We start from the raw sequence: 230686 nt of genomic DNA, 5'->3' as shown, positions 1-230686 counted from the left end.
TTCTGAGGTTTCAGTGCGGTGTAAGTAGCGCACCAAAATCATGCTACAGCTGTAACCCAGCATAGAAAGTAAGCCCGCGATAACCCCGATAGAAGCAAACCCCATAGCTTTAGGGTTGAGCATCACAAGCACCCCAATAAAGCCCACCACCACGGCGGTGTATCTGTATTTTCCCACGGGCTCTTTCAACACAATGGCCGACAGCAAAGTAATGGTTAAGGGAGCGGCGAAGAAGAGCGCGTAAGCGTTTGCTAAGGGCAATTCGCGCAAGGTAAGCACAGTGGTAATTAGAAAACCAATGGAAATAAGCCCACGGAGAATATGTAAGTCAGCACGGATAACCTTTAAACGTGCCATGTTTTTACTCAGCAAAATCCAGCCAAGTATAAAAGGCAGTGAGGTGACACCCCGGAAAAAGCTAATTTGGTAGCTGCTGAGATCGGTTGCCAGCTGCTTCATGGAAACGTCCATCAGAGCAAAGCAGAACACGGCAAGAACCATAAAGATGATACCGCGGCTTATGTTTTCTGACTTGAAAAGGCTGTCGGACATAAACATACTCCATTGTTATTTTTGAAATGAAAAGGGCATGCCTCTCGCTCATGGTAGCCTAGCTTGTTGAATGGGCATACAATTTATTGAAGAAAACTTTTACGCTGCGCGAATGCACAGTGTAGACCATTAATTGAGGTTGGCTTCAATGTGCTCGCGAATAATTCGGTTGCTCAGTATTTGTGGCAGCACTTGCGGCTCTTTGCCTGGCCAATATAAAACGTATAAAGGTACCCCGTTACGACCAAATGTGGCCAAGTACTTCGTAATGGCAGGATCTTGCAAGGTCCAGTCACCCGTGAGGACCGCCACTTGATGCTGTGCAAACAGGGCCTCGGTAGCGTCTGTGGTTAAGGCCACGCGTTCATTGGCCAAGCAGGTAATACACCAGTCGGCGGTCATATTGACAAACACTGGCTGCTGCGTACGCAGTTGGTCGAGCTTGGTTTGAGACCACGCGCCTTCTGCATCGACTGTGTGGCTTGTTGCTGTGGCCTGTAAAACCGCCAAACTTTGATAAAAAGTAGCAGCGGCAAGGGCTAGTAAAAGCCAAACAACAGCGATGCTGCTACTCCTTCTTGTAGCGCGCAATTGTTGCTTACCCCACCACCACAGGGCTGTTGCAAACAGTACAATGGTCAACAGCATAAGCACTAAGCTGTCGATGCCCGTTTGCCGGCCGAAGACCCAAAGTAGCCAAACGGCGGTTATATACATGGGGATGGCCATCCATTCTTTAAAGGTCTCCATCCACGGGCCAGGCCTTGGTAAAAGGCGTGCAAGTGCCGGGACAAAACCAATGATAAAGAAGGGAGCAGCTAAACCCAAACCAAGGGCTGCAAATATGCTTAAAGCTAAAACTGGCGGCTGGGTAATCGCATAACCGAGTGCTACGCCCATAAAAGGGGCGGTGCAAGGGCTTGCAACAAGTACCGCAAGCACACCGGTGGCAAAAGACTGGCGTGCTTTTGTATGTTGTGATGGCGAAAGCTGACCTTGACCTAGGCCCATGAAGCGCGTACCAACTTGAAAGGTACCGGCGAGGTTTAAGCCAATAGCAACAAATAATAAGGTTAAGCCTGCGATAAGCCATGGGTTTTGAAGCTGAAACCCCCAACCTAATGCTTGGCCGGCGGCTCGCAGCGCCATTAAGGTGGCGGCAATAACGAGAAAGCTAAGAACAACCCCGAAAGTATACCATAAACTCTCTTGCTTTATGCGGCTCCCGTGGCCTGCCTGGTTGCCCTGGGCAAGGGCCATGGCCTTCAGGGACAAGACAGGAAATACACAGGGCATGAGGTTTAACAGCAGCCCGCCGAGGAAAGCAAAGGCAAACACCAGCCCAAGGGGCTTGGCCTGCGCAGAGTTCGCCAGAGTAGGGGTTACCTTGGTGGCGAGAAGTTCATACTGTGCAGAGCCTATACTGAGCTGAACCTGCAAGGCTTTGGGGAAGTCTGCATGTCCGAGTTCCTGTGCATTTGCTTGTAATGGCTGGCGAATAACGAGTAAGTTATCGACGGTTTCAACGGATTGCTCAGCGGTCAGGTCGAGGTGGCGACCAGCGCCGATAAAAGCAAAAGTCTGGCCAGGACCACCGTTTGTTTCAACATGCTCTACAGCCGCTTGAGACTCGATCAACAAGGTCAGCTGGTTCGCTTGAATGTCGAAGTGGGCAGGCCAGGGTGCTAACACAGGTTGTTGGGCCCGCGCCTGTTGAAATTGCTGTTGTTGGCTTGGCTCAAAAGTGTTGCCCAGGGGTATAGAGACACTCAGTTCAGAGCTGCCAGCTTGGCAAGAGCTTGGGTTGCTTTGTTGACACACCTGCCAATGCAAGGTCGCGCCCAGCGTCACTGTTGGGTGCTGGGTCGGGTCGAGGCTTGTTGGAAAAGCGTAGTCCACGAGCAAATAATGCGGACCGGCAAAGCCTACTGGCGTCCCTGCTGGCGTTTCAATGGTTTGTACTTTAGGCCACTGAGTTTCATCAAAATAGGTGCCGTCGGGCCCATGCCACTCAATGGCAAGAGCTTGTGGACCAGACCAATGGGTAAAGGTGTTGGCTGCAGGTGTAAGAGCAATAGCTAAGCTGGAAATACGCCCCGGCACAACCCGACTGTGCTCGCTTAGTAAAGTCGCCTTCAATAGGGGCGACTCAGCAAGGTGGGAGTTTGCTTGTGCGCTGCTGGCTAGCAGCCAAATAAACATAAGCGCTGCCCAGTAAAGACCCAGAGAAGGCTTCCTAAACATAAAGCTGCGCATATTGTACATCCCTTATTGATTAATCGTGTTTGCGGATTAAACCTTCTTGTGCGGTTGAGGCGACCAGCTCTCCCTGGCGGTTGTATATTTCACCACGGACTAATGCCCGAGCATTTGAGGCACTTGGCGAGTCAATCGCATACAACAACCAGTCGTCCATGCGAAATGGGCGGTGATACCACATAGCATGGTCGAGTGAAGCCATTTGCATTTTCGGGCTGGCAAAGCTAATACCATGAGGCTGCAGCGCCGTGGGCAAAAAGTTAAAGTCGGAAGCATACGCCAACAGGTACTTGTGCACGGCTTGGTCGTTGGGCAGAGGCCCATTGGCTTTGATCCACACATAACGCTTCGCTTCCGTTTTCTTTGGCTCAAAGGGGTTATAGTGGGTGGCAAAGCGCATTAAAATGGGCTTGTCGCTGGTAAACTTTTCACGCAGTGGTTCGGGAATGTAGTCTGCATAGGCGCGGTGCACATCAAGGTCTGACTGCAACCCTTCTGGACCGGCAACTTCGGGCATAGGGCTTTGGTGCTCAAAGCCAGGCTCTTTTCCTTGGAACGAGACGGTCATATGGAAAATGACGTTGCCATGTTGCACGGCTTTCACCCGGCGCGTACAAAAGCTTTTTCCTTCTCTAATGCGCTCTACGTCGTACACAACCGGGTGGTTAGCGTCGCCAGGGCGTAAAAAGTAACTATGAAACGAGTGTACTTCGCGGTCTGGGGCTACGGTTTCTTTTGCTGCAGAAAGGGACTGGCCCATAACCTGGCCACCAAACAAGGCGACAAAACCAAGATCTTGGCTTTGACCGCGGTAAATACCATGCTCTATGGTTTCTAAGTCCATTAAAGCGAGTAAATCGTTAAGCACCTGACTCATAGTAACTCCTTGTATTACTTGGCGTTTGCGTCCAATAAAATATCTATCACGGCTGGGTTGCCGTCGTGGGGTGCAGCTTGTAGGCCTAAAATATTAGCGAGCACCTGATAAAGGTCGACCATTTCAAACCCTTCTACCTGGGCTTCACGCTTAAATGCAGGCCCAGTCGCAATAAACATACCGAACATATTGGTGTGGTCGTTATCGTAACCATGGCTACCATTGGTAGCGCTTAGGCTTTCTTCGTCTTGCTGTTGTGACCAAGCGTCGCGAACGAAGATATGGCCAGGGTTCGCTACTAAGGTAATCTCGGCAATTCGGCGATGATCCGTATACTGAAAACGCTCGGGCATATCTTGCTTGCGTAGCACCTGGCCAAATGAGGCAGGGATGGCTTCTTTAAGCTGCTTATATAAGGTTTCAGCTTGTCCTGGTAATGGGTATACACTGACAATCTCGCGTGAAATAACAACCTCTTGCGCTAAGCTGGTGTCGAAGGCTGTGTCGATAACAAAGTGGTCGTGTAGGTCCACCGCTTGCATGCCATGGTCTGAGGCGATCACCAAGTTGACCTTATCACTTAAACCACGGGCTTCAAGGCCGGCAAGTAAAAAACCGATTTCTGCGTCAATGGCTGCAAAGGTTTCTGCAACCTCAGGCGACTCTGGGCCAAACATGTGACCCGCTGTGTCTACGTCGCTAAAGTAGAGGGTAATCAGCTGTGGCCGCTCGGCCGCTGGTAAGTCAAGCCATTCAAGCACTTGGGTAACACGGGCACGGTTGGAAATAGAGCCGTCATATCGGTACCAGTAGCTCGGGCGGGTTTCTTGAATGGCCGTTTCAGAGCCAGGAAAAAAGAAAGTGGCTGCCGTCACACCTTGTTGCTCGGCCGTGATCCAAATTGGCTCGCCGCCCCACCAGCGTGAGTTTTCAACTTCTTCCCGTTTGCCCATAGAAAACACCACGTCGTACTCTGGGTCGTACATGCTGTTATTAACCAAACCATGGTGTGTGGGGCGTAAACCTGTTACTAATGAGTAATGGTTGGGGAAGGTTTTGCTTGGAAAAACAGGCTTTAAATACTCTGCACGAACACCACGGCTGGCAATACTGCTTAAATGGGGTGCTGTGTACAGGTCGAGATAGTCGTAGCGTGCTCCGTCTATCGAAATAAGTATAACCGTTTGGTCCCCGTCAGCTTTTGGGGTTGAAGGTGGTGTAGCACACGCCCCCAGAAAGACCAGTGCACTAAGGCAAGCAACAACAGACGAAAAAAAACGTACAGCCATGAATGTGTCCCTATACTAAATGAAGAGAATTGAAGCCCAACAGTATAGCCGAGAGGTAATGATATTTCTTGCTATTTAATCGAGAAATATCACAGATTTAACGGATCAATATAGGCCAAGCTTGATTTATATAGTAGCTGGTCCAAGATAAATAATAACAGCGACAACTAAGTGGAGACATGTTTATGTCAAGTAACGATAGTTTCAATACCTTGAGTCAACTCGATGCAGCTGGCCAAACCCTACATTACTATAGTTTACCAAAAGCGGCGGAGTCGCTAGGGAATTTAGATGCACTCCCCATTTCACTCAAAGTTTTATTAGAAAACTTGCTGCGCCACGAAGATGGCACCACGGTCACCAAAACAGATATTAAAGCGGTGGCAGAGTGGCTTACACGTAAAAGCTCGGACCAAGACATTGAATACCGTCCTGCGCGCGTATTAATGCAAGACTTCACCGGGGTGCCTGCTGTGGTTGACTTAGCCGCCATGCGCGATGCAGTTGCAAAGGCAGGTCTGCCAGCCAATGCTATTAACCCTTTGTCGTCGGTGGACCTAGTAATAGACCACTCGGTTATGGTGGATAAATTTGGTACGCCGGCAGCCTTTGAAGCCAACGTAAAAAAGGAAATGGAACGCAACAAAGAGCGTTATGAGTTTTTACGCTGGGGGCAAAAGGCCTTTGATAATTTTAGAGTGGTACCGCCTGGTACAGGTATTTGTCACCAAGTGAACTTAGAGTATTTAGCAAAAGTTGCTTGGACCAGTGAAGAAAACGGTAAAACCTTCGTTTACCCTGATACTTTGGTCGGAACGGATTCTCATACCACCATGATCAACGGACTCGGCGTGTTGGGCTGGGGTGTGGGTGGTATTGAAGCGGAAGCAGCCATGCTGGGCCAGCCTATTTCCATGTTAATACCTGAAGTAGTTGGCTTCCGTTTAGAAGGAGCCTTACAGGAAGGAGTTACCGCCACGGACTTGGTTCTCACAGTGACACAAATGCTGCGCCAACACGGCGTGGTGGGCAAGTTTGTGGAGTTCTATGGCCCTGGCTTGAAGCATTTACCGCTGGCCGACCGTGCCACCATTAGTAATATGTCACCAGAGTACGGAGCTACCTGTGGCTTTTTCCCTGTAGACGAAGAAACATTGCGCTACTTACGCCTGTCGGGTCGGTCTGAAGAGACCATTGCTCGCGTAGAAGCCTACTACAAAGCACAAAATATGTGGGGCTCGGCCGATAACGAGCCTGAATTCACCTCGACCCTTAGCTTAGATATGGCCAATGTCGTGCCTTCACTGGCAGGACCAACTCGTCCGCAAGACCGCGTTGCGGTACCAAACTTGCCGGCTAGCTTTGACTTGTTCTTAGAGTCGCAAGGCGTGGCAAAAGGCGACGAAATGGGGGGCGCCAGCTTAACCAAAGCCGACGAAACACCGTCTACGCGCGTGCCACTTGAGGGCACCGGCCATAAGCTTTCCCATGGTGACGTGGTGATAGCCGCTATTACCTCTTGTACCAACACGTCAAACCCAAGCGTGATGTTGGCCGCTGGCTTAGTCGCGAAAAAAGCACTTGCACGAGGCTTACAGCGTAAACCTTGGGTGAAGTCGTCCTTAGCGCCAGGCTCTAAAGTGGTCACCGACTATTTGGAAGCGGCAGGCTTAGACAGCTACCTAGATGAATTAGGTTTTGACTTGGTGGGGTATGGCTGTACGACCTGTATAGGAAACTCCGGCCCATTAAACGACGACGTGGCCCAAGCCATTGATAAGGGAGACTTAGTGGTCTCGTCCGTGCTTTCAGGAAACCGAAACTTTGAAGGGCGGATACACCCGCAAGTGAAGGCGAACTGGCTTGCGTCGCCACCCTTGGTCGTGGCGTATGCTATTGCCGGAACAACCCGTGTGGACATTAGCACAGCCCCTTTAGGCGAAGACCAAGAGGGCAAACCGGTGTACTTGAAGGACATTTGGCCAAGTAGCGACGAAATTAATGAGGCGATGCGTAAGGTCACCAGCGATATGTTTAAAACCCAGTACAGTGCTGTATTCGATGGCGATGAGCATTGGCAGGCGTTGGATGTACCAGACAGTGAAACCTATGAATGGCGCAGCGATTCCACCTATGTGGCCAACCCGCCTTTCTTTAAAGGTATTGATAAACCAGCACCGGAGCCAGAAGACATTGAAGGGGCCCGTGTGTTGGCGGTACTCGGAGACACCATTACCACGGACCACATTTCACCCGCAGGGGCTATTAAAGCTGATGCACCGGCCGGCCAGTACTTGCTAGAGCAGGGCGTGGCGGAAGCCGACTTTAACTCCTACGGCTCTCGCCGAGGCAACCACGAAGTAATGATGCGTGGTACCTTTGCCAATATTCGCATTAAGAACTTGATGCTGCCGGGTACAGAAGGGGGGTATACCCGCTACTTGCCAGACGGCGAGGAAATGTCGATTTATGACGCCGCCATGCGTTACCAAGCCGATAAGGTGCCCCTTGTGGTGCTGGCGGGTAAAGAATATGGTACCGGCTCGAGCCGTGACTGGGCAGCCAAGGGGACGCGTCTGCTTGGTGTGAAAGCCGTCATTGCCGAAAGCTATGAGCGTATTCACCGCTCGAACCTAGTGGGAATGGGCGTATTGCCATTGCAATTCAGTGAGGGTGAGTCAGCCCAAAGCCTTGGCTTAACGGGAGAGGAAGTTCTTTCAATCCGCGGTTTGAGTGATGGCATTGATGTGGGCAAAACCTTGCAAGCCGTGGCGACAAAGCCTGACGGCAGTGAGGTTCAGTTCAAGGTGCAGTGCCGCATTGATACCGTGAACGAGGTGTCCTACTTCTTAAGCGGTGGTATTTTACACCATGTACTGCGCGAGCTAGTGCAGAAAGCTCAATAACAAACCTGAAGATAGCCCCTGTTGGTGACATATCCGCAGGGGCTTATTTGCATTTGAAAAATACCCTTGTTAGGGTAAATACTTTGTTACTCACCAACGGGTTGAATGCCAATAAGCGGCAACCTGTATGGCCAGAGGAGCCCCATGACACAAGCAGGAACATGGAAAGTGCTGCTGATGTGCAGCCTACTATTTTATGCTGCAACCTGTTCAGGTGTAGCTTCTGCAGCGAGCGAATTGAAGCTTGAAGGCCCATTAGAGCCTGTCGCTGAAGGCTACTTTCAACTGCATATAAACGAGCCACAACACCCCCCAGACGTGGTGATTGAACAGTCAAGTACACCGTCTTTTCAGTCTATTACTGCACGCTACTCGCCCATGGGCGACTTCCAACAAATTTCCCTCAGTGGTTTTGCTTCAGGTGACTATTACTTCCGCGCTCGTAGCCAAGAAATGCTCAGTAACACAGTGCATGTGGTGGTTGCGCACCATTCCCTACAACAAGCTTTCACGTTGTTTTTTATTGGCGCGGCACTTTTTGCCGTGTTAGTGCTGTGCATTTTGCGCTACCACAGGCTTCAGCAAAAACAGGTAACCACACACCATGACTGATGTAGTGAACCAACCTGAGTTTGCTTTAAATAGCAGCTTAGGATTAATCCTTGTAATTTGTTTTGGTCTATTGTGGGTCGCTTTCGGCTGGTACCTGGGTCGCTCTAACAAAACCCATGAAGACTTTGCGCTAGCTGGCCGAAATGTGGGGTTTGCTTTTGCCACGGCCACCGCCATGGCCACCTGGGTGACCAGTAACACCACCTTAGTAGCCCCTGAACTGACCTATCAATTTGGCATTTGGGGCATGGTTGGTTATTCCTTTGCCGCTTTGGGGCTTATTTTATTTGCGCCTTTGTCTGCCCGTATTCGTCAGTTACTCCCACAAGGCTACACCAGCGGCGACTTCATTCGGTTACGCTATGGGCCATTTGCGTGGCGTTTATTTTTACTCATTTCTTTGGTGTATGCGCTAGGTTGGTTGATTAGTTTAGGTATGGCTGGGGGAATTCTGCTGCAGGCATTAAGCGGCCTAGACTACCATATAGGCATGACAGCTATTTTATTCATTTGTGTGACCTACACTTTGTTTGGTGGTTTAAAAGCGGTCATAGCCACCGACTTTATTCAAGCTCTCATTATTATCATTGGTATTGTGCTGGTTGCTGTTTTACTACTTGAACATCATGGCCTAGAGTCCGTGCATGAACAGTTGAGTAGCAACCACCCGCAGCTGTTGAGCTTACTTTTTCCGGCCGCCATTATGTTTTTATTCAACAATATATTCTTTGGGCTTGGGGAAATATTCCACTCCAATGTGTGGTGGTCGCGGGCTTTAGCCTTTCGGAAAAGAGTGGCATTTAAAGCCTTCTTACTAGGGGGCGTATTGTGGTTACCCATTCCTATTGTGGCGGGTTTTATTGCATTAGCGGCGCCCCAATTAGGCTTATTCCCACCAAGCCCGGACATGGTAGGGCCCAGTGTTGCAGCGCATGTGCTGGGGAGCTTTGGGGCCTTAGTCGTATTTATCGTGGTGTTTTCGGCACTGGCTTCAAGTCTCGACTCGCTGCTTGCGGCAACGTCCGACTTGGTTACCCGCGATGTCTATCAAAAGCATATAAACCCCACAGCCAATGACAAAAAGCTACTGCGAGTTAGCAGGCGTTCGATTGTTTTATTAGGCCTTATTACGTGGCTGCTTTGTTTACCGCAAATTGCCACGCTGGGTGCCTTGTTAAACTTTACTGGGGCCTTTGTGGCCAGCACCATTTGGCCTATCGTTTTGGGGCTTTATAACCCTAAGCTTTCTGGGCGTTGGGCCGCAGCAGCTATGGGGCTAGGAACAATAACTGGGTTAGCTATGTACTTTCTTGTTGGGTTCTACGTAGCAGCATTAACCGCTTGCTTAGTGTCAGGGCTGTGCTCTTGGCTAGGCATTTACTTGAGTAACACCAACTTCGACTGGGCAACACTGAATGAGGAGGAGCAACCATGATGTCTTTATTTGCATTATCTGCTCTTGTTGGCGGCGCCTTACTGCTGGCTATTGCAGCGCCTGTCACCTTGCTGGTGTTGTTTATTTTAGACTCAAAAGCAAAAGAGATTTGGTAATACTATGAACGAAAGTGATGCGTCCTTTGATCGTGAACGACCTGATGTATACGGCGATGCCCACCCGAAGGCGCTACTTCGTGCTATTCAGGAAGACGGTGACTATTTATTAAAGCTGTCTAACAAGCATATTGTGTCGGCAGATCAGCTGTGTAAAAACACTTTGAAGCAGTTGTTCCGATTGGCTGCGAAGTATGAGAGTAACCCCACACGTTTTAGTACCCCACTGCAGGGGAAAATACTGATTAGCGCCTTCTATGAACCGAGCACCCGTACCCGTTTAAGTTTTGAGAGTGCCTGGCACAGACTGGGTGGCGACATTATGTCGATAACAGACCAAGCCACTACAGGTATTGCCAAAGGCGAATGCCTAGACGATGTGGCGGAGATGTTTAATAACTATGGCGACTGTGTGGTTCTGCGCGACACAAAAGCCGACTCGATTAACGTGATGATGGACGCCTTGCGTATTCCTATTATTAATGCGGGCAACGGCACCGATGAACATCCCACCCAGGCCATGTCGGACTTGTACGCAATTTTAAAGTGGCGGCCGCAGCTATTAACCGACGAGCGGACCGACGCGGACCTTATTACCATGGGGATTGTGGGCGTGCCGGGCAAAATGCGGACGGTGCGTAGCTTACTTAAAACCTTGGCCGTGTTTGCGGACTGCTTTAAAGAGATTGTGATTATTCATGACGCGGATATGAAAAACGAGCTGTTTAGCGAAGGGCAGCGGGAAGAGCTAGAAGAAAAGGGCTTAAACCTAACCTTTAGCAGCGACTTAGACAAAGAGTTGCCGCGTCTTGATGTGACCTATATTAATGCGATTTCCTGGGAAGGCGACGGCTTTGAAACCTACGGCAGCACTTTTTGCTTAAATGCCAAGTCCCCGTTAAAAGAAGACGGCATTATTTTACACCCGCTGGCGCGGGGAGAAGAGCTCGACAGAGATCTCGACAATACGCCACACAATTGGTATTTCAGCCAAGCCCGTGGCGCAGTATTTTTACGTATGGCGCTGCTTACCTGTATGGTGCAGCGCACAGAACGTGTTATCGACGTAGTATAAGGAGTCTAAATATATGTGCGGAATTGGCGGTGTTTTTTTTCACGACCCAAACGAACTGAGTGACTCCCAACAGCAGGTGTCTCAAACCTTGGTGAATATGGCGGCCATTATGCAACACCGTGGCCCCGACGGCTTCGGTTACCAAGTATTTCCTGAACAAGGCGTGGGCTTTAGCCATGCGCGCTTGTCGATTATTGACTTAAACGAAGACAGAGCACGGCAACCTTTTATTTCCAGCGACAACAAGCTGATGTTCGCCAATAATGGTGAGTTTTATGATTTTCAGCGCATTCGTGCAGACTTAACGGCACAAGGTGCGCGCTTTGCCAGTAAGAGCGACTCTGAATTGGTTCTGGCTTTATACCCCCGTTTTGGCTTAGAAGGTATGTTGCCCCACTTGCGGGGTGAGTTTGCCTTTTCATTGTACGATAAAGACACAGACACCCTGCACTTAGTGCGGGACCGTTTTGGGGTAAAGCCGCTGTATTACACTGAAACCGAGAAGGGTGTGGTATTTGGCTCTGAACTGAAGGTGTTGTTTGCGAACCCCGACGTGCCTCGTGAATTTAGCTCGGAGGGTTTGTATCACCAGCTAATCCAAGTCATGGTGCCGGGCACCACGGCTTTCAAAGACATAAAGCAGGTGCCACCAGGGCATATAGTGAGCTTTCAACGCAATAGCCAAGGCAGATTAGAGCGGACCGAGCGCACCTATTGGGATGTGAACTTTCCACTTGCCCATGAACACGACGACAACCCAGACGAGCAAGCTTATATTCAAGGCGTGCGTGAGCACCTGTTAGAAGCGGTGCAGCAGCGTTTAACCGCCGATGTGCCTGTGGGCTGTTATTTGTCTGGTGGCATCGACTCTTGCTCTATCTTGGGCTTAGCCGCGGCAGCCAGCCAACACCCATTGAAAGCCTTTACCATAGGTTTTGACTCGGCCAACTACGATGAAACTCCCATTGCAAAAGAAATGGCGGAACAGACAGAAGCCGACCACCATGTGATGACACTCGATGGGAGCCAATTGTATAGCCATTTTGAGCAAACCTTATGGCACACAGAGCGAACCATTTATAACACCCTGGGTGTGGCGAAGTACCTCATGAGCCAGCAAGTGCGTGAAACGGGCTATAAAATAGTATTGACGGGCGAAGGCTCCGATGAGTTATACGGTGGTTACCCAGCATTTCGCAAGGACATGTTTTTACACGGCTTAGACCATTTACCGCCGGAAGAGCGGAAAGAATGGCAAGCGGCTCTTGAGCAAAGCAACAAAATGGTGAAAGGGGCCATGTTGGCGCGGGAAGAGTTTGTGAGCGAGGCCTTTGTGGAGAAAGTCGGCTTTACTCCAAGTTGTGTGCAGCCATGGCTTTCTTGTGCACCTTATGCAGACAAACTCCTTGCACCTGAGCATCAAGCAGCGATAGGTGCGGACTACGACGCCGGTGCGGCGATTGCTGAAACCCTCGACGCTGACATGCTCGCCGAGCGTCACCCCCTCGATAAAGCCCAGTATGTGTGGATTAAAACTATGTTAGAAGGGCAAATATTAACCTGGGGTGGCGACCGAGTGGATATGGCTAATTCAATGGAGGCGCGGCCGCCGTTTCTTGACCACCACCTAGCCGAGCATGCGTTTAAAATACCACCCCATTTGCGCATTAAGGGCAACAAAGAAAAGTGGGTGCTGCGTGAAGCCATGAAAGGCGTGCTGCCAGACACCCTGTATCACCGAGAGAAGTTTGCCTTTATGGCTCCGCCTGCCCATACCGATGAGGTGAAGTGGAAGGCCATGCGCAAGTTAGCAGACCGGTACCTTAATAAAGAAGCGGTAGAGCAGGCAGGCTTGTTAGACTTTGAGCAAGTTGAAGCTCTGTTTGCGCTGCATGACGACCCCGCCATAACAGCAGATGAGCAGGTACAGTTAGATGCCGTGATTAACCACATGCTGGGCGTACAAATACTGCATAAGTTTTTTGTACAAACAGACGTGCCGGCAGAAGCGGCGAAGCGAGCACAAGCGCTAGGCTGGGAGGCCTAGCGACGGCGTGATAACTCGGTGCGGCGAATTTCCACTAAGACGCCAAACTTCGGGTGATCAAAGTAATGCTTTTCATGGCTTATCACCCGGCGTAGTTGTTTGAGGTTATAAGCCCGCAAGAAAGACACTTCTTCTTTCGCACCAGAGAGCCAAGCTTCTGCTTGGTCTTTGGTGCTACTTTGTTGCTCTAAAAAATAGTCCGGGTCGCGTAAATTCAGGTTGGTTTCAATGTGCAAATAATTACCCACCAAATAAATACGCATGAGACCGTCTAACTCCCAGACGTTTTCAGGTAGGCCATGCACTGGCCGCTCCGGTGCTTCTGGTAGCACTTGTTGGGTGGGCGTGGGTGGCTCAAAATAAAACACACCGGACTCGACCCCCTCAAGAAGGTTTTGAATACGGGCAAACTGCTGCTCGGCAGGGTTTAAAAGCACATTGTTCGGCATGTTCTGGTCTTGCTTAGCATACAGTGCGGCTGGGTATTCAGGCTTGGCTCTGCCGAAGTAGTCAAATGCGTCGGTAAAGTTTTGCCCGCCAAATAACCGTAAGTACTGGCTCCGATTGCGTGTGAATACAGGCTGCCGCCAGCTGGTGTGCAGAATTGGTTTGCCAATGCCGCGGCGCTGTAGTTGGTGCTTCACCTGATTGAAGGTTAAAGCGCTGCGCTGCATAAGGAAGGGGCCATGGGCTTGTTCCATATCACCGCCTTCGCCTGCATACACAACGGGCGTTTGCTCCCACACTTCCATACCTGGGTCGGCGGGTGTTGGCGCATACAAATGGTCGGTGACAATGCGGTGCGCTTGGTAGCGACAAAACACGTCTTCGGGCGTGGTGGTAAAGGCAGCGTCAGGAGCAGGCGGCGCCAGTTCGAACTGACCAACGCCTGCAGGCAAGTCGCTTACCCAAGGGCAGAGTGGCAAGGCCGCAATGAGGCCTTGGGTTTGTTGAGGTGCTAATAAAGGTGTAATGAGATCCTGTGCACCGTGAATTGAAATGGGTTCGATACGTGGAGAGAAGTGCTCAGGATCGTCACTCAAGGTGTCGAGATGTCGGAACACCAGCACTTCTACTTCAAACCACCGGTAAGAGCTTGCTTGGGCTTGAGCCTTTGAAAAAAACAGGCTGCACAAAAATACCAACCCTGCAGCAAATAAAGCATAGCGCATAGCGCGGTTGTAATGCCCTGACGTTGCCATCAGCTCTCCTTTTAATGCTTGGTTCATGACGCTTGCGTAAGCGTATTAAATAATGACTGTACCAGTTTTATTCTGTCTTGAGTATTCTCTAACGGAGCTTTTACTTTCAAGCGGGTAGCCCCTTCCATGGCGTAGGTTTGAGGGTCGCTTTGCAATAGCTTTATAATGGTCATGGGCTCTACTTTGGTGTCTTTATTGAAGTCTATATACCCCCCTGAGTGTCCTAGCTCTATTTTATGAATACCCAGTTCGCTGGCGGTCACTCGTAGCTCACCCACGCGGAATAAGTTCTTTGCAGGCTCTGGCAACAAACCAAAGCGGTCAATTAATTCAATTTGCAACTGTTCAAATTCAGCTCGGCTGTTTGCCCCTGCAATCCGTTTATACATAGACAGGCGGGTGTTCACATCTACAATATAGTCGTCGGGCAACAGGGCCGGTATTCGCAACTCTATCTCGGTTTGTTGCTGTAACAAGGCATCGAGGGAAGGCTCGCGGCCTTCGCGTAGCGCGGTGACGGCTTGGTCGAGCATGTCCATGTACAAGGTAAAACCAACGCTTTCTATTTGGCCGCTTTGTTCGTCGCCTAGCAGCTCGCCTGCGCCTCGTATTTCAAGGTCATGGGTGGCCAGCACAAAACCAGCACCTAAGTCTTCGAGTTGAGAAATAGCGTCGAGACGTTTTATGGCGTCCTTGGTCATGCGCTTGGGTGGCGGCGTTAGCAAGTAGGCGTAAGCCTGGTGGTGCGAACGGCCAACGCGGCCACGTAGTTGGTGCAGCTGGGCTAGGCCTAACCTGTCGGCGCGCTCAATAATAATGGTATTGGCACTTGGAATATCTATTCCGGTTTCAATAATGGTTGTACACATCAGCACATTGAAACGCTGATGATAAAAGTCGGCCATAATGCCTTCGAGTTCACGTTCGCTCATTTGCCCATGGGCAACGCGAACACTGGCTTCTGGCACAAGCTCTTGCAGTTTTTCCGCTGCAGAAGCAATGGTGTCGACATTATTATGCAAGAAGTAAAGCTGCCCACCCCGTAATATTTCACGTAGCACGGCTTCGCGGATAGTGGCCTTGTCGTATTCGCGCACAAAGGTTTTGACAGCCAAGCGACGGGCGGGTGGCGTGGCGATAATGGATAAGTCACGAATGCTATTCATGGCCATATTCAAGGTGCGGGGAATAGGTGTCGCCGTTAGCGTTAAAATATCGACCTCGGCCCGCAAGCGTTTTATTTGCTCTTTTTGACGCACACCAAAGCGATGCTCTTCGTCCACAATGAGTAAGCCTAAGTCGGCAAACTTAACGTCGTTAGAAAGCAGTTTATGGGTGCCAATAACAATGTCCACTTTGCCCTCAGCAATAGCGGCAAGGGTTTCATTGGTTTGCTTACTCGACCGGAAGCGTGAAAGTACTTCAATCCGCACCGGCCAGTCGGCGTATCTGTCTTTAAAGTTGTCGTAGTGCTGCTGCGCTAACAATGTGGTCGGGACCAGCACAGCGACTTGCTTGCCACCGTGTACGGCGGTAAAAGAAGCCCGCATGGCAACTTCTGTTTTACCAAAACCGACGTCACCACAAACTAAACGGTCCATAGCTCGGGGTTGTTGCATATCTGCTAGTACAGCCTCTATGGCTTGCAGTTGGTCGTCGGTTTCGGTGAACGGGAAGCCAGCAGCAAACCGGGCGTGCTCTTCTTCGTTGACTGTGAAGGCAAAGCCTGGCTTGGCTTCTCGTTGGGCGTAAACTTCGAGCAGCTCTGCGGCAACGTCTCGTACTTTTTCAGCGGCTTTACGACGTGCTTTTTCCCAGCTGTCGTTGCCAAGTTTATTGAGCTTTATGGTGTCTGGGTCGCCGCCACTGTAGCGGCTAATTAAATGCAAACTGCTGACAGGTACAAACAATCGGGTGTTGTCGGCGTAACCTAAGGTTAAAAACTCCGCGTCAATTCCGCCGTTCTGTATGGTGGTTAAACCTTGGTATTCGCCCACGCCGTGCTGTAAATGCACCACTGGCTGACCGATGCTTAGTTCCGCCAAGTTCCGAATTAAGGCGTCGGCGTTTTGTTGCTGTGTTTTTTCGGTTCTTCGCTGAACGTCGGGGCGCGAACCAAGTAATTCCGACTCGGTGATGACCCAAAGGGTCTGCGCACCCGCTGGGCCTTCTAGCTGGGCGATAAACGAGTGGCTTACTTGCCCAATGATAATACCCAAGGGGTCAGAATCAGCCAGAAAATCTTCAAAGCGCTCGAACTCCGTAGGGAGTAAAGGTGGCAAATCAGGGTGTGGGTGTTTGCGGAGAAGCGACAAAACACTCTCACGTCGGCCTGCAGTTTCAGCGACAAATAATATGCGAGCATGCTTTTTGAAAGCCCCAATTAAAGCAGTCTGTAATGCCTGGAGAGGTGCTTGCAGCTGCGCATTGACCCGAATGTCAGGCATTGCTTTGGTAGCGAAGTGAACGGGGCCTCGCGCTCGCTCGTGCGGAGGAATGTCCACCCGAATTCGGCGCAACTGTTTAAATGCACTGTTGACTTGGTCGGCTAACAAGTAAATTTGCTCGGGTGGTAAAATGGGCCGCTCGTTGTCCCAGCGGCGGTCTTCGTAACGGTACTGAATGTCAGTCCAGAGACTTTCTAATTGTTTTTGGATGTCGCCTTGGGTCACCAAAACACAGTCTTCTGGTAAGTAGTCGAAAACAGTGGCCGTTTCTTCAAAAAAAAGCGGTAAATAATACTCGATGCCGTTGGGCATAATGCCTTCGGTGACTTGCTGATACACAGAGTCACGGGCGGTTAATGCCGAGAAAGTTTCGCGGAATTGGCGTCTAAAAAGCTCTATGCTCTCGGGGGTGGTAGGGAATTCACGCGCAGGCAGTAAGTTAATGGCGTCTACCTTTTCCAGCGACAACTGAGTTTCAGTAGAGAAGGTGCGAATGCTGTCTATTTCATCGTCAAAATAGTCGATACGAAAAGGCGCTTCAGCCCCCATGGGAAACAAGTCGAGGATAGAACCACGGACACTGTATTCTCCATGCTCCAGTACCTGGTTTACATGGCGGTAACTAGCTCGTTCAAGCCGGGCACGTAGCTGTTCGGCACTGACAGTGTCGCCTTGCTTTAACTCTAAGGCGTGGCCTTGAATGAAGTGTGCCGGCGGGCAGCGGTGTAGCAAGGTATTTAACGACACAATAAGCATGCCTTTTTGCATGCTAGGTAACCTCGACAAAATGCGCAGGCGCTCGGAAATAATGTCTTGGTGAGGCGAAAAGCTGTCGTAGGGTAACGTTTCCCAGTTTGGCAACACATGCACCTGAGCGGTTTCGTCTTTTAAGAAAAAGCGTACTTCTTGTTCTAGCCGGTAGGCTGCAGGGGCGTCGGCTGTCACCATTAATATAGGTTGCTCGGCGCTGTCGACTAAAGCGGCCAGGGCTAAAGCGAGACTGCTGCCCTCGAGCTCTTTCCATGTCTGATTTAAGGTAACGGATTCAGGAACCGGAGGAGTTAACAAAGTAGAACGCTGCATGAGAAGTTACTGTATAGCCCAACAAAAAAACAGGTGCCGATTATACCCGAAATGAAGCGGTTTAGTTATTCTTCTCGGTTTTCTGCACGTTTTTTCAGTAAGCGGGTTTGCGCATGTAGGCTGGCACGCACTAAAAGCTCGCGATCATCTTCCCGTATGCGGGTAAAAGCGAGGGTAATGATGCGGCCTTGGTCGCTTTCTTCAATGGCTGCCACTTCAGCATAACTATAAATGGCCGCCATACTGTGCTGAGTTGAAGCAGGAATGAAAAGTTTCAGTAAAAGGGGCTGGCCCAGCTCGAATGTGGCTTGGTTGTCCATATATTGCACACCCCCAGCACCAAAGGCTAGGGTGGATTGGCGCTGCTCTGGGTGGTCTTCGTTGCGTAATACATAACCGAGTAACGCATTTAGTTTAGTGTTTTGCTGGTGCAAAATGGTGTGGATTAATTCACCGAGTTCACCTAGCCGCCGCAGGGCGTTGTGGGTTTCGGTGTCGAAAGAATGGAGTTCAGAGGCCAGCTTAAATACATCGGGTACTTCCTGTTCAAAGGCCTCCCAAGTGGGGGTGGTTTGCGAGTCAGGAAGGGCGCAAACAGTCATAGGAAGGCTATCCTGAATGCTGTAGTATTCGTTAAAACGTTCAAGGGCAGTGGGCTTGTTGCCGGCCATGTTTGCCTCCTAATAAGCCGCTAGGCGTTGTGTCTCGCCGTGGATAACATTATCCTTGAAGCATCCTGTATCGCAAGCAATCTGTCAAAGGTTGTCTGTACTTTAAGCGGAAAAGTCTATGTTTCAGCCAATCGAGCTATTTTTGGCACTCAGGTATAGCCGCACCCGCCGTCGGGGCGGCTTTGCTGCATTTATTAATCGTGTTTCTATGCTAGGTATTCTCCTTGGAGTGATGGCACTTATTGTTGTGACCTCGGTGATGAATGGCTTTGAAGGCGAGTTAAAAAAGCGCATTTTAGGTGTGGTTCCTCATGTAACGTTAACGTCTACGGAGCGGGCGCCTATGGCCCAGTGGCAGCAATTAGATGAAGACATAGCCTGGCCTAAGCAAGTGGTAGCCCGAACACCGTACGTAAGCGCAGAAGGCGTGGTGCAGGGTGGGTCAAGTTTAAAGCCTGTGTTATTGCAAGGTATTTACCCGGCTTTAGAGCCACCGCAAAGCGTGTTGCAAAGCATGATGGTGCAAGGAGCGCTGACCGAATTAGCGCCTGGTCGTTATGGCGTGATTATGGGGCGGGCATTAGCGCGAGATCTTGGTCTTTGGTTGGGCGAGTCAGTGCGCGTCATGGCAGCTGAAGGGCAGCGTTATACGCCTTTGGGTACCATGCCTGCGCAGCGAAAGTTCACTTTGGTCGGCTTGTTTGAAGCAGAGTCGGAAGTCGACAAACAACTGGTGTTTCTGCATGCCACGGACGCAGCGCGACTTTTTCGTTACCCAGCTGAGCATGTCACAGGTATTCGTTTGTACTTGCAAGACGCCTTTGCAGCAGAGCAGGTAGCGGCTCAAGTGGCGCGCCAAATACAGGCTTTGCCGAGCCAGCCGGAGATTCAACTGGATGCGTGGCATAGCCGTTATGGGCGTCTGTTTTCGGCTGTACAAATGGAAAAAACCATGATGATGGTTATGTTGGCACTGGTGGTAGCCGTGGCTGCATTTAATGCCGTGTCGGCCTTGGTTATGTTGGTGCAAGACAAACGGTCTGATATGGCGGTTTTGCAAACACTGGGCTTAAGCCCAAAACGTATTTATTTAGTGCTGGTATGCCAAGGTATGTACACAGGAGGTGTTGGGGCAGGTTTAGGCTTGCTGCTCGGTTTGCTACTGACCTTGGTGTTGAACCCGCTCCTGAATGCTTTAGGGGTGAGTGTGTTCGATTATGGGCATCAGTTACCTTATGCGTTTGACGGGCAACAAATTATATCTGTTTTGGTATTAGCCTTAGGGCTGAGTTTATTAGCTACCTTATATCCCGCTTGGCGTGCGGCACAAGTGCAACCCGCAGAAACATTGCGATACGAGTAGAAGAATATGAGTTCATTAGTTGTAGTATCTAATTTGTCCCGCAGCTTTGGTGACGGCGACGCCACGGCTGTTACAGGTAAACAAGGGGCAGCCGAGACGGCGGCGCAACCCCGCAGGCTGCAAGTGCTCGACACTATCTCCTTTACCCTAGAGCACGGGGAAATGGCCGCCATTATTGGTGCGTCGGGCTCTGGTAAAAGTACCTTTTTACACTGTTTGGGTGGGCTAGACACGCCAGACACGGGCGCCATTCACGTCGCAGGTGCCGATGTGGTGGCCATGAATGCCCAACAAAAGGCTAAGTGGCGAAACAAAACCATCGGTTTTATTTACCAATTCCACCATTTGCTTGCCGAGTTTACTGCCCTAGAAAACGTGGCAATGCCGCTGTTGATTGCAGGAAAAAGTAAAGCAAAAGCGCAAGCGCGTGGGCGCGAGCTACTAGCTCGAGTCGGGCTGGCAGAGCGAACAGCGCATTTGCCTTCGCAGTTATCGGGTGGTGAGCGTCAACGAGTAGCCATAGCCCGTGCTTTAGCCAATGAGCCCAGTATTGTGTTTGCCGATGAGCCCACCGGTAACCTTGACGAACACACCGCTGCGGTCATTTATGAGCTTATGCTGGACTTAAATAAAGAGTTAGGCACCAGTTTTATTGTGGTAACCCATGACCATACGCTTGCGGCTAAATTGCCGCGGCAACTTTTAATGCAGCAAGGTCAACTGGTCGAGGTGCGGTTATGAGCCTAGCCTTTCTCTTGGCACGGCGATTTCGCAGAGCAAAGCAAAGCAGTAGTGGGTATGTGGGGTTTATTTCCCGATCATCGACGATAGGTATTGCTTTAGGCTGCGCTATTTTGATTACTTTGCTGTCCATTATGAATGGGTTTCATAAAGCGTTAGAAGACGACCTACTGTCTGTGATACCGCATGTAGAGTTTGAGTCGGTGAGCGGCACCTTAACCAACTGGCGTGAGGTAAAACGACGAGCAGAAGCCCACGAACAAGTGTTGGCCGCAGCGCCTGTTATGCGGATTACAGGCATGGTGCAACAGCAACGACGCTTTTACGGGGTGGATATTCGGGCCATTGACACAAGTTTAGAGCCACAGGTTTCACGAGTAACTGAGTACACTTCTGCCGCTACCTGGCAGGCTTTTGAGCAGGACCCTGAAGGCGTTTTGCTTGGAGCGGGGCTGGCTGACAATTTGGGGATACAGGTTGGCGACAAACTAATGGTCATTGTGCCAGAAGTGACCCCTCATGGCGGCACCAACCGAGCACCGAAGCGACTTTGGTTAACCTACAAAGGCGCCTTTGCTTTTGGTGGCGAACTAGACTTTCGCCAAGCTTATATGCACCTTGGCAGAGCGCAGCAGCTCATGGGTGTAGAAGACGCTGCCAACGCGGTGCGGCTGCGAGTGAACGATGTATATGCAGCCCCACACATTGCTGCTGACGTGGGGTTTGAATTGTCCGAATACGCTTATATGCATGACTGGACTCGTTCGCAAGGGCACTTGTACCGGGACATTCAAATGGTGCGCACGGTGATGTATATCGTGTTGTTTTTAGTGCTGGCGGTGGCTTCGTTTAATATTGTTGCCACGCTGATGATGCAAGTAGAAGAAAAGCGGGCGGCCATCGCTATTTTGAAAACCATGGGTGCCGCCGACAGCCTTATTTTGCGGACATTTGTTTGGCAGGGCGCACTGAACGGTATACCGGGAGCTTTCGTAGGGGCTTTGCTGGGCTGGCTTATGGCTACAGAATTACCAAGTATTTTGCAGGGCCTTGAGCAACTGCTAGGCCACTCGCTGTTGGCGGGTGATATTTATTTCGTCAACCGAATTCCGGTGGATGTGCAAGGGGCTGATATTGTTCTGGTCACAGGGACAGCTTTGCTGATGAGCTTGCTTGCTACTCTTTACCCTGCGTATCGTGCTTCACAGTTAGCACCTGCTGCTTCGCTGCGACAGTCTTAACCTGCCGTGCGTGGGCTCGTTCGCGCCAAGCTTTCCGTACCGCTTGGCGCCACAAGGTTCGCACGGTAATGTAACCCACCACGGCAGACACAGTCCCCATTAATACACTGCCCACCAAAATGGGCGGGAGCACTGTGGTAAAGCCGGAACGAATCCATTCAAAACTCCACTCAAAATGAAACGGTTGCGGCGGATGTTGCAACAGCACAGAGCCTATTTTATATGCCGCCAGCATAACGGGGGTAATGGTAATAGGATTTGTGATCCACACCAAAGCTACAGATAAGGGAAGGTTGACCCGCAAAAGAATTGCCAAGCCCGCCGCCATGAGCATATGGGCTGGTAAAGGTAAGAAGGCCACAAACAGACCCACAGCAAAAGCACCGGCAGCACTGCGTCGGTTGAGGTACCACAGATTGGTATTTTGGCTTAAGCGGCCAAAAATACGCAATGACTTACCCGTTTTTAACTTGCTTGGATCAGGCAAATAGCGCTGAATAAACTTTTTGGGCATGGTGTGTACTCATTTATGCAACTGGGCTTTTTGCTTTGGGCGGTGGGTGTTATTGCTGGCACGTTAAGTGCCCCGTGGCTACAACCCGAAATGCCATTACTTTTTATAACTATAGCTATATTTAGCTATGTTGCAGTAGTGGGCGGGTGTGGTTTATTCCATAAAAGCACACAAAGTTACCTACTGCTTGGGGTATTGTGTGGCATCTGGTGGGCCTTATTCCATGTACAAAGCATTCATGCGTGGACCTTACCAGCAAGCCAATGGCGCGAGCCAAGCACAATTATATTGCAGGTCACAGAAATAAGCTATAACCAAACACGCAGGGCGCGAGTGCAAGGGTGTATTCAAGTTGCACCGGTAGAATGGCAATTACCGAATGCTTCTTGTGCCAGTAAAGCACGGCTGTATTGGTATGGCGACGAACGTCCCCTGGAGCTACCTAAACCAGGCGAGCGCTGGGCTTTGCAGGTGCGGGCGCGACCAGCCAGCGGAATGCTCAACGACGGGGGCTACGACTATCAAAGCTACCTGCTGCGACATAAATTATTTGTCACCGGCTCTATCCGCGCAGGAACACGCTTAGCTGAGACGCCGAAGTGGCATTGGCAGTATTGGCGCGTCCGGGTATACCAAGCCTTCGCTCAGCACAGAGATACAATAGACTCTTTGGATATTTTGCTGGCATTAGCTTTAGGGGAGCGCCACTGGATGCAGCCAGAGCGTTGGCAAGCGCTGCAACGAACTGGGCTTTCCCATTTAATGGCCATTTCCGGACTGCACCTAACCTTAGTGTTTGCCGGAGCGTGGGTGTTTTTGCGTTACCTGGCCGTAGCCTGCGCAAGGGGACTGCAAGTCTTTTTAGGGTGCACTCACACGTTTGCGCTGACTCCGTATGCAGCAACTGGGGCATGGCTTGTTGCTGTTGCGTATGCAGCACTGGCAGGGTTTTCCGTGTCAACCATACGTGCATTACTGCTGATTAGCTTGTTTGTTCTCAGTCGTTTAGTACAACAGCGGCTGCAGCCTATCTATTTACTTGTGTATGCAGTGTTGTTAGTGCTTATGCTAGACCCATTTGCTTGGATGGACGTAGGCTTTTGGTTGTCTGCCGGGGCTGTGCTGGCCATTTTTAGTTGGCACTGGCGACGGGACGGACGAGCCAAAGGCACACTGTGGCGGTTCGAATGGATGCTGCTGTTTGCATTAGCGCCTTTGTCTTTTGCGTTCTTTCAGGGTTTGGCCTGGCTAGCACCTGTCACCAATATCGTGGTTATTCCTTTATTTAGTGTGCTGATACTGCCGGCTTTGCTGGTGTCGTTAGTTCCCGTGTTGTTCAACCTCAGTGCGTATGCGTTGATTTGGCGCAGCCTAGACTTGGTACTGACCCCTTTGTTGAACGGCGTCGATTGGCTGGCGAATGTGCCAGGGGTTTGGCTCAGTGGCACCCACCCGTGGCCCATTATGTATTTTTTTGCCCTGCTTATTGCGTGGTTGTGGCCAGGACGCGCAATAGCAAGGCTCTTTATGGTCAGTGTTGCGCTGCTGCTGTTGTTCCCGTTGTTTTCACGGCCAGCTCCTGCGGCATTTGCACTGCATGTGCTCGACGTGGGTCAAGGCACTGCGGTCGTTGTCCAGCGGCATCATCATGCGATGTTGGTGGATGTAGGCCCCGCCTATGAAGGTGGGCTTGATACGGGGGCAAGTGTGGTGGTGCCGTTTTTACGTTACCACGGCCTGACACCCGACTGGTTAGTGTTAAGCCATGCGCACATGGACCATGTGGGAGGTAAACAGGCTGCGCAGCAGGCGTACCCGACCCTTCGCACCATGGGAAGTGGCATTGGTGAGCGGGCATGCAAAATGGGCCAACAATGGATTTGGCAAGGGGTCCGGGTGCGTATACTCGCGCCTATGCCGGGTCCCACCTATGGGGTAAATAATGCCAGTTGTGTGGTCTTGCTGGAGTTTCAAGGACAGCGCATTTTATTGCCCGGCGACAGTGAATGGGAAAATGAATTAAGGTTGACGGGACGTTACCAGCAAGGCTTAACGGCAGACCTGCTGCTGGTGCCGCACCATGGCGGTAAGAGCTCAAGTACAGCGGCATTCCTGGAACAGGTAAACCCTAGCATTGCGGTGGTGAGTCGTGGCTTTGCCAATCAGTTTGGCATGCCGAGCATGGAAGTGAAGCAGCGCTATGAAAACCAAGGTGTTCACTTATTGGACACGGCAAAGGGTGGGCAAATTAGCCTTATTTGGCATCCGGAGCGTGGCTGGAGCGTGCAGCAAAAACGCGGGGGTGGGGAGCCCTTGCGGTATAGGCGCTGGTATTACCGTGTGCCCGAGGAATAGACAAGTACAAGGTTGCTAGTAAAGAAGACAAGAATAACGGTACAATGCAGGGGTGAATAGCTACAGAAATTGGATTGTATGACTGCAGAAACCATAAAACAATCAAACTTTAAGCGCTTGCTAAAGTATATAAAACCGTACCGCGCAGCATTTTTAGCGGCCATCATTGGCATGATAGGCTACGCCGGTGTGGACACTTTTTTCTTTTACCACATTGAAACCCTGATTGACGACGGGTTAGCCGCCAGCAACCCGAAAATATTGCTATACGGTGCTTTGTTTGTGCCTCTCGTGTTTATATTACGCGGGCTCTTTAACTTTATCTCTAGCTACTTCTTAAGCTATGTGGGGTTTCAGGTCGTTACTAACTTACGACAAGAGCTCTTTGAACACTTAATGCGTGTTCCTGTGAGCTATCACGACAAAATGTCTACCGGCGACCTGATCTCAAAGATTACCTATGACACACAGCAGCTTGCTGAAGCCACCAGCCGTGCCATTTTAACTTTGGTGCGCGAAGGCGCCTTTGTCATTGGCCTACTTGGCTTAATGATGTACCACAGCTGGCAATTAAGCTTGGTGTTTTTGTTGATAGCACCTGTCGTTGGGAAAGTAGTGACTGTGGTGTCGAAAAAATTCCGGCATGTCAGTGGCAATATTCAAACGGCTATGGGGAATGTCACTACCACTGCAGAGCAAATGCTGAATGGGCATCAGGTGGTGGTGATGTTTGAGGGACAAAAAAAGGAAGCCAAGCGCTTCCATGAGATTAACCAACGTACCCGCCAACAAAACCTAAAACTAGTGAATATTCGCACCATTAGCACCTCGGTTATTCAGCTCATTGCGTCGTTTAGCTTGTCCATGGTTTTAGTTATCGCAAGCTTTCCAAGCATGTTAGAAGGGTTAACGCCTGGCGCATTTACCACCTTGCTTACGGCCATGATTATGCTGTTACGCCCTTTGAAGCAGTTAACCAATGTGAACTCGGACTTCCAACGGGGTATTGCAGCTGCGCAAAGCGTGTTTCAAGTACTTGACCAAGACGCTGAGCATGACGACGGCCAAAAGAAGCTAAAACGCGCCAAAGGCGACTTGAATGTCTCCCATGTTACCTTCAGCTATGACCAAGGCGACGAGCCAGCGCTGTCGGACATTAGCTTTAAAGTGGAGGCGGGCAAGTCAGTTGCTCTAGTGGGGCGCTCGGGTAGTGGCAAATCGACCATTTCTAGCTTGTTAACGCGTTTTTACGACTGGGACGAAGGCAGCATTGAGCTGGATAATGTGGATATTCGGGAGTACACCTTACAGTCGCTACGCCGTCAATTTGCCGTGGTGTCACAAGATGTCAGTTTATTTAACGACACCATAGCCAATAACATTGCCTATGGTGCGCGGGGCAAAGTAAGCCGTGAAGACATTGAACGGGCGGTGAAGCTTGCTTATGTGGATGAGTTTACTGATTCTTTGCCGAATGGTTTAGAAACCATGGTCGGTGAAAACGGGGTGATGTTGTCGGGTGGTCAGCGTCAGCGTATTGCCATTGCCCGAGCGGTGCTTCGCAATGCGCCTATTTTAATATTAGACGAGGCAACGTCGGCATTGGACACTGAGTCTGAGCGGCATATTCAAAAAGCCTTAGATAATTTACAACAAGATAGAACCTCTTTGGTGATAGCTCACCGACTTTCCACTATTGAAAATGCGGATGAAATTCTTGTGTTAGATCAAGGAAAGATAATTGAACGAGGCAACCATGCGGAGTTGCTCGCCAACAAGGGTGCGTATGCACAGTTATATCAGATGCAATTTGGTGGTGCTGAGTGAGTGAAAAAGTTGTAACTTGGTGGTATCGCAGAAGGCTTGTTTGGCCACTGTGGTTTCTTACGCCTCTTAGTGTTTTGTTTACTTTTTTGGCCGCAATGCGCCGTTTGCTTTACGCAATAAAATTGAAGAAAAGCTGGCAAGCGCCTGTGCCTGTGGTGGTGGTTGGCAATGTAACTGTCGGGGGCACAGGGAAAACACCTACGGTGTTGGCAGTGGTTGAATACCTGCAAGAGCTAGGGTTTAAACCGGGTATTGTGTCGCGCGGGTATGGTGGTACTGGCCCATTCCCTGCTTTAGTAGAGCAAGGGGTGACGGCCCGCATGTGCGGCGACGAGCCGCTGTTGTTAGCTGGCCTGAGTGGTGTGCCAGTAGCGGTAGGACCGAAACGGGTTGAGGCGGCAAAATTGCTGCTTGAGCGCCATCATATCGACGTCATTATTACCGACGACGGGCTACAACATTATGCGTTAGCACGGGACTTAGAAATAGGTATTGTCGATGGTGAACGGGGCTTTGGAAATAACTGGCGTTTGCCGGCGGGGCCTTTACGAGAAAGTGTACGGCGTTTGAAAAAAGTCAATTGGGTTCTGACCAATGGCCCCTTAGGAAGCAAACATAAGCTACCGAAAAGCGTAAAGCCCATAGAAATGAACTTACAAGTACAAGGCTGGCGCCGGGTGAGTGACAGTTCTCCTATCGAAAAGCCAGACGGTGAAGCCGCTCTGGTTATTGCAGGGATAGGCAACCCTCAGCGTTTCTTTTCGATGGTACGCGATGAAGGTATTTTGATTGATGAAACCCGAGTTTACCCTGATCACTACGACTATAAAGTAACGGATTTTTTTAAGGTAAGTAACGACTACCCGGTGTTAATGACGGAAAAAGATGCCATTAAAGTGCGGTCGTTCGCCCGTCCTCACTGGTATTTTTTGAAAGTGGCTATGAGGTTCCCCGATGACTTTTTACGGGAGTTCTCTGAACAGCTAACCAGCATCAGCACGAACAAACGAGAGGCATTAAACCATGGCAATAGCAGCAAACCTTCTTAGTGTATTGGCCTGTCCTTCTTGCAAAGGCAAACTTGTGTGGGGCCCAGACAAAACCAGCTTAGTGTGTCGGGGTGAACAGCTTGCTTATCCGATACGTGATGGTATTCCTGCGATGATAGCGCAAGAAGCCATAAGTTTGAGTGCAGAAGACATGGCAAAGGTGGACAAAGCATGAGCTTTACGGTCGTAATTCCTGCGCGTTATGCTTCTACTCGCTTGCCGGGCAAACCGCTTGCCGATATTCATGGCAAGCCCATGATCCAGCGAGTGATTGAACGCGTGTTAGCCAGTGGAGCAACGGAAGTGGTGGTGGCTACAGACGACGAGCGTATTGCAACAGCCGTGCATACCTATGGTGGCCGCGCCATGATGACATCGCCAGACCATGCATCAGGCACAGAGCGGCTTGCAGAAGTCGTGGAAAAATTAGCACTGGATGAAAATGAAGTGGTGGTGAATGTACAAGGTGATGAGCCTATGATTCCACCAGAAATTATTCACCAGGTGGCTGAAAACTTGAATGCACAACGGTTAGCGCCCATGGCAACCTTAGCCGTGCCCTTGTTGTCTGCCGACGAGGTGTTTAACCCTAATGTGGTAAAAGTGGTACAGGATGCTTCAAACTATGCCTTGTACTTTAGTCGAGCACCTATCCCCTTTGACAGGGACGCCTTTGCTGTTGAACAAAAAGCAATCGACTTGGCGCCATGGAAAAGGCATATTGGTATTTATGCATATCGAGCGGGCTTCATTACTCGGTACGCCCAGTGGCAGCCAAGCCCACTGGAGCAGATAGAAAAGCTGGAGCAACTGCGGGTGCTTTGGCATGGCGAGCGAATTCATGTAGCGGATGCAATAAAAGTACCCCCTGCCGGTGTAGATACAGCGGACGATTTAGAAAACGTGCGTCACGCTTTGTCTGGGTCGTAGGAGTAACCTGTCGGAAGAAAAAGCGGGCAGAGGATATGACAAAAAACACCAAGGAAGCGCCGGATAACAAAAACATAGGCTACGATAACCTCGAAGCACTGCAAGCGCTCATTTATGCAGCGCCTGTTACTCTATACAAGCTCAATCGGTACGACCTTAGCGTTGAGCCTTATATTTCAGATAACCTGACCAATAACTTTGGCGTTGATTTTAGTTTGCCAGCCACAGTGTCTGAATGGCTTGATTATATTCATCCTGACGACCGCCAAATGATTAGCGATGATTTTGAGGCTTGGTTTAGCAGTAGCGACACGCATGTGTTGCGCCAAAAATACCGGCTCCAAGACAAACACGGAACATACTTTTGGGTACAAGACCTAGCGCGAAAAGTTTTCGAGGGCAACAAGGTAACAGCCATTGTTGGAAGCCTTTCTAACCTTTCCGACACCCATATAGACTATGAGCAAATTGAAAAAATATCTGCTGTTTCTCCTGGGATTATTTTCCAACTCAAACAAACAGACAACGAATATGTTTCGTTTCCTTATATTAGCCAAAAAGCGGTGGATACTTTTGGTTTTAGTCAGTCGTCACTAGCGCAAGATGCTGCTCCTGTAATACGGGGGATTCACAAAGAAGACTTACCACGGGTTATGCTTTCGCTACGGGAGTCGAAGCGTGATATGTCGACCTGGCAAATTGACTTCCGTATTATGCGTAATAACGAAGAGCGTTGGGTGAGTGTGCGGGGTGTTCCTGAGCCTACGCACGACGGAGCCGTGCTTTGGTCTGGCGTTGCAATAGACATTACCCAACAAAAAGAAACAGAGCGTAAACTTCGTGAGCTAACACTGATCGACTCACTTACGGGTTTGGCGAACCGCCGTCATTTTATGGCGGAAATTGAACGCTTAATTAAAGACGGGCAACGCCACCATTATCCCTTTGCATTGCTTATGTACGACTTGGATAGATTTAAGCGCGTGAACGACACGTACGGCCACGATGTGGGTGATGAGGTGCTCATTCAAGTGTCACAATTAGTGAGCAAGCGAGTGCGGGCGAACGACGTGGTCGCTCGCATTGGTGGCGAAGAGTTTGTGGTATTGTTACCACATACGCACTTGTCGGCAGCGACAGAGCTTGCGGAAAACTTAAGAAAACGCATTGGCGCTCTTGAATTTAATTCTGACCAAGGCACGTTCAACGTAACGGTCACCTTTGGCGTGACCTGCTTTACAGACAGCGACCAAAATGCCGATGACCTGCTAAAGCGTGTCGACAGGCTGTTATATAAAGGAAAAGAAAGTGGCAGAAATAAAGTGGTCGCTGCCGCAACGACACCAAGATAAAGACAGGCTTAAACGCCCGGCAAGTCGAGCTGGGAGGTGAACCCTAGCTCTATCTGCTCTTCTCGCACCAAGCGTTGCAAAAAAGCTTGCTTGCGGCGCTGTCGCAGTGCTAATCGCTTGAGAATTTCTGCTTTCTCACTGTCTGGCTTCTGTGGCCAGTTATATCGCTCTTCTCGAGAGCGCAAACAGCCAAGACAATAGCCCCGTGGCCCAGCTTCACAGATATTGACGCATGGGTTGGGTAGGGGAAACAATTCTCTTTGCTCTACTGCCATTGGTTTACTCGCTCTGCGCCCTGCACTGGGCGTTAAAAATACCACAATTATCCTGCATGTTGGCGGTAAAAGCTTGGTGCCAATCCTTGGTGTTTCTTAAATAGCCGACTAAAATAATAAGGGTCGTCATAGCCGAGAGTTTGGCTTATTTGCCGTATGGTTTGCTCACCTTCACGCAGCATTTGGGCGGCTTGCTCCATTTTCATGCGAGTGAAGTAGTTTACAGGGCTGTCACCAGTTGTTTGACGAAATTTCTTACTAAAATGATAGCGTGATAAGCCCGTAAATTCAGCCAATTCGTTGAGTTCCAGTGACTTATGACTATTGTCCCGCATAAAACGTTGTAGCGAGCTTAAATTAAACTCTTTTCTGTCGGCCTGCTTAGGTCTTGCCATAAGCGGCAGCTCGCTGAGCAGCTTACGGAGCAAGGCGGCAGCAAGTACACCCTTGTCAAAGTTTAAACGCTCATGTTGCAGATTCAACAACTGGGTGACATCTGACAGCAGGGCGCGCCAATTTTGCAAGGTAAGTACCGGGTTTCCGTGAGGATGTGCCGGTTCAGAGCTGGTTGCAGAAATACCAAGATAATCCATGAAGCTTTCAACCTGGTCACCCGCAAAGTGAGCCCAATAAATACTCCAGGGCTGCTGGCTGTCTGCTTGGTAAATGTGGGCGACACCTTTCTTTAAAAACAACACTTGCCCTGGTAACAAATGGCCTTTGTGCTTGCCTGCACGGTACCGACCGCGGCCCGCATGACAAAAAATCATTAGGTAATCTGTATGCACTCGGCGACGAACCCTATGCCCATAAGCATTTAGATAGTGACCATACGAAATAGGGTAAAGCCCGCGTGTGAGCGGGTTTTGTTGCAGCTGCTCTAGCAAAGGCTGCGGCATGATTAAGCGAGTACTCCCTTCGGGAAGGGGCCAATTCGAGGGTTTGCTCAATGTGGTTTTAACCTCTAATGACAATATAATCCATTATAGCGGCAATTTCATCGATTCAAAAGAGGCACAAGCTCTGATTTAATGGGGCTACAAATTTTTAACGGTTCGCATACTGCGTTTGCAAAGCGAGCCTTTCTAAAAAGAAACGAACAACCAACAAGCAGGTTATTTCATGAGTAAATCAATTAAGTTATTTTTAAACGGGGAATTTGTTGAGTCGAAAGGCAGCAACACCATTCCTGTGACCAACCCAGCCACCCAAGAAGTGCTGGCCCACGTACCGTGCGCAACACATGAAGAAATGGTTGCTGCTGTTGAAGGCGCTAAAGAAGCTTTTAAAACCTGGCGTGAAGTCCCCGTGCCAGAGCGTGCCCGCTTAATGATGCGTTACCAAGCCTTATTGAAGGAGCACCATGACGAGCTTGCTACTATTCTGGCAGAGGAGTCGGGTAAAACTTTTGAAGACGCCAAAGGAGACGTTTGGCGCGGTATTGAAGTGGTAGAACAAGCGGCTAACGTACCTGCTTTAATGATGGGTGAAACGGCGGAGAATGTGGCCCGTGGTATTGACACTTATAGCTATATACAGCCTTTAGGTGTGTGTGCGGGTATTACACCGTTTAACTTCCCAGCCATGATTCCACTTTGGATGTTCCCAATGGCCATAGCCTGCGGTAACACTTTTATTTTAAAACCTTCAGAGCAGAACCCCTTAACGCCAACGCGCCTGGCCGAGCTATTTGTTGAAGCGGGTGCTCCAAAAGGCGTACTTCAGGTTGTACATGGAGCGAAAAAGCAGGTTGACCACCTATTACATGATCCTGCCATTCAGGCTATTTCTTTTGTTGGTTCGGTCCCCGTTGGGCAGTACATTTACCGCACGGGTACAGAAAACTTAAAACGGGTACAAGCCTTCGCAGGGGCTAAAAACCACAGTGTGATTATGCCTGACGCAAACAAGCAAACTGTGATTAATAACTTAGTGGGTGCTTCTGTAGGTGCAGCAGGACAGCGCTGTATGGCTATTTCTGTGGCTGTGTTTGTGGGTAAATCGAAAGAATGGATTGACGACTTGGCTGTGGAGCTGGCGAAAGTGAAGCCCGGGGTATGGACAGACAAAGACGCAGCCTACGGGCCGCTGGTGAGTCAGCAAGCCAAACAGCGTGTGATTGACATGATTGCCAAAGGGAAAGAAGAAGGTGCTGAGTGCCTAGTAGACGGTACGAACTGCACAGTAGAAGGCTACCCAGAGGGCAACTGGGTTGGACCTACCTTGTTTAATAATGTCACGACAGAAATGAGCATTTACCAAGAAGAAATTTTTGGCCCTGTGCTGTGTGCCATGTCAGTTGAAACATTAGAAGAAGCTTTGGCTATAGTAAATGCCAACCAATATGGTAACGGTACGTCTATTTTCACAGCGAACGGTGCAGCAGCACGTAAGTACCAGCATGAAGTGGAAGTGGGCCAAGTAGGCATTAACATTCCAATTCCTGTGCCTCTTCCGTTTTTCTCTTTTACAGGTTGGAAGAACTCGTTCTTTGGTGACCTGCACGCCTACGGAAAACAGGCCATTCGTTTCTACAGTGAAACCAAAACTATTACAGCCCGCTGGCCAGAAAGTGAAATTGATAATGGCCCGAACATGACCATTAAAATGCAATAAGAATAGAGGATGCGTGATGAACTTTAATTTAACGGATGATCAGCAGGCATTTGTCGACACGGCGCGCGCTTTTTCTGAGAAAGAGCTCGCTCCCTTTGCTGCGCAGTGGGACGCGGAGCATCATTTTCCTAAAGACGTTTTGCAAAAAGCAGGCGAAATGGGTTTTATGGGCATGTACACGCCTGAAAGTGCAGGTGGCTTTGGCATGTCACGCTTAGACAGCGCGTTAATTTTTGAGCAACTTGCTATGGGTTGTACGGCGACCACTGCCATGATGACTATTCACAACATGGTGACCTGGATGATTGGGTCGTTTGCGAAACAGTCAGTGATTGATCAGTGGTGCCCTGAACTTGTGATGGGACAAAAGCTGGGCTCGTACTGCTTAACAGAACCTGGTGCTGGCTCGGATGCGGCAAGTTTACGCACAACGGCCAAAAAAGAAGGCGACGAGTATGTGCTGAATGGTTCAAAAATGTTTATCTCTGGTGCCGGTGAAACCGACGTACTGGTGGTGATGGCACGTACCGGAGGGGAAGGCGCTAAGGGTGTTTCGGCCCTTGTGGTCCCAGCCGACGCAGCAGGTATTCACTACGGTAAAGCGGAAGAGAAAATGGGTTGGAACGCCCAGCCAACACGTTTAGTTACTTTTGAAAATGTGCGCATACCCGCGGAAAACTTGCTGGGTGAAGAAGGCGAAGGCTTTAAGTTTGCCATGATGGGCTTAGACGGCGGCCGTATTAATATTGCCGTGTGCTCTGTAGGTACTGCCCAAGCTGCCCTCAATACCGCACGCAACTATATGCATGAGCGTAGCCAGTTTGGAAAGCCTTTGGCCGCGTTTCAAGCGATGCAGTTTAAGTTGGCCGATATGGCAACTGAACTCGTAGCAGCCCGTCAAATGGTGCGGTTAGCTGCTTTTAAAGTAGACACCAATGACACGGACAAAACTGCGTACTGTGCCATGGCCAAGCGGTTTGCCACGGACATTGGTTTCCAAGTGTGTAATGAAGCGCTGCAGATACACGGCGGGTATGGGTATATTCGAGAATACCCACTTGAGCGTCATGTGCGCGATGTGCGGGTACACCAAATACTGGAAGGTACCAACGAAATTATGCGCCTTATTATTGCACGTCGTTTACTAGCAGATGGAGCGGCAGAGCTATTATGAGTAACCTTGAAGACGTTGTCTTATTTGATACCCGCGACGCGGGTCACGGCTATAAAATTGGGGTCGCCACACTCAATTCAGAGCGTTCACTAAATGCGTTAAGCATTGACATGGTGGAATTGCTAGAGCCGCAGCTTGAAGCTTGGGCCAAGGACGACACCATTGTTTGCGTTTGGCTGCAAGGAGCAGGTGAAAAAGCGTTTTGCGCAGGGGGCGATATTGTCTCTATGTACCATGCAGCACAAGCGAAACCACGGGAGCTTGTGCCCGAAGTGGTGGAGTTTTTCACCCGAGAATACCAATTAGACTACCAATTACAAACCTATCCCAAGCCTATTGTGGTGTGGGGCGATGGCTTTGTGATGGGCGGCGGTTTAGGCCTCATGATTGGTGCAAGCCACCGAATAGTGACAGAACGCTCGCGCTTGGCCATGCCTGAAATAAGCATTGGTTTGTACCCAGACGTAGGCGGTACTTATTTTTTAAGCCGCTTACCTGAAGGTATGGGCTTATTCTTAGGGCTGACTGCTGCCCAGGTAAATGCGAAAGACGCCTGCTGGTTAGGTATGGCTGACTTTGCCTTGAACGCAGAACAAAAAGAAAGTGCATTACACGCTTTATGCGCAGTGCACTGGACCGACAGCGCTGAAGTGAATCGCCACCGCGTGAGCGACGCCTTAGCACAGCTGGCAGACTACGCACACGAATTACCAGAGTCGGTGTTGCAGCCGCAACATGAAACCATCAAAAAACTGATGGCTGGCGATAGCCTACAAACAGTGACGGAGCAGTTCTTGAGCTTTGCAACCGACAGCAAGGTGCTCGCCAAAGGTCAGCAAACCCTGGCGGCGGGTTGTCCTTTAACAGCGCATATTGTTTGGCAGCAGCTCGCCCATGGCCCGAGTCTGAGTTTAGCGGAAGCTTTTCAATTAGAATTAACCTTGTCGGTGAATTGTGCGGTACAAGGCGACTTTATTGAAGGGGTACGTGCGCTCTTGATCGACAAAGATCGCAACCCACGCTGGCAGCACACGGACGTTTCTGAGGTGACGGAGAAGGACTTAGACGCCATGTTCCGTTCTCCCTGGAGCCAAGACGAACACCCACTTAAAAATTTAAGCAACCAATAAGGGCGAGGTTTTATATGACCGCAATTGCATTTATAGGTTTAGGCAATATGGGTGGCCCTATGGCGACCAATTTGGTGAAGGCCGGGCACAAGGTGACTGTGTTTGACTTGTCGGCAGAAGCACTGGCGCAGCTTGAACAAGCGGGTGCACAAGTCGCTGCCACGGCAGCAGACGCTGTTGCAGGGGCAGATATTGTGATGTCCATGCTGCCTGCGGATAAGCACGTACTTGGTTTGTACTTTGGTTACGAAGGTGACACCGATGCAGGTGTTGCCGCCCATATTAAAAAAGGCGCACTGGTGGTGGACTCGAGTACCATTAGTGCAGAAACAGCCCGTGATATAGCCCAGCGACTGAAACAACAAGACATTCGCTTTGTCGATGCGCCCGTGTCGGGCGGTGTTGCTGGTGCTGCAGCGGGAACCCTGACGTTTATTTGTGGGGGCGAAGCAGCAGACATTGAAGAAGCACGGCCACTTTTAGAGTGCATGGGCAAAGCCGTATTTACGGCGGGGGACCATGGTGCAGGCCAGGTGGCTAAAATCTGCAACAACATGCTGCTTGCTGTTTTAATGTCAGGTACTGCAGAAGCGTTAAAGCTCGGTCGTGACCACGGTTTAGACCCCAAAGTATTGTCTGAAATAATGCTGCAAAGCTCTGGCCGCAACTGGACCTTGGAAGTGTATAACCCATGTCCAGATGTCATGCCGGGCGTGCCTGCGAGCAATGATTATAATGGCGGCTTCTTGGTGGACTTAATGCTAAAAGATTTAGGTCTTGCCTTAGCTACCGCAGAACAAAGTGGCTCGGCTACGCCCATGGGGAAAGCGGCCCAAGACTTATACCAAGCCCATAGCGAACAAGGGTTTGGTAGCAAAGACTTTTCAAGTATTTATAAATGGTTTGAGCAAGGAAACAACTAAATGCAAATATCTGATTCAGTTATCGTTATAACAGGTGGTGCGCAAGGTTTAGGCCGTGCAATGGCAGAAAACTTTGCGGGTCAGGGCGCCTCTTTAGCTTTGCTCGACATGAATACAGAGCAATTGAATGAAGCCAAACGGGCCTGTGAGTCTGCGGGTGCAAAAGTAGTGCGTACCTATGAGGTGAATGTGACAGACGAAGAGGCTGTGAAAAGTACCTTTCAAGCCGTTGATGCAGACTTTGACGGCATGGATGTGCTGATTAATAACGCCGGCATTTTGCGTGACGGCCTATTGATCAAGTGTAAAGACGGGGAAGTAACCCATAAAATGCCATTACAGCAATGGCAGTCGGTGGTTGACGTGAACCTGACGGGGACCTTCTTATGTGGCCGTGAAGCTGCGGCAGCTATGGCCAAGCGCGGCCGCAAAGGCGTGATTATTAATATCTCCAGCGTGGCGCGTGCCGGTAACTTTGGCCAAACCAACTATTCTGCCACCAAAGCGGGAGTCGTTGCATTAACGGTGACTTGGGCGAAAGAGCTGGGTCGTTATGGTATTCGCTGTGGTGCCATAGCACCTGGCTTTATTGAAACACCTATGACAGCCGTAATGAAACCAGAAGCCGTTGAGCGCGCGCTGGCTATGGTGCCCTTATCGCGCTGGGGGCAACCGAGTGAAGTGGCGGACTCAGCCCGTTTCATTATTGAAAACGACTACTTCAGTGGTCGCGTGATCGAAATTGACGGTGGTGTACGTTTGTAATTTCACAGACCGTTAATAAAAAGCTTGGTGTGGGCACTTCAGTGGCTGCACCAAGCTTATTTGTTTGTGCTGAGTTTACACTTGAGGTTGTTTAATACGCTCGAAATAAGGCTGCGGCCAATACGCCACAACTAATGGCAATAAGAGGTTTTTTCACCACCAACATCACGACAATGGTGGCAAGCATAGCAAAACGTGCTGCTGCGTCGCCTGCTAGGGCCATAGGGGCCAATATTGCAATAAGTACAGAGCCTGACATGGCCTGAATAAACCGCTGCACGCGAGGCTTTAAGGGGACTAGCGACATAATATAAACACCGCCTAAGCGTGTTGCCAGTGTGACCAAGGCCATAAGTGCAATGAGCACAAGAATATTTATGTTGGTTGCATCAAAGCTCAGCATCTTGCTGCCCTCCAAACGTACCCGCTAACCCACCAGCGATAGCTCCTACAATGACATGACTATTTTCTGGTAAATACCAATAGGCCAGAAGGGAAGCAGCTGCTGCTACGGCCCAAACAAGATAGGTATGAGCGTTCTTTTCCGTGTCCAGTACGAGGGCTAAGAGAAAACAGCCCATGACCATATCAATACCATAGGCTTCAGGGTTGCTTATGACGTTGCCGAAATACACCCCCACCCAGGTGCCGACAACCCAAAACAGCCAAAGGGCTATACCCCCACCGAATAAAATACCTAAGCCAGGTTGCTTCCGATTAAAGGCTTGCATGGACATGGCCCAATTGGCGTCGGAGGCGAACAGCATAACCAAGTAACGTTGCTTTGTCGGCAAATGCCGTAGCCATGGAAAGAGCGTGGCGCCCATTAATAGGTGGCGGGCATTAATGGCGAACAAGGTGACTAAAATGGTGAGAGCAGGCAGTTGCGAGCCCCATAAGTCAAGTACTGCAAACTGGGCAGTCCCAGTGAACACCAAGACACTCATGGTGAGTGTATGGGTGTCGGAAATTCCCGCTTGTGCTGCAGCAAGCCCAAAGGCCGCGCCAAAGGCGGAAACAAAAAAGGCAATAGGGAGCATGGTGACAAAACCTTGCCAGGCTATTTGTTGGTTAAGCCGGTACAACGTAGAGCCGACGTGGGGCATATAAATTCCTTCTGTTCAGTTGCTACAGGGTTAAGTAAATGGGCATGCTGTCGTGCGAATAGGAAACACTACTTATAAAACAGCACTTTTGTTATGATATAACAATTACTAAAAAGCGAAATAGGCACCTAGGTAAAATTCTAGGTGGTATGCTCGCTAAGGAGTTGTTATGACAAACTTAAAAAGTCGCGACAGAATGTATCAAGTGTCTTCTAACCGGACCAGTGCACGGCATAAGGTGCGCTATGTTGAAAGCTCTGCACCGCCAGAAGGCGAGTGCCGTTTGTGTGTCGGTGTTTTGCCAGAAAGGAAAAGCGTACACAAAGAAAAGCCGGTTGAAAGCAACCCATTGCAGTCAAGCACAGGCGAGTAAATCTCTATGCGTAAGCTGCCCCCATTGAATGCACTGAAGTCGTTCGAAGCTGCTGCACGGCACTTAAGTTTTACCCAAGCGGCCAAAGAGCTGTTTGTTACTCAAGCGGCTGTAAGCCACCAGGTAAAAGCGTTAGAAGACTATCTAAGTTTACCATTATTCCTCCGTAAGAATAGAAATTTGTTACTCACAGAGGCGGGGCAGTCGTACTATTTAGAAATTCGGCAAATGCTTGAGCATTTGTCCGTGGTGACAGGCAAAATAATGTTAGCCAGTGAACAGGGTACCTTAACCGTGTGCGTGCCTCCTGGCTTTGCCATTATTTGGCTTGTGCCACGCTTAAGCCGGCTGCATGCCGCGCATCCAGAGATAGACGTACGCATTAAGGCAGTGGATGAAATTACCGGTTCGTTAACCGACTATGTGGATGTGGCCATTTATTATGGCCGTGGTCGCTGGCAAGGTTTACGAGCTGACCGCCTGCATAACGAGAAGCTAATTCCAGTTTGTTCACCGAAGTTACTTGAAGGTGAGCACCCATTACGCACTCCCGCCGACTTGCACAAGCATACTTTATTGCATGAAGAAACCCGCAACGCATGGCAAGACTGGTTTGAATTGGTCAATGAAACCCCACCCAAGAAGAAAAGCGGCCCCGTGTTTAGCCATTTAGCCTTAGCGTTAAAAGCTGCTGTGCATGGGCAAGGGGTGGCCTTGGCAAATAATATTTTAGCCAAGCCGGAAATTGATGCAGGCCATTTAGTGCAGGTTTTTCCGCAAGAGCTAGCCACGAACGATGCGTTTTTCATGGTGTGCCGTGAGTCGCAAGCCGACGCAGGCAAAATAGCGACTTTCCGTAACTGGTTGTTAAGCGAAGTGGCTCGCGATGAGGCAGAGCTTTATGGCTAAATGTCCCATTGTATTTGCACATGGCGCCGGAGCTGGGCCTGACAGTCCTTTTATGACGGCCATTGCCGAAGCCCTACGAGTGTCTGGGCACCCGGTGCATACGTTTATGTTTCCTTATTGGCAGCAGGTGCAAGAAACGGGGCGAATGCGGCCCCCTAATCCTGCAGCTCAACTTGATGAAGCCATGCTTAATTTTTGTGAGTCGCTGCAATTATCTGATTTTGTAGTGATGGGAAAGTCGATGGGGGCGCGTGTTGCTTTTCGGGTAGCCGACCGCTGTCGCGCTCGGGCAGCCATTGCCTTGGGCTTTCCTTTTCACCCACCAGGAAAAGAACTGAAACATCGTTTGAATGATCTGTATAATCAGCGCCCTAAAAATTTAATTATACAGGGTGAACGTGACCCGTTTGGTAAACGCGCTTGGGTAGAGGCACAAACCTTGCCAGAAAACATGACGTGTGTCTGGGCTTCGAATGGAGACCACGACTTACTGGCAACGAAGCGTGTGCAGCAACAAACAGGTGAAACAGCGTCGATGCGGTGGCAATGGGCTGCTCAGCAAGTAACAGAATGGGTGGAGACAAATACATGAGTGGTGTTTTACTTTATTGCCGCGCTGGCTTTGAAAGCGAGTGTGCAGCAGAAATACAAGAGAAGGCAGCTGCTTTGGGTATTTATGGCTACTGTAAAACACAGCCAGACAGTGCCGTCGTGGTGTTTCATTGTAAGGACGAAGAAGCCGACCACATAGGTCGCAAATTGTCGATACAGCAGTTGGTGTTTGCGCGCCAGCTCATTGTGTTAGTGGCCGAGTGTAACGACTTGCCTGTGGACGACCGTGTGAGCCCCTTAGTAGCAGCCCTTGATGGCATGCAACTGTGTGGAAAGCTTTGGGTAGAAAGTGCAGACACGAACGCTGGGCGCTCATTGTCTGCCCTTTGCAAAGGAATTACCAATCCGTTACGTAAAGCCTTGCGCACAAAGGAGTTATTGACCCCACAAGAGGTAGATAACCGTCCGGTGCTGCATGTGATGTTCCGAAGTACTAGCTCGGCTTTAGTGGGTTACTCTTATAGCTATAACCACGCGCCTTATATTATGGGTATTCCACGTATACGAGCGCCCAAACTAAGCCCAAGCCGCTCGGCCGCTAAGCTAGCCGAAGCCTTTAAAGTGATGGTGCCTGCGCAAGAGCTTGAGCAGCGGGTGAGTTCTGGGATGAACGCTGTGGACTTAGGTGCCTGCCCCGGCGGCTGGACCTCGGTGCTGGTGGCGCAGGGTATGATGGTCAGTGCCGTGGACAATGGTGCTATTGACGAAAAGCTGATGGAAACAGGGCAGGTGACACATTACCGTGAAGACGGCTTTGTGTTCCGACCCAAGCGTCGCAATGTGCAATGGCTGGTCTGCGACATGGTGGAAAAACCAGTGCGCGTGGCCCACTTAATGACCGACTGGTTTCTTGAAGGCTATTGTGAAAACGCCATATTTAATTTAAAGCTGCCAATGAAGAAGCGCTACGCAGCTGTCCAGCAGTACCTAGAGGCCATAAAAGAGCGCTTGTACGAAGCGGAAATGCGCGGCTGGGAGTTAACGGCTCGGCACTTGTACCACGACCGTGAAGAAGTAACGGTGTACCTACGTAAAAAACTTAAAAGCTAACCCCTTCCACGGCAGGCCATGCCAGCCCTAAGTACGGATGTGAAAATTGAAGTATCGTAGGTACGGCACGGCCGTACGAAAGGCACGGCCGCACGAAAGGCACTGCCGTAGGTGCCATGCCTGCCCTACGATAAACGGTCGAGAACTGCTTGGGTAAAGTCAGTGGTGCCGTGTTGGCCTCCTAAGTCGGCTGTGGCGCGATCGCCCGACTCTATGGTGTCGCGGAGTGCTGTCAGGATGCGAGCGGCATTATCCGCTTGGCCAATATGCTCGAGCATTTGTACCGCAGCTAAAATAACAGAGCTAGGATTGGCAAGGTTCTTTCCAGCAATGTCGGGTGCCGAACCATGCACGGCTTCAAAGATGGCATGGTTTGCACCAATGTTTGCTCCAGGGGCCATACCTAAGCCGCCTACTAAACCTGCGCACAAGTCTGAAATAATGTCGCCAAATAGGTTAGTGGTGACCAGCACATCGAAGTTTTCTGGATTCATCACCAGCTTCATGCAGGTGGCGTCCACTATCATTTCTTCTGACTCTATTTCTGGGTATTCAGCCGCAACTTCGCGAGCGACAGCTAAAAACAAACCAGACGTGGACTTTAAAATATTGGCCTTATGAACCGCGGTCACTTTTTTACGGCCTTCGCGGCGGGCAAGTTCATATGCAAAGTGCAAAATTCGCTGACAACCTTGGCGGGTCACCTTGCTCATAGCTTCCGCTTCAGAGCCGTCGCGCGAGGTGGTTTGGCCCAATCCAGAATACATGCCTTCGGTATTTTCACGAACCGTTATGATGTCGATGTCTTGATAGCGTGCTTGTGTACCCTGAAATGACACAACCGGGCGTACGTTCGCGAATAAACCAAAATGCTGGCGTAGACTGACATTGATAGAACTAAAACCACCGCCCATGGGCGTGGTTAATGGGCCTTTTAAGGCAATACGATTTTTGTCTAGTGTAGCGAGTGTATGGTCGGGTAGCAGCTCCCCATGCTTTTCAAAGGCGCTTAAGCCCGCGTCTACATAGTCGTATTCGAGCCCGCAGCCCGCTTTATCAAGAATCTGAATAGCGGCGTCGACAATGTCTGGGCCAATACCGTCGCCGGGTATTACGGTTATTCTAGAAGTCATGTAAAGCTCCTTTACTGCTTTAAGAGTGTGCACTTAGTGTACACGAAAGCAGCAGCAGGTGCTGCACCCTAGAACTAAAGTGGTAAGGGCTGAAAGGGGCTGTGAGCGCGTTGGTCTTGTGCAAGCTGCCAAAGCAACGACTGATAATGACTAAGACTAATACCTACGGTACGGCACCATGCGGTTAACTGGGGTTGCCAGGCGTGGGGCAGGTCGTTGCCGTAGTCGCTGACTAAAATACTACCAACGTGAGCGAGCTGAATGCATGCAAGCAGCGCTTGGTTGGTATGGGTTCCCATTAATATTTCTGCAAGCTCTGTTGGCATCTGCCAGTAGTCAATGAGTTTTAGTGCACGCGCGCTGCTTACGTTTTGTAGCCAGGGCACCCACAAGGCGACCCTGCTAGGGGCTTGTTCGCCAGCAGGTGGCTGCCATGCTAATTGGGTGGTAAAAGCGCCATGAAACCATAGGTCGTATACCCACAAATAACTCAGCAGTTCGGGGGTGCATGGTAACTGTATCGAGGCACTGCGACACAAACCTTGCAAACAGCCGGCCAACTGACTACGCCGCTGGAGTATGTGGCGTCGAAGTGGGAATCTGGGTGCGGTAAGGTGCGCTTCAAAGTGAGAGGTGAGCAGTAATTCTCTACTTGCTTCAGGGCCAAGCAAAAGAAGTGCTTGTTTAGTGGTAAGCAAGCGTCTTTGTTGCGTGTGCAAGGTGGCTTGGTGGCATAAACGCTGTTGCAGTATAGGATGTTGGTTCACCACGTGGATAACCTTGTCCAATAAAAGCTCGTTGTCAGGCCAGTCACGGACTGCCTGTAAAAAGCGCTGAGGTAATGGCTTGAGACGCAGCGGGGGAGGCGCGTCCTGTGTCGGCGTGGCTTGTTGCCGTAACACTTGGGCTATTAACTCACGGCCTTCTGCTTGCGTGGATTGCTCTCGTAACTGGGCAAAAATAGTTCGTAAGGGTGTGCCCTCGTACCTTTGCTTGGCAATAACTCCAGCGCAATAAAGCACTTGGCTTGGCAGAATTTGGCCTGTTTGAGTAGGGCGTTGCTGCACCAAGGCTTGTAGCATTAGCTTATGTAGGTAGGCCGTAACCAGGGGCTTATGCCTACCTGCCCATGCGATGAGCAATAGCTGTAAAGTTACACTCGGCTGTGGCCCCTGAGCCTGTTCGCCTCGCTTTTTGAGCTCGCTAAGACAGTCTTCAAAGGTGAACTCCGGCTGCTGCGCTAAAGCCAAAATATCCCGCACAACGGCGCTTAAAGCTGCTGAGGAAATGTCGGTTTGGCTTAATAGGCGCTGAATATTGGCATGGGTTTGAATAAACGAGGGCATTGATTAGCGCCCCGTGTATTCCAAATAGGCAGGCTCACCCCACGCAACAAGTTTCTCGCCGCGGAAGATAAGGGGCGTGGTTTCATCGCGTGTGGTGACCCCGTCCGACCTAACATGGTGGGTGCGGTACATATAGACCACCAACTCAGCTTCGGATGTTGTAATAGCTTCGCTTAAGTCTGGGGGGCCAAGCAAACGAAGTACTTCGGCGCTTGGTGTGCCGAGTTCAAGGCGGCCAATATACTTACGATTAAACACTTCCCGTTCACGCCAGGTCATGTTTTCAGGATTGGCGGTATAAAAAGTTAAGACGCCGCCCGCAATGGCGGCGTAAATAATAAATCCGACAAACGCAATACCAAAACCTTTCCACATAGTATTCGTTAACCTTTAGTCTTTAAGTACCTGGTAGCAAGGGGTGTAAGGTGTACCACCGGGTAACTTCATACGGTGCTGCTGTACAAATGACTCAAGCAACTCGTCTAGCTCATGCATAAGTTCCGAGTCACCATGTAACTGGTACGGACCTAAACGCTTAATTTCTGCAATGCCAGGTGCTTTTACATTACCCGCCACGATAGCTGAAAAAGCCCGACGTAAGTCAGCAGCCAGAGAAGCCTTTGGCTGCTCCCGATGCAAGTTCAATGTGGCAAGGTTAGCATGGGTTGGTTCAAAAGGCTTTTGGAAGGCGTTTTCAATATGCAAGGTCCAGTTGAAATAGTAGGCGTCGCCACTTTCTTTGCGGTAACGCTTAACAGCCGGCATGCGTGCTTCGATATATTGAGCAACGCTTTCTGGGTCGTTAATGATAATGGTATACCACTTCGTGGCTTCTTCACCTAAGGTGTTTTTGATGAAGCGGTCTAAGTGTTCAAAGTAGTCTCTGCTTTCTTCCGGTCCGGTGAAAACAATTGGCAGCTGTTGCTGTTGGTTGTCTGGGTGCATCAGAATGCCCAAAATATACAGCACCTCTTCTGCTGTACCCGCACCACCCGGGAAAATAATAATGCTATGAGCGCAACGTACAAAGGCTTCCAGGCGTTTTTCAATGTCTGGCATAATAACCAGCTCGTTAACAATTGGGTTTGGCGGCTCAGCAGCAATAATGCCTGGCTCGGTTAACCCCAAGTAACGTGCACTTTTAATACGTTGTTTGGCATGGCCAATGGTTGCGCCTTTCATGGGGCCTTTCATGGCACCTGGACCACAGCCAGTACAAATATTAAAGTTACGAAGGCCTAGTTCGTAGCCTACAACTTTACTGTATTTATACTCCACCTCGCTAATGGAGTGTCCACCCCAGCACACCACCATATTGGGGTCAGCAATAGGGCGTAAGGTGTTGGCGTTTCTTAAAATGTCAAAAACAACGTGGGTGAGGTGGCGTGAATCCTTCCCTTTTAGTCGCTCCTCGGGGTAGCGCTCTCCAACAAACAGAATGTCACGTAGTACTGCTTCTACGTGTTCACGTATACCCTCAATAAGCTTGCCGTCTACAAAGGCCTTGGGCGGTGGGTTAATAAGCTCGAGCTTGACGCCGCGCTCACGACGAAGCACGTTCACTTCAAAGTCTTCGAATTGGTTATAAATATCGTCGGCGTTGTCCGTATGGCTACCCACGTTTAAAACAGCAAGCACACAATTGCGGAAAAGCTTATAAAGCTCGCTGTTGGTGGACTGTTGCAAGCGGTCTATTTCCACTTGCGATAATAGTGACATACTTCCCTGTGGTGATAATGAAATACGCATAAATCCGTTTGTTCTCCTATCTCTTGTCAATGACAACTTTATTTCGCCCATCTTTCTTCGCTGCGTACAGAGCCTTGTCGGCTCTTTCAAATGCGCTGTTTATGGCGTCGTTACTGGAAAATACAGCTGCGCCAATAGAAATGGTGATGCGGATGTCATTGTCTTTAAATTTAAAAGGTATTGCTTGAATTTTATTTTTTGTCTTTTGCAGTGGCTCGGCAAGGTCAGCCGCCTCGGTTTGCGGTAACAATATCACAAACTCTTCACCACCATACCGAGCTACAAAATCTGTCGCACGCAATGACTTCTTGAGCATGCTGGAAATAACTTGCAGTGTTTTGTCTCCAGCAATATGACCGTAGGTGTCGTTAATGTCTTTAAAATTATCAATGTCGGCAATAGCAATGGCCAATGGCGTACCATACCGTTGCCAGCGGTTAAATTCTAACTTTAGCCGTTCATCGAATGCTGCTCGGTTTGGTAAGCGAGTTAAGGGGTCTTGCAAACTTTTAGAGCGCTGTTGGTTCAACTTGTCTTTATAAGCTTCGGCGGCACTTTCTAACTCGGCAATTCGCGCTTGGGCTTTTGCTAAGTCGGTCGTCAGCTTCCGATTATTTTCTTCAATTAAACTTTTCTTTTCGTTTAGCATACTCACCAAAAGCACCATGTGGGAGCTTACTTGGCTTTTTAATTCGGCTAAGCTGCTTGCAGCGCGGGTTGACTGCGCAAGGGCGGTCAGCTCTTTGTCTAATTTGTTGTCAATGAACTGGTGTTGCTTTTGGGCGTCTTTGCTGTCGTTTAATGCAAAACTAACACAACTTGAAACAGTGTTCAGTACCTCGTCGAGGCTCAGCAAAAAGGCTTGGGCCGACCGGCGCTCTTCATTCATGCTTTGCACTATAATACGAATGATTTGTACGCAAAGAAGAGAAAGCTGCTCGGACGAAACTTGGCCCATAAGCTGCTGCTGGATGCTTTTTAGTTTTAACTCGGAATTTCCGGATAACTCTAAAAAAGAAAGTAAATTGATCAACTCTTCTTTTATGGTTGCGTTACTAGCTTGGTCGTCGGCCTTTGGAGGTAACTTCAAGCTTTGTTGGTATAAAGCCAAGAGCTTATTTAAACATGGGAGATAATGCTGAATAGAGTAAGCGGGCTCTTCAATCTCACAGAGCAAGTCGCGTACCTGTAGGCGTACGCTTTGCGGTAACCCCTGTGTTTGCTGTAACTGTTTGGCAGCGCTTAAGGCAGTTTGGTGCGATTCCTGTAAGTCACGTTGCAGTTGCGCGCCTTCCTTACGTAGCAGCATGTCAACGTGTTCCATGACAGGCATAATGTCGTCTAAGCGTGTTGTAGACTGCAATGTGCTTTGTATTTTGCTTAAGTGCTGGTCAATATCACCACTGACGCCACGTAGTGCATGACTTAACTGCCCAACAAACTTTGTGATTGTGCTTATATTCTTTTTATAGGTCGTTTCAATCTGAGCTTTTATTTTATTGCTTTCCGCAAGCTGCGTTTTTAATGCATGAGTATCTGATGGTGTCGGCTTTGTCACTGCTTTGCACTCTTCCAATGTCGTATAATGTTCTCGAGACCTAACTGCATAACTATAAGCTAACAGCTATTGACGAACGGTACGAGATAAAGTGTTACTTTTTTTAAAATTTGTTCGTAACGGGTTGATATCAAGCCCTCCACGCCGTGTATAACGAGCTTGCACTGTTAACAAAAGCGGATGTAAATGAGTCATCATATCCATATATATGCGCTCAACGCATTGCTCGTGAAATTCGTTATGATTTCGAAAACCCACAATATAGCGTAATAAACTCTCTCGGTTTATTTGTGGGCCTGAGTACTCGATATGAAGAGTGCCCCAGTCGGGCTGTTCGGTAATTAAACAATTCGACTTCAATAAGTCACTATAAAGACTTTCCGTGACGACTTGTTGCGACTCGATTGCTAATACAGTGGGGTTGTAATGAAAATGCTCTATTTGAATGTCCTGCTGATCAATACAATGCCCTTGCGGCGTATGCACGCCTTTTGCTGCATACTCTGCCAGAGCATACAGCCGCACCTGCACGGGTTCGCCGGCACAGTGGCTTAAATCTTTCTCAAGCAGGGTCTGCAGCATATTTTTGTCAGCGATTGCATGCTGATTTAAGCTATTTAAATATAACTTAAACGACTTCGATTCTATTAAGTATGGGCTGTCTGCTGGTACTTCAACTTCTGCTATGGCTACTTGGGGTAACCCTTTGGTGTTTAACCAAGATACTTCATAGGCCGTCCATATATCGACGCCTTGAAAAGGTAAGGCTTGGTTTGTTAACCCAAGCTGCTCGCGATTCAAGCTTCGTGGTACAGCTTGCAATAGCTGAGGGTTGTAGTGCTGGGGATACTCAGTTGCTTTGCCAAGAGACAGTTGGTCCATAGGCTTATTGGTTGGCATTCGGTTGTCCTACATCTAGAATGAGACTATAGAAGCGCATAATAACAAGGATTGGCTATGAATGAAGTAAAAGCTGCATTAACGCAGGCACACCGTGCCTATGCAGGGTATTATAAAAGCATGGGGCAGCAACCGACGACCGAATATGTGGACGGATGGCAGGCGCCTTGTTATGTGGGCGCACCAGTGGAAGGTTTTATTGCCTGGCACGCCGTGGAACAAGTTCCGGCAACAGACTTTAGTCATGTTGAACAGGCGCTACAGGTGCCGCTGCATGGAAGTGTAAAGGCGTTTTTTAGCTGTTACTGGGCGGGCGACCTCGATGTTGTGTTTCAAGGGCACACCTTTACGTTATTGCAAGTGCAATTGCCAGAGGACGCCGAACGGTTACAGCAAAATTTAATTGGCCATGTCATGATGAAGCAAAGGTTAAAGCAGCCAATAACTTTGTTTATTGGGGTGGGTACAGAAGAAGACCTGATTTTAACCGTGAACAACGAAACGGGCAGTGTCGGCTTGGAGTATGTTGGCAAAGAGCCGCATGAGCTACTTGCCAGTGACTTAGCTTCTTTTTTAGAGCGAGTTGAGCCTGCTTAGAGTGGAATTAAAAACACCAACTGAAGGAGTGGTTATGGACTTCCAAAGCTTTCGGGAGTTTTACCCTTACTATTTGAAAGAGCACTCCAATAAAACGTGCCGAATGTTGCACTATATTGGCAGCAGTTTGATTTTATGTGTGGTCGCGTACGTCGTACTTGGTGGTAGCGCATGGTGGTTATTAAGCATGCCCGTCATTGGCTATGGCTTTGCTTGGGCGGGGCACTTTTTATTTGAGCGAAATAAGCCTGCAACCTTCAAGTACCCCTTGTATAGCCTTATGGGTGATTGGGTGATGTTTAAAGACGCACTCGTATACGCTGTAACAGGCAAACGTAGTGACGCAGCTAAGCAGGCGTGGACAAGTCATTAGCCCTTCTTTGAAGGGCCATAACTCATGCTGGAATAAGTTTCAGTAGCGCTCGCTTGCGGGGCAGGCTCGTTAGGGGTCCGGTGCGGGGGAATATGGTGCTCTTGCAACCGAAGATTAAAAAGAGTCAAGCTGGCTTCGTAGCGCTTTTCCCGGTCGCTGGAAAAGCCAAATTCATACCGAGCGAGCCAGCCTAATCCATTTTGCCAGCTAGGCCGGCCAGACTTCCTAGCAATGTCGAGCAATTGCAACTCATGCTTTTTACATAGGTGCTGGGCATAGGTTCGGGCGGTTTCGTCTTGCTGACGCCATTGCCAGAAAGCTGCGCAAATACCTATAAAAACAAACAGGACAAGCACGTCATATAAGTTAAACATGTTTGTTCCTTGCTACCGACTGTTTAAGGGCTGTAAAGGCTTCTTGAAGAACGGGTTGTACGTCTGCTTGATAAAGTAAACCTAAGCAAAATGGGCGCAGCTCTGCAATAGCAACGAGCTCGCGGTAAAGCTGAATAAATAGCTCAGTACTTAACGTGGCAACCTGCGTAAAATAAAGGGTTAACAGCTCGACGTCGTTAAAAGCAGCCCAGCAGCGTGCAGCCATTATAAGATAGAGTTCTTGCTGTTCAGCCTGGCTCCCTTGTGGTTCTTGCAATAACTGGCGAATCCATTGGCGGGTCGAGGGTTCATTGGCACGGGCAGAAACACACCGTAACAGCTTTTGTTGTTGGCTGACCGTTGAAAGCTTGGTTCGCAGCGTTAACAGATTGCTTTGCAGCGAAGAGGGTAGGGCAACCTGTTCAAGTGCTAGGCATAAGGCTTCTTGTAATGGCTCTGGGAAGTCGAGAAAGCCTTGGTAAATAAATTGCTGTACAGCCGGTGCTGTAAGGCTGCGTTGGGCCATGTCGTGAATGCCTTGCACGCCAAGTAATTGCCAGTCTATGTCGCTTTTACCGGAGAAAAAGGCCTCTGCATGTTCAAAGTGAATAGAAGGTGGCTGCTCGAGTTGTATTGAAATAGCCGCGTGAAAGGCAGCCCGGCGGGCTTCGTCGGGTTGGAATATATATGGGTTTTGCTTCAGTAACTCTTCTTGCGACTCCGTAACGTCGGCTGTAGGCGTTTCGCCAAGTGCCTCCACAATAATACTCATAAAGTGTTGCATTGCCGCGTGTTGAAACGCACCGCGCTCGTCTAAAGGCAGAGCAACAAACCAGATATAAGGCGTGGTCTGCCAAAAGGTAATAGCAAGCCAAGCTTTTTGCTGACGGGGCGTAGGGAAAGGGCGCTGACCTAATTCCACAGCACGTAACAACTCTGGAGAAAGCGCAGTCACTCTTCGCGACAAGTCGTGCACACGCCATTCTACACCACTTGCTTCTAAAAATTCCGTGAGGGTTGCTATGCTGGTCATGGGGCTCTTACTCTCTTCTTTAGTGGTCTTGGGAATCGTTCATACCCAAGCGCATGGTTTTTGCTTACAATAGGGAACATTTAGAAACACGATAGGAGTCCGTGGTGGCGGTAAAAGAAACAATGCAGCTGCTGACACAGTTGCGTGAACAGCTTCAAGCACTTGACCTATGGGAAGGAACCCCTCCCTCACCTGAATTATTAAAAAGCACGGAGCCCTTTGCGGTAGATACCCTTGAATTTCATCAATGGTTACAGTTTATCATGATCCCAGAGTTTGAGCACCGCATTCACAACAACATCGCCTTACCAAAAGGCTTTGCGGTTAGCCCGATGGCAGAAGAAAGCTGGCGGGGGAAATGGGGTGAGCGTCGGGCGCTTATTTTAACACTACGAGCACTCGATGAACTGCACAAATAAGCAAACACATGAAGCGCCAGAGCAAGTAGAAAACCCCTTTGGCCCTTTAGACATAGTGTACGCAGATGCCGACCTGGTGGTGATAGAAAAACCAGCAGGGTTGCTGGTTCACAGGTCTTATTTAGCGCGGCGAGAGCGCTGGTTTGCCATGCAAATGTTGCGCGATCAGCTTGGCCAGCATGTGTTTCCTGTGCACCGGCTGGACAGGCCTACGTCGGGCCTGCTGCTGTTTGCATTGTCGGCTGAAGTGGCTGCTGCCATTCAAAACCAGTTCCAAGCGGGTCAGATTCGCCGTAGCTACCATGCGGTGGTGCGTGGTTATGCGCCTGAGCAAGGGCGTATTGATTACCCGCTAAAAGAAGAACTCGACAAAATAGCCGACAAGCAAGCCAACCAAGAAAAGCCTGCCCAAACGGCCATTACGAACTTTGAACGTTTAGCTTGTGTGGAACTGCCTTTTCAAGTGAGCAAGAAATATCCCACAACGCGTTACTCCTTACTTAAGCTTCAGCCAGAAACAGGCAGAAAGCATCAGTTACGGCGTCATTTAGCACACTTGCGGCATCCCATTGTTGGCGACACCCGCCATGGAGACGGCCGTCACAACGTCTTTTTTCGTGAACACTTTCAATGCCATCGGCTATTACTCGCAGCAACAGAGCTTCGCTTTATTCACCCGGTAACAAAAAAGCCCGTTCACTTGGAACGGGCGATACCAGAAAGCTTTACACGGGTGTTTGATTAAGCTTATTCGACGTTGCGAAGCAGCTCGTTGACACCCACTTTAGCGCGGGTTTGGGCGTCTACTTTCTTGACAATAATAGCAGCATACAAAGAGTGGCTGCCGTCTTTTGCCGGAATAGCGCCTGGTACTACAACAGAGCCTGCCGGTACGCGGCCATAGTGTATTTCGCCTGTTTCACGGTCGTAAATACGGGTGCTTTGGCTAATGTACACGCCCATCGAAATAACCGCGCCTTCTTCTACAATCACGCCTTCAACAATTTCAGAGCGCGCTCCAATAAAGCAGTTGTCTTCAATAATCGTTGGGTTGGCTTGCAGTGGCTCTAATACACCGCCAATACCGACACCACCGGACAAGTGTACGTTCTTTCCAATTTGAGCACAGGAGCCCACAGTGGCCCAGGTGTCCACCATGCTGCCTTCGTCTACGTATGCACCTAGGTTTATGTAACTGGGCATAACCACAACGTTGGGGCCTACGTAACTGCCTTGGCGCACCATGGCCGGGGGCACGATGCGCACGCCATCCTGCTGGAAGTCTTCCGTGGTGTAATGCGCATACTTGCTGGGCACTTTGTCGTAAAAGTTCGTTTCTGCGCCTGGCATTAATTCGTTGTCGTTTAAACGGAACGAAAGCAACACGGCCTTTTTCACCCATTGGTGAACTACCCATTCACCGTTTTGCTTTTCGGCCACACGTAAGGCGCCGCTGTCGAGTTGCTTAAGCACTTGCTGCACAGCGTCACGAACGTCAACGGGGGCAGACTGGGGAGAGAATTCAAGGCGTTGCTCAAACGCAGCCTCAATGGTTTGCTGTAAAGAGCTCATGTAACAGGGTCCTTTTTAGTTCTTTAACTTATGGTTCTTGGGTTAATGGTCTAGTTCTTTCACGATGGCGTCACGGAGCGCTTCCCGCTCTGTTTCGGTTAATGCTTTTTGCTGGGCATTACAGACTATAAATAAGTCTTCTGCTTGTTCGCCCACCGTGGTTATTTTAGCGGCCATCAAGTTTAACTGTTGCTGGATAAACACGCGAGTGACCCGCGCTATTAAGCCGGGCCTATCGAGGGTAACCAGTTCAAAAGTGGTTTTTCGTTCATTTTTTTGCGGTAAAAAGGTCAGTTGCGTGGTGACCTGGAAGTTTTTCATGCGGCGCGACAGGCCCCGCTGCTGTCGTGGCGGTGAGCGGCGCTTGCGCAGTACATCATGTAAGTGCTGACGAACTTCTTCAATGCGGTGCTGATCGTACAGGGGAGAACTGTCTCGCTCAAGTACAATGAAGGTGTCCATGACATAGCCGTCCCGCGTGTTCAGTATTTTTGCGTCGTGAATACTTAAATGCTGAGCGTCGAGTACGGCGGCTACATTTGCAAACAAATGATTCTCTTCCAGGTGATAAATAAATATTTCTGTGGTGCCTTGGTTGTTCTCATCGCCAATTAATATTAAAGGCAGTTGGCGTTCTTTGACATGAATTAAATGCTGGCTATGCCAAGAAATTTGTTCCGGCGTATGGCGTGAAAAATAGTCAGCAGTAAACCGAGCCCACAACTGCTGCACTTCGATGGCGTCGAAGCCAGCGCTCAACAATAAAGCCAGCGCGACTTGCTTATTTTCTTGTATACGCTGGCGTAGCGTTAGAGTGCTTTCACCGTCGTTCTGTAATGTGTCTTCTGTCGCTCGGTACAGTTCTTCCAGTAAGCTGGCTTTCCAGTTATTCCACAAGTTACTGTTAGTAGCACGAATGTCGGCCACGGTAAGGCAATATAGAAGTTGCAAGCGCTGCTTTGTTTTCACCTCACGGGCAAAAGCTTGAATAACCTCTGGGTCGTAAATATCCCGCTTTTGTGCGGTTAACGACATCAGTAAATGCTGTTTTACCAGCCAAGCCACTAACTCAGCGTCCACTTCACTGTAGTCGTGTTGAATACAAAAGTGATAGGCGTCGACGGCGCCTAACTCGGAGTGATCACCACCACGCCCTTTAGCAATATCGTGAAAAATGCCCGCTAAAAATAACAGCTCTGGGCGTTCAAGTTGCTGCACAATGTCACTGGCTAAAGGAAACTCGTCCGTGTGCGCTGGCAGGGTGAAACGATATAAATTACGAATTAAACGGTAGGTATGCTCGTCGACCGTGTAGGCGTGAAACAAATCAAATTGCATTTGCCCTACAATGTTGGCCCAAGCCTTTAAATAACAGGCCATAATGCCGTGTCTGTGCATCAAGGCAAAGGCACGGCCAAATCCGGTCGGGTGTGCCAGTAGCTTACGAAATAAAGTACGGCATTCTGCATTTTCAGATAATGGCGCAGTGAGATTAGCCCGAGCATTTCGAAGTAAACGAATACTATGGGAATGAATGCCCTTAATGCGTTTGTCTTTGGCGATAAAAACAAAAAAGCGCATCAGTTGCTCTGGCTTAGCAAAGGCATGGTCATTGCGAACCATAATAAGGTGCTGGTTCAAAGCAAAGTCGTCACTGAGTGGCTCTGGTTCATGAATGTCGACAGGTCCCAAAATGGCTTGCTCAAAAAACTGCAGCAACATTTGGTTGAGCTCGCCTACTTTCAGCACCACTTGGAAGTAGCTTTTCATCATACGCTCTACGGCCCGCTTATCGGTTCCGCCAAAGCCAAGGCGCTGCGCTATTTCCGGCTGGTAGTCGAATAACAAACGGTTTTCGTTTTTGCCTGCAACTTCATGCAAAGCGTACCGAATGCGCCAGAGAAAACTCTGGTACTCACGTAGCTCCACAAACTCTTCAGCGGTTATATAGTTATATTCCACTAAGCTTTCGTCGCGCCTGGTTTTAAAGTGTTGCTTGGCTATCCAGTGGATGGTTTGAATGTCGCGTAAACCACCCGGTGAAAGCTTAATGTTTGGCTCTAAGTTGTACGAACTGCTGTGGTACTTTTGATGTCGTTGACGCTGCTCTTCACATTTGGCTTGATAAAAGTCACGACTTTGCCATGGAAATTCTGTGGTTAAAGCGAGGTTCAGCGCTTTCGTTAATGTGGCTTCGCCCGTAATATGCCGGTTCTCAATTAAACTGGTGGCAATGGTAATGTCTGCGGCGGCCTGTAACATGCAGTCGGCAACGCTACGAACAGAGTGACCTAGGTCAATGCGTAAGTCCCATAAAAAGGTAATAAACGCACTGACGCTGTGCTCTTGTTCTGTATTAAGCGGGGTGTGAAACAACAGCAACAAGTCAATGTCGGAGGCTGGGTGCACTATGCCACGGCCGTATCCGCCAATCGCAACGAGCGCAAGGTCTGTTTGGTCTAAACCAAAGGCCTGCCATAGTTGAGTCAGTAACTGGTCAAAAAAATGCGAACGGCTGCTAAGCAGAGCGTCTATTTCGGCCGTTGCAAAGAGTTCGTTAGCCCACTGATTGTATGCGTTTAGCTGAGCGCGCCAGGGCCCAGATGAGTGAACCTGGGCTGGCCAGTCTGGTTGGAAGCTGGGAAGCGCGCTTGCAGCCATGGGGTTAAGCGTGCTCTATAATGCGAGGTAAGTCTTCGTCGCTACGCAAGGTTAATACCTCAACACCGTTTTCTGTGACAAGCAGTGTGTGTTCCCACTGGGCGCTTAAGCTGCGGTCTTTGGTTAGAACCGTCCAGTTGTCGCGGAGTAACTTGGTATGCGGCTTACCGGCGTTAATCATAGGCTCAATGGTAAAGCACATGCCTGCTTGCAGTTCAACACCTGTGCCGGGCGTGCCATAGTGCAGCACCTGCGGCTCTTCGTGGAACTCAGCACCAATACCATGGCCACAGTACTCGCGCACAATGGAGTAGCCAAAGCTTTCACCATACTTTTGAATGTCGGCACCGATGTCGCCTAAGCGCACACCTGGCTTCACCATTTTTATTGCGCGGTATAGGGCTTCTTGCGTTACTTTAACCAAGCGGTTGGCTAGAATAGACCCTTCGCCCACAATGAACATTTTACTGGTGTCGCCGTGGTAGCCGTCTTTTAATACGGTCACGTCGATATTAATAATGTCGCCGTCTTTTAGCTTTTTGTTGTCGGGTATACCGTGACACACACAGTGGTTGACCGAGGTGCAAATAGACTTTGGAAACCCATGATAGTTTAAGGGAGCAGGGTAGGCGTCATGGGCAACAATATAGTCGTGACAAATGGTGTTTAATTCGTCGGTGGTGACCCCAGCTTTAACATAGGGGGTTATCATGTCTAATACGTCTGCGGCGAGTTGGCCTGCAATGCGCATTTTTTCAATTTCTTCGGCGGTTTTAATAATGGCTGCCATGTACTACCTTTCTTTATAAACAGAGGGGAATAATGAATGCAGGGCAGTTTAGCAGATTCACTTCTATTACGCATCCTGCTTGTTTTTACCCGTCATTCATGGTATAAATCGCGCCGCTTGTTTTAGGTTCTTGGTCTCGTACTAGAACCCGCAAGTACATTAACTTAAATTAACACACATATACCGACACATTCTGCGGGGTGCTCTTTAATGAGTCGCGGCATGGGGTATATGGAGGCCTAACCCCTAAAAGGAAACTATTATGGCAAACGTGTCTATGCGTGACATGCTCAAAGCTGGTGTTCACTTCGGTCACCAAACTCGCTTCTGGAACCCAAAAATGAAGCCGTTCATTTTTGGCGCACGAAACAAGATTCATATCATCAACCTTGAAACCACAGTGCCAATGATGAACAAGGCATTGGACTTCTTAGGTCACATTGGTTCAAACAACGGTAAAGTACTTTTTGTTGGTACTAAGCGTGCTGCTTCTGAACAAGTACAAACTGCTGCGAAAGCATGTGGTCAGTTCTACGTTCAACACCGTTGGTTAGGTGGTATGTTAACGAACTGGAAAACAGTTCGTCAGTCGATCAAGCGTTTAAAAGACTTAGAAACGCAAAGCCAAGACGGTACTTTTGAAAAGCTAACCAAGAAAGAAGCGTTAACGTTAACGCGTGAAATGGAAAAGCTAGAAAAAAGCCTTGGTGGTATTAAAGACATGGGTGGTTTGCCAGACGCTCTGTTCGTTATCGATGCTGATCACGAACACATTGCGATTAAAGAAGCAAACAACCTAGGTATTCCTGTTATTGCTGTTGTTGATACGAACTCAAACCCAGATGGCGTAGACTACGTAATCCCAGGGAATGACGACGCTATCCGCGCTGTTCAGCTGTACTTGAATGCTGCCGCTTCTGCTATTTCAGCGGGTCGCCAAAAAGGTGGTGCTGAAGTAAGTGAAGCAGACGACTTCGTAGAAGCGCCTGCAGAAGACGCAGAGCCAAGCGCTGAATAAAAACCGCTTGGTTTTATAGCGAGTTCGTGGCCCAGTGTGAAAGCACGCTGGGCTTGTTTCAAGAATTCTGACGTATTGAGGACTGGATCATGGCAATTACCGCTGCAATGGTAAAAGAACTGCGCGAGCGTACTGGCGCAGGCATGATGGATTGTAAAAAAGCGCTTCAAGAAGCTAATGGCGACATGGAATTAGCAATTGAAAACATGCGTAAGAGTGGTCAAGCACAAGCAGCTAAAAAAGCTGGTCGTATTGCCGCTGAAGGTGTTGTTTTAACAAAAGCTGAAGGAAACGTAGGTACTTTAGTTGAGTTAAACTGTGAAACTGACTTCGTTGCACGTGACGAAAGCTTCCTAGCGTTCGGTGAAAAAGTAGTTGCTGCTGCTTTTGCTAACCGTGAAAACAATGTTGAAGCGCTTAATGCTACCAATATTGGCGAAGGCACAGTTGAAGAAACGCGTGCTAACCTAGTGAGCAAAATCGGTGAAAACATGAACGTTCGCCGTGTAACGACAATTGAAGCTGGCGACCTGGTTGCAACCTATGTTCACGGTAACCGTATTGGTGTAGCTGTTGCTATCACAGGTGGTACTGAAGAACTAGCTCGTGACATCGCAATGCACGTTGCGGCAAGCGCGCCACAGTTCGTGAAGCCGGAAGACGTAGATGCTGAGGTGATTGAAAAAGAGCGTGCTATTCAAGTAGACATCGCTGTTCAGTCTGGTAAGCCACAAGAAATTGCTGAAAAAATGGTTGTTGGCCGTATGAAGAAATTCACCGGTGAAATCAGCCTAACAGGTCAGCCATTTGTGAAAGACCCAAGCAAAACAGTTGGTGAGTTGCTGAAAGAAGCAGGCGCTGACGTGGTTACCTTTGCTCGCTTTGAAGTAGGTGAAGGTATTGAGCGTAAAGAAGAAGACTTTGCTGCAGAAGTGCAAGCACAGGTAGCTGCTGTTAAGGGCTAATCTTCGTGGTTATACACGCTATACCATTATGAATAACACCGCGCCTGACATTTTGTCGGCGCGGTTTTTTTTGACTGAAAATAGGGAATCCAACACATGAGTACGAATCCGAACCCGACCTACCGACGTATTTTATTAAAGCTAAGTGGTGAAGCCCTGATGGGGGACGAGCCCTTTGGAATTGATGCCCGCGTGTTGGACAGAATGGCGCAAGAAATTAAAGAAATTCTTGAGCTAGGGGTACAAGTAGGCGTTGTGATTGGCGGTGGCAATTTATTCCGTGGGGAAGGGTTAGCAAAAGCTGGTATGAACCGTGTGGTAGGTGACCATATGGGAATGCTGGCAACGGTTATGAATGGCTTAGCCATGCGTGACTCGCTGCACCGTGCTTACGTAAACGCACGCCTAATGTCGGCCATTGACTTAGCGGGTGTGTGTGACCGTTACAGCTGGGCTGAAGCAATTAGCTTGCTTAAATCGGGCCGGGTCGTTATCTTCTCTGCGGGTACAGGTAACCCGTTCTTCACGACAGACTCAGCAGCGTGCTTACGCGGCATTGAAATTGAAGCGGACGTTGTGATTAAAGCAACCAAAGTGGATGGGGTGTTTAGTGCTGATCCTGTGACAAACCCTGACGCGACCCTCTATAATAAGCTCGACTACAGTGAAGTACTGAGTAAAGAGCTAAAAGTAATGGACTTAGCTGCCTTTACGTTGGCGCGTGACCACAATATGCCACTCCGAATTTTTAATATGAACAAACCAGGCGCATTGAAATCCGTGATTATGGGCGAGGATGAAGGTACACTTATTACTCGTCTGGAAAACAACGATTAAGACGCCTTAAGAGGAACAAACGTGATTAATGAAATTCTGGCAGATGCCAAAGAACGAATGAATAAGAGCGTTGAGTCGCTAGAAGGCCAATTAGCCAAAGTGCGCACAGGCCGTGCTCACCCAAGCCTACTCGACTCAATTATGGTGCCTTACTATGGAACCCCAACGCCATTAAAGCAGTTGGCGAATATTACGGTTCAAGACTCGCGTACCTTAGCACTTACAGTATTCGACAAAAGCTCTACGGGCGCTGTTGAAAAAGCCATTATGGGCTCAGACTTAGGCTTAAACCCAGTAGCGGCAGGGACAAGTATTTTGGTTCCTTTGCCAATGCTAACGGAAGAGCGTCGTAAAGACCTTATTCGTGTGGTGCGTAACGAAGCTGAAGGTGGCCGTGTCGCTGTTCGAAACGTACGCCGCGACGCGAATAACGACTTAAAAGAGCTTTTGAAAGAAAAAGAAATTACCGAAGATGAAGAACGTCGTGCACAAGACGCAATACAAAAGCTAACGGACGAAGCGGTTCAGAAAATAGACTCTGTTCTGGCAAATAAAGAAACGGAACTGATGGAAGTTTAACCGCTTGCCTGTTGGTTCGTTGGAGACTGACGCCGTGTGGGGTATACTTGCACGGCGTTTATTTTTGAAGACGAAATGTTATGACCCCTAAGCAAGGAACACAGCCTCTTGAAGGCCTGCCACGGCATGTTGCTATTATTATGGATGGCAATGGGCGCTGGGCAAAACAGCGCGGGAAAGGGCGTACCTTTGGCCATAAGCAGGGTGCTGAGTCAGTACGACAAGCCGTGGCCTTTGCGCGTCGAAATGGCATAGAAGCCTTAACTTTATTCGCCTTCAGTAGTGAAAACTGGGGCCGGCCAAGCACAGAAGTAAGCGTGCTGATGGAGTTATTTGTTAACGTGCTGAAACGAGAAGTGCCTTCATTGAACAAGAATGGCATTCAGCTTCGAGTTGTTGGCGACACCTCTCGTTTCAGTCGGCGTTTACAAGCGCACATAGCAAAAGCAGAAGCAGACACAGCGCATAACACAGCCATGGTGTTGAATGTGGCGGCAAATTATGGAGGCCGCTGGGACATAACACAAGCATGCAAACAACTTGCAAAAAAAGTGCAGGCAGGTGAAATTAACCCAGAAGATATAACGGAGGAGTCTTTAGGGCGTGCAGTTTGCATGTCTGATCTTGCTCCGATAGATTTACTCATTCGCACCGGTGGTGATATGCGGGTAAGTAACTTTCTACTTTGGCAAATTGCCTATACAGAATTTTATTTCGCTAACACCCTGTGGCCTGACTTCGACGACCACGCCTTTGCTGAAGCGATAGACAGCTTCTTAAGAAGAGAACGGCGGTTTGGCTTGACCAGCGAACAACGACAAAACATGCTGGCAGATGATTAAGATGAGGATTCATTCTTGTTAAAAACACGTCTTGCAACTGCATCGGTTCTTATACCGTTAGCATTAGGCGCAATATTTTTGCTGCCACTCAATTGGTTTGCCTGGGTGACTCTCATCGTGCTCACAATGGCTGCATGGGAATGGTCACCTATCATGGGCTTTCACAAAACGTCTGGCCGGCTTTTATATTGCGCAGTCGTGGCTGGACTTATAGGCCTTATTTTATACCTGACTCCGGTTGAACAGATATGGCAAGGGGGGCGTCTTGCGGCTGCTTACTTGTACCCTGTAATGGCCGCGGGCGTTTGGTGGGCCATTTCTTTGGTCCTGGTGTCGAACTACCCACGGAGCCACTGTGTTTGGATAAAAAGCCGGGGCTATGTTGCGCTTATCGGGATTTTAATGCTGGTACCCGCGTGGGCGGCTTTAATGAGCTTGCGGGCTATCGCGTTTGAGCTTAATACATACTACGGCTCCTGGATGGTGCTCTTTATTTTTGCGTTAGTATGGGCGGCCGACGTAGGCGCTTATTTCAGCGGCAAGCGCTTTGGTAAGCGTAAGCTGATGCCTGAAGTGAGCCCGAACAAAACTAAAGAAGGTTTTTTGGGCGGTATGCTATTGGCCTTTCTAGTGATGTTAGGTGTTGCCTTTTATGTGGATATACCGACGCACAATATGAGCGCCTTCTTTATTGTGAGTTTATTGACTGTGGTGTTCTCAGCCGTTGGCGACTTAAATGAAAGCATGTTTAAACGCTGCGCAGGCGTAAAAGACAGCGGTTCACTGTTACCTGGCCATGGTGGTTTACTTGACCGCATAGACAGCCTGACTTCGGCACTGCCGGTTTTTTTACTGGGTTACTTGTGGCTTTTACACACCCCCGTATGACGTTAAATTTATGATGTACAGAGTTGGAACCCTATGAGTCACCCGCAACGTATAACTATTCTAGGTGCGACAGGCTCCATTGGATTGAGTACCTTAGACGTGGTTGCACGTCATCCAGAGCGCTTTCATGTGCATGCGCTAACAGCCCATACGGACGTGCAAGGCATGCTCGCCTTAGCTGAAAAGCACACTCCTGAGTTGATTGTTATGTCGGACAGTGCTGCAGCCGCAGCACTGCGGCAGGCTTTAGCCAACGCTCAGCTGACTGTGACCGTAGATGAAGGGCCTCAAGCCCTTGCAGATGTCGCAGCAGCGACAGAAACCGATGTGGTTATGGCTGCTATCGTTGGGGCCGCAGGTTTATTGCCAACGCTAGCGGCTGTGCAAGCCGGTAAGCGTGTGCTGTTAGCCAATAAGGAAGCGCTCGTAATGAGCGGGCAATTGTTTATGGACGCTGCCCAAGCGTCTGGTGCTCAGGTGTTGCCCGTAGACAGCGAACACAATGCGATTTTTCAAGCGCTTCCTGAAGCGGTACAACAGGCTTCTGGCCAAGCCGCACTTGAGCAGTACGGTATTCATAAAATACTCCTGACAGGTTCGGGTGGCCCTTTTTTGCATATGCCTGTGGCCGATCTTGCCAAACAAACACCTGATTCTGCCTGTGCCCACCCTAACTGGTCTATGGGACGCAAAATTTCGGTAGACTCGGCCACCATGCTTAATAAAGGCTTAGAATATATTGAGGCGCGCTGGCTTTTTAATTGTCGGCCTGAGCAAATCGATGTGGTTTTACACCCGCAAAGTGTCATCCACTCGATGGTGCAATACCTCGATGGTTCGGTGATAGCTCAACTGGGAGCGCCGGATATGCGCACGCCGATTGCCCACGTATTAAGTTATCCAGAGCGCATTGAGAGTGGGGTAGCTCCACTCGACTTTATGGCACTAACGGAGCTTACTTTTGCTGCTCCGGAGGCTGACCGTTACCCTTGTTTGCAATTGGCTATGGATGCTTGCTGGCAAGGACAAGCGGCAACCACTTGCTTAAACGCTGCTAACGAAGTGGCCGTGGCCGCCTTTTTGCAAGAGCGCATACCCTTTACAGGCATCGCTCAGGTCTGCCAAGAAGTGCTGACACAACAAACAGCGACTCACAACTTAGTGGATAGCCTAGAGGCTGTTCTGCACTGCGACCAAGAAGCCCGTCGTGCAGCAACCACTGTTATTCAGCAAAGGTGGTAAGGTGGAAAGTTTTATTTGGTCGGTTGGCGCTTTTATTGTAGCCCTTGGTTTGGTGGTTACCTTCCATGAGTTTGGACACTTTTGGGTTGCCAGGCGGTGTGGTGTAAAAGTGCTTACTTTTTCTATTGGTTTTGGTAAACCTCTGTTTAAGTGGCATGGTAAAGACGGCACTCAGTATCAAGTAGCCACTATTCCGCTGGGCGGCTATGTGCGCATGCTCGACCACGAAGTTGACCCCACCGACGACAGCACCATCCATCAAAGCTTTCGGGCTAAGCCTGTTTGGCAGCGTATTGCTGTGGTGGCTGCCGGCCCCATCGCAAACTTTATCTTCTCCATTTTCGCACTTATGTTGATGCTTATGATTGGCATGCCTTCGGTACGTCCCGTGATAGGGGCTATTGACGCCAACAGCTTAGCGGCCGAAGCGGGCTTGAAAGCAGGTAGCGAAGTGGTAGCCCTTGACGGCCGTCAGGTGCAAGACTGGCAAGACGTGAACTTAAAACTGGTGGCACGCATTGGTGACGCCTCAACCCTGATGCGAGTGCGTACCGAGCAAGGCATTGAAACCGAGCATGTGATTGACCTAACAGAGTGGAACTTTGACCCTGACACAGACAGCACTTTGGCCAGTTTAGGTATTCAAGTATACCAACCAGAAGTGCTCACCACGGTTGCTTGGGTTGCTGAAAATTCACCCGCCGAGGCAGCCCAGCTGCAAGTAAACGACAAAATAATTGGTTTTAATGGAACTCACACGCAAGATTGGGAACAAATAAGAAGCTTTATCGCAGAACACCCGAATGAAAACATGCGATTAATGGTCGAGCGGGATAGCCAAGTTATAACGTTACCCGTTATTATAGGTGAGTTAAATAACCAAGGGTATTTAGGTGTTGCACCGCATATTGCTCCTTATCCTGAGGAATATAGGTTTCACTTGCAGTATGGACCTGTCGGGGCATTGATTGGCGGTGTTGAGCGCACGTGGGAGTTAATGGGGCTGAGCCTCTCGATGGTAAAGAAACTTATTGTCGGCGACGTGGCAGTGAAAAACCTAAGTGGGCCTATTGGCATTGCGCAAGGTGCGGGCACCCATGCAAGCTATGGTCTGGTCTATTTTCTCAGCTTTATGGCGCTCATTAGTGTGAGCCTAGGGGTGTTGAATTTATTGCCAATTCCCATGCTCGATGGCGGCCACTTATTATTTTATATAGTGGAATGGGTACGGGGTAAGCCCGTACCAGAACGAATACAAGAGATTGGTTTTAGAATTGGCCTGATGCTCTTACTTTTGCTGATGATAGTCGCAGTGTTTAATGATATTAATCGACTATTACCTTAAATTTTCTGACAATAAGACGTATTTTTCATGACTTTGAGAACGTTGGTAGTAGGCGCTGTTTTATTCGGTGCAAGTAGCACAATAGCAGCGGCAGATACATTTGTAGTAGACGATATTCGTGTTCGTGGATTACAGCGTGTAGCGCTTGGCGCAGCCCTGACATACATACCCGTTCGTGCCGGAGACGAAGTAGACTCCAGCCGAATTGCTGATGTGATTCGCGAGCTTTATTCCTCTAGCCACTTTGATGACATTCGAGTGGAGCGAGAAGGCAACTCATTGATTGTGGTGGTGCGAGAGCGGCCTACCATTAGTGCCATCGAACTGGAAGGGAACAAAGACTTAAAAGACGACCAGCTTCTAGATAGCTTGCAAAGTAGTGGTATTGCGGAAGGTGAGTCACTCGATAGAACGGTTACGACGGGCTTGGCCAAAAGCATTGAAGAGTTTTACCACAGCGTGGGTAAATATAATGCCAAAGTCGATGTGCGCATTATTGATTTACCGCGAAACCGTGTAGAGCTGCGCTTTGACTTTGAAGAAGGTGATGCAGCGGAAATAGCGCAAATCAACGTCATTGGTAACACGGTGTTTAGTCGTGAAGACATTCTGCAAGAAATGGAACTAAAAGACAGTGTTCCTTGGTGGGGTGTGTTCACTAAACGCAACTACCAGCAGCAACAGTTGGTAGGAGACCTAGAAAAAGTTGAGTCTTTATACTTAAACAACGGTTATTTACGTTTTGCCATGGACTCGGTGCAGGTTGCTATTACTCCAGAGCTTGAGCGTATTTACGTAACCTTAAACGTCACTGAAGGGGCTCAGTACGACGTAAGCGAAGCCACGATTGTGGGTGACTTACAGCAGCATCGCGGTTGGTTAGAAAGCTTTGCCAAAATGATCGAGGGCAAGCGTTATAACCAGGCAGATGTCACCGCGTTGGAAGAAGCTATTAAGCGCTACTTTGGACGTATGGGCTATGCGCACACAGAAGTGCGCAGCGTGCCGGACATTAACGATGAAGACAAAACCGTCAACCTGTCGATTGTTGTGGACCCTGGTCAGCGCGTTTATGTTCGCCGTATTCAATTTCAAGGTAATGATGCTACGAAAGACGAAGTGCTACGCCGCGAAATGCGGCAAATTGAAGGCGCATGGCTTTCAGACCAATTAGTGGAAAACGGCAAAGTGCGTTTAGAGCGCTTAGGGTACTTTGAGAATGTGGACGTAGAAACGATTCCTGTACCTGGCGAAGACGATCAGGTTGATATTATTTATAACGTGAAAGAGCAACCCTCCGGGACCATCAGTGCCGGTGTCGGTTATGGTGACTTTGCTGGCTTAAGCGTGAACGCAGCGGTGAGTCAAGAGAACTTTTTGGGTACAGGGAACCGTGTGAGCTTCACAATTGACACTAACCGGTACGCGAAAAACTTACAACTAGGATACCGTGACAACTACTTTACCGATGACGGTGTCAGCCTTGGCGGAAACTTAACCGTCAGCGAGTTTGACGCAGGCCGAGCTAACCTTCAGCAGTATAACCAAAAGTCGTGGGGGCTAGGTTTAGACTTAGGTTTCCCTGTGAATGAGTTTAACCGTCTGAACTTTGGTGTTGGCTTTTCGAGCACAGGTATTACCCAGCTAGACCCGTTTGATCAAATAATTAGTTTCTATGAGCGGTACACAGATCAAAGCTCGTCGGATGAAGCTCTTAATTTTAAAGCTTTCTATGCAACAGCTGCGTGGACACGTATTACCTTAAACCGCGGTGTATATCCAACAGCTGGGACTGAGAACCAATTTAGCTTTAAAGTAACTGCGCCCGAAAGTGACTTACAATACTTTCGAGCTGAGTATCGTTTCCGCTACTACCAGCCTCTTGATAAAGACCATAATTTTGTTGGATTATTCCGTTTCCGCGCCGGTTACGGGAATGGCTATGGTAAAGACGGAGACTTTGAGTACACCCTGCCTTTCTGGGAGAACTTCTATGGTGGTGGTGCAGACACACTACGTGGCTTCGAGCCTAACCGCACAGGTCCACGCGGTTTAGTACGCCGGGCTAGCTTTATTGAGGGGCCGCCAGATGCCAATGGTAATCCAACTCAAATTGCATTAGGCCCAGAGTTTGACACGCTAGAAGTGGCACGTCGCAGTACGTTAGGTGGGAATGCCATGGCAAATGCCAGTGTTGAGTTTATTTTCCCAACGCCTTTTGCTAAAGAAGAAACTCGTAACACCATACGGACCAGTGCCTTTATTGATGTTAGTAGTGTCTGGGACACGGAATTTGATTACGATAAATATAAAAACCTGAACCTTGTAGGTGACGTACCTTTCTGGGATTACAGTGACCCGAAAAACTTCCAAGCTTCTTATGGTTTGAGTTTACAATGGCTGTCGCCCATGGGAGCATTAACGTTCAGTTTGGGCTTCCCAATAAAATCGCTGGATCCAGAGTTAGAAGACTCATTTACATTTAATATCGGAACAACGTTCTAAACTTATAATTAACCGAAAAAGAGGAAGACGCTTTGAAATCACTATTAATATCTCTCGCCCTTGCGATGACAGTTGCTATGGCAACGGTACCAGCAGCACACGCTCAATCTGCGGGTGTTAAAATTGCCGTGGTCGACGTACGCGCTGTATTTGAACAGTTGCCGCAGTCACGCGAAATTGCTGAAACCATTGAGATGGAATTTAAAGAGCGCGCTGAGCGTTTACGTGAAATGGAAACATCGATGACTGAGCAGCAAGAACGCTTGCAACGCGATGAAGCCATTATGAGCGAAGAAGAAATCCAGCAAGCTGCCTTGCAATTGCAGCAGCAATTCCAAGAGTACCAAGAGCGCCGCGAAGCACTTTCAGAGCAGTTGAACCGTCGCCGTAACGAAGAGCGAAACCGTGTGCTGGGTCAAATACAGCAAGTGGTGAATGATATTGCTGACAGTGAAGACTTTGACCTCGTCATTGAAGCTGGCAACGTAGCCTTTGCTAAAAGCAGCTTGAACATTACAAACCGTGTAATTGAGCGGATGACGCGTGACTAATATGACTGGATACACACTTGCTGAGCTTGCCCAAAAAATTGGGGCAGAGGTTCAAGGAGACGCTTCTTTTCGTGTGACAGGCCTTGCCACACTTGAGAAAGCAAGAAGCGAACAGGTGGCTTTTTTAGCGAACCCTAAGTACGCTTCTCAGCTCGAAACAACAGCAGCGGGTGCCGTCATTGTGCACCCGGACGTTGCTGCTAAAAGTGGCTCGAAGGCGCACTTTTTGGTCAGTTCGAACCCTTATTTAAGCTATGCAAAAACTGCTCAAGCCTTTGACAACGCTCCTGGGCAAGCAGTTGGTGTTCACCCTTCAGCGGTGGTAGACCCAACAGCAGAGCTTGGCGAGAATGTGTCCGTAGGTCCTCAAGCAGTGGTCAGTGCAGGCGCTAAAATTGGCGCCAATAGCATTATTGGCGCACAATGCTTTATAGGCGAGGGAGCCTGTATTGGCGAACACACACGGCTGTGGGCACAAGTCACTGTGTATTACGGTGTTGAAATTGGTGCGAACTGTTTAATTCACAGTGGCACTGTTATTGGCAGTGACGGCTTTGGTTGGGCCAGTGAAAACGGAAAATGGGTTAAGATCCCCCAACTTGGGAGTGTGCGCGTAGGTGACCGTGTGGAAATTGGTGCAAACACAACCATTGATAGGGGTGCCCTAGACGACACAGTAATCGAGTCGGGCTGTATTATCGATAACCTTTGCATGATCGCCCATAATGTTCATGTGGGTGAAAACACTGCGCTAGCAGGTCAAGTAGGTATTGCTGGCAGCACGACCATTGGCAAGAACTGTATGGTGGGCGGCCAAACCGGTTTTGCAGGTCACATCACAGTGTGCGATGGAGCTCAGTTCCATGGTATGAGTATGGTGACCAAAAGCATTACCGAGCCTGGCTTATATGCCTCTGGCTTGCCTGCTATGGACCAGTCTACATGGGCAAAAGCAGGGGTGCGTTATCGACAATTGCCGACGTTGTTTAACCGTGTTCGGGCACTAGAAAAGAAAGTGCTGCCTGAATAGGCTTTAATTGGAGAAGATTGTGACTGATTCCGTACAACCTGGTTTTGATATAAATGAAATCCAGCATATTCTGCCTCACCGCTACCCGTTTGCGTTAGTGGACCGAGTTATTTCTTATGTACCAGGAAAGTCGTTACACGCTATTAAAAATGTAACCATGAATGAGCCTGTATTTACAGGGCATTTTCCGGGCAACCCTATTTTTCCAGGGGTGTTAATTCTTGAAGCTATGGCCCAAGCAACGGGGCTACTCGGCTTTAAAATGTCCGAGCGTCGAGACGAAGACGAAATATTCTTATTTGCCGGTATCGACAAGGCACGTTTTAAGCGTCAAGTCATACCGGGCGATCAAATCCACTTTCACGTTGAGTTTTTAAAAGAACGCCGTGATATTTGGAAATTTTCAGGACGCGCTGAAGTAGACGGTGAACTCGCTGCTTCAGCCGAACTTATGTGCGCGAGAAGGGGCGTTTAACTTGATTCACGAAACAGCGATTATTGATGAAACTGCTCGCATTGGTAAAAACGTTTCTATCGGTCCTTGGACTTGGGTTGGCCCACATGTCGAAATTGGTGACGACTGTGTCATAGGTTCACACGTGGTTATTCAAGGGCCAACGCGTATAGGAAAAGGAAACCGCATTTTTCAATTTGCTTCCATTGGCGAAGAATGCCAAGACAAGAAGTATGCGGGTGAACCAACCGAGTTAGTGATTGGTGATCGCAACGTGTTTCGTGAGTGTTGCACAGTGCACCGGGGTACTGTGCAAGACAACAGCCTAACGCAAATAGGCAGCGACAACTTATTTATGGCCTATGTGCATGTAGCCCACGACTGCATGATAGGAAACCACAATATTATGGCCAATGCAGTGACTTTGGCTGGCCATGTGCATGTGGGTGATCATGTCATATTGGGCGGTTTCACGGGTGTTCATCAGTTTTGTAAAATTGGCTCCCACGCCTTTACAGCTGTGAGCTCGGTGGTGGTGCAAGATGTACCACCATATATTATGGCCCAAGGCCATAATGCGGTACCCCGTACCATTAATAGCGAAGGCCTAAAGCGTCGTGGATTTAGTGCTGAGCAAATTAAGAATATTAAGCGTGCTTTCAAAACGATGTATCGTAGCGGGCTCACTCTCAACGAAGCAGTGGAAAAGCTAACGGCGATGAATTCATCCGATGTACAGTTGCTTGTTGACTTCATTGCGGTGTCGAACCGCGGCATTATTCGTTAATCTGCTTTATGACTTTCCAACCCCCACTTGTGATTGGCATTGTCGCTGGTGAAAGCTCCGGCGACATTTTAGGTGCAAACCTGATGCGAAGCTTAAAACAAGCACATGCTCATGTGCGTTTTGTGGGGGTGGGCGGTCCGTTAATGGCCGCAGAGGGGTTAGACTCTTTATTTCCGCTTGAAACCCTTTCAGTGATGGGCTTAGTGGATGTACTAAAGCAATTGCCTCAACTGCTTTCGGCGCGCAAGCAGGTGGTCAACACCATGCTGACAGAGCAACCTCATGCGTTTGTGGGTATTGACGCCCCCGACTTCAACTTACCGATTGAGAAAAAGCTGAAAGCTGCCGGTATCAAAACCATACAATACGTCAGTCCATCTGTTTGGGCTTGGCGCCCTAAGCGTATTTTTGCGATTAAAAAAGCCACCCACGACGTTCTCAGTATTCTGCCTTTCGAACAAGACTTCTATGCGCAGTATGACGCTCCTTGTACTTTTGTTGGGCACCCTTTAGCGGATGATATTCCTATGCAGAGTGACAGCGAGGCTGCACGAGCAGCGCTGTCTTTAACAGCCGACAAACAGTATGTGGCTGTATTACCGGGCAGTCGGGGTGGGGAAGCGGGCATGTTAACGCGGGACTTCTTAGACGCTGCACACCTGTTGCATAAACGCTTTCCAGATCTTGAGTTTTTACTGGCTTTCGCAAACCCAGCCCGACGAGAGCAAATTCTCGGATTGTTTAACGAGCAGGACCAGCAATTGCCTTTTCATTTTTTCGATGGGCAAAGCCGGACCGTTATGACAGCTGCAGACAGCTGTATGCTGGCTTCAGGTACTGTGTCATTAGAAGCCATGCTGCTGAAGCGGCCTATGGTGGTCTGTTATAAATTTGCTTGGCTGAATTACCATATTTTGAAGCACTTTGTGCACCTTGAGCACTTCTCTTTACCGAACCTGCTAGCAGGTAAGCCTGTGGTGAAAGAGCTACTGCAAGACGAGGTGACCCCCGCCGCTATTGCCGAAGAAGTACAGCGTCACTTGCAAACCGACATGAGCGACACGGTTGCAACGTACCAGCAGCTCCATGCTTCTATTCGCTGTGACGCAGGCAAGCGCTCAGCACAACGTGTACTTGAGCTAGCTTTAGGTTAACCCAGGCCGTTACCTTGGACTACCACTTCATAGTCTGCTTTTAACTGCATATAGCGGCGGTGGTGTGCTTTTGGAAGGCTCAGACCTTCGATAATGCGAAAGCATCGTTCGCATTCACTATGCAAGAAAGCCGACTCTGACTTTTTCTGTTCAAACATTTTAAGAGCCGCTTGTATGTAGTTAAGTGCTGCACCGCTATTGAGTGGCGCAAGTTTTAAGGCTTGCTCGAAATGCTGAATCGAAGCTAAATAGTCGCCCTCTGTATAGGCTTGAATGCCTTGTTTATTTGCTTCCTTAAAAGAACTCCGCTGCTCCTTGCAGCCTTTTAAGCGGCTACTCAACAGCTCTTTATTATAAGGGTCTACTTCAAGATCTGCTAATATATGGTTCGACAAGGCTTCTGCGCGCTCAAATTCACCAATATCTAGCAGGGCGATAATAATATCAGGGGTTACTTCTTTCGGAATTTCGTAGCCTTGCTCTAAAAACCCTGAAATAACGCCTTGCATATTTTCTTGGGCTTCCCGAAGCTGCCCATTATAGGCATTAATTCTCGCCATAACCGCGCTTTCAAGGGTTTTATAGTCAAACTTTGAATAAACCAAGGACTCTTCTGTACGTGAGCGCTGCAGGGCTAAAGTGGCGTCTTGTTGATAACGCTTGACCTGGTGCTCAGTTTCACTGTTTTCAGCAGCGTCCAGAATGCTGCGTATGTACGTGCATAAGTGTTTTGGGTCACGATGAACCGACTTTCGAGAAAGCTCAACCACTTGTCCCATGGCTTGTTTGGCTAAGTCAAATTGCTGATTGTGACGGGCTAAATGGGCTAAATAGGTTTGCCGCTGAATAGAGAAAGGGGCTAAGCTGACCGCCCGCCGCGCGGCATTCAGCGCTTGCTCTGCGTTTTTCAATTGCTCATATACTTTGGCTCGTAAATCGAAAGCTTCCACAGCATTGCTGTTACTTTGTATTACCTCTTCGATGAGGGGCAAACAGTCTTCGTAATCTCCTTTTTTGAACTTGATATGGGCGAGTTCCAATACGGCCCAAGAAAAGCGCTGTTCGTCTAATAAAACCTGTACTGCTTGTTCGGCCTCGTCTACTTTGCCCACGCGCAAATACAATTCACTGGCTAACTGTAAGCAAAAGTTCTTATAGCGCCCTTCCTGCGCTATATGCTCGTTACAAGCTTCAATGCAGGCTTGGTACTCACGTCGATACAAGTGATGGTAAACCTTGCGTAGGGTCACGCGCTTGCGAAATGCACGCTCTAAGCGGCTTTTTAGAACGCTGCTCGAGAAAGGCTTCATTAAGTAGTCGTCGGGCTGAAGTTCAATGGCACTCAGTATCATGGGGCGGGTGTTTTCAGCACTGACCAAAATAAATACGCCGTCGGGGCGTAGTAATCTTTTGTATTTTAACTCTTCAAGTACTTGTCGGCCGTTCTTGCCGCGTCCCAAGTGGTAGTCCACCAGCAATATATCGAACCTGTGCTGTCGGTGGGAAGCGAGACCCGCTTCACCAGAAGGAGCCGTCACCACTTGTAATGCACCTAAATTAAGCAACATGCTTTTTAGCATGACCTGAAATGTTTTCTGGTCATCAATAATTAAAATTTTCTTTTTAGATAAATCGAGCGTACTACGCATAGGGTCATACTCAATAAGCTGGTGCTTTTAAGGAATATCTTCAAGCATAAAAGAAATTGGTGGTATTTCAATAGCCATGACCAGCTTAAGTTCCTTGCTAGACAGCCGAAATAGGAGAAGCATCAGCGGTAAGGGTAGAAGAAATATGGTAGATCAGGTTCAGTGGGTACATAAAGAACAAGACTTTGCGGAGCCGTTAAGTGCTGCTTTGCATGCGCCCCAAGGAGCCAAATTTCGACTCATGCTGGCTAGTTTGAGCCCTCATGCGCCGGACTGGCAGCCACCGCCTACAGCACATGAAGAGACTGCTTGGAGCCCGCCTTTTGCGGTGGGAGTGCAGCGCCCCTTGTATGCCTCCAAAGAAGAGGCCGAACGACAGACGCCCACGCTCACAGAGCAGACGTTTCTTGACTGGTTTTTAACGGACTGTTTACGGCCTGCGCCCTTGGTGTCAAGCACTGAGCAGGTGGTACTGCCAAGCATTGTGCAGCAGTCTCTGCCTCATTGGTTGGTCGCTCGGGAACAAGAGCGTGCCGAGTCGGGGCTGCGTGAAGCGGATTTAGTGGACATGCTTGACCAACTGCATGCACATGCGTAAGCGGGTCGTGCCTACTTTCTCGATTGACCGTGTTATATTAGTTAAAAGGGGACGAATAGAAGGCAGAGGTGTAGGTGCAAATAGATGAGTTTCTCGACCAGCTGTGGCTAGGTCAGGGTGTGAGCGAACACACATTAGCAGCTTACCGTTCAGACTTAAAACAGCTTGAACGTTGGCTGATGACGCCGTTGAATACCATGCCAGAAAACCAACAATTGGCCCAGGTGCAAGGGCAGCAGTTGGAAGACTTTATAGCTCAATTAAGCCGCGAAGGCCGCACTGCACGTTCGCAAGCACGGCTTTTAAGTGCTTGTAGAAAGTATTACCAGTACCTGCAACGAACCGGCGGCCGCGAAGACAACCCTTGCACTTACCTTCGTACTCCCAAACAAGCAGCGTCATTACCAGACACCCTGAGTGAAGCCGAGGTGACAGCTTTATTAGAAGCGCCAGACACACAAACGGCGATTGGTGTACGAGACAAGGCCATGCTAGAGGTTATGTACGCCACAGGGCTGCGAGTAACAGAACTCATTAGTTTACGGATGAGCGAAATAAGCCTGCGCCAAGGCTTAGTGCGAGTTGTTGGTAAGGGTGATAAAGAACGACTCGTTCCCTTGGGGGAAGAAGCTTTGCATTGGCTTGAGCAGTACTTAAAGTACCAAAGAGCAGACTTTGTAAAACAACCGACTGATTTGGTGTTTTTGTCCGGAAGGGCTCGAAAAATGACCCGTCAAACCTTTTGGCATCGGGTGAAGATATACGCTGAGCTTGCGGGCGTTACACGCAACTTGTCACCACATAAGTTACGCCATGCTTTTGCCACTCACTTACTGAATCATGGTGCCGACTTACGGGCACTGCAAATGCTTTTAGGCCATGCGGATATAGCCACCACGCAAATCTATACGCAAGTCGCGAAAGAGCGTTTAAAACAGCTCCACTCTGAACACCACCCAAGGGGCTAAACAGCACGCTGCATGCCTTGTGTTTTTATACTATTCAGCGTAATGTTTCGGTCTTACATACCAAGAGTTATCAAGAAAAGGAAGGCAGAGTCGTGCGCTTGAACAGTCGTATTTTGGGTGTGTCATTGCTTGCTATCAGCAGCCTGTTGAGTGGTGTTGCACTGAGTTCGGAACAGCCCACAGAGCCCGAGTTAACGCCCGCTATCGAGCAACGATTAGGGCAGATGGGGTTGCAAGTAGAGCGTGTGCGTGAAGCCACAGAGCTAGAAGGGTACATGCAGGTTTTTACCAGCCAAGGTGCTTTCTATATTACCCATGATGGCAGCCGCCTCATAGCGGGAAAAGTTTTTTCCATTGAACAGATGCCGCCCACTGACCTAACCGAACAAGCGGTAAGCCAAGTGCGCCAAGCCTTAGTGCGGGAAAATGCGGACTTGACCATTAAGTATCCGGCGATGAACGAAGGTTACAAAGTGACGATTTTCACCGACCACACCTGCCCTTACTGTCGTCAACTGCACGAACAAATGGCAGGGTATCAAAACTTGGGTATTAGTATTGAATATTTGGCGTTTCCGCGGGCAGGCCTAGAGCATAGCTCGGCCACTGAACTCAACAGTATTTTCTGTGCGAGTAACCCAGCTGACGCCATGACACGTGCTATGGCAGGGCAGAAGCCGCGTCTTAGCCGTTGCGACCAAACCATGCAACAGCACTTAAGTTTGGCACGTCAAATGGGCATTACCGGAACTCCGGCAATTATTTTGCCCAATGGCAACTTAATTCCCGGATTTGTACCTCCAGAGCGTCTTTTGCAAGAACTTCGCGCTAGCGCACGGTAAATCATGACCACACACGTACGATTAAAACGCCGCCCCGATGCTGGTATCGAGGGGCTGCCGCAGCACTTACCTTTGCCTTTGCGACACATATTAGCCCGTCGCGGCGTTCTCCAAGCGAGCGAGCTTGATTTGCAGCTGCGTGGGTTGCTGCACTTTAATACGCTAAAAGATGCAGAGAAATCTGCGGCCCGCATTGGCCAAGCAATCTTAGCCGATGAGTCCATTTGTATTGTTGGTGACTTTGACGCAGACGGAGCCACCAGTGTTGCTTTATTCATGCGTGCGCTTACCGCGATGGGGGCACGCCGAGTGCACTTTATGGTGCCCAACCGCTTTCATGACGGGTATGGCTTGTCACCCGAGCTAGTAAAGCTTGCCCATGCAGAGCAGACAAACTTAATTATTACCGTAGATAACGGTGTGAGTAGCTTTACCGCAGTGGAAGAAGCGAACCGGTTAGGCATAGATGTTATTATCACAGATCACCACTTAACGGCTGATCGTTTGCCAGAGGCCTATGCCATGGTGAACCCGAATCAGCCGGCTTGTTCGTTTGCGAGTAAGGCCCTAGCAGGTGTTGGCGTCACTTTTTATGTGTTAATGGCACTGCGGGCTTGGTTTCGAGACCAGCAGTCAAATCACCCTGCGGCTCAGGTTAACTTAGCGCAGTGGCTTGACTTGGTGGCAGTCGGCACGGTAGCTGACGTGGTACCACTCGACTACAACAACCGCATATTAGTGCAGCAAGGTGTTGCGCGTATTCGCCAAGGTTTGTGTATCCCGGGCATTACCGCTTTGCTGCAGGTTGCTCAACGGGAGCCTGCACAGATACAAGCGCGCGACTTAGGCTTTACCGTTGGGCCACGTATTAATGCAGCAGGCCGCTTAGATGATATGCAAAAGGGCATTGATTGCCTGCTCGCCAATGACGCGACAGAAGCACGCGAGCATGCCTTGCGGCTCGACGAGCTGAACCGTTCGAGGCGTACCATTGAACAAAGCATGCAGCAGGACGCAGAGTCGCTGCTCGCGAAATTCGAATTAGACGCCGACAGTTTTCCAAATATATTAGCGGTATACGAGCCTGACTGGCACCAAGGGGTGATCGGTATTTTAGCTGGGCGCTTAAAGGAGCGCTTTCATCGACCTGTCATCGCCTTTGCTGATGCGGGTGACAACCTATTAAAGGGGTCTGCTCGGTCCATTCCAGGGCTGCATATTCGCGACTTGTTGGAGCGAGTACATACCTTAGCACCGGAGTGCATTGAGCGTTTTGGTGGCCACGCGATGGCCGCAGGTTTGTCGGTGCCCAAAGACAAGTTCGAGCTTTTCCAAGAACACGTTCAGCGCATTGCCAATGAATGGATTGAACCGCACCTGCTCGAGCGGATTATTTGGTCTGACGGTGCCCTTGCACCGGCGGACTTTAACTTACAACTTGTCCATGCCTTGAATAACGCCGGCCCCTGGGGGCAGAAGTTTGAAGAGCCGGTCTTCGATGGCCTGTTTCGTGTGGTGCAGCACCGGTGGTTGAAAGACGTTCATCTTAAGCTTGTGCTAGAAGTGGAAGGTAGCACCCAATTAGTCGATGCAATTGCCTTTCATGTTCCAAATGCTGGCTGGCAATTTCCGAATACCGAATGGGTTCAACTGGCCTTCCGTTTGCAAGAAAACACCTTTCGTGGTGAAAGTAAGCTGCAATTAATGATTGAGCATATCTGGCCCGCTTAAAGCCTGTTGTTTTTAAGGGAAATCCGCTAAACTAACGGCCGTTTTTAATTCCCGCTAACAACGCGAAGAAAGGATGAGTTCATGTTAGAAACAAACGCACTAAGCAACGAAATTCAAGACCTCAGAAAGCGCACTGAACTGCTTCGGGGGTATCTTTGACTTAACGGTTAAAGAAGAGCGTTTAGAAGAAGTAGAACGGGAACTCGAAGACCCAGATGTATGGAACAACCCGGCACAGGCGCAAGCTTTGGGGAAGGAACGTTCCGAATTAGAAAACTTAGTGCAAGGTTTTCGTGATATTGCCACAGGTTTAGATGACGCCGAGGCCTATGTCGAGCTAGCTATTGAAGCCGACGACGAAGAAACTTTAACCGAAGCCCGTGCAGAAGTAGGGCGTTGGCGTGAGGTGTTAGAAACGTTAGAGTTTCGTCGCATGTTCTCCGGCCCGAACGACGCCAACGACTGCTATATTGACTTACAAGCAGGGTCGGGTGGAACCGAAGCACAAGACTGGACCAGCATGGTGCTGCGCATGTATTTACGGTGGGCCGATGCCCACGACATGAAAACAGAGATTATTGAATTGTCAGACGGTGATGTGGCAGGTGTAAAGTCGGCGACCATTCGAGTGCAAGGTGAATACGCTTTTGGTTGGCTTCGTACTGAAACAGGTGTGCACCGACTAGTGCGTAAGTCTCCATTTGACTCAGGTAATCGTCGCCACACGTCGTTTACGTCTGTGTTTGTTTACCCAGAAGTCGACGACGATATTGAAATTGACATTAATCCAGCTGACTTGCGAATTGACACGTATCGCGCCTCCGGTGCCGGAGGTCAGCACGTTAACCGTACGGACTCAGCGGTGCGTATAACCCACGAACCGACGGGAACCGTGGTGCAGTGCCAGAATGACAGGTCGCAGCATAAAAACAAAGATCAAGCCATGAAGCAGCTACGTGCAAAGCTGTATGAACTTGAAATGCTAAAGCAAAGCGAAGAGCGCCAAGCATTAGAAGACAGCAAGTCCGACATTGGCTGGGGTAGTCAAATTCGCTCGTATGTACTTGACGATGCACGGATTAAAGATTTACGCACAGGCGTAGAAACAGGTAGTACTCAGGCCGTGCTTGATGGCGATCTTGATCGCTTCATTGAAGCGAGCCTGAAGTCTGGTTTATAACTATTTATTGATTGTATTGAACGTAGAGGAAAAGCAATGACGGATAACAGGCAAGAACCGCAGGTGGATGTGAATCAGCAACGTGTTGAGCGCAAGGAGAAACTGAAGGGCCTGCGTGAAAAGGGGATTGCTTTTCCAAATGACTTCCGTCGTGACAGCCTGGCTGCCGACTTGCATGCAGCACACGCGAACAAAGACCCGGAAGCCTTGATTGCAGAAGGCGTGCGTGTTCATGTAGCAGGGCGTATGATGCTGCGCCGTATAATGGGTAAGGCTAGCTTTGCCACTATTCAAGATATGTCGGGTCAAATTCAGCTGTACGTAGCACGGGACAACTTGGCTGAAGGCGTTTATAACAACGACTTCAAAAAATGGGACTTGGGTGACATTGTGGGTGCCAGTGGTACCTTGTTTTTCACGAAAACCGGTGAGCTGACAGTGCAAGTGGACGAGATTCGTTTACTGACTAAAGCGCTACGCCCATTACCAGATAAATTCCATGGTTTAGCCGACCAGGAAACCCGTTACCGTCAGCGTTATTTAGACTTGATTGTGAACACCAAGTCGCGCGAAACCTTTTTAATGCGCAGTAAAACCATTAATTACATTCGCCAGTTTTTAACCGAACGTCGCTTCTTAGAAGTAGAAACGCCGATGATGCATGTGATTCCTGGCGGTGCCAGTGCGCGTCCATTCGTTACGCACCATAATGCGTTGGACATGGACCTGTACCTGCGTATTGCACCTGAGCTATACCTTAAGCGTTTGGTTGTGGGTGGCTTTGAAAAGGTGTTTGAAATTAACCGCAGTTTCCGTAACGAAGGTTTGTCGACGCGGCATAACCCAGAATTCACTATGTTGGAGTTCTACTGGGGTTATTCAGACTACAAAGACTTGATGGACTTAACAGAAGAAATGCTGCGTGGTTTGGCGCTCGACTTACTTGGTACTACAGACGTGACGTATCAAGGGAACACCTTCCACTTTGGTGAACCTTTTGCACGTTTAACTGTGCTAGAAGCTATTCTCAAGTACAACGAAGGGGTAACGCTCGAGCAGTTAAATGATATGGCTCAAGCGACAGCCTTGGCGGAGAGTTTAGGTATTCAGGTACAGGACAGTTGGGGCTTAGGTAAAATTCAAATTGAAATTTTTGAAGAAACCGCAGAGCACAAGCTAATGGAGCCAACCTTCATTACCGCTTACCCGGCTGAAGTGTCGCCCCTAGCCCGTCGTAACGACGACAACCCATTTGTGACGGACCGCTTTGAGTTGTTTGTGGGCGGCCGTGAAATAGCCAATGGTTTCTCGGAGTTAAACGACGCGGAAGACCAAGCAGAGCGCTTCCAAGAACAGGTGAACCAAAAAGAGGCGGGTGACGCCGAGGCCATGTTCTATGACGAAGACTATGTTACTGCGCTCGAACATGGTATGCCACCCACAGCAGGTGAAGGGATTGGTTTAGACCGCCTTGTCATGCTGTTCACTGACTCGCCGTCGATTCGCGACGTGCTTTTATTCCCGCACATGCGTCCGCGTGAGAGCGGCGAGTAAAACACTGAAGTACTCGTTAAAACGCCCAGCTGGCTTTGCCTCGCTGGGCGTTTTTGTTTGTGTCGCATGTGCCGCTGCTTGCTCATCAGACCATCAGGCGTTTTAGTTCTGGCGGTTTGTCTGTCATGATGTTGGGTACGAAACAATTGCATAACGTAGAGCGGATAAGTGAGGTGTCGCGTGCACAGCCCATTACTACTGAACGCCGATTTGGGGGAAGGCTTCGGCCCTTGGCGCATGGGAAATGACGAAGTCATTATGCCTTTAATCCATTGTGCGAATATAGCCACGGGTTTCCATGCGTCAGACCCAGTGACCATGCAACGCACGGTCCGTTTAGCCGTAAAACACGATGTGATGATAGGCGCACACCCAGGTTACCCCGACAAAGAAGGCTTTGGTAGACGGTCGATGGCCTGCAGCTTGGAAGAAATTACTGCCATGGTGATATACCAAGTTAGTGCCTTGCAAGGCATGTGCAGGGCGGAAGGAGGCGTTTTAGGGTATGTAAAGCCCCACGGCGCCTTGTACAACGACATGATGGAAAAATTGCCGGTATTTGAGGCCGTGCTGCGAGGTGTTGCCGCTGTGGACCCAAGCCTACCACTGGTTGTGTTAGCCACAAATAACTTTGAACTATACAACAACGAAGCCGCGCTACAACAAGTAACCTTATGGCCTGAAGCCTTTGCGGACCGGGCTTACACCAAAGAAGGCCTGCTTATGGCAAGGCATGTCAAGGGTAGTGTGCACCAAACGAAAGCCGCTATTTTAGCTCAAGCTCGCATGATAGCAGAACACCGCCAAGTGCGTTGTCACCAAGGGACTTTACTGGACCTGCCGGTTGTTACCTTATGTGTGCATGGCGACAACCCCGAGTCTGTAGCCACTGTGGCGGATATACGAAATATGCTCGACGAGCTGGAGCAAGGCCATGCATAAGACTGTGTCTTTTGACTTTTCTGTTGCAGGGGTCGATGCCCTTTTGATGACGTTCACCAGTAACGCAGCGGACGATTTGCCTTTATTGCTGACACAGTTACGACAGCAAATTTTAACCAACTTAAGCGACGTGGTCGTGGATGTGGTGCCAGCTTATTCCACCTTGCTGGTTTATTATGACGCGCGCACGGTACGGTTATATGATCTCCAACTTGCGCTTGAGCATTTGGTCAGCGAAATCGAGCAAACTCGCTTGCCACAAGCTCAGCCTCTATTGCTTGAAGTTCCTGTGGTGTACGGCGGCGAACATGGCCCAGACTTAGAGCGGGTAGCGGCGTTAAATAAATTAACGCCGGATCAGGTTATCGAGAAGCATCTAGCCGCTGACTATGTGGTAGCGGCCCTTGGATTTTCGCCAGGGTTTGCTTACTTAAGCGGGCTCGATGAACAATTAGTGACACCACGGCTCGACACGCCCCGCAAGCAAGTACCAGCGGGAAGTGTCGGTATAGCAGGGGTGCAAACCGCCGTTTACCCAACTGCGGGCCCAGGGGGCTGGAACCTCATTGGAAAGGCACAAATGCGTTGGTTTAATGTGAACGGCAATATCCAGTTAGCCCATGGCCCAGACGCCATGACCCCTGTACAAGTAGGTGATAAAGTGAGATTTATTCGTCAGGGAGATACAACATGAGCACAGGCATGCGTGTGATTAAATCGGGTATTCATGCCACGCTTCAAGACCAAGGTCGATATGGGTTTCAGCATTTAGGCGTCACACCAGGAGGCCCAGCCGACGCGGTTTCTGCAAATTGGGCAAACCGACTGCTGGACAATGGGCCTGAATGTGCTGTGATTGAAATTACTGCCGGGGGTACTGAATTAGAAAGCCATACTCACAGCATGGTGGCTGTAACGGGAGGCGACTTAAACCTCACGGTCAATGGTCAACCCAAAGCGCCTTGGCGCAGCTTCTGGGTAAAGCCAGGCGACGTGTTGAAATTTGGCTATCCACGCTATGGCTTTCGTGCATACGTGGCTGTGGCAGGGGGCTTTCAGGTGCCAAATGTCCTAGGCAGTTGTGCCACCGTAGCGCGTAATAAACTTGGGGGGCTCACGGGCGACGGGTGCCATTTACAGCCCAACGACTTTATTCCCTGTGCTGCAAGTTCGCAAGAGCGCGTTCCACGTCAAATGCCCGACAAGTACGTACCAGACCTCCATTCTGAATTAACCTTATATGTGATACCAGGCTATCAGCAGCACGAATTTAGCGCAGAAGCTTGGCACACCTTTTGGACCAACGAGTATGAAATAACAACGGAAAGCGACAGCATGGGGGCACGCCTGCATGGGCCCGCGATAGCTCCTCCGTCAGGCAACCTCTTGTCGGAGCCCGTTTGCTATGGGGCGATACAAGTGCCAGGCGATGGCCAGCCCATAATTTTATTGCAGCAACGACAAACCTTGGGAGGCTACCCGAAGTTAGGCAGTATTTTGCCTTTATCAGGCTATAACCTAGCCCAGCGACCACCAGGTAGTAAAGTGCGCTTTCAACCCATGGGACTCGCCACGGCGCAACAGCAGATGCGGCGTTACCTTCGCTTTTTCGGCTTGTAAAATTTAGCGAAAATTGCCATTATAGATGCCATTTTTATTCGTATTTTTTAATAACGGAGAGTACTTGAATGGCCGAGACTGGCGTGCGTCCCAGCAACTTTATTCGCAAAATTATTGATGATGACTTAGCCTCAGGTAAGCACACTGAAGTGCACACACGTTTCCCGCCTGAGCCGAACGGTTATTTGCACATCGGTCATGCCAAATCTATTGTGCTGAACTTTGGTATAGCGCAAGACTATCAGGGTACCTGTAACTTACGCTTCGACGACACCAACCCGCTGAAAGAAAGCATTGAGTATGTGAAGTCTATTAAAAATGACGTTCGTTGGCTTGGTTATGAGTGGTCGGGTGAAGTGCGCTATTCCTCCGACTACTTTGACCGATTGCATGGTTATGCAGTGGAGTTAATTGAAAAGGGCTTAGCTTACGTAGACTTTTGCAGCCAAGAAGAAATTCGTGCCATGCGTGGTACCTTAACGGCTCCGGGTCAACATAGCCCTTACCGGGACACACCGGTTGAAACCAACTTGGCTGAGTTTGCTAAAATGACAGCGGGAGAATACCCAGAAGGGCATTGTTCACTGCGCGCTAAAATTGATATGACGTCGTCGTTTATGTGTATGCGTGATCCTGTCATTTACCGCATTCGTCATGTAGAGCACCACCAAACAGGCGACAAATGGTGCGTATACCCTATGTACGACTTTACGCACTGCATTTCCGATGCTATTGAAAACATCACGCACTCACTATGTACACTTGAGTTCCAAGACAACCGTCGCTTGTATGACTGGGTATTAGAAAACATCAGTATTGACTGTCACCCACAGCAAATTGAATTTTCACGGTTAAATCTTGAATACACCATGATGAGCAAGCGCCGCTTGAACGAACTGGTCGTAGAAGGGCATGTGTCTGGTTGGGATGATCCGCGTATGCCGACCATTGCAGGTATTCGCCGTCGTGGTTACACCCCTGCGTCTATTCGTGAGTTTGCCAAGCGTATTGGTGTGACGAAAATGGATAACGTGGTGGAAATGGGAGTGTTGGAGTCGTGCATTCGTGACGACTTAAACGCAACTGCGCCACGCGCTATGGCTGTGCTAGATCCGGTAAAAGTGGTCTTAGAAAACTACCCAGAAGGCCAGCATGAAGAAATTGACGCACCCAACCACCCAAGCGACGAAAGCATGGGAACCCGTAAGGTGCCTTTTAGCGGCGTATTGTATATTGAGCGTGAAGACTTCCGTGAAGAAGCCAATAAAAAGTTTAAGCGTTTGGTGCTGGGTAAAGAAGTGCGCTTACGTAATGCCTACGTGATAAAAGCCGAACGTGTGGAAAAAAATGACGCAGGCGAAATAACCACGATTTACTGTAGCTACGACCCAGAGACGCTAGGTAAAGCGCCTGCCGATGGCCGGAAAGTACGTGGTGTGATTCACTGGGTATCTGTTCCTCATGCGGTACCGGCTGAAATACGCCTGTACGACCGCTTATTTAAAGTGCCCATGCCAGGCTCTGCGGAAACCTTAGAAGAAGTGTTAAACCCTGACTCGTTAAAGGTTGTTGAGGGCTATTTAGAGCCATCACTGATGGACGCGCCCGTGGAGCAAGGCTATCAGTTTGAACGTGTTGGTTACTTCTGCCGCGACAGTGTGGACGGCCAAGGTGACAACTTGGTCTTCAATCGTACGGTTGGATTACGCGACAGTTGGGCGAAAATGGACGGAAAAGACTAACTACTTCGTGTTTAAAAAAATAAAAAAAGCGACCTGCGGGTCGCTTTTTTATTGCTTATTTGTCGGCTAAAAACAAGTCGATAAGCTTTGCGCCATATAAGCGTGAAGGCGTGTAAAAGCCGGGTTTTATTTGGTGGCGTAAAACATGAATAGCCACCTCAACAGCGCCCCGGGCGGTCAAGGAGTAGCCGTTCAGTACCTTTTCACGCAAGGAGATGGTTTCTCCTTGGTCGTTACTAATTTCGCCCCACACCCAGGTTGCATGTTGTTCGCGCTCTTTGGCTTCTGGGCCTGCCGGTTGTTTCTCTGCTTTTTTGCTTAACCATGTTTGCACGAAGCGGCGGCGCAGTAACCAGCGAACTCGGTTCAGCCTTTTCAGTTGTTTGACCAGCTTAGGTGAAGCTGGAATATACACTTCAATGTTGGGTACGCCGGTGGTGTAGTAGGCGGTGGAGACATCGCCCCAGGGAATGGTCATGGCGAGCTTACGACCATCGCCAAAGTTAATTTCTTCCGTTTTATAGGCAAGCGGCACACTTACAATGTGGCCTTCTTTACGTACAGCACCGCCTTTGCCTAAGCCTTCAATACTGGTTTTGGCAGTGCCACGGCTCATACGCGAGCGGGAGTCAAAACCTAATTTTAAGTGGGTTGCTCCAGGCATTTGTGACTTTAATCGTGCGGCAATACAGTCCGTTGGAATAACGTCAAAGCCAACGCCTGGGCAGAGCACAATACCGGCTTCTTCAGCTTGTGCGTGCAATTGGTGGGCAAGCTCAAAAACCTCAATTTCACCGGTAATGTCTAAATAGTGGGTGCCCGTGGCAATACAGGCATGCATCATGGGCTCGGCTGTTTTGCTAAAAGGCCCGGCGCAATGCACCACGAGATCAATGTCTTGTAGGTTTTCTACCAGGGCGTCGTGGCTTAAGTCGAAAGCGCGAGCTTCAAGCTTGACATGCTCGGCAAAAGTGTCGAGCTTTCCTTGGTTACGACCGGCAAGAATAGGGCTGTACCCCATACGCTTGGCGTGGTGGGTAATTAACTCACCGGTATAGCCATAGGCACCGTAAATAAGCCATTTCATAGGTTATAGCCCTATGCTCTTGTTTTCATCGGCTTCTACATTGTGCTCGCACGTATCAGGTGTTTTGCATTCACCGTATAGGTACAAGCTGTGGTTGGTTAACGCAAGGTTGTTAGCTTCAGCTATTTTTAGCTGCTGCTGTTCTATGATGTCGTCTTCAAACTCAATGACACGGCCACAGGTTAAGCACACTAAATGGTCGTGATGATCTTTATTGGCGAGCTCGAAAACCGAACGGCCACCTTCAAAGTGATGACGAGTAATAATCCCTGCGTCTTCAAACTGGTTTAATACACGATAAACAGTGGCAAGGCCAACCTCGTCGCCACGCTCCATAAGAATACGAAAAACATCTTCAGCGCTTACATGCTGGTTATCCGGGTTTTTCATCACATCAAGAACCTTGATGCGCGGAGAGGTTACTTTAAGACCTGCTTTTTTTAATTGAACATCAGAACTGGGCATTGAGTACTCTCTATACACAAAAGGGGTTGCTTGTGATTATAGCCACATGCAGCGGAAAAAGAACATGGGTAATACTTAACTTAACTCGTCAAGCATCATTTCTTCGCGCAGTTGCGCACACCAAGCGACCACGCGCTCTTTGGTTAATTCAGGTTGACGGTCTTCGTCGATACCGAGTCCAACAAAATGGTTTTCGTCTGCCAGCCCTTTAGAGGCTTCAAAGTCATAACCTTCTGTTGGCCAGTGACCAATAATAATACCACCACGGGCCTCAACAATATCACGCACCACGCCCATCGCGTCTAAGAAGTATTCGGCGTAGTCTTCTTGGTCACCGCAGCCAAAAATAGCGACCAGCTTGTCGGTAAAGTCGATCTCTTCAAACTCTGGGAAAAAGTCGTCCCAGTCGCACTGTGATTCGCCGTAGTACCAAGTAGGAATGCCAAATAAAAGTAAGTCGTACTCAGCGATGTCTTCTTTACTTGAGTTAGCAATGTCTTGCACCTTTATGAGGTGTTTGCCAAGCTCTTTCTGTATCATGTTGGCAACCGCTTCTGTGTTACCTGTGTCACTTCCAAAAAAAAGTCCAACAGTGGCCATAATAATGTTCCTGCTCTTACTGCTAAGCTAAAGTTAAAATGAAATAGAGTTAATGAATATTGGCTTCAACCACAAACTGGATAACGCCCTTGGCAATAAACCCAGCCATACCTAGAAACAAAACAAGCCAAACAAAAAAACGGCCAAAACGTGGCACATTGCCTTTTTTCAGCACATCTTGAATTGCTAAGCCAATAAGAAGAAACAAAATGGCGATAGCAAAGTTTGTCATTAACGATTCAATTTGCTCTAGGTTGTCGCTAAACATGGGGGCCTCATCCACAAGTCTGTATAGTGTTTATAATAACATAGGTGATATTAGTTCTCATCTAGAAAACGTTGTACCAAGCCGTTAAAAATAAGCGGCTTTTCCGCATGCAGCCAGTGACCTACACCACTCATGGTTTTCGACTGTGCGTTCGGGAAACGCGCAAGAATTTCAGTTTTGTGCTTTGCCTGTATGTAGTCAGAGAGACCGCCACGGATAAACAAAGTGGGGCCCTCATACACCTTGTTCGAGCCAGGGGCGCCTATCAGTTCTGGGTAGCAGGCGTTAATATCGGCCAGGTTCATACGCCAAGCCCACCCTTCGTCGGTTTTTGTCAGGTTCTTAAGCAAGAACTGGCGTACCCCTTTTATTTTAATGTCTCTCGCCAAGCGAGCGTCGGCGTCTTGTCGGTTCTTTACTTGGTTGAGCGGCAGAGCGGTTAAGGCCGCTAATATAGTATTATGGCTCGGTGGGTAGCGCACCGGAGCAATGTCGGCCACAACCAATGAACGTATACGTTCAGGGTGGTGCATAGCCACTTCCATGGCGACCTTGCCGCCCAGCGAATGGCCCAAAATGTGTGCTTGTTGTATTTCTAGAGTGTCGAGCAAGGCAAGAACGTCGGCGGCCATCTCTGGAAACGACATACTGCTGACCCAGGGCGACTGGCCGTGATTGCGTAGATCTATATTAATGACATAATACGCGTCGCTTAGAGCGCGACTAATACTTTTTAAGTTGTCTAGGTCGCCGAATAAGCCATGAATGAGCAGTACGGCAGGGTTTTCTGGTGAGCCCAGCGTTTCATGGTTTAATGAAATGGCATGATGTGACATAAAAGCTTCCTTTACAGAGTAAAGTTGTATTGTATGCCGCTATTCTCGCCCACGAAGCATGGTCGGTGCAAACCTTTCCATGCTTCTATATACTGTGGGCAAAATAAATACTTTAGAATGCAAACTGGAGCCTTGCTGCTGCGACAATGGCGCAACAGCATTTGCGAAGAAAACATTTATGAAACAGATAGAAATAGACGCTGAACTATATCGTTACATTGCTTCCCACACCCAGTCCATCGGGGAAAGTGCCTCCGACATTTTGCGCCGCCTGCTGGCGCTACCGCCTTTAACGGGTATAGAAAAAGAACAAGCCGTGGCCATGGAGCCAGAACTCGCACCGGCCCAGGAAGAGGCCGAGGTAGAAGAGCCCCCTGCAGAGGAGCCAGCACCTGCACAGTCGGCTTTAGAGAGTGTCGTGGCGGAGCAACTTGACGCAGAAAAAAGCAAAGTAGGGCGTTTTTTATATTTACTCAGTGTGTTGTACCAGAGTCACCCGGACACCTTCGACAATGTGTTACGCATTCGAGGCCGGCACCGGTTGTATTTTGCGAAAAGCAAAGAAGAGCTAAAAGCGTCGGGTAACAGCACCAATCCAAAGGAAGTGCCAAACTCGGGCTATTGGGTCGTCACGAACTCCAATACCAGCAAAAAACAAGCCATCGTAAAACAAGCGGCACAAGAGTTAGGATACTCTGCAGCAGACGCTGACCAACTAAAGGACTTACTATAATGAGCCGTCATGAGCGCGCAGGCCAACCGGCCCAGCAACAAGACTTAATTGATATTCCCAACCTGGTTGCTTCTTATTACGTACGTGAACCGAACCCAAGAAAAGTGTCACAGCAAGTGCGTTTCGGCACCTCGGGGCATCGCGGTAGTTCCATCACCAGCACCTTTAACGAAGCTCATGTATTGGCTATGAGCCAGGCCATTTGTGGTTATCGTGAAGAGCAGGGTATTACGGGTCCTTTGCTGTTGGGGAAAGACACCCATGCCTTGTCAGAGCCAGCGTTTATTACCGCGCTTGAGGTGTTTATAGCCAACGGCATTGAAGTGCATGTGCAAGAAGACATGGGGTACACCCCAACACCAGTTATCAGCCATGAGATACTCAGGTACAACGAAGGGCGCACCGAAGGGTTTGCTGATGGCGTGGTGATAACGCCTTCTCATAACCCACCGCAAGACGGTGGTTTTAAATACAACCCACCCCATGGCGGACCCGCGGACACCGACGTGACCACCTGTATTGAGAAATATGCCAATGCAATTTTGTCGAGTGAGTTGGTAGGCGTGAATGTGGTGGGCTACGACGAAGCCTTAAATGCGAAGAACTTACGTCGCTGCGACTGGATTTCGAGCTATGTGAGCGACTTGAAAAACGTGGTGAACCTTGAGGCGATAGCCCAGGCAAACCTGCACATTGGGGTCAATGCTATGGGCGGAGCAGGCATGCGCTATTGGCATGCTATTGCTGAAACCTATGGTTTACACCTGACTATTTTGAACGACCATGCAGATCCTCGTTTTTCCTTTATGACGCTCGACAAAGACGGCGCTATTCGCATGGACTGTTCGTCTGCAGACGCCATGGCCGGCTTATTGTCCATGCGCGACACCTTTGACTTAGCCGTCGGAAACGACCCTGACTATGACCGCCACGGCATTGTTACTGCAGACGGTTTGATGAACCCAAACCATTTTCTGGCCGTTAGTATTGACTACTTGTTACGTACGCGAACCTGGCCTAACACGACACAAATCGGGAAGACCCTTGTCTCCAGTGCCATGATAGACCGTGTTGTAGCAGGGGCGGAACGTCCACTCATGGAAGTGCCCGTGGGCTTCAAGTGGTTTGCCCAGGGGCTCGCTTCCGGAGCTATAGGCTTTGCTGGTGAAGAAAGTGCAGGTGCTAGCTTTTTAGACTTGCAAGGTAAGGCGTTTAGTACAGACAAAGATGGGATTATTTTGGCACTGCTTGCGGCTGAAATTCAGGCCACGACAGGTAAGTCTGCTAGTGCTTATTACCGCGCGCTAGAAGCTGAATATGGGCAGTCGTTTTATGCACGTCTCGACATGCAAGCGAGCTACCACGAAATGGAGGCCTTTAAAGCTTTGGTTGAAGCACCACCTACCCTGACTGAACTCGCTGGTGAAGCGGTAACGTCGGTATTGACCAAAGCCCCAGGCAATGGCGAAGCCTTTGGTGGGGTGAAAGTCACCACGGCAAATGGTTGGTTTGCAGCACGTCCTTCGGGCACAGAGCCTGTGTATAAAATATATGCGGAAAGTTTAAAGAGTGCGGAGCATTTAGCTGCACTGCAAGAAGAAGCCAAAACCTGTTTGACTAAGTGGCTCGCGTGTTAGCGAGCCTCTAGAACCTCTTCTTCAGACGCTTCTTCCAGTGGCGGACCTGTCACTTCAGGTAAGTCACTGGCCTGCTCTTCTTCAAGCTCAATCGCTTCTTCTATCATGGTGTGTACTATTTCTTCCGAAACCTGGGCAGGCGCTAACACAGCAAATGGCGACACTTGCTGCTCTTCTGGGGCGTCACGCTGACCTATCCGATACAAAGAATACAAGGCAATACTTGCGGTTAAAGCGGCCATTAGAAGAAAAAAGTAGTTTACGGCACCAAATTGCATCATGGCGGCCACCACAGGAGCACCAATAATTGCCCCAACACCAGCTATTTTTATGATAGTGCCGGTGGCACCTAGCATTTGGTCGAGTTCTAAAAAGTCGTTGGTATGGGCAATGGCCAAGGCATACACGGGCAGCATGCTTGCGCCAAATAAGGCAATACCCAGGAAAATCAGCCACGGGCTGCCACCGTCGATTTGCGATAAGACAAAGGCAATCAGGGTGGCGCTAGCGGTACAGCCTGCAAGTACGGCGCGACGGTCGTATTTATCCGACAGCATACCAATAATGGGCTGTGAAATAAGCCCACCGACAATAAAAGCGGCAATAAACACAGTCACTTGGGAAACACTTAAACCAAGGTGAATAGCATAAACAGGGCCTACACCGTAAAACATGGCATAACAAGCTTGTATCACAAAGGTGGCGGCAATCCCCAAGGGGGCTTGTTCAAGCAACAGCCGTAATGGCACTTTCTTTACATCGGTAATGGTTGGCTCTACTGTCACACTCGCTAAAATAGGGATCAGGGACAGGTTGAGCAACATAGCCACTAGGACAAACGGTATAAAAGAGGCAGGGTCAGCAATACCCAGTAGCAACTGGCCGACGATTAAGCCCCCGTACAGTAGCACCATGTAGACAGACAGCATGGCGCCGCGACTTTTATTGTCTGCCATGGTATTTAGCCAGCTTTCGGCAATAACAAACATGGCGGATAAGGCAAAACCGCTTAGAAAACGCATGAGGAACCAGACCACAGGGTCTATCCAGATGGCCTGAATAAGCACACTGATAGAGGCAAGGGCGCCGAGTCCGCCAAAGGCGCGAATATAGCCAACCCGGCGAATGTCTTTAGGTGCGCGCGTTGTGCCAAACAAGTAGCCAATAAAGTAAGCCGACATAATGACCCCAATGGTCATGGTCGAAAAACCTTCAAGCGCACCGCGTAAACTGAGCAGCGTGGTGGTCATGCCGACACACAGGCCAATGAGCGTCATGGTGGAAAGGAGTGAACTGACGGCTCTAACTTGTTGACGTAACATCGCAAACCTTAAAAACTGGAGAAATTTTATTCATGCTATCATTTAAGGTAGTTGTGAGCCACATATGCACTTGATTTCCACAGCTTGTTACTTGCCCCGCTGCGGAAGGGTGTTTATTATCCTAACCATCATGTTTAAAAGGTGAGTGCCTTGAATCGAATTACACATACTCTGCTGATGTTAAGCGCACTGGTTGTTTTGCTTATTGCGCAAGCAAGCTGGCAGCCTGCTTACGGACAAAGCTTGGTTGATGAGAATGGCATGCAGCAGCTACTAACGGCCCGGGTAGAGGTGAACTCGCAAACTCGGGCTGAACGGCTGCGTGCTGCTCAATTGGGATTCAATGAAGTATTAGTGAGGCTTGCGGGCCATGCGGATGTAGTTTCGTTTGAACAAGTGCAGTCGGAGCGGCGGAACGCCAGCGACTATGTTATTCAGTATTCTTACATTCGAGAGCAGGGCAAAACCTTTTTAAGTGCCACTTATAACGAAGAGCGTATGCTGCAGCTATTACGTCAGGTAGGAAGCTCTGTTTGGAGTGCGCAGCGGCCCACCGTTATGTTGTGGCTAGCCGAGCCAAGTGAAACTGGCGCCCGCGGAAACACCCAGTTAATAGCGCGCGACTCTGGGCATGAGCTACTTGCGGGTATTACCGAGCAAGCCAGCATTCGCGGTTTGCCAGTGACCTTTCCGCTGTTGGACTTAACAGACCTACTAGCGGTAAGCCCTAGTGACGTTTGGGGGCGCTTTGAAGGGCCTGTGGTTGCTGCTACGGAGCGTTATGCTGCAAGTGGTACGGCTATAGCACGCATTCAGCCGACAGAGCAGGGCTACCGTGCAGAATGGCGTTTGGTGGTGGGAGGCTTGCATACCACAGGGAGTGTAGCCCACGCAGACTTACACCAACTTGGTGTGTTGTTTGCCGACGCATTAACCGAACAGGTGGCTGCAGAATATGCGGTGAGCTTTTCAAATTCAGAGCAAACCGATGTTCGATTGCGTTTAGTGAATGCTGGAAGTTTAGAAAAAGTAATAGCGGCAGAAGCCCTATTAGAAAGCTTGGGCCCAGTCGTTAAAGTGGCCATGGCTCGCTACCACCAAGGAACAGTGGAGTTTCAATTGCGTGTGGTAGGAAATAAAGCGCGTGTGGAACAGGCTCTTGAACTAGAATCGCGATTACAACAAATTCAAGACCCGTGGAGCCGTACGCAAAATGATGTATTGGAGTACCGGTGGCTACACTGAAAAATAGTTCACAATTAACTTTGCCTGTACAACTTCCAGAGTTGGCACAGTTTTCTTTATTTGTGCCTGGGCCGAATGAAATGGCGGTGAATTACATTCGCGAGCTAGACACACACTCGTTTCAGCACACGGCGATTGTTGGCTCCGATGGTGCGGGCAAAACCCACTTCTTATCCGCCATGACCGACATGGTGCATAACCGTGGCGATGTAGCTATGTATGTGCCCCTTGAAGCGGTTCGGCATCAGTCGCCAGCCCTTTTAGAAGGGTTAGAAGAAGCTCAGTTACTGGCCCTGGACAATATAGACGCAGTGACCAGCAATGCGGAGTGGTCCGTAGCGCTTTTTGCTCTTATTAACCGTTTTATGGATCGGCAGGAAGGGCATTTGCTGTGGTCGTCTAAGGTGCCGGCGCGCAGTATGCAAATTGTGTTACCGGACTTACAGTCGCGGCTGCAGGCAGCGACACAATTTAAGTTAGCTCCCTTGGATGACAATGAAAAAATTCAAGCGTTGAAGCTGCATTTGAAGTCACGTGGATTGATATTGAATGACGACGTTGCCGAGTTTTTACTAGGTCGTTTAAGTCGCGGTATGCATGGATTAATGCAAACCGTGGATGCGCTTGATCAAGCTTCCATGCGTGAGCAGCGTCGCTTGACGCTGCCCTTTGTAAAGCAAGTATTAAACTTGTAAGGACCTCTAGTCGGGCATTTTCCCAGCGTTGCCCACTTGTTTCTTCTTCAAGCCTAAGCCAAGCTCTCGGCCTTTGTAGCGGGCATAGTAGGTGGCACCAATAAAAGCGCCCGTGGTGAGCAGCAGCTCAATCAGAGGCAAGTACCTGCGTTCCCACAAGGTATAAATAGTGGTGAAACCGTGCAAGAAATAGAGCATAAGAATAAAGTTTGCCCAGGCGTGTGTGTAAGGGTTGCCCTTCAAAATGCCATATAAGGGTAGCAATAGAGGCAGCACAAACAGCACGAATGCCAGGGGCAAACTAATAAACTCGCTCGGCGCTAGTACTGTTTGCCACAAAACAACAAACAGAATGAGCGGCAAATAGCACACCAAAGTGAGCTTGCGGTAAAACCCGGAGTGGGTAGGTAATTTCATGGTGTACTCACACTATTTGTAAAACGTCTTCAGGTGGACGGCCAATTTTCGCTTTGTCACCGTTTATCACGATGGGGCGCTGAATGAGCTTCGGGTGGTCGCATAAAAGGGCAATCAGCTCTGCTTCAGTGCCGTCAAATGTGGCTAAATTGAGGGTTTTGTACTCTTCTTCACCTGTCCGAATAATCTCCCGAGCGGATATACCTAAGGCAGCTAAAACCTGGCTTAATTCCTCGCTGCTAGGCGGGGTCTTTAAGTACTCGACAATGGTGGGTTCAATACCTTGCTCTTGCAAAAGCGCCAGGGTTTGGCGGCTTTTAGAGCAGCGTGGGTTGTGGTACATAACGATAGAACTCATAGCATCCTCTTCATTTATGCGTTGGGCGGCTGATACTACCTAATTGACCGGCGAAGTAAAAGCGTTACGAAACGCGGTTACGTTCAATTTCTAGCTGTCTGAACTGATCTATGCGACCTTGCAGACGGTGGCGGGTTAAAGGCCGCTCTTCGGGGGTCTTACTAATGGCGCTGTGTAATTCTTCAATAGCCATGCGGAAATTGCCACGTAAAGCGTATATTTCAGCCAAGGCCTCATGCATTTCTACCGATCGGTCACTTTGTTGATTGGCTTCGTAAAGCATGCGCCATGCCAGCATGTCGTTTTTATTATGAATGAGAAAGTTGGTCAGTACGCGACGGGTTAAGTCGTATTGCTTGGCTGCATTTGCGGCATAGGCCAAATTCAGCGTAATTACTTGGTTGTCGGGGCGGCGGGCAAACTCCTGGGTTAGTAATTCGACAGCCTCTTCACTGCGATTCAGCTTTAATAAGATATCTGTCAGTGTGTCTAAGTAAAACAAGTTGAAACTGTCGCTAGCACGTAAAGGCTGAATATAACCAAGTGCTTCTGGGTAACGCTCTAACTGAAAAAGGGCAAGGGCTATACCATAGCGAATGGCTTCTCGTTGGTTCGGATGCTCGGCCTTGGACTCTTCCGCTTGTAGGTCGAGCAGCAAGTCGGCAGCCGAGCGGGTGGAATAGCGAGCACGAATGCGCATTTTAGCTAGCTCAAACCCCAAGGCGGGAGGTAAGTTGCGTGGCGGAAATTGCATAGCGCGAGCGCGGGTGTCGGCAATGCGGCTTTCAGGCAAGGGATGGGTTATTAGCATTTGCGGCATTTTTGTGGTGTATCTGTACTTTGCCGCAAGCCGACCAAAAAATCGTGGGGCGCCTTCTGCGTCATAGCCGGCGTAATACAAGGTGTCCATGCCGACACGGTCTGCTTCCAATTCAAATTGACGCGTGTAATTTATTTGTCGTTGTTGCATGCCCGCAATGCTGGCGCTTAAAGAGGCCATGCCAACAGCCGGGTTGATCATGGTGAGTACCATGCTGCCAATAACTTGTGCCATGCTGTAAGAAGAGCTTTGCGCAATTCGCTCCATATTACGTGCTATATGGCGTTGGGTAACGTGTGCTATTTCATGGCTAAGCACCGCAGAAAGTTCAGACTCGTCTTCCGCTTCTAAAATGAGCCCTGTGTGCACACCAATGTGGCCGCCAAGAAAAGCAAAGGCGTTAATGCTGTCGTCGCGAATAATAAAGAAGTGAAATGGGTAGTTTACGTTTTTCGCATGGCGAACCAACCCATTGCCGACATCGTTTATGTATTCGCGCAATACAGGGTCGTCGACCATAGGAGCGAGGTTGCGAATTTCACGCATATAGAAGTCACCTAAAATGCGTTCCCGATCGAGGGACATGGTGACGCCGCCTGCCACACCAATTGAAGGGATGTCGTTGCCCGTTTGCTGGTAGTGCTGCTGAGCCAGGCTAGGGTTCGTTGCGAGTAGACTCAGGCCTGCGGCAGCAAAGCATAGCAGTGGCTTTCGTAGGCGTTGCCTAAAGGCAAAACGCGAATGAACAGTGCGAAAACGAGCAAAAAGTCGAGTCATGTGCGTGTTAAATGGCCTTGTAGTAATTCATTTCCAAAAAGAGTGCCTCATCAGACCAACAAACTTTGGAACTGTTCCCTGAACACAGTAGAATGCTTGCAGTTTACGAGAAACTCATTTCTATGTCGAACCGTGCCTGAGTGCTATGCTGTGAGCTAGTGCCTTTGTTTATGTAAGCGATGTTTTAAGGATATATACAGTATGCTCGATTATTTAAAAAACTGGTTTCGTCGCCGGTTTGCCGACCCGAACACAGTGACCTTAACGCTTTTGCTTATTATTAGCTTTGCCATTTTGATGTTTTGGGGCAGCATTTTGGCGCCCGTTTTGGTGGCCGTCGCTTTGGCTTATTTGCTGGAATGGCCTGTGAGTATTCTGGAGCGAGTTGGTATGAACCGGTTGTCCGCTGTACTGCTGGTCTTTGCGGTATTTATGACCGTGTTTATTTTGCTACTGGTGTTTTTGGTGCCTGTGGTGTGGCAACAAAGTACCACGCTACTTAAAGAGTTACCTTTAATTGCTGAAGCGTGGCAAGACTTAATGGAAGCGGCACAAGAGTATGCGCCGGCCTTTATTGAACAAAGCCAGGTCGTGGAGTTTACCCAACGTATTAATACCCGCCTACTGAGCATTGGCCAAGGACTTGTCGACAAGTCGCTGAACACTTTGTTTATTATCGCTGCGTTACTTATTTATTTTATTATTGTACCGCTGATGGTGTTCTTTATGCTGAAAGACAAGGATATTTTGCTAGGGCACTTTTCACGCGTACTACCCGAGCAGCGCCGCCTTATAAAACAGGTGGGACATGAAATGAACACGCAAATAATGAACTACATTCGTGGTAAGTCGTTAGAAGTAGTTATTGTTGGTGGCGTTACTTTCGTGGTGTTTTCGTTATTTGATTTACGCTATTCGGCCTTACTCGCAACCTTAGTGGGCTTTTCTGTTTTAGTACCCTATATTGGGGCCGCTGTAGTCACTATTCCCGTGGCCTTGGTGGGGCTTTTCCAATTTGGTATGGCGCCTACCTTGGCGTGGCTACTCATTGCGTACCTGGTCATTCAAGCCTTAGACGGTAACGTGTTAGTGCCGCTGTTGTTCTCGGAGGCGGTCAGTTTACACCCGGTTTATATTATTGCTGCTGTGCTGGTGTTTGGAGCCATTTGGGGCTTCTGGGGTGTGTTCTTTGCGATTCCACTGGCGAGTTTAGTGAAAGCGGTTTTGGCTGCGTTTTCTAGTCAATTATACCAAGACGAGGAAGTAAAAGAAGTGAAGGCCAAGGGGTAATCCCTTGGCCATGTAGGCGAAGCTTATAATGCTGCCAATACCACTTCGTGGTGGTCTTTGGTTTTAAACTTATCGAATATTTTACTAATGGTACCGTCCTGCTCAATTAAGAAGCTAATGCGGTGAATGCCGTCGTATTCCCGCCCCATAAACTTCTTTAAGCCCCATACCCCGTAGGCTTCTGCTACGGCGTGGTCTTCGTCACTGAGTAGGGTAAAGTTAAGCTCGTCGCGTTCGGTAAACTTAGCTAAGCGCTTCGGTGCGTCAATGCTAATGCCCACAGCAATCGTGTTTTTGTCGGCGAGGGCTTGCTTTTGGTCCCGTAGGTTCTGCGCTTGAACCGTACAGCCGGGCGTCATGGCTTTTGGGTAAAAGTAAAGCAGAACACGGCCTTGTTCGAGTAAAGAGGCGAGAGTGGTTTCATTTTCGTTTTGATCCAATAAGGTGAACGCGGGAGCCTTATCGCCTTCTTTTAAATGTTTCATGTTTTACTCCTGTATTAAAAATTATAAGGTTAGCTTTACAAGCGATTATAATTTCGCATGTGTTGAACCCTTGTCATTAATTGCGTGTCAACGTAATATTATGCGCTAAATTCCGGACGGAGCAGCTATGTTAACTGGCAGTATGGTGGCACTTGTCACTCCATTCACGCCCCAGGGTAATATTGATTACGAATTACTCGCAAATTTAGTTGAGTTTCACATTCAACAAGGCACTGATGCCATTGTTTCTGTAGGTACAACGGGTGAGTCTACCACGTTGACTCACGATGAGCATGTGGACGTTGTCCGTGCAACGGTGGAGATTGCCGCAGGGCGTATTAAGGTCGTTGCGGGCAATGGCTCGAATGCAACGGCCGAAGCAATACAACTTACCGAACGCATTACCCCTTTGGGTGTGGATGGCTTTTTAAATGTTTCCCCTTATTACAACAAACCAAGTGCGCAGGGCTTGTACGAACACTATCGGCTGATAGCTGAAGCCAGCGACTTACCTCAACTCCTTTATAATGTGCCGGGGCGAACCTGCTCAGACCTAGAACCTGAAATTGTGGCTCAACTTGCACAAATTCCAAATATTGTCGGCATAAAGGAAGCGAGCGGTGACGTACGCCGAGTGCAGCAAATACGCGAACTATGTGGTAATGACTTCTTGCAACTGAGTGGTGACGACCCAACCGCCTGTGAATTTATGCTAGCAGGTGGTCATGGTGTCATTAGCGTTACAGCAAACTTAATGCCCAAGGCCATGAAACAAATGGTCAGTGCTGCTTCTTGTGGCGACAAAGCCACGGCAGAAGCTGCAGATGCACAAATGAAAATGATTCATGATATTTTGTTTATTGAAGCAAACCCTATCCCGGTGAAGTGGGCCATGGCGCGCTTAGGTTGGTTAACTGAGGTGTATCGATTACCTCTTTGTTCTCCGGAACTTGAGAGTAAAAAAGTAATCGAAGAAGCTTTAGAAGCCGCCGGTTTATTAAATCCACGGAGTACCGATGAACGCTAAGTTAATTTTACCTGTATGTGTTGCTGCACTCGCTTTGTCTGCTTGCAGCAGCCAGCGAAATGTTGCCGACGGTAGTTTCGACTACCTTGATATTGAAAAACAAGAAGTGGTGAAAGGCACCCAAGAGCTGGTGTTACAAAAGCCTGACAATAAATACTATATTCCTGAAATACATGTGGACCCAGAGCAAGCCGCATTAGGTGAAAATGTACCCATTCGCCCGCCCATGCAAGTGATTGCAGCTGCACCCGGTAGCCGAGTAGAAGAGGGCAGCCGCGAATCAAAAATATTCTTTGACGCGATAGAAAGCATTACTAATTTAGAAGCAGGTATATGGCAGCATGTAGTGCAAGTGGTTGAAACGCTAGGTGCTGATTACCAAGTGGATGAGGAAGAGAAGCGCCTGGTGGTTGCACCCTTTCGTCAGGTTGTCGACTCCACTCGCCGTTCGGGTATTACCAACTTTATTTCTCGAGAGCGTATTGTCACCGAGTCAGAGTACGGTTTAGAACTGGACTTGAACATGGCAAGCCATGGCAGAAGTGGCGAATTAGAAGCGAAAGTGACCGCTCCTAAGTACTTTGTCGACAATGAGCAGCAGCCGCTGCCCATGAATTTTGCCCGTAACATTGAAGCGAACTTATTGAACAATATAAGTATTGCCATGGAACGTTCGTACCGGGTGAACCGGACCGCCTTTGCCCAGCAAGAAGTGGTGCTGGCCATTGGCGCCACTAAAAATGGGAATGCCGCTTTCACCATGGACACGGACTTCAACAGTGGTTGGGTATTACTGCCGGGTATTTTCAGTAAAAACCAACTGACAGTGACCGACCTAAACCAATCGGAAGGTATGTATTACACTAGCTACGAACCCTTTGGGAAGCGCCGTTGGTATCATGCTTTGGCCTTTTGGAACTCGTCTACCACAGGTCCACTTGGTATTGAGGCAGGAACAGAAGTAAACTTCTCCGTTGATGAAGTGGATGGCACTGTGTATATCACACCAAGCATCGACGGTGAGCTTTTAAGTGACGAGATGCTAGAATCTTGGCTTCCAATGTTTGCTGATGCTTTAAGCAATCAGCAGTAACGCGCAACTGACAGCGAAGAGTAAATTATGCAAAAGCAAAGCGAACTTTACCGCGGTAAAGCTAAAACAGTTCATACCACGGACGACCCAAATTTTTTAATTCTTGAGTTTCGTGATGACACCTCCGCATTTGATGGCGAGCGTATTGAGCAACTCGCTCGCAAAGGAATGGTGAATAATCGTTTTAACCATTTTATTATGGAAAAGCTAACGGCAGCCGGTGTACCCACACAACTTGAACGCTTGCTGTCGGACACGGAAAGCTTGGTAAAAAATCTCGACATGATTCCAGTAGAGTGCGTTGTGCGAAACCTCGCGGCGGGCTCCCTTGTGCGTCGTTTAGGCGTGGAAGAAGGCATGGCGCTAACCCCCCCAACCTTTGAGTTGTTCCTTAAGAACGACGAGCTGCACGACCCGATGATCAATGAAAGCCATGCCATTGCATTTGGTTGGGCAACAGCCGAGCAATTAGCAGAAATGAAACGCCTAACGTTAAAGGTCAACGAAGTATTACAAGCCTTGTTTGACGAAGCAGGCATGCTACTGGTGGACTATAAACTGGAGTTTGGCTTATTCAACGGCGAGATTGTGTTAGGGGACGAGTTTAGCCCTGACGGTTGCCGCTTATGGGACAAAGAAACGCGTGAGAAGCTGGACAAAGACCGCTTCCGCCAAGGCCTTGGCGGCGTAGTGGAAGCGTATGAAGAAGTAGCCAAGCGGTTAGGCGTGCCTTTACCCGCTTAATCTTCCTTCTGGCTTTGTGAGGCTTGCTCACGTTTTGCCTGAGCTTCTTGTTCAGCTTGCTTTTGCTTTCCAAGAAGGTCAGGCATTTTCATATCTGCACTTTCCTTTACCATTAAAATATTGCCAATAATAAATAAAAATATAACGGCAACAATGGCAATGATGGCCCAAGTGGGTAACATGCGAAACTCCTTATTAACCTTGTGGTGCTGCAATTTGATAAACAAATTGTCGCACATACGCCTCAATATATGCATCAAAATAATCAGCGGTGGGCGCTAGTCCAGGCAGGGGGTTCTGCTGTAATACCCGTTTGAGCTGATCAACGTCAAACTGTTGTAAATAGTCTGTGGCCACGGGTGCAAAGCTCCAATGCCAGGGCTCGGGCTTTACCCCGCCTCGGTCCTTGTCGTAAGGCCGGAAAAATCCGTAGCGAGGCGCGTGTTGTTCTAGCCAAAGGAATAAAGCATGACAAGGGCCACCACGTGCGTACTCCCATGTCTCTAGCACAAGATCGGAGCGAGCGACGCGCTGATGATCGTACAAGTCTAAGTCTGTGCCCCAATGGTGGCGACTGGTACCCGGTAAGGCCGACCATTGGGTAATATCTGCGAGTCGTTCTTGCGGGGACATATGACAACGAGTGGGTGCCTGATATTTACGCTCCCAAATAACTTGCTGCCGAGCAAAGCTGCGAAATCCACTTGCAATACGTAGGTCTATACCTTCGGCCTGCGCCTGTGTTTGCATGGCTTGAAAAGCCGCTGCAGCGTCAGGGTGCAGGTACAGTGGTTGCTCGCTCGTGTCCTGCGGATGTGCAGAGCAGGGCGCTAAATGCTGCTCGTTAAGACCGTACAAATGTGCCCGGTTTATTTCGGCAGTGGGCATAACAAATGCTCCAAGGTGTATTCATACATATCTGTTAAATGAATGAGGTCTTGGTGGCTCACACATTCATTTACTTTATGAATGGTTTTATTGACAGGGCCAAGTTCTATCACTTCAGCCCCTGTAGGGGCTATAAAACGACCATCGGAAGTACCACCGGCCGTAGACAGTGTAGGCGCTTGGCCAATGACCTTTTCTACCGCCGCTGTGGTAGCGGCAAGTAAATGACCGCCGTCCGTTAAAAAAGGGCGCCCATTGAGGGTCCATTGAATATCAAAATTCAGGTCAAATCGCTGCAATATAGCTGAAATTCGTTCCATCAAGCCTTCGGCTGTGCTTTCTGTTGAATACCGCAGATTAAACTGCACGGATAATTCGCCAGGAATTACATTTCCTGCGCCTGTGCCCGCATGAAGGTTCGATATTTGAAACGTTGTAGCCGGAAAAGCATGATTCCCCGTGTCCCACACTTCACTTGCAAGAGCTGCCAAGGCGGGGGCGGCTTTGTGAACAGGGTTTTTAGCTAAATGCGGGTACGCAACATGCCCTTGGATACCATATATAGTCAGGTCGCCCGTTAGGCTGCCGCGCCGGCCGTTTTTAATCATATCACCACAATAGTCTGTACTTGAGGGCTCGCCCACAATGCACCAGTTTATTTTTTCATTGCGTGCTTCTAAGGTGTCTACCACGCGTGTGGTGCCATTAATAAACGGGCCTTCTTCGTCGCTGGTGATGAGAAATGCAATACTGCCTTTATGTTCCGGGTTGTTTTGTACGAAACGCTCTACGGCCACCACCATAGCAGCTAAGCTGCCCTTCATGTCGGCAGCACCACGGCCGTACAGTACGCCGTCTTTATCTGTTGGGGTAAAGGGGGGCGTATGCCAGTCTTTTTCTGGGCCAGGCGGTACAACATCCGTATGGCCGGCAAAGCAAAACACCGGTTCGGCTGTGCCGCGTCTAGCCCATAGGTTTGTGGTGTCTTCGAATACCATGGTTTCTAGGGTAAACCCTAAAGCAGAAAGTCGCTCACCAAGTAGCTGCTGGCAGCCGGCATCTTCTGGGGTTATGGACGGGCGAGCAATTAATTCCCGAGCCAGGCTCAGCGTAGGATGCTGGCTCATGCAAATAACTCCGCATAACGGGCTTCTTTAAAACCAACTTCCACCTTGCCTTCATGCACTAACACCGGGCGCTTCATTAAAGTAGGGTGGTCTTGCAGTAGTTGAATTGTGCGGGTCGGTGTGCGCTCGCCTTTGTCTTCTTCAGGCAAGTTGCGCCAGGTAGTGCTGCGGGTATTCAGTAGCGTTTTCTCACCTACTTGATCAAGCCAGTTTTGTAGGGTTTCCGCGGTTAAAGGCTGTTCACGAACATCGTGAAATTGGTACTGTATGTTGGCGTTGTCTAGCCAGCGGCGTGCCTTACGCACAGTGTCACAGTTCTTAATGCCAAAAAGGGTCATGGGCGTCTCCATCTTTTTATTCGTATCGTTCTGGTAAAATAGGGTTCATATACAGTTGTATTGCGTCGCTGCTTATGGCGGTAACAGGACCAAGGGCCGCGCGCCAACATAGCTTTGGGTACACAGGAAGTGTCAACGACAAAAGGCAGGGCTCTGCCTGCTGAAACACTTCAGGGGCAAGCGTTAGCAAGGTGCCTGGCTCGGTACTTTTGAACGCCCAAGGTAATTCTTTGGTGGGCGCCCATATACGTAAATGTGCTTTCATGGGCTGGCTTGGGTCGGTTGAGCGTATGGACCAGTCTCGACGATCAGCTGAAACTGCATAGCACTCCCAGTCTGGGTGTAAATGCACACGTTGGTTGCCAGGTTGAAGGGCCACGCCCAATCCCCAGGCACCTAGTTGCAAGGTCGCATTTGGAATATGGGTTAAAGGCAAACACCTACCTGTTACTGGCGAGGGAATGCTAAAGCGCTTAGCCCACGCGGATGGTTGTTCAATAATCTCTTTCATACGACACACTCTAACATGAGGCAGCCAGTTAATTCATACGGCTTATTGTGCCATGCTCAAAGCCAGAAGTCAGAGTTTTGCACATCATCCACTATTTCTGTGGATAACCCTGTGAACTAGCTGGTCGAATCACTCTAAGTGGTTGATGTTTAAGGTTTAAGTGGATTGCTCGGATATTGACCGTATGATCAATAATTCAGCGTCAAAGCTGCTTATTGCTGCTGTTTTCCGTTATCATAGAGGCGAAAGCAAGGCACAAAAGGTGTTTTTATGTTTAAAGTTATTCAGCGCGGACGTCGCTATATGAAAATTTGGCCACTGCATGCGGTTGTCGGAAACCTTCCCGAGTCGCGGATTATTCCTCTGACGAAGCTGGGGATACGTTGGTTACCTGTGGCGGCCTTATGCAATGCTTTTGTGCAATGGCAGTATTTAGGCATGGACTTTTTGCCACAAATTTTGTCGAGCAGCTTGTTTATATTAGCTTTGCCTTTGCACGGGTATTACTGGCTGGGCAAGCGTGCATACTCGCGGCTACCCATTCCTTTGGAGCGTTGGTACACAGAATTAAAGGAAAAGCTGAATCGTTCCGGGCACGACATTCGGCTGCCAAGTGACAGACAAGGCCCTTACTACATTGACTTGGCTGGGGTACTCTCAAAAGCTCTGAAACAGTTGCCGCCTCACGAGTATTAGAGAGGCGGCAGTGCATGTAGGCCGTTTTAGAACTTAAACTGGCTCCAAATAGGTGCATGGTCTGAAGGTTTATCAATACCGCGCAGCTCATAGTCGATATCTGCAGCAACACACTTTTTCGCCAGCTCAGGCGTTGCATAGACCCCATCAATGCGCAGACCCCGGTTGTCGTCGAATCCGCGCGAGCGATAGTCAAACCAGCTGAAACGGTCGTTTGCTTCTGGGTGCATTTCGCGCCAGGTGTCGTGGAGCCCCCAGTCTAATAAGCGCTGGAACCACTCACGCTCTTCCGGTAAGAAACTACACTTACCCGTGCGCAGCCAGCGCTTTGCATTGGCTTCCCCAATACCTACGTCGTTGTCAGTGGCAGAAATGTTCACATCGCCCATCAGTATAAGTGGCTGGTCTGGCGACTCATGGGTATTTAAGTAGTCCATGAGGTCAGCATAAAACTTTTCTTTGGCTGGAAATTTCCATTCGTGGTCGCGGTTTTCTCCCTGTGGAAAATAGCCGTTCAATACGCGTACTTTGCCGCCGTCTGGAGTTGGTACTGTCACCATAATCATACGGCGCTGTGCGTCTTCTTCGTCTGTTGGGAAGCCATAAGTGACATTTACAGCAGGCTCTTTGGTGAGCATGGCCACACCATAGTGTGCCTTTTGCCCAAAGTAGTACACATGGTAGCCCATGGCCTCGACAGCCTCTAAGGGAAAGGCGTCATCGTGCACTTTAATTTCTTGCAACCCAATGACGTCGGGCTGATGCTTGTCAATCAGTGCCTGTAACTGGTGGAGGCGGGCACGCAGGCCATTAATATTAAAACTTACAAACTTCATAGAATACGACATCCTCATAGTAATGTGCAGGCATGATACCACTGCCAATAAAAGCTTTCAGCAGCAAAAACTGTGAGCTGGAAAACCAAGTTAAGTAGGTTATACTGCGGCCTCAAAACTGTTCGGTGAGACCCTATGCTTAACGATATTTTATTATTTTTAACCTTGCATTTAAGGCCGTATACGTCGCAGCTCGCCATGATGGTGGTAGCTACCTTATTGGTGCTTTATGGTGACACCATAAACCGAGCCGTGAAACGCCATGTAAATCACTATCACTTTATTCTACGCACCTTGGTGTTTGTTTTACTCTGTGCCTTTGGTTATGGCTTACTGCTGACGTGGCTAACCCCTTTACTTGCCCAGGCCTTGTATAAAATTCCTAGCCTGTATTTAGGCATTAGCATGGTGGGGATTATTTTAGGGCTGGGTATTTTGGCAGAGCGCAAACGCATTTTTTAAGGAGCTACATGAGCGATTTAATCGAAATACGCGCCGGAGCGCAGGCCTTCGAACATATTCAACAGCAAGGGCTACAAGCGGACGATATAAAGCTTATGCTGGGGGCCTCGGGTGGCCCTAAGTGGTTTGTGTTGCAGGGTTTCGACAACTTTTTGTTTGGTGAGTATTTTCAGCAACGGACCACCCCATTGAACCTGCTGGGTACATCCGCTGGAGCTTGGCGTTTTGCTAGTTTAGGGCAACAAGACCCAGCCCAAGCAAGTCGTACGTTTTTAGAGTTGTACCAAGCAACTGTGTACAGCGAGAAGCCAGATGTACACGAAATATCGGACAAGGCAGAAGCCTTATTACAAGAATATGTGCCGCAACAAGCGGTCCGAGATATTTTGTCCCAATCCACCTATTTACACCATATGATTGTTGCTCGTAGCCGTGGTTTAGGTGCTCGCGAGCACCGAGCTGTACAAGGGCTAGGACTGGCTGCGGCAGCCACGGCAAATGTTTTTAGCCGCCGTTTCTTGGGGCGTCACTTTGAACGGGTAGTGTTTCATCATCCAAACAGTAAGCCCTTAGGGAAACAGTGGCGTGACATGCCCACACGGCATGTCACGTTAACGGAAGACAACTTTCATCAAGCATTATTGGCGACAGGCTCCATTCCCATGGTGCTCCGTGGCGTACCGAATATTCCTGGTGCACCGAAAGGTATGTATCGCGACGGTGGGATAACCGACTACCACTTCGACTTAGACTTAAGCGAGCAAGAGGGGCTTATTTTGTATCCACACTTTCAACGCGAGGTGATACCTGGTTGGTTCGATAAGAAGCTAAAACGGCGTGTTACAGGCAAAAACTGGCCGAATGTCATTAATATAGTGCCTACGCAGGCCTTTATAGATAATTTACCCTTTGGCAAAATTCCAGACCGTAACGACTTTGCGAACTTGGCCCCCGGGCCCCGCCAAGCCTACTGGAAGCAAGCCACAGAGGCGGGGTACCGCATGGCCGAGCAATTTGCTAACTGGCTTGAAAAGGACGAACTGGCGCAGCATGTGACCCGCTGGGACTGATTTCTAGGCGATATCTGCTTGTAATGGTTGCGAAAACAAGAACCTTGACTACACTTAAAAACGAACTGTTTGAAGCAACCTATAAGAGGAATAACTATGAATAAAGCAGTTTCTGTAGCAATTTTAGTTGTCGGCTTAATTTTGTTGTATTTTGGCTGGCAAGAAAAGCAGTCGGTTTCGTCGCAAGTAACCGAAGCCATAACCAACCAGCCGACAGACAACAGCATGATGTTTCTTATTGGTGGTGCTGTAGCTGTCATTATTGGCTTGGGTGGGGTTGTCGCAGGGTCTAAAAAATAACCCTGATAATTTCTTGAGTTTCGTTATCATAAGGCCTTCTATTCTTTAGGAGGCTTTTTTTTATGTCATCACAGTTTGTAAGTACCGAAAGTTACATTGTTTCCAAGGAGTTAGCCGGTGCGGTGAATGCAGCCGTTACCTTGGAAAAGCCGCTGCTTATAAAAGGCGAGCCAGGTACAGGGAAAACACGTTTAGCAGAAGAACTAGCCAATAGCTTAGACACCCCTTTATTTCGTTGGCATATTAAGTCGACCACCAAAGCACAGCAAGGGTTGTATGAATACGACGCCGTGTCGCGCCTACGGGACAGCCAGCTTGGTAGCGACAAAGTACACGACATCAGTAACTACATTAAACCAGGTAAGCTATGGCAAGCCTTTACCCATAGTAAAAGGCCTGTGCTGCTCATCGATGAAATAGACAAAGCAGACATTGAGTTCCCGAACGACCTCTTGCATGAGCTAGACCAAATGGAGTTTCACGTGTATGAAACGGGTGAGCATATTCGTGCAGCCCAGCGTCCTATTGTTATTATTACCTCGAACAATGAAAAAGAGCTGCCCGACGCCTTTTTACGTCGCTGCTTTTTCCATTACATTCGCTTCCCCGACGCAGAAACCCTCGCGGCTATTGTGCAAGTGCATTACCCAGACATTCAGCCCAGGTTATTGACCCATGCGCTAGAGGTGTTTTTCGACTTACGAGAGGCTCCAGGGTTGAAAAAGAAGCCGTCTACATCTGAGCTACTGGACTGGCTGAAACTTTTATTAGCAGAGGACATGAAACCGGAAGAGCTACAACAAGCCCATGCCAAAGGCGGGCTGATGCCTATGTTCGGGGCGCTGTTAAAAAACGAACAAGACGTGTCCTTGGTAGAAAAGCTTGCGTTTATGGCACGTCGGCAGGGCTAACGGATGCTCATTGAATTCTTTTTTTGCTTGCGCCGTTACGGAGTAAAAGTCAGCATCACGGAGCTTCTAGACTTACTGGAAGCTTTGCAGCAACACTTAGTGTTTGCCGACGTAGAAGCTTTTTATGAGCTTTCGCGGACTATTTTGGTGAAAGACGAAAGCTATTACGACCGCTTTGATCGTGCCTTTGCAGACTATTTTGAAGGGGTTGCCGAAGTGGATATAGCCAGCGCGATTCCAGAAGACTGGCTGGCGCGGGGCTTACAGCGAGAATTAACCGAAGAAGATAAAGCCAAGCTGCAAGGGCTAGGTGGGCTCGACGAATTGATAAAGCAGTTTAAAGAGCGTTTAGCCGAGCAGCAAGAGCGCCACGCCGGAGGAAATAAATGGATAGGCACAGGTGGCACTTCGCCCTTTGGTGCTTACGGTTACCATCCGGAAGGCATTCGCATTGGCCAAGAGGGCAGTCATGCCCGGCGCGCAGCAAAGGTATGGGACAAACGGGAGTTTCGAGACTTAGACACAGACGAAGCCATTAACAACCGTAGTATTCAAATAGCGCTGCGAGCACTACGCCGCTTCGCACGAACAGGTGCAGCCACCGAGCTCGACTTGGACGGAACCATTCGAGCAACCTCCCGTAAAGGCGGGTTACTCGACTTGCAGTGGCAACCCGAGCGCCATAACGCCGTGAAGGTTTTATTGCTGTTCGATGTGGGCGGCTCTATGGACGACTACATAGCAGAGTGCGAAGCCTTATTTGCTGCTGCTCGTTCGGAGTTTAAGCACTTGGAGTTCTATTACTTCCATAACTGTGTGTATGAAGGCGTATGGAAGAACAACCAACGGCGCCGCCAAGAAGTAACCCCCACCCGCGAGCTGATAAATCGATACAGTAGCGACTACAAGCTTATATTTGTGGGTGACGCCACCATGGGGCCTTATGAAATAGCTTACCCAGGCGGCAGTGTTGAGCATTGGAACGAAGAGCCCGGCAGCGTGTGGGTGCAGCGCTTAACCAACCACTTTGAAAAGGTGGCTTGGCTTAACCCGCAGCCAGAGCAGCACTGGCGCTACTATCAGTCCATTGGCATGATGCAGCAGCTCGTAGCGCGGCGCATGTTTCCGTTAACCGTGGCGGGCTTGCAAAAAGCCATTCAGGCGTTGCTATAAGCTATTTGGCTGCTTCTATTTTCTGAATGCCGGCGGCGAGACGAGGCACAGAAAGCTCGCCAATATGGCTGTCCACAAGCAGGCCATTGGCATCAAAAAACAGGGTGGTGGGGAAAACCGAGCTGCCAACGGCTTGTGACAATTGGCTGCGGCTGTCCACCAACGCATGCTCGAAGGCAAGGCTATGGGCATGGAAAAAGCCTTTTATAGCAGCCACTGACTCACCTTGATTTACAGGCACAATGGCCATGTTTGGCCATTGTGTTTGTGCTTCCATAAGTACGGGCATTTCCCGGACACAGGGTGGACACCAAGTGGCCCATAAGTTGATAACCAGACCTTGACCGTGAAAAGCCTGTGCCAAGGGAACGGGCTTTGCGCTCAGCGTGTTTAAAGTGATTTCTGGTACAAAAGGGTGTTGCTGCTTTAGCACCTGTTGACCGTAAAAGCCGCCGCCGTAAACCAGTAAGCCTGCAAGCGTAGCAATAAGCAAAGGCTTTACCAGAGTGCGCTGACGCCACGCCTTATATGCTATAAATAACAAGCCTGCTGTAAGACCCATCAGAATGTCGAAGCCACCGTCGCGAATGTTCAGTATTTGCTTTGGGGACGCCAAATAAAGGTCACTGAAGCGCAAAACAAAGCTGCAACGTGCAACGAGCACAGCAACAATGAGGGAAAGAAATAGAGTGTCGCTCACTTTGTTTTTGCTGTTGTTTGAATTGCGACCCAAAAATGAAGCTAGGCCTAGAGCGGCGGCGCAGGCAGCAAAGAAAATAAGGTGAGACAAAGCAAATCCGAAGGGACCAAAACTAACAGACATATTGACACCCGCTAAGCGACATAAAGGGCCTAGCTTAGCATATTAACTTCACTGGCGGCGCCTTTGGTTTGCTATATCTTTATAATTAAACACTGCATTTTTGCCGCTGTTCTTTGCGGCGTACATGGCTTCGTCGGCGGCGTGCATTAAGTCTCGGTAACTGTCTAGTTGCAGCTGGCTAGAATGCACCCAACCAATCGACATGCTTGTGGGTATGTGATCAGCGGTTAAATCTTCGCTGACCAGCTTATGTAATCGATTTAACACAGTAGCTGCTACTTCTTTGGAAGCATTACTAATAATTAAAGCAAATTCGTCGCCGCCAATGCGTGCTAGGGTGTCTTCACTGCGACTAGAGCGCTTCATAATAGCAGCAATACGCTGCAGCAATTGGTCACCGGTTTGGTGCCCCTGGTTGTCGTTAATCGCTTTAAAGCCGTCTAAGTCAATGTAAGCTAAAGAAAAAGGCTCTTGATAGTCCTGGTGTACCTGAATGCTGTGATTGAGTGCGTCGTGAAAGTAACGCCGGTTGGCCAAGCCGGTTAAGTCGTCCGTCAGGGCGCGGCTGCGCTCTGCTTCTAGTTCCCGTCGAATGCGCTGTTCAATACGTTGACGCTCCGTGCTGTCGCGTACAATGGCCACAGCGAACAGCTCACCGCCTATCTCCAGCGGGCTAATAGTGATTTCCACAGGAAAAAGGCTGCCGTCCTTACGTAGCCCAAGGAACTCAATAGGTAAGCCTTTCCCCATAGGGCGTGACTTGGGTTGGCCAAAAAAAGCTTCTAGGTGTTTTTTATGATTGCTGCGAACTGCTTTTGGGATTAAACAGTCAAGTCTTTCATGAATAAGCTCACCGGGTGCATACCCAAAAATGTGGGCGACGGCTTCATTTGCTAAGCGTATGGTGTGCTCTTTGGTCACTACCAGCGCCCCGTCGGGAATTGTATTTAAAAAGTCAGCATAATAGCGGTACACACGACACTCGCTTATATTCAACATCATATATACCCTAAGTGTACATGAATAATACTGTACTTGAGTAGCATTAATCACTCAGTTTGATATACGTCAAAGTGGTTGGTTTTAGCCTTATTTCGCTTAGCTGCTTGTGGTACATTAGAAGGTCTAGAAAGCCCGCGGGCGTATTGTTAACCGAGGAGTTGTATTTTGGCGAACCGACGTCAACGACACGTCACTCAAACTGAGTATGAAATAGCACCTGGCGACAGGCTGATATCCACTACGAACACGCGCGGTGTGATCACTTATTTTAATGAGTGTTTTCGCCAAGCAAGTGGGTATGACGCAAACGAATTATTAGGCGCCCCGCACAATATTATTCGTCACCCGGACATGCCTAAAGCGGCCTTTGCGGACATGTGGGCAACCATTAAGCAAGGGCAGCCGTGGATGGGACTGGTTAAAAATCGCCGCAAAAATGGCGACTTTTACTGGGTCAGTGCATATGTCACGCCCATATTTGATGAAGGCAAAGTAACGGGGTATGAGTCGGTGCGGGTTCGGGCTACAGAGAACCAGAAAAAACGGGCGACGGCTATTTACCAACGGCTCCATAAGGGGCAGTCGTCTACGTCTAAATTAGAGTCAGCCAAGCGTTGGGCCAAGTATATATTACCTACTTGGGTTCCTTCTCTTACGCTTGCTATTGGTTTGGCTGCAACGAGTTACACATTCTGGTCGGTGCTGGTACTGGCTGCCACGGGCTTGGGAATGGTGATACAAACGGTCAGCCAAAAATCTTCGTACCGGGCTATTCGAGCTATTCGTCCAAATGCGTTCGCCAACCGAGTGATCGCTGAAACTTATTCTGACTACCGAGGCGCCAGAGCCGAGCTTGAAATGGTGCTGCGCAGCGAAGAAGCCCGGGCGCGAACAGGCTTTGCGCGCATTGAAGACGCGACATCTGGCCTGTATGAAGTGGTCGCAAATACACGAGATCAAGCCGCTTCAAACAGTGCCCTCGTGGATGAGCAAAATCACGCGACCCAGGAAGCGGTGTCAGCTATTGAGCAAATGCGTGCCGCTATTCAAGAGGTGGCAGTAAGCGTTGACAATAATGCCCAACAAAGCCAAGAGGCAAGCACCAGCGTGGACGAAAGCAGCCGTTTGGCTGGCGAGTCGTTAGTGACCATCCAAGAACTTAGCCAATTGGTCCATACCATTGTGAGCACTGTGAATGAATTAGCCGAGTCCACCGATGCTATTGGTGAAACTGCCGACTTAATTTCAAATATTGCCGATCAAACCAACTTATTGGCGTTAAACGCAGCAATTGAAGCTGCGAGGGCCGGCGAGCACGGCCGTGGCTTTAGCGTGGTTGCCGACGAAGTACGCACCTTGGCGGCTCGTACGCAGGAGTCGACGAGCCGCATTCACGGCATTATTGAAACATTGCGAGAGCGTGCAGACAACGCGGTGCGCGTTTCCTCCTTAGGGGAAGAAGCCGCCCAGCGAGGTGTGGGTATGGCGCAAGAAACCGATAGTGCCTTGAAACATATTCGTGCGGCCATTGAGTCCATTGCAGCGGGTACTTTGCAAATGTCGAGTGCAGTGGAACAGCAGCGCGGTGCCACAGAGCATATGAGCGAGCAGGTCACGCACATTGCTGAGGGCGCCGGCCGAGCCCAATTGAACGCCAATGAAACCTTTGAAGCTAGTATACAACTTGAGCAGACAGCGCGAGAGTTGCATGCACTGGTGCGACGCTTTGCTATGAATAACGCGTGAAAGGTTGTAAAAAGTAACGACAACACAGTATGAGAGCGTTATATTAAAGGAGTGTCGCTGATTCAAGGTTGAATAAACTGCGTTTCATTGAGCACGAGGAATTTTGCCTAACGAGGACGGGCTAGCACAGCGAGGCGAAATTCATGCTGTATATAAATACACAAATAAGAAGCAAAAATAATAAGAAAAACGCTTATGTATGATGATATAAACGCAGAGTTAGTCTTTAGAAAACTTGCGGATACCCTTGCGCATAGTGGGCAGCGGAATTTTTTTCAGCTGCTTGTAGAGCGCTTAGAAAGCATTTTGAAAGTTGACCATGTCATGCTGTCGGAATTTACTTACGACACCTTGCATGCGCGTACACTGCAAGTGCGTTCCAAAAACCAATGGCTTGACAACTTTTCTTACCAGCTGCAAGGCACACCATGTGGCCAAGTGCAGCCAGGTGACCCTCTTTTCATTAATCATGGTATTTGCCAGCTCTTTCCAGACGACCGAGTGCTCAAAGAGCTTGAAGCGGAAAGCTACATGGGAATGGCTATTCTCTCTCCAGACGGCAAGCCCATAGGGGTGCTCTGTATTTTACAGAATAGTCCTATGAGCCATGCTGAAATAGGTCGTGAAGTGCTGCGCATTGCAGTGGCTCAAATAAGTGCGGAGTTTGAACGCAAACGCAATGAAGCTCGTATTCTTGAGCTTGCCTTCCAAGACAAGCTAACCCGCTTGCCGAACCGCAGTAAACTTCACGAACATTTAGCCCACGTAGTAGAGCAAAGCCCACATACCCAAGGCGCTATTGGTCTGATTATTATCGACTTGAAACGCTTTAAAGAAGTGAACTATACCTATGGCCATATCATGGGTGACAAGCTATTGGTGGCTGTAGCAGGGCGTTTAAAAAGCCAATTGGGGGCAGACTTGTTTGTGGCGCGCCAAGCAAGCGACGAATACGCAGTGATTGATACGGACGCTTCCTTGCCAAAAATGCGCCAATTAGTGGAGCAGGTGAATCGGGTGTTTAGTGAGCCTTTCACCATTATGCAAACCCAGTTAGAAGTTGAAGTGAATATTGGTGCGTCGCTGCTGCCCCACGACAGCGACACGGCCGACGAGCTTTTTCAGCACGCTTGTATTGCTCTTGATGAAGCGAAGACGGAAAGCCTTGGTCAGTGTATTTATGACGCTTCCATGGCAGAACGTTTATATCGGAAGCATCGTGTTTTAAACCAGCTAACGCACGCATTGAATAATGGCAGTCTCGATGTGCATTTGCAGCCTCAGTTTTGTGTAAAAACGGGCAAAGTGTTTGGCGCAGAAGCATTGTCCCGTTGGACAGACGACGAGTTAGGACCTGTCAGCCCAGCAGAGTTTGTTCCTATTGCAGAAGAGCGTGGTCTTATTCAGCAACTTGACCGTTTAGTACTGCGAAAGGTTGGGCAACAGCTGAGCCAGTGGCGAAAACAAGGCATTGAGTTCCCAGGTAGAATTTCTATTAATTTGTCGGCGCAACAGTTTGAAAGTGTCGACGTGGTAGAAAAGCTGGGTCAGCTAACGCAAGAAGTGGGCGCTACAAGTTATACTTTGGAGCTCACGGAAGGCGTGATGATGCGGAAGCCTGAAGAAGCTTTAGTGGTGACGCAAATGCTGAAAAAGTATGGCTTTGATATTGCAGTGGACGACTTTGGCACAGGGTATTCATCCCTTGCATACTTGCAGCAACTGTCCATACAGTGGGTGAAAATTGACCGCTCATTTGTACGCGACTTAAATGAAAGTGAGCAAAATAAGTCGATAGTGAAAGCCATTATTGCCATGGCCCATAGCCTAGGTATGAAAACCGTTGCCGAAGGTGTTGAAACGAAAGGGCAAGCCATGTTGCTTAAAGAGCTTGGCTGTGACTTCTTGCAAGGCTTCTTCCTTGGGCGCCCCGTTTCGAAGCAGGAGTTCGAGAAGAAGTGGCTAACAGCCTCGGCTGCCTCCACAGCGTCTTAGCTCTTTAGCTGCGGGCAGTAAGGCTTGTCCACTTGTTTTGCTAAAACAGAGTGTCAGCCAGAGCACGCATTGTTGAAGGAGTACGACACGTGAAAATTGTCTTCTTAGGTGGTGCAGAAACGGTAACGGGCTCGAAGTATCTAATAGAAACAGAGTCCACCCGAATTTTGGTCGACTGTGGTTTATTTCAAGGCTATAAGTGGTTACGCCGTCGAAATTGGGCGCCTCTACCTTTAGGTATTCAAGACGTGGATGCTGTATTACTCACCCACGCCCACCTTGATCATTCTGGCTTTATCCCAGTCCTTTACCGCAACGGCTTTCGAGGGCCTGTTTATACCCATGCAGCGACAGCTGCATTATGTTCAGTGCTTTGGCCCGACTCGGGAAAAATTCAAGAGGAAGACGCCAAGTTTTACGCTAAGCATAAACTGAGCAGGCATGAGCAGCCGGAAGCCTTGTACGACACCCGAATAGCCACAGAAGCCTTAACCTTGTTGAAGCCAGTAGCATTTAATAAGCGCTTTAAAGTAGGCAATGTAACCGTTGAGTTTCATCCAGTGGGGCATATATTAGGCGCAGCCAGTATTATTATTGACGACGGTCATCACCGAGTTGGCTTTTCAGGTGATGTGGGGCGCTTTAATGACATTCTTATGCATGACCCAGCGCCGTTACCACAGGTGGACACCCTGTTATTAGAGTCAACGTATGGGGATAGATTGCACAGCCAAGAAGACCCGTTTGAACAGCTTGAAGAAGTAGTGAATGACACGATGAAAAAAGGGGGCGTGTTACTTATTCCAAGCTTCTCCGTAGGCCGTGCACAAGTGTTGCAGCATATGCTGGTGAAACTCATGGACAGCAAACGCATACCTCGTGTACCTATGTTTTTAGATAGCCCTATGGCGATTAACGTGTCGGATATTTATCGTGAGTTTCACACGGAGCATAAGCTCTCGGCAGCAGAATGTGGACGTTCTCAGCAGCTGATTGAATATACTCACAGTGTGGACGACTCCAAAGCCATTGCCAATCAAGTTGGGCCGCACATTATTATTGCCGGAAGCGGTATGGCCACGGGCGGACGTATACTGCACCACTTCAAGCATTGGCTAAGCGACCACCGCACCACAGTCCTCTTTACCGGTCACCAAGCAGGCGGTACCCGTGGCGCTAAAATGCAGCAGGGAATAGAGGCCATTAAAGTGCATGGCCAGTGGCTGCAATTAAAAGCGCAGGTGCGCACTCTCCATGGCCTTTCGGGCCATGCAGACTACCAAGAGATACACCAATGGCTGAACAGCTCGCAGCTTGCGCCGAACACGCATATTCAGTTAGTGCATGGCGAGCCCGACGCGCTGGAAGCACAGCGTGACTATTTATTGCAACACACGTCATTTCAGGTGGATATACCAGCTTATATGAGTGTGTTGCATTTGAGTGACTAAGCGTTAGGCTGTTTCTCTTTTCTATGCACCCAATGCTGCCGTAACCAACAGGTGTCCGACTGCCAAATAGTGCGCCGATTAACAGAGCAACAGGCTTGAATAGGAGCGTTCGAACCCCATATTAGAAGTTACTAATACATTGATTGGAGTTTCTACATGTCGACCGACACGCAAGAGAAGATGATTTTAGCTTGCCCCCATTGCCATAAGAAAAACCGCGTAGCTGCGGACCGAATAAGCCAGCAGCCCAAGTGCGGTCAGTGCAAAGAAGCTTTGATCACGGGTAGTCCGGTGGAGCTGACCATTGCTAACCACAAAGCCCATATGAGCAGCGACATGCCTGTGGTTGTGGACTTTTGGGCGCCCTGGTGTGGACCTTGCCAGCAATTTGGGCCGTTTTTCGAGCAGGTTGCCCCACAGTTCGCCGAGCGTGCACGCTTTGCCAAAATAAACACCCAAAACGAGAATGTGCTGGGCCAGCGATACGCCGTACGCAGTATTCCTACTGTGGCCGTGTTTCATCGCGACCAAGAAATAGCTCGCCAAGCCGGAGTGATGTCGCCGCAGCAACTACATCAGTGGGTGGAGCAGGTGCTGCAGCAGCTAGGTGCTTAGTCGGTTATAAGGTTAAATACCACGTTAATGGTGGCGTTAAAGGTAATGGTTTCTTCCAAGTATTGACCAGGCGTTGCGGCGTCGGCTCGTACCGCCCGCATTTCGTGTTGCCCATAGGCAAAGCGCGAAGCCGTATGGCCTGTGTTAATGCTATACACACTGCCAAGCTCTGCATCGAAAGACTCCGCCAAGTGGCGCCCTTGCTGCTTGGCATTTTCAACCGCTTGGGCCAAGGCTTGAGCTTCTAATTCAGCTGCATTAGAAGCAGTGAGTTGAATATTATTAATTTCATTCACTTCAACGCCTAAGGCAAAATCCATAAAGTCGTTTAACTTGGTGATGTCTTTAAGCGTAATGGTTAGGGTGCGCCGCGCCCGATACCCCACCAGCTGGTTCTCACCGTCGCGCGTGTGCTGCACATGCTGGCTGGTAAACAAGGACGACGCCGACACATCAGCCGTGTCAACGCCAAAGCGTTCCAACCCTGCCAATAAGTCATTTACCCGGGCGTCGACACTCTGCTTCGCCGCCAAACTGGTGGGCTCTTCCGCCCGCAACTGCAAGGAAAGCACCGCTGCGTCGGGCTTGGCTTGTACTTCACCCGAGCCAGTGATTGTAATATGCGGCCCCGCAGGAACCGCCGCCATAGCAGGCGCAGTGGCAAAGCCAAGCGTACCAGCCAGAAGCAGGGCAGCAGTGGCAGTGCGGAATTTAGTTGGTAATGGATTAGACACAGAGTTTGCACACGAGAACATTATATATTCCTTCTATAAAGGTAAAAATTACCTGGCCTTCTTATACGGCAACCAAAAGTCTGAAAGAGTTCAAAAAACTGCTAGTAAAGGAAATGTAAGTTTGTTCAACAGGGGAGAGTTAGCCGATGGCGATTTGCTCTGCAGGTGGTTTGTACAGTTGATACATCATTCATGGCTAGGAATACAATGTGATGAACTACTCTAGCCCTGAGTCTCAGTGTGTACTAAGATGTAATACAAATGAATACGGAGGTGTGTCTAGATGAGTATAACAAGTATCCGACTAGCAGAAGACATTGATAAACCACTTGAGTCTTTAGCCAGAAAGCTAGATAGAAGTAAAAACTACATTATAAATCAAGCTATTAAGGAGTTTTTGGCTAGGCAGTCGCTAGAGGACTCTAGGTGGTCCGACACATTGGAGGCTCTAGAGTCTATTAAGTCAGGCAAATCGGTTGCTGAAGCGGATGTGAATGCTTGGTTAAACAGCTGGGGCACTGGTGAACGCAAAGAGCCACCGAAATGATAGAGGTTAAGTATTCCGCAAAATCGCTCGAAGACCTTGAGCGAGTTGTTGAGTTTGTCGAAGTTAAAAATCCTTACGCCGCTCGAAGAATCGCTATTGATCTTCAAGAGGGAGGCTTCAAGCTAAAGCAATTTCCGCACATTGGCTTGCCTGTAATTAAAGCTCCTGATCCAGATAAAATCCGAGATTTATATGTTGGTGATTACACCGTGCGGTATTTAATTACCGAGGGCACCGTTTATGTTTTGAGAGTTTGGCATAATAAAGAAAACGAGAAAAGTTTATAAAAAGGCAATGTTTTGGACTGCCGTAAGCTCCGGCCTCCATTTCCGTCAGCCAAAATAGCGGAGTTAGCTTTCGTCATCATGCTTCATGGCAGTGGCGCTTATTCATGCAGCTAGCTACTATCTATTTGCCTTTTGCTCATAGCCCCAATAGTATCGCATGATACATGCTGTTAACATAAATGCGCAAATCGTCCTTCATTAAGGATGATTTTGTTATAAAAATTACTTACCTAAACAAGGACAAGGTGATGACAACAATTTTAGCTGTTGGGCTGCCAGTTCTCATTATTTTATTGCGCTGTTTTAAATAATGAGTGCAAGCCAGACGCACTCGAGGGTGTGGGCTTCTTATTTCATGGCATTTATGTGTTTTTAATTACGTCAGTGATTTACGCTTTTATGCCGAAAAAGTTGAAGCAAAAAAACATACATAAGAGCGAATAAAGCTCACCACTGTGGGTGCGCCACCCATATGGTTGGCGTTATAAATACTAGGAGCGTTATTTTGGATATTAATATGACGGTAGCTGGGCAAGTGATTTTTGTATTTGCCCTTGTTATGGGCGTAGTTTGCTATTACATAGGTCGCCGCAAGTCTCAAACGCCTGTTCTGACAGGTCTGCTAGGTGGTGTCTTGTCGCTCATTCCACTTTTCGGAGTGATATACTTGGTTGTGTTGGTGCTCAAAAAAGATGTAGGTGAAAACGAAATCGCTACTGCAAAATGCTGAACAGCAAGGGCGAAGAGCGTATAGGTACGTTTTAAGGAAATAGAAAAGAAATGGTGCGTCCTAGTAGATTCGAACTACCGACCCCCACCATGTCAAGGTGGTGCTCTAACCAACTGAGCTAAGGACGCACTGCTTAGGTAAGCGGTGGCTATACTAGGCATTTCAGACGGGGGTTGCAAGCGTTTTTTGTTAGAAGTGAACTGTTTGGCGTTAATTTGTACGGATTGCAGCTGTGTGAATGACTTGTTACTGGCGTTGCCTTGTAAACAACCGCTTGCTCCGCCAACCACCCCAGCGGTAATAGGCGATGGAAAATAGGCTACTGATCAGAAAACTGATGCCGATGCCAAGGGCGATGCCTCGTTCGTGGTATAGAGACGTTATCCAGTAGGCGAGGGGCACGCGCAGCAACCACAACGAGATAATATTCAAGGCGAGAATTTGGAACATGGCGCCGGCGCCGCGAACAATGCCGTTTAAGATAAAGTTTAAGCCGATAAAAGGGTAGAACAAGGCGATGGTGCGTAGGTAGGACACGCCAAAGTCGACGCTGCCCTGGTCGCTGATAAAGAGCTTGACTAAAGGCTCGGCGCAAATAAATAGAGTGGCTGCAAAGGCACCCATAACGGCGACGTTATAGCCAATGCCTATTTTTGCTATGTCGGTAATGCGAGCCCACTGGTTGGCACCAATATTTTGGGCGGCCATGGCGTTAACAGCTGCGCCGAGGGCGATGGCGGGCAATAAAATAATATTGTCTAAACGCTGCGCTGCACCAAAGCCAGCCACAACGTCCTCACCAAAGCTATTGACTAGGGAAAGAATGACCGTCATGCCCGCATAAATCACAATCATTTGAATGCCAGAGGGTACGCCAAGCTCTAAGATAGTGCGTATTTCTATGGCTTTCGGACGTTGTATTTTGAACGCAGGCAGCCCTACGCCTGAGCGGCCGGAAAGGTAGAAGAGGCTGTAAAGAAAAGCCAGCCCCTGAGACAAAATCATAGCCCAAGCTGCACCGGCCACGCCCATGTTCAAACCAGCAATGAACAGCGGGTTTAACAGTGCTGTGAGCAGGGTGGCTAGTAGAACAAAATACATGGGGGTTCTACTGTCGCCAAAGGCGCGTAGCAAGCTGCCAATGAAGTTATACCCAGTCAGAAATAGGGTACCGATAAACATGACCTGCAGGTACTCTTTTGCTTGGTCCATAATGGAAGCGGGCGTATTGATGAAGGCGAGCATGGGGCCGGCAAGCAGGTAGCCCAAAAGCCCTATTGCAAGTGAAAGGCTGGTGAGCAAAAACGTAAAGGCGCTTAAATAGGAGCTGGTTTCAGCTTGATTGCCAGCGCCTTTGAGTTGGGCAAACACGGTGAGTGTTGCATTGTTCACGCCCATCACAAAAGCGAGGAGTACCACCACAATGCTGGTACTCACGGTTACCGCTGCAAAGGCCGCACTGCCCAACAAGTTACCAACCCACAAGCCAGTAATAAGCAACAAGGAGGCTTGCAATAGATTGCTAAATAAAATGGGCAACGAGAAGTTAAGTAGCTTGCGCGCTACTGAGCCTTGCGTAAAGTCGCTTTTCACCTAAGAAGTCCTTGTTCCACTTATACTGCGGGTCACATTGTGTTGACCGGGCGCAGATTGAAGCATTTAGTGCTGTTTATGCCTGCGGTGTAATTAAATACTTTTCGCCAGTGGCTTGCTTTGAATAGGCAGCAATCGATTCCATGTGCAAGGCACCTGCCAGCGATACTTCGTGGGTGTAGTGACTGGCAAACGTCGTGGTGATCTCTGCTGCAACTCGCTTGCGCATGGCCATGACGGTTTCTTGGCTGAGTTTGCCCAAGGCGTTAAAGAGTAAGAAACCGCTGACATTCCAGGCAAAACCAAAATTGCGATGCAAGGTTATAGGGCCACGATCGAGTGCGCCATATATATACACTTGTTTAAGTGTGCCTGAACCGTACACGTTGTATTCGGTTGAGTCGTGGGTTATGGCCGCTTCCATGCAGTTGAGGATGTCGCTGGTCAGTGTACCGCCCCCGATTGGGTCGAAGGCAATGGTGGCGCCTGTTTCAACAATGGCTGCGATAAGGTCGCTGCGGAAGCTCTCTTTGCTTGAGTTCACCACATACTTGGCGCCCATATTGCGCAGCAGCGTTTCTTGCTCGTCTTTGCGCACTATGTTGACGAGGTCAATACCGTCGGCGATGCAAATGCGGTTCAGCATTTGTCCTAAGCTGGAAGCAGCCGCCGCATGAATAATGGCTTTATGGCCTTCTGCGCGCATGGTTTCAACCATAGCGAGGGCCGTAAGCGGGTTAACGAAAGACGAGGCGCCTTCTTTCGCTGTTGTGCCTTCATTCAGTTCAAGACAGCTTTGGACATGTACGCAAACATATTGCTGGTAGGTACCGCCGCCAATCACGGCAACGGTTTTACCTAATAAGGCTTGTGCCCCGGGTGAACTGCCTGCTGCAACGACAACACCTGCACCTTCGTTGCCCACGGACATCGCTTTTCCTACGCGGGTTTTAACCGCAGGCATGAATTTGGCGGGCACATCGGCGGTAATGACCGGTTGCTGTGCCGTACCTGACTGTGTTGCTGTGTTCATGTCGGCAACGCTAAACATAATCGCTAAGTCGGAAGGGTTCAGGGGGGCGGCTTCTATGCGCACAACGACTTCCTCGGTCCCTGGCTGTGGCATGGCAACGTTGTTTAAGGCAACGGTTAGTTTGTTGTCGGCGCTGATGGTTGAGGTAAGTTGAATATTGGTGTTTGTCATAGGGGGCTCCTGAATAATTCTACGTGGCTTGTAATAGTTCGATTGAGTGCATTATTACTTGTTTTAATTTGCTTATATATAGGTGAAAATGCGAATCACTATTGCTTTAAAGGCAACAATATAGCAAAAATGCCTTGGTATTCATTGAAGGGGAAGCAAGTTGGATCAACTACGGGCAATGCGCTATTTCAGTAAAGTGGTTGAAGCGGGCAGTTTTACCCAAGCGGGCAAGGCCTTTAATGTGTCGCCTTCGTCGTTGTCGCGGCGCGTGGCGGACTTAGAAAAAAGCTTAGGTGCGACCTTGTTAAAACGCTCTACTCGAATTGTGAAACTAACGGAGGTGGGGCAAATTTATTATAATGACGTGCAGCACATATTGAACCAAATCGAGCAAAGCGAAGAAACCGTGCGTAGCTACCAAACAACGCCAATGGGGCGTTTGCGTATTAGTTCTATGGTGAGCTTTGGCGATATTGTACTGCTGCCGTTGTTAGACGAATTTAGCGCGTTATATCCTGAAATAGTATTAGACGTGAGCTTAAGTGACGAGCTTTCGACTCTTGGCCGCGATGATGTAGATATTGCCATTCGTGGTGGTTACGCCCCCAATGAGCGGGTGTTAGCAATTAAACTGATGGATAATAGCTTTATTCCTGTTGCTTCTCCTCGTTACCTAGAAACGCATGGCGTGCCTGAAAATGCGATGGCATTAAAGCAACATGCCGGGCTTTATTTTAAAACCCCAACGGGGCCAACGCCATGGTTATGCAATAAAAACGGCCAGTGGCATGATGTTTCTGGGCCTGCAGTGGCCATTTCCAATAACGGTGCATGGCTTGCAAAAAAAGCCTGCGAAGGAGAGGGCATTTTAATGTCAACACGATGGGCATTAGCTTCATACTTAGAGTTGGGCCAGTTGCAAGAGCTAAAGTTCGAGCATGAGGTAGCCATTACACAAAGTTCAACTATGGCCGTTTATTTGTTGTACCAAAAGCAGCGCTACTTCGTACCGAAAGTAAAAGCGGCCGTCGACTTTTTAGTTGAGCGTTTACAAACAACCAATGCCCGCTAAAGGCGTTTTATACTGGGGCGCTAACCATATAATGAATTATTTATGTCAGGAATTACAGATTTAGACAAGTTGTTGCGCTTAATGCGCCCGGAATTGAACGACACAGAGTTTGTGTTTTGCACAGTTACAGGGCCTTTGAAAGCATATGTTGAGCTAAACCCGGTAGCTACTTTTAACGAAGCAGAAGGCCTTACTTTGGTGCTTGAAAAGTCGGCGGCCGAAAAAGCATGTTTACTATTTGAAAGTACGTATAGCCAAATTACGTTAACCGTACATTCTAGTTTAGAAGCGGTCGGGCTTACAGCAGCCGTAGCAACGAAACTCGCTTCAAAAGGCATTAGTGCCAATGTGATAGCTGCTTACTATCACGACCATGTGTTTGTTCAAGCCAGTAAAGCAAGTGCTGCACTAGCAGCGTTAAATGAACTTGCCGTTAAGTGTTAAAAGCTGAACAAGACAATGCGCATGACCAATTTGTATTATTGCTGAATTATCAACATCCTTAGTTTGGGCATTAACCTATATTCAGTAATGCTGAGAACGAATCAAGCTGATACACTTTGGGTATTATTAAAAAACAAAAAGTAAACATTCGATGGGCCTATTTTCGAAAGTTAGCACCAAGCCACACTTCGAGTCTTACTCGTGGGGTAAGCATAGAAGTATATTTGCCACGGTTACTTACTGGCTAGTATTCGTACTTCGAATATTTTCACCATTACAGTGGATTAAACTAATTTTTCGCAAAACCCAAGCGGCTCGTAATGATGAAAAAGAACGGGTCGACTTTCACGCCATGCATTCTGAAATATACTTGCTGGTGATTCTGTTCTTGTCTCTGGCTTTTTACTCCCTACCTTCGATAACGCTAGTGCTACCTAATATGTCTGAAGTGTTTCTGCAGAACCTTCAACTTGGGGCGCGCTATGTTTCTATGTTGTTACTGTTCGAGTCGGTGATGTGGGTTCTCTACTACATGCTGCTGCGGATACTGATTGAAAAACACTTGTCGATTTTTAATGAAGCTGAATACTTTATTGCTTTGCCTTTTGTGCTCGCCACTCAGTTATTTTTCTTGGCTAGTATTTTAGGAGTGAGTGTGTCTGAAGTGTTGGCGATAGCGATGAATTTAAACTTTATCGAATATAAAACAACGGGCATACAGCAACTTGCCATAGGCACCTTTGGTTATATTTATACGGCGCTAATTATTGCCAATATTATTAACTTAATACCGGCTATTCCCGTTGGTAGGCGACCTAATATAACCATTGTAGGTGCAGGCGACGTTGTTAGATATCGCATGCTGCCTGCGTTATTGGCGAATAAACTCTATTTGCCGAGTCAAATTGCCATTGTTAGTGATGGCATAGAAGGTGACTTTCTGCAGCAGTTGAAAAAAGACGGCGTAACCTTTGAAGAGGTGAAACCGAACTTGAACGCAGCTGAAAAAATACAGGAAGTGATTAAGTTTATAAAAAAACGCTCCTCGTATGCCGTTGTGGCCACGCCGACGGCTAGCCACCTTGGCTACGTGGCGGCTTTGGCGAAAGAAGGAATTGTGTTTGGTATTGAAAAGCCGTTGGCGGCTACCGCTTCAGAACTGGCTATGTTTCAAAAAAACGGCAATTCACTTATGCAAAATGGCTTTTTGTTTAGCTATTATTGGCTAGAGAAAGCCTTGCCGCTGAATTATTTTTTTAGTTTAAACCCACAGTATCAACGGTTTTTAGACATAACAGTAACAAACGCTTCTGAGCAGCGTACGGTTGATGCTGATGCGTTAGCTTATTTACGCATACAACTAGGTAAGTTAAAAAGTGCCGATATTGTTTTTTTAGAAGGTAAAGACAGCCGTGAATGGAGTTTGCTGAAAGAAACTGGCGGGCTGTTTTTTGAAACGTTAATACATCCGGTCACACTGCTAAACCATGTGTTGGAGCAACCTTTGCACTTAAGTGAGCTTGAGGCCGACTGGTACTTGCTCGACAACTTGCCGAATGAACTAAATAGCAAAGTAAGAAAGCTAAACGACTTTGGTGCGACTTATGTGTCTTTACGCTCAAAAGTGGGGGCCGATTGTGCCATTCAGGTTTGTGTGGGTAAGTATATGCCGACTAAAACTCGATCGATGAAGTTGACCTTTGAACATGGCAGCCTACATATGGACTTGGATGCTCGAGTTTGTACTATTACTTGCCCTCAAGCAGGCGCGTTGCAAGGCGTAACGATTAAAGTATGCTCAGACTTATCTAATAGAGATAAACAATGGGCTGGGTATGATGTTCAAATGACGCTTTTCGATAGCTTTGTTCGAGATCAAGGCTATTGGAGTGCGTTGCGGTACGATGATTACCCGAACCAGGTTGAAGTATTGTCGGCTATGATTCAGTGGTTGAAAACTGACGAGGGGCCAACACATTTTTATCGACCTAAGGTTTTAAATAGAAAAGAGTATAACGCACTCGAATGCTCGGCAGGTAAGAGTGAGTGAGGTAAAGCAATCTTGCACGGCACTGGGTCGTGCAAGATTGCTTTATATAAACAAAGTGTTCAAAGGTTTAAAATAAGTCTGATTGATAAATTACTGGCCGCGAAAAAGCCAAAGGTTTAAGCTTTGCAGAACTTGGTAAAACAGTAACTTCAACTGGATAAGGGGCTCTTAGCCTGTTAGGTTTGTTTAGGGCGTTGCTCGAATAAAAAGCCAGGACGTGTTCTAATTTAGTGACTTCATCGTGAATAAAGACACTATACAACGAATGCAGATGAGACCCTAGATGGATATACTGAACTATTTACCTGAACTTCTTTCTGTCACCGTGATAGCCACGTTTATGGCCATAAGCCCCGGCGCAGACTTTGTCATGATTACGCGCAATAGTTTGTTTTTTGGTCGCAAGTTTGGTGTGTATTCTTCGTTTGGCATTGCCGCCGCTATTTGGGTGCACGTAGCCTACTCCATTGCGGGGCTGGCGCTTGTTATTTCTAATTCGATTGTACTCTTCTCTGTCATCAAGTACTTGGGGGCAGCCTATTTAATATATATTGGCTATAAAACTTTCACTTCAAAGGACAAGTTAAACCTAGAAGGTAAGAAGGAGCAAAACAGCTTGACGCGCATGGCTGCCTTTCGTTTAGGCTTTGTCACCAATGTACTTAACCCTAAAACATCGCTTTTTTTCTTAAGTATTTTCACCCAAGTGGTCAGTCCTACAACCCCGCTTGGCGTGCAGGCAGTGTATGGGCTGATTATTTGCCTTGCGCACTTGCTGTGGTTTAGTTTGGTGTCTGTATTTTTTAGCCATCCTCACTTTGTCTCAGCATTTAATCGCTATAAACATCGCATCGAGAAAGTGATTGGCAGTTTACTGATTGGCTTTGGTTTAAAAGTGGCTTTGATAAGCAATCGTTAATAGCAAGCGTTGTAGGCTTTTAAAGCTCATACGGAGACGGTTTCTCTTGTTCTTGCACCGTATAGTAAAATTCATCCATACGCTCTGTTAATAAGCGGTAGGCACTGTTTAATCCTTTATTAAATAGTGCTGGGCCAATCAGCTCGATGAAAAAGTCGATAAGAAATTCAGCTTCGAAATTACCTATGTTCTGACCGAGTTCGTTTTCAAAGTACTCGGTTACTTTATAAACGAGCGCTTCTTTGTCTGTGCTTGAAAACTTCATTTCTATCATACCCGGCAGCCCCTTTAGAATGCTTTGCTATGGTGCGCTGAATCATAGCGTATTCAATAAATTAAGGCTAAGGTTACAGGTACTTCCATAGACTTATAGGGAAAAGTGCAATGCAAAATGAAACATTACAGTTAGCTCAAATACTGTCACGTACATGGTGGGTTCTTCTGCTGCGTGGCGTGTTTGCAATTTTGTTCGGTGTGGTTGCTTGGACCATGCCAGAGGCCTCCGTTGCCATACTGTTGATAGTATTTGGCGTGTATGTATTAGCCGATGGAGTAATAGGTGTGGTAGCGGCTATCTCCGGTCGGAAGGAAAGAGAACATTGGTGGGCGCTATTGGTTTGGGCGCTACTGGGCGTTCTTGTCGGTGTGCTCACTTTAATAAACCCTGCGCTGACTGCGATTGCACTCATGTTCTATATTGCAATTTGGGCTATAGGAACAGGTATTTTACAAGTTGTATTAGCGCTTCGCTTGCGCAAAGAAATACAGGGAGAATGGCTGTTGGTGCTAGGTGGAATATTATCCGTGGCATTGGGTGTGTTTTTAATGGCGCAGCCCATGATGGGAGCCATTGCTTTGCTGTGGGTTATTGCCACCTATGCCATTATTTTTGGCGGCGTATTTGTCGTGTTAGCCTTTAAAGCACGAGCTTTTGGAAAACGAGTATCATTCTAAAAAATAGCCTTGCGAGCGTTTTGAAATATCTAGAGGTGTCTTATGAATATCCACCTGCATCGTATTTATGAAGACGGGGCACCACAGGGCTACCGTGTGCTTGTTGAGCGTTTATGGCCGCGGGGTATTTCGAAAGAGGAAGCGAGCCTAGACGCTCATTGGAAAGACATTGCTCCGAGTAACGAACTGCGTAAGTGGTTTTCCCATGATGCGGCAAAGTGGGGAGAGTTTAGGAATAAATACTTGAGTGAGCTAAGTGACAACAAGAGCCAAGTGAAGTCGCTGTTAGCGGAAGCAGAAGGGCGAAACTTAGTGCTGCTCTATGGCTCCAAAGACAAACAGCACAATAGTGCACAGGTGCTGAAAGACTACTTACAGATGCTGAGTTAAATGGCCAATGAAGCCCGCATGTACAACTAGATGAGTAGCCATGGTGCAAAGTAGGTAGTTCATTGCATGGGCTTTGCGCCTCTATCACAATGTTTGCATCTTTTACTAGTGATAGAGGGTTATCATGGACTTAACAGACAAGTTGTTAGCGGCAAAAAAAGCCAAAGGTTTTAGTTTTGGTCAATTGGGAGAGCTGCTCGGGTATGACGAAGTGTGGGTAGCGGCTTTGTTTTACCGTCAGGCCAGCGCTTCGGTTGAAGAAGTAGGCAAACTTGCAGATGCACTCGACTTACCTGCCGCAGCACTCGAAAAGCTAACAGAGTCGTCGTTAAAAGGGTTGGGGCCTGTAGTACCGACAGACCCATTAGTCTACCGTTTTTATGAGATTATGCAGGTATATGGTATGCCGCTAAAAGCGGTGATTCATGAAAAATTTGGCGACGGTATTATGAGTGCCATTGACTTTACGATGAGCGTGGAAAAGGAAGAAAACCCGAACGGGGACCGTGTGAATATTCTGATGTCAGGAAAATTCTTACCTTACAAAAAATGGTAACTCAGAAAATAAATACAGCCTGCGTGTAAAGCACAGGCTGTGTTGTTCACACTATAGACTTTCGCCGTTTAAGACAGGTTGCCCGTCTTTTAATTCGAAAGTTAGCTTTTCACCAAAGTTGGCCAGCATAGCGGCAAGCTCAGGGTTAAAATGGGCAATAGTCGCTGCCAGCTCTTCACCAAACTCAGCTTGTACGTTCACTTCAACTGCATTGGCGGCTTGTAGGGCGCTGCTAATATCAGATTTGCTTTCAAGAATGTTACGCATAAAATTGTCTGGTAGCTTGCTGGCATTCAGCGTCAAAGCGCCTTCTGCCTGTACAAACAATTCGCCGTTTAAGTGGGCGTGTAAGCGGTCTACTTTATAGGTTGGGTTTTGTGCAATTAAGGTGTCGGCATGGGCTTTTAGAACGTTTAGAAAGCCTTCAATCATTTCTGATTCTTCCCACTGTTCGTACTGGGCCTGTTCTGCAACGTCAACTATGTCAAGCATGGCTGGACCGTCAATGCCTTTGAGAGTTTGATCAAACTGTCCGTTAGTGAAGGAGTAATCGAGTACTTCTAACGTTTCAAAAGCAAGGTGAAACGTATTCACAAGCTCACGCTTAATTTTGAGCTCTGTGTCGAAGGTCATGTCTTCAATGCGCAGAACTTGTTCGTTGTCTTGCACTATTTGTAATGCCTCTAGGCTGGTTTCTGCACCACCGCGCCCGCCTTTTTTAGTGAAGTCGTTATAAGCTGAAAAACGGACGTTGGTGATGTCTGCTGTTGTAAAGTCGTTCGTGGCTAAAAACGAAGGCAAGTGGCCGTTGAGGGTGTATTGGTCGGGGTTTCCATACGCGTTGAATCGGCTGGCTTCGAAGTTGGTAACAACAGGCGCGGAAACAAAGGTGTTGTTGTCCATGGTGAAGTTTACTTCTGGTATTGTGAAGACACCTTTGGTGCTGTCACTACGCATGCTGCCGCGCACGGTAATGGGTTTGTCCTGGAAAAACACGCTGGTTAAGGTTTCTTCATTGTCACCTTCTAACAGGGTGTTGGTAATGTCTACTTCGTAGCGAGCACCCGTTAAGAGTGCAGTTGGGCCGTGGTGAACTGTGTAGGCAATTTCGAACTGGCTGGGCTGCTTGTCTTCTTTCGTAGTGACAACCATGGTACCTGAGGATGCAAACAAACCACTTTCTTGGTGGAGCAGGCTGGCATGAATGAACTCTTTGGTGTAGTCGTAAGTGTTCATGTTGCGTACAAGCTGTTCTACCTGTTGCTCAACTTGATGTTGAAAACGCACCTGTTGTACGCCTGCTAAGCCAATAACAACAACAGCGACAGCTGCTGTAATGTATGATTTTTTCATGCCTGGTTCCTTTATTATGCTAGATAACAACAATATAACAAAGGGTGTAGTCAAGTGGAAGTGCTAAGCAGACAGACCTGACATGATTGCAACCCTGCAGGGGCTATAGCACAATGCGCGGTATGTATTTTTTCGCTGGAACACAAGGTGTGAGCGTATTGTGCTAACCAATAACCATAAAAAACTAATTCGTGCGTTGAAGCAAAAAAAGCAGCGTGATCAACACGGCTTATTTGTTGCTGAAGGGCCTAAAGTGGTGGGCGAGTTTCTGGCAGCAGGCTATGCCCTACAGCACTTATTTACTGTGGACACGAGCTTATTTCCAGGGCAGCCATGTATACCAGTAACAGAGGCGGAGCTAAGTGCGGTCAGTTACTTAACTACGGCCAATGCTTGTTTGGCTGTGTTTGCCTGCGCCGATAACAAGCCACTGCCTGCGAGCGGGCTAACCGTGGCTTTAGACGGGGTTCGTGACCCAGGAAACTTAGGCACCATTATAAGGCTGTGTGACTGGTTTGGTATTACTCAGCTAATGTGTTCTCAAGACACGGTGGACTGTTATAACCCCAAGGTGGTGCAGGCCACCATGGGCTCGTTGGCGCGGGTAAACGTGGTGTATACGGACTTACCCGGTTATTTAACCGACACCAAACTCCCTATTTTTGGCACCTTTATGGATGGTGGCTCCGTGTACCAAGCTAATTTACCTGCTGAAGGTGTACTGGTGATGGGGAATGAGGCCAATGGCATTCGCCCGGAAGTGGAAGCGTTGGTCACTTCACGCATTAGTATTCCTCGCTTTGGCGCTTTGCAAGCAACGGAAAGTTTGAATGTGGCCACAGCCACGGCTATTTTATTAAGTGAATTTAAGCGAGGGAGCGGTTAAATGAGTGAATTAAGTGTTGTTATTCTGCTGAGCTTGGGTGCGGGGGCGGCTATGCCCATAGGGGCCTTACTGGCTAAACTCGACTTGCAGCAGCCTGCGTGGTTGGGTGATGAATGGCGGCACTTTGTGGTGGCTTTTGGGGGTGGGGCGCTGCTGTCGGCTATTGCCCTAGTATTGGTGCCTGAAGGGGCCCATGCCCTGCATGTGTTCCCAGCAATTCTTGCATTTGCTGCCGGAGGTTTGTTTTTTTGTTGGCTGGATATTTTCTTAGCTAAGAAAAAAAGCTCTGCGGGTCAAATGGTGGCGATGCTGTCAGACTTTATTCCAGAGGCTATTGCACTGGGTGCTGCCTTTGCAACGGGGCAAAGCACTGGGGTGCTTTTAGCCATTTTAATTGCACTGCAAAACGCACCGGAAGGGTTTAACTCCTATGAAGAGCTAGCCTCCAACACTAAACTGCCAGGAAACACTATTTTGGCGGCCTTTACTGGTATGGCGCTCTTAGGGCCCATAGCGGGTATGGCAGGTTACTTCTGGTTAGCTCAAGCACCGCAAGCATTAGCTGCGCTGATGCTGTTTGCTAGTGGCGGTATTCTTTATTTGGTGTTCGACGACATTGCGCCAGAAGCCAAGCTAAAAAACCGCTGGATGCCGGCGCTTGGTGCTGTCGCCGGCTTTTTACTTGGGCTCATTGGCCATATGCTAGTGGCCTAAGTTATTAATTATCGTATGGGCGCCATGCACCGTCTTTAATCCGAATATAAAAGGTGCCTTCATACTCCATCATGACCACACCACTGTTTTCTGCAACGGGGCGGGTTTCCGGTAAGTTGCGCGCCACCACCTCAGGTTGATACAAACCACCAGAAAACGGAGCTTGCTCAATAATCCCATAAATGGCTTCGGTAATGGCCAGTGACGAGGTGGTTTGTGTCACTTCAATAGGCTCGAGTTCAGCTTTTTGAGCAATGCCAGGCCCGAACAGCTTGAGCATCACGGGTACATGGGTGAGGCTGGGGGTAGGGATTTCGCGCATACCGGGAAGCTGGAAGCGGTCACCCGCCAATCCTGCGCCGTGTTCAGGCACCATGACCACTAATACCGCCTTGCCACTTTCTTCAATTTCATTGAACAAGCGATTAAAGTCGTCCAACATGGTTTGTAAACGCTGTTTATAGCTATTTCGGCTGACTCCTGTGAAACCATTTAATTGGTTGCCGTCGTGTAAGCTGGTGGTGTTGTAAAAAGTAAATTCTGGCTCGCTGGTGCGGGTGTTGAGCCAGTCTTCCAAAATTGCATAGTCTGAAAAAATTGAAGATTGGTCAAAGCTTTCCATGGTAATAGGAAAACGCTTTGGGTTCACAAATGGAGCGTCTTGCAAGCCGCCAAGCTGTTGGAGCTCGGTTAAGTAGTTGTCGAAGGAACCTGTGTGGTTCATGCGGATTTCCGGACTATAACCCAGCGATGCCAGTTGATGAGCAATATTACAGCTTGGAATGGGCATAAAAATGTCTTTGTGGGGACGGTGGCCACAACTGGCTTGAAGCAAGCGAAGAGTAGAAGGGCCAGAGTAGGAGCTGCCCGAATAGTAGTTTGTAAACATAATGTCGGCACGCTTTAAAAACGGGTGCTCAAGCATGTCAAAAGCTTCTAAGTCGCTCCAAGAGACAGAGCACACGTTCAGCATAAGAATGTCGAAGGCCGGTGTGGTAACTGGAGGGGCGGTTAGAGTTTGCTGGCGCTGCGCTTGATAAAAGTCTTGCAGTATTTGGGCGGGGGTTTGTGCAGCTTGTGTACCAGCAGCCCCGGTCTGCTGGGCTGCGCCGTTGGTGTTCACAAGTTGAGTGCCGGCGATGGGTTCAGGCCCAACACCCGACCATAGAGCGACACTAAGGAGGGCTGCTAGGGTTATAGTGGTCATGCGCAGGAACTTGGCTAAATACAAGTACAGAATGCAGCTGATAAGAAAACCTGCCACCCACTCAAGAGGGACGAGGCGAGCGAGCAATTCGAACAAATAGCGGGCACTGAACGTACGAATTAAGTCCCATTGATCAAGTAATCGGTCGAAGGGAGGCAAATTGCTTTCGCTATAGAGTAGCGCCGTGGCGGCAGCCAGAGCTATAAGCTGTCGGACTACTTTGAGCCCACGTATATGAACGGGTAGCACTAAAAAAGTAAAGAGGCTGAAGTTCCAAAGTAACTGGAGCTCCAACATCCCTTGAGTCACCAGCGCCACTTTTAAAAGGAAGTAAAAACTCCAAGCCCCAAGCCCAGGCCAAGAGAAAACAGGGTGGTGTAAAACTTGCTGGCGCTGCATGCTATATAAATCATCTTGCATAATTAAACTCCCTTTTTACGCGCGCGTTTTTTTGAATGTTTGATAATACGCACATACTGATTACGCGAAGTCAAAAGAGACGCCTTGTGCAAAATACGCTTACCTAATAAGTAAAACCCAGCAGCGGCCAGGAGACCCAAACAAAATACAGTTAAAATAATTGCGGCAAACATAGTGTCTGTCATGGTGCACCTATAAAAAACTAACTTTACGAACAGAGCTCAGCTGCGCTTTTTCAGCAGCGCTATGAGCAGCTGCCACGGCGTTAACTTGTTTTCTTTCAATATTAATAATGGCTGATGGCGAAACGTTTTCCGTAATTTGCAATTCGTCGCAGTCGTCTAAAATTTGTAAATGCTGCGTGGTGCTTATTTGCTGCGAGAAAATGGTTTGTGTGGGTAAACCGAAGCTCATGTCGAGCGTGTATTCAAGCTCGCTTGGTTTACAGCCTGTGAGGAAAATAAAAACAGCGTCATCCATAAAGGTAATCATGTCGCCCGTTCGGCGGCTGGTGAACCGATTAACAATGGCTTCTTTGGTTAATCCTGTAGCAATAGAAGCCCTTACTAAAGCGGCCGGCGTGTCTTGTCGTTGTGCCTGTACAGTTAAGGAACGCACTGCTTGCAGAAACCCTTTGGGAGCGAGGTACCCTTTTAAATTGGGGTTCTGCAAGCCAATGTGTAACTGGCTTAAGTCTTTGGGGAGTGAATGGCTGTAGGTGCTGCCAGCTGTGTTTTTGGCCAAGTTCAGCATGCGCTGGAAAGAAATTTCTCGTGGCAACACCATGGTAGCGCCAGCATATACTAAGGCTTCTTCGTCTTGTAAGCGAATAGCGTCGGTAAACGAGCGCACCACAATACGCAAATAAGCCCCATAATGTTTGCGCAACTTAAAAATATGGTTAGCCAGTTCAAAAAAGGCTTCTTTACTACTCAGGCTTAGCACAATCAGGGCGTCGGAGCCGGGCGCTATACTTTCTTTTAAGCCTTCATTTGTGTCCATCATGCGCCAGCCTTCTGGGAGCGCCTCGCCCATTTTTAATGCGTTTTTCATAACGTATTTGGGGGCTTTTAAACCTAGCAAAGGAGCAAGAGCTTCGTTTTCTTGAATATCACTAAGTTTAAACCTGAGGCTGCCTTGTTCATTTTCGAACGGTGTGACGACCCAGTCCCACTGGTTCACTGTGTAGCCCGAAAGCCAAAAAGACGCTTTCCAGTGAATGTCGGAAAGCTGCTGATAAATAAAGTTTAAGCTCATGAAGTGGCGGGCATTGTCCGCTAAAAAGGTTTGCGTTTGTTCAGACTCCATTTGGCCGAACAAGCCCACAATGAGAATTTTATTGGCGTTATAAGCCCACGAAGTAAGCTGTTTCATAAGCGAGTTTCGCATAAACAGCGACTCGTAGCGGCTTGGGTTTTCAATGTCGAGTACTAAAAAAACAATCGGGCTGTGGGTTGAGGTGCGCTCAATTGCGGAAATTGCTTTTTTTACGTTGAAAAACCGGTTGAACTTCCATTCTGCAATTTGTACATGGTCACTGGTAAGTAAACTGCTATTTTTTTCGGTCATGCGCCGGACCAAGCTAGCATTACAGTACATGGCGATATTGGCTTTGCTAGCCAGGGCATGCACCGTATGGAATACCCAGTCCTGACTTTCCAAAATAATACAGTGAGACTCGTTTTCCGATAGCTTAGGTAGCTGCACGTCGTCACTGCTCGTCACGATGCTATTTAACTCAATCAAGACAAGCCTCCTAAAACGGTCATGTCGTCAATCCGTACTTGTAGTACAGGTATTATGTAGAATATACACAAAACCTATTGCTATACGAAGTAATTGTTTGCACTATGTTATAGCAGCTTGTTAGTGATTGTTAGGCTAGTCAAGCGTTTAGTGAGGATGCCTATGAGCAACAGAAAGGTATTATGGCGAGAAGGTCCGTTTTGGTCCGGAGCAACCAGTGAAGGTAGTGAAGCAGCGGATATTGCTTTTCTGCGTGAAGGGGTGGAAGCACTGGACGCGCCATATTTGGAAGTGCAGTTTAGTCAGCGTATAGAAAAAGTGAAGCAGCGTTGGCCACTGCTAAATTATAACTTAAGCGTATTACAAGCAGTAACGAAGTTTGCTGAACGGAACACCGAGTCATAGCTAGGAGCTGTACGTGTTTATTATAGGTGTACAAAGTATTCAAAGTGGGGCTGGAGCCTCTACTGTGGCCGCCGCTTTAGCCGTAGCGCTGAGCGAGGGCGGGGTGCGCAGTTACGCTATGGACCTAACCACAGAAAATGCGCTAGCGCTCATGTATGGCATGCCCCTCGACAACCCCGCCGGCTTGCTTCAGAGTGATTTAATTAACACCCATATTCGCGACTGCATGTATGAAAACGACCATGGGCTTGCATTTATTCCCATGGGGAGAATGGAACCCGGTGCCGCTGCTCATTTAACTGCACGGCTCGACGCAATAGCAGCCAACTTAACGACCTGGCTACAGCCTTTGCATGAAATTGGCGAACGTATCCTGGTGGTAGATACGCCTCGGGAAGCGGGTTCCTTACAAAATTGGGTGTATAAAAATGCCCACTTAGTGTTGAATGTAGCAGCCCCAGAACCCCGCCTTATTCCCGCGCTACTTGAGTTTGAACAGGGCAGCTTACAACGGCAGTTTGATCTTTCTGTGCAGAGTTACGTCTTGGTCAATGGTATAGCGCCGCATATTCAGCTTACGCATGATATTGCAGACTATTTAAAAATGGCCTTGAGTGAGACCATGTTACTGCCGTTAATGATACATAAAGACCAGCACGTACCTGAAGCGTTTGCAAAAATGCAGCCTTTGGCAAAATATGCTCCTGCAGCGCAGTCGACGAAAGACTTTGCAGCACTTGCGCTTTGGCTAACCAAAGAGCTTGTGAGTATTCAAGACAAGGAGTGATATGCTCATAAAAAACCAATGGCGACAAGTTCGGCAACAAATGTCTCCTTGGCAGGCTTGGGTCCATTTATTTAGCTTGTACCTCGAGGTACTGCTATTTAATGTGCGTCCTGCAGAAAGTGCAGACAAAGCAGCTGCGCGAGTTTCACAGCTTCGTTATTGGTTTCCTCACGTTAATTTTGCCCGCCTTGGACCTATTAATCTAATTCGTTTCTTTGTACAGCTTTGTTGGCTGGTGTTTATTAAGTCGGGGGTAAAAAGCTTACTGCCCGAGCCAGAACACGATGCTAAGCGTGTGGTACTGCACGAGCAAATAAAGGATGCAGAAAAAAGAAGCAAGCGGTCTAAAAAACAACGGATTTGGCGTTTTTTAACATCGAAAGCTGAAGACAGTGTAAGAGTGTTTGGGAACGTTGAAGGTTATCGCTGGCTAAACCACTCCGTCACTCGCGTTCTGTTCACTATGATTGCTTTTGTAGTGGCTCTATTTGCCGTGCAATTGCCGACATCGGGCACCTCTCAGTTGGTTATATTATTGGCTTTCTGGGCTGTGGCTTTATGGGTGCGCGACCTCAAAAACCGTGGGGCTGCGCTATTAATGATGGTGCTTTCCACTCTTGTCAGTTCCCGATACATGTATTGGCGAATTACAGAAACCATTAACTGGGACGTGTTAAGCGACACTATTTTAAGCTTAACCTTGCTAACGGCGGAGCTGTACGCATGGAGCATATTAATTTTGGGTTACGTTCAAACAGCATGGCCTTTAGGTAGAAAGGTGGTGCCATTACCTAAAGACACTGCGCAATGGCCTACGGTTGATGTGTATATCCCTTCGTATAACGAACCCCTTCAGGTAGTAAAACCAACCGTGCTGGCTGCTCTTGCCCTAGACTGGCCGAAAGACAAGCTGAACGTCTACCTATTAGATGACGGCGACCGAGAAGAGTTTGCCAAGTTTGCTAAGCAAGTTGGAGCCAATTACTTTGCACGGCAAGACAATAGCCATGCAAAAGCAGGTAATTTAAATAATGCCCTGAAACACACACAGGGTGATTATATTGCTATTTTCGACTGTGACCATGTACCTGCTCGTTCATTCTTGCAATTAACCATGGGGTGGTTTCTCCAAAGCAACGACTTAGCTTTAGTGCAAACACCGCACCATTTCTTTTCGCCCGACCCCTTCGAAAAAAACTTAAATATGTTCCGTAAAAACCCAAACGAGGGGGAATTGTTTTATGGGCTTATTCAGGATGGGAACGACCTATGGAACGCGTCTTTCTTCTGTGGGTCTTGTGCTGTTATTAAGCGTGGGCCGCTAGAAGAAGTAGGGGGGATTGCTACGGAAACAGTCACAGAAGACGCCCACACGGCCCTGAAAATGCACAGGCTTAAGTATAAGTCAGCCTATTTAAATATTCCTCAGGCGGCAGGCTTAGCCACCGAAAGCTTGTCGGCACATATTGGTCAGCGAATTCGCTGGGCGCGTGGCATGGCGCAAATATTTCGCTTAGACAACCCATTGCGTGGGAAAGGGTTAAGCTGGGGACAGCGATTGTGCTACAGCAATGGCATGTTGTACTTCCTGAACGGTTTGCCGCGACTTATTTACATGATGGCGCCTTTAGCTTTCCTATTGTTACACACCTACATAGTGTATGCGCCGGCCATTATGATAGCGCTATTCGCTGTGCCCCATTTAGTGCATGCATACATCACGAACTCACGGGTGCAAGGACGTTACCGCAACTCCTTTTGGGCGGAAATGTATGAAACAGTTTTGGCTTGGTACATTCTACGACCGACCCTGGTGGCGCTCTTTGCACCTTCCCGAGGGAAGTTTAATGTAACTGAAAAAGGCGGAATGAACGCAGAAGACTATTTTGACTGGGAAGTGTCTCGGCCTTATTTGTTTCTTGTAGGTATGTGTATTGCGGGCTTTTTAGCTGGCATTTGGCGCCTATTCGCTGGACCTACAGACGAAATACTCACGGTGGTTCTGAATATTGTTTGGATAAGTTATAACCTGATTATTTTGGGCGGTGCAGTAGCGGTGGCCGAAGAAACTAAGCAAGTGCGCGCCTCGCATCGGGTAGACGTGAAGCGGCCTATTTCTGTGGTGTTAGAAGACGATCGGGTCTTTGCTGCTTACTTGGTGGACTATTCTGACTTAGGTGCTGGTATTCAGTTACCAAGCGAATGCCCTCTTGCAGAAGGAGACACCTGCCAAATATTGATGCTAGACGGCATCAGCCAAAACGCGTTTGAAGTGAGTGTGATGAGCCGACGAGGGGACCACATAGGCGTGCTGTACCAGGTGCAGGACCAGGAAACACAGCAGTCGCTTCTTCGTGCTACCTTTTCTCGGGCCGATGCCTGGATAGGTTGGCGCGACTACAATGACAATGAAAAGCCCTTCACTAGCTTTAAAGAAGTGATAGCCATTGGCTTTAAAGGATATAAACGTATGGCGCTGCAGGTGTCGCCAAAAATTCAGCCTGTTTTACAAGTATTAGCACGTATGGGGAAAGCGATTCGTTCTTTATTACCTCATACACCAGGAAAGGAAGTGCACTATGACTAAAAGCTCTAAATATTATATGCGGTGTGTTGTTTTTATGATGGGGCTCGTTTGCTGGGGACCGGAAGCGCTAGCACTGCAAGGGGAAAGCCCCGACTGGTGGCAACTATACCAACAGCAGCAAGCGGAGTTAGGTGCTGTACCTTTACCAGAAGAGTCACTTACACTCTCATTACGCGAGTTGGATGGTGAACCTATTCAACGAGTGGATGGCCTAAAGAGCCGGTTAAACATAGGCTTTGGTAGCCGTGCTGACGAACTGGTTGAAACTGCAACCTTGTATTTAGACTTTCACTACTCGCCCACCTTAGCTGGGGACGTTTCGCAATTACGGGTGCACTTTAATAACGAACTGATTGGTAGCATTCACTTGCCAGCTGAGGGCTCGAACGTAAAGCATGAGTACCAATTTGAAGTGCCTGCGGAGTACTTTTCGCGGTATAACGAAGTGCAATTTGAGCTTTTAGCAGAAGCCATTGGCTACACTTGCACGGTCATTTCACCTTCGGCATGGCTTGAGTTTTACCGGAGTAGCCGGATTGAGCTGACCAAGAAAAAGTTGGTGTTAGCGAACGACTTGTCTTGGTTTCCAGAGCCTTTTGTGGATGAGCGCGACTTTAACCCGGTGGACCTTCATTACGTTTTACCAGAGCAGATAACTCCAGAGTTTGCCCAAGCAGCGGGGATTATGAGCAGTTACTTGGGTATGAAGGCCAAGTGGCGCGGGGTGACCACCCATAGAACGAGCTTTCGCAACGTGCCGATTATACAAGACACAAACAGTATGCTGGAACATAAAGCCTTGTTGCCGAACTTGCCAGAACAGCATGCCATTGTGTTGATGACCAATAGCCAAAAACCTTGGCAATTGTACGACATTGAGCCTGTGACTGAGCCTACGGTGCGTATGATCACCAACCCTCAAAACAAAATTTACAAGCTACTCTTGGTGCATACGCCGACGGCGGCAGAGCTCACGAAGGCGGTACAAGCATTAGCAAGTGAAGAGCTTTTGATGAGTGGCCCGGTTGCCATAGTGCATGACATTGAAGTAGAGCCGCGGGCGCCATATTCTGCCCCAAACTGGGTGACCACAGAACGGCCAGTGCAGTTTAGCGAGCTGGTTGAGTTTGAAAGTGAATTACAGCGTAGCGGATACCGCACGGCCCCAGTGAAGTTGAACCTTGTGTTACCGCCGGACTTGTTTTTAGGGCGTCGAGAAGCAGTCCCCGTGGATTTACGCTTTCGCTACACGCCCCCAACACAGAAAGATGAAAGCCGCCTACGGGTTTATGTAAACGACGAGTTTATCCAAGGCTATATGTTGGACGAAACGGGCTTTGGGGGTAGTAACCAACGCATTCGTATCCCGGTGATTGGCGAGAATCCATTTGCTGAAGCGGCTTTAGAAATACCCGCATTTAAGCTTGGGGTTGTAAACACCTTGGAGTTTGACTTTAGCTTTAGTGCGCTTACCGAAGAATGCCGTGTAGCTCCTTTGAGTAATACAGTGGGTTCTATTGATGGTAGCTCTGAGATTGATCTACGCGGATATGAACATTACACGGAAATGCCTAACTTGCACTTATTTGCCAAGAGTGGTTACCCCTTTAGCCGTTACGATGACCTGTCGAAAACCACCATGGTGGTGAGCGATTCAATGACAGACAACGAATTTGAATTAGCCATGGATAGCTTGGCAATGATGGGGGCTTATACTGGCTACCATGGGAGCTTGTTGACGGTAAAAGCTGTAGCGGATATTTCAGCCGAGACAGACCATGACATGTTGATTATAGGTGGAGACGCTTTGTCACAATGGGTTTCTCGCTTTGGCCGAAAAGCGTTTGACGCACAACTTAACTTATATGGATTGGCGGGCAAACGCGATTTGTTTTTCTCGGACAATGAGCAGGTCACCAACACGGGGCCAACGGGGGCTGTGGTGAGTTTTGAGTCGCCCTTACACCAAGGTGCCACAGTGGTGGCGTTAACCGCTAACCAAGACAGTTTCTTACCAAAAGTAGGTGAGCTGTTAGGCTCCGTAGAGCAGACCAATGCCATGAAAGGCTTTATGTCCTTGGTAACCCCAGGCGACACACGACACTTCGAAAGTCAGTACAACTATTATGTAGGGCAGTTGAGCTGGTTTGAACGCTTACAGTACCATGTAGCACGCTACCCCTTGGTTGTGGCCTTGGTAACCTTGTTAGCTTTGATAACCTTAATACTTGCAATTTATTGGTCTTTAAGCCGACTGGCTCGAAGCCGTAAACAAGTTGTTTAATAGGAGCTTTTATGCAGCGGATTCACAGGTGGCTAGGGTGCAGCGTGTTTGCTTTGATGCTAACGGCATGCTTTAGCCAGAAGCCGCCTGTGAGTACGCCCATGGACTTTCAGTGGCATTACACGCACTTTGTTGAAGAGTTGCTGGCGGAAGGGGGCCGGGTGATTGACTACAGTTCGCCTGCCTCTATTTCTACTTCGGAAGGGCAGGCGTATGGCATGTGGTTTGCTCTTTTGGCTAATGACCCAGAGCGCTTTCAGCGCATGCTGAGCTGGGCTAATGCAAACCTAGCTGCTGGGGGCTTGGGTGACAGGCTGCCGAGTTGGCTGTGGGGGCAGTCCGAGCCGGATGCAGCAGGTGAAACTCAGTGGCATGTGTTGGACGAAAATGCCGCCACAGACGCCGATGTATGGATGGCGTATAGTCTGTTGCTTGCAGCACAGCGCTGGCAGAAGCCACACTTTGCTGCACTTGGTAAGCGGTTGTCTGCTCGTATTTTAGAACAGTCGTCAGTGGTTGTTGCAGGTCAACGGGTGCTTTTACCCGGGCCGCAAGGGTTTACCCATGAAGGTTATATAGTGGTGAACCCAAGTTACTTTTCGTTCACTCTATTTCGTGGGCTGGCGGAATTAACAGGGGACGAGCGCTGGCAGCAGGTGTATGCCAGTAGCGTAGAAATTTTGCAGCAAGTGGCTAGGTTACCGGGCGCAAGTATTCCCGACTGGCTTGCTCTTGACATGAACTTGCAGATCGCGTCACCGGAGCTGCTGCAAGAGCGCCATCAACAGTTGACAGCAGCTGGCGACTACGATGCAATTCGTGCTTACTTGTGGCTGAGTTGGGAAAAACAATGGTATTCGGCAACGCCCCCATTAGAAGCCTTTTTGGGCCCGTACCACTTTGCTGCTCGACACAATTACCCCGCGGTAGAAATGAACCCATTAACGGGTGCGGGCTCCGGCCGAGGTGGTGTTGGCTTTACGGCTATTTTATTGCCTTACTTGCAGCAACTTTCTCAGCCACAGGCACCTTTACAAGCACGCTTATTCGAAGACTTTAAGCAACGGCTGCTGGCCTTTGAACCAGAAGAGTATAAAGGAAACTATTACGACACTATGTTACTGATGTTCGCTACCAGTACATTAGGCTGCTTAGCGTTCACCCAAGAAGGTGTGCTTGACTTGCAGCATAAGGAGCTAAGGGACTGTGCTATTTAAGCAAAGCATTACATTGCGGCGTCTGGTTTTAACAAGTTTCACCAGTGTGTTGCTGGTAACAGCGCCTGCTTGGGCTTCGGTTCCACTTTCCGAAACCTTTGATGAAGAGTCTGGCCGTTTGCTAGAAGAGCGGATTGACTATTGGTATGGCCGCGGGCGCCCCGATCGGGTGGGCGACTATGTTGAGCAGCTTTTACGCGTTCACCCAAACCACCCCAGCTTGCTTGAAGCTCAAGCACTGCTGGCTTTTAATGAGAGCGACTTGGATGAAGCGAGCCGTTACTATGCCTTATTGGTTGAGACCGCCCCTCGGTCTAGCCAAACCTTGCGTATTGAAGAGCTTGTGACTCTGAGCGAAGACCAACAGCTTGCCATTAGTGATGCGCGTTTATTGTCCTTAGCGGGCCGTTTAGAGGAGTCACTAGCGAAGTGGCACGAGGTTTTTCCCACTGGGCCACAAGCCCTAAACTTGGCCATTGAATATTGGCAGCTGGTGGCTGCCAATGGCGAACCTAACGAGGCCCTTGTGGCTTTGAACAGGTTAGCGCAGGAGCATCCACTATTTATTCCTTTGCAATTGGCCATTGTTCGTACAGAAATAGCTCTTGACCGATACCAAGTCACAGCACGTGACGACCTCATTGACTTAATAAGCGACACTGTGTTTGGAACGGAAGCGTTTTCATTGGCGCGAAGCATTGCTGTTAACGCACCAGAAAATGCACAGACACTCGCTTATATTGAAAAGCTCTTAAAGGCACGCCCAGGGCATAAGGAATTGCTTGAATTAGTCGCACGCATACAGCCTCAGGTTGAGCGGCAACAACAATTGGAAGCAAGTGGCGCCTTCGATAGGCTGCAAAAAGGACTGGCTGCCCTGGAGCGAGGCGACGCATTAGTAGCGGAAGCTTGGCTACGTGAAGCATGGCAAGCAGGTGGAGAAACGGCCCAAATCGCTGGAAATCTTGGTTATGCCATTCGTCAGCAGGGGCGGCATGCGGAAGCTTTGTCTTGGTTTAAGCGCGCGCAAGCGCTAGCACCTGACACTCAAGAATGGGCCGCTATGGTGGCGTCTTCCATTTTTTGGCGGGACACCCAAGTATTTTACCAACGGCTTGAAGAAGCACGGCTTCATAGTGCAGCCATTGCATTAAGCCGCTTAAAGTCGCACCCAGAAGGAGCCTTGCAGCAAAGCTTACTCACTCTTATGGAAGGCGAGTTACGCCTTGCGCGCGGTGAAACAGCTGGCGCGATACCTTATTTTGAACGAGCCCTTTCCCAAGCCGATACGCGTGAGCAAGCTGCTTGGGCGTTATTTGGGATATACCGTGATGAACAGCGTACCTATGCCATGGAGTCTTTCTATGGTCAGCTCGCGCCAGACCTTCAAACCATGTTGTCTGACGCGTATAACGGCTATCGGGCCAGCCAGCTTGTAGCACAAGCCGACCGACTGATGGCCAGCGGCGAAGAACAACAAGCGTTTGAGTTATTATTAGACGCCTATAGCTTAGACCCTGAGAACCCTTGGTTGATTGCAGATATAGCTAGCTACGAAGTGGACCAAGGAAGTGCAGAGCAAGGGCTTGCCTGGTTTGAACGCCTCCTGCGCACGAGTCCCTCGAACGATGCTTGGTATGCCTATGCTTTGTTATTGGCACGGTTGGATAAAAACCAAGAAGCTTTAAATGCCTTGGCACAGCTCCCTGCAGAAGCCCAAACCGAAGGGGTTCTGGAATTACAAAAGCGAGTTCAGCAAGCCCAATTAGAAACAGCATTTACAGAAGACTGGCGTGCAGTGCTGGCGGAACAACCCACTGTGTTCAATAGCTTGGCTGATGATGCTAGGCTGCGTTTACTGGCTATTATGGCAGAGGAGGCTACAGCAGACGATGACGCCTATTTGTTCTTGTTTGAGCAGCAAATACAGCAGACACCTGACAATAGTGAAGCCTACCGTTTAGCGAGCGACTTTGCCGCCGCAATAGGGCAGCTGGATCGTTCTTATACTTGGTCGTTGAAGGCTATTGAGCTGCAGCGCAGCGCCAGTGAAGCTGCAGGCTTGTCTGTTTGGCAGGTGTCTGAGCAAGATGACTGGCGTATTTCAGGCTTACGCCGACAGGCATACCAAGTGGCCGAGCGCAGTGAAAGCGTGTTTACCATTGGCTTTGATAAAAGCCATAAGTCAGGAACTCCGGGGATAACGGAGTTAGCCAAACAAACCTTGATGTTGCATTTAAAAGTGCCTTTTGCAGAGCGCGAGGGCTATTGGTTTGTGCAAGCAGACCCCACCACAATTGACGCAGGTGAAGCGGATTTTGATAACACCTTTTGGCGCGATCGTTTTGGTACGGGGCTTTTTTGTGAACCTGATTGCCCAACCGGGCTGCAAGAAACCAACGACGACGCAGGTATTGCGGTAGGCATAGGCGCCGACTTTCCCCGCTGGTGGTTTGATATTGGACGTAGCCCCATTGGTTTCGAACGCTCTGAGTGGGTTGGAAGTGTGGGGTACCGGTTCGATGTAGGGAACTTTGGCGCGAATGTAAAACTCGACCGACGGGTACTGACCTCCACGAAAATAAGTTTTGCAGGTCAACAAGACCCGTTTTCTGAGTATGCTTGGGGTCCTGCGGTTCGACATGGCTTAGGTCTAAGTTTGAGCTGGGACCAAGGGGAACGTTTTGGCTGGTGGGCAAGCCTAGGAGGCGACTATTACGACGGTCACAATATGGCAAGTAACACGGGTTGGTATACTTTCAGTGGCGCCTATGTCCGGGCCTACGACACGGAGCCATTGGCCGTTACCATTGGGTTAACGGGGTTGCTTTGGGGCTACCAGAAAGACTTAAGTGGCGTGAGCCTGGGCCATGGCAACTATTACAGCCCGAAAACTTACGGCTCCTTGAGTGTGCCTGTTTCTGTGTACGGCCGTTTGAATCGTTTTTCGTATTTGTTGCGTGCGTCGGTGGGGTATTCAAAGTCAAAATTAAACAGCCAGGTGTTTTACCCTCAGCACCCTGACTTACAAGAGCAAGCTTTACAGCTAGGCACGGTCACCGGGTTAGTCCCAACGTATGAAGGAGGCACAGGCGGTGGGGCTAGCCATAGCTTTGTAGGTAACTTTGAATATAGGTTGAGTTCTCATTGGTATGTGGGCCTTGCGTTAAACTTAATACGCTCCGACACCTTTTCGCCCAACCAAGGACTGCTTTACTTACGCTATCATTTTGGCGGCTATAGCTTACCTGTAGCACGACCGCCGGCACCGCCGACGGCCTATATGTCGCGCTAATAGTTGGTTTTAAATAAGCTTTAAGGCAAGGTAAGGGACTAAGTTAAATACCACAATAAGCAGTTTGTATTGGCCTAAATATTGAAAGTACAGCACTGGTAAGTGTTCTTTGCTTACGCCTGTTAACTTAGAGTGTATGCCCATGACAGTTTCTCTTAGGGTCGTTACCATGAGAAACGCCAGCAGTAAAATAGCAATGTTGATCAAGCTGCACCAGCCTAAAAGCGAGATAAGGTGAGGTAAAGTGAACATGGCGGTAGAACCTATAGTCAGGAGTGAAAAACAACAATAGAAGTAATTTTGTGCGTTTACAAGGCGCCAAAATTAAGAATGATAAGAAATATGGAGTATAGAGCGCTACGTTCAGTGAAATAACAGGGAGTGAACAGGGATATGGCATCAGACCAAACAATTCGTGCAATTGATATTCTTTTGTTTTTGTATGACAAGGAAGCCACGGTGCGTGACATTTACGCACATTTAGTTCACGAAAAAGAGCACTGCTTTACGAACGAACAAAGTGCTATGCGAGCGATTCAGCGCACACTGAATCAATTGGAAGACCGCTATGGATTATACCGGCATGAGGCAGGGCTTGGGGTGCCAGTCTTGTGGAGTGTCGATTCGACACAGTTTGAAAAGCTCTTGTCTCTCGACGAAAGCTTAGCGCTTGCTATGGTGATAGCAGAGCAACAAGTAAAAGAAATAGCAGAGCCCCTTATTTCAAACGCTGTAAGTAATTTGTTTGAACGGGCGAAAGCGCAGCTTGCGGTAACCAATAGGGCCAGCAATAAATGGCGTGAGCGGGTAAAAGTAAAGCCGGCTTCGCACAGGTTGGAGCGCCCGCAACTGTGTGAAACGCTTTTTAAAGAAGTTCTTTCGGCAGCGCTTGAACAAGACGGTTTGCGCTTCGAGTACCGCAGAGCCCATGACAAGCCTCCCATGGACGTTGAATGTATGGCCTTGGCTTTCTATTATCGCGGGCCGCAAGCTTATTTAATTGCGCGTATGCCCGACAAGAGCATACGCCGCTTTCCGCTCACTCGTATGTCGAACGTACGGCGCTGTTTAACGACGTCTATTGAGGTGGGCGACTTCGACTTAGACGAATACGAAAAACGTGGCGAGCTTGAGTTTTTAAATACAGGCCGGCTGCCAGAGTTAGGAGAAAGCTTTCGCTTACAAGCGGAAGTGTTTGTGTCTGTGGTTCGAGAAATAGAATATGCGCCCTTAGGGCCACGGCAGACAATAACCCCCATATCAGGGCGTGACAACTACTACACATTGGAAGTGGACGTCCCTAACACCTTGCACTTAGCGCAGTGGGTGTTAGCCCGAGCGCCCTACTTGCACGTTCTTTCGCCTAATCCATTTCGAGCCTATCTTGAAAGCGAACTGCGCCAAGCGCTTCGCCATATAGACAATAAACATTTAGAAGTGCCTAAATTGAACTAAGGCAACATTGAATGAGAGGTCGTTCATGTACGATATTATTGGTGATGTCCACGGGTATGCGGACCGCTTGATCGCGTTACTTAAAGCCATGGGGTACACCAAAAAAAATGGTGTGTGGCAACACCCAGAACGCACGTTAATTTCAGTAGGAGACCTGGTTGACAGGGGCACTGGGCAGCGTGAAACAGTGGATATACTTCGTGCAATGCACGAAGCAGGGTATGCTCACGTTATTATGGGCAACCATGAATACAACGCCGTGGGTTGGGTGACTCAAGATCATCAGGGGAACTACCTGCGGCCCCACACGGAAAAGAATAAAAGCCAACATGCGGCTTTTTTGGCGGCCTGTGAGGGTCAACAAGGCTGGTATAACAGCACCATAGCATGGTTTAAGCAGTTGCCTCTATTTTTGGACTTGCCTGAACTGCGCGTTATCCATGCATGCTGGCATGAAGCTTCTTTAGCGACAGTGAAGCCTTTTTTAGACTCCAACAATGCATTAATAGAAGAAGCTTGGCCCTTATCGGGCGATACACGCCAGGCCTTACACGGAGCCTTGGAGACGTTGACAAAAGGCTGGGAAGTGGCGTTACCAGCAGGCTACTTTTTTGCCGACAAAGACGGCCATAAACGCTACCGTATTCGAACAAAATGGTGGTCTGAAACAGCGCGCAGTTACCGTGAATTAGCCGTTGGGGCAGGACCTAAAGGGGCATTGCCCACCCAAGACATTCCAGGTGGTGCTTTACCTGGCTATGACAATAAAAAGCCACTGTTTTTAGGTCACTACTGGATGCGCGGTACCCCACACTTGTTAACGCCTTATATTGCTTGTGTCGACTGGACCGTGGTGGAGCCAACGGGTCTTATGGCTGCGTACCGATACGACGGTGAGCAGCCCTTATGCAATAGTAAATTTATTTCCGTTTAACGACGACGGCGTGGACGTGAACTGCTGCTCATGGACTTCGTGCGGGTTCGGCGCTGCACAGCCTTCTTTTGTTTATTGCGTGGCTGGCGGCGACGGTGACCAGGGGGAGCTTCTGAAGAGGAGTGCTCAATGGCTTTCATGAGGGTGTCGAGCTCGTCTTGTGTTAAGTCACGCCACTCACCGACGGGTAAGTTGCCTAGCTCCACATGCATAATGCGCACACGCTCTAGCTTGGTGACTCGAAACCCGAAGTGTTCTGTCATGCGGCGTATTTGACGGTTTAGTCCTTGCACCAGAATAATGCGGAATACATAGCGTGAAATTTGTGTGACTTCGCATTTTTTGGTCATGATGCCTAAAATAGGGACACCGTTTCGCATGCCATGCAAGAAGTCGTCGGTAATGGGTTTGTCGACCGTCACAATATATTCTTTTTCGTGACCATTGCCCGCACGTAAAATACGATTCACCAAGTCGCCGTTGCTGGTCATAAACAGTAATCCTTGGGAGTCTTTGTCGAGCCTTCCCACGGGGAAAATACGCTCTTTGTGGTTAACAAAGTCCACCAAGTTGGCCTTTTCGGCACTGTCGGTGGTACTGACAATACCCACAGGTTTATTCAGCGCAATAAATACAAACTCGCTTTTATCGGTGTCTTGTATGCGTGTTCCATTCACTTTTACAATGTCGTCGGGCCCCACTTTGGTGCCGACAACTGCGCGCTCACCATTAAACTCTACTTGGCCAGCTTCAATAAAAGCGTCGGCTTCGCGACGAGAACAAAACCCACTTTGACTAATAAACTTATTTAAACGCGTTAATGGAACGTCAGACATAAAATTCCGTTGCAATAATACATGCGACTGCTGAAGGGGAGACTATGGTAGGAAAAATGGTGGTTTTTATCAAACAAAATAGGCCCCGCTCTGAAAGCACCAGTGCGGGGCCGGAAGGCTACAGATTAAAAGCTGTAGCGCACACCTACTTCAAAAGAGCGCTCAGGGCCAACATAAATACCTTGGCGTAAGCCGGCAATGTAGTCTTTGTCGGCTAAGTTTTTCACCGAGCCATGGACACTCAGTTGCGGGCTTACTTCATACTGTGCGAATAGGTCGAGCACAGTGTAAGCTGGCAATTGACCGCCCCAAATGCCACCCGCTGCTTCGTCTGGAATAGCTACAGTGTTGTCTGGGCTACCAAACTGCTCACCGCGGTGATGTGCGGTTAAAGCTGCGCTAAACTTGTCTGCGCTGTAATTTAGGCCAATGTTCGCCACAATTTTAGGCGCATAAGGTAAGCGGTTGCCTGCGTATTCACCGGTTTTAAATTCAGAGGTAGGCACCCAGGTTGCATTGGTGTCTATACGAAAACCGTGACCCAAGTTATAGCCAAAGACGAACTCCATACCCAGATGCTCAGTTTTTCCCGCGTTCGACTTAGACAGGTTCGGGTTGCTGTTTCCGGTGACAACCTGGTTGTTAAAGTCCATGTAGAAAGCGGCAACTTCAAAGTTAGCTTGCTCTGTGCTTCCACGTACACCCACTTCATAGTTGGTGGAGCGTTCACCGTCGAGCTCTTGGTCGGTAAGACCATCTAAGGCCACGCCGTTAGAAGCAGGGGAGAAGGCACGATAGACCCCCCCATAAACCTGGGCAGATGCGCTTAATTCATAGGTTGCACCTACACCAGGCAGGACTTCCGTGTTTTTCGTGCTGGCACGGTCATTTTGCGAGGTTAAAATAGTACGGGTTTGCTCGTAAGACTCAACACGCACGCCCGGCGTAATGGCTAAACGGTCCGTTGGCGAGAAGCGGGTTTGCGCATAGGCAGCAACACTGGTGGCTTCGTCGACACGGTGACGGTCGTTGACCCCGGTGCGGTCTTGATCGCGGGTGGCGCGAATACGGGTGTCGTTTGACTTCTCACGCATGAAGCGAAGACCAAACTCACTGTAGGCGGTAGCACCCATAAGGGCGTGATCAAAAGATAAACGCGACTCAATGCCCGTACGCTCAAAGGAGCGGTTATTACCGGTTAAGTTGTCTGTATATACCCAGCGACCCGCAGCATTCGAGGCGTCTGTGTCGACACTGTAACGCCAGTAGTCGCGGCTCACTTCGCTCCAGTACACCAAGGTTTTCAAGCGCATGCCGTTGTCTAAGAACCACTCGTGGTTTGCGTCAAAGGCAGTGCGCTCGGTTAGGTACCAGTCGTCCGGCGCTGCGTTGTAGCGCTCACCGGCTAAGTAGTCACCCAAAAACAGTCCGCGGTATGAAATATTGGCGTCGTTTTCATACCAAGAAAACTTCATGCCCACGCGTTGGTTGTTGTCTAATTCCATACCAGCCTTAAACATGATGTCGTTCATGTCGTAGCCTTTGTCCATAAAACCGTCGCTTTCAGCATGGGTTGCTACGACACCAGCAAAAGCGTCACCTGAACGGCTTTCTTGACCCGCTTCAATGTTCACTTCGCGCATGTTGTATGAACCAACACGGCTTGAAAGAGAAACACCGTCGGTCGGTGTTTTTGTTTGGTAGTTCACGACGCCACCAATGGTAGAAGGTCCGTAGCGTAATGAAGCGGAGCCTTTTAATACTTCGACACTGTCAACGCGTTGAATGCGTGGGTTGAAGTAGCGGTCATTGCCGATAAACAAGCCTGGAGCAACGGGTACGCCGTCTTCAAGTACAAGTGACTTAGACTCGCTTGCCGAAAGGCCGCGCATACCGAAGTTGGCAACAATAGAGGTTTCTTCTTCACCTTTTACATTAATACCCGCCACACGACGTAAAATGTCTTCAGTGGACAACGGCTGAACACGTTCTATTTGCTCGCGGCTAATTAATACCACGGTACCGGTTTCGTCGTAGCTGTGCGCTTGTTGCGAGCCAGACACACGAATAACTTCGATGCTTGGCATGGGTTTAGACGCTTCACTGCTTTCTTCTTTTTCATTCGCATTGTCTGCGGCAAGGGCTGCATTCGACATTAACACAAGCATAACAGCAGATGCTATTTTGGTCGGTTGCAAAAGGCCTCGGTTCGGCATTGATATGACTCCATTTTTATTACAACAAGTTAGTTGCGTGGATTCTAAAGCGTAATGAGAATGATTGTCAATTGCGACATGAAGGTTTTTTTTGAATCTAAAAAGAACAGGTGCATTCAAGAAATCAATTGGTATGCTGTTGAAGAAACAACAGGTTCATGAGAAGAACAAGCCATGAAAGATATGTATAAAAAAGCGCGCAGCCAAAGAAGGAATGGGGCGTCAGCACAAGTTATTCGAGATTTATTTCGTGAACAGGGCTTCAGTATTGTCGACGCCGACCAGTTTTTATTGCGCGAGACAACCAAAAACAAACACCCCTTCGTTCGTTGGCTGTGGTTTGCAGGGGGGGCTTATTTATGGGCGCTCGTGCTGTTTGTATTGAGCAAAAGCTTGGGCTTTACTGTGCAACAGCAGTCGGTGAATTTGGGCACCTTGGCTTTAGCTTTGTTTGCTGTGGGCTTTTTGTTTCGACCTAAACCCCAACAGTTAAAGCGACGCACGGCGTTCACCGTGGTGGAGCTGTTATTCCCTGCGGCTTGTATCGCCTTATGTGCAGTATTGTTTGCTCATCCAGGTTGGCCGTCACCACGGTTGCCAGATGGTGGGGCCCTTATGTCTACTCTGTGGCCATTGATGTGGTTAGGTGCTTGGCTGGGACCTCAGGTGTTGGCTGTGGTGGCTTTATTAATAGGGCACTATGCTTTATTGAATATTCGCACCAGTTTTTTTGTTTACCTGCAGGACAGGGTGACAGAGGCTTGGCGTAAACGGCTGCGTGTGTATTATCGCGACCAGCTCATTCAGGCCGAGTTTGTACCGGAAAATTACGCTAACAACCTGAGTGTCAAAATAGTGAAACTGCTGACTTCCCACACAGAATGGAACCCAAAGTCTGTTATCGAACTTTATGCACTTGGCATTCAAGTGCACGTGCAACCCACCGGTGGCGGTGGTGCAGTGTTAGTCGCTACAGCCCTTGCTAGTAGTGCTACTGAAGGTATGCCAAAAACCTTGGAAGTCGAAGCATTGGAGCTAGATAAATAAGCTTGCCTTTTTGTACGGAAGGGTTAATATCAAGGTGGATTAAAAAACGAGGCTATGGCGATCAATACGTTAATTGCAACACTGAACAGAGTACTTCCTTACCTTACTTAAGCTCTCAAGCCTTGTGCCGTGCGCTTAGTTTTAAGGTACGGCAGCACTTCAATATCACCATTAAATAAAACATCATTTCCAATAACAGTTAGCCGCTTGCTTTTCAGCAAGTGGTTTTGCACGACTTTTTATAAAGGATAAGACCATGAACACACAACCAGACTTAATTTTGTCTGCGCACCACTTAAACTTAATTGAAGAGTGGATAGAAAAACTAGATTTAGACGAACAGCGTGTAGAAGAGCTTGAAACAGAGCTGGCTCGTGCGCAAATAGTGAAACATTTTGATTTGCCAAAAGACCGTGTTGGTATGGGCAGCCGAGTCACTTTCCAATTAGGAAATAAAGCAGAAACCTTCACGAAAACCTTGTGTTTTCCACATGAGTTAAAAGATTTCGAAGATGGAATTTCAATTTTTGCGCCTATTGGCAGTGCGTTATTAGGGCTGGCAATTGGTCAAACAATTCATTGGCCGGGCGCTCGTGGCGAACAGGTTGTGAAAATTATAGATGTGGAACAAGAGCTTGTAGAGAGTGGAGCCGAGTAGGCTCCACTAAAAGATCTGCCCTAACCCTGCCAAACCCATGCCACCTGTGCACTCCCTAAGGTACGTCAAATAATGACAGAGTAGTTTTATATTCTGAATAAACTATTATTTATAGACAGCTTATTTGCCTTACATGGAGTATGAGATATGGCGTCGCTTTCATTATTATTCACTTATGGCAGTTTAAAGAAAGAAGGGAGTAACCATGAGCTCATTGCAGGTGCGAATTATTTAGGGCGTTTTTTTACCAAAGAAAACTATGTTCTGCTGCCAGGGCCTGGGTTTCCTTATTTATTAAAACCCGATCAGTTTCCAGAACGGCCAGCGCTGAAAGTGTCCGGTGAGTGCCATTTAATAAACAGTAAAATGCTAGAGGCCACAGACCACTTAGAAGCGAATGGTATTTTCTATCAACGTGAAGAAATTAACGTGTTGTCACAGGCTACGGCGGAGGAGCAAGTGGCTTGGGCTTATTTCCTGCGTGATGTTAAATTTGCTGATGCCGAGTCTTTTGCTACGGATATCTCCAAGGTGTTTAATTCACGCACACAAAAATATGAATGGCGATGTTAGAAGGTCTATTTGCCTTCTTTTTAAGCTACTGTAGTATGAGTTTTGGTTCAGTTCACTGCTAAAACTTATTGAAGGTATCCGATTGCCCCATGCTACAGCCTCCCTCAATACCAACATACAATAAACCTCATTCTATTTGGGATATAGCCAAAGCAGTTTTAAAATTCACACCGCGCTTGCCGCAGTTTCTTTGGTGCAACTTGACATTAGCGCGCAGCAACCCAAGTACCCAAGGCTCGCCTGGGTACTTCTTTCAGCAACAAGCACAGCTTCAGCCAGAGGCTCCTTTTTTACGCTATGAAAATACTTGCTACACCTATGGAGTATTCAATGCGTGGGTGAACCAGTTGGCTCACACATTAAAACAGCAGGGTATCGGCAAGGGTGACTGTGTTGGTGTCATGCTTGAAAACCGCCCTGAATTAATAGCCTTGGTATTGGCGGTGAATAAAACGGGTGCTATTGCAGGTATGCTGAACCACAAGCAACGTGAACGCACACTTGCGCATAGCTTGGACTTGATTCAGCCTAAGTTAATGCTGGTGGGTAGTGAATGCCTCGATGCCTACCAAACGGCAAAATCTTATGTGCAAGACTGGAATATGCAGGACGTGCCAACGTTCTCCTTACCCGATGCATCAAGCACAGAGCAAGCGGCGAGTGTGTACGGAAATTTCTTGCAGTTAAGTGCGCAGCAAAGCACTGAAAACCCAACGGAAGCACAACAGCTGAGGTTAGGCGACGTGTGTTATTACGTTTTCACTTCAGGCACCACAGGCTTACCGAAAGCCGCACCTATGACAAATTTACGGTGGTTTAAAGCCGGCTTGGGCTTTGGCCGCATGTCCATGCACTTAACGGCCAAAGACACCTTGTATTGTTGCTTGCCTTTTTACCACAACACGGCACTTGCCATTGGCTTAAGCTGCGTGGTAAACACCGGGGCGTGCTTAGCCTTAGCAAGGCAGTTTAGTGCCAGCGGGTTCTGGCAGGACATTCAACACTTTCAAGCGACCAGCTTTGTGTACATAGGTGAAGTGTGCCGCTACTTGTTAAATAGGGTGCAACAAGCAGCTGAGCAGGAACACCAAGTACGAGTTGTGGTTGGCAACGGGTTGCGGCCAGAGCTTTGGGACGCCTTCGAACAACGCTTTGGAATAACCCGCATATGTGAGTTATATGGGGCAAGTGAAGGGAATATAGGCTTTGTTAATGTGTTTAACTTAAAGCGTACGGTTGGTTTTTCACCCATGAAGTACCGTATTATTCGTTTTGATGTCAATACGGAACAACCTGTTTTAGGGCCTAATGGCCACATGCAGCGGGTAAAAAAAGGCGAGGTCGGTTTATTGCTCAGCGAGGTTTCGCGCAAGGCGCCCTTTGACGGTTATACAAAGTCTGAAGCGAACGAAAGCAAGCTGCTTCGCAACGTTTTTAAGCCGGGTGACTGCTGGTTTAATACCGGCGACTTAGTCCGCGACCAGGGGTACCGGCATGTGGCATTTATTGACCGGGTAGGCGACACCTTTCGCTGGAAGTCTGAAAATGTAGCCACCACGGAAGTAGAAGCTGAACTTCATACTTTTGCACCTATTGCCGAGGCCGTTGTGTATGGGGTGAAGGTGCCCTATACCGAAGGCAGGGCGGGCATGGCGTCTTTGGTGATGGAACAAGGGCGTAGTTTTGATGTGCAAAGCTTCTACCAGCATATTAAAGACAAACTGCCAGACTATGCTGTACCAGTGTTTGTTCGCTTACGCCAGCAACACGAAACCACAACGACCTTCAAAGTTAAAAAAGCCAAGTTAAAGCAAGAAGGCTTTCTACCCAGCTGTTCGAATGAGCCTATTTTTGTATTGGTAAGCCGACAACTCGGTTACCAGCCTCTCGATGAGCAGCTTCTGGCCGACATTCAGGCAGGGCGCATGCGTTTTTAAATAAGGGCTGGCGCCGATATATGAAAAAGAGTGAAAGAATTACATTGCTATTAGGGCGAATTGCTGTAGTATACGTCTCGTGCTTGAAAAGAATATCGATTTAAATCTCCATCACGTTGCAAGTTGTCTACGTTCTGAAGTTCCTTAAGTTTGAATATGTTTTCCTGCACCACCTGCCAAAAGCAATGTTGCTCGCGGCTTTCAAATTAAGAAATTTCAGGATTAAAATATTATGTCAGATACAATTACTGGTACAGTGAAGTGGTTCAACGAGTCTAAAGGTTTTGGTTTCATCGAGCGTGAAGGCGGACCAGACGTATTCGCACACTTCAGTGCAATTACCGGTAGCGGTTTCAAAACCTTAGCTGAAGGCCAAAAGGTTTCTTTCACCGTAACTCAGGGCCAGAAAGGTCCTCAAGCTGAAAACATCGTTGCTCTATAATTTATAGGCAAGTGTTTTAGCAAACAGTTTTCTAAGGCAGCCCACGGGCTGCCTTTTTCTTTGCGTGTTTTTCCTATCCCTGTCATAGTTTAGTTCTTGAGTTTTCTACAGAAAGGCCTACCGACATATGTTTAAACTCCGTTTCGTTGACCGACTGAAATACATTATGGAACGTACCCTCGATGGCGGCCCTTTTGGGCAATTGCTTTTAGTAGTGGTGATTGTCATTTTGGTTGCGGTTGGTGGTGGCTTGGCCATGTACTTGTTAACTCCCGCAGATGTCATGAGTGAAGAAGTCTGGTGGTCGTTTTTACGGTTAACAGATCCTGGCTATTTAGGCGATGATCATGGGCTATGGCGGCGGGTTGTTTCGGTTATTTTAACCATGCTTGGCTATGTTTTGTTTATGGGTACCTTGGTGGCTATTATGACCCAGTGGTTGTCGCAACTTATGCGTCACTTGGAACAGGGCCATACCCCCATAACCTTTGAGTCCCATCGCGTGGTGCTTGGCTGGACTTCGCGTACTTTAACTATTTTAAGAGAGTTATTAGAGCACGGTGAAAAGTGGGGTGCTGAAAGCCGAATTGCTGTGCTTGCCGACGATATCTCTGAAGGCCCACTGAATGAAGTTTACAATGCGCGTTGGCGACGCTCTGAGCGCCGCCGCGTGGTGCTTCGTTCAGGTTCCACCTTAAACCCGGAACACTTACATCGAGTGGCCATAGAACAAGCCGACACTGTGATTATTCCACGCCGCAGCAATGAGCACGAGTCACAACTTAACGCCGATGCTGATATTATTAAAGTATTGCTTTCAATTGATGCCCAAACTGCAGAAATAAGCGAGCGTCCTTTGGTTGTGGCTGAACTTTATGACGCGACCAAAATACCAGTTGCCTTGCATACCTACCACGGTCCTTTGCAAATTATTCCAAGTAATACTGTGATAGCGCGAATGATAGCCCGGAGTATTATTTATACGGGCCTAATGCGGGTATTAAATGCCTTACTTATCGACGAAGCCTATCCTTATTTGGTGCCTAAATACTTTCCCAGCCTGATTGGGAAAACCTGGGCTGACGTGTATGCCTACTTTGACGACGCAACACCGTGCGGCTTGTTACGAACCGCAGAGGGCCGAAATGAAACCTTATTAGCTCCGCCTTTAGACACTGTGCTTAAAGCGGGCGACCGCATTATTTTATTAGCTGACTCGGATGATAAGCCACAAGCATTACGCAAGCCACGGCCAGCAGTTGCGCAAGTAACTGCTGCCCCATTAATAAAAAAGAGCCAAGAAAAACGTCAGCGCATTCTTGTGCTGGGTTGGAGTAGCCGTGTACCCCGTGTATTAGAAGAGCTGGCACAGGCGCGGTCCTTGTATGCTGAGGTTACCCTGGTGTCGTCTTTACCCACTGATGAGCGTGAACAAGCGCTTGCGCAGCAGCTAGGAGAAGACTGGCCGGGCACCACGACTTGTATACAGGCAGACTATACCGAGCAGCATGTACAAGAGCAGCTACAGCCGCACACTTTTGACTCGGTTCTGTTGTTTAGTAGCGATCGCTTGGGTACCGGTGAAGAGGCCGATGCACGAAGTATCGTAGCTTTTATGGTGCTGAATTATTTGCTGAGTATTGCACCAAAAGGGCGAGTTCAGCCGCATATTCTGTTAGAATTGCAAGATCAAAGTAATGCTGTGTATGTAAGCCATACACAAAGTGACCTGGTGGTGAGTTCTGTGGTGATTTCCCACATGCTAGCTCAGGTTGCATTACACCCCGGTTTACGCTCAGTCTACGACGACTTATTGTCGAGCGAGGGAGCACATTTAGGCATTCGTTACTTACCTGAATCGCTTCATGGCGAACGTACCATGGCAGACATTCAAGGGTATGTACTAGCTGAAGGTGGCGTGTTGCTTGGGGTAAGCCCAACAAGCAACGACCTTATTTTAAACCCAGAGGCTCAGGCGCGGTTTACCTTCGGTCCAGAAAGTCAGCTTATTGTTATTCAATAACAGCGAGCACACGGTAATAGGAGCAAGAAAAGTATGCGTGTATGCGCAGTAGAAATAAAAAGCAATGAAATGCTTTTTTGTTTATTAGCAAAGAAAGACGGTTTGTTTACTATTCCGGATTGCCGACAAAACCGGTTACAACTGCTGCAGGACAAAGAGGCAGACAGTCTTCGTAAACTGCAGTTCACGTTAAAAAAGCTGGTAGAAGACTACCGCATAGACGCCTTTGTTATTAAAGAAAGAATGCAAAAGGGCAAGTTTGCCGGCAGTGCCGTTGGGTTTAAAATAGAAGCAACCATTCAGCTGATAGACGAAGTAGACACCTACATTCTTTCCAGCACCGAACAAAAAGAAATTTTGAAGCGCAATCCTATCCCTGTGGACTTTGCTGAAACAGGCTTACGAAAGTTTCAGGAATCCGCCTTTGTTACGGGTTACACATTTTTATCTAAACGCTAGTTCCCGCACTTTCTATGTAGAGCATATGGCCCACTATGTACCCCATAGTGGGCATTCAGTAATACTTGAGTGATTTAGTCGGGTAATGTACTATAAGCACATAAAGATTAGCGAGTCGTGAGGTTTTAGTATGAGTGAACAAATCGAACAAGCCATCTCTCGAGAGTACGAAGCAGGCTTCGTTTCTGATATCGAGTCGGATACGTTTCCGCCAGGCTTAGATGAAGACGTTATTCGTCGTATTTCAAAAATGAAAGACGAGCCAGAGTGGATGCTTGAGTGGCGTTTACAAGCGTTTCGCTCATGGCAAAAAATGGAAGAGCCTGACTGGGCGCACCTTGGATACGAGCCGATCGACTACCAAGAAATTTCCTATTACTCAGCGCCTAAGAGCATGAAGGACAGACCAAAGTCCCTTGACGAAGTTGACCCTGAGTTGCTGCGTACCTATGAAAAGCTAGGTATTCCTTTGCACGAACAAGAAGTGCTAGCAGGGGTTGCTATGGACGTAGTGTTCGACTCGGTTTCTGTTGTCACCACATTCCGGGAAAAGCTTGCAGAAGCAGGCGTTATTTTCTGTCCTATTTCGGAAGCGATTCGTGAATACCCAGAATTGGTTAAAAAATACCTTGGAACCGTTGTACCCCGAACAGATAACTTCTTTGCTGCTTTAAACAGCGCAGTGTTTACCGACGGATCGTTTGTTTATATTCCTAAAGGCGTGCGTTGCCCAATGGAGCTCAGCACCTACTTCCGTATAAACGAACTGAACACGGGGCAGTTTGAGCGTACTCTGATTGTTGCAGAAGAGGGAAGCTATGTTAGCTACCTTGAAGGTTGTACCGCGCCTATGCGTGACGAGAATCAGCTGCATGCGGCGGTTGTTGAGCTTGTTGCGTTAGACAACTCTGAAATTAAATACAGCACAGTACAAAACTGGTACCCAGGCGATGAAAATGGCGTGGGTGGCATTTACAACTTTGTTACCAAGCGTGGTGTTGCAGAAACAAACGCAAAAATTTCGTGGACACAGGTTGAAACGGGCTCGGCTATTACCTGGAAGTACCCAAGCTGTATTTTACGTGGCGACAACAGTGTCGGCGAATTCTATTCGGTGGCGCTTACCCGTGCTCGTCAGCAAGCGGACACAGGTACGAAAATGATCCACCTAGGTAAAAACACCACGTCGACCATTATTTCGAAAGGTATTTCTGCCGGAAACAGTAGCAACGCCTACCGTGGTTTAGTAAAAATGGGGCCGAATGCAGATGGTGCCCGTAACTTTACCGAGTGTGACTCTCTGCTGATTGGGGACACCTGTGCGGCGCACACATTCCCATATATTGAGAGCGCTAACCCGTCGGCCATTGTTGAGCACGAAGCAACCACCTCGACAGTAAGTGACGACCAATTATTCCTATGCCAACAGCGCGGCCTCGACATTGAGAAAGCTATTTCCATGATAGTAAACGGCTTTTGTAAAGATGTATTCCGAGAGTTGCCGATGGAGTTCGCAGTTGAAGCGGGCAAGTTATTAGAAATTAGTCTTGAAGGTTCAGTGGGGTAAAAGATGTTAAAAATTGAAGGTTTACACGCCAACGTAGAAGGCAATGAAATTCTTAAAGGGTTAGACATGACAGTAAACCCTGGTGAAGTACACGCCATTATGGGCCCCAATGGTGCTGGTAAAAGTACCTTAGGTTATGTGCTGTCTGCTCGTGAAGAATATGAAGTAACGGCTGGTAAGGTGAGCTTTAAGGAACAAGACTTACTTGAGCTAGAAGTAGACGAGCGTGCCCGTGCTGGTGTTTTCCTTGCGTTTCAGTACCCCGTTGAAATTCCTGGCGTAAGCAACATGGAATTTTTAAAAGAAAGCGTGAATGCTGTACGCAAAGAGCGTGGCCAAGAGGCTTTAACAGCAGCTGAGTTTTTAAAACGAGCCAAAGAAGCCTGTAAGCAGGTGAACCTACCTCTAGACTTTTTAAAGCGCGGGGTGAACGAAGGCTTCTCGGGTGGTGAAAAGAAGCGTAACGAAATTATGCAAATGATTATGCTTGAGCCCACTCTGTGTATTCTGGATGAGTCAGACTCTGGCCTTGATATTGATGCGCTAAAAGTAGTTGCCGATGGCGTAAACAGCCAGCGCAGCGACGACCGAAGCTTTATTGTTATTACCCACTATCAGCGTTTATTAGACTTTATTAAGCCAGACTTTGTACATATTCTAGCGGACGGGAAAATTGTGAAAAGTGGTGGCCCTGAACTTGCCAAAGAAGTTGAAGCAAGTGGTTATGCATGGTTGGAAAATCATGAGGAGGCGAGTGCATGAGCCAGTGGTTAGCAAGTGTCATTGACCGAGCAAATTCGGTTGACGATTGGTTGCGCCCGGTTCGTCAAGAAGCGGTTGCGCAGCTAAAACAAACAGCTTGGCCAACACGTCGCACAGAAGCTTGGCGTTACACCTCTTTGCATGCGTTAAAAGACTTGACCTTAGCGGAACCGACAGCGGCACCTGCTAGTACGGAAGCGCCTGCCATTACAGACCTAAACAGCCTAGACATTGTGTTTGTTGACGGTGTGCCAACAACGGACATTGGGTCCTTAAATACCCCGGAAGGGGTTCGCATTTATGCGTTAGATAACGCAAGCGAAGAAGCGCAGACACAAGCAAAAAAAGTAATGAACCAAGCCAAAAATGCGTCCCATTTATTTGGTTTAGTAAACGACGCCTTAGCTCAGCAAGGTGTGGTTATTGACGTGGCGGACGGCGCTATTGTCGAACAGCCTATTCGTGTTGTGAATTATGTGAGTGCAGGTGTTGAGTCCCACAATCGCGTGTTGGTGAAGTTGGGCGCTAAGGCACAGGCCACCATTATTGAACATGGTGCGGGCCAAGGGAACAGCATGAACACGGCTTTTGCCGAGTACCTCGTTGGTGACGAAGCAAAGCTTGAGCATTATCGGTTTGCACTGCATGGCGCAGACGCTATTCATATTGGTGGTAGCCACTTTAAGTTGGGCGAAGCCTCGCGCTTAAATAGCACAATAGTGGGCTATGGCAGCCAAGTAAGCCGCATTGATACGGACATTGTTCACGCTGCAGAGCATGCGGACGCCAAAATGAACTGCATTTATTTACTGGCGCCGAGCGAACATTTTGACTTGCATAGCTTAATTGAGCATGCGGAGCCAAACGGAACCACAGAGCAAAACGCACGGGGCATTGTGGGTGACAAAGGGCGCGCTGTATTTAGTGGCCGCATTTTGATTCATCGCGACGCTCAAAAAACGCTTGCTGAACTACACAACCGAAACCTGTTGTTGTCGCGCGGTGCACAAGTAAGCACTAAACCAGCGTTAGAAATTTACGCCGACGACGTGCAATGTGCACATGGTGCAACCATTGCGGAAATTGAAGAAGACGACCTATATTACTTGCAAACCCGTGGCATAAGCCGCGAGCAAGCGTTGGTTATGCTGAACTTTGGCTTTATACAAGAGCTCGTGAAGCAAATGCCAAATAAGGCCCTGTCTGCTTGGTTAGAGCCGCTCTTGCGGGAGCGCTTTAAAACAATGGAGCCCGCATGAGTTTTGATGTAAACGCCATACGCCGTGAGTTTCCAATTTTAAGCCGTGAAGTGCATGGTAAACCCTTGGTGTACTTAGACAGCGCAGCAACCACACAGAAGCCACAAGCAGTGATTGACGCCTTGGTTGAGTTTTACACCGAGTGTAACTCGAACGTACACCGCGGCGCCCACTTCTTGAGCGACGAAGCAACGCGCCGTTATGAAGCCGCCCGCGACATCGTGGCCGGGTTTATTAACGCGTCGCAGCGTGAAGAACTTATTTGGACCAGCGGTACCACAGAAAGCATTAACATTGTGGCGAAAGGCATGGCGCAGCAGCTGAAAGCAACTGACGAAGTGGTTGTGACTGAGCTTGAGCACCATGCGAATTTAGTGACCTGGCAACAAGCCTGTTTAGCCAGTGGTGCTAGCTTGAAGGTAGCGCCCATTGACGACAATGGGGCACTGAATATTGCTGCGTTTGAAGCTTTGATTAACGAACATACAGCCATGGTGTCGATGCCTCATGTGTCGAACGCGCTTGGAACGGTGAACCCCATTCAGCAGCTTATTGCCTATGTGCGCAACAAAGCGCCTAAAGCACTCGTGATGATTGATGGTGCCCAGGGTGTAGCCCACAGCACGGTGGATGTTCAGGCTTTAGACTGCGACTTTTATGCTTTTTCAGCCCATAAGTTATTTGGTCCAACGGGCATAGGTGCATTATGGGGCCGCTATCAGGTGTTAGAAAATTGGCCTGTTTGGCTAACTGGTGGCGAAATGATCGCGACAGTTAGCTATCAGGAGTCCACCTGGGGACCATTACCGAACCGTTTAGAAGCTGGCACACCGAATATTGCGGGTGCCATTGGAATGGCGGCAGGTATTCAGTGGCTTCAGCAGTTTGACATGGCCGACGTACAGCGTCATGAACAAGCGCTGATGGCGAAAGCAGTTGAACTTGGTCATGCAATGCCTGGTTTACGTTTAGTAGGCAACGCGCCAGAAAAAGTGGGCGTGTATAGTTTTGTAATGGATGCTGGGCACCCTGCGGATATCGGCTTTATTCTCGATCGCCAAGGCATTGCTATTCGCACCGGAGACCACTGTGCTCAACCCTTAATGGCGCGTTTGAATGTACCGGGCACGGCACGGGCTTCATTCTCAATTTACAATACGCTAGACGAAGTTGAACAGCTATTTGCTGGTTTACGAAAAGCACAAGAAATGCTCGCATAAAGGAGTCATTATGTCTGTTGAATCGTTTGTTCCTCAAAAAGAAGTGGTGTCTTTAACACCCACGGCAATGAAGCATTTTGAGTCGAAGTTGGCTTCAGCACCGGGCAAAATTATTCGTTTGTCGACAAAGGAAAGTGGCTGCACGGGCTTTGCTTATGTAGTTGACTTTGCAGACAAAGCTGAAGCGGACGACACGGTTGTCACGGTGAGCGACACCATTACTTTGGCTGTTGCTAATGCCTCTTTACCTATTCTAAAGCACACAGAATTAGACTATGTGAAAGAGGGTATTAATGGTGTGTTGAAGTTTAACAATCCGAATGTGGTTGACGCTTGCGGTTGTGGTGAAAGCTTTAGTGTAGGCCAGTAATATGGACAACATTATAACCACGACGCGGGAAGTAAAAGTTCGGCGTGTACCTACGGGCGAAGTGAGTATTTTGCCCAAGGGTGAGTTTATTAAAATAACCCAAGACCTGGGTGGAAACTACACTATTACCTGGAAAGGGAATATGTGGCGTATTGATGGTACCGACGCAGACGCCATAGGGCGCGAACCAACGGTGCTAGAATTTACCCCACCGATTGACGGGCGCATTGATGAAAAACAGGTATGGGAAGCGCTTGAAACCGTGTTCGACCCTGAAATACCTATTAACTTAGTGTCGCTAGGCCTTATTTACGGGGTGCAAGTGAACCAAGAAACAGGGCAGGTGGATATTCAAATGACACTTACAGCCCCTGGTTGTGGTATGGGCCCGGTACTTGTGGGTGACGTTGAATACCGTGTGAGTATGGTACCTAATGTAAAAAACGTGCAGGTTGAAATGGTATTCGATCCGCCTTGGTCACGTGACAAAATGAGTGAAGAAGCATTACTCGAAGCAGGGCTTTTCTTTTAAAAGCCCTGTCTTTTCTGTCGAACCTAGAGCGATTGCCAGTGCCGCGCGACACGTGCGGCTTCTTGCAAACTGCGGGTGTAGGTGAGTGTACCTCGCTGTTTTTGAATACCTGCGCGTCGTAGTTTTACAATAATGCGAGCGGGTAGTCCGACCAAAATCAATGAAATACCTTGCTTGTTTAAGTCTTCTATCAGCGTTTGCAAGGCCAGTATGGCACTTGCGTCTATGCTGGGAACGTCTTTCATATCTAAAATAACCATTTCCACATGCGGGTCCACTTGTTTGAGGCTGGAAATGGCCTTTTCGGCTGCCCCGAAAAACAAAGGTCCATTCACATCATACACCGCCACTGTATTCGGAAGTGCACCAATGTCTGGGTGGTCGTGTGCTGGGGTGGTGGTATGAGTGTAGTCGGCCATGCGCTTAATAAACAGGGCCGATGCAACCCCTACGCCCACAGCTACGGCCACAACCATGTCAAAGACCACCGTTAAGCCGAAGCAGGTGATAAGAACCAACACATCGCCACCGGGTGCAGAGCGCATGGTATGTATAAAGTGGCGTGCTTCACTCATATTCCAAGCCACAATAAACAGCAAAGCCGCTAAGCTAGTCATGGGGACTAAGCCCAGCACATCGGCAAGGAGGGTCACCGCCAGTAAAACAACGCCCGCGTGGGTCATCGCGGCTACGGGGGAATAGGCGCCACTGCGAATGCTGGTGGCGGTGCGCGCTATGGCCGCAGTCGCGGTAATGCCACCGAAGAAAGGCGTCACAATATTCCCTATGCCTTGGCCTATCAGTTCACCATTCGAGTCGTGCTTGGTTTTGGTCAGACCATCAGCAATAACGGCACAGAGCAAGGACTCAATGGCCGCAAGCACAGCAATGGCAAACGCAGGGCCAAGTAAAGCACGAATCAGGGTAAAGTCTACTTGCAGTGGTTCGCCATTTGGCCCCGGTAAATTCCAAGGGAGCACGAATGACGGGGCCATAGGTGGGATTCCTTGGCCGCTTTGCCCTTCAATGTGCCAACTAAAACTCGAGCTAATAGTGGCAATGGAGTCGACCAAGTGTGAGCCAAAGTAGCCAGAGTTAAGTAAGTAGGCTAACCCCGCGCTAAGCACTAAACCGACTAATGGGGCTGGGACGGGCAGTTTGGTGCGCGGCCACAGCAACATAACAAACAAACTAAACAAGCCAATGCCGAGTTCGTACAGGTTGAGTGTGCCGATGCGTTCAATAATATGCTGGAGATTCGCCAAAAAGTGACTGCTTTCTTCGGTAAGTTGGAGACCAAGAAAGTCTGGAATTTGTAAGGCGGCTATGACCACGGCTATTCCCGCGGTGAACCCAAGCACCACAGGGTAGGGAATAAAGCGTATAAGGCGACCCATTCGGCTCAACCCAAGAAAGAGCAAGATAAGCCCGGCCATAATGGAAGCAATGAGCAAGCCCCCTAAGCCATATTGCTGCACAATGGGAAATAAAATAACAATAAAAGCAGCGGTGGGGCCTGAAACATTAAAGCGAGTCCCCCCGGTTAAAGCAATGAGAAAGCCAGCAATAATGGCGGTATAAAGACCATGCTGCGGGGCGACGCCGGTGGCAATGGCAAGTGCCATGGACAAAGGCACGGCGACGGTACCTACGGTAAGACCTGCAAGAATGTCGTGGCGAATGTGCTTTTTGCCATAGCCCGCTTGGCGTGCAAGGGAGAGCCCAACGCCAATGCGGGGACGTGGAAATGATAGTCGGCCATGTGCCATTAAGAACCCTCCGAAAAAAGAAAATTTAAACTTAAGCTGGTGTGTGTCCATGCTATCATATACACATGGAACCACTTGGTTGTACTGCGCTTTTTCTTGAACCAAAGCGCTTCAGAATATTGTATCTATAAAGGATTAAATATTAACGCTATGAACTTACCTAGTACGCAGGACATTGTTGAAGATATTGAATTTTTAGACGATTGGGAGTCTCGTTATCAGTACATTATAGACTTAGGTAAAGGGCTTCCGAAAATAGACGAAGCACAACGATTACCTGAGTTTAAAGTGAAAGGCTGCCAAAGTGATGTATGGCTGATTGCCGATGCATCGGCTGAGAAAATGGCATTTCAAGTGGACAGTGACGCTGTGATCGTGCGCGGTTTATTAGGCCTGGTAATGGCGGCATATAACCATAAAACGCCACAAGAAATTACGGCGTTTGACATTGACGGCTATTTTAAGTCACTTGATTTAGAACGACACCTTTCCCCAACACGTGGTAATGGCCTGCGTGCCATCGTGGCAAAAATACAAAGCATCGCTAAAGCGGCTGCATAAATTTAGGTTGGCTGAACAGGTATTTTTTCCTGTTCAGCGTGTTTGTGCTGCTTTATTTGTGCCTGGGCCACGTGGTCTTTCGTTAAATCTGCCAGCGAGATTTCGTTTAAAAAGCTGGCAATTCTGTCGCTTAAATCAGACCATAAATTATGCGTTAAACAGCGCTCCCCGCCATTGCAGTTCGACTGTCCCTGACAACGGGTTGCGTCGACAGACTCGTTTACTGCATGAATAACGTCGGCTATGGTTACCTGGGCTGCAGAGCGCGTGAGCTTATAACCTCCCCCTGGCCCGCGGACGCTTTCGACCAAGCCAGCGCGGCGTAGCCGGGAAAAAAGCTGCTCTAAATAAGACAAAGAGATGTTTTGCCGCTCGGCAATATCTGAAAGTGGTATAGGCTGGTCGTTACCATATAAGGCAACATCTAACATAGCGGTAACCGCGTAGCGTCCTTTCGATGTTAACTTCATTTTTTACCCCATAAATATGCCGTATGCATCGCCCAAGAAACAAAATCTAATTGAGAATCATTCTCAATATGGCATAGCCTGACCAATTAGGTCAAGTATAGCAAGTATTGATTTAGAATAACTAATTGAATGAAGGGCTGGTTCCTTCGCAATTTTTATTTGCTTTAAATATTAGTATGTACTAATGAATATGTGTGTAACTTGAGGAGTACATATAAATGAGCAAAAAGAATTTGCTACAAAATAGTGAACGGCGTCACTTTATTAAGTTAATGGCTGCAGGTGCGGGTATAACCGCAGCAGGTATTGGCGCAATGACTGCGTTTACAGCTGATGCGATAGAAACAAAAAGTAAAATAGTGATTGTGGGCGCAGGAGCTGCAGGAATTTCAATTGCAAACCGTTTGGCTAGGGAAACAAATGGCGCTGACATTACCATTATAGACAGGCGTGAGCGACATACTTATCAGCCGGGTTTAACACTAGTGGCTACGGGTATTTGGCAGGCGGAAAAAGTGACCGATACAAACAGTCACTTTTTACCCAAAAATATTACCTGGTTAAAAGAGTCTGTGATTGATTTTAGCCCGGTCAGTAATGAGGTTGTGACGGACTTGGGTAAGCGAGTTCACTATGACTACTTGGTTGTTACTACGGGGCTGCAGCTTGATTTTGAAGCTATAGAAGGTATGCACCCAGGGGTAATAGGTCAACATGGCATTGCTTGTGTTTATGACTCGACAGAACATGCCACGGCAAGTTGGCAAGCAATTGATACGTTTACAGAGACTGGTGGAATTGGTGTATTTACACGCCCCCCAGGGCAATTGAAGTGTGCCGGTGCACCGTTGAAAATTGCCATGTTAACAGAACACTTACTACGAGAAAAAGGGAATCGTGAGCAAGCAGAGCTCATGTACACAGCGCCAGCAGGAGGACTATTTAGTCAACCAGATGTTAATACTTTCTTAAAAGAACATCTGCCCGGTCGAGGGTTTGATGTGCACTGGCATAGTCAGTTAAAAGCAATCGACGCTGAAGCAAGGCGGGCCACTTTTTTGACTGAACAAGGCTTGAAGCAAATAGATTACGACTTTATCCACGTAGTACCGCCAATGCGAGCGCCTGATGCTTTAAAGAACTCTGAGCTGGCTGCTCAACAAGGGCCTTTTGCCGCTGCTGGTTGGCTTGAAGTGAATAAATACAGTTTGCAGCATGTTCGTTTTGCTAATGTGTTTGGAGCTGGTGATTGTGTCGGTACGCCTATAGGAAAAACAGCTGCCAGCGTGAAAGCACAAGTGCCAGTGGTTGTTCGTAACCTGTTACAAGTCATTCAGGGTCAGGCTCCAGATGCTGTTTATAATGGGTACACCTCTTGCCCGTTAGTCACTGAAAAGGGAGAAGCCATGCTAGTCGAGTTCGACTATGAGCTCAATATGGTGCCGTCTTTTGGTTTTATTAATCCACTGAAACGCCACTGGGTACCGTGGTTAATGAAGGATTATATGTTACAAGGTGCTTATAACGCTATGCTGCGTGGGCGCGTTTAAGGAGAGTTAAATGAGCTTTTCAATTCTTGGGGTTTTCTCTGTTCTTTATGAATCAGCAAAGCCATTTGCAAGTTATTTGTTCTTGATCATATTTATTGAGCTGATTATTTGGATAATGGTTGCTAGAAATCGCGCGGTGAGCATCAGTGCACCATGGAAACACCGCGGTTTATTCTATTTAGCTGGAGTTGTTGGATTACTTTTTTTTATTTTGACACCTACATTAACAGGCTCCGGACACAGTCATTTGGTCGGTGTGTTAGACTATGGCGTATTGTTTTTAGTATCTGTAGCTGCAAGCGTTTCCGGGCTTTTATTACTCTGGGGACCGTGGCTACTTTTTGGGAAACGTAAATAGCTCAAGGGGGCTAAATGTTAGATGTCAAGTTAAAGCAAACGGCAATTGCTGGTGCGGTACTCTCTGTTTTAGGCTTTTCTGGTGTGGCATTGGCTGAAAGCGACGCAACCTACTTTCAGATTATGGCGCGAGCGCAAGTAGAATTAGTGAATGCGTCTGGTGACATCCCCAAATTAACCGGTGAAGATGGCTTTAACATAACCGATGCTTGGGGAAGTGGGCGTCCGAACAATCATAACTGGAGTGGCTTATTCCTTGATGGCGGACACGCCTTCAGTTCGAATTTCGAGTTGTTTGGTCGTTTGTCTTATAACTTTAATATGGACGGCTTGCCTGATGGGCGCGGTAAGTATTGTGACCTTTATCTTGGGATACGTGGTGACTTTGGTACTGTTCGCGCTGGACGTATTGAAACTCCTTATAAGCTTGCAGGCTTGGGCTGGGACCCAATGAATGCGACCTCTTTTCAAGCGCGCCGAAATGGTGGCCGTTCTGGAGGTGGTTTAGGGCATGCGGGCTATCATGACGATAGTATTGACTATAGCTTCAGTATGAATGGTATGAAGTTCACCGCTTTTTATTCGAAAAATGATGGTGGGCCCTCTGGCCCAGATCAAAACTCTATGTATGCAGCATCTGTTCTTGTGCCTGTAGGCTCTGTCGAGCTTTCATTAGCACATATCGATGCAGATAACCGAGGCGGCGGTAAGCGTGATGGCACTAAGTTTGGTGCGCGTTATAATGAAGGTGCATGGACCTTTGCCGGCCAGTACGAATTTCGTGGCACGGGCTTAGACAACGGTGACTACCTGTTTTTAACGGGGGCTTACAAAGCGGCTGTTGGGCAAGTATCACTCAGCTATGGTCGTTTCATGGATGATAGTTTAGGTGCTGTAGCTGATGGCGAGTATGTTGGTGTTGGCTTGGTTCGCCGTTTATCACCACAATTTGCTTACCATGCGGGGGTGCGATACACAGATCGTGATTCGGTGGGGTCTGAAACCATGGTGGGTCTGGGCTTCCGCTTTACCTATAAAAACCGCATGACGTGGTAACCTAGGCAAAGAGCCTAAAACCAATAACGCAATAAAAAACCCGGCGTGCTTTTTAGCAGGCCGGGTTTTTTTATGCGATGGCGGTTACTGCGCGCCAGGGGTTGCGTACTGCTCTACCCAGTTACGAACTTGCTGGTACCAATATACCGAGTTATTCGGCTTGAGGATCCAGTGGTTCTCGTCGGGGTAATAAATTAAGCGCGAGTCGACCCCACGGCTTTGCAGAGTACGGAATAACTCGAAGCTTTGCCCAACAGGTACACGCAAGTCTTTTTGCCCATGAATAATCAGGGCAGGGGTGTTGAACTTGTCTGCGTAGTAGTGAGGCGAAATGTCACGGTAAATTTCCGGTTTTTCCCAGTAATGACCGAAGCGCTCGGCATGGACTGCAAAGTCAGCTGACATTTGCGAGTACATGTTGTAAACAGGCGCATGAATAAGCAGGGCATTAAAAGGATGTTCTTTACCCAGCAGAATAGTGCTTAGGTAACCACCATAGCTTCCACCGCCAGCTACCATGCGGTCGGCGTCAATCCAGTCTTTTTCGGCAAACCAGTTGGCAGCTGCAATGGTGTCGGCGTAAGGAGCTGTCACCCAGTCTGGGTTAATGGAGTCGGTGAACTCTTGCCCAAAGCCGCTGGAGCCATGGAAGTTATGCCAAGCTGTGACATAGCCCCAAGAGGCAAAGGTTTGCGCATTCCAACGGTAGTGGAAACCATTGCTAATGGCGCCATGTGGACCACCGTGAATAAGCAAAAACAGCGGGTATTTTTTGCTTTTGTCAAAGCCTGGTGGGTAATGCACCCACATTTGAATGTCGTCACCGTTATACCCTTTGTAGGTGACCGACTCGTAGGTACCTAGCTCCACGTCGGCCAGTAGGGCGTCGTTAAAGGTGTCTAAACGGGTTGTGCTGCCATTGCGAGTGTCAATTTTTACCAACTGAGCAGGGTGTAAAAAGCTGTCGTTGGTCCCCACAAGAATGCCATTATTAGAAATGCTGAGGCCGCTGAAATTGGTTTCGCCAGTAAGCGCTTTTACCTTGCCGTTGCGCGCATTAATGGCATACACACGTGAAGTGGCAGCGTCGTCGATGGTACCAAACAGACCACGACTATTGGCAGTCCAAACCAGGCCACGTACTGAACGATCCCAGTCTTCAGTGAGTACTTTTTCTGTTTTCTTGTTCAGGTCGTATACCACTAAGTTACTGGTGTCTGCGTAAAAACCCGTAATGAGCTGACGCTGGAAGGCCAAAACCTGACCGTCGGGACTAAACATGGGGTTGTAGTCATTGCCGCGGTTTTGGGGAGTCATATTGGTAGCTTCTGTTGCACCTATCTCGGCTAGGAAAATGTCATTGTTGGGGCTAACACCGTCGTTTAGACTGTCCGAAACCAACGCAATGTAACGCTCGCTTGGGTCAATGTCGTAGCTGCTTGCGCTTTGTGAAGAGCGAGGCAGTTGGATGTTCAGGGGTTGGGTAACCGCTTGCACCTCGCCCCCTGTGGCTGGAATACGGAATACGTGGGCTTCACGATTTTCGTCGAGCCAATGGTCGAATTGAGCATAAGGAAGGGCGTTCCACTGGTGTGCAGACACATGAGAGTTTGCTTCGTGTTTCACTTGCTCTGCTATGTCGTCCCAGTTTTTGCCAGGCCACACTTTGCTGATGAAATAAATATGCTCACCAACCCACTTTATGCCATAAGCACCGGTGGGCACACTCGTTAAGCGAGTCGCTTCACCGGGTTGGTTCATTGGCAAAATGTAGACTTGTCCCACGTCGTCTTTGTGACGTTTGCTTATAAAGGCAAGGGCTTGACCGTCGGGTGAAAAGGTCGGTTGACTAGCACGTAAGCCTTCCGCAGTAAGAGGGCGCTGGGTTTTTCCGTCGGGAGAGAATAGCCACAGTTGGCTTTCGCCTTTGTCTGTGTCCATGTCATAGCGGGTCACGGGTGCCACAATATATTCACCTGAGGGTGAAATTTGTGGCGAGCCAATACGCTCTATCTGCCAAAGAACGTCGACAGATAGGGGCTTACTTTCTTGAGCTTGGGCTGTAAACAGCACGAAGGGCAAAAAGAGTAGCCACAGGGCAACACCTATTTGTTTCATTTTACACTCCAATAAAGTTATCTAAGCCTTAAGTATGCCACTTGTTTGCATCAGATTGAAAATAAACCCTATATGTGGCATAGTTTGGCACCAAATTTTAAGCAAGTTTTCTCACGTTGCACCGCTTTGAAGAGGGTGATTTCACGAATAGGAATGACTATGTCAATTGATAACTCTACTATTATTTACACCGAAACAGACGAGGCGCCTCGTTTAGCTACGTATTCTTTGCTACCCATTATTCAGGCTTTTACCAAAGCCGCTGGTATTTCAGTAGAAACCCGCGACATTTCTCTTGCTGGTCGCGTGATTGCACAATTCCCAGAGTACTTAAACGATGACCAGCGCATTGCCGACGCGCTAACAGAGTTAGGTGAGCTGGCAAAAACGCCAGAAGCTAACATTATTAAGTTGCCTAATATTAGTGCCTCTATTCCACAGCTTCTGGCCACAATTAAAGAGCTTCAAGAGCAAGGCTACGCAATTCCTGACTACCCACACGACCCGCAAACAGACGAAGAGCGTGAAGTGCGCGCCCGTTATGACCGTGTGAAAGGCTCTGCGGTAAACCCGGTGCTGCGTGAAGGAAACTCTGACCGCCGTGCGCCTACTTCGGTGAAGAACTATGTGAAAAAGCACCCACACAGAATGGGAGCTTGGGACAAAGACTCAAAAACCCATGTGGCGCACATGGACGATGGTGACTTTTATTCTAGCGAACAGTCGAAAACATTTGCTGCCGCCGACGACCTTAAAGTGGTGCTAAATCATGACGGCCAACAAACCGTTTTGAAAGAGTCCATTAAAATATTGGCGGGTGAAGTAGCTGACGCTGCCGTGATGAGCAAAAACAAGCTACAAGCGTTTTTTGAAAAAGAAACCAAAGCGGCCAAAGAAGAAGACATACTGCTTTCCCTGCATTTAAAAGCCACTATGATGAAAGTGTCTGACCCGATTATGTTTGGTCATGCGGTGAAGGTGTACTACAAAGACGTACTGACCAAATATGCGGCTGAGCTAGCAGAAATTGGTTTTGACGCGACCAACGGTATTGGTGACTTATACGCTAAGCTAGACAAGTTGCCTGCTGACAAAGCAGCAGCCATCGAAGCCGACCTTCAAGCGGTTTACAAAACCAACCCAGCGCTGGCTATGGTGAACTCAGACAAGGGCATTACTAACCTACACGTGCCAAGCGACATTATTATTGACGCTTCGATGCCAGCTATGATTCGTGACTCAGGTAAAATGTGGACGCCGGACAACACCCAGGCCGACACCAAAGCCATGATCCCAGACCGCTGCTATGCAGGCGTGTACCAAGAAACCATTAACTTCTGTAAAGAGCACGGTGCGTTTGATCCGGCAACTATGGGTACAGTACCTAACGTTGGACTTATGGCCCAGAAAGCAGAAGAGTACGGTTCACACGACAAAACCTTTGAAATTCCAGCCGCAGGTGTTGTGCACGTTCTCAACCAAGCGGGTGAGGTGATTTTCGAACACAACGTGGAAGAAGGTGATATCTGGCGTATGTGTCAGGTAAAAGACGCACCTATTCGCGACTGGGTGAAACTAGCAGTGAACCGTTCACGCTTAAGCGGTATGCCTGCTGTTTTCTGGTTAGACGAAAACCGCGCGCACGACAACCAGCTGATTGCAAAAGTAAACCAGTACTTACCAGAGCACGACACAACAGGTCTTGATATTAAAATTATGAGCCCTGTGGAAGCAACCCGTTACACCCTTGAGCGTGTGAAAGCTGGCAAAGACACCATTTCAGTAACAGGTAACGTATTACGTGACTACCTAACTGACTTGTTCCCAATTCTTGAACTGAACACATCAGCGAAAATGCTGTCCATTGTTCCGCTGATGAACGGTGGTGGCTTATTTGAAACTGGCGCAGGTGGTTCTGCACCGAAGCACGTACAGCAATTTGTGGAAGAAAACCACTTACGTTGGGACTCGCTGGGTGAATTCCTAGCCTTGGCAGCCTCGCTTGAGCACTTAAGCCAAGCGACAGGTAACGCCCGAGCTCAGGTTTTAGCTGACACCCTAGACGAAGCAACGGCGAGCTTCCTTGAGAACAACAAGTCGCCTTCACGGAAAGTGGGTGAGCTAGACAACCGGGGTAGCCACTTCTACTTAGCCATGTACTGGGCGCAAGCCTTAGCGAAGCAAACAGCAGACGCTGAGTTGAAAGCTCGCTTTGAAGGATTGGCAAACACCTTAACAGAGAATGAAGCAGCCATTGTTGACGAGCTTAATAAAGCGCAGGGAGTTGCTGTTGATATTGGCGGTTACTACCAGCCAAATGCAGAGTTAGTTGCGAAGGCCATGCGCCCAAGTGAACTCTTTAACAATGCATTAGCAAGCTTGTAAGCTTCTAATTCGTAAGATGAAGGCGCCTTTATTTGGGCGCCTTTTTTTATATCTGGATTTCTTGCCAAGCGGTAAGACACCACGTATTGTTAGGGTCTTGTTAATAGGTTTTGGGCGAAAAATGAACTACGAAGAACTGTTAAATGTAGCCTTAAAAGAAGCTCGAAAAGGCTTTGAAGAAGAAGGAGTGCCTATTGGCGCTGCACTTTTTGATGCCGAAGGCCATGTGCTAGGGCGTGGTCGCAACCGACGTGTGCAGGAAAACGACCCTTCAGCCCATGCAGAAACCGACGCATTTCGCCGAGCCGGTAGGCAAAAGAACTACCAAGACACTATAATGGTCAGTACGTTAGCTCCTTGTTGGTATTGCTCAGGACTTATTCGCCAGTTTAATATTGGCACCTTAGTTGTGGGTGAAAACAAAAACTTCCCAGGTCATTTAGATTGGCTACGGGAAGCTGGCGTGAAAGTCATAGAGTTAAATGACGCACGTTGTATTGAGTTAATGTCGTACTTTATTGAACATCACCCTGATATTTGGAATGAAGATATTGGCGTGTGTAAACCAAGCAAGTAACACCCCGCATAATGAATAATAAAAAAGGCCCATTATGAAATTTCTGAAAAAATTATTTTCAAAACTAGGCGCAGGCTTGTCTGCTTTACGCCGCTATGTTGCGCATATTTTAACCCTGGTGGTTATTTTTGTTGTGTTAAGTGCATTGTTTAGTGGCGACAAAACGCCCACCGTTCCTGACGGTGGACTTTTGGTACTAAGCCCTGTGGGGGTTTTGAAGGAGTATCAACCTGAAATTGACCCATTCGATGCAATTAGCGACGAAATTATGGGTGCAGCTGTCCCAAGTAGCTCTTTGTACGAGCTAGTGACCATTATTGAGCATGCGAAAGCAGACGACCGCATACAAGGCATGGTCCTAGACTTAGGCAGCTTTGCGGGGGGCGGCTTAAACAAAATGCAGGTATTAAGCGACGCCATTGCAGATTTTCGTAAGGCGGGCAAAAAAGTTTATGCAAGTGCTGACTATTACAGCCAAGGTCAATACCTGTTAGCCAGCCAAGCCGATGAGGTGTATTTAAACCCATTGGGTGGCGTTGTACTGGAAGGCTTGAGTACAGAGCGACCTTACTTTGCTGAAGCCCTTGAAAAGCTGAAAGTGAAAGTGAATGTGTTTCGCGTGGGCGACTATAAGTCGGCGGTGGAGCCTTATATTCTCACGGGCATGTCGGACGAAGCTCGGGAGAACTTGCAAGGCTGGCTAAATGAGCAATGGCAGCGTTACTTACAAACAGTACAGCGCCATCGCAGCATTAACAGCCTCATGACGTCGGGTAGTCTGGACGACTTTATGCTGGCTTTCGAGCGCGCAGACAACGATATGGCACAAATGGCGCTGGACACAGGCTTAGTTGATGGTTTGAAACATCGTCATGAGTTTGTTGACTACCTGACTGAATTGGTCGGGCGTGATGAAGACAAAAACAGCTACCGTCACATTCGCCATACGGATTACTTTAAAACGATTCCTCAGTCGCAGCGTGATATGAACTTCCAAGCGAAAATGAGCGACACCCAAATAGCCGTTATTATGGCGGTGGGTGTCATTGTGGACGGCCCTGGGGCGGCTATTGAAATTGGCGGCGATCGCTTGGCGCGTGAACTTCGAGAAGCGCGCTTTGACGACAAGGTGAAGGCGGTTGTTCTTCGTGTTGACAGCCCAGGCGGAAGCGCCTTTGCCTCTGAAGTAATTCGCCAAGAAATCTTGCAGTTACGTGCTGCAGGTAAGCCGGTGATTGCGTCTATGAGTTCTGTTGCCGCCTCGGGTGGTTATTGGATTTCGGCGGGTGCTGATAAAATTATTGCTGCACCTACTACCATTACTGGCTCTATTGGCGTGTTTGGTATGATACCAACCTTCGACGAAACGCTCGCTCAGGTAGGTGTTTATTACGACGGTGAAAGCACCACAGAATTGCCCACCATGTCGGTGACACAACCTCTGACTGAAACGGTCGGTAAAGTTGTGCAAGCCGGTGTCGACGGTATTTATGATCAGTTTCTGGCCCTGGTTTCTGAAGCGCGTGGTATGACCCGTGAAGAAGTACACGCGGTTGCTCAAGGGCAAGTCTGGTCTGGTGAGCGCGCATTAAAGCTTGGCTTGGTGGACGAGCTGGGAAGTATTGATTTAGCCATTCAGCGTGCTGCTGAATTAGCTGAATTAGAAAGCTATGCGGTTATTTGGCCAGAGCGGGAAACCAGCTTTGCTGAAGAAATGCTACGTGAATTAGGAATAGGCCCTTCAGCTGAACTTGCCGCCTTGGCGGAGTTAAAAGAAGCCGTTTCTCCGCTGATGTTCCTACGTGCATATAACGACCCTGGACATATTTATACGCGTTGTGTGGAATGTGAGTTAAACTAATAGCCGCTGAGCGTTTATGTAAGTGAATGAAAAGGTCGGCATTGCCGACCTTTTTTGTGAACCAAATAACGAATTCAACGTACTAAACTGTATTACGGGAAACTTGATTAAGGAACGTCCATGTTAGCGAAACGAATGACAATCATGCTGGTCATTACGGGCATAGTGTTAGGCCTTATTTTTGGCTATAAGGCAGTTGGTAATTACTTTATGAATCAGTTTTTTGACAATATGCCTATACCGCCTGTGACTATTACGGAAAACACAGTAGAGGAACAGGAATGGCGCCGTACCTTAACTGCTGTAGGTACCGTCAATGCCGAAAAAGGGGCCATGGTGACAGCACAAACGTCGGGCGTTTTGCGTGGCATTCACTTTGAAAACGGGCAGCAGGTAAAGCAGGGCGACAGACTCTTTAGTTTAGACACGGAAGTGGCAGAAGCCGAGCGCTACCGTTTGCACACTATGCTAGAGCAAGCAGAACAAGAGCTTCGCCGCTTAACGCCTTTATTAAGTAACAACAATGTGTCGAAAGCGGATGTTGAGCGCGCTGAAAACCAAGTAAACCAAGCGCGTGCGGCACTGGCAGCACAAGACGCCTTAATACGACAAAAAACGCCACGGGCCCCATTCGATGGCGTGCTAGGTATACGCCAAGTAAACTTGGGTGAATATATAACACCGGGCACCGGGCTTGTTCAGCTCACTTCCTTCGACCCCATCTATGTGCAGTTTAATGTTGTCGAGCAGCGCTTGAGCTTATTGCATTCCGGTATGGAAATTCAGGTGCAAGTAGACGCTTATCCTGAGCGCACATTCACCGGGCATATTAATGCCATAGCACCAAATGTAGATGCGTCGACCCGAACCGTTGAAGTGCAGGCTGTCTTTCGAAATGAAGACCATGCACTGCGCCCAGGTATGTTTGCCCGTGTCACACTGCCGCTCGGTGAGCCTCGTGTGGTCAAGGTCATTCCTAAAACGGCTATACAATTTAATCCCTTCGGTAATTTGGTTTTTTTAATCGCTGAAGAAGGTGAAGGGTTAAAGGTAACACAACGCTTAATTCGCACAGGCGACGAGCAAGGTGACATGATTGAAGTCGTGCAGGGCTTAAACGTGGGGGACCGCGTGGCCTCGTCTGGTTTATTGAAACTGCGTAATGGCAGTACGGTGCTGATTAATAGCGACCCAGCTTTACAGCCAAGTACGGACACACAGCCAACGCCTAACAATGGCTAAGGATAGACGCATACTATGAAATTTACCGATGTATTTATTCGTAAGCCGGTGTTGGCGACGGTGATTAGCCTGATCATTATTCTTGTCGGCCTGCGTGCCATGGTGGACTTGAATGTGCGTCAGTTTCCTGAAATTAAGAACGCAGCGGTGAATATAACCACCACTTATATTGGCGCAGACGCAGACTTAGTGCAGGGGTTTATTACCACGCCGTTAGAGCGTGAAGTGGCTGCCGCAGAAGGCATAGACTACATTGTTTCTTCATCGTCAGCAGGCGTTAGCTCTATTCAAGCTTTCTTACAGTTGAATTACGACCCGAACGACGCTTTAACGCAAATTGCTGCCGAAGTGAACAAAATGCGCTCGGAGCTGCCGGAAAATGCACAAGAGCCAGTAGTGCAGCTTTCCGTTGGCCAAGATGTTGCGGCCATGTATTTGTCGTTTTACAGCGAAATACTCGATGAAAATGAAATAACCGACTACCTAGTGCGTGTGGTGGAACCGCAGCTTGCCACGATTGAAGGGGTGCAGCGGGCGCAAATACTAGGCGCGCAAACCTTTGCGATGCGTATTTGGCTGGATTCTCAACGTATGACAGCCCTAGGGGTTACAGGCTCTGATGTGATGCGGGCTTTACGCAGCAATAACGTGTTGTCTGCCGTTGGCCGTACCAAAGGGCAAATGACAGCAATAGATATTACCGCCCGCACGGACTTACGAAGTGTTGAAGAGTTTGAGCAACTCATTGTGCGCGCTGAAGCGGAAACCTTTATTCGTTTAGGCGACTTGGCGACCGTTGAGTTAGGCTCGGAAAGTTATGAGTCGTCGGCTACCTTTAACGGCCAAAAGTCGACCTTTATAGGCGTGGAAATTTCACCTGACGCAAACGCTTTAGACGTGATTAAGCGGGTGCGTACTGTGTGGGACGAAGACATTATTCCACAGCTTCCGGAAGGCTTAAGTGCCAGCATTCCATACGACTCCACCGAATACATTCAAAATGCTATTGAAGAAGTCGTATTGACCATTGCCTTAGCCATGGTCATTGTCATTGCAGTGATTTATGCATTTTTAGGCTCTTTACGCTCGGTCATTATTCCCGCTGTTACGGTGCCACTTTCCTTGGTGGGAACCTTCTTTTTAATGCTGTTATTGGGCTTTTCCATTAACTTGTTGACCTTGCTAGCCATGGTGTTGGCCATTGGTATTGTGGTTGATGACGCCATAATTATGCTGGAAAACATACAGCGGCATGTGGAAAGTGGCATGTCTCGCCTTGAAGCGTCTCTGTTAGGAGCGCGGCAGTTAGCAGGGCCTATTATTGTCATGTCCACAACCTTGGTTGCCGTATTTGTGCCTATTGGGTTTATTGGTGGGCTGACAGGAACCTTGTTTATTGAGTTTGCCTTTACGCTGGCGGCCACTGTGATTATTTCAGGGGTGGTAGCACTCACACTTTCTCCTATGATGTGTTCGCGTTTGTTGCGCTCGCGTAGCAAAGGGCAAAAAGCGCCACGCTTTGAAGTCTGGTTGAATAATAAGTTTGAACAGCTACGTCATGGCTATCAGCGGAAGTTGCATGGCGCATTAGAAACCAAGTCGGTCATGGCCGTATTTGGTGTGATTGTTTTGGTGAGCTGCTACTTCTTGTTTATTAGTAGCCCTTCAGAGCTAGAGCCGCAGGAAGACTTAGGCTTTGTGTTTGTGATTGCGCAAGGCGACAGTTATGCCACACCAGAATATATAGCGAGAAACTCGGCTAAAATGTCGGAGCTACAAACCGACGTCGACGAAGTAGAAATGGCCTTTGTGATTAACGGTATGTTGGGTCCTGGCAGTGCAGGGGTAGGGCTTGGGTTAACGGCGTGGGATGAGCGAAGCCGCTCAACCCAAGAAGTATTAGACCAGTCCATTCAGCCCTTTGTGAGCCAAATACCGGGCCTCCGGGTGTTTGCCATTGTGCCCCCTTCCTTGCCGACTCCAGGGGGTGGCTTACCGGTGGAGTTTGTGATTAGTTCGACCCAGTCGATAGAAAACTTGCGCGAGCTTGCGGCAGACATAAGTGCACAAGCAATGGCAGAAGGGCGCTTTATTATGCTCGACACAGACTTGCGGATTGACAGACCGCGCCAAACGGTACATGTGGATCGAGAAAAAGCTGCTTTAATGGGCGTTGAAATGTCGCAGCTGTCTGCAGACTTAGCGTCTATGATGGCCGGTGCTTATGCTGGTCGCTTTGCAATGGAAAACCGCTCGTACCGCGTTATTCCTCAAGTGCAGCGTTCAGAACGGCTGTCGCCAGAACAATTAAAAGAGTTTTATACTCGTAACCGTTCAGGTGAACTGGTGCCCATGTCGGCTTTGGTGCACTTAGAAGAGTCGGTTCAACCACAACAGCTGAAGCGCTTCCAGCAATTAAATGCGGTGACCATTTCTGGCATTCCGCGCCCTGGCGTACCTTTAGGAGAGGCTATTGGCAGTTTAGAGCGTATTGCCGCCGAGCGGCTGCCAGCCGGTGTGCTAGTTGACTACGCAGGCCAGTCGCGGCAGCTGAAGTCGGAAGGGCAGCAGTTGGTGGTTACCTTCTTCTTTGCCTTGCTGATTATTTTCTTAGTTCTGGCGGCCCAGTTTGAGTCTTTCCGTGACTCTATTATTGTTCTGGTCACAGTGCCTATGAGTATTTGTGGGGCCTTAATTTTTGTTAGTTTAGGCTTTACCACCATCAATATTTACACCCAGGTGGGCTTGGTGACGTTAATTGGCCTTATCGCTAAACACGGAATACTTATTGTGGAGTTTGCCAATACCTTGCAAGAGGAAGGGAAAAGCAAGCGCGAGGCAGTGGAAGAAGCCGCGGCCATACGGTTACGGCCTATCTTGATGACCACAGCAGCAACGGTATTAGGTATGGTGCCTTTACTTATGGCGTCTGGGCCGGGGGCAGCGTCTCGCTTTGCCATGGGTCTGATTATCGTGACAGGCATGACCATAGGGACCTTGTTTACCTTGTTTGTGCTGCCTTCCGTGTATGTTTACCTAGCCAAAGAACGTGCGCCGGAGCAGGCTGCAACCAACTAAGCAATGGCCCATGGTTAGGGCCATTGAATTTCAGGCAACAAAAAAGGCACTCGCAAGTGCCTTTTTTTATAAGCAACGAACCTGTTACTTAGTGGTCTACGCCACCTGGACCATGTACGTGGCCGTGGTCTAGCTCTTCAGCTGTGGCGTCGCGTACATCTACAACCGTTACGTCGAAAGAAAGGTCGAGGCCTGCAAGCGGGTGGTTACCGTCTACGGTCACTTCTTCGTCGGTTACTTCAACGATAACAACTGACTGTTCACCGTTGTCGGTTGTTGCACGGAACTGCATGCCTGGCTGGATCTCTTGATCGCCAAATAAGTTTCTCGGTACGGTTTGAATTAAACCGTCATGACGTTCGCCGTAGGCTTCAGCCGCAGGCACAACCGTGCTTAATTCGTCTTTTGCTGCTTTACCTTCTAGTGCTTTTTCAAGACCAGGGATAAGCATACCACGGCCGAAAATAAAGGCTAAAGGGCTGTCTTCAGACGATTTATCAAGCGTTTCGCCGGCAGGATTCTTAACCGCGTAATGAATTGTTACGGCTTTGTCTTGGCTGATAGTCTCACTCATGACTAGGATTCCATATTTATTGTTCAGGGCAGAGGGTGAATTGACTGTCGTCCTGCCCTTGTATGCGAAACAGGTCTGTAGACGCCAAATCAGTGGGTCCTACAGCGTATAACGCGACGACACCGTCATCATATCGCACTGACGAAAGAACTGCACCCGAGCGACGCCAGTTTTCAGAAACTTTTTTCTCCAAACGTGCACCCACTTCGGGCAGCGTTTCGCTTTGACCCATCAACTTGTGGGTAATGCGTTTATTTTGGCCCTTGTAATGCATGCGAGCCACCACCTCTTGACCAAGGTAACAGCCTTTTTGGAAGTTTATGCCTTCATGTTGGTCGAGGTTGAGCATTTGTGGAATATGCACGTCGGCCATGCTGGCGGGTACATCAACCCAACCGAGTTCAAATTGCGCAGCGTGCCACCAGGTGTCGGGCATGAGTTGTGTGTCTGCAGTCGCTAGCGGACCATGAATTAATACGAGGTTGCCTGACAAGCGCAAACAGTGCTGCTGTTTGTTTTGCAAAGCCTGGCGCTCCGTACTGAGAGCAAAAGTGTCCGCAGCGCCTTTTCCCCAGTAGGCAAAGAAAGGTTGCTGATCAGACACGTCGGTTATGCTGACTTTGCTAAACACACCAAACTTTTTCAGCTGGGCAAGGGTCATTTCCACACTTTCTTTCGCCATAAACAGTAACATGCGGTTGGCGTCGCCGAGCAAACGAAAAGTGGCCCATAGCTTCCCCTGCGGGCTGCAATAACCACCGGGCAACCACTGCTGCCAACTGGCCTGCTTTACGTCGCAGGTTAACTGCCCTTGAAGAAAAGACTGGGTGTCGTCGCCACTCACCTCAATAACACCGAGGCTTTCAACTTGGATGTAACGGGGCGTCGCGTGTGCTTGCTGATTAAATTGCAGGGTAGACACAGAACCTCCAAAGCAAAATGAATTAAAACGTGGCTCTATCCTACCTTATTTTGTACGCAAATACGGAATAACTCCTGCCGTTGCAGCTGCAATAGTCGCACTTTTTGGTGGATAATTTGGTAAACTGAACATTCCTCTATATGTGAAGTTTGTATTTAAAGGGAATCGTATGGAATATATTCGTCAGGCTGAAGAGCCGTTGAAAGATAAGCGCCGCTTACGTTGGGCCTGTCGCCGTGGCATGCTGGAACTTGATGTATTGTTTGCCCCATTCGTTGAAGAAGCATATGACGACTTAACGGAAGAGCAGAAAGCCGTGTTTCGTCGACTTATCACGTGCGATGACCCTGACTTATTTGCTTGGTTTATGGGGCACCAAAAATGTCCAGATCCAGAGCTAGCTGACATGGTCGCCTTTATGCTGAGCCGGGTGAAAGTCTGATTCAACCGGCACAGCGTCGCTGGCTTTTTGACGTCCAGCTTTCGGTAACTCGTCAGCGCCTTTCCTATGCCCTTGGGGGTGGTGCTATCTTGCTTGCGGTGGCAGGTATGGTGTTGCAAGCCTTTAGCTGGCTTATAGCGGCCTTGGGCTTGTGGGTGATGATGTATCACGGCGTACAGCAGCGGACCTACTACTTTTCCCTAGACGCCCACGGCCAAGGTGCCCTGGGCTCGGAGGCGGACTCTATGTATTTACATGCGCCCTTGTTGTGTACGCCATGGTTACTGATGTTTGCTGTGGGCCAGCAGGGGCACGCCCAACGCTGGCTCTTTATTTGGCGTGACAGTGTCGATGCGGCCGCATGGAGCCGCCTACGCCGCATTGCCCGTACAGTAACAGCGGAATCTACATAACAGCCGGGTCAAGAATGGTAGGCTTCGCCTGGGGTAACGGCTCTGGGTAGTCTAAGGTATAATGCAGTCCACGGCTTTCTTTCCGCTGTTGAGCGCTGGCAATTATAAGTTGGGCAACCTGAGCCAGGTTACGTAGTTCAAGCAAGTTATTGGTCACTCGGAAATTCGCGTAGTAGTCGTGTATTTCCTGTTGTAATAGCTCCACACGGCGGGCGGCCCGCTCTAAGCGCTTGTCGCTGCGGACTATGCCTACGTAGTCCCACATAAACAGACGTAATTCGTGCCAATTGTGCTGAATAATGACTTCTTCGTCAGAGTCGGTCACTTGGCTTTCATCCCAGCGCTCAATGTGTTCAAGGCATTCGACCAAATGCATGCGCTCGGCCATGTGCGCTGCCGCTGCCCGTGCGAACACCACACATTCTAACAGGGAATTGCTGGCCATGCGGTTGGCACCGTGCAAGCCCGTGTAAGCAACTTCGCCAATTGCGTACAAGCCAGGCAAGTCGGTTTGAGCGTGTAGATCTGTCACTACACCGCCACAAGTATAGTGAGCAGCAGGTACAACCGGCATAGGCTCTTGGGTGATGTCGATTCCTAAGCTTAAGCACTTATTATAAATGGTCGGGAAATGCTGCTGAATAAAGTCAGCGGGCTTATGGGAAATGTCTAAATACATGCAGTCGGCACCCAGCCGCTTCATTTCAAAGTCAATGGCACGTGCCACCACGTCACGTGGAGCCAGCTCGGCACTCGGGTGGAAGCTCGGCATAAAGCGGCTGCCGTCGGGGCGTTTTAAATAAGCGCCTTCTCCTCGAAGAGCTTCCGTTAATAAGAAATTATGGGCTTTGGGGTGGAACAAGCAGGTCGGGTGGAACTGGTTAAACTCCATATTTCCTACACGACAACCAGCTCGCCACGCCATAGCAATTCCGTCACCACTGGCAATGTCAGGGTTTGAAGTGTATTGGTATACCTTGCTCGAGCCCCCCGTACACAACGCAGTGAACTTGGCGCTTACCGCGTGCACATGGCGATTCGTGTTGTCCCAAATATAGGCACCGCAGCAACGGCGCTCTGCGCCTTCACCGTGTACAATCAAGTCGATAGCGTTGAAGTGCTCTAACACTTGAATATTCGGGTGAGCCAAAGCTTGGCGCACAAGCGTGGACTGGACCGCTTTGCCTGTTGCGTCTGCTGCGTGCAAAATACGGCGGTGGCTGTGGCCTCCCTCGCGGGTTAGGTGATACTTAGAGGTACCGTCTGCAGCGGTTTCCTGGTCAAAGTCAACGCCTAGCTGAATGAGCCAGTTCATGCTTTCTTTTGCGTGGGCTGCGGTGTATTCCACCACATGCCGTTCGCACAAGCCGGCACCAGCGGTTAATGTGTCCTCAACGTGCGACTCTATGCTGTCGTCTTCATCGAACACGGCAGCAATGCCGCCTTGCGCATAGTAGGTTGAGCCTTCTTGTAAAGGCCCTTTACTGAGCACAATCACACGGCTGGTTTTTGCTTGCTGCAACGCCAATGAAAGCCCTGCAGCACCACTACCAATAATTAGTACGTCACATTGGAACATAGCGCTCTCTGCCATGATGATATATCGTAGTCCATAAAGTTGAGTGGGGATTTTACCCTTGTTTATAAATTAAATGCGAACTTTTCCTAAAATAGGCGGTCTAGTGTTTATAGAATGTGTTCGAGCCAACAATAATCTTGGTGCGTATTCTTTAAAATTATTCTCGGGAAGAGTCATAAAGCAGTATTTTGGAGAGAGTGGGCTCGAATGAGCGAACAAGAAATTGATCAGCAGCTGGTTGAACGGGTACAGCAAGGTGATCAGCAAGCCTTTGATGTATTGGTAAAAAAATACCAACATCGGATTATGGGTTTGGTGTCGCGCTATGTAAAGCATTCGGGAGATGTAGCCGATGTTACGCAGGAGGCGTTTATTAAGGCCTACCGAGCGCTACCAAACTTCCGAGGCGACAGTGCTTTTTATACATGGCTTTACCGTATTGCCGTAAATACAGCGAAAAATTATTTGGTGTCCCGTAGCCGGAAGCCACCGAGTTCTGACATAGACGCACAAGATGCGGAGTTTTTGGACCAAGGGCAGGGCAACGGCCTACGCGATATAGCAACTCCGGAAAGCTTGTTGCTTACGGATGAACTGAAGACCGTGCTTATGGAAACCATTAGCCAACTACCTGAAGACTTAAAGCAAGCGATTACCTTGCGAGAGCTCGACGGGTTAGGCTATGAAGAAATAGCCATTACAATGGACTGCCCCATAGGTACAGTGCGTTCACGTATTTTTAGAGCACGTGAAGCCATTGAAGAGAAATTACGCCCCTTGCTTGAGAATACTTAAGCAATCGTTATGGCCAACTGAGGAAAGTAAACGATGACCGAGCGCCAGTATGAAACCTTGTCTGCGTTAATGGACTCCGAGCTAGACACAGCTCAGGAGCGTGCTAGCTTGGACAACCTGGTTCGCGATGACGCCTTGCGTCAGAAGTGGCACAACTATCACCTGATTCGTGCAGCCATGCGTAACGAGGTGAAACAGGACATGCCCCTAGACATTTCTGCCGCAGTGGCAGCCCAGGTGGCGAACGAGCCAATACCTTTTGCGCCTAAGCATGGTTTAGCGCGGAAGCTGGCATTGAAAAAATGGCTAAAGCCGGCAGCAAATATGGCTATTGCAGCAAGTGTAGCCCTTGTTACTGTATTAGGCGTGACTCAGTATCAGCGTATTGACGATGGCAGCTTACCTGAACAAGCGGTTGCGAGCCCCGGTTTTCAACCTACATTACAAACGGTGCCTTTAGGCGTTATTGGTAATCCAGTAAGCTATAATGCTGCACAACCGCAAACGTCGCTAACGGCTCAGCAACAGGCGCGGTTACAAAGCCAAGTGCAAGCCTTTATGCTTGACCACCAGCTTCAGTTACAATGGAGCGGTGCCCTGAACGAAGCAGCACTTAAAGAGCAGCAAAAGCAAGAAGAAAGTGACGTGAAGGAGCCGAATACATCGTCACCCCAGTAAGACTTTCGATAGGAATGTAAGCGCATGAAACCTTATGTAGTTGGTTTGCTCGTTATTTGTAGTTTGAATGTGGGTGCGCTTCAGTCGGTGGCAGCTGCCGAACCTAGTGCATTGGCGACCAATACGGTAGAGCCAGTGCCAACAGAGCAAGAAAGCAATGAATTGCAACAAGCACGGGCGCAAGGTGAACATTGGTTTAAGCGCATGCAAAGTGCCTTGCAAGAACTGAACTACCGCGCCTCGTTTATTGCAATGCAGCCAAGTGGCTTACAAGCTTACCGCTGGGTACACAGTGTTACGCCAGCTGGTAATAATATAGAAGTCATAGAAAGCTTAAACGGCCCACATAATCAAGCAGTACGTTTTAATAACCAAGTAGCCTATTTATCTTCCACAAGCACACCCTATGCGGTGGCATCAGAGACACTTTCAGGACCTATACCGAGTGGCTTGTACGGCAGTTTTGAAACCTTGCACCACTCTTACCATATGGTTGCTGTTGGGGGAGACCGCGTGGTCGACCGTGCAGCTCAGCATATTCGCCTGATACCCCACGAGCGCGACCGCTATTTATATAGCCTGTGGGTGGACCGAGAAACGGGCATGTTATTGAGTATGAATACCTACTTACCGAGTGGAGACGTGGTGGAACAGATCCTCCTCACATCACTGCATGTGCAAGCAGAGTCACTGGAAGAAGTGCAGCAGCTGGAGTCGCAATGGGGGCAAGGGCCGTCACGGCAACCAATGCGTCAGCAGCAGACATCGAATGAATGGCAATTTGACGAAGTACCTACAGGCTTCACGGTCCAGCGCCAACAACAGGTGCGTGTGGCCATGAATGGTCCCTTAGCCGAGCACTTTATGTTTACCGACGGTATGGCGAAATTCTCGGTGTACATTATTGAGAATGAAAACCAAGTATTACCTGTACAGTATGAAAACTTAACTTCTATGGTGTCTGTGGTGCACGACAGCTTTGCAGTCACGATTGTAGGAAAAGTGCCCTTGTCCATGGCGCAAGCAGTTGCCGCTGGCGTAAGGAGACAACCATGATTCGTGAGCTTGCTGAAGTAACAGCGGTGGACTCGGGGTGGGTTGAAGTTGCGACCAAGCTTAAGTCGGGCTGTTCTGGCTGTGCTCATCAAAACCATTGCGGCGCAGGGCTGCTTTCGAAGGCGCTCCCTCAGCGCAATGGCCGTTTGCAATTTACCATGGAACATAACTTTCAGGTGGGCGAGCAGGTAGAACTTTTGATGCCTGAGCAAAGTATGGTCCGCTTTTCCCTCATGCTTTATGGCCTACCTATGCTGGCGCTGATGATAAGTGCTATCATAGGGCACTGGTTTTGGCCTGCTAACGAGTTACTCGTTATTGCCCTCACTGTGGTGACAACGGCCGTTTCGCTGGTGCTTTTAAAGCGCTATCTACATGGTCGCGACGGCCAAATACGACGGGCACTACATATACAAACACGAACAAACAGTGACATTGATTGTAGAAACGTGTAAAAGCCAGTAAAATCCACTCGTTCGTGAGTCGCTTTTTCATCGCCTGGGCGTTGGGCGACTTTTCTTTTATGTCTTTTGAGGTGTCCATGAGCCAGAACGGCGTAGCTAAAGCCAATATTCGTAACTTTTCAATTATTGCCCATATAGACCACGGTAAGTCGACCCTATCCGATCGCCTTATTTCCTACTGTGGTGGGTTAACTGATCGTGAAATGGCCGCACAAGTGCTTGACAGCATGGATATAGAGCGCGAGCGTGGCATTACGATTAAAGCACAAAGCGTGACCCTGTATTACGACGCAGACGACGGTGAACGCTATCAATTGAACTTCATTGACACGCCAGGGCATGTGGACTTCTCCTATGAGGTTTCCCGCAGCTTGGCCGGTTGTGAAGGTGCTTTGTTGGTGGTGGATGCAGCGCAAGGGGTGGAAGCACAAACCCTAGCAAACTGTTATACGGCCATTGATATGGACTTGGAAGTCGTCCCTATTTTAAACAAAATAGACTTACCCCAAGCCGACCCAATGCGGGTAGCAGAAGAAATTGAAGAAATTGTAGGTATTGAAGCGGTCGACGCTGTGCAGTGCTCGGCAAAAAGCGGCATTGGTATTCGTGATGTGCTAGAGCGCATTGTTAGCCAAGTACCTTCACCGGTAGAAGACGCGGAAGACGACGCGCCACTTCAGGCCCTTATTATTGACTCTTGGTTCGATAACTACCAAGGCGTTGTGTCACTTGTGCGGATTAAAAAAGGTATTTTGCGTACCGGCGACCGCATGAAGGTCATGTCAACAGACCAGGTGCACCTAGTTGACAAAGTAGGCATATTCACGCCGAAACAAACAGAAACCGGTATTTTGCGCGCGGGTGAAGTGGGTTATGTTATTGCCGGCATAAAAGACATTAACGGCGCGCCTGTAGGTGACACCTTAACCAACAGTAAAGACCCTGCGAAAGAACCGTTGCCTGGCTTTAAAAAAGTACAGCCACAGGTTTATGCGGGTATGTTCCCCATCAGTTCCGACGACTATGAAAGTTTCCGTGACGCCCTGGACAAACTTAGATTGAACGACGCTTCCTTGTTTTTTGAAGCAGAAAACTCAAGTGCTTTAGGTTTTGGATTCCGTTGTGGCTTCCTGGGCATGTTGCACATGGAAATTATTCAAGAGCGCCTGGAACGCGAATACAACATTGACTTGATCACCACGGCACCTACTGTGGTGTATAAGGTAGAAACCACCAAAGGCGAAGAGCTGAATGTGGACAACCCGGCTTACTTGCCTGCGGTCAATGATATTGAGCAAATTTACGAGCCGATTGTAGAAGCCAATATACTGGTACCACAAGAGCACGTGGGTAATGTTATTACCTTATGTGTAGAGAAACGAGGCGTGCAAAAGGACATGTCTTACCACGGCAAGCAAGTGGCATTGCGCTATGAGCTGCCGATGGCTGAAGTGGTGATGGACTTCTTTGACCGCTTGAAGTCCACTAGCCGTGGTTATGCTTCTCTCGACTACCACTTTGTGCGTTTTGAGCCTTCAGACATGGTGCGTGTGGATATTCTGGTGAATGGTGACCGGGTAGACGCCCTAGCACTTATTTGTCACCGCAGCATTAGCCAAAGCCGAGGCCGTGAAGTGGTTGAGAAAATGCAAGAGCTGATACCGCGCCAGATGTTTGATATTGCAATTCAAGCGGCCATTGGTAACCAAGTCATTGCCCGTACCACGGTTCGCCAACTGCGTAAAAACGTTACCGCTAAGTGTTACGGTGGTGACGTCAGCCGGAAGAAGAAACTCCTACAGAAACAGAAAGAAGGTAAGAAGCGCATGAAGCAGATTGGTAACGTAGAGTTACCACAAGAAGCCTTCTTAGCGGTTCTAAAAACTGGAAAATAAGCAGAATAAGGTGTTAGGGACATGACGACGTTTTACTTTTCGTTGCTATTGGTCATAGCAACGATTTTTACCGGCCTTGTTTGGCTTATAGACCATTTCTTATTTAAGCCAAAGCGGGCTACAGCAATTGCTGAGGTAGAAAGTAAAACGGGCCGAAAACTGACGGCGGAAGAAGCCAGCAGGGCTGTACCCGAGTCCAGTTTAGTGGAGTTTTCCCGTTCGGCTTTCCCGCTTATCGCCTTTATTCTTATTTTGCGTAGCTTTTTTTACGAGCCTTTTCGTATTCCTAGCGGCTCTATGATGCCGACACTACTGGCAGGGGACTTCATTTTAGTGGAGAAGTTTCGCTATGGGGTGCGTGACCCACTGTTTAGAAAGCAACTATTAGCCACGGGGACACCAAAGCACGGCGAGGTGGCTGTATTTAAATACCCGGTCGAGCCCGATATTGACTACATTAAGCGGGTAATTGGCTTACCTGGCGACCGTGTGGTGTACCACGACAAACAGTTTTATATTGAAAAACAGTGCGCGCCCAATTGCAGCGGTGAAAATGAAGTGTCCCTTGAGCACGAGTTAGTTGCTGAAGGTGAATTTTATTACGGCCGTGTGCCCATGCGTACTTATGCGGAAACCCATGGCGACAATAGCTATCAGGTATTGGTGAACCCAGTTGCTGGTTCGCAAGTGGGAGCTTTTTATAACCAAGCCAATAGCCGCCGGGGCGAATGGATAGTGCCAGAAGGGCATTATTTTGTGATTGGCGACAATAGAGACAACTCCAGAGACAGCCGCTTTTGGGGCTTTGTGCCAGAAGAAAACCTAGTAGGCCGTGCTGTTTTTGTTTGGCTTAGTCTCGACTTTGACCATGGCCCAGACTCGCGTATGCCTTCTTGGCTGCCTGCACGGGTTCGGTTTGAACGACTTGGGAGTATCCGTTGAAGTTAAGTGAGCAACAAATTCGCGTGTTAAGTAAAGCCCTTGGCTATGAAATAAAAGACAAGCAGCTTTTACTTCAAGCGTTAACACACCGGAGTGCGGCAGGGAAGCATTACGAACGGCTTGAGTTTTTAGGCGACTCGCTACTCAGCATGTTTATAGCGGAAGCCCTTTACTTGCAGTTTCCAGATGTGCAAGAAGGTGATTTAAGCCGGATGCGCGCGACTTTAGTATGTGGTCCTATGCTGGCGGAGCTTGCCGTTGAATTTAAGTTGGGTGAGTTTTTGCAGCTGGGTCCGGGTGAGCTAAAAAGCGGAGGTTACCGCCGTGAATCTATTTTGTCGGACGCGGTGGAAGCGTTAATTGGCGCTATTTACTTAGACAGTGACTTAGAAACCTGTAAAGCACGCGTGTTGGCTTGGTATGCCACGCGCCTTGCAAATATAAAACCCGGGATGTCACAAAAAGACCCGAAAACCCAATTACAAGAAATACTGCAGGCACGACAAGAGCCCGTGCCCAATTATCAGGTGACAGAGTTAACGGGCAAAGCACATAATCAACGATTTACCGTGAGCTGTACCACCACCTTATTAGAAACGCCTGTGATAGGCACAGGCACGAGCCGAAGAAAAGCAGAGCAAGCAGCTGCTGCTAAGGCCCTTGAAGCGCTAGAAGCGCACACGAAAGAGAACACTGAATGAGTGAACAAGAAACAAAAAGTGGTTTTATTGCCATTGTTGGCCGTCCTAATGTGGGGAAGTCGACACTGCTAAACCAATTGCTAGGTCAGAAGGTAAGCATTACATCGAAAAAAGCGCAGACCACACGGCATCGCATTTTGGGCATAGACACAGACGGTGCTTATCAGACCGTGTATGTGGACACGCCCGGGTTGCACATGGAAGAAAAGCGAGCGATTAACCGCCTAATGAACCGCGCTGCTAGCTCGTCTATTGGCGACGTGGACATGGTGATTTTTGTGGTGGAAGGCACCCATTGGACAGACGACGATGAAATGGTGCTAAATAAGCTGCGTCGGGCCAAGCGTCCGGTAATTCTTGTTATTAATAAAATCGATCAGTTCAAAGACAAGTCTATTTTATTGCCGCATATTCAAGAGCTTACAAGCAAGTTTGAGTTTGAACAAATTATTCCGCTAACAGCCCGTTCAAGCGAGCAAATGCCAGCCTTGAAAAAGGCTGTGCGCGACTACTTAACGCCGGGCATGCATTACTTTTCTGAAGACTCCGTTACCGACCGCTCAGTTCGCTTTATGGCTGCTGAAATTATTCGCGAAAAGCTTATTCGCTATACAGGTGAAGAACTGCCTTATTCAACCACAGTGGAAATTGAAAAGTTCCAGGATCAGCCTTCCGGCGTAACCCTCATTCATGGCTTAATTTTGGTTGAGCGTGAGGGGCAAAAGCGGATGGTGATAGGAAACAAGGGCAGTAAATTAAAAACTATAGGCCAAGACGCACGGCGCGATATCGAAAAGCTCATTGATAACCAAGTAAACTTACAGCTGTGGGTAAAAGTGAAGTCGGGCTGGGCAGACGACGAGCGCGCACTACGTAGTTTGGGCTATGGAGAAGAGTAATGAATGCGGCGTTTGTGCTGCACCGTTGGGCGTATCAAGAGCATAGTTATATACTGGAGCTTTTCACCCAGCAGCATGGCCGCCGTCGGGTTATTGCTCGCGGCGCACGGAGCGCAAAAAGCAAGTGGCGAGGCGCATTAGAGCCGTTTAACTTGCTGGAAGCAGACTGGCAAGGCAGGGGTGAATTGCCAACGCTAAAACAAGCGGATGTGGTCCAGGCGTTTCCGCTGCAAGGCCGTTACTTATACAGTGGCTTTTATTTGAATGAGCTAATTCAGCGGCTGTTACCCGAACACTATGAGGCGGCAGACGTATTTAACGACTACCGCCACACACTCACCCTACTGCATGAACAAGCGTTACTTGAGCCGGTGCTGCGACGGTTTGAATGGCAATTATTAGTGCGCTTAGACCTGGCCTTTTCGTGGCGAGAAGAAGCCCATACAGGCCAGCCCATTGTGGCGCAGCAAACCTATATTTTTTACCCCGAGCAAGGGTTTGTGGCCGTGCAACAAGCGCCACAACAGGCTCTGGTTCTCCGCGGAGAAGACATTCTTGCGTTGGCCGACTTTCAGCTTAATACCGAGCAGCGACTAACGCACTACAAGCTACTGATGCGGGCGGCTTTGCAGCCGCATTTAGGCACGAAACCGTTACACAGCCGAAACCTTTTTCGACCGCAGCAGTCTTAAGTATTCATAATGATAAGAGAGGCGAAATGAACCCTTTACTTCTTGGTGTGAACATTGACCATATGGCAACCATTCGTAACGCGCGCGGCGGCAGTTACCCAGACCCGGTTCAAGGTGCTGCGGTGGCCGAGCAAGCCGGTGCCGATGGCATTACCATTCATTTGCGTGAAGACAGACGCCACATTACCGACCGCGACGTGGACTTACTTGCACAAACGCTTCAAACCCGCATGAACTTTGAAATGGCGATGACGGACGAAATGATAGCCATAGCTAAGCGCATTAAACCCACCTTTGTTTGCTTGGTCCCTGAAAAGCGTGAAGAGCTGACAACTGAAGGTGGGCTGGATGTGGCAGGGCAACTGGACCGCTGCAAAGAGGTGGTTGCTGAGCTAAGTGAAGCTGGTATTTTGGTGTCCTTGTTTATTGACGCTGACAGCGAGCAAATTCAGGCGGCCCATGCCTCGGGTGCTCCTTTCATTGAATTGCACACAGGCCATTACGCTGAAGCAACGGGGACCGCTCAAGAAAAAGCCTTAGCGCAAATTCAGCAAGGCGCGAAAGAGGCCCATGCCTTAGGTTTAATTGTGAATGCGGGACATGGCTTGAATTACCACAACACTCAGGCCATTGCAGCTATTCCAGAGCTTTACGAACTGAATATTGGGCATGCCATTATGTCTCGTGCCATGTTTACCGGTTTAGACCAAGCAGTGCGCGATATGAAGGCTATTATGAACGAGGCACGCCGCGGGTGAGCATAAGGGGCATAGGTACCGATATAGTGCAAGTGCAACGAATTGCCGCTGCCGTTGAGCGGCAGAAAAACTTCGCAGCACGCATTTTAACCGCACACGAATATGCTCAATTTGAGCAAGCCAAAGAGCCTGCTCGCCTCCTTGCGAAACGCTTTGCAGCCAAAGAGGCGTGTTTAAAAGCATTGGGGACAGGGTTGGCCCAAGGCATTTCTTGGCAGCATATTGAAGTGCAGCATACGCCATTAGGCCAACCCATATTGCACTTGTCTGGTGGCGCCGAGCAACGTGCAAAAGAGTTAGGCGTTAGCCAAATGGATGTGTCGATTAGTGACGAAATGGACTATGCCATTGCTTTTGTCGTGTTGTCGTAAGCAATGCATTAAAAAGCGGAAAAGGGCATTGACACCCGAGTTTGTTTTTCGCATTGTCAGTGAAGGCGGCTTGGAGAAAAACAGGAGTAGAATATGGTGCAGGTGCGTAATGTTCACGTGGATAAAGGGCACGGGGAACAAAGTAATTGGTTGGCGGCCATTGCGGCCGACGACAATAAAGCCGCCCTGGTTGCGCTCGACAACACCCTTGCTGCCTTACTTCCTGCTGACGACGCCCAAGCACACATTGAGTACCGCCTGAAAGGGCGGGAAATGGTTGAAATTCTCTCCGACTTAAACCTCGACTTAAATGGCCTACGCGTGGCACTTTTGGTGCCGTACTTTGAGGCCGGCCTTGTAGATGACGAATGGCTAGAGCAACATTGCTCACAGGATGTGGCGCAACTTGTGGCGACAGTGCAGCAAATGCAAAGCATTAGTGAACTGCAACACTTTCGGCGTGGCAAGCCAAGCGACACCCAAATAGACACAGTGCGCCGTATGCTCCTCGCCATGGTTGAAGACGTACGTGCCGTGCTGGTCAAGTTGGCAGAACGAATTTGCTTTCTGCGACTAGTGAAGCATGCGGAGGAAGAAGAACGCGTACTAGCCGCCAAAGAGTGCAGCGAAATATATGCGCCTTTAGCCAACCGCCTTGGTATTGGGCAGCTGAAGTGGGAGTTAGAAGACCTTGCTTTTCGCTATTTACACCCGGACATTTATAAGCAAATAGCCCAGCAGCTTGACGAAAAGCGGTTGCAGCGTGAAAGTTATATTGAAACTTTTGTGCAAACTTTGAATGAAGAGCTAGCGAAAAACGACATTCAAGCTGAGGTCTATGGCCGGCCGAAGCATATTTTTAGCATTTGGAAAAAAATGCAAAAGAAAAGCCTGCGTTTTGACGAACTGTACGACATTCGTGCGGTGCGGGTGGTAACGGAAAGCTTGAAAGACTGCTATGGCGCTTTAGGTATAGTCCATAGCCTGTGGCGACATTTAGCTGCTGAGTTTGATGATTACGTGGCGACACCAAAGGCTAATGGCTACCAGTCGATTCATACGGTGGTGATAGGGCCGTCGCAAAAAAACATTGAAATACAAATTCGTAGCCGACAAATGCACGACGACGCTGAACTTGGTGTTGCTGCCCACTGGATGTATAAAGAAGGGCAGGTTACCACCAAGGCGCAAGGCTATGAAGACAAAATTGCCTGGCTCCGTAAGCTACTGGCATGGCATGAAGACATGGCCGAAAACGAAGACTTGGTGCAAGAAATTCGCAGCCAAGTCTTTGAAGACCGTGTGTATGTGTTTACGCCCAAAGGGGATGTGGTGGACTTACCTATGGGCTCCACCCCCCTTGATTTTGCCTACTATATTCACAGTCAAATTGGTCACCGCTGTATAGGTGCCAAAGTGGACGGGCGCATTGTGCCCTTTACTTACCGCTTGCAAAACGCTGAGCGGGTAGAAGTGATGACGCAAAAAGAGCCGAACCCGAAACGGGATTGGTTAAACCCTCAGCTGGGTTATTTACGCTCAAGCCGCGCTCGCAGTAAGGTTCATACCTATTTCAAAAAGCACGACCGAGAGCATTATTTGCAACTAGGGCGCGAGCAACTAGAAGCTGAGCTACAACGTCATCAACTGTCCATGGCAGATGTACCGCCAGCAGTTAAGAAGTTCAATATGCAGCATATGGATGACTTGCTGGTGGGCATAGGCGCCGGCGACGTGCGCTTGCAGCAAGTGGTGAATTCGTTACGTAGCGACCACGACGACGAGCAAGAGCAATTAGAACGCTTAGCTTCTCGTCGTAAAGGTCAAAAGGCACCAGAACAGAACCGTGACGGAGTAAAAATTGCGGGCATCGGCAACCTGATGATGAGCTTCGCTCAATGCTGTCAGCCGCTGCCTGGCGACCCTATTGTGGGTTACATCACCAAAGGCCGAGGCGTGTCGGTCCACCACCAAGAATGTGACAATGTACAAAACCTGCTGGAGCAAGCGCCTGGCCGGGGCATTGATGTGGAATGGCAAGGCAATAAACAACAAACGTTTGCCGTAGACTTAAGCATAGTGTCGCTTGACCGAGCAGGTTTGCTGTACGACATTACCAGTATTTTAACCAATGAGAAGCTGAGCGTAAGAAATGTGAATACACGCCAAGACAAAGACGGCCATGTGTTCGTTAGTTTGACCGTGCTAGTACAGCATCAACACGACGTACAGCGGTTACTCAGCAAATTACAACAGGTGCCCCATGTGCTTAATGTGCAACGAAAAACCTAAGCAAAGAACAAGCACCATGCAACAAGCCGTGGCCATACAGCAGGCAGCTTCTCAGCATGGGTTTGACTGGCAAAGCCTTGCGCCTGTTATGGACAAAATACGGGAAGAAATCGACGAGGTAAACGAAGAGCTAACCGCTGAGGTGGTGCAGCGCGAGCGTGTAACTGACGAACTGGGCGACTTGTTGTTTGCGGTACTAAACTTAGTGCGGCATGCGCAAGTAGACCCCGATGTGGCTTTACAAAGTGCCAATGAAAAGTTTAGCCGGCGCTTTCAGAAGGTCACCGAGTCGGTTGCTTCAGGCCGTGGAGCCTTCAGTGACTACAGTCTTGACGAGCTGGAATTGTTCTGGCAACAGGCCAAGCGAAAAGGTTAATTTGGCCGATTAATCGTTGTTGAAAAGGAATAGCTAGCGTATACTGTTTCCCCGTCTTGATTACTTTTCCAAATCCACATTCATCCTGATGCAGCAAGGTTATGCATGGCGACTAAATATATTTTTGTAACTGGTGGTGTTGTGTCATCACTGGGGAAAGGTATTGCGGCGGCTTCTTTAGCTTCAATTCTTGAAGCGCGTGGTATTAAAACCACTATCATGAAGCTCGACCCATACATAAACGTAGACCCAGGCACTATGAGCCCCATTCAGCACGGCGAGGTTTTTGTAACCGAAGACGGCGCTGAAACGGACCTAGACTTGGGCCATTACGAGCGCTTCATTCGTACGCGCATGACGCGCAAAAACAACTTCACCACAGGGCGAGTTTACGAAGACATTATTCGTCGCGAACGTCGTGGGGAGTTCTTAGGGGCGACCATTCAAGTTATTCCTCATATAACCAACGAAATTAAACGTCGGGTTATTGAAGGGTCCGAAGGCTACGATGTTGCGTTCATTGAAATAGGCGGCACCGTTGGCGATATTGAGTCGCAACCCTTCCTAGAAGCTATACGCCAACTAGCCACCGAAGTGGGGCGTGAACGCACCTTATTTATTCACCTAACGTTAGTTCCGTTCCTTGGTGCTGCGGGTGAAGTAAAAACGAAGCCAACCCAGCACTCTGTAAAAGAACTGCGTTCTATTGGCATTCAACCGGACATTCTTATTTGCCGCTCTGATCATATTATTCCTGCCAACGAGCGCGCTAAAATTGCTTTGTTTACCAATGTACCCGAGCGGGCTGTGGTGTCATTAAAAGATGTGGACAGCATTTATAAAATCCCATCTATTTTAAAAGCTCAAGGGGTCGACGAGCTTATTGTGGACCGCTTCCGAATAGACTGCCCAGAAGCTGACTTAAGCGAGTGGGAGCAGGTGCTTTATCGAGAGTCGAACCCAAGCGGTGAAGTGACCGTGGGCATGGTAGGGAAATATATTGAGCTGCCCGACGCCTACAAGTCAGTGAACGAAGCCCTTGGCCATGCTGGCTTACACAACCGTTTAACGGTGAATATTCGCTACATTGATGCCCAAGACCTCGAAACGAAAGGAACAGCGAAGCTGGAAGGCTTAGACGCAATTTTAGTACCTGGTGGTTTTGGTGACCGCGGCGTAGAAGGAAAAATTATTGCGGCACGCTATGCCCGAGAGCATAAAGTACCTTACTTAGGTATTTGCTTGGGTATGCAAGTGGCGCTGATTGAGTATGCACGTAACTGTGCCGGCATGAAAAACGCCAACAGCACAGAATTTGACGCCGACACACCTTACCCTGTGGTTGGCTTGATTAATGAATGGTTAGACAGTTCTGGTGCGGTTATTGAACGTTCTGCTGACGACGATTTAGGCGGTACTATGCGCCTAGGTTCGCAGTTGTGTCATGTAGAGCCTAACACTAAGCTGTATGAGGCCTATGGCTCGTCAGAAGTTCACGAACGCCACCGCCACCGTTATGAAGTAAATAATAACCTGCGTGATCAGATCGCTGAGGCCGGGTTAACCTTTAGTGCTTTGTCAGCGGACAAGTCGCTAGTTGAAGCCATTGAGCTGCCGAACCACCCTTGGTTTGTTGCGGTTCAGTTTCACCCTGAGTTCACCTCCACACCACGCGATGGTCACCCACTCTTCACTGGGTTTATTGCTGCTGCAGGTGCGTATCAAAAAGCTAATCGAGTGTAATAGGTAACAACAATGAGCCAAATTAAAAAAATAATTGGACGCGAAATCATGGACTCGCGTGGAAACCCAACGGTAGAAGCCGACGTATGGCTAGAAGACGGTAGCTTTGGCCGGGCAGCAGCACCAAGTGGTGCGTCCACGGGAAGCCGTGAAGCTTTAGAGCTTCGTGACAAAGACCAAGACAGATACTTAGGTAAAGGTGTGCTGACGGCGGTTGATCATATCAATGAGTCGATTGCGGAAGCCCTACTAGGACAAGACGCCCTTGACCAAGAGCGTATTGACGCGATTATGCTGGAGCTAGACGGCACTGAAAACAAAGAGAAGCTAGGTGCAAACGCCATTCTTGCCGTGTCATTGGCAGTAGCAAAAGCAGCTGCAGCTTCGAAAGGGGTTGAGTTGTTTGAGCATATTGCCACATTAAACGGTACGCCCAACACCTACAGCATGCCATTGCCGATGATGAATATTTTGAACGGTGGTGAGCACGCTGACAACAACGTCGACATTCAAGAGTTTATGATTCAGCCCGTAGCTGCCAAAAGCTTTGCAGAAGGCTTGCGCGTTGGTGCGGAAATTTTCCACGCGTTGAAAGCAGTATTACAAAGCCGTGGGTTAAGCACCTCGGTTGGAGACGAAGGAGGCTTTGCGCCGAACTTAGAGTCGAACGAAGCAGCCCTTGAAGTCATTGCGGAAGCGGTTACGAAAGCAGGGTACGAGCTTGGTGGTGACGTTACACTCGCGCTAGACTGTGCTGCCACTGAGTTTTACCGTGACGGTAAGTACCACTTAAGCGGTGAAGGCAAAAGCTTTACTGCAGAAGAGTTTTCCGACTACCTTGCTGGGTTGTGTGAACGTTACCCCATTGTTTCCATTGAAGACGGTTTAGATGAGAGCGACTGGGCCGGTTGGAAATACCTAACCGAGCGCTTAGGCGACAAGGTGCAGCTGGTTGGAGACGACTTATTCGTAACTAACACTAAAATATTAAAGCGTGGTATTGATGAAAGCATTGGTAACTCGATTTTAATTAAATTCAACCAAATCGGTAGTTTAAGTGAAACCTTAGCGGCTATTCGTATGGCCCACGAAGCAGGCTTTACTGCGGTTATTTCTCACCGTTCAGGTGAAACGGAAGACGCCACTATCGCTGACCTAGCCGTAGGAACTGCTGCAGGTCAAATTAAAACCGGTAGCCTATGCCGTTCTGACCGCGTAGCAAAATACAATCAGTTACTACGTATTGAACAAGCCCTTGGCACGGTTGCTTATCGCGGTTTAGCAGAAGTACGCGCCGCGGCGAAATAAGCATTTAACGCCATGCAAGGTGATATTTTTCACATGCAAGCACACAACTCGGCTCAGGCCGAGTTGTGTAATGCTATGTATGAGCGTGAACTTGCATTATTAAGCTACGCAGACGACGATGCAGCACGCATTCGCAGAAAACTGCGTAGCTTACCCTTCTATGTGAAAAAAGCAGCCTGGTGGCTTATCGAGGCTGACTCACCCCTAACCTTAGACACACAAAATGCAGGCTGGCAGGCGAAACAACGGCCAAGGCCTCCGCAACCTGACCCAACTCATTTACCCAAGTGGCTTGAACAGCATATAGCTCCTGGCTTGCCGTTACCGGTGGAGGTCACCGCAGGGGGCAAAGTGCATATTCGTCTCGACTCTGTGGATCGTGTGGACTATGCCAATAAGCGGTTTCACCTTAACCGTTGGGGCTGGTGTGCGTTTACGGGCGCTTCGTTAGCGAAGGAACCTATTCGTGTCCTCAAACCTACTGTGACTGTTATGACAGCTGCTTGTGCGGGCCATCGCTGGAATAATGCAGGGCGTTTACCGCCTGTAGCTTTGCCGCTACGTGAATTATTGCTCAGCGCCATGTTATGTTGGCCTAAGTTCACCCAAGCTCGTAGACCGGATGAATAAAAGAAAGGTTTTAATTCGGGCGCTGAACTGGTCATAATAGTAGAAGGCCACTGACAAGGAGAGGTATATGCGTTTTTTAACCCTCTGCATGCTCTGCATTTTTATACTGTTACAATACCGCATTTGGTTTGGCCAAAGTGGGGTTAGCGAGTACCGTGAATTGCGCAGTGAAATTCAGCGACAAAGCGACTCGAATGCCGCCCTAAAGCAGCGTAATCAATTGATCTATGCAGATATTCGAGATTTACGCGAAGCTCGAGATGCTGTTGAAGAGCGGGCCCGGAATGAGCTGGGTATGGTCAAAGCCGATGAAACCTTTTTTCGCTTAATTGCAAAGGACAATAATTCTTCGTGAGTGTCATAGCGATTATACCTGCCGCTGGCATAGGTCAGCGTATGGGCGCTGAGGTGCCAAAACAATACCTGACGTTACTTGGTAAAAGCATTTTAGAACAGAGTGTTTTAGCATTACTGGCAGACACGCGTGTACAACAGGTTTTTATTGCTGTGCAGCCCGACGACCCGTACTTTTCAGCACAAACAAACTTAAGCAATCACCCACAGGTTGTACGTGTACCAGGTGGGGCAAGCCGGGCTCAGTCGGTTTTACATGGCTTAGCTGCAGCTCAAGCCTTGCATGGCCCCGACACGTTAGCACTGGTGCACGACGCGGCGCGTCCCGGCCTTTCTAAAAAGCTGTTAACGGCCTTACTTGATCAAGCGCAACAGGTACCCGAACGGGGTGTTGTTGCGGCTGTACCCGCCTGGGACACTCTGAAACAAACGAACAAACATGGACAGGTACAAACGTTGGACCGTAGCCTAGTATGGCATGCCTTTACTCCACAAATATTTCCTCTGCAAGCCTTATTAGACGCTATGATGAAAGCGGAAAGAGCAGGAGTCAATGTAACCGACGAAGCGTCGGCGATGGAGTTTATGGGGGTGTCTCCCATATTGCTCGAGGCAGAACAACAATTGCGTAAAATTACCTGTCCCGACGACTTAATTATGGTGGAAGCTTTATTGAAAGCGCAGCCACAACCTACAGAAAACGGAGTTGAGCATTCATGAGAATTGGCCAAGGCTTTGATGTACATAAATTCGGTGGCGAAGGGCCGGTTCGCATTGGTGGTATTGATATACCCTACGAACAAGGCTTACTAGCCCACTCTGACGGTGACGTGCTGCTGCATGCGTTAACCGACGCTTTTCTAGGAGCCATTGGAGAAGGCGACATAGGGCAATGGTTTCCAGACAATGATCCGCAATACAAAAACGCTGACAGTGCGGTTTTATTAACCGAGGTGTATGCCCGTGTACAAGCGCTTGGTTGGCAAACCGCGAATATCGATTTGACCTTAATTTGTGAGGCTCCGAAAGTGAACCCGCATCGTGCGGCAATAAAAACACGGGTTGCTGAACTGCTGCAGTTACCGGAAGGGCAAGTGAATATAAAAGCCTCGACCACTGAAAAACTTGGTTTTACAGGCCGTAAAGAAGGTATTGCAGCCCTTGCTGTGGTGTTATTGGTGGCTGCGTGAGTGTGTCTGAAACAGCGCTGCAAGCAATCAGCAGCCAAGCCTATGCTTACGGTAAGCCGAGCATTACCGCACTTTATAAACAGCAGCCGAGCGACTTCAAAGTGAATGAAGTACTGGGTTTTGAACCAGAGCCGGACGAAAAAGGCCAACACCATTGGTTGTATATTGAAAAAACGCAACTCAATACCGAGCAAGTTGCTCGGGCATTGGCCCAGTTTGTGGGCATTCAAGCTCGACAAGTCAGCTTTTCCGGCATGAAAGATCGCCAAGCGGTGACGCAACAATGGTTTTCTGTTGAGTTACCCGCCACACAAGTAGTGCACTGGAACGAATTTGCGCTTACGGGTGCGCGCATTGTGCAGGCGGTGAAGTGCAACCGGAAATTAAGACGAGGCACCCATAAATGGAATGAATTTGAAATTCGCTTGCGTGAAGTAAGCGACATTCCGGCTTTGTTGAAGCGCATAGAAGCAATAGCTGTTGGCGTGCCTAATTACTTTGGTGAACAAAGGTTTGGCCATCATGGCAGTAACCTCGTGAAGGCAGACGGTTTGTTTTCTGGACGCCGCATAAAAGACAGAGGCTTACGTGGTATTGTATTGTCAGCGGCGCGCTCGTTTATTTTTAATCAGTATGTAAGTGCTCGTATTCAAGCGTTTGGCCACCAACCTCTGGCAGGTGATGTAATGCAATTAACGGGCAGCCATTCTTACTTTGTGGCCAACCCGATAGACGCACGTGTGATTTCCCGGTTAGCCGAGCGCGACATTGAAATTACAGGGCCTATGGTGGGGCGTGGCCGACCTGTAGCCGAAGCCGAAGCCTTAGCGTTTGAACAAGCACAAGTTACCGAGTATTCCGCTTGGGTAGAAGGGTTGGAGCGGGCTGGCCTTGAGCAAAGCCGACGTGCCATTTGGTTGCACCCAGAACAGCTGCACGTCGCTGTCGAAGACACAACGGTTGTTCTGACGTTTCGTTTGGGCACGGGAAGTTTTGCGACATCGGTACTGCGTGAAATAGCTCAGGTACGCGAATATACGGAATGAGGTAGTAACCACATGAAAATTTTATTAAGCAACGACGACGGTGTGCGTGCGCCAGGGCTTGCGGCCTTGTATCAGGCTTTAGCCGACACCGCAGACGTGACAGTCATTGCTCCGGACAGGAACTGCAGTGGTGCGAGCAACTCGCTGAGTTTAAACCACCCCTTGCGCGTTGAGCAGCTAGACAATGGTTTTTATTCCGTAAATGGAACACCGACAGACTGTGTGCATTTAGGGATAAATTCGCCCATGGGCACAACGCCTGATCTTGTAGTGTCAGGTATTAATGATGCGCCTAATATGGGTGATGACGTTATTTATTCAGGAACTGTTGCGGCAGCCACGGAAGGGCGGCATATGGGACTGCCTGCCATTGCAGTGTCTATGGGAGCTTCTGGTCATGACCATTACGACACGGCAGCGCGGGTGGTGGCCGAGCTCGTAAGTAAATTAAAGCGCAAGCCCTTAACAGCAGATATTGTGTTAAACATTAATGTACCCTATATGCCATATGAAGATTTGCAAGGCATTCGGTTAACGCGTTTGGGGCGTCGCCACAAAGCGGAAGGCATGGTGCGCGGGGTAGACCCACGGGGACAAGAAATATTTTGGTATGGCCCGGTAGGCCCCGAGCGCGACGACGGGCCCACCACAGACTTTGCAGCCATACAAGATGGTTATGTGTCTATCACGCCGCTGACGGTGGATATGACGGCAAGTAAACGTTGGCAATTAGTAGATGACTGGTTAAAAAGTAATGGTTAATCAATTTCAAGGACAGGCACGCAAACTAAAACAGTTATTGGTGAATGCTGGCATTCAACATGAGGCTGTTTTAGACATGATGGAAACAACCCCACGACACCTTTTTATGCCCGAATCGCTGGCCCATAAAGCCTATGAAAATACGGCACTACCCATTGGCGATGGCCAAACCATATCGCAGCCTTATATTGTGGCCAAAATGACAGAGCTGCTGTTGGCTGCGAACCGGCCGATGCAGCGAGTTTTAGAAATAGGCACAGGCTCTGGTTACCAAACGGCTGTTCTAGCCCCACTTGTCGAACAGGTGTTTTCAGTTGAACGTATTAGCACGTTACAGTACCAAGCCAAGCGGCGGATGAAACTGTTGGACCTGCATAATATTCAAATGAAATATGGTGACGGTTGGGAAGGCTGGCATAGTAAAGCCCCCTTTGACGGTATTTTAGTGACGGCAGCTGCAAGCCGAGTGCCCGAAGCCCTTTTGGCCCAGCTTGAGCCGGAAGGTGGGCGGCTGATTATCCCTGTCGGTGAAGAACAGCAAGAGCTGAAAATAATTGAACGTCACGGGGACACCTACCAACAAACAAGCTCAGGTGGTGTCCGTTTTGTTCCACTTGTGCAGGGTGTTCTTGCCTGATTCATAAAAAGGACCTGCATGCGGCGAATGCGAACAGGAAATAGGGTGGGGCTGATGTGTTTATCGCTGATTTTAATCAGCGGTTGCGCAGGTCGGTCCGAGCCGGCCCCGGTAGAGAGTGTCTATCGGGGCACCAGCTATTACCATTATGCGCCGAACTCTTGGTCTGAAGAAACCTACACAGTTCGCGCCGGTGACACCCTGTACTCCATTGCCTTTCGTGCCAGCATGGACATTCGCGACATTGCGCGGCTGAATAATTTGACGGAGCCCTATGCTATTTACCCTAATCAAGTGCTCCGCTTGCAGCCTGAAACCTTAACCACTCCAACAGCACAACCCGTTTCATCGGCGCCCCAAGAAACGAATGTAAATGAAGGTGTTGCTACCACCTCGCAGACAGGGTATGGTGAAAATGTAAGCAGTACATCTCAGGTTGAAACGGTTGCTGTTGCAAGCGAAACCACCCGAGCTGTCGCTCAACCACAAGCTGTTGTACGGCCGCAAATATCCCGACCGAGAAGCCCCGAGCGAGAGGTGGCAAGTGCCGATATACGTTGGCGTTGGCCAAGTAGTGGACGCATTGTAAAACGCTTTTCAACCCGTGAGCCAATGAACCATGGTATGGAATTCTCTGGTTCTAGAGGTGACCCTGTTATAGCTGCCGCTGCTGGTAAGGTGGTCTATGTGGGAACCGCCTTGCGTGGGTATGGCCGCCTCATTATTTTAAAACATAATGACGACTATATTACCGCTTATGGCCACAACGACACCGTGTTAGTGCAAGAGCAACAATGGGTCGAGTCGGGGCAGCAAATTGCAACAATGGGGAAGAGTGGTCGCGAGGATGTGCGACTGCGCTTTGAGCTTAGGCTAAGAGGAAACTCAGTTAACCCAGAGAACTACTTGCCACGCTCACGTTAGAAGCCCCGCCTGTCAGCAAGGAGTGGAAAATGACTAAAAAGCGTAATGCCCGTGGGAGTAACCAGAATAGCCCAGATCCCAATGAAGTGGAGCTTCAGGAAGCATTGGCTAAGCAAAGTGTGCCGCGCCGCAGCTTAGACGCAACACAAATGTACTTGAGTGAGATTGGCTATTCTCCTTTGCTAACCGCCGAAGAGGAAGTGTATTACTCGCGTCGTGCGTTGAAAGGAGACATGGCGTCTCGACAACGTATGATAGAAAGCAACTTGCGCTTGGTGGTTAAAATTGCCCGCCGCTATAATAACCGCGGTTTAGCTTTACTCGACCTCATTGAAGAGGGCAACTTAGGCCTTATGCGGGCTGTTGAAAAGTTCGACCCAGAACGAGGCTTTCGCTTTTCCACCTACGCCACTTGGTGGATACGACAAACCATTGAGCGGGCTATTATGAACCAAACCCGCACGATCCGACTTCCTATTCACGTAGTAAAAGAACTGAATGTCTACCTTCGTGCTGCTCGTGAACTGTCACAAAAACTCGATTACGAGCCAACCCCTGAAGACATTGCAAATAGCCTTGAACTTCCCGTTGAAAATGTAGACAAAATGCTTCGCTTAAACGAACGCATTGCGTCTGTTGACGCTCCCTTGTCGTCGGACAGCGAAAAAGATCTGCTGGATATCACTCCGGACGAGCAGTCGGGCGGTCCGGAAAGCATTTATCAAACCGACGACCTAAACGAACGATTAATTGACTGGCTGAACGTGTTAACAGAAAAGCAAAAGGAAGTGCTTGCACGCCGCTTTGGCTTGCTAGGTTATGAACCTGCAACTTTGGAAAGTGTTGGCAAAGAAATTGGGTTAACTCGGGAGCGCGTTCGCCAAATCCAAGTAGAAGCCTTGCTAAAACTACGAGATATTCTGTCTCAGCAAGGCTTAAGTATCGAGTCGATTTTCTCTGATGACTAAGACACTGGGCGCCTAACGGGGCGCCTGTGTCAATTCGTACACTAGTTCGAGTGCTTGCTTGGGTGTTAAGTCATCGGGGTTTACCTTGGCTAAACGCTGTAAGCGTGGGTCTTCCTGGGAAGGCTCGGGCTCGGCAAAGACCAATTCGTGTTGCACTTCTGTACGCTGTTTCGGCTCTGCTTGTTCAAGCCCAATCAGCTTTTTCCGTGCATTTTCTAACACATGCTGGGGCACACCGGCTAATTTTGCTACATGAATACCAAAACTGCGGCTTGCGGGGCCTTGCTTTACTTGGTGTAAAAAGGCGATGGAGTCGCCTTGTTCCACGGCATCTAAATGCAAGTTCACGGTACCACCGAGCTCGCTCGGCAAGCTGGTTAACTCAAAATAATGCGTGGCAAACAAGGTGAAGGCCCGCAGTTTTGCCAGCTCGTGAGCACTTGCCCAAGCCAGTGCTAAGCCGTCGTAGGTGGACGTTCCTCGACCAATTTCGTCCATGAGCACCAGGCTTTGTTCTGTTGCATGATGTAAAATATTGGCGGTTTCCGACATTTCCACCATAAATGTGGAGCGGCCTGAAGCTAAGTCGTCCGAGGCACCAATACGGGTGAAAATCCGATCGATAGGGCCAATGATCGCTTGCTCCGCAGGGACAAAGCAGCCTGTATGCGCAAGCAAGGTAATCAATGCGACTTGGCGCATAAAGGTGGACTTACCGCCCATATTGGGCCCCGTGATGACTTGCAAACGCTCGTTGTGGCTAAATGCCACATCATTGGCAATAAAGGGCTCTTGTTGTGCTACTTCCACAACCGGGTGGCGGCCCGCTGTGATGTGCAGAACCGGTTCCTCGGAAAATGTCGGGCGGTGATAATTCAAAGCCACGGCACGCTCGGCGAAACAACAAAGCACATCTAAGGTAGCTAACTCTTTGGCTAATTGTTGTAATTCAGCTAAAGGTGTTAACAGCTCTTGTAATAACTCCGCATACAAGCGCTTTTCCAAGGCGAGGGCTTCGCTTTGGCTTTTTAGCACCTTGTCTTCAAACACTTTTAGCTCTGGAATAATAAAGCGCTCTGCATTCTTCAGGGTTTGCCGGCGCTGGTAGTCCGCAGGCACCATGTCGGCCGAACCACGACTCACTTCAATATAGAAGCCGTGCACGCGGTTATATCCCACTTTCAATTGGGCAATGCCAGTGCGCTCACGTTCACGCTCTTCCAGGGCGGCCAATTCAGCTGCACCGCCGTCGCTTAAGGCCCGTAACTCATCTAACGTGGCATGATAGCCAGGGGCTATAACACCGCCGTCACGAATAACGACGGGGGGAGCGTCAATAATGGCTCTTTCCAGTAGAGCGTGAAGCGGCGCTGCGCAATCGGGCGTATGTAATTGTTGGTCAAGGCCAGCTTCAACAAGAAGCGAACTTATTTCAGGCAACTGGGCAAGGCCTGTGCGTAAACGCACCAAGTCTCGTGGGCGGGCACTTTGCAAGGCGACTCGGCCAAGAATGCGCTCTAAGTCTCCCACCTCTTTCAAAAGAGGAGCAATATCGAGATAGCTTTGTTGTTGAATTAAGGCGTCTACAGCATCTAAACGCTGCGAAATTTGCGAGCGACTGCGTAAAGGCTGGTGCAGCCAACGCTGCAGCAGACGGCTGCCCATAGGCGTTGCCGTACGGTCGAGCACGCTGGCTAAAGTGAACTCATAGCCTCCCGACAGGTTCTGGGTAATTTCTAAATTGCGCCGTGTGGCCCGGTCTAAGTGTATGCTGTCTTCGCTCGACTCTAATAAGAGCGATCGCAAATGCGGAAGCGAGGTACGTTGTGTGTCTTTCACATACTGCAAAATACAGCCAGCAGCGCCTAAGTGGCGATGGGCTTGAATGCCAAACCCAAGTAAGTCTTTGGTACCAAACTGGCGGCATAGGGCGGTGAAAGCACTGTCGTGGTCGAACTCCCATTCAGGGCGGCGCCGCGCACCCGAATGGCGTGCTAACATGGTGGGCAGAGTCCAGCCTTCAGGGTATAAAACTTCGGCTGGCTGAAGGCGCTCGAGCTCGCTTAATAACTGGGCTTCATTATGGATATCGTGCAAATGGAAGTCGCCGCTGGCTAGCTCTAAGCTTGCCATAGAATAGCCTTGTTTGTGCTGGTTAATGGCAAGCAGCAGGTTGCGCTCGTTTGCTTGTAGCAGGGCTTCGTCGCTAATTGTGCCTGGGGTTAAAATACGTACAACCTTACGCTCGACGGGCCCTTTGCTGGTGGCTGGGTCGCCAATTTGCTCACAAATAGCTACAGACTCGCCCAGTTTAATAAGTCGGGCTAAGTGATTTTCAACCGCATGGTAAGGTACGCCGGCCATTGGAATAGGCTCGCCTGCTGACTGCCCTCTGTGGGTCAGTGAAATGTCGAGTAGCTCCGAACCGCGCTTGGCGTCATCGAAAAAAAGTTCGTAAAAGTCACCCATGCGATAGAAAAGAATACTATCCTGATGCTCTGCTTTTATTTTTAAGTATTGCTGCATCATGGGCGTATGCGTATTGGTTTTTTTACTCATTATCTTTTAAGGTCATTATGCATCTGATGAATATTTTCCTATGATCCCGTTTTCACAAGCAAATGCCAAGTGAAGTTCACCGTTAAACGGATTTTTAAATTGGAGTTTTAATTATGTACACCTCAGACCGTATACTCGTTGCGCAAATTGCGGAAGCTCTATTGTATCGTAAATGGCGCTTTGGTACTGCCGAGTCATGCACGGGCGGGGGGGTGGCGGTGACATGCACCAGTTTACCGGGTAGCTCCCGTTGGTTTGAGGGCGGGTTAGTCACCTACAGTAACGAAATGAAGCAAAATCTGCTACATGTGTCGGACGCTATCTTAACCCAGCACGGCGCTGTGTCCGAGCCTTGTGCAGCCGCCATGGCCCGTGGTGCACAGCATGCTATGGCCTGCGACGTCACCTTAAGTGTGACTGGTATTGCAGGCCCCGACGGCGGTACGCCTGATAAACCTGTGGGCACCGTTTGTTTTGGCTGGGCCTTGGCGGAACATGTATGGACCGAGACAAAACTGTTTCGTGGCAACCGTGAAGAAATTCGCACGCAAGCGGCTACCCATGCACTGGTTAAATTAGCAGGTCTTATTCAAAAAGACACCCGAAATTAAATTTTATGGTTTTAACTTTCAATAAGTTACGCCGAATTTGAAAAGAAATAACTGAATAGTCTTGATACTGTACAAATGCCCAGTATACTAACGGGTATTGAATGACATCGAACTGGAGCTACCACCTATGAGTGAGAATAAGCAAAAAGCATTAGCCGCAGCCCTTGGCCAAATTGAACGTCAGTTTGGTAAAGGTGCCATTATGCGTCTTGGCGACAACCGTGCCATGGATATTGAAGCAATTTCAACAGGCTCTCTTAGCTTAGACATTGCCTTAGGTATAGGTGGCTTACCTACGGGTCGTGTTATTGAAGTGTACGGTCCTGAGTCGAGCGGTAAGACAACCTTAACCTTGCAAGTTATTGCCGAAGCGCAGCGCAAAGGGAAAACTTGTGCTTTCGTTGACGCAGAGCACGCTTTAGACCCTGTGTATGCGGAACGCTTAGGGGTTAAAATTGACGAGCTACTTATTTCTCAGCCAGACACAGGTGAACAGGCACTGGAAATATGCGACATGCTGGTGCGCAGTGGTGCTGTTGACGTGGTCATTGTCGACTCGGTCGCTGCATTAACGCCGAAAGCTGAAATTGAAGGTGAAATGGGTGACACCCACGTTGGTTTACAAGCACGTTTGATGTCACAAGCGCTGCGTAAATTAACAGCGAACATTAAAAAGTCGAACACCATGGCCATTTTTATTAACCAAATTCGGATGAAAATTGGTGTCATGTTCGGTAGCCCTGAAACCACAACGGGCGGGAACGCGTTAAAGTTCTACTCATCGGTTCGACTGGATATTCGCCGAATTGGCGCTATTAAAGAAGGCGATGAAATTGTTGGTAACGAAACACGTGTGAAGGTTGTGAAAAACAAAGTAGCACCTCCTTTCAAAGAAGCGCACTTCCAAATTATGTATGGTCAAGGTATTTCCAAAGAAGGCGAGCTGATTGACCTAGGTGTGAAGCACAACATTGTTGAGAAAGCGGGCTCTTGGTATAGCTACAATGGCGAAAAAATTGGTCAAGGACGTGCCAACTCCAGCAAATACTTAAAAGAAAACCCAAGCGTTTCAAACGAAATTGAAACCAAGCTGCGTGACTTGCTTTTACTGAAGCCACAAAGCGCAGACGAAGAAGAGCTGCTTGCGGACGACACAGCAGCAGAATAACGCAAAAGTATTTGGGCTGAATCGATGCAGTCTGAGCACTCTAATAAGCCGCAGAGCAGGTTAAAACTGTTCTGCGGTTTTTTTATGCCTGTATCTTTTAATGAGCTAGGGTATTATTCTTATAGGCAAACGCATAAAGAGAAGAATAAGAATGAAACCTGTTGTTTTAAGTGCCCTTTGTTTGTGGCTCTTGGTGGCTTGCACGCCCGTTGAAAAGCTAAGTCACTCGACAGAAGAGTTGCAACAAAGTGAGCTGCTAGCCGATATTTTTGAAGATTATTTTTATGCAGACCTTGCACTTGATCCTTTGCAAGCAACTTATGTGGGCGAGACCCAGTTTAATGGGGAACTCGCCAATACCTTTAGTGACACGTACCGGAGCCAGCGGCAATTACTTGAAGAAGAGTTTTTGATGGCTCTGGATGCGGTGAATTATGCTCAGCTTTCCGACGCAGACAAACTCAGTTATGACCTGTTTCAGCGAGAGCGCAAGATTGCGCTAGAGCGACTGCAGTTCCCCACGCACTTACTTCCTCTTAATCAAATGTATAATTATGCCAATCAATTGGCACGGCTTGGCTCGGGTGAAAGCGCTCAACCTTTTGACACCTACGAAGACTATCAAAACTGGTTAAACCGCATGCGGGCTATTCCCGATATATTTCTGCAAATACAAGCAAATTTACAGCAAGGTTTAGCTACCGATGTCACCCAACCACGTATTATTATGCAGCGTGTGCTTGAGCAAATACGTGCCCATGTTGTTGAAGACGTTGCAACAAGTCTCTACTTTCAACCCCTAGCAAACTTCCCTGAAGGGTTTACACAAGCGCAGCGCACAGCACTTACAGAAGCTTATGTACAGGTTATAGAAAACCAGGTGGTGCCCGCGTACCGCGCCTTAGCTGAGTACATAGAGTCGGAGTATATTCCACGGACCCGCACGACTGATATAGGCTTGAGCCACTTACCTCAAGGCAAAGAATGGTATGCTTTTGAAGTGAAACGGCAAACAACGACAAATTTAACGCCCGACGAAATTCATGCTTTGGGTTTAGCTGAAGTTGCCCGTATTCATCAGGCTATTGCAGACATTATGGACGACGTTGGCTTTGCAGGGGACTTAGCTGCTTTTTTTGAATTTACCCGGGACAATCCGCAGTTTCACTATGCCAGCCCTGAAGCCATGTTAGCTGACTACCAGGACTTTGCAGCGCAGGTGGAAGCACGGGTATTGGACTTATTTCATGAAGACATGCTACCGCAAGCAGGCTATGAGATACGTCGGGTAGAGCCTTTCCGCGAACAAACCGCTAGTTCAGGCAGCTACGAAGTTCCTGCAGAAGACGGCAGTCGTCCGGGTATCTTTTATTTGAACACCTATGGTTTGTCGGCACGTCCTACCTGGGCTAAAGGCCCATTAACCTTGCATGAAGCCATTCCGGGTCATCACTACCAAGTTGCATTACAACGAGAAATGACAAACTTACCGCGCTTTCGTCGCTATAACGTTGTGGTCGCCTTTGCTGAAGGCTGGGGCCTATACACAGAGTCTTTGGGCGACGAGTTTGGGCTTTATGACAGTTACGACCGTTATGGCCAGCTAATTGCGGAATTATGGCGCTCTATTCGCTTGGTTGTGGACACGGGTATTCATTGGAAAGGGTGGTCAAAACAGCAAGTATTGGATTATATGTATGCCAATGCACCGGTTAAAGAGGCGCGCGCAGTGTCGGAAGCCGAGCGCTTTATTGTGTTGCCAGGGCAGGCACTGGCCTACAAAGTGGGCATGTTAAAAATTCACGAGTTACGCCAGCGGGCTCAGCAGAGACTCGCAGATAAGTTTGATGTGCGTGACTTTCACCGGGAAGTATTGCGACATGGCTCTATACCTCTTTCGGTATTAGAGCGTGAAATAGAGCGTTGGTTAGATTCAGAAACAAGCGATTAGGTTAGCTAGGTCCTGAGGAGAGAACAGATGAGAGTAAAAGTAGGTTTGGCATTAGGCTCTGGTGCAGCCCGTGGTTGGGCACATATTGGAGTTATTCGTGCCCTCGAAGAGCTTGGCATTGAAATAGATGTAGTAACCGGTACTTCGATTGGCTCATTAGTGGGTGGAGCCTACGCTGCGAATAAGCTGGACGATATTGAAGAGTGGGTTCGGGACATGGACCGCTGGAAGGTGTTCAATCTGCTCGACTTTGGGCTAACCAATGGTGGTATTGTCTCGGGCGAAAAAGTGTTTAATAAAGCACGGGAGAAGTTTGGTGCTTTACGTGCAGAACAGCTAAGTCGCAGCTTTGCTGCGGTAGCGACGGACTTGTACACGGGGCGAGAAGTGTGGTTGAAAGAAGGGGACTTGTTTGAAATAGCCCGTGCATCTTGTGCCATGCCGGGGCTACTTTCACCAAAAGCATTCGACGGCCGCTGGCTGGTTGACGGAGCGGTAGTAAACCCTGTCCCTGTGTCGCTCGCCCGAGCTTTAGAAGCTGAATTTGTGATTGCCGTGCACTTGAACTCGCAAGTGCACGTAGACGAAGACGACTTACCGCCGCAAGAACAAAGTCCAGCTACTTATGAGTCGGCCAAACAAGCAGGGTTTGAAGACGAGGGTAGTATAGAAAAGAAAGAGCAACCCAACGCTTTTGAGCGCTTCCTAAACCGCAGTCAAGACTATGTTGAGCAAGTAAAAGACAAGCTGACCCGCACGCCCACGTCGCCAGGTGTATTTGGGGTGATGGCAGGCTCCATCGACATTATGCAAGAGCGGATAACACGGGCTCGTATGGCCGGAGACCCACCTGATATTTTGCTGCAGCCTAAACTAGGCGAAATTGGTTTGTTAGAGTTTGAAGATGGTGAGAAGGCTATTCAAATTGGCTATGACGCCACCATGCGTATGAAGCATATTATTCTTGAAGAGCTGGAGCTGATAAAGCGCCGCCGCATGATAGCGCCGATACCGAAAGTGAAAAAGTAACGCCTTTGAAATATAAAAAAGCGGCCTGCGAACGTGTTCGAGGCCGCTTTTTTGTAGCTAGCTGTTATTCGTCTTTGTTTTCCTGCATGAGTTCACGCATTTTATTGAATTCAGCTGTTACTTGCTTGCTTGGCGCCGCAGTTAAACGGCTCACTAAGAAAATGGCCAGTGTCGACATAATAACCCCTGGCACCATTTCATAGAGCTTGCTGCTCAATGGCTCTTCACCCAGCACAGGTACGTAAATCCAGAACAGTACCGTGAGTGCACCCACTACCATACCGGCCAAGGCGCCCCAACGGTTCATGCCGCGCCAGTACAAGCTCAGAATTATTAATGGGCCGAAGGCAGCGCCAAAGCCTGCCCAAGCATTCCCAACTAAACCGAGAATGGTGTCGCGTGGTACCCACGACAAAGCACTGGCAACAATGGCCACGAGCAGCACAGAAATGCGGCCTGTCATAACTTGTACCTTGTCGCTGGCGTTCTTATGCAAGAAGCTTTTATAGAAGTCTTGGGTAAGGGCACTTGAAGTGACCAGCAACTGAGATGAAATAGTGCTCATAATGGCGGCTAAAATAGCGGCCAGTAAGAAACCACTAATGAAGGGGTGGAACAGGATTTGTGACAACACAATAAAAATAGTTTCTGAGTTGGCTAGGCTGCCGTCTGCTTTCATATAAGCGTTGCCAACCAGGCCGGCACCGTGGGCTTGAATGTACTGAGCACCGACAATACCCGTGAGCATGGCACCAATAATGGCTACGATCATCCACGTCATTCCAATACGGCGTGCTTTCGGGAAGTCGCGCACAGAGCGAATTGCCATAAAGCGGACAATAATATGTGGCTGACCAAAATAACCAAGTCCCCAGGCTAACAAGGACACTACACCTAAGAAGGTAGCACCATGAAATGCATTAAACATTTCAGGGGCTAAGGTGATGGTTTCTTTAGTGAGGGCCGTGTCGGCATTCAGAATATAGTAGCCCGTGACAGGCACGACAATAAGAGCAAGGAACATAATGCAGCCTTGCACAAAGTCCGTCATGCTAACGGCAAGAAAGCCGCCAATTAAGGTATAAGCAACCACCACGCCGGCTGTTAATAATAGGCCATGGTGGTAGTCCATACCGAAGGCGTTTTCAAAGAGGGTGCCGCCGGCTACAAGCCCAGAGGAAGTGTACAGGGTAAAGAAGATAATAATGACCACCGCCGAAACTAAACGCAGTAAGCGTGACTTGTCGTGAAAGCGGTTTTCAAAGAAGTCAGGAATGGTAATAGAGTCGTTGGCCACGTAAGTGTAGACCCGAAGGCGAGGGGCTACCACCAGGTAGTTAATGTAAGCACCAATGGTTAAACCAACGGCAAGCCACACTTCGGAGAAACCCGAAAGGTAAAATGCACCGGGTAACCCCATCAGCATCCAGCCGCTCATATCGGATGCACCGGCGGATAGGGCCGTGACTCCAGGAGTTAAACGACGCCCCCCTAACATATAGTCGGACAAGTCGCTGGTGGATTTAAAATAACCATAAACCCCAATACCCAGCATAGCGATAAAGTAAATAGCGAGAGAATAAAGCGTACCAGTTTCCAAAATAAGGCTCCTGTTGTGTAGCGCATTGTTAAAAGTTAGAAGACGTTTTAGTTCTTTTTATATTAATTAAATACAAATCTCGGCATGAGTTGTAAATAAAACAGGGGCACACGCTAACAAATAAGCTAATTTTTCTCAATACTCGCCGTGGTTTCGGCGTAGTTTACAACGTTGCCGTCTTTCAGCTCGAGTATGTGGTCGGCCATATGCTGGGCAATTTCATGGCTGTGGGTAATAAAAATGTAGCTCATTTTCAGTTCGTCTTGTAAATCCAGCAGCAAGTTTAAAATTTGTGCCCGCACTGACGTGTCTAAATTGGCTAATGCTTCGTCTGCCACCAACACCTTAGGGTTTAAAATAATTGCCCGAGCAATACAGGCGCGTTGTCGCTGCCCGTTTGACATCATATAAGGATAAAACACCCGATGCTCGTCAAGCAGACCAACGCGAAGTAGGGTGCGACGAATGAGCTCATTCCGCTGCTCGTGGGTTAGGCGGGTATTAAATAACAGCGCTTCATGCAGTTGTTTGCCTATGGTCATGTGCGGGTTTAAGGACGCTTCAGAGTCTTGAAAAACCATACGAATGGTTTGGGCACGGGTTTTGTAGTCGCCCGAGTGCAATGCGTGATCTTTCAGATAAAGCTGTCCGCTTGTGGGGGCGATAGCGCCAGAAATAATACCCGCGAGCGTGGACTTGCCCGAGCCGTTATTCCCCATAATGGCTAAAGTTTGTCCTTCATGAAGCTCAAAGGACACATCACTTAAAGCGACTTGGGTTTGGCTGCGAAAGAACCCTTGGTAACGCGTGTAGTGCTTGGTCAGGCCTTCGGCACGCAGTAAACAGCTCATAGGCTCACCTGCTTATACTGAACAGACTCAAATACAGCTTGGTCTTTGGTGTCTAAGTTAATCGGGTAGTGGCAATAAAACTCACGTTTAGCAATCACGTACTTCTCAGGTCGCTGCACACAGGCGCGCTTAGCATAGGGGCAGCGGGGGCCAAGCCGGCAGCCTATGGGCATATGTTGTAGGTTTGGCTCGAGTTCGGGCAGGGTTTGCAAGTGCTGCTTGTGGGCCAATTTCTGCGGTTGCGACAACGAGGTATAACTTAAAGCGTCTGTGTATGGGTGGTATGGAGCTTCTAACAATTGGTCACGGCTACCGGTTTCCATGATTTGCCCCGCGTAAATGGTCGACAAATGCGTGGTTTCTTTCATCAGCTCGGAAAAGTCTTGCGCTATCAGCAATATTGACATGCGGTGCTGGGCATGCAGCTGAGCTAACAGGCGATAAATTTGGTCCCGAGTGCGTGGCTCCATGGCGGTGGTTGGTTCGTCGGCGATCAGTAATTGGGGGCGGTGCGCAATGGCCGTGGCAATCATGACTTTTTGAGCAACGCCTTCGCTGAGTTCGAAAGGATAAGCCCGCAACACTTGCTGGTAGTTCTTCACGCCCATCTTTATGAGTAGCTGAGCTGCATACTTGTCCCGTGCTGCTTTTCGTTTCCAAAAGGGGACGTTTAAGTCTTGGTTTAGTATGGCTTCTCGTAACTGTTCAAGCACCGTGGCATTGGGGTCGAGGTAGTCGGCGGGGTCTTGGAAAATCATTGCAATATCAACGCCTATAATGCTCCGGCGCTCTTTACTGGTTAACCGCAGCAAGTCGGTGCCCTTGAACCAAAGTCGGTCTGCTTGAAGTCGCCACTCAGGGTTTATAAAGCCCATAATGGCGCGGGCAATTAAGCTTTTGCCCGAACCCGACTCGCCCACTAAGGTGTGCAGTTCGCCTTCTGCAATTTGGAGTGAGACGCGGTCAAGCACCTTCACCTCTCCGTGGGGGGCATCTGCAAAAATACTCAGGTTGCGAATATCAATTAGCATGTTAGTGCTCCATGCGGGCACGTAGGGTGGCACGAAGCCTTTCCCCGACAATGTTAACACTGCCCAAGGTAAGAAATAAGGCTAACCCAGGTAATGCCATAACCCAAGGGGTGTTATAAGCGTACTCAAGGCTTACCGCGAGCATGGCTCCCCACTCAGGAACGGGTGCCTGTGCGCCCAAACCAAGAAAACCCAAAGCGGCAATGTCTAAAATTGCGGCGGACAAGGCCAAAGAAAACTGGGTGACCAAGGGCTTTACAATGTTTGGCAAAATAACAGAAAAGAATAAATAGGTGGAAGTAACTCCATTTAGCCGGCTGGCAACCACATAGTCTTTTGAAAGCTCTTCAAGCACCACGTCGCGGGTGACAAGAATAAATTGAGGAATAAAAATGAGGCTAATAGCAAGGGCCGCATTAAATAGCCCAGGCCCAATAACAGCAATAATAATAAGGGCCAATAGCAAAGAAGGAATAGATAGCAACGCCGACAAAATGTGTTGAAAAGACATGCTGGCAACACCCACGCTCATGGCCACCATGGCGCCAATAGTAATGCCAATTGCCCCCGTGATGCAGACAATTAGCAGCGGCAAGCCAAAGCTATAACGTGCGCCATGTAAAATGCGCGAGATCATATCGCGCCCTAATGTGTCGGTGCCTAGCAAAAACCGCAAATCTCCGTCGTTTGACCACGCAGGAGGTAAAAAGAGGGCATCCGCAAACTGCTCGTTGGCACCAAAAGGCGCAAGCCAGGGGCCAAATAAACTTATAAACAGGAGGAAGCACAGCATATAAAGAGCTGCACGGGCTAACGGCTGCACTTTAAAGTCGAGCCAAGCTTGGGTTAAGGGCGAAGGGTTTCGCTCTTCATAGTAAAGTTCATCGTGTCGCATTGAGTTCTCGCCTTACGCGGGGATAACGCCAAACATAGTAAATGTTGGTCATCATATTGACGAACAAGATAAGCACAGTCAGTAATAACAAAGCTGTTTGAATAACGGGGTAGTCGCGCTCATAAATACTGCGTACAAACCATTGGCCTAACCCAGGCCAGGAAAAAATAATTTCAATAATCAGTGTGTTTGTCATGAGCAAACTAAAAGCCGTGCTGACGCTCGGGGTGACCCGTTGCATCGCGTTGGGAATAATATGCTTCTGCAATACAGAAAAGCTAGAAAGTCCTCGAGCATATGCACCTTGGACAAAGCTCATGCGCTGTACTTCAATACAGGCATTGCGAGTAAGCCGAATTAAGAGAACTAAAGGCACAGTGGCAAGAATGACCACGGGCAGCAGCATATGCTGTAGCGCATTCAGTAGGGCAGTGCCTCGGTATGGCATGTCGGATATGGCTATATCGAGCAGCACAGATCCAGTCGCTAAGGGAACATCGAATAAGGGATTCACTTGACCTGCAATTGGCAGCCAGCCGAGTAGCACCGCAAAAAATAAAATACTGAGCTGAGCAAACCAAAACACAGGAATGGAGTAGCCTGAAATACTTAAAAACGAGATGACCTGGTCGATGGGCTTGTTGTAATGAATGGCCGCTAAAATACCCAAAGGAGGGCCAATGAGCAGCGCTAAGCCCATGGCCAAAACGCTTAATTCTAGACTAGCAGGAAAGCGGACTTTAAATTCGTGCCAAATAGAAGCTCCGTCCTGCAAGGAAACGCCCCAGTTTAACTGAAAAAGGTGCTGCATATAGGCCAGGTATTGCCCGAGCAATCCTTGGTCAAAGCCCCGGGCTTGAGCCACAGCTTCATAGTGGGGGTGATTCATTAGCACGCCACTGGTGTTGCTTATGGGGTCTCCCGGAAATAAGTAGGCTAAGGAAAAAGCCAATACACTTAAAATAAAAAAGGTTATAAGAAACACACCCAACTGGCGCAGGACAATACTAATCATGTGCTGCTTCCTCCATAAGGCCATGGTCGCTATACACCGCATGGAAACGAATGCCGCTTAAGCTCGGTGGTAACATATTGCGAACCGTGCGACGTGACACTTGATAGCGAATGGAGTGAGCCAATGGAACAATCGGCACTTGTTCAGCGAGCAGTTTTTGGGCTCGTTCGTAAAGTAACTGACGCTTTGAGATGTCGGTGGTACGAATAGCTGCCGTGACAAGCGCGTCAAACTCCGCGTTACACCATAAAGCACGGTTATTAATAGAACGCTTCGCCGCACACGTGAGAATAGGGCGGAAGAAGTTGTCTGGGTCGCTATGGTCGGCCGACCAGCCAATCAGAACAGAGTCGTGCTTGCCTTGTGCTAACAGGCGTCGGAAGCTGCGCCATTCATAGCTTACAATATTTGCGGTAACGCCAATCTGGGCAAGGTACGACTGAATTTGTTCTGCCATTAACCGCGGGTTGGGATTATAGGAGCGCTGCACAGGTAAAGCCCAAATATCCATGCTAAACCCGTCGGCGTAGCCCGCTTCAGCCAATAAGGCGCGGGCTTTTTCTGGGTCGTATTGGTAGGCGTCGGGCAAAGCTAATTGCGCCCAACTGGTATGTGGCAAAATGGAATCTGCGCGCACCGCATGGTCATGATAAACACTGTGAATAAGTGCGTCTCTGTCTATGGCATGACTTAATGCTTTGCGCACTAGGGGGTTGTCAAAAGGCGGCACTTCCGTATTGAAGGCCCAAAAAGCGGTATTCGGGCTCAAGGACTGCTGTACATTCATGTCGTCGCGTTGTTGCAACCACGCAATATCACGGGCCGGTGGGTACGGGCTGATGTCGCAGTCACCTGTGAGCAGCATGAGCATGCGTTTGTGATTGCTTGGGGTAATACGAAACACCAAGCTGTCAGAAGCTGGGGCACCGCGCCAGTGCTCTTGGTGTGCTTGGTAATACACACTCACGTCGGGACGAAAGTGACGAAACTTGAAGGGGCCCGTACCAATGGGCCGTTGATCAATGTGGGGAGCTAAACCTTTATCTAGCAGTTGCTGGCCATACTCGGCAGACAGAATAACGGCAAAGCTTGAGCTTAAGGTGGACATTAAGGAGCTGTCAGGTTGATGCAGCTGAATACGCACCACATTGGGGCGAGGCGCAGAAATAGAAGCGATAAGCTGATCGAGCCGTGTTGCTCGGAAAAATGGGTAACGCCCTCCAGAGACACTATGGTAAGGGTGCTCAGGGTCCAGCCAACGCTGAAATGAAAATAGCACGTCTTCAGCATTGAAGGGCCGGCTTGGGGTAAAGTAATCGGTGTGGTGAAAGGCGACGTTTTCACGCAAGGTAAACTCATACGTGTGGCCGTCGTCGCTAATCTGCCAGTCAGTGGCGAGGCCAGGCTGCAAGCTTCCCTTCGCTGCGTCATACTCAACCAAGGTGTCGTATAACTGCAGAGAGGTCATGTCGAGCGTGGTGGCAGAAGTCACCATTTGTGGGTTGAAGGACTCGGGGTTGCCTTCGGAACAATAAAGCACACCATTGGTGTTTGGGGGTAACGCAGGGCCACACGCACTGAGTGTTAATAGTAACGGCGCACTGGCAAAAAAGCGTTTCACCTTAGTTATCACGTTGCATGCCCTCGAGTAACCCGTACTTTTTCAAATAGCCACGTAACTGATGATAGGTTAAACCCACAAGCTCTGCTGTTCTTTTTTGATTAAACTGGGCTTCAGCTAAGGCTTTTTCTAATAAGGACTTTTCAAACGCTTGGCTGACTTTCTTTAAGTCGAAGTCGTCGCCAAAGGCGGGGAGGTATGGTTGCGTTGTAATAGGCTCTACCGCAGGGACAACGGAGCTTTCTTGGTCTGTAGGTGCTGCTGTCGCCGGGCGCCAAGGGCTTTCAAATGGGTCTAGTATAATGTGACTGACGGGTACTTCGTCGCTATTGGTGCGATACACGCTGCGCTCTACCACGTTTTTTAGCTCGCGAATGTTGCCTGGCCAGTGGTAGTCTTCCAAGGTTTGCTTGGCTTGACTGGTGAAGCCTGCAAAGCACGACAAGCCGAGCTGACGCGTCATTTGAATAGCGAAGTGTTCTGCCAGCACTAAAATGTCTTCGGCGCGCTCTCGTAACGGTGGCAAAGTAATGACGTCAAAAGCGAGCCGGTCGAGCAGGTCGGCGCGAAACTTACCCTGTGCGGCGAGGTTGGGTAAGTCTTCGTTGGTAGCTGCCACCAGGCGGGCATTGGTGCGAACGGTTTTTTGCCCACCAACGCGTTCAAATTCGCCATATTCAATAACCCGTAGTAGTTTTTCTTGAATCAAACTAGAGGTGGTGGCCAATTCATCGAGAAATAAAGTACCGCCATGGGCGCGTTCAAAGCGGCCTTCATGCTTTCGGCTGGCGCCAGTAAAGGCTCCCGCCTCATGACCAAATAACTCACTGTCCAGTAGGTTTTCGTTTAATGCCGCACAGTTTAGTTTGATATAAGGCTGCTCCCAACGCTGAGACAAGTAATGGAGCCGTTCTGCCACTAACTCTTTACCTGTACCTCGTTCGCCAATAATTAAAACAGGCTGTGTCATTGGGGCTGCTTGTGACACATGCTCTAGGACGGCTAAAAAACTATCGGACTGACCGATAAGGTTATCGACGGGTCGCGTAGGATGCATGAAACCAAACCTTCATGTTAATAATAACGTTATTGTTCGAGTCTGAGGTTAGCCAAACTCACTACTTATTAGTGTATTTGTTTATAAAGCAGAAAGCACTTTATCTTTGCAAAAAATAATTATGCTTAGAATACAATAGTTTAAGATGTTTTGAAAAGTTGGCAAGCAACTTGTATTGGTAGGTGTGAGAATGTGCTACCTAAGAGGAAATAAAGATGAGTATTTTTTCACGATTTTCAGACATCGTTAATGCAAACCTAAACGCTTTACTTGATAAAGCAGAAAACCCACAAAAAATGGTGCGCTTGATTATTCAAGAAATGGAAGACACCTTGGTGGAAGTGCGCTCGGGTGCAGCTCGCACGTTAGCCGAAAAGAAAGAGCTAACACGTCAACTAAACCGCATGGAAGACGAGGTTGCCGAATGGGAAAGCCGCGCTAGTTTAGCTTTAAGCAAAGAGCGTGAGGACCTGGCCCGTTCAGCTTTAGTCGAAAAGGCCAAGGTACAAGACACAGTTGACGCTTTGCTTGCTGAAATTGCCCGTACCGACGAGCAGGTTGATCGCTTGTCCGACGAAATAACGCAGTTGCAAGAAAAGCTAAGCGACGCGAAAGCACGCCAGCAAGCTATTTTAATGCGCGAACGGACCGTTAGCTCACGCTTAAACGTGAAACGTAGTCTCGACAACTCCAAAGTTGACGAAGCATTGCAGAAATTTGACCGTTATGAAGCTAAAATTGACGGGCTCGAGTCGCAGGTAGACGCTTATGACTTAGGCAAACGCTCTTTAGCTGACGAGTTTCGTGAGTTGGAGAATGAATCTAAAATTGAAGCCGAGCTTGAGGCCTTAAAAGCACGTGTAGGTGATAAAGCAGAGCCGAAAGCATAAGGGGTAACAACCATGGACACGGCCGTTATTATATTGCTTATCGTTCCCGTTATTATTTTCATGCTGATTGTGGCACCCATTTGGTTGGTGCTGCATTACCGCAGTAAGCATAAGCTGAATCAAGGCTTAAGCGAAAATGAAACCTTACAGTTCCGTGAGTTAGTCGATAAGGCGGATAAATTAAAGCAGCGGGTACATGCTCTTGAACGTATTCTTGACCAAGAGCACCCGGACTGGAAAAAATACAACTAGGAGGCAGTGATGGCTGCTAAAAAGCGTTTATACCGAAACCATAGAGAAGGGAAGGTAGCCGGAGTTTGTGCGGGTATTGCCGACTATTTTGGCTGGGAAGTGTGGGCCGTACGCATTTTATTTGTTACCACGCTTATTTTTGCCTTTTCTTTAACTTTTGTTGTTTATATTGCCGCTTGGTTGGTGTTAGACAAAAAGCCTGCCATGCTCGAGCATATGAGTGAGCACCAAGGTTATCGAGAAGAAACACGTTTTGAGCAGGCCTCTGACGGCCGCACCATCGAGGTGAAAACTCGGGTGTGGGAAGCAGGGAAAACACCGAAAGAGGCCTTGAAAGACTTAGTGCAAGAGTTTCATACACTGGAAGGGAAAGTATGTGATATGGAACGTTGTGTTACTTCCTCTCAATACCGCTTGCGACAAGAAATTAACCAGTTGTAGCATTTCTTTGTGGCAAACTTTCGTTACAACGAGTAGCTGGTCGGAGCTGCTCGTTGCTATTGCCCTTCAGGCAGACCCTTCGTAAGCTGAGTTTCATATACATAATTATAACAATGGAACCATGCGACAATGACACAAGCAAAGACCTCATGGCATGCATCAACTGTTGCCATACACGGAGGCGAGCAAAGTACCGATGTACATGGTGCTTTAGTGCCGCCCTTATATCAAACCTCGACCTTTGTTTTTCCTCATGCAGAAGAAGGTGGCGCGCGCTTTGCCGGTGAACAACCAGGCTATATTTACAGTCGTTTAGGAAACCCCACAACACGTCAACTAGAGCAACGGGTTGCCGCCCTTGAAGGTATGCAAGACGCAGCTGCTACAGCAACGGGTATGGGAGCTGTGGCAGCTACCACCATGGCTTTTCTCAAGGCAGGGGACCATGTTATTGCATCGGACTGCTTATATGGCTGCACTTTTGCTTTATTTCACGAACTATTTGCCCGTTTTGGTGTTGAAGTAACCTTTGTCGATATGAGCGATGTAAGCAATATCCAAGGTGCTTTTCGTGACACGACTCGTATGGTGTTTTTAGAAACGCCTGCAAACCCGCATTTGCGCTTGATTGATATGGCACCAATTGGCGCGTTTTGCGCTGAGCATTCGCTTAAATTTGTTGTTGATAACACTTTTATGACGCCATTATTACAACGGCCTGGCGAATTTGGTGCAGACCTGGTGGTGCACAGTGCAACCAAATACTTGAACGGCCATGGCGATGTGGTGGCAGGTATTGTTACGGGCAGTGCAGAAGACATTGAGCTCATAAAACTCACTACTTTGAAAGATATGGGAGCCACCATTTCTCCCCACGACGCTTGGCTTATTACCCGTGGTTTAAAAACCTTGCCTTTGCGTATGGAGCGCCATTGTGAAAATGCGGCTGTGGTAGCCGACTACCTTGAAGGTCACGAAGCGATTGACAAAGTTTACTTCCCCGGGCTGAAAAGCCACCCTGGCCACCACTTGGTTGGGGCTGACAAACAAATGAAAGCGGCGGGTGCTATTATTGCCTTTGAAATGAAAGGCGGTTATCAGAACGCTGTCAACCTGCTGAACCGCCTGCAAATGATTCGTTTAGCAGTAAGCTTAGGGGATGCGGAAAGTTTAATGCAGCACCCCGCGTCGATGACGCATTCACCCTTAACACCAGAAGCCCGTGCACAGGCGAATATTGGCGAAGGCTTGGTGCGTTTGTCGGTGGGTCTTGAACATGTGGACGACATTCTTGCTGACTTGCAGCAAGCATTGGCCACGTTATAAGGGAGGTGCATTTGAATGTCTAAGAAGCAGAGTCAATATGTATCTAAGATGCCAGATGAGCACGGAGTGATCGCTTGGACAGATGAGGAAAACTCAATATGGCATGACTTAGTGTCACGCCAACTTGCGGTGATAGAAGGCAAAGCCTGCGACGAATACATGGCCGGGTACGAGCTGTTAAACCTGCCCCAAGACAGAATTCCGCAACTGGCTGAAATTAATAAGGTGCTAGCCGAAACCACAGGCTGGCAAGTAGCCCAAGTGCCGGCGCTTATTCCTTTCGATGAGTTCTTCCGTTTGTTAGCTAGTAAGCAATTCCCTGTTGCCACCTTTATACGCAGCCGGGAAGAGTTTGACTACTTACAAGAGCCAGACATTTTTCATGAAATTTTTGGCCACTGCCCCTTGCTGACGAATCCGGCATTTGCCCATTTCACCCATCAGTATGGTCGGCTTGGTTATGCAGCAAACCCGAAAGAGCGGGTTTATTTAGCGCGGTTATATTGGTTTACGGTGGAATTTGGCTTATTAGAAACCGCCAATGGGCTGCGCATTTACGGTGGGGGTATTTTGTCTTCTCCAGGCGAAACCATTTACTCTCTCGAAAGTGATATTCCGGAACGGAAGCCTTTAAATGCCTTAGACGCACTACGTACACCATACCGCATAGATATTATGCAACCCATTTATTACACCTTGAAAAGTGTGAATCAGCTATTTGAAATTTCCGATATGGACATTATGAGCTTGGTTCATGAAGCGATGGAGCTAGGTTTGTTTGAACCTAAGTTTCCACCTAAAAACAACGACTCTTAAAATGTATAAAAGGTAAAAACCATGAGTGATCTAAAACACCAAGAATGTGAGGCCTGTCACGCTGATGCACCGAAGGTAAGTGACGAAGAGCTACGCGAACTGATGAAGGAAATACCTGACTGGGTTCCTGAAAGCCGCAATGGCGTTTTGCAATTAGAGCGCGTGTATAAGTTTAAGAATTTTAAACAAGCATGGGCCTTTTCGAATAAAGTTGCACAACTAGCAGAAGACGAGTTTCACCACCCGTCACTGCTTTTGGAGTGGGGCAAGCTAACCGTCACTTGGTGGACCCACGCCATTGGCGGCCTACACCGCAACGACTTTATTATGGCGGCTAAAACCGACGCGCTACTCGACGACTAACTGACGGTTAAGCGTACAGCAAGCTCCAGATAGTGCTGCAATGAAATAAAATTAGCTGTATAATTTTATTTACATTGGACAAGGAGGGCTTCGCTGTGCGCTTAGAAATAACATGTCGTGACCGTCTTGGTATTTGCCAGGATGTGCTAACGATATTGCGTGAGTATGAAATTGACTTGCGAGGAATTGAAGTCGACCCCGCAGGTAAAATATTTCTCAGCTTTCCCAGCATGGCCTTTGAAGAACTGCAAATGCTCATGCCCAAAATACGCTTAATTCCCAACGTAGACGATGTAAAAACAGTTTCTTACCTGCCATTTGAACGCGAACACTTCGAGTTCAAGGTGTTATTGAACTCACTGCCAAACCCAGTCTTAAGTGTGGACCACAAGGGCCGTATAGATATTGCGAACCACTCGGTGACGGCACTATTAAAAACCACAGACGAAGCCTTGCGGGGCCAGTTTTTAGCGGATTACGCCACGGGCTTTCCCCGGCGTTGGTTAGCCGAGCAACCCGAAGAACCGACAGCGGAAAAGCTAGAGCTTGGGGGGCGTTGGTATTTAGCGCAGATCTTGCCTATTTGGCTAAACGATCAGTCGGGTGAACCCGCATTTGCCGGGGCAGTGATTCATTGCCAAGCCAAGCCCATTCCTTCCAGCCGTATTACCCACGAAGAAACCAATGCCTTTAACAAGGTGCTGACTCAGCATGCTGGGTTGAAGCGGGTGTTGCGTGACGCGGCTCGCATGGCCCAATTACATGCCCCCTTATTGCTCGAAGGGGAAACAGGTGTGGGGAAAGAATTAGTTGCCCGCGCTTGCCATGAGTCAAGCAGCCGAGCAGGAGAACCTTTTTTAGCCGTCAATTGTGGTGCGTTACCTGACAATGTGGCTGAAAGTGAACTTTTTGGCTATGGGCCAGGCATTTTCTCGCACCATCCCAATGGCAAGAAAGGCATTTTTGAACAAGCCCATGGTGGGACTGTGTTGCTCGACTCGGTAGCCGACATGTCGCCAGAACTCCAAGCAAAGCTATTACGCTTCCTTGAAGACGGTCGTTTTCGCCGCATTGGGGAAGAGCAAATGGTTGCAGTGGACGTGCGTTTAATATGCTTGGCGCGGGGGGAGCTATTAGAAAAAGTCGAACAGGGGCAGTTCCGTGAAGACTTATACTACCGGTTGAACGTGCTTAGTTTGTACATACCGCCGTTGCGAGAGCGAAAAGGAGACATTGAACTTCTGACAGACCACTTTGTGTACCAGTTTTGCACTGCTTTAGAGCGACCGATAGCCAGTGTGTCCGAGGCGTGCTTAAAGCACTTAAGCAACTACAGTTGGCCAGGCAACGTACGTCAACTCGAGAATACTATTTACCGAGCTGTGTCTATGTTAGAAGGTGACAAGCTAGAGTCTGAGCATATTCTTCTGCCTGACATGACACCTTCCTTTGAACCGTTAGCTATTGAATTAGGTGAAGAAACCTTAGACGAAGCGGTAAAACGCTTTGAAAGCTCCTTATTAAAACGACTGTACCCGAGCTACCCGAGTACACGCCAATTGGCGAGCAAACTTGGCTTAAGTCATACAGCGATTGCGAATAAGTTACGTGAATATGGCATTGGCAAGCAGCGTAGAAAAAGAACAAGTAAACAAAAGAGTACACCCGCGCCTAGCGAGTAAAGTAAAGTTTACACCTAAACCCCTGTTATCCCTTCTGTGAAGCCCCTGTAACTAAATGATTACAGGGGCTCTGTTTTTATTGGTACCAACAAATACTCGCAAAACTAGCCTTCGGAGGGTGGTTCAAGCTAAAAAGGTTACAAGAATATAACAATAATAAAGACACCACAGGAGGACACCTTATGTCTGATCAAACAATAAACCCTATGGGTACCGACGGCTTTGAGTTTGTTGAATACACAGCACCAAATGAAAAAGGCATTAACGACTTAAAGCACCTATTTAAACTGCTTGGCTTTACAGAAGTGGCAAAACACCGCCGGAAGGAAGTTTGGCTGTATAAACAAAACGACATTAACTTCATTATTAATGCGCAGCCAGGTTCACAAGCCGAAACCTTTGCTTCCGCTCACGGCGCGAGCGTGTGTGGTATGGCTTGGCGCGTAAAAGACGCCGAACATGCCTTTAACCATGCACTCGCCAATGGTGCGAAGGAGTTTAAGCAAGACGTAGGTGTTATGGAGCTGAATATTCCAGCCGTGTACGGCATTGGTGAAAGTGCCCTTTATTTTGTGGATCGCTACGGCAGCCAAAGCATTTACGATGTGGACTTCCAGTTTTATGACAACTGGGAAGAGGAAATGAAGAAAAACGAAACAGGTATGGACTTGGTGGATCACCTAACCCATAACGTGTTTCAGGGCAATATGGACGTGTGGGCCGGCTTCTACGAGCGCATTGCTAACTTCCGAGAAGTCCGTTACTTCGACATTGAAGGTAAGCTAACAGGTTTATTAAGCCGCGCTATGACGTCGCCGTGTGGAAAAATACGGATTCCTATTAACGAGTCTCACGACGATAAGTCGCAAATTGAAGAATACCTACGTGAGTACAATGGTGAAGGAATTCAGCATATTGCCATGAACTCAAATGATATTTACGACACAGTACGTAAACTGCGTGAGGGTGGCATGGAGTTTATGCCTACACCTGACACTTACTACGACAAAGTTGACGAGCGCGTAGAAGGCCACACAGAAGACGTAGACGCTTTACGTGACTTGCGTATTCTTATTGATGGCGCCCCCATGAAAGACGGCATTCTGCTGCAAATTTTTACCCAAACGGTGATTGGCCCTGTGTTCTTTGAGATCATCCAACGCAAGGGGAACGAAGGGTTCGGTGAAGGTAACTTCAAAGCCTTGTTTGAGTCGATTGAAGAAGACCAAATACGCCGTGGAGTGCTCAGCGATGCGTAAACCCATTTCTTTTCCAAAGCAGGTAGGGACAGCTTCGCGCCAAGCCCATGCTGACTTTCCGGAAGAGGCAATGTATGAACGTGAGGCGGGCCGGAGTGGATTCTTCGGCCCAGCGACCCACTTTCACCATCAGCATGCCCCCACCGGTTGGAGCGACTGGGAAGGCCCATTACGGCCGCGTGCTTTTAATTTCCAAGAGCTACAAGGCTTGGACACGGCGTCGCCCTGGGTTGCGCCAAACCTACTGTACAATGCCCATTGCAAGTTCCGTATATGGCATGTCAGTGAGCCCATGAAAAAGTTGGCGCGCAACGCCGATGGCGACGACCTCATGTTTGTGCACGAAGGGGGCGGTGAGTTCTTCTGTGACTACGGCCATTTAACACTGCGTGACGGTGACTATTTGGTGATTCCACGCTCCACCAATTGGCGTCTGGAGCCGACTTCACCCATGCAAGTGGTGATGATAGAAGCCACCAATGGTGCTTACCAGTTACCCGACAAAGGCTTGGTGGGGAATCATGCTATTTTTGACCCGGCGTGTCTCGACGTCCCAGACATTAACCAACGTTTTAAAGACCAATACAGCGAAGACAGCTGGCAGGTGGAAGTAAAACGCCATGGTGAAGTGTCTGTGGTCACGTTTCCTTATAATCCACTGGACGTGGTCGGGTGGCACGGTGACTTAGCACCCGTGCGGGTCAACTGGCGCGACTTTCGCCCACTCATGAGCCACAGGTACCACTTACCGCCTTCAGCGCACACCACCTTTGTGGCAGAGCGCTTTGTGGTTTGTACTTTTGTACCGCGGCCTATTGAAAGCGACCCAGGCGCCTTGAAGGTGCCGTTTTACCACAATAACGACGACTACGATGAAGTGTTATTTTACCATGCGGGCGACTTTTTTAGCCGTGACAACATTGAAAAAGGCTCGGTGACTTTCCACCCCGCTGGCTTTACCCATGGCCCGCATCCAAAAGCGTTTCAAGCGGGCTTACAGCATAAAAAGAAATTTACCGACGAAGTGGCGCTGATGCTCGATACACGCGACGCCTTGTCAGTGGGGGAAGCCGCACATGCCGTTGAAAATTCAGACTATGTAAAAAGCTGGCAGGAGAAATAAGAATGAAATTAGCAACCTATCGTGACGGAACGCGCGACGGATACTTGGTGGTGGTTAGCCGCGACCTAAAACGTGCTGTGGCTGTACCTGAAATAGCCAGCACCATGCAACAAGCCATTGATAGCTGGGACGAAGTAGAGCCTAAGTTGAAAGAAGTGTACATTGCTCTGAATAACGACAAGCTGAACGACGACGTGGCCTTTGACGAGACGAATTGTGAGTCGCCGTTGCCGCGCGCGTATCAGTGGGCCGATGGTAGTGCTTATGTTAACCACGTGGAACTTGTGCGCAAAGCCCGTGGTGCAGAAATGCCCCCCAGCTTTTGGGAAGACCCACTGATGTATCAGGGCGGCTCGGACGCTTTCATTGGGCCGCGGGAGAATGTACCACTGCCGAGCGACGAGTGGGGCATTGACTTTGAAGCTGAAGTGGCTGTTATCACCAACGATGTGCCCATGGCGGTCAATGCCGCTGCAGCGGGCCAGCATATTAAGCTGTTGATGTTAGTGAACGACGTTTCGCTGCGCGGTCTGATTCCCGGTGAGCTGGCCAAAGGGTTCGGCTTTTTCCAGTCGAAGCCGTCGTCCGTCTTCTCGCCTGTTGCCATTACGCCTGACGAGCTCGGTGACAAGTGGCAGCAAAATAAAGTGCACTTACCCCTGCTTTCCACATATAACGGCAAACTATTTGGTAAGCCGAACGCAGGTGAAGACATGACCTTTGACTTTGCTCAGCTAGTTGCTCATGCGGCGAAGTCGCGTCCATTAAGTGCAGGAACCATTATTGGCTCTGGTACGGTGTCCAATAAACAGGGGACCGAGCATGGCTCGAGTATTGATGAAGGCGGTGTCGGTTACAGCTGTATTGCCGAAGTGCGCATGATAGAAACCATTCGTGACGGCAAGCCCAGCACTCCTTTTATGAGTTTTGGTGACAGCATTCGTATTGAAATGCTAGACGAAGAGGGCGCGTCTATTTTTGGTGCTATCGACCAGAAAATGGTGCAGTACAAAGGGCCAAAGTCGTGAAGCTCTACGGTTACTGGCGTTCGTCTGCAAGTTATCGAACGCGTATTGCCATGCACTTAAAGGGCCTTGCTTTTGAGTATGAGCCGGTGCACTTGGTAAAAGACGGTGGCGAACAGAAACAAGCGGCATATAGGGCATTGAACCCGGTGGGCTTGGTGCCTACCCTGGTGGACGGCGACTTGGTGTTGAACCAGTCGCTGGCTATTATTGAGTACCTTGACGCTCAACATCCGAAAAACCGCCTTATTCCCGAAGACCCTAAGCAAGCAGCTATTGTGCGCAGCTTAGCCTTGGATATGGCGGCAGAACTTCAGCCAATTACCAACTTGCGTGTATTGCAGTATTTAACCGGCACGTTAAGGGTGTCGGACGAGGCTCGTTTAGACTGGATTCACCATTGGGTTGCAACTACCTTTGCGGCCTTTGAGCAACGGCTTGAGCAATACGCTGGCGATTATTGTGTAGGCGACACGGTAAGCCTTGCGGATGTATGCTTGGTGCCACAAGTGTATAATGCCAAACGTTTTCAGGTGGACTTAAGCCCATACCCTCGGTTAATGGGGGTGTATGAGCGTTTGCAAGCTTTACCTGCGTTCCAGCAAGCGCAGCCTGAAGCTCAACCCGACGCTGAAGCCTGACCGTTAACCGCAACAGCGCTCGCCACCGGCGGGCGCTTTTGTTTTAATAGAACGACTTTTAGCCCTTGGCATTCTCAATAGGAATTAAGAATGAAGAAAACACTTGTGTTAGCTATTTCTGCTGCCCTGTTTAGCACGTCCTGTGCGATGACAGACAATACGGCACAGTCGACGGCCAGTGTGGTGCCAGCAGCTTCACTGCAAACTGCCACGGCAGTTGAACGTGCACCAGCAGCTGTTGATGCCCCAGCCTTTACCATGGAACAAATTATGGCCGATCCAGACTGGATAGGCCGTAGCCCAGAGCGTCCGTTTTGGTCACTGGACGGCAAACAGGTATTGTTCCAGCAGAAACAAGAAGGCAGTCCAGTGCGCACTTTACAGCGTGTTGCATTTGAAAATGGTCAGCCTCATGTGAGTGAAGTGGCCTTAAGTGCATTGCATCACGAAGCCACAAACTCCCGAGTTTATAACGCGGACCGTACCCGTGCGGCTTATATTTTTGAACGCAATATATTCGCAGTGGACTTAGCGACAGGCGCAATCTCTCAGCTAACGCAAGACAATGCCAACCGCAGTAGCTTGCAGTTTTTAGCCGACGGTCGATTAAGCTACCGTCAAGGTAACGACTTCTATGCTATGGACGCCCAAACCGGACGTACACAGTTGGTGGCGAGTTTGGCGACCTCCGATGCGCCAGAGCCAGTACAAGCACCCAGTGACTACCTGGCGAAAGAAGAAGTTGACTTAATGCTGTACAACCAAGTTCAACGCCGTCAGCGCCAGCAACGACACGACTACAAAAGCGCAGTGCAAACAGAAAACCCGGCCACAGCACCCAAGCCATTTTACTTAGGCAAAGGTCAGCAGGTTGTCGCAGCTAGCCTTTCGCCCACAGCAGACAAGCTGATCGTGGCGATTTCCAAACCGCAAGGATGGCGCGGTGAGGGTGACCTCATGCCGCGTTTTGTTACCGAGTCAGGTCGTATCGAGATGCAAAACGTGCGGCGCCGTGTGGCCGACGCAAAGCCCGTTAGTCATGAGCTATTTCTTCTCGACATTGTCACTGGTGAAAAGCACGCACTGAGCTATGAAAGCCTGCCAGGGTTTGACGAGGACGTGTTGCGTGAGGTGCGTGAAGAAAACTACGCAGCCCGTGGTGAAACCTATACCAGCGAGCGAAAGCCGCGCGCCATTGGCGTACTCCCTAACTGGGCTGCAGGACAAGGCAATATAGCTTGGCAAGCAGACGGCAGGGGTGTTGCTGTGATGCTACGCGCTTGGGACAACAAAGACCGCTGGATAGCCACCATAGACTTTGCTGAAAAGACGTTAGTGAACCAGCACCGTTTGCACGATGACGCCTGGATTAACCGTCATTTCAACGACATGGGGTGGTTACCGAACAGTAATAAGCTGTGGTATACCTCAGAAGAAAGCGGTTATGGGCATTTATATGTGCGCGACTTAGGCAATAAGGGCCGTACTCAGCAGCTGACCTCGGGCGCGTACCAAGTACAGCAAGTGGTATTAGACAATGCCGGCGAAAACTTCTATTTCCAAGGCAATAAAACCCACCCGGGTGTGTATGAAGTGTATCGGGTGTCTGTTGATGGTGGTGAAGTGCAGCAATTAACCGATTTGGGCGGTATGACGTCGTTTGTGCTAAGCCCAGACGAGTCGCAGCTGCTTTTGTCTCATTCAAATGCACTGCAGCCAACCGAACTTTATGTGCAAGAAAACCGGGCAGGCGCAACAGCCAACCGCATAACCTATACCGTGTCGGAGCAGTTTGCTGCCATGCCGTGGACAGCGCCTGAAATAGTGGCGGTGCCGTCGAGCCATGGCGACCACCCCATTTACAGCCGGGTGTACTTACCTGAAGGGTACGACGCAAACGCAGCGGAAAAGTATCCAGCCGTGGTGTTTATTCACGGTGCGGGCTACCTGCAAAATGCCCACGCTGGTTGGTCGAACTATTTCCGCGAATTCATGTACCACAACTTACTGGTAGAACAAGGGTACGTGGTGCTAGACCTCGACTACCGTGGCTCAGCAGGTTATGGCCGCGACTGGCGCACAGCGATTTATCGTCAAATGGGTACACCCGAGGTTGAAGACCTAGTA

General features: G+C 48.8%; 218 protein-coding genes, 1 tRNA gene and 1 pseudogene (2 of these 220 cut by a window edge). 153 read left to right on the top strand and 67 right to left on the bottom strand.

Features of this window, described 5'->3' with window-relative positions; translation table 11 throughout:
* The 4 genes from CWE15_RS04305 to CWE15_RS04290 form a co-directional block, all read right to left on the bottom strand.
* Positions 1–552, bottom strand: partial view of a DMT family transporter gene (locus CWE15_RS04305; RefSeq protein WP_198674967.1) — the 5' portion only. Its footprint begins 363 nt before the window's first position; the window shows 552 of its 915 coding nt (coding positions 1–552); the start codon lies at positions 550–552; the stop codon falls past the left edge of the window.
* 129 nt (positions 553–681) lie between these two features.
* Complete coding sequence (locus tag CWE15_RS04300; RefSeq protein WP_206750089.1) at positions 682–2754, bottom strand: protein-disulfide reductase DsbD family protein; 2073 nt, start codon at positions 2752–2754, stop codon at positions 682–684.
* Between the two features lie 73 nt (positions 2755–2827).
* Positions 2828–3688 (bottom strand): acyl-CoA thioesterase II, encoded by an 861-nt coding sequence (gene tesB / locus CWE15_RS04295; protein ID WP_126756810.1) that lies wholly within the window; start codon positions 3686–3688, stop codon positions 2828–2830.
* A gap of 14 nt (positions 3689–3702) precedes the next feature.
* A complete protein-coding gene (locus tag CWE15_RS04290; RefSeq protein WP_126756809.1) occupies positions 3703–4977 on the bottom strand; it encodes an alkaline phosphatase family protein in 1275 nt (424 codons plus the stop codon).
* Between the two features lie 185 nt (positions 4978–5162).
* Here CWE15_RS04290 and acnA point away from each other — a divergent pair, with 185 nt between their 5' ends.
* From acnA to asnB, 5 genes are all read left to right on the top strand, one after another.
* Positions 5163–7883 (top strand): aconitate hydratase AcnA, encoded by a 2721-nt coding sequence (gene acnA / locus CWE15_RS04285; RefSeq protein ID WP_126756808.1) that lies wholly within the window; start codon positions 5163–5165, stop codon positions 7881–7883.
* 144 nt (positions 7884–8027) lie between these two features.
* Positions 8028–8495, top strand: coding sequence for a hypothetical protein (locus CWE15_RS04280; RefSeq protein ID WP_126756807.1), 468 nt, complete (start codon positions 8028–8030; stop codon positions 8493–8495).
* Entirely contained in the window at positions 8488–9930 is a 1443-nt protein-coding gene (locus CWE15_RS04275) for a sodium:solute symporter family protein (protein ID WP_126756806.1), read from the top strand. The genes CWE15_RS04280 and CWE15_RS04275 overlap by 8 nt, the downstream gene beginning before the upstream one ends.
* A gap of 120 nt (positions 9931–10050) precedes the next feature.
* On the top strand, positions 10051–11121 hold the full coding sequence (locus tag CWE15_RS04270; protein WP_126756805.1) for an aspartate/ornithine carbamoyltransferase family protein: 1071 nt from the start codon (positions 10051–10053) through the stop codon (positions 11119–11121).
* Between the two features lie 13 nt (positions 11122–11134).
* Positions 11135–13168 (top strand): asparagine synthase (glutamine-hydrolyzing), encoded by a 2034-nt coding sequence (gene asnB / locus CWE15_RS04265; protein WP_126756804.1) that lies wholly within the window; start codon positions 11135–11137, stop codon positions 13166–13168.
* Here the strand turns inward: asnB and CWE15_RS04260 are convergent.
* The 3 genes from CWE15_RS04260 to CWE15_RS04250 form a co-directional block, all read right to left on the bottom strand.
* Positions 13165–14397: a CsiV family protein gene (locus CWE15_RS04260; protein WP_126756803.1), complete on the bottom strand. Its 1233-nt coding sequence runs from the start codon at positions 14395–14397 to the stop codon at positions 13165–13167. The two genes, asnB and CWE15_RS04260, sit on opposite strands and share 4 nt — an antisense overlap.
* Positions 14394–17900: a transcription-repair coupling factor gene (gene mfd, locus CWE15_RS04255; RefSeq protein WP_126756802.1), complete on the bottom strand. Its 3507-nt coding sequence runs from the start codon at positions 17898–17900 to the stop codon at positions 14394–14396. Before mfd ends, CWE15_RS04260 begins: the two co-directional genes overlap by 4 nt.
* A 65-nt stretch (positions 17901–17965) precedes the next feature.
* Positions 17966–18571 (bottom strand): PilZ domain-containing protein, encoded by a 606-nt coding sequence (locus tag CWE15_RS04250; protein ID WP_126756801.1) that lies wholly within the window; start codon positions 18569–18571, stop codon positions 17966–17968.
* 118 nt (positions 18572–18689) lie between these two features.
* Here CWE15_RS04250 and CWE15_RS04245 point away from each other — a divergent pair, with 118 nt between their 5' ends.
* From CWE15_RS04245 to CWE15_RS04235, 3 genes are read left to right on the top strand one after another with little or no spacing between them, the layout of a single operon-like run.
* A complete protein-coding gene (locus CWE15_RS04245) occupies positions 18690–19934 on the top strand; it encodes a lipoprotein-releasing ABC transporter permease subunit (RefSeq protein WP_126756800.1) in 1245 nt (414 codons plus the stop codon).
* A 6-nt stretch (positions 19935–19940) separates the two neighbouring features.
* The gene (locus CWE15_RS04240) at positions 19941–20675 is read left to right on the top strand and encodes an ABC transporter ATP-binding protein (protein ID WP_126756799.1); all 735 of its coding nucleotides are present in this window, start codon (positions 19941–19943) and stop codon (positions 20673–20675) included.
* Positions 20672–21916, top strand: coding sequence for a lipoprotein-releasing ABC transporter permease subunit (locus tag CWE15_RS04235; RefSeq protein ID WP_126756798.1), 1245 nt, complete (start codon positions 20672–20674; stop codon positions 21914–21916). Before CWE15_RS04240 ends, CWE15_RS04235 begins: the two co-directional genes overlap by 4 nt.
* Here the strand turns inward: CWE15_RS04235 and CWE15_RS04230 are convergent.
* Positions 21852–22430: a DUF2062 domain-containing protein gene (locus tag CWE15_RS04230; protein WP_126756797.1), complete on the bottom strand. Its 579-nt coding sequence runs from the start codon at positions 22428–22430 to the stop codon at positions 21852–21854. The two genes, CWE15_RS04235 and CWE15_RS04230, sit on opposite strands and share 65 nt — an antisense overlap.
* Positions 22431–22445: 15 nt before the next feature.
* On the opposite strand from CWE15_RS04230, the gene CWE15_RS04225 reads away from it, so the two are divergent.
* From CWE15_RS04225 to CWE15_RS04200, 6 genes are all read left to right on the top strand, one after another.
* Positions 22446–24785, top strand: a complete 2340-nt coding sequence (locus CWE15_RS04225) for a DNA internalization-related competence protein ComEC/Rec2 (RefSeq protein WP_126756796.1) — start codon at positions 22446–22448, stop codon at positions 24783–24785.
* A gap of 78 nt (positions 24786–24863) precedes the next feature.
* On the top strand, positions 24864–26612 hold the full coding sequence (gene msbA, locus CWE15_RS04220; protein ID WP_126756795.1) for a lipid A export permease/ATP-binding protein MsbA: 1749 nt from the start codon (positions 24864–24866) through the stop codon (positions 26610–26612).
* Positions 26609–27661, top strand: a complete 1053-nt coding sequence (gene lpxK, locus CWE15_RS04215; protein ID WP_126756794.1) for a tetraacyldisaccharide 4'-kinase — start codon at positions 26609–26611, stop codon at positions 27659–27661. The genes msbA and lpxK overlap by 4 nt, the downstream gene beginning before the upstream one ends.
* Complete coding sequence (locus tag CWE15_RS04210) at positions 27636–27836, top strand: Trm112 family protein (RefSeq protein ID WP_126756793.1); 201 nt, start codon at positions 27636–27638, stop codon at positions 27834–27836. The genes lpxK and CWE15_RS04210 overlap by 26 nt, the downstream gene beginning before the upstream one ends.
* On the top strand, positions 27833–28591 hold the full coding sequence (gene kdsB / locus CWE15_RS04205; protein WP_126756792.1) for a 3-deoxy-manno-octulosonate cytidylyltransferase: 759 nt from the start codon (positions 27833–27835) through the stop codon (positions 28589–28591). The genes CWE15_RS04210 and kdsB overlap by 4 nt, the downstream gene beginning before the upstream one ends.
* Before the next feature lie 35 nt (positions 28592–28626).
* Positions 28627–29943, top strand: coding sequence for a GGDEF domain-containing protein (locus CWE15_RS04200; protein ID WP_126756791.1), 1317 nt, complete (start codon positions 28627–28629; stop codon positions 29941–29943).
* A gap of 8 nt (positions 29944–29951) precedes the next feature.
* Here CWE15_RS04200 and CWE15_RS04195 read toward each other — a convergent pair whose 3' ends face one another.
* The gene (locus CWE15_RS04195; protein ID WP_126756790.1) at positions 29952–30218 is read right to left on the bottom strand and encodes a DUF1289 domain-containing protein; all 267 of its coding nucleotides are present in this window, start codon (positions 30216–30218) and stop codon (positions 29952–29954) included.
* Between the two features lie 47 nt (positions 30219–30265).
* On the bottom strand, positions 30266–31117 hold the full coding sequence (locus CWE15_RS04190; RefSeq protein ID WP_241971839.1) for an AraC family transcriptional regulator: 852 nt from the start codon (positions 31115–31117) through the stop codon (positions 30266–30268).
* A 223-nt stretch (positions 31118–31340) separates the two neighbouring features.
* Between CWE15_RS04190 and CWE15_RS04185 the strand changes: the two genes are divergently transcribed.
* The 5 genes from CWE15_RS04185 to CWE15_RS04165 are packed head-to-tail and all read left to right on the top strand — an operon-like array spanning position 31341 to position 36826.
* Complete coding sequence (locus CWE15_RS04185) at positions 31341–32834, top strand: CoA-acylating methylmalonate-semialdehyde dehydrogenase (RefSeq protein WP_126756788.1); 1494 nt, start codon at positions 31341–31343, stop codon at positions 32832–32834.
* Between the two features lie 16 nt (positions 32835–32850).
* Entirely contained in the window at positions 32851–34008 is a 1158-nt protein-coding gene (locus CWE15_RS04180; RefSeq protein ID WP_126756787.1) for an acyl-CoA dehydrogenase family protein, read from the top strand.
* Positions 34005–35138, top strand: coding sequence for an enoyl-CoA hydratase/isomerase family protein (locus tag CWE15_RS04175; RefSeq protein ID WP_126756786.1), 1134 nt, complete (start codon positions 34005–34007; stop codon positions 35136–35138). The genes CWE15_RS04180 and CWE15_RS04175 overlap by 4 nt, the downstream gene beginning before the upstream one ends.
* A gap of 14 nt (positions 35139–35152) precedes the next feature.
* Positions 35153–36061 (top strand): 3-hydroxyisobutyrate dehydrogenase, encoded by a 909-nt coding sequence (mmsB, locus tag CWE15_RS04170; protein ID WP_126756785.1) that lies wholly within the window; start codon positions 35153–35155, stop codon positions 36059–36061.
* Positions 36062–36826, top strand: a complete 765-nt coding sequence (locus CWE15_RS04165) for an SDR family oxidoreductase (RefSeq protein ID WP_126756784.1) — start codon at positions 36062–36064, stop codon at positions 36824–36826.
* Between the two features lie 91 nt (positions 36827–36917).
* Here the strand turns inward: CWE15_RS04165 and CWE15_RS04160 are convergent, their stop codons facing one another.
* Together CWE15_RS04160 and CWE15_RS04155 are read right to left on the bottom strand one after the other, a co-directional pair.
* Positions 36918–37229: an AzlD family protein gene (locus tag CWE15_RS04160; protein WP_126756783.1), complete on the bottom strand. Its 312-nt coding sequence runs from the start codon at positions 37227–37229 to the stop codon at positions 36918–36920.
* Entirely contained in the window at positions 37216–37932 is a 717-nt protein-coding gene (locus tag CWE15_RS04155) for an AzlC family ABC transporter permease (protein ID WP_126756782.1), read from the bottom strand. The genes CWE15_RS04160 and CWE15_RS04155 overlap by 14 nt, the downstream gene beginning before the upstream one ends.
* 169 nt (positions 37933–38101) lie before the next feature.
* Here CWE15_RS04155 and CWE15_RS04150 point away from each other — a divergent pair, with 169 nt between their 5' ends.
* The 4 genes from CWE15_RS04150 to rlmM are packed head-to-tail and all read left to right on the top strand — an operon-like array spanning position 38102 to position 40876.
* A complete protein-coding gene (locus CWE15_RS04150) occupies positions 38102–38305 on the top strand; it encodes a hypothetical protein (protein ID WP_126756781.1) in 204 nt (67 codons plus the stop codon).
* Between the two features lie 6 nt (positions 38306–38311).
* Positions 38312–39214, top strand: coding sequence for a transcriptional regulator GcvA (locus CWE15_RS04145; RefSeq protein ID WP_126756780.1), 903 nt, complete (start codon positions 38312–38314; stop codon positions 39212–39214).
* Positions 39207–39806: an alpha/beta family hydrolase gene (locus CWE15_RS04140; protein WP_126756779.1), complete on the top strand. Its 600-nt coding sequence runs from the start codon at positions 39207–39209 to the stop codon at positions 39804–39806. The genes CWE15_RS04145 and CWE15_RS04140 overlap by 8 nt, the downstream gene beginning before the upstream one ends.
* Positions 39803–40876, top strand: a complete 1074-nt coding sequence (gene rlmM, locus CWE15_RS04135; RefSeq protein ID WP_126756778.1) for a 23S rRNA (cytidine(2498)-2'-O)-methyltransferase RlmM — start codon at positions 39803–39805, stop codon at positions 40874–40876. Before CWE15_RS04140 ends, rlmM begins: the two co-directional genes overlap by 4 nt.
* A 125-nt stretch (positions 40877–41001) precedes the next feature.
* On the opposite strand, the gene CWE15_RS04130 is transcribed toward rlmM, so the two are convergent.
* The 6 genes from CWE15_RS04130 to queF form a co-directional block, all read right to left on the bottom strand.
* Positions 41002–42009, bottom strand: coding sequence for an isocitrate dehydrogenase (locus tag CWE15_RS04130; protein WP_126756777.1), 1008 nt, complete (start codon positions 42007–42009; stop codon positions 41002–41004).
* Between the two features lie 74 nt (positions 42010–42083).
* Entirely contained in the window at positions 42084–43355 is a 1272-nt protein-coding gene (locus CWE15_RS04125) for a hypothetical protein (protein ID WP_126756776.1), read from the bottom strand.
* Between the two features lie 3 nt (positions 43356–43358).
* A complete protein-coding gene (locus CWE15_RS04120) occupies positions 43359–43730 on the bottom strand; it encodes a DUF3192 domain-containing protein (protein ID WP_126756775.1) in 372 nt (123 codons plus the stop codon).
* 15 nt (positions 43731–43745) lie between these two features.
* Complete coding sequence (ppnN, locus tag CWE15_RS04115; protein WP_126756774.1) at positions 43746–45104, bottom strand: nucleotide 5'-monophosphate nucleosidase PpnN; 1359 nt, start codon at positions 45102–45104, stop codon at positions 43746–43748.
* 16 nt (positions 45105–45120) lie between these two features.
* Positions 45121–46662, bottom strand: a complete 1542-nt coding sequence (locus CWE15_RS04110) for a GGDEF domain-containing protein (protein WP_126756773.1) — start codon at positions 46660–46662, stop codon at positions 45121–45123.
* Positions 46663–46728: 66 nt separating this feature from the next.
* Positions 46729–47562, bottom strand: coding sequence for an NADPH-dependent 7-cyano-7-deazaguanine reductase QueF (gene queF / locus CWE15_RS04105; protein ID WP_126756772.1), 834 nt, complete (start codon positions 47560–47562; stop codon positions 46729–46731).
* Positions 47563–47619: 57 nt separating this feature from the next.
* On the opposite strand from queF, the gene syd reads away from it, so the two are divergent.
* Both syd and CWE15_RS04095 read left to right on the top strand, forming a co-directional pair.
* Entirely contained in the window at positions 47620–48159 is a 540-nt protein-coding gene (gene syd / locus CWE15_RS04100; protein ID WP_126756771.1) for a SecY-interacting protein, read from the top strand.
* Positions 48160–48193: 34 nt separating this feature from the next.
* Positions 48194–48532, top strand: a complete 339-nt coding sequence (locus CWE15_RS04095; RefSeq protein ID WP_126756770.1) for an Mpo1-like protein — start codon at positions 48194–48196, stop codon at positions 48530–48532.
* On the opposite strand, the gene CWE15_RS04090 is transcribed toward CWE15_RS04095, so the two are convergent.
* Together CWE15_RS04090 and CWE15_RS04085 are read right to left on the bottom strand one after the other, a co-directional pair.
* Positions 48529–48906, bottom strand: a complete 378-nt coding sequence (locus CWE15_RS04090; protein ID WP_126756769.1) for a DUF3301 domain-containing protein — start codon at positions 48904–48906, stop codon at positions 48529–48531. The two genes, CWE15_RS04095 and CWE15_RS04090, sit on opposite strands and share 4 nt — an antisense overlap.
* Positions 48899–49939 carry a DUF3549 family protein gene (locus CWE15_RS04085; protein WP_126756768.1) on the bottom strand — a complete coding sequence of 347 codons (1041 nt, stop codon included), beginning with the start codon at positions 49937–49939 and terminating at the stop codon, positions 48899–48901. The genes CWE15_RS04090 and CWE15_RS04085 overlap by 8 nt, the downstream gene beginning before the upstream one ends.
* Positions 49940–50043: 104 nt before the next feature.
* Here CWE15_RS04085 and CWE15_RS04080 point away from each other — a divergent pair, with 104 nt between their 5' ends.
* Both CWE15_RS04080 and truC read left to right on the top strand, forming a co-directional pair.
* Entirely contained in the window at positions 50044–50358 is a 315-nt protein-coding gene (locus tag CWE15_RS04080; RefSeq protein WP_126756767.1) for a YqcC family protein, read from the top strand.
* On the top strand, positions 50342–51103 hold the full coding sequence (gene truC / locus CWE15_RS04075) for a tRNA pseudouridine(65) synthase TruC (protein ID WP_126756766.1): 762 nt from the start codon (positions 50342–50344) through the stop codon (positions 51101–51103). The genes CWE15_RS04080 and truC overlap by 17 nt, the downstream gene beginning before the upstream one ends.
* Before the next feature lie 2 nt (positions 51104–51105).
* Here truC and dapD read toward each other — a convergent pair whose 3' ends face one another.
* Genes dapD through map form a run of 3 tightly spaced genes read right to left on the bottom strand, consistent with a single transcriptional unit; the run spans position 51106 to position 55381 of the window.
* Positions 51106–51930, bottom strand: coding sequence for a 2,3,4,5-tetrahydropyridine-2,6-dicarboxylate N-succinyltransferase (gene dapD / locus CWE15_RS04070; RefSeq protein WP_126756765.1), 825 nt, complete (start codon positions 51928–51930; stop codon positions 51106–51108).
* Positions 51931–51972: 42 nt separating this feature from the next.
* Positions 51973–54591, bottom strand: a complete 2619-nt coding sequence (glnD, locus tag CWE15_RS04065) for a [protein-PII] uridylyltransferase (protein ID WP_126756764.1) — start codon at positions 54589–54591, stop codon at positions 51973–51975.
* A gap of 4 nt (positions 54592–54595) precedes the next feature.
* Positions 54596–55381 (bottom strand): type I methionyl aminopeptidase, encoded by a 786-nt coding sequence (gene map, locus CWE15_RS04060; protein ID WP_126756763.1) that lies wholly within the window; start codon positions 55379–55381, stop codon positions 54596–54598.
* 262 nt (positions 55382–55643) lie between these two features.
* Between map and rpsB the strand changes: the two genes are divergently transcribed.
* From rpsB to lpxB, 14 genes are all read left to right on the top strand, one after another.
* Positions 55644–56399, top strand: coding sequence for a 30S ribosomal protein S2 (gene rpsB / locus CWE15_RS04055; RefSeq protein ID WP_126756762.1), 756 nt, complete (start codon positions 55644–55646; stop codon positions 56397–56399).
* 89 nt (positions 56400–56488) lie between these two features.
* A complete protein-coding gene (gene tsf / locus CWE15_RS04050) occupies positions 56489–57364 on the top strand; it encodes a translation elongation factor Ts (RefSeq protein ID WP_126756761.1) in 876 nt (291 codons plus the stop codon).
* Between the two features lie 96 nt (positions 57365–57460).
* The gene (pyrH, locus tag CWE15_RS04045; protein WP_126756760.1) at positions 57461–58201 is read left to right on the top strand and encodes a UMP kinase; all 741 of its coding nucleotides are present in this window, start codon (positions 57461–57463) and stop codon (positions 58199–58201) included.
* A gap of 21 nt (positions 58202–58222) precedes the next feature.
* Positions 58223–58780 (top strand): ribosome recycling factor, encoded by a 558-nt coding sequence (frr, locus tag CWE15_RS04040; RefSeq protein WP_126756759.1) that lies wholly within the window; start codon positions 58223–58225, stop codon positions 58778–58780.
* Between the two features lie 80 nt (positions 58781–58860).
* Positions 58861–59622 carry a polyprenyl diphosphate synthase gene (gene uppS / locus CWE15_RS04035; protein WP_126756758.1) on the top strand — a complete coding sequence of 254 codons (762 nt, stop codon included), beginning with the start codon at positions 58861–58863 and terminating at the stop codon, positions 59620–59622.
* A gap of 15 nt (positions 59623–59637) precedes the next feature.
* A complete protein-coding gene (locus CWE15_RS04030; RefSeq protein WP_126756757.1) occupies positions 59638–60510 on the top strand; it encodes a phosphatidate cytidylyltransferase in 873 nt (290 codons plus the stop codon).
* A gap of 33 nt (positions 60511–60543) precedes the next feature.
* Positions 60544–61752, top strand: a complete 1209-nt coding sequence (ispC, locus tag CWE15_RS04025; protein ID WP_126756756.1) for a 1-deoxy-D-xylulose-5-phosphate reductoisomerase — start codon at positions 60544–60546, stop codon at positions 61750–61752.
* Position 61753: 1 nt separating this feature from the next.
* Entirely contained in the window at positions 61754–63097 is a 1344-nt protein-coding gene (gene rseP / locus CWE15_RS04020) for a sigma E protease regulator RseP (RefSeq protein ID WP_126756755.1), read from the top strand.
* A 27-nt stretch (positions 63098–63124) separates the two neighbouring features.
* Positions 63125–65602 carry an outer membrane protein assembly factor BamA gene (gene bamA / locus CWE15_RS04015; protein ID WP_126756754.1) on the top strand — a complete coding sequence of 826 codons (2478 nt, stop codon included), beginning with the start codon at positions 63125–63127 and terminating at the stop codon, positions 65600–65602.
* Positions 65603–65634: 32 nt separating this feature from the next.
* A complete protein-coding gene (locus CWE15_RS04010; protein ID WP_126756753.1) occupies positions 65635–66153 on the top strand; it encodes an OmpH/Skp family outer membrane protein in 519 nt (172 codons plus the stop codon).
* A gap of 1 nt (position 66154) precedes the next feature.
* Positions 66155–67183, top strand: coding sequence for a UDP-3-O-(3-hydroxymyristoyl)glucosamine N-acyltransferase (gene lpxD / locus CWE15_RS04005; RefSeq protein WP_126756752.1), 1029 nt, complete (start codon positions 66155–66157; stop codon positions 67181–67183).
* A gap of 19 nt (positions 67184–67202) precedes the next feature.
* Positions 67203–67658: a 3-hydroxyacyl-ACP dehydratase FabZ gene (gene fabZ / locus CWE15_RS04000; protein WP_126756751.1), complete on the top strand. Its 456-nt coding sequence runs from the start codon at positions 67203–67205 to the stop codon at positions 67656–67658.
* 1 nt (position 67659) lies between these two features.
* Positions 67660–68424, top strand: coding sequence for an acyl-ACP--UDP-N-acetylglucosamine O-acyltransferase (gene lpxA, locus CWE15_RS03995; protein ID WP_126756750.1), 765 nt, complete (start codon positions 67660–67662; stop codon positions 68422–68424).
* 8 nt (positions 68425–68432) lie between these two features.
* Positions 68433–69578 (top strand): lipid-A-disaccharide synthase, encoded by a 1146-nt coding sequence (gene lpxB, locus CWE15_RS03990; protein WP_126756749.1) that lies wholly within the window; start codon positions 68433–68435, stop codon positions 69576–69578.
* Here the strand turns inward: lpxB and CWE15_RS03985 are convergent.
* On the bottom strand, positions 69575–71227 hold the full coding sequence (locus CWE15_RS03985) for a tetratricopeptide repeat-containing response regulator (protein ID WP_126756748.1): 1653 nt from the start codon (positions 71225–71227) through the stop codon (positions 69575–69577). The two genes, lpxB and CWE15_RS03985, sit on opposite strands and share 4 nt — an antisense overlap.
* 145 nt (positions 71228–71372) lie before the next feature.
* Between CWE15_RS03985 and CWE15_RS03980 the strand changes: the two genes are divergently transcribed.
* From CWE15_RS03980 to glnS, 10 genes are all read left to right on the top strand, one after another.
* Positions 71373–71825, top strand: a complete 453-nt coding sequence (locus CWE15_RS03980; protein WP_157980711.1) for a VC2046/SO_2500 family protein — start codon at positions 71373–71375, stop codon at positions 71823–71825.
* A 74-nt stretch (positions 71826–71899) separates the two neighbouring features.
* Positions 71900–72793, top strand: coding sequence for a site-specific tyrosine recombinase XerD (xerD, locus tag CWE15_RS03975; RefSeq protein ID WP_126756746.1), 894 nt, complete (start codon positions 71900–71902; stop codon positions 72791–72793).
* A 92-nt stretch (positions 72794–72885) separates the two neighbouring features.
* On the top strand, positions 72886–73635 hold the full coding sequence (locus tag CWE15_RS03970) for a thioredoxin fold domain-containing protein (protein ID WP_126756745.1): 750 nt from the start codon (positions 72886–72888) through the stop codon (positions 73633–73635).
* Between the two features lie 3 nt (positions 73636–73638).
* Positions 73639–75366 carry a single-stranded-DNA-specific exonuclease RecJ gene (gene recJ, locus CWE15_RS03965; protein ID WP_126756744.1) on the top strand — a complete coding sequence of 576 codons (1728 nt, stop codon included), beginning with the start codon at positions 73639–73641 and terminating at the stop codon, positions 75364–75366.
* An 81-nt stretch (positions 75367–75447) separates the two neighbouring features.
* Positions 75448–76546 (top strand): peptide chain release factor 2 gene (gene prfB, locus CWE15_RS03960; RefSeq protein ID WP_126756743.1). Its coding sequence is split into 2 segments (ribosomal slippage): positions 75448–75522 and positions 75524–76546, totalling 1098 coding nucleotides; the frame shifts between segments, so codons are not numbered across the junction.
* Positions 76547–76582: 36 nt separating this feature from the next.
* The gene (lysS, locus tag CWE15_RS03955) at positions 76583–78100 is read left to right on the top strand and encodes a lysine--tRNA ligase (protein ID WP_126756742.1); all 1518 of its coding nucleotides are present in this window, start codon (positions 76583–76585) and stop codon (positions 78098–78100) included.
* A 180-nt stretch (positions 78101–78280) separates the two neighbouring features.
* Complete coding sequence (locus tag CWE15_RS03950; RefSeq protein ID WP_126756741.1) at positions 78281–79042, top strand: 5-oxoprolinase subunit PxpA; 762 nt, start codon at positions 78281–78283, stop codon at positions 79040–79042.
* Positions 79035–79736: a 5-oxoprolinase subunit PxpB gene (pxpB, locus tag CWE15_RS03945; RefSeq protein WP_126756740.1), complete on the top strand. Its 702-nt coding sequence runs from the start codon at positions 79035–79037 to the stop codon at positions 79734–79736. Before CWE15_RS03950 ends, pxpB begins: the two co-directional genes overlap by 8 nt.
* Positions 79733–80662: a 5-oxoprolinase subunit C family protein gene (locus CWE15_RS03940; RefSeq protein ID WP_126756739.1), complete on the top strand. Its 930-nt coding sequence runs from the start codon at positions 79733–79735 to the stop codon at positions 80660–80662. Before pxpB ends, CWE15_RS03940 begins: the two co-directional genes overlap by 4 nt.
* Before the next feature lie 68 nt (positions 80663–80730).
* Entirely contained in the window at positions 80731–82404 is a 1674-nt protein-coding gene (gene glnS, locus CWE15_RS03935; protein WP_126756738.1) for a glutamine--tRNA ligase, read from the top strand.
* A gap of 55 nt (positions 82405–82459) precedes the next feature.
* Here the strand turns inward: glnS and CWE15_RS03930 are convergent, their stop codons facing one another.
* From CWE15_RS03930 to CWE15_RS03910, 5 genes are all read right to left on the bottom strand, one after another.
* The gene (locus CWE15_RS03930; RefSeq protein ID WP_126756737.1) at positions 82460–83491 is read right to left on the bottom strand and encodes a saccharopine dehydrogenase family protein; all 1032 of its coding nucleotides are present in this window, start codon (positions 83489–83491) and stop codon (positions 82460–82462) included.
* 3 nt (positions 83492–83494) lie between these two features.
* Positions 83495–83956 carry a ferric iron uptake transcriptional regulator gene (gene fur / locus CWE15_RS03925; RefSeq protein ID WP_126756736.1) on the bottom strand — a complete coding sequence of 154 codons (462 nt, stop codon included), beginning with the start codon at positions 83954–83956 and terminating at the stop codon, positions 83495–83497.
* 75 nt (positions 83957–84031) lie between these two features.
* Complete coding sequence (gene fldA, locus CWE15_RS03920; RefSeq protein WP_126756735.1) at positions 84032–84556, bottom strand: flavodoxin FldA; 525 nt, start codon at positions 84554–84556, stop codon at positions 84032–84034.
* A 49-nt stretch (positions 84557–84605) separates the two neighbouring features.
* Positions 84606–84824: a DUF2788 domain-containing protein gene (locus CWE15_RS03915; protein WP_126756734.1), complete on the bottom strand. Its 219-nt coding sequence runs from the start codon at positions 84822–84824 to the stop codon at positions 84606–84608.
* A gap of 50 nt (positions 84825–84874) precedes the next feature.
* Positions 84875–85660 carry an alpha/beta fold hydrolase gene (locus tag CWE15_RS03910; protein WP_126756733.1) on the bottom strand — a complete coding sequence of 262 codons (786 nt, stop codon included), beginning with the start codon at positions 85658–85660 and terminating at the stop codon, positions 84875–84877.
* 178 nt (positions 85661–85838) lie between these two features.
* Between CWE15_RS03910 and seqA the strand changes: the two genes are divergently transcribed.
* Complete coding sequence (gene seqA, locus CWE15_RS03905; RefSeq protein ID WP_126756732.1) at positions 85839–86393, top strand: replication initiation negative regulator SeqA; 555 nt, start codon at positions 85839–85841, stop codon at positions 86391–86393.
* Entirely contained in the window at positions 86393–88030 is a 1638-nt protein-coding gene (gene pgm, locus CWE15_RS03900; RefSeq protein ID WP_126756731.1) for a phosphoglucomutase (alpha-D-glucose-1,6-bisphosphate-dependent), read from the top strand. The genes seqA and pgm overlap by 1 nt, the downstream gene beginning before the upstream one ends.
* Here the strand turns inward: pgm and CWE15_RS03895 are convergent.
* The gene (locus tag CWE15_RS03895) at positions 88027–89352 is read right to left on the bottom strand and encodes an MFS transporter (protein WP_126756730.1); all 1326 of its coding nucleotides are present in this window, start codon (positions 89350–89352) and stop codon (positions 88027–88029) included. The two genes, pgm and CWE15_RS03895, sit on opposite strands and share 4 nt — an antisense overlap.
* Before the next feature lie 150 nt (positions 89353–89502).
* Between CWE15_RS03895 and CWE15_RS03890 the strand changes: the two genes are divergently transcribed.
* Both CWE15_RS03890 and hda read left to right on the top strand, forming a co-directional pair.
* On the top strand, positions 89503–90597 hold the full coding sequence (locus tag CWE15_RS03890) for a DUF2066 domain-containing protein (protein ID WP_126756729.1): 1095 nt from the start codon (positions 89503–89505) through the stop codon (positions 90595–90597).
* Positions 90585–91292, top strand: a complete 708-nt coding sequence (gene hda, locus CWE15_RS03885; RefSeq protein WP_157980710.1) for a DnaA regulatory inactivator Hda — start codon at positions 90585–90587, stop codon at positions 91290–91292. Before CWE15_RS03890 ends, hda begins: the two co-directional genes overlap by 13 nt.
* A gap of 6 nt (positions 91293–91298) precedes the next feature.
* On the opposite strand, the gene CWE15_RS03880 is transcribed toward hda, so the two are convergent.
* From CWE15_RS03880 to bepA, 3 genes are all read right to left on the bottom strand, one after another.
* On the bottom strand, positions 91299–91709 hold the full coding sequence (locus CWE15_RS03880; RefSeq protein ID WP_126756727.1) for a DUF2069 domain-containing protein: 411 nt from the start codon (positions 91707–91709) through the stop codon (positions 91299–91301).
* Between the two features lie 7 nt (positions 91710–91716).
* Entirely contained in the window at positions 91717–92067 is a 351-nt protein-coding gene (arsC, locus tag CWE15_RS03875; protein ID WP_126756726.1) for an arsenate reductase (glutaredoxin), read from the bottom strand.
* A gap of 64 nt (positions 92068–92131) precedes the next feature.
* Positions 92132–93664, bottom strand: a complete 1533-nt coding sequence (gene bepA, locus CWE15_RS03870; RefSeq protein ID WP_126756725.1) for a beta-barrel assembly-enhancing protease — start codon at positions 93662–93664, stop codon at positions 92132–92134.
* A 201-nt stretch (positions 93665–93865) separates the two neighbouring features.
* On the opposite strand from bepA, the gene CWE15_RS03865 reads away from it, so the two are divergent.
* Positions 93866–94954 carry an AI-2E family transporter gene (locus tag CWE15_RS03865; protein WP_126756724.1) on the top strand — a complete coding sequence of 363 codons (1089 nt, stop codon included), beginning with the start codon at positions 93866–93868 and terminating at the stop codon, positions 94952–94954.
* Positions 94955–94977: 23 nt separating this feature from the next.
* On the opposite strand, the gene bcp is transcribed toward CWE15_RS03865, so the two are convergent.
* Positions 94978–95439 carry a thioredoxin-dependent thiol peroxidase gene (gene bcp, locus CWE15_RS03860; protein ID WP_126756723.1) on the bottom strand — a complete coding sequence of 154 codons (462 nt, stop codon included), beginning with the start codon at positions 95437–95439 and terminating at the stop codon, positions 94978–94980.
* 127 nt (positions 95440–95566) lie between these two features.
* Between bcp and dapA the strand changes: the two genes are divergently transcribed.
* Genes dapA through purC form a run of 3 tightly spaced genes read left to right on the top strand, consistent with a single transcriptional unit; the run spans position 95567 to position 98303 of the window.
* The gene (gene dapA, locus CWE15_RS03855; protein ID WP_126756722.1) at positions 95567–96466 is read left to right on the top strand and encodes a 4-hydroxy-tetrahydrodipicolinate synthase; all 900 of its coding nucleotides are present in this window, start codon (positions 95567–95569) and stop codon (positions 96464–96466) included.
* Positions 96456–97559, top strand: a complete 1104-nt coding sequence (gene bamC / locus CWE15_RS03850) for an outer membrane protein assembly factor BamC (protein ID WP_126756721.1) — start codon at positions 96456–96458, stop codon at positions 97557–97559. Before dapA ends, bamC begins: the two co-directional genes overlap by 11 nt.
* 27 nt (positions 97560–97586) lie before the next feature.
* The gene (gene purC / locus CWE15_RS03845; RefSeq protein ID WP_126756720.1) at positions 97587–98303 is read left to right on the top strand and encodes a phosphoribosylaminoimidazolesuccinocarboxamide synthase; all 717 of its coding nucleotides are present in this window, start codon (positions 97587–97589) and stop codon (positions 98301–98303) included.
* On the opposite strand, the gene CWE15_RS03840 is transcribed toward purC, so the two are convergent.
* The 5 genes from CWE15_RS03840 to CWE15_RS03820 are packed head-to-tail and all read right to left on the bottom strand — an operon-like array spanning position 98300 to position 101167.
* On the bottom strand, positions 98300–98485 hold the full coding sequence (locus CWE15_RS03840) for a DUF2897 family protein (protein ID WP_157980709.1): 186 nt from the start codon (positions 98483–98485) through the stop codon (positions 98300–98302). The two genes, purC and CWE15_RS03840, sit on opposite strands and share 4 nt — an antisense overlap.
* A gap of 13 nt (positions 98486–98498) precedes the next feature.
* Positions 98499–99191, bottom strand: coding sequence for a M15 family metallopeptidase (locus CWE15_RS03835; protein WP_126756718.1), 693 nt, complete (start codon positions 99189–99191; stop codon positions 98499–98501).
* A complete protein-coding gene (gene dapE / locus CWE15_RS03830; protein WP_126756717.1) occupies positions 99173–100318 on the bottom strand; it encodes a succinyl-diaminopimelate desuccinylase in 1146 nt (381 codons plus the stop codon). The genes CWE15_RS03835 and dapE overlap by 19 nt, the downstream gene beginning before the upstream one ends.
* Complete coding sequence (locus CWE15_RS03825) at positions 100315–100656, bottom strand: ArsC family reductase (protein WP_126756716.1); 342 nt, start codon at positions 100654–100656, stop codon at positions 100315–100317. Before CWE15_RS03825 ends, dapE begins: the two co-directional genes overlap by 4 nt.
* Positions 100657–100672: 16 nt before the next feature.
* Complete coding sequence (locus tag CWE15_RS03820) at positions 100673–101167, bottom strand: hypothetical protein (RefSeq protein WP_126756715.1); 495 nt, start codon at positions 101165–101167, stop codon at positions 100673–100675.
* Between the two features lie 270 nt (positions 101168–101437).
* On the opposite strand from CWE15_RS03820, the gene yfbV reads away from it, so the two are divergent.
* On the top strand, positions 101438–101863 hold the full coding sequence (gene yfbV / locus CWE15_RS03815) for a terminus macrodomain insulation protein YfbV (RefSeq protein WP_126756714.1): 426 nt from the start codon (positions 101438–101440) through the stop codon (positions 101861–101863).
* A gap of 26 nt (positions 101864–101889) precedes the next feature.
* Here yfbV and xthA read toward each other — a convergent pair whose 3' ends face one another.
* Entirely contained in the window at positions 101890–102699 is an 810-nt protein-coding gene (xthA, locus tag CWE15_RS03810; protein WP_126756713.1) for an exodeoxyribonuclease III, read from the bottom strand.
* Positions 102700–102834: 135 nt separating this feature from the next.
* On the opposite strand from xthA, the gene CWE15_RS03805 reads away from it, so the two are divergent.
* From CWE15_RS03805 to CWE15_RS03785, 5 genes are all read left to right on the top strand, one after another.
* The gene (locus CWE15_RS03805; RefSeq protein ID WP_126756712.1) at positions 102835–103161 is read left to right on the top strand and encodes a DUF3392 family protein; all 327 of its coding nucleotides are present in this window, start codon (positions 102835–102837) and stop codon (positions 103159–103161) included.
* Between the two features lie 8 nt (positions 103162–103169).
* The gene (locus CWE15_RS03800; RefSeq protein ID WP_126756711.1) at positions 103170–104231 is read left to right on the top strand and encodes a patatin-like phospholipase domain-containing protein; all 1062 of its coding nucleotides are present in this window, start codon (positions 103170–103172) and stop codon (positions 104229–104231) included.
* Between the two features lie 96 nt (positions 104232–104327).
* Positions 104328–104531, top strand: a complete 204-nt coding sequence (locus tag CWE15_RS03795) for a DUF3185 family protein (protein ID WP_126756710.1) — start codon at positions 104328–104330, stop codon at positions 104529–104531.
* A gap of 62 nt (positions 104532–104593) precedes the next feature.
* Positions 104594–105442, top strand: a complete 849-nt coding sequence (locus tag CWE15_RS03790; protein ID WP_126756709.1) for an AAA family ATPase — start codon at positions 104594–104596, stop codon at positions 105440–105442.
* Positions 105443–105445: 3 nt separating this feature from the next.
* Positions 105446–106615, top strand: a complete 1170-nt coding sequence (locus CWE15_RS03785) for a vWA domain-containing protein (RefSeq protein WP_126756708.1) — start codon at positions 105446–105448, stop codon at positions 106613–106615.
* Position 106616: 1 nt separating this feature from the next.
* On the opposite strand, the gene CWE15_RS03780 is transcribed toward CWE15_RS03785, so the two are convergent.
* Both CWE15_RS03780 and CWE15_RS03775 read right to left on the bottom strand, forming a co-directional pair.
* Positions 106617–107438 carry a TlpA disulfide reductase family protein gene (locus CWE15_RS03780; protein ID WP_126756707.1) on the bottom strand — a complete coding sequence of 274 codons (822 nt, stop codon included), beginning with the start codon at positions 107436–107438 and terminating at the stop codon, positions 106617–106619.
* Between the two features lie 48 nt (positions 107439–107486).
* Positions 107487–108440 (bottom strand): sensor domain-containing diguanylate cyclase, encoded by a 954-nt coding sequence (locus CWE15_RS03775; protein ID WP_126756706.1) that lies wholly within the window; start codon positions 108438–108440, stop codon positions 107487–107489.
* Positions 108441–108683: 243 nt separating this feature from the next.
* Between CWE15_RS03775 and CWE15_RS03770 the strand changes: the two are divergent.
* The 4 genes and pseudogenes from CWE15_RS03770 to trxC form a co-directional block, all read left to right on the top strand.
* A pseudogene (locus CWE15_RS03770) lies at positions 108684–110186 on the top strand (methyl-accepting chemotaxis protein); the annotation flags it as partial.
* Positions 110187–110381: 195 nt separating this feature from the next.
* Positions 110382–112181: a sensor domain-containing phosphodiesterase gene (locus CWE15_RS03765; protein WP_126756704.1), complete on the top strand. Its 1800-nt coding sequence runs from the start codon at positions 110382–110384 to the stop codon at positions 112179–112181.
* A gap of 89 nt (positions 112182–112270) precedes the next feature.
* Positions 112271–113632, top strand: coding sequence for an MBL fold metallo-hydrolase RNA specificity domain-containing protein (locus CWE15_RS03760; RefSeq protein ID WP_126756703.1), 1362 nt, complete (start codon positions 112271–112273; stop codon positions 113630–113632).
* Between the two features lie 156 nt (positions 113633–113788).
* Positions 113789–114247, top strand: a complete 459-nt coding sequence (gene trxC / locus CWE15_RS03755; protein WP_126756702.1) for a thioredoxin TrxC — start codon at positions 113789–113791, stop codon at positions 114245–114247.
* Here the strand turns inward: trxC and CWE15_RS03750 are convergent.
* A complete protein-coding gene (locus CWE15_RS03750) occupies positions 114244–115002 on the bottom strand; it encodes an SIMPL domain-containing protein (RefSeq protein WP_126756701.1) in 759 nt (252 codons plus the stop codon). The genes trxC and CWE15_RS03750 overlap by 4 nt on opposite strands.
* Positions 115003–115264: 262 nt before the next feature.
* Here CWE15_RS03750 and CWE15_RS03745 point away from each other — a divergent pair, with 262 nt between their 5' ends.
* From CWE15_RS03745 to CWE15_RS03735, 3 genes are all read left to right on the top strand, one after another.
* Positions 115265–115528 carry a ribbon-helix-helix protein, CopG family gene (locus tag CWE15_RS03745; RefSeq protein WP_126756700.1) on the top strand — a complete coding sequence of 88 codons (264 nt, stop codon included), beginning with the start codon at positions 115265–115267 and terminating at the stop codon, positions 115526–115528.
* Complete coding sequence (locus tag CWE15_RS03740; protein WP_126756699.1) at positions 115525–115815, top strand: type II toxin-antitoxin system RelE/ParE family toxin; 291 nt, start codon at positions 115525–115527, stop codon at positions 115813–115815. Before CWE15_RS03745 ends, CWE15_RS03740 begins: the two co-directional genes overlap by 4 nt.
* 505 nt (positions 115816–116320) lie before the next feature.
* A complete protein-coding gene (locus CWE15_RS03735) occupies positions 116321–116545 on the top strand; it encodes a glycosyltransferase 87 family protein (protein ID WP_126756698.1) in 225 nt (74 codons plus the stop codon).
* 51 nt (positions 116546–116596) lie between these two features.
* On the opposite strand, the gene CWE15_RS03730 is transcribed toward CWE15_RS03735, so the two are convergent.
* From CWE15_RS03730 to CWE15_RS03720, 3 genes are all read right to left on the bottom strand, one after another.
* A tRNA-Val gene (locus CWE15_RS03730) sits at positions 116597–116673 on the bottom strand.
* A 118-nt stretch (positions 116674–116791) separates the two neighbouring features.
* Positions 116792–118138, bottom strand: coding sequence for an MATE family efflux transporter (locus CWE15_RS03725; RefSeq protein WP_126756697.1), 1347 nt, complete (start codon positions 118136–118138; stop codon positions 116792–116794).
* Between the two features lie 76 nt (positions 118139–118214).
* Positions 118215–119342, bottom strand: coding sequence for a zinc-binding dehydrogenase (locus CWE15_RS03720; protein WP_126756696.1), 1128 nt, complete (start codon positions 119340–119342; stop codon positions 118215–118217).
* Between the two features lie 160 nt (positions 119343–119502).
* Here CWE15_RS03720 and CWE15_RS03715 point away from each other — a divergent pair, with 160 nt between their 5' ends.
* The 4 genes from CWE15_RS03715 (at position 119503) to CWE15_RS03700 (ending at position 123827) form a co-directional block, all read left to right on the top strand.
* Entirely contained in the window at positions 119503–120414 is a 912-nt protein-coding gene (locus CWE15_RS03715; RefSeq protein ID WP_126756695.1) for a LysR family transcriptional regulator, read from the top strand.
* A gap of 42 nt (positions 120415–120456) precedes the next feature.
* Positions 120457–120858 carry an ACT domain-containing protein gene (locus tag CWE15_RS03710; RefSeq protein WP_126756694.1) on the top strand — a complete coding sequence of 134 codons (402 nt, stop codon included), beginning with the start codon at positions 120457–120459 and terminating at the stop codon, positions 120856–120858.
* 439 nt (positions 120859–121297) lie between these two features.
* A complete protein-coding gene (locus CWE15_RS03705) occupies positions 121298–122908 on the top strand; it encodes a Gfo/Idh/MocA family oxidoreductase (protein WP_126756693.1) in 1611 nt (536 codons plus the stop codon).
* Between the two features lie 283 nt (positions 122909–123191).
* Positions 123192–123827, top strand: coding sequence for a LysE family translocator (locus CWE15_RS03700; RefSeq protein ID WP_126756692.1), 636 nt, complete (start codon positions 123192–123194; stop codon positions 123825–123827).
* 19 nt (positions 123828–123846) lie between these two features.
* Here CWE15_RS03700 and CWE15_RS03695 read toward each other — a convergent pair whose 3' ends face one another.
* Positions 123847–124101, bottom strand: a complete 255-nt coding sequence (locus CWE15_RS03695; protein WP_126756691.1) for a DUF2164 domain-containing protein — start codon at positions 124099–124101, stop codon at positions 123847–123849.
* 110 nt (positions 124102–124211) lie between these two features.
* Here CWE15_RS03695 and CWE15_RS03690 point away from each other — a divergent pair, with 110 nt between their 5' ends.
* The 3 genes from CWE15_RS03690 (at position 124212) to cynS (ending at position 125727) form a co-directional block, all read left to right on the top strand.
* Complete coding sequence (locus tag CWE15_RS03690; protein WP_126756690.1) at positions 124212–124781, top strand: HdeD family acid-resistance protein; 570 nt, start codon at positions 124212–124214, stop codon at positions 124779–124781.
* 42 nt (positions 124782–124823) lie between these two features.
* Positions 124824–125171 (top strand): DUF488 domain-containing protein, encoded by a 348-nt coding sequence (locus tag CWE15_RS03685; protein ID WP_126756689.1) that lies wholly within the window; start codon positions 124824–124826, stop codon positions 125169–125171.
* Between the two features lie 124 nt (positions 125172–125295).
* Positions 125296–125727: a cyanase gene (gene cynS / locus CWE15_RS03680; protein ID WP_126756688.1), complete on the top strand. Its 432-nt coding sequence runs from the start codon at positions 125296–125298 to the stop codon at positions 125725–125727.
* A gap of 51 nt (positions 125728–125778) precedes the next feature.
* On the opposite strand, the gene CWE15_RS03675 is transcribed toward cynS, so the two are convergent.
* Positions 125779–127080: a DUF945 family protein gene (locus CWE15_RS03675; RefSeq protein WP_126756687.1), complete on the bottom strand. Its 1302-nt coding sequence runs from the start codon at positions 127078–127080 to the stop codon at positions 125779–125781.
* A gap of 160 nt (positions 127081–127240) precedes the next feature.
* Here CWE15_RS03675 and CWE15_RS03670 point away from each other — a divergent pair, with 160 nt between their 5' ends.
* Positions 127241–127966, top strand: a complete 726-nt coding sequence (locus CWE15_RS03670) for an RNA methyltransferase (protein WP_126756686.1) — start codon at positions 127241–127243, stop codon at positions 127964–127966.
* A complete protein-coding gene (locus CWE15_RS03665) occupies positions 127967–128680 on the top strand; it encodes a ZIP family metal transporter (protein WP_126756685.1) in 714 nt (237 codons plus the stop codon). It abuts the gene before it with no gap.
* A gap of 4 nt (positions 128681–128684) precedes the next feature.
* Here the strand turns inward: CWE15_RS03665 and bcsG are convergent, their stop codons facing one another.
* The gene (gene bcsG / locus CWE15_RS03660; RefSeq protein ID WP_126756684.1) at positions 128685–130307 is read right to left on the bottom strand and encodes a cellulose biosynthesis protein BcsG; all 1623 of its coding nucleotides are present in this window, start codon (positions 130305–130307) and stop codon (positions 128685–128687) included.
* Between the two features lie 192 nt (positions 130308–130499).
* Positions 130500–132053 (bottom strand): BcsE family c-di-GMP-binding protein, encoded by a 1554-nt coding sequence (locus tag CWE15_RS03655; protein ID WP_126756683.1) that lies wholly within the window; start codon positions 132051–132053, stop codon positions 130500–130502.
* Between the two features lie 162 nt (positions 132054–132215).
* On the opposite strand from CWE15_RS03655, the gene CWE15_RS03650 reads away from it, so the two are divergent.
* From CWE15_RS03650 to CWE15_RS03625, 6 genes are read left to right on the top strand one after another with little or no spacing between them, the layout of a single operon-like run.
* Positions 132216–132458 carry a hypothetical protein gene (locus CWE15_RS03650; protein WP_126756682.1) on the top strand — a complete coding sequence of 81 codons (243 nt, stop codon included), beginning with the start codon at positions 132216–132218 and terminating at the stop codon, positions 132456–132458.
* A 13-nt stretch (positions 132459–132471) separates the two neighbouring features.
* A complete protein-coding gene (locus CWE15_RS03645) occupies positions 132472–133245 on the top strand; it encodes a cellulose synthase operon protein YhjQ/BcsQ (RefSeq protein ID WP_157980708.1) in 774 nt (257 codons plus the stop codon).
* A 1-nt stretch (position 133246) separates the two neighbouring features.
* Positions 133247–135832: a UDP-forming cellulose synthase catalytic subunit gene (bcsA, locus tag CWE15_RS03640; RefSeq protein ID WP_126756680.1), complete on the top strand. Its 2586-nt coding sequence runs from the start codon at positions 133247–133249 to the stop codon at positions 135830–135832.
* Positions 135833–135866: 34 nt separating this feature from the next.
* Positions 135867–138116: a cellulose biosynthesis cyclic di-GMP-binding regulatory protein BcsB gene (locus CWE15_RS03635; protein WP_157980707.1), complete on the top strand. Its 2250-nt coding sequence runs from the start codon at positions 135867–135869 to the stop codon at positions 138114–138116.
* 11 nt (positions 138117–138127) lie between these two features.
* Positions 138128–139333, top strand: coding sequence for a glycosyl hydrolase family 8 (locus tag CWE15_RS03630; RefSeq protein ID WP_126756678.1), 1206 nt, complete (start codon positions 138128–138130; stop codon positions 139331–139333).
* On the top strand, positions 139323–142628 hold the full coding sequence (locus CWE15_RS03625; RefSeq protein ID WP_126756677.1) for a cellulose synthase subunit BcsC-related outer membrane protein: 3306 nt from the start codon (positions 139323–139325) through the stop codon (positions 142626–142628). The genes CWE15_RS03630 and CWE15_RS03625 overlap by 11 nt, the downstream gene beginning before the upstream one ends.
* A gap of 9 nt (positions 142629–142637) precedes the next feature.
* On the opposite strand, the gene CWE15_RS03620 is transcribed toward CWE15_RS03625, so the two are convergent.
* The gene (locus CWE15_RS03620; protein WP_126756676.1) at positions 142638–142880 is read right to left on the bottom strand and encodes a DUF6868 family protein; all 243 of its coding nucleotides are present in this window, start codon (positions 142878–142880) and stop codon (positions 142638–142640) included.
* A 141-nt stretch (positions 142881–143021) separates the two neighbouring features.
* Between CWE15_RS03620 and CWE15_RS03615 the strand changes: the two genes are divergently transcribed.
* Positions 143022–144083 (top strand): helix-turn-helix transcriptional regulator, encoded by a 1062-nt coding sequence (locus CWE15_RS03615; protein WP_126756675.1) that lies wholly within the window; start codon positions 143022–143024, stop codon positions 144081–144083.
* A gap of 25 nt (positions 144084–144108) precedes the next feature.
* Complete coding sequence (locus CWE15_RS03610; RefSeq protein ID WP_126756674.1) at positions 144109–145017, top strand: metallophosphoesterase; 909 nt, start codon at positions 144109–144111, stop codon at positions 145015–145017.
* Here CWE15_RS03610 and rluF read toward each other — a convergent pair.
* Together rluF and CWE15_RS03600 are read right to left on the bottom strand one after the other, a co-directional pair.
* Positions 145014–145853, bottom strand: a complete 840-nt coding sequence (rluF, locus tag CWE15_RS03605; protein WP_126756673.1) for a 23S rRNA pseudouridine(2604) synthase RluF — start codon at positions 145851–145853, stop codon at positions 145014–145016. The two genes, CWE15_RS03610 and rluF, sit on opposite strands and share 4 nt — an antisense overlap.
* Positions 145854–145978: 125 nt before the next feature.
* Entirely contained in the window at positions 145979–148069 is a 2091-nt protein-coding gene (locus CWE15_RS03600; protein WP_126756672.1) for a TonB-dependent receptor family protein, read from the bottom strand.
* 174 nt (positions 148070–148243) lie between these two features.
* Between CWE15_RS03600 and CWE15_RS03595 the strand changes: the two genes are divergently transcribed.
* The 13 genes from CWE15_RS03595 (at position 148244) to sufT (ending at position 160918) form a co-directional block, all read left to right on the top strand.
* Complete coding sequence (locus tag CWE15_RS03595; protein ID WP_126756671.1) at positions 148244–149116, top strand: hypothetical protein; 873 nt, start codon at positions 148244–148246, stop codon at positions 149114–149116.
* 256 nt (positions 149117–149372) lie between these two features.
* Positions 149373–149774 (top strand): GreA/GreB family elongation factor, encoded by a 402-nt coding sequence (locus tag CWE15_RS03590; protein WP_126756670.1) that lies wholly within the window; start codon positions 149373–149375, stop codon positions 149772–149774.
* Between the two features lie 147 nt (positions 149775–149921).
* On the top strand, positions 149922–150347 hold the full coding sequence (locus CWE15_RS03585) for a gamma-glutamylcyclotransferase family protein (RefSeq protein WP_126756669.1): 426 nt from the start codon (positions 149922–149924) through the stop codon (positions 150345–150347).
* A gap of 89 nt (positions 150348–150436) precedes the next feature.
* Positions 150437–152284 carry a long-chain-acyl-CoA synthetase gene (locus CWE15_RS03580; protein ID WP_126756668.1) on the top strand — a complete coding sequence of 616 codons (1848 nt, stop codon included), beginning with the start codon at positions 150437–150439 and terminating at the stop codon, positions 152282–152284.
* A 232-nt stretch (positions 152285–152516) separates the two neighbouring features.
* The gene (locus CWE15_RS03575; RefSeq protein ID WP_126756667.1) at positions 152517–152726 is read left to right on the top strand and encodes a cold-shock protein; all 210 of its coding nucleotides are present in this window, start codon (positions 152517–152519) and stop codon (positions 152724–152726) included.
* Positions 152727–152853: 127 nt separating this feature from the next.
* Positions 152854–154749: a CASTOR/POLLUX-related putative ion channel gene (locus CWE15_RS03570; RefSeq protein WP_126756666.1), complete on the top strand. Its 1896-nt coding sequence runs from the start codon at positions 152854–152856 to the stop codon at positions 154747–154749.
* 33 nt (positions 154750–154782) lie between these two features.
* Positions 154783–155208, top strand: coding sequence for a DUF3010 family protein (locus tag CWE15_RS03565; protein ID WP_126756665.1), 426 nt, complete (start codon positions 154783–154785; stop codon positions 155206–155208).
* Between the two features lie 130 nt (positions 155209–155338).
* A complete protein-coding gene (sufB, locus tag CWE15_RS03560; protein WP_126756664.1) occupies positions 155339–156775 on the top strand; it encodes a Fe-S cluster assembly protein SufB in 1437 nt (478 codons plus the stop codon).
* 3 nt (positions 156776–156778) lie between these two features.
* On the top strand, positions 156779–157537 hold the full coding sequence (gene sufC / locus CWE15_RS03555; RefSeq protein ID WP_126756663.1) for a Fe-S cluster assembly ATPase SufC: 759 nt from the start codon (positions 156779–156781) through the stop codon (positions 157535–157537).
* Positions 157534–158796, top strand: coding sequence for a Fe-S cluster assembly protein SufD (sufD, locus tag CWE15_RS03550; RefSeq protein ID WP_126756662.1), 1263 nt, complete (start codon positions 157534–157536; stop codon positions 158794–158796). Before sufC ends, sufD begins: the two co-directional genes overlap by 4 nt.
* Positions 158793–160016: an aminotransferase class V-fold PLP-dependent enzyme gene (locus tag CWE15_RS03545; RefSeq protein ID WP_126756661.1), complete on the top strand. Its 1224-nt coding sequence runs from the start codon at positions 158793–158795 to the stop codon at positions 160014–160016. Before sufD ends, CWE15_RS03545 begins: the two co-directional genes overlap by 4 nt.
* A gap of 10 nt (positions 160017–160026) precedes the next feature.
* Positions 160027–160386, top strand: coding sequence for a HesB/IscA family protein (locus CWE15_RS03540; RefSeq protein ID WP_126756660.1), 360 nt, complete (start codon positions 160027–160029; stop codon positions 160384–160386).
* A 1-nt stretch (position 160387) separates the two neighbouring features.
* The gene (gene sufT / locus CWE15_RS03535; RefSeq protein WP_126756659.1) at positions 160388–160918 is read left to right on the top strand and encodes a putative Fe-S cluster assembly protein SufT; all 531 of its coding nucleotides are present in this window, start codon (positions 160388–160390) and stop codon (positions 160916–160918) included.
* Positions 160919–160941: 23 nt separating this feature from the next.
* Here the strand turns inward: sufT and dauA are convergent, their stop codons facing one another.
* Positions 160942–162687, bottom strand: a complete 1746-nt coding sequence (dauA, locus tag CWE15_RS03530; protein WP_126756658.1) for a C4-dicarboxylic acid transporter DauA — start codon at positions 162685–162687, stop codon at positions 160942–160944.
* Between the two features lie 150 nt (positions 162688–162837).
* On the opposite strand from dauA, the gene CWE15_RS03525 reads away from it, so the two are divergent.
* Positions 162838–163248, top strand: a complete 411-nt coding sequence (locus CWE15_RS03525) for a SufE family protein (RefSeq protein ID WP_126756657.1) — start codon at positions 162838–162840, stop codon at positions 163246–163248.
* Positions 163249–163250: 2 nt separating this feature from the next.
* Here CWE15_RS03525 and iscR read toward each other — a convergent pair whose 3' ends face one another.
* Entirely contained in the window at positions 163251–163718 is a 468-nt protein-coding gene (iscR, locus tag CWE15_RS03520) for a Fe-S cluster assembly transcriptional regulator IscR (protein WP_126756656.1), read from the bottom strand.
* 218 nt (positions 163719–163936) lie between these two features.
* Between iscR and CWE15_RS03515 the strand changes: the two genes are divergently transcribed.
* Genes CWE15_RS03515 through CWE15_RS03505 form a run of 3 tightly spaced genes read left to right on the top strand, consistent with a single transcriptional unit; the run spans position 163937 to position 166681 of the window.
* Positions 163937–165268 carry an NAD(P)/FAD-dependent oxidoreductase gene (locus tag CWE15_RS03515; RefSeq protein ID WP_126756655.1) on the top strand — a complete coding sequence of 444 codons (1332 nt, stop codon included), beginning with the start codon at positions 163937–163939 and terminating at the stop codon, positions 165266–165268.
* Between the two features lie 10 nt (positions 165269–165278).
* Complete coding sequence (locus tag CWE15_RS03510) at positions 165279–165626, top strand: hypothetical protein (protein ID WP_126756654.1); 348 nt, start codon at positions 165279–165281, stop codon at positions 165624–165626.
* A gap of 14 nt (positions 165627–165640) precedes the next feature.
* Positions 165641–166681 carry a porin gene (locus tag CWE15_RS03505; protein ID WP_126756653.1) on the top strand — a complete coding sequence of 347 codons (1041 nt, stop codon included), beginning with the start codon at positions 165641–165643 and terminating at the stop codon, positions 166679–166681.
* 84 nt (positions 166682–166765) lie between these two features.
* Here the strand turns inward: CWE15_RS03505 and CWE15_RS03500 are convergent, their stop codons facing one another.
* Positions 166766–168799, bottom strand: a complete 2034-nt coding sequence (locus CWE15_RS03500) for a S9 family peptidase (protein ID WP_126756652.1) — start codon at positions 168797–168799, stop codon at positions 166766–166768.
* A 159-nt stretch (positions 168800–168958) separates the two neighbouring features.
* Here CWE15_RS03500 and CWE15_RS03495 point away from each other — a divergent pair, with 159 nt between their 5' ends.
* The 5 genes from CWE15_RS03495 (at position 168959) to CWE15_RS03475 (ending at position 177942) form a co-directional block, all read left to right on the top strand.
* Entirely contained in the window at positions 168959–171184 is a 2226-nt protein-coding gene (locus tag CWE15_RS03495; protein ID WP_126756651.1) for an NADP-dependent isocitrate dehydrogenase, read from the top strand.
* 121 nt (positions 171185–171305) lie between these two features.
* A complete protein-coding gene (locus tag CWE15_RS03490) occupies positions 171306–171761 on the top strand; it encodes a nucleoside deaminase (RefSeq protein ID WP_126756650.1) in 456 nt (151 codons plus the stop codon).
* A 34-nt stretch (positions 171762–171795) separates the two neighbouring features.
* Positions 171796–173622 (top strand): signal peptide peptidase SppA, encoded by a 1827-nt coding sequence (gene sppA / locus CWE15_RS03485; protein ID WP_126756649.1) that lies wholly within the window; start codon positions 171796–171798, stop codon positions 173620–173622.
* Positions 173623–173742: 120 nt separating this feature from the next.
* Entirely contained in the window at positions 173743–174864 is a 1122-nt protein-coding gene (locus CWE15_RS03480; protein WP_126756648.1) for an efflux RND transporter periplasmic adaptor subunit, read from the top strand.
* A gap of 15 nt (positions 174865–174879) precedes the next feature.
* Entirely contained in the window at positions 174880–177942 is a 3063-nt protein-coding gene (locus CWE15_RS03475; RefSeq protein WP_126756647.1) for an efflux RND transporter permease subunit, read from the top strand.
* Between the two features lie 88 nt (positions 177943–178030).
* On the opposite strand, the gene CWE15_RS03470 is transcribed toward CWE15_RS03475, so the two are convergent.
* Together CWE15_RS03470 and ygfZ are read right to left on the bottom strand one after the other, a co-directional pair.
* The gene (locus tag CWE15_RS03470) at positions 178031–178516 is read right to left on the bottom strand and encodes an FKBP-type peptidyl-prolyl cis-trans isomerase (protein WP_126756646.1); all 486 of its coding nucleotides are present in this window, start codon (positions 178514–178516) and stop codon (positions 178031–178033) included.
* A gap of 16 nt (positions 178517–178532) precedes the next feature.
* Positions 178533–179438 carry a CAF17-like 4Fe-4S cluster assembly/insertion protein YgfZ gene (gene ygfZ / locus CWE15_RS03465; RefSeq protein ID WP_126756645.1) on the bottom strand — a complete coding sequence of 302 codons (906 nt, stop codon included), beginning with the start codon at positions 179436–179438 and terminating at the stop codon, positions 178533–178535.
* Positions 179439–179607: 169 nt separating this feature from the next.
* On the opposite strand from ygfZ, the gene CWE15_RS03460 reads away from it, so the two are divergent.
* Positions 179608–179880 carry an FAD assembly factor SdhE gene (locus CWE15_RS03460; protein ID WP_126756644.1) on the top strand — a complete coding sequence of 91 codons (273 nt, stop codon included), beginning with the start codon at positions 179608–179610 and terminating at the stop codon, positions 179878–179880.
* Complete coding sequence (locus tag CWE15_RS03455) at positions 179877–180293, top strand: protein YgfX (protein WP_338022897.1); 417 nt, start codon at positions 179877–179879, stop codon at positions 180291–180293. The genes CWE15_RS03460 and CWE15_RS03455 overlap by 4 nt, the downstream gene beginning before the upstream one ends.
* Here the strand turns inward: CWE15_RS03455 and nadB are convergent.
* Complete coding sequence (nadB, locus tag CWE15_RS03450; RefSeq protein WP_126756642.1) at positions 180286–181887, bottom strand: L-aspartate oxidase; 1602 nt, start codon at positions 181885–181887, stop codon at positions 180286–180288. The genes CWE15_RS03455 and nadB overlap by 8 nt on opposite strands.
* 192 nt (positions 181888–182079) lie before the next feature.
* Between nadB and rpoE the strand changes: the two genes are divergently transcribed.
* The 24 genes from rpoE to rpoS all read left to right on the top strand — a co-directional run bounded on the left by rpoE (position 182080) and on the right by rpoS (position 203353).
* The gene (gene rpoE / locus CWE15_RS03445; RefSeq protein WP_126756641.1) at positions 182080–182667 is read left to right on the top strand and encodes an RNA polymerase sigma factor RpoE; all 588 of its coding nucleotides are present in this window, start codon (positions 182080–182082) and stop codon (positions 182665–182667) included.
* A gap of 33 nt (positions 182668–182700) precedes the next feature.
* Positions 182701–183345, top strand: a complete 645-nt coding sequence (locus CWE15_RS03440; protein WP_126756640.1) for a sigma-E factor negative regulatory protein — start codon at positions 182701–182703, stop codon at positions 183343–183345.
* Between the two features lie 24 nt (positions 183346–183369).
* On the top strand, positions 183370–184401 hold the full coding sequence (locus CWE15_RS03435) for a MucB/RseB C-terminal domain-containing protein (RefSeq protein WP_126756639.1): 1032 nt from the start codon (positions 183370–183372) through the stop codon (positions 184399–184401).
* Positions 184398–184856 (top strand): SoxR reducing system RseC family protein, encoded by a 459-nt coding sequence (locus tag CWE15_RS03430; protein WP_126756638.1) that lies wholly within the window; start codon positions 184398–184400, stop codon positions 184854–184856. Before CWE15_RS03435 ends, CWE15_RS03430 begins: the two co-directional genes overlap by 4 nt.
* Before the next feature lie 86 nt (positions 184857–184942).
* Entirely contained in the window at positions 184943–186760 is a 1818-nt protein-coding gene (gene lepA / locus CWE15_RS03425; RefSeq protein WP_126756637.1) for a translation elongation factor 4, read from the top strand.
* Between the two features lie 21 nt (positions 186761–186781).
* A complete protein-coding gene (lepB, locus tag CWE15_RS03420; protein WP_126756635.1) occupies positions 186782–187702 on the top strand; it encodes a signal peptidase I in 921 nt (306 codons plus the stop codon).
* Positions 187699–188403: a ribonuclease III gene (rnc, locus tag CWE15_RS03415; RefSeq protein ID WP_198674965.1), complete on the top strand. Its 705-nt coding sequence runs from the start codon at positions 187699–187701 to the stop codon at positions 188401–188403. The genes lepB and rnc overlap by 4 nt, the downstream gene beginning before the upstream one ends.
* Positions 188400–189302: a GTPase Era gene (gene era, locus CWE15_RS03410; RefSeq protein WP_126756633.1), complete on the top strand. Its 903-nt coding sequence runs from the start codon at positions 188400–188402 to the stop codon at positions 189300–189302. The genes rnc and era overlap by 4 nt, the downstream gene beginning before the upstream one ends.
* Positions 189302–189994 (top strand): DNA repair protein RecO, encoded by a 693-nt coding sequence (recO, locus tag CWE15_RS03405; protein ID WP_126756632.1) that lies wholly within the window; start codon positions 189302–189304, stop codon positions 189992–189994. Before era ends, recO begins: the two co-directional genes overlap by 1 nt.
* A 26-nt stretch (positions 189995–190020) precedes the next feature.
* On the top strand, positions 190021–190752 hold the full coding sequence (gene pdxJ / locus CWE15_RS03400; protein WP_126756630.1) for a pyridoxine 5'-phosphate synthase: 732 nt from the start codon (positions 190021–190023) through the stop codon (positions 190750–190752).
* On the top strand, positions 190749–191123 hold the full coding sequence (gene acpS / locus CWE15_RS03395; protein ID WP_126756629.1) for a holo-ACP synthase: 375 nt from the start codon (positions 190749–190751) through the stop codon (positions 191121–191123). Before pdxJ ends, acpS begins: the two co-directional genes overlap by 4 nt.
* Positions 191124–191216: 93 nt before the next feature.
* Positions 191217–193415, top strand: coding sequence for a GTP diphosphokinase (relA, locus tag CWE15_RS03390; RefSeq protein ID WP_126756627.1), 2199 nt, complete (start codon positions 191217–191219; stop codon positions 193413–193415).
* 16 nt (positions 193416–193431) lie between these two features.
* Positions 193432–193791 carry a MazG nucleotide pyrophosphohydrolase domain-containing protein gene (locus CWE15_RS03385; protein ID WP_157980706.1) on the top strand — a complete coding sequence of 120 codons (360 nt, stop codon included), beginning with the start codon at positions 193432–193434 and terminating at the stop codon, positions 193789–193791.
* Between the two features lie 105 nt (positions 193792–193896).
* Positions 193897–195534: a CTP synthase gene (locus tag CWE15_RS03380; RefSeq protein ID WP_126756624.1), complete on the top strand. Its 1638-nt coding sequence runs from the start codon at positions 193897–193899 to the stop codon at positions 195532–195534.
* Between the two features lie 12 nt (positions 195535–195546).
* Positions 195547–196842, top strand: coding sequence for a phosphopyruvate hydratase (gene eno / locus CWE15_RS03375; RefSeq protein ID WP_126756622.1), 1296 nt, complete (start codon positions 195547–195549; stop codon positions 196840–196842).
* Between the two features lie 33 nt (positions 196843–196875).
* Positions 196876–197472 carry a hypothetical protein gene (locus tag CWE15_RS03370; protein WP_126756621.1) on the top strand — a complete coding sequence of 199 codons (597 nt, stop codon included), beginning with the start codon at positions 196876–196878 and terminating at the stop codon, positions 197470–197472.
* 67 nt (positions 197473–197539) lie between these two features.
* On the top strand, positions 197540–197827 hold the full coding sequence (gene ftsB / locus CWE15_RS03365) for a cell division protein FtsB (protein WP_126756620.1): 288 nt from the start codon (positions 197540–197542) through the stop codon (positions 197825–197827).
* Positions 197824–198546, top strand: a complete 723-nt coding sequence (gene ispD, locus CWE15_RS03360) for a 2-C-methyl-D-erythritol 4-phosphate cytidylyltransferase (protein WP_126756619.1) — start codon at positions 197824–197826, stop codon at positions 198544–198546. Before ftsB ends, ispD begins: the two co-directional genes overlap by 4 nt.
* On the top strand, positions 198543–199016 hold the full coding sequence (gene ispF / locus CWE15_RS03355) for a 2-C-methyl-D-erythritol 2,4-cyclodiphosphate synthase (RefSeq protein ID WP_126756618.1): 474 nt from the start codon (positions 198543–198545) through the stop codon (positions 199014–199016). The genes ispD and ispF overlap by 4 nt, the downstream gene beginning before the upstream one ends.
* Positions 199013–200062, top strand: coding sequence for a tRNA pseudouridine(13) synthase TruD (truD, locus tag CWE15_RS03350; protein WP_126756617.1), 1050 nt, complete (start codon positions 199013–199015; stop codon positions 200060–200062). The genes ispF and truD overlap by 4 nt, the downstream gene beginning before the upstream one ends.
* 12 nt (positions 200063–200074) lie before the next feature.
* Positions 200075–200824, top strand: a complete 750-nt coding sequence (gene surE, locus CWE15_RS03345) for a 5'/3'-nucleotidase SurE (protein WP_126756616.1) — start codon at positions 200075–200077, stop codon at positions 200822–200824.
* Positions 200817–201461, top strand: a complete 645-nt coding sequence (locus CWE15_RS03340; protein WP_126756615.1) for a protein-L-isoaspartate(D-aspartate) O-methyltransferase — start codon at positions 200817–200819, stop codon at positions 201459–201461. The genes surE and CWE15_RS03340 overlap by 8 nt, the downstream gene beginning before the upstream one ends.
* Positions 201462–201479: 18 nt before the next feature.
* The gene (locus CWE15_RS03335) at positions 201480–202385 is read left to right on the top strand and encodes a peptidoglycan DD-metalloendopeptidase family protein (RefSeq protein WP_126756614.1); all 906 of its coding nucleotides are present in this window, start codon (positions 201480–201482) and stop codon (positions 202383–202385) included.
* 29 nt (positions 202386–202414) lie between these two features.
* Positions 202415–203353 carry an RNA polymerase sigma factor RpoS gene (rpoS, locus tag CWE15_RS03330; RefSeq protein ID WP_126756613.1) on the top strand — a complete coding sequence of 313 codons (939 nt, stop codon included), beginning with the start codon at positions 202415–202417 and terminating at the stop codon, positions 203351–203353.
* A 12-nt stretch (positions 203354–203365) separates the two neighbouring features.
* Here rpoS and mutS read toward each other — a convergent pair whose 3' ends face one another.
* On the bottom strand, positions 203366–205912 hold the full coding sequence (gene mutS / locus CWE15_RS03325) for a DNA mismatch repair protein MutS (protein WP_126756612.1): 2547 nt from the start codon (positions 205910–205912) through the stop codon (positions 203366–203368).
* A gap of 113 nt (positions 205913–206025) precedes the next feature.
* Between mutS and CWE15_RS03320 the strand changes: the two genes are divergently transcribed.
* From CWE15_RS03320 to rssA, 4 genes are all read left to right on the top strand, one after another.
* Complete coding sequence (locus CWE15_RS03320; RefSeq protein WP_126756611.1) at positions 206026–206523, top strand: CinA family protein; 498 nt, start codon at positions 206026–206028, stop codon at positions 206521–206523.
* 127 nt (positions 206524–206650) lie between these two features.
* On the top strand, positions 206651–207691 hold the full coding sequence (gene recA / locus CWE15_RS03315) for a recombinase RecA (protein ID WP_126756610.1): 1041 nt from the start codon (positions 206651–206653) through the stop codon (positions 207689–207691).
* A 151-nt stretch (positions 207692–207842) separates the two neighbouring features.
* Complete coding sequence (locus CWE15_RS03310; protein ID WP_126756609.1) at positions 207843–209642, top strand: DUF885 domain-containing protein; 1800 nt, start codon at positions 207843–207845, stop codon at positions 209640–209642.
* A 27-nt stretch (positions 209643–209669) separates the two neighbouring features.
* A complete protein-coding gene (gene rssA / locus CWE15_RS03305; protein ID WP_126756608.1) occupies positions 209670–210671 on the top strand; it encodes a patatin-like phospholipase RssA in 1002 nt (333 codons plus the stop codon).
* A 64-nt stretch (positions 210672–210735) separates the two neighbouring features.
* On the opposite strand, the gene putP is transcribed toward rssA, so the two are convergent.
* The 7 genes from putP to pspF all read right to left on the bottom strand — a co-directional run bounded on the left by putP (position 210736) and on the right by pspF (position 218741).
* Entirely contained in the window at positions 210736–212271 is a 1536-nt protein-coding gene (gene putP / locus CWE15_RS03300) for a sodium/proline symporter PutP (protein WP_126756607.1), read from the bottom strand.
* Positions 212272–212396: 125 nt separating this feature from the next.
* Positions 212397–213122, bottom strand: coding sequence for an ATP-binding cassette domain-containing protein (locus CWE15_RS03295; protein ID WP_126756606.1), 726 nt, complete (start codon positions 213120–213122; stop codon positions 212397–212399).
* Positions 213119–214153, bottom strand: coding sequence for an oligopeptide/dipeptide ABC transporter ATP-binding protein (locus tag CWE15_RS03290; protein WP_126756605.1), 1035 nt, complete (start codon positions 214151–214153; stop codon positions 213119–213121). Before CWE15_RS03290 ends, CWE15_RS03295 begins: the two co-directional genes overlap by 4 nt.
* Position 214154: 1 nt before the next feature.
* A complete protein-coding gene (locus CWE15_RS03285) occupies positions 214155–215048 on the bottom strand; it encodes an ABC transporter permease subunit (RefSeq protein WP_126756604.1) in 894 nt (297 codons plus the stop codon).
* Positions 215035–216063 (bottom strand): ABC transporter permease, encoded by a 1029-nt coding sequence (locus CWE15_RS03280; protein WP_126756603.1) that lies wholly within the window; start codon positions 216061–216063, stop codon positions 215035–215037. Before CWE15_RS03280 ends, CWE15_RS03285 begins: the two co-directional genes overlap by 14 nt.
* Entirely contained in the window at positions 216056–217696 is a 1641-nt protein-coding gene (locus tag CWE15_RS03275; protein ID WP_241971838.1) for an ABC transporter substrate-binding protein, read from the bottom strand. The genes CWE15_RS03280 and CWE15_RS03275 overlap by 8 nt, the downstream gene beginning before the upstream one ends.
* On the bottom strand, positions 217686–218741 hold the full coding sequence (gene pspF / locus CWE15_RS03270) for a phage shock protein operon transcriptional activator (RefSeq protein ID WP_126756602.1): 1056 nt from the start codon (positions 218739–218741) through the stop codon (positions 217686–217688). Before pspF ends, CWE15_RS03275 begins: the two co-directional genes overlap by 11 nt.
* 215 nt (positions 218742–218956) lie before the next feature.
* Between pspF and pspA the strand changes: the two genes are divergently transcribed.
* From pspA to CWE15_RS03210, 12 genes are all read left to right on the top strand, one after another.
* Entirely contained in the window at positions 218957–219631 is a 675-nt protein-coding gene (gene pspA / locus CWE15_RS03265) for a phage shock protein PspA (protein WP_126756601.1), read from the top strand.
* Between the two features lie 12 nt (positions 219632–219643).
* Positions 219644–219883, top strand: coding sequence for an envelope stress response membrane protein PspB (pspB, locus tag CWE15_RS03260; RefSeq protein WP_126756600.1), 240 nt, complete (start codon positions 219644–219646; stop codon positions 219881–219883).
* A gap of 9 nt (positions 219884–219892) precedes the next feature.
* Complete coding sequence (pspC, locus tag CWE15_RS03255; protein WP_126756599.1) at positions 219893–220324, top strand: envelope stress response membrane protein PspC; 432 nt, start codon at positions 219893–219895, stop codon at positions 220322–220324.
* A gap of 129 nt (positions 220325–220453) precedes the next feature.
* A complete protein-coding gene (megL, locus tag CWE15_RS03250; protein ID WP_126756598.1) occupies positions 220454–221650 on the top strand; it encodes a methionine gamma-lyase in 1197 nt (398 codons plus the stop codon).
* Positions 221651–221665: 15 nt separating this feature from the next.
* The gene (gene phhA / locus CWE15_RS03245) at positions 221666–222466 is read left to right on the top strand and encodes a phenylalanine 4-monooxygenase (protein ID WP_126756597.1); all 801 of its coding nucleotides are present in this window, start codon (positions 221666–221668) and stop codon (positions 222464–222466) included.
* Positions 222467–222487: 21 nt separating this feature from the next.
* A complete protein-coding gene (locus CWE15_RS03240; protein WP_126756596.1) occupies positions 222488–222829 on the top strand; it encodes a 4a-hydroxytetrahydrobiopterin dehydratase in 342 nt (113 codons plus the stop codon).
* A gap of 95 nt (positions 222830–222924) precedes the next feature.
* Positions 222925–224511 carry a transcriptional regulator TyrR gene (tyrR, locus tag CWE15_RS03235; protein ID WP_126756595.1) on the top strand — a complete coding sequence of 529 codons (1587 nt, stop codon included), beginning with the start codon at positions 222925–222927 and terminating at the stop codon, positions 224509–224511.
* A gap of 182 nt (positions 224512–224693) precedes the next feature.
* Positions 224694–225770 carry a 4-hydroxyphenylpyruvate dioxygenase gene (gene hppD / locus CWE15_RS03230; RefSeq protein ID WP_126756594.1) on the top strand — a complete coding sequence of 359 codons (1077 nt, stop codon included), beginning with the start codon at positions 224694–224696 and terminating at the stop codon, positions 225768–225770.
* Positions 225763–226893 (top strand): homogentisate 1,2-dioxygenase, encoded by a 1131-nt coding sequence (locus CWE15_RS03225; protein ID WP_126756593.1) that lies wholly within the window; start codon positions 225763–225765, stop codon positions 226891–226893. Before hppD ends, CWE15_RS03225 begins: the two co-directional genes overlap by 8 nt.
* A gap of 2 nt (positions 226894–226895) precedes the next feature.
* The gene (locus CWE15_RS03220) at positions 226896–227921 is read left to right on the top strand and encodes a fumarylacetoacetate hydrolase family protein (RefSeq protein WP_126756592.1); all 1026 of its coding nucleotides are present in this window, start codon (positions 226896–226898) and stop codon (positions 227919–227921) included.
* Positions 227918–228559 carry a maleylacetoacetate isomerase gene (gene maiA / locus CWE15_RS03215; protein WP_126756591.1) on the top strand — a complete coding sequence of 214 codons (642 nt, stop codon included), beginning with the start codon at positions 227918–227920 and terminating at the stop codon, positions 228557–228559. The genes CWE15_RS03220 and maiA overlap by 4 nt, the downstream gene beginning before the upstream one ends.
* Positions 228560–228649: 90 nt before the next feature.
* Positions 228650–230686 carry the 5' portion of a prolyl oligopeptidase family serine peptidase gene (locus CWE15_RS03210; RefSeq protein ID WP_126756590.1) on the top strand. Its footprint extends 471 nt past the window's final position, so 2037 of the gene's 2508 nt are visible here — the first part of the coding sequence; it begins with the start codon at positions 228650–228652; the stop codon falls past the right edge of the window.

Origin of the sequence: Aliidiomarina taiwanensis (assembly GCF_003987015.1) — a bacterium.
In the GTDB taxonomy this organism is placed as follows: Bacteria; Pseudomonadota; Gammaproteobacteria; order Enterobacterales; family Alteromonadaceae; genus Aliidiomarina; species Aliidiomarina taiwanensis.
The sequence above is the reverse complement of the archived record's forward strand: the minus strand, read 5'-3'. Positions and strand labels throughout refer to the sequence as shown.

What these genes read in the sequence shown, in the direction of transcription:
- CWE15_RS04300 (WP_206750089.1), bottom strand. Translation starts at nt 2,754, where the DNA reads ATGTTTATTTGGCTGCTAGCCAGCAGCGCACAAGCAAACTCCCACCTT.
- tesB (WP_126756810.1), bottom strand. Translation starts at nt 3,688, where the DNA reads ATGAGTCAGGTGCTTAACGATTTACTCGCTTTAATGGACTTAGAAACC.
- CWE15_RS04290 (WP_126756809.1), bottom strand. Translation starts at nt 4,977, where the DNA reads ATGGCTGTACGTTTTTTTTCGTCTGTTGTTGCTTGCCTTAGTGCACTG.
- acnA (WP_126756808.1), top strand. Translation starts at nt 5,163, where the DNA reads ATGTCAAGTAACGATAGTTTCAATACCTTGAGTCAACTCGATGCAGCT.
- CWE15_RS04280 (WP_126756807.1), top strand. Translation starts at nt 8,028, where the DNA reads ATGACACAAGCAGGAACATGGAAAGTGCTGCTGATGTGCAGCCTACTA.
- CWE15_RS04275 (WP_126756806.1), top strand. Translation starts at nt 8,488, where the DNA reads ATGACTGATGTAGTGAACCAACCTGAGTTTGCTTTAAATAGCAGCTTA.
- CWE15_RS04270 (WP_126756805.1), top strand. Translation starts at nt 10,051, where the DNA reads ATGAACGAAAGTGATGCGTCCTTTGATCGTGAACGACCTGATGTATAC.
- asnB (WP_126756804.1), top strand. Translation starts at nt 11,135, where the DNA reads ATGTGCGGAATTGGCGGTGTTTTTTTTCACGACCCAAACGAACTGAGT.
- CWE15_RS04260 (WP_126756803.1), bottom strand. Translation starts at nt 14,397, where the DNA reads ATGAACCAAGCATTAAAAGGAGAGCTGATGGCAACGTCAGGGCATTAC.
- mfd (WP_126756802.1), bottom strand. Translation starts at nt 17,900, where the DNA reads ATGCAGCGTTCTACTTTGTTAACTCCTCCGGTTCCTGAATCCGTTACC.
- CWE15_RS04250 (WP_126756801.1), bottom strand. Translation starts at nt 18,571, where the DNA reads ATGGCCGGCAACAAGCCCACTGCCCTTGAACGTTTTAACGAATACTAC.
- CWE15_RS04245 (WP_126756800.1), top strand. Translation starts at nt 18,690, where the DNA reads ATGTTTCAGCCAATCGAGCTATTTTTGGCACTCAGGTATAGCCGCACC.
- CWE15_RS04240 (WP_126756799.1), top strand. Translation starts at nt 19,941, where the DNA reads ATGAGTTCATTAGTTGTAGTATCTAATTTGTCCCGCAGCTTTGGTGAC.
- CWE15_RS04235 (WP_126756798.1), top strand. Translation starts at nt 20,672, where the DNA reads ATGAGCCTAGCCTTTCTCTTGGCACGGCGATTTCGCAGAGCAAAGCAA.
- CWE15_RS04230 (WP_126756797.1), bottom strand. Translation starts at nt 22,430, where the DNA reads ATGCCCAAAAAGTTTATTCAGCGCTATTTGCCTGATCCAAGCAAGTTA.
- CWE15_RS04225 (WP_126756796.1), top strand. Translation starts at nt 22,446, where the DNA reads ATGCAACTGGGCTTTTTGCTTTGGGCGGTGGGTGTTATTGCTGGCACG.
- msbA (WP_126756795.1), top strand. Translation starts at nt 24,864, where the DNA reads ATGACTGCAGAAACCATAAAACAATCAAACTTTAAGCGCTTGCTAAAG.
- CWE15_RS04210 (WP_126756793.1), top strand. Translation starts at nt 27,636, where the DNA reads ATGGCAATAGCAGCAAACCTTCTTAGTGTATTGGCCTGTCCTTCTTGC.
- kdsB (WP_126756792.1), top strand. Translation starts at nt 27,833, where the DNA reads ATGAGCTTTACGGTCGTAATTCCTGCGCGTTATGCTTCTACTCGCTTG.
- CWE15_RS04200 (WP_126756791.1), top strand. Translation starts at nt 28,627, where the DNA reads ATGACAAAAAACACCAAGGAAGCGCCGGATAACAAAAACATAGGCTAC.
- CWE15_RS04195 (WP_126756790.1), bottom strand. Translation starts at nt 30,218, where the DNA reads ATGGCAGTAGAGCAAAGAGAATTGTTTCCCCTACCCAACCCATGCGTC.
- CWE15_RS04190 (WP_241971839.1), bottom strand. Translation starts at nt 31,117, where the DNA reads ATGCCGCAGCCTTTGCTAGAGCAGCTGCAACAAAACCCGCTCACACGC.
- CWE15_RS04185 (WP_126756788.1), top strand. Translation starts at nt 31,341, where the DNA reads ATGAGTAAATCAATTAAGTTATTTTTAAACGGGGAATTTGTTGAGTCG.
- CWE15_RS04180 (WP_126756787.1), top strand. Translation starts at nt 32,851, where the DNA reads ATGAACTTTAATTTAACGGATGATCAGCAGGCATTTGTCGACACGGCG.
- CWE15_RS04175 (WP_126756786.1), top strand. Translation starts at nt 34,005, where the DNA reads ATGAGTAACCTTGAAGACGTTGTCTTATTTGATACCCGCGACGCGGGT.
- mmsB (WP_126756785.1), top strand. Translation starts at nt 35,153, where the DNA reads ATGACCGCAATTGCATTTATAGGTTTAGGCAATATGGGTGGCCCTATG.
- CWE15_RS04165 (WP_126756784.1), top strand. Translation starts at nt 36,062, where the DNA reads ATGCAAATATCTGATTCAGTTATCGTTATAACAGGTGGTGCGCAAGGT.
- CWE15_RS04160 (WP_126756783.1), bottom strand. Translation starts at nt 37,229, where the DNA reads ATGCTGAGCTTTGATGCAACCAACATAAATATTCTTGTGCTCATTGCA.
- CWE15_RS04155 (WP_126756782.1), bottom strand. Translation starts at nt 37,932, where the DNA reads ATGCCCCACGTCGGCTCTACGTTGTACCGGCTTAACCAACAAATAGCC.
- CWE15_RS04150 (WP_126756781.1), top strand. Translation starts at nt 38,102, where the DNA reads ATGACAAACTTAAAAAGTCGCGACAGAATGTATCAAGTGTCTTCTAAC.
- CWE15_RS04145 (WP_126756780.1), top strand. Translation starts at nt 38,312, where the DNA reads ATGCGTAAGCTGCCCCCATTGAATGCACTGAAGTCGTTCGAAGCTGCT.
- CWE15_RS04140 (WP_126756779.1), top strand. Translation starts at nt 39,207, where the DNA reads ATGGCTAAATGTCCCATTGTATTTGCACATGGCGCCGGAGCTGGGCCT.
- rlmM (WP_126756778.1), top strand. Translation starts at nt 39,803, where the DNA reads ATGAGTGGTGTTTTACTTTATTGCCGCGCTGGCTTTGAAAGCGAGTGT.
- CWE15_RS04130 (WP_126756777.1), bottom strand. Translation starts at nt 42,009, where the DNA reads ATGACTTCTAGAATAACCGTAATACCCGGCGACGGTATTGGCCCAGAC.
- CWE15_RS04125 (WP_126756776.1), bottom strand. Translation starts at nt 43,355, where the DNA reads ATGCCCTCGTTTATTCAAACCCATGCCAATATTCAGCGCCTATTAAGC.
- CWE15_RS04120 (WP_126756775.1), bottom strand. Translation starts at nt 43,730, where the DNA reads ATGTGGAAAGGTTTTGGTATTGCGTTTGTCGGATTTATTATTTACGCC.
- ppnN (WP_126756774.1), bottom strand. Translation starts at nt 45,104, where the DNA reads ATGCGTATTTCATTATCACCACAGGGAAGTATGTCACTATTATCGCAA.
- queF (WP_126756772.1), bottom strand. Translation starts at nt 47,562, where the DNA reads ATGCCAACCAATAAGCCTATGGACCAACTGTCTCTTGGCAAAGCAACT.
- syd (WP_126756771.1), top strand. Translation starts at nt 47,620, where the DNA reads ATGAATGAAGTAAAAGCTGCATTAACGCAGGCACACCGTGCCTATGCA.
- CWE15_RS04095 (WP_126756770.1), top strand. Translation starts at nt 48,194, where the DNA reads ATGGACTTCCAAAGCTTTCGGGAGTTTTACCCTTACTATTTGAAAGAG.
- CWE15_RS04090 (WP_126756769.1), bottom strand. Translation starts at nt 48,906, where the DNA reads ATGTTTAACTTATATGACGTGCTTGTCCTGTTTGTTTTTATAGGTATT.
- CWE15_RS04085 (WP_126756768.1), bottom strand. Translation starts at nt 49,939, where the DNA reads ATGACCAGCATAGCAACCCTCACGGAATTTTTAGAAGCAAGTGGTGTA.
- truC (WP_126756766.1), top strand. Translation starts at nt 50,342, where the DNA reads ATGAACTGCACAAATAAGCAAACACATGAAGCGCCAGAGCAAGTAGAA.
- dapD (WP_126756765.1), bottom strand. Translation starts at nt 51,930, where the DNA reads ATGAGCTCTTTACAGCAAACCATTGAGGCTGCGTTTGAGCAACGCCTT.
- glnD (WP_126756764.1), bottom strand. Translation starts at nt 54,591, where the DNA reads ATGGCTGCAAGCGCGCTTCCCAGCTTCCAACCAGACTGGCCAGCCCAG.
- map (WP_126756763.1), bottom strand. Translation starts at nt 55,381, where the DNA reads ATGGCAGCCATTATTAAAACCGCCGAAGAAATTGAAAAAATGCGCATT.
- rpsB (WP_126756762.1), top strand. Translation starts at nt 55,644, where the DNA reads ATGGCAAACGTGTCTATGCGTGACATGCTCAAAGCTGGTGTTCACTTC.
- tsf (WP_126756761.1), top strand. Translation starts at nt 56,489, where the DNA reads ATGGCAATTACCGCTGCAATGGTAAAAGAACTGCGCGAGCGTACTGGC.
- pyrH (WP_126756760.1), top strand. Translation starts at nt 57,461, where the DNA reads ATGAGTACGAATCCGAACCCGACCTACCGACGTATTTTATTAAAGCTA.
- uppS (WP_126756758.1), top strand. Translation starts at nt 58,861, where the DNA reads ATGACCCCTAAGCAAGGAACACAGCCTCTTGAAGGCCTGCCACGGCAT.
- ispC (WP_126756756.1), top strand. Translation starts at nt 60,544, where the DNA reads ATGAGTCACCCGCAACGTATAACTATTCTAGGTGCGACAGGCTCCATT.
- bamA (WP_126756754.1), top strand. Translation starts at nt 63,125, where the DNA reads ATGACTTTGAGAACGTTGGTAGTAGGCGCTGTTTTATTCGGTGCAAGT.
- lpxD (WP_126756752.1), top strand. Translation starts at nt 66,155, where the DNA reads ATGACTGGATACACACTTGCTGAGCTTGCCCAAAAAATTGGGGCAGAG.
- lpxB (WP_126756749.1), top strand. Translation starts at nt 68,433, where the DNA reads ATGACTTTCCAACCCCCACTTGTGATTGGCATTGTCGCTGGTGAAAGC.
- CWE15_RS03985 (WP_126756748.1), bottom strand. Translation starts at nt 71,227, where the DNA reads ATGCGTAGTACGCTCGATTTATCTAAAAAGAAAATTTTAATTATTGAT.
- CWE15_RS03980 (WP_157980711.1), top strand. Translation starts at nt 71,373, where the DNA reads ATGGTAGATCAGGTTCAGTGGGTACATAAAGAACAAGACTTTGCGGAG.
- recJ (WP_126756744.1), top strand. Translation starts at nt 73,639, where the DNA reads ATGACCACACACGTACGATTAAAACGCCGCCCCGATGCTGGTATCGAG.
- lysS (WP_126756742.1), top strand. Translation starts at nt 76,583, where the DNA reads ATGACGGATAACAGGCAAGAACCGCAGGTGGATGTGAATCAGCAACGT.
- pxpB (WP_126756740.1), top strand. Translation starts at nt 79,035, where the DNA reads ATGCATAAGACTGTGTCTTTTGACTTTTCTGTTGCAGGGGTCGATGCC.
- CWE15_RS03940 (WP_126756739.1), top strand. Translation starts at nt 79,733, where the DNA reads ATGAGCACAGGCATGCGTGTGATTAAATCGGGTATTCATGCCACGCTT.
- glnS (WP_126756738.1), top strand. Translation starts at nt 80,731, where the DNA reads ATGGCCGAGACTGGCGTGCGTCCCAGCAACTTTATTCGCAAAATTATT.
- CWE15_RS03930 (WP_126756737.1), bottom strand. Translation starts at nt 83,491, where the DNA reads ATGAAATGGCTTATTTACGGTGCCTATGGCTATACCGGTGAGTTAATT.
- fur (WP_126756736.1), bottom strand. Translation starts at nt 83,956, where the DNA reads ATGCCCAGTTCTGATGTTCAATTAAAAAAAGCAGGTCTTAAAGTAACC.
- fldA (WP_126756735.1), bottom strand. Translation starts at nt 84,556, where the DNA reads ATGGCCACTGTTGGACTTTTTTTTGGAAGTGACACAGGTAACACAGAA.
- CWE15_RS03915 (WP_126756734.1), bottom strand. Translation starts at nt 84,824, where the DNA reads ATGTTTAGCGACAACCTAGAGCAAATTGAATCGTTAATGACAAACTTT.
- CWE15_RS03910 (WP_126756733.1), bottom strand. Translation starts at nt 85,660, where the DNA reads ATGTCACATCATGCCATTTCATTAAACCATGAAACGCTGGGCTCACCA.
- seqA (WP_126756732.1), top strand. Translation starts at nt 85,839, where the DNA reads ATGAAACAGATAGAAATAGACGCTGAACTATATCGTTACATTGCTTCC.
- pgm (WP_126756731.1), top strand. Translation starts at nt 86,393, where the DNA reads ATGAGCCGTCATGAGCGCGCAGGCCAACCGGCCCAGCAACAAGACTTA.
- CWE15_RS03895 (WP_126756730.1), bottom strand. Translation starts at nt 89,352, where the DNA reads ATGTTACGTCAACAAGTTAGAGCCGTCAGTTCACTCCTTTCCACCATG.
- CWE15_RS03880 (WP_126756727.1), bottom strand. Translation starts at nt 91,709, where the DNA reads ATGAAATTACCTACCCACTCCGGGTTTTACCGCAAGCTCACTTTGGTG.
- arsC (WP_126756726.1), bottom strand. Translation starts at nt 92,067, where the DNA reads ATGAGTTCTATCGTTATGTACCACAACCCACGCTGCTCTAAAAGCCGC.
- bepA (WP_126756725.1), bottom strand. Translation starts at nt 93,664, where the DNA reads ATGACTCGACTTTTTGCTCGTTTTCGCACTGTTCATTCGCGTTTTGCC.
- CWE15_RS03865 (WP_126756724.1), top strand. Translation starts at nt 93,866, where the DNA reads ATGCTCGATTATTTAAAAAACTGGTTTCGTCGCCGGTTTGCCGACCCG.
- bcp (WP_126756723.1), bottom strand. Translation starts at nt 95,439, where the DNA reads ATGAAACATTTAAAAGAAGGCGATAAGGCTCCCGCGTTCACCTTATTG.
- dapA (WP_126756722.1), top strand. Translation starts at nt 95,567, where the DNA reads ATGTTAACTGGCAGTATGGTGGCACTTGTCACTCCATTCACGCCCCAG.
- bamC (WP_126756721.1), top strand. Translation starts at nt 96,456, where the DNA reads ATGAACGCTAAGTTAATTTTACCTGTATGTGTTGCTGCACTCGCTTTG.
- purC (WP_126756720.1), top strand. Translation starts at nt 97,587, where the DNA reads ATGCAAAAGCAAAGCGAACTTTACCGCGGTAAAGCTAAAACAGTTCAT.
- CWE15_RS03840 (WP_157980709.1), bottom strand. Translation starts at nt 98,485, where the DNA reads ATGTTACCCACTTGGGCCATCATTGCCATTGTTGCCGTTATATTTTTA.
- CWE15_RS03835 (WP_126756718.1), bottom strand. Translation starts at nt 99,191, where the DNA reads ATGCCCACTGCCGAAATAAACCGGGCACATTTGTACGGTCTTAACGAG.
- dapE (WP_126756717.1), bottom strand. Translation starts at nt 100,318, where the DNA reads ATGAGCCAGCATCCTACGCTGAGCCTGGCTCGGGAATTAATTGCTCGC.
- CWE15_RS03825 (WP_126756716.1), bottom strand. Translation starts at nt 100,656, where the DNA reads ATGACCCTTTTTGGCATTAAGAACTGTGACACTGTGCGTAAGGCACGC.
- CWE15_RS03820 (WP_126756715.1), bottom strand. Translation starts at nt 101,167, where the DNA reads ATGAAAGAGATTATTGAACAACCATCCGCGTGGGCTAAGCGCTTTAGC.
- yfbV (WP_126756714.1), top strand. Translation starts at nt 101,438, where the DNA reads ATGTTTAAAGTTATTCAGCGCGGACGTCGCTATATGAAAATTTGGCCA.
- xthA (WP_126756713.1), bottom strand. Translation starts at nt 102,699, where the DNA reads ATGAAGTTTGTAAGTTTTAATATTAATGGCCTGCGTGCCCGCCTCCAC.
- CWE15_RS03805 (WP_126756712.1), top strand. Translation starts at nt 102,835, where the DNA reads ATGCTTAACGATATTTTATTATTTTTAACCTTGCATTTAAGGCCGTAT.
- CWE15_RS03800 (WP_126756711.1), top strand. Translation starts at nt 103,170, where the DNA reads ATGAGCGATTTAATCGAAATACGCGCCGGAGCGCAGGCCTTCGAACAT.
- CWE15_RS03795 (WP_126756710.1), top strand. Translation starts at nt 104,328, where the DNA reads ATGAATAAAGCAGTTTCTGTAGCAATTTTAGTTGTCGGCTTAATTTTG.
- CWE15_RS03790 (WP_126756709.1), top strand. Translation starts at nt 104,594, where the DNA reads ATGTCATCACAGTTTGTAAGTACCGAAAGTTACATTGTTTCCAAGGAG.
- CWE15_RS03785 (WP_126756708.1), top strand. Translation starts at nt 105,446, where the DNA reads ATGCTCATTGAATTCTTTTTTTGCTTGCGCCGTTACGGAGTAAAAGTC.
- CWE15_RS03780 (WP_126756707.1), bottom strand. Translation starts at nt 107,438, where the DNA reads ATGTCTGTTAGTTTTGGTCCCTTCGGATTTGCTTTGTCTCACCTTATT.
- CWE15_RS03775 (WP_126756706.1), bottom strand. Translation starts at nt 108,440, where the DNA reads ATGATGTTGAATATAAGCGAGTGTCGTGTGTACCGCTATTATGCTGAC.
- CWE15_RS03765 (WP_126756704.1), top strand. Translation starts at nt 110,382, where the DNA reads ATGTATGATGATATAAACGCAGAGTTAGTCTTTAGAAAACTTGCGGAT.
- trxC (WP_126756702.1), top strand. Translation starts at nt 113,789, where the DNA reads ATGTCGACCGACACGCAAGAGAAGATGATTTTAGCTTGCCCCCATTGC.
- CWE15_RS03750 (WP_126756701.1), bottom strand. Translation starts at nt 115,002, where the DNA reads ATGTTCTCGTGTGCAAACTCTGTGTCTAATCCATTACCAACTAAATTC.
- CWE15_RS03745 (WP_126756700.1), top strand. Translation starts at nt 115,265, where the DNA reads ATGAGTATAACAAGTATCCGACTAGCAGAAGACATTGATAAACCACTT.
- CWE15_RS03740 (WP_126756699.1), top strand. Translation starts at nt 115,525, where the DNA reads ATGATAGAGGTTAAGTATTCCGCAAAATCGCTCGAAGACCTTGAGCGA.
- CWE15_RS03720 (WP_126756696.1), bottom strand. Translation starts at nt 119,342, where the DNA reads ATGACAAACACCAATATTCAACTTACCTCAACCATCAGCGCCGACAAC.
- CWE15_RS03710 (WP_126756694.1), top strand. Translation starts at nt 120,457, where the DNA reads ATGTCAGGAATTACAGATTTAGACAAGTTGTTGCGCTTAATGCGCCCG.
- CWE15_RS03705 (WP_126756693.1), top strand. Translation starts at nt 121,298, where the DNA reads ATGTCTGAAGTGTTTCTGCAGAACCTTCAACTTGGGGCGCGCTATGTT.
- CWE15_RS03700 (WP_126756692.1), top strand. Translation starts at nt 123,192, where the DNA reads ATGGATATACTGAACTATTTACCTGAACTTCTTTCTGTCACCGTGATA.
- CWE15_RS03695 (WP_126756691.1), bottom strand. Translation starts at nt 124,101, where the DNA reads ATGATAGAAATGAAGTTTTCAAGCACAGACAAAGAAGCGCTCGTTTAT.
- CWE15_RS03690 (WP_126756690.1), top strand. Translation starts at nt 124,212, where the DNA reads ATGCAAAATGAAACATTACAGTTAGCTCAAATACTGTCACGTACATGG.
- CWE15_RS03685 (WP_126756689.1), top strand. Translation starts at nt 124,824, where the DNA reads ATGAATATCCACCTGCATCGTATTTATGAAGACGGGGCACCACAGGGC.
- cynS (WP_126756688.1), top strand. Translation starts at nt 125,296, where the DNA reads ATGGACTTAACAGACAAGTTGTTAGCGGCAAAAAAAGCCAAAGGTTTT.
- CWE15_RS03675 (WP_126756687.1), bottom strand. Translation starts at nt 127,080, where the DNA reads ATGAAAAAATCATACATTACAGCAGCTGTCGCTGTTGTTGTTATTGGC.
- CWE15_RS03665 (WP_126756685.1), top strand. Translation starts at nt 127,967, where the DNA reads ATGAGTGAATTAAGTGTTGTTATTCTGCTGAGCTTGGGTGCGGGGGCG.
- bcsG (WP_126756684.1), bottom strand. Translation starts at nt 130,307, where the DNA reads ATGCAAGATGATTTATATAGCATGCAGCGCCAGCAAGTTTTACACCAC.
- CWE15_RS03650 (WP_126756682.1), top strand. Translation starts at nt 132,216, where the DNA reads ATGAGCAACAGAAAGGTATTATGGCGAGAAGGTCCGTTTTGGTCCGGA.
- bcsA (WP_126756680.1), top strand. Translation starts at nt 133,247, where the DNA reads ATGCTCATAAAAAACCAATGGCGACAAGTTCGGCAACAAATGTCTCCT.
- CWE15_RS03635 (WP_157980707.1), top strand. Translation starts at nt 135,867, where the DNA reads ATGATGGGGCTCGTTTGCTGGGGACCGGAAGCGCTAGCACTGCAAGGG.
- CWE15_RS03630 (WP_126756678.1), top strand. Translation starts at nt 138,128, where the DNA reads ATGCAGCGGATTCACAGGTGGCTAGGGTGCAGCGTGTTTGCTTTGATG.
- CWE15_RS03620 (WP_126756676.1), bottom strand. Translation starts at nt 142,880, where the DNA reads ATGTTCACTTTACCTCACCTTATCTCGCTTTTAGGCTGGTGCAGCTTG.
- CWE15_RS03615 (WP_126756675.1), top strand. Translation starts at nt 143,022, where the DNA reads ATGGCATCAGACCAAACAATTCGTGCAATTGATATTCTTTTGTTTTTG.
- CWE15_RS03610 (WP_126756674.1), top strand. Translation starts at nt 144,109, where the DNA reads ATGTACGATATTATTGGTGATGTCCACGGGTATGCGGACCGCTTGATC.
- rluF (WP_126756673.1), bottom strand. Translation starts at nt 145,853, where the DNA reads ATGTCTGACGTTCCATTAACGCGTTTAAATAAGTTTATTAGTCAAAGT.
- CWE15_RS03600 (WP_126756672.1), bottom strand. Translation starts at nt 148,069, where the DNA reads ATGCCGAACCGAGGCCTTTTGCAACCGACCAAAATAGCATCTGCTGTT.
- CWE15_RS03595 (WP_126756671.1), top strand. Translation starts at nt 148,244, where the DNA reads ATGAAAGATATGTATAAAAAAGCGCGCAGCCAAAGAAGGAATGGGGCG.
- CWE15_RS03590 (WP_126756670.1), top strand. Translation starts at nt 149,373, where the DNA reads ATGAACACACAACCAGACTTAATTTTGTCTGCGCACCACTTAAACTTA.
- CWE15_RS03585 (WP_126756669.1), top strand. Translation starts at nt 149,922, where the DNA reads ATGGCGTCGCTTTCATTATTATTCACTTATGGCAGTTTAAAGAAAGAA.
- CWE15_RS03580 (WP_126756668.1), top strand. Translation starts at nt 150,437, where the DNA reads ATGCTACAGCCTCCCTCAATACCAACATACAATAAACCTCATTCTATT.
- CWE15_RS03575 (WP_126756667.1), top strand. Translation starts at nt 152,517, where the DNA reads ATGTCAGATACAATTACTGGTACAGTGAAGTGGTTCAACGAGTCTAAA.
- CWE15_RS03570 (WP_126756666.1), top strand. Translation starts at nt 152,854, where the DNA reads ATGTTTAAACTCCGTTTCGTTGACCGACTGAAATACATTATGGAACGT.
- CWE15_RS03565 (WP_126756665.1), top strand. Translation starts at nt 154,783, where the DNA reads ATGCGTGTATGCGCAGTAGAAATAAAAAGCAATGAAATGCTTTTTTGT.
- sufB (WP_126756664.1), top strand. Translation starts at nt 155,339, where the DNA reads ATGAGTGAACAAATCGAACAAGCCATCTCTCGAGAGTACGAAGCAGGC.
- sufC (WP_126756663.1), top strand. Translation starts at nt 156,779, where the DNA reads ATGTTAAAAATTGAAGGTTTACACGCCAACGTAGAAGGCAATGAAATT.
- sufD (WP_126756662.1), top strand. Translation starts at nt 157,534, where the DNA reads ATGAGCCAGTGGTTAGCAAGTGTCATTGACCGAGCAAATTCGGTTGAC.
- CWE15_RS03545 (WP_126756661.1), top strand. Translation starts at nt 158,793, where the DNA reads ATGAGTTTTGATGTAAACGCCATACGCCGTGAGTTTCCAATTTTAAGC.
- CWE15_RS03540 (WP_126756660.1), top strand. Translation starts at nt 160,027, where the DNA reads ATGTCTGTTGAATCGTTTGTTCCTCAAAAAGAAGTGGTGTCTTTAACA.
- sufT (WP_126756659.1), top strand. Translation starts at nt 160,388, where the DNA reads ATGGACAACATTATAACCACGACGCGGGAAGTAAAAGTTCGGCGTGTA.
- dauA (WP_126756658.1), bottom strand. Translation starts at nt 162,687, where the DNA reads ATGGCACATGGCCGACTATCATTTCCACGTCCCCGCATTGGCGTTGGG.
- CWE15_RS03525 (WP_126756657.1), top strand. Translation starts at nt 162,838, where the DNA reads ATGAACTTACCTAGTACGCAGGACATTGTTGAAGATATTGAATTTTTA.
- iscR (WP_126756656.1), bottom strand. Translation starts at nt 163,718, where the DNA reads ATGAAGTTAACATCGAAAGGACGCTACGCGGTTACCGCTATGTTAGAT.
- CWE15_RS03515 (WP_126756655.1), top strand. Translation starts at nt 163,937, where the DNA reads ATGAGCAAAAAGAATTTGCTACAAAATAGTGAACGGCGTCACTTTATT.
- CWE15_RS03510 (WP_126756654.1), top strand. Translation starts at nt 165,279, where the DNA reads ATGAGCTTTTCAATTCTTGGGGTTTTCTCTGTTCTTTATGAATCAGCA.
- CWE15_RS03505 (WP_126756653.1), top strand. Translation starts at nt 165,641, where the DNA reads ATGTTAGATGTCAAGTTAAAGCAAACGGCAATTGCTGGTGCGGTACTC.
- CWE15_RS03500 (WP_126756652.1), bottom strand. Translation starts at nt 168,799, where the DNA reads ATGAAACAAATAGGTGTTGCCCTGTGGCTACTCTTTTTGCCCTTCGTG.
- CWE15_RS03495 (WP_126756651.1), top strand. Translation starts at nt 168,959, where the DNA reads ATGTCAATTGATAACTCTACTATTATTTACACCGAAACAGACGAGGCG.
- CWE15_RS03490 (WP_126756650.1), top strand. Translation starts at nt 171,306, where the DNA reads ATGAACTACGAAGAACTGTTAAATGTAGCCTTAAAAGAAGCTCGAAAA.
- sppA (WP_126756649.1), top strand. Translation starts at nt 171,796, where the DNA reads ATGAAATTTCTGAAAAAATTATTTTCAAAACTAGGCGCAGGCTTGTCT.
- CWE15_RS03480 (WP_126756648.1), top strand. Translation starts at nt 173,743, where the DNA reads ATGTTAGCGAAACGAATGACAATCATGCTGGTCATTACGGGCATAGTG.
- CWE15_RS03475 (WP_126756647.1), top strand. Translation starts at nt 174,880, where the DNA reads ATGAAATTTACCGATGTATTTATTCGTAAGCCGGTGTTGGCGACGGTG.
- CWE15_RS03470 (WP_126756646.1), bottom strand. Translation starts at nt 178,516, where the DNA reads ATGAGTGAGACTATCAGCCAAGACAAAGCCGTAACAATTCATTACGCG.
- CWE15_RS03460 (WP_126756644.1), top strand. Translation starts at nt 179,608, where the DNA reads ATGGAATATATTCGTCAGGCTGAAGAGCCGTTGAAAGATAAGCGCCGC.
- nadB (WP_126756642.1), bottom strand. Translation starts at nt 181,887, where the DNA reads ATGGCAGAGAGCGCTATGTTCCAATGTGACGTACTAATTATTGGTAGT.
- rpoE (WP_126756641.1), top strand. Translation starts at nt 182,080, where the DNA reads ATGAGCGAACAAGAAATTGATCAGCAGCTGGTTGAACGGGTACAGCAA.
- CWE15_RS03440 (WP_126756640.1), top strand. Translation starts at nt 182,701, where the DNA reads ATGACCGAGCGCCAGTATGAAACCTTGTCTGCGTTAATGGACTCCGAG.
- CWE15_RS03435 (WP_126756639.1), top strand. Translation starts at nt 183,370, where the DNA reads ATGAAACCTTATGTAGTTGGTTTGCTCGTTATTTGTAGTTTGAATGTG.
- CWE15_RS03430 (WP_126756638.1), top strand. Translation starts at nt 184,398, where the DNA reads ATGATTCGTGAGCTTGCTGAAGTAACAGCGGTGGACTCGGGGTGGGTT.
- lepA (WP_126756637.1), top strand. Translation starts at nt 184,943, where the DNA reads ATGAGCCAGAACGGCGTAGCTAAAGCCAATATTCGTAACTTTTCAATT.
- lepB (WP_126756635.1), top strand. Translation starts at nt 186,782, where the DNA reads ATGACGACGTTTTACTTTTCGTTGCTATTGGTCATAGCAACGATTTTT.
- era (WP_126756633.1), top strand. Translation starts at nt 188,400, where the DNA reads ATGAGTGAACAAGAAACAAAAAGTGGTTTTATTGCCATTGTTGGCCGT.
- recO (WP_126756632.1), top strand. Translation starts at nt 189,302, where the DNA reads ATGAATGCGGCGTTTGTGCTGCACCGTTGGGCGTATCAAGAGCATAGT.
- pdxJ (WP_126756630.1), top strand. Translation starts at nt 190,021, where the DNA reads ATGAACCCTTTACTTCTTGGTGTGAACATTGACCATATGGCAACCATT.
- relA (WP_126756627.1), top strand. Translation starts at nt 191,217, where the DNA reads ATGGTGCAGGTGCGTAATGTTCACGTGGATAAAGGGCACGGGGAACAA.
- CWE15_RS03385 (WP_157980706.1), top strand. Translation starts at nt 193,432, where the DNA reads ATGCAACAAGCCGTGGCCATACAGCAGGCAGCTTCTCAGCATGGGTTT.
- CWE15_RS03380 (WP_126756624.1), top strand. Translation starts at nt 193,897, where the DNA reads ATGGCGACTAAATATATTTTTGTAACTGGTGGTGTTGTGTCATCACTG.
- eno (WP_126756622.1), top strand. Translation starts at nt 195,547, where the DNA reads ATGAGCCAAATTAAAAAAATAATTGGACGCGAAATCATGGACTCGCGT.
- CWE15_RS03370 (WP_126756621.1), top strand. Translation starts at nt 196,876, where the DNA reads ATGCAAGCACACAACTCGGCTCAGGCCGAGTTGTGTAATGCTATGTAT.
- ftsB (WP_126756620.1), top strand. Translation starts at nt 197,540, where the DNA reads ATGCGTTTTTTAACCCTCTGCATGCTCTGCATTTTTATACTGTTACAA.
- ispF (WP_126756618.1), top strand. Translation starts at nt 198,543, where the DNA reads ATGAGAATTGGCCAAGGCTTTGATGTACATAAATTCGGTGGCGAAGGG.
- surE (WP_126756616.1), top strand. Translation starts at nt 200,075, where the DNA reads ATGAAAATTTTATTAAGCAACGACGACGGTGTGCGTGCGCCAGGGCTT.
- CWE15_RS03340 (WP_126756615.1), top strand. Translation starts at nt 200,817, where the DNA reads ATGGTTAATCAATTTCAAGGACAGGCACGCAAACTAAAACAGTTATTG.
- CWE15_RS03335 (WP_126756614.1), top strand. Translation starts at nt 201,480, where the DNA reads ATGCGGCGAATGCGAACAGGAAATAGGGTGGGGCTGATGTGTTTATCG.
- rpoS (WP_126756613.1), top strand. Translation starts at nt 202,415, where the DNA reads ATGACTAAAAAGCGTAATGCCCGTGGGAGTAACCAGAATAGCCCAGAT.
- mutS (WP_126756612.1), bottom strand. Translation starts at nt 205,912, where the DNA reads ATGAGTAAAAAAACCAATACGCATACGCCCATGATGCAGCAATACTTA.
- CWE15_RS03320 (WP_126756611.1), top strand. Translation starts at nt 206,026, where the DNA reads ATGTACACCTCAGACCGTATACTCGTTGCGCAAATTGCGGAAGCTCTA.
- recA (WP_126756610.1), top strand. Translation starts at nt 206,651, where the DNA reads ATGAGTGAGAATAAGCAAAAAGCATTAGCCGCAGCCCTTGGCCAAATT.
- CWE15_RS03310 (WP_126756609.1), top strand. Translation starts at nt 207,843, where the DNA reads ATGAAACCTGTTGTTTTAAGTGCCCTTTGTTTGTGGCTCTTGGTGGCT.
- rssA (WP_126756608.1), top strand. Translation starts at nt 209,670, where the DNA reads ATGAGAGTAAAAGTAGGTTTGGCATTAGGCTCTGGTGCAGCCCGTGGT.
- CWE15_RS03295 (WP_126756606.1), bottom strand. Translation starts at nt 213,122, where the DNA reads ATGAGCTGTTTACTGCGTGCCGAAGGCCTGACCAAGCACTACACGCGT.
- CWE15_RS03290 (WP_126756605.1), bottom strand. Translation starts at nt 214,153, where the DNA reads ATGCTAATTGATATTCGCAACCTGAGTATTTTTGCAGATGCCCCCCAC.
- CWE15_RS03285 (WP_126756604.1), bottom strand. Translation starts at nt 215,048, where the DNA reads ATGCGACACGATGAACTTTACTATGAAGAGCGAAACCCTTCGCCCTTA.
- CWE15_RS03280 (WP_126756603.1), bottom strand. Translation starts at nt 216,063, where the DNA reads ATGATTAGTATTGTCCTGCGCCAGTTGGGTGTGTTTCTTATAACCTTT.
- pspF (WP_126756602.1), bottom strand. Translation starts at nt 218,741, where the DNA reads ATGCATCCTACGCGACCCGTCGATAACCTTATCGGTCAGTCCGATAGT.
- pspA (WP_126756601.1), top strand. Translation starts at nt 218,957, where the DNA reads ATGAGTATTTTTTCACGATTTTCAGACATCGTTAATGCAAACCTAAAC.
- pspB (WP_126756600.1), top strand. Translation starts at nt 219,644, where the DNA reads ATGGACACGGCCGTTATTATATTGCTTATCGTTCCCGTTATTATTTTC.
- pspC (WP_126756599.1), top strand. Translation starts at nt 219,893, where the DNA reads ATGGCTGCTAAAAAGCGTTTATACCGAAACCATAGAGAAGGGAAGGTA.
- megL (WP_126756598.1), top strand. Translation starts at nt 220,454, where the DNA reads ATGACACAAGCAAAGACCTCATGGCATGCATCAACTGTTGCCATACAC.
- phhA (WP_126756597.1), top strand. Translation starts at nt 221,666, where the DNA reads ATGTCTAAGAAGCAGAGTCAATATGTATCTAAGATGCCAGATGAGCAC.
- CWE15_RS03240 (WP_126756596.1), top strand. Translation starts at nt 222,488, where the DNA reads ATGAGTGATCTAAAACACCAAGAATGTGAGGCCTGTCACGCTGATGCA.
- hppD (WP_126756594.1), top strand. Translation starts at nt 224,694, where the DNA reads ATGTCTGATCAAACAATAAACCCTATGGGTACCGACGGCTTTGAGTTT.
- CWE15_RS03225 (WP_126756593.1), top strand. Translation starts at nt 225,763, where the DNA reads ATGCGTAAACCCATTTCTTTTCCAAAGCAGGTAGGGACAGCTTCGCGC.
- CWE15_RS03220 (WP_126756592.1), top strand. Translation starts at nt 226,896, where the DNA reads ATGAAATTAGCAACCTATCGTGACGGAACGCGCGACGGATACTTGGTG.